The sequence below is a fragment of the Endozoicomonas sp. ALB091 genome, assembly GCF_049310265.1.
Taxonomy (GTDB): domain Bacteria; phylum Pseudomonadota; class Gammaproteobacteria; order Pseudomonadales; family Endozoicomonadaceae; genus Endozoicomonas.
The window spans coordinates 287,501-518,186 of record NZ_JBLYNQ010000001.1; the positions used below are offsets into that span (position 1 = coordinate 287,501).

A 230,686-nucleotide genomic window follows, 5' to 3' on the forward strand; every position below is an offset into this window, starting at 1 on the left:
GACCGTTTGGGTCAGTCCGTGGAAGTGGGGCGCATTATACGGCAGATGTTTTATGTAACAACCTGAGGACAATACCTATAATTAAGCCACACTCCGAAGCAGGGGTGGCTGATAGCCTTTATGTAGGGGAGAGCCATGACATTGCCTTTACAAACCCCCTTCTTTAGAATGCCCTTCACAAAACAGACAATAGTTTGCGCCTGATTTAAAAGCGGCAAGTGGCTTCAGGATACTCAATCGTCCCAATGTGGCAGCAATGCTCCCAGCCAGCTTGCCGACACTCCATGTGTCTCGTTTGCTCCCGGTTCTTTTCACAATACTCCACCGGGCAGTAAGACATATGACAGCTCTACTATTCTCCAATAGTAAACAATCAATACCGGCACCTATATGCCGTTAACACCTTTCAAGACTCATATATATTACTGGAGACACCACTTGTTCGAACCCCACGCCAGAAACGTTGCCACCATAAAGAATGATCTTCTTTCCGGTTTAACGGTAGCACTTGCTCTTGTTCCAGAAGCTGTCGCCTTTGCCTTCGTTGCCGGGGTCGAACCTCTGGTCGGCTTATATGCCGCCTTTCTTGTTGGTCTGATTACAGCTGCCATTGGTGGCCGCCCGGGGATGATATCCGGAGCAACGGGCGCCCTGGCCGTGGTTATGGTCAGCCTGGTTGCCAGTCACGGGGTACAGTACCTGTTCGCGGCGGTGGTTCTGATGGGCATTATTCAAGTGCTCGCCGGCCTATTCAAACTCGGCAAGTTCATCAGAATGGTTCCCCATCCGGTGATGCTTGGCTTTGTAAATGGTCTGGCCATCGTGATCTTCCTGGCGCAGCTGAGTCAGTTTGGTGTTCAGGGTGAAGTCGGCTGGTTAACCGGCTCTTTCCTGGAAAATAGTGTTATTGATGTTGCCTGGATGAAAGGCAGTGAGCTCTATTTGATGCTCGGGCTGGTTGCCTTAACCATGGCCATCATCCATTTTCTGCCCAGGCTGACCACGGCCATTCCCTCTTCTCTGGCCGCCATCATGGTGGTCACCGCTCTCGCCCTTGGTTTGAATCTGGATACCAGAACCGTTGGTGATGTTGCCGGTATTGCGGGCGGGCTTCCGGCATTCAGCATTCCTTCAGTGCCGTTTACTTTTGAAACCCTGACGATCATCTTACCCTACTCTCTGATTCTGGCCGCTATTGGTATCATTGAGTCACTGCTGACCCTGAGAATGGTTGATGAAATCACCGAAACACACGGCAGCAGTAACCGGGAGTGTGTGGGCCAGGGTGTGGCCAATGTGGTTACCGGTTTCTTTGGCGGCATGGGTGGCTGTGCGATGATTGGCCAGAGTATGATCAATGTGAACTCTGGTGGCCGGGGCCGTCTGTCTGGTATTTCTGCGGCATTATTCTTGCTGAGCTTTATCCTCTTTGCTTCTTCATTAATTGAAATGATTCCGGTGGCGGCCCTGGTTGGTGTTATGTTCATCGTTGTTATCGGAACCTTTGAGTGGAGTAGCTTCCGAATCATCAACAAAGTGCCCAAAGGGGATGCCTTTGTGCTGGTGCTGGTTTCGGTAGTGACCGTTCTGACGGACCTGGCTGTGGCGGTTATTGTCGGCGTTATTGTTTCTGCCCTGATTTTTGCCTGGGAGCATGCCAAACAGATCAAAATCACAAAACTGGAAGACCAGGATGGCTCAACGATTTATAAGGTGCATGGTCCACTCTTCTTTGGTTCCACCACACACTTTCTGACGCAGTTTTCGCCTAAAGACGACAACAGAGATGTGATTATCGACTTCCGGGACTCCAGGGTCTGTGACCATTCCGGACTGGAAGCCATTGATACGCTGGCCGAGCGCTATATGAACAGTGGCAGGACGCTACACCTGCTTCACCTCAGCAATGACTGCAGAAAGCTGCTGAAAAAGGCGGGTAACCTGGTGGAAGTGAACGTCATCGAAGATCCCAAGTACTTTGTTGCTACCAATGCCTGATTATCATCCAGCATGACTCAGAGCCCGGACTTAACTCCGGGCTTTTTAATTGATGCAACTTTATACCCGTGGATAGCTGACCAGACACCAATTGAGAACCGTTGCACCAAATGATAAATTACCTCATGGTGTCAATAATAAGAAATATAAAGAGGCGTCTTAGCTATGAAAACCGTCGAGCAGTGGTTCACGGAATATGGCGAAAGCCACCAGAATCCCACCAATAAATTGATCCACTGGATCTGTGTGCCAGCCATCCTTTTCAGCATTATCGGTATACTATGGGCATTCAGCCCCGTTGCCACCTGGGCGATGATGGCCGTTACCCTGCTGTTCTATTTCAAGCTCTCCTATAAACTGTCGCTGGCCATGATTGTTGTCTTTGCCGCATCAGCAGCCATCTCTCAAGCGCTTGGAGCTTATGTCTTACAGGCCAGTATTGCGATTTTTGTCGTCGCCTGGATCTTTCAGTTTATTGGTCACAAGGTTGAAGGGAAAAAGCCGTCGTTTTTTGAGGATCTGCAGTTTCTGTTGATTGGGCCATTGTGGTGCCTGGGCTTCCTGTTTAGAAAGCTCAATATCAATTATTGAATCCCTTCTTTTGAAGGGTGGACCACTGCTCATCGGGCCCACCCCTTGTCATGGTTGCCTCTTCAGCATCTTTCCAGCCCCCTTGGCTGGACAAGATCTGATCGAAAGCAGGTAACGCCTGTTTTATCGGTAACTTTCACAGGTATAAACAGTTGATCGCAGTTAAATTACGACATTTGTACTTTTGATTCTGCCTCGCAGATTGTGCCTGATAATCCTTGCAGCAGGACTATACTTGACTGCCTGAGTCACCTTGGGGGGTTAACATTATGCTACCTGCAACAGGGTTAAAGACCAGTACCGATGTCGATACAGCGGGCAATGAAATCAAGCCTGAAGTAGTCCGTGATATGGCTCGCTTTGATCACCGGTGGGTTCGCGTACCCCAAGAAGTGTTCGACAAAATCGCCAGCTATTTATCAATCAACGATATCAATAATTTTGGGCAAGCATCGACGACAACAGGCAATCGTCTGCGGTCATGCGGCCTGGCAGAGGTCCAATACTTCCTCTCCCTGACCAGGCAAAGGCAGTCTTCGTGCCGGGCAATCATTCAGTCCAGTCAGCGACTCCTTGAGCACCTCAGGACGTTGTCCATATTTTCTGTTCGACGCTTTCCTGCGCAACTGGGCCCGGCCTTTTACTCATTTTATGCCCGCCATTTGCGCCAGCAGATTCTTGATGGGGCAGCACTGACCCTTATACCCAGTGGCAGCATAAATTTTAAACCCTACAGGCATCTTCTGCGTGATCATATTCCCGTCATCATTGAGAGGAAGGTGGAGAATTACAGTGATATTCTGGCTCTTGAGCATGGTCACTGGGTCAGGAAAGCTGAAATCATACAAGATGATTTTGTCATTTCTGAACATCAGTATGCCGACCATATCTTATTTGTCCCGCAACCGGTAAGTGTTGAGTGGGCGGGACTTTTTCACCGCAACTACAGTGGTAAAGAGCATTTACTGTCTGTTTATGAATGCAGGAATGGTGAGTGGGTTGAGCAACAGCAACTGACAACGGGTGACGTTTTTCCTCAATCCAGGTTCAAGTCTATTAGTGAAATATACCTGTCACCTGATGCCAGGTCACTGGTCTGCATTAACACGGGGCGAACGGGTGCAATTCTTTGTCGTGGGACTGATGGTCAGTGGGTCAATAGAGGCAACATTAATACAAGTCGTAATCATTTCTGGCTGTTCAGTGCCGACAGCAAACATCTTGTGGTTTATGATGAATCATCCTTTACGCTGATGAGCCAGGCAGACGATGAATCCTGGTCACAAACGGGTGATATTATTGTCAGTGATCGTTATGAAGACCTGAAACTCACACCCAATGGCGAGAAAATGAGCGAGTATCAGTTTTCTCTGGAAGTGGTATTCAGCCCGGATAACCGTCATTTTGCCATATGGTTTGACGATGATTATGTTGAAGATGCTATTGAGCGAGATTATTTCTTTGTCGTTATTTTGGCCCCTGACCCCCTAGGGCAGTGGCGTGAAAAACAGAGAATTATAAAAACCTGCGAGTCGCCACGTAATTGCTACCATCTCAAACCCCATTTCAGCCCCGATGGTCGGCTTCTGATCATCACCAGTCAAGATAGTTTGGATATCTGGGAATTAAATACTGACGACCAATGGCTACCCGCTGTTCAGGAGGAGTCCCAATGCGGTTGTGGTGAGATTCACTTTTCTGTGGACCCCTGTGAATTCATCAGAAAGGAGTGGAAGAGCGTAACGATCTGGCGCAAGGCTGCGTCCGGTATGTGGGGCCAGACAGAAACATTTACGGCAAAGTCCCTGACAAAAATCAGTCCCAACGGTGAAACCATTGTGTGTAACGATCTTGCAGGCCATACGGATATCTATCAACGTAAACCTGTTGGTGAAACCGCCGGTGAGTGGGTTCGGCAACGCTTCGAATTTTCCGTCACAAAAGCACGTTTCAATCAAGAAGGTTACTTGCTGGCTTTGCTTCCTGAAGCGGATTCGCACAGTCTGATTCTGTTCGGATTGACGGCAGAAGGGAGCTGGCTGCAAATGGCCAGCTTGCAAACAGAAAACTGGATTATGAAATTTTACTTCAGCCCGTGCAGCCGCACCATTCAGGTCTCCAGTTGGCACCCTGACAATGGCGATGATGAAGTGCAAGAGGTGGTTTCCTTTTGGCAAATTTGTCAAGAATCCCACCAATAAATTGATCCACTGGATCTTTCAGTTTGTTGGTCACAAGGTTGAAGGGAAAAAGCCGTCATTTTTTGAGGATCTGCAGTTTCTGTTGATTGGGCCATTGTGGTGCCTGGGCTTCCTGTTTAGAAAGCTCAATATCAATTATTGAATCCCTTCTTTTAAAGGGGTGACCACTGTCGCTCATCCCTCCTTACCATGGCAATGGCCTCTTCAGCATCTTGCCAGCCACCCTGGCTGGACAAGATCTGATCGAAGGTAGTCTACACCTGTTTTATCGGTCGCTTTTACAGATGTAAAGAGTTGGTCGCGGAAAAGTACGACATTTGTACTTTTGATTCTGCCTCACAGATTGTGCCTGACCATCCTTGAGCAGGACTATACTTGACTGCCTGAGTCTCCTTGGGGGTTTAACATTATGTCACCTGCAATGAGGTTAAAGACCAGTACCGATATCAATACATTGGGCAATGAAATCAAGCCTGAAGTAGCCCGTGATATGGCTCGCTTTGATCACCGGTGGGTTCGCGTATCCCAGGAAGTGTTCACCAAAATCGCCAGCTATTTATCAATCAACGAAATCAATAATTTTGCACAAGCATCGCCGACAACGGCTGATCGTCTGCGGTCATGCGGCCTGGCAGAGGTCCAGTACTTCCTCTCCCTGACCAGGCAAAGGCAGTCTTCGTGCCGGGCAATCATTCAGTCCAGCCAGCAACTCCTTGAGCACCTCAGATCGTTGTCTATATTTTCTGTTCGACGCTTTCCGGCGCAACTGGGCCCGGCGTTTTACTCATTTTATGCCAGCCATTTGCGCCAGCAGATTCTTGATGGGGCAGCACTGACCCTTATACCCCGTGGCAGCTTAAGTGTTAAACGCTTTACCCATCATCTGCATGATCATATTCCCATCCTCACCGAGAGGAAGGCGGACAATTACAGTGATATTCTGGCTCTGGAGCATGGTCACTGGGTCAGGAAAGCTGAAATCAAACACGATCACATTACCAGTTTTAGTCATCAGAATGCCGACCATATTATATTTGTCACACAATCCGTTCCGGCAAGCTTTGGGAGTATGGGATTGTTTTGCTACAAAAGTGGTGAAGAGCACTTACTGTCTGTTTATGAATGCCGGAATGGTGCGTGGGTTGAGCAACAGCAACTGACAACGGGTGACGTTTTTCCTCAATGTCAGTCAGCGTTTACGACTTCCATGTACCTGTCACCTGATGCCAGGTCACTGGTCTGTATTAAAGCGGGACAATCTGGTGCTATTCTCGGTCGGGGTACCGATGGCCGGTGGGTCAATAGAGGCAACATTCATACAGGTCTTAATCATGATTTACTGTTCAGTGCCGACTGCAAACATCTTGTGCTTTATAGTGGATCATTCATTACGGTGATGAGCAAGGCAGACGATGAATCCTGGTCACAAACGGGTGACATTACTGTTAAAGATCCTGATGATGACCTGAAACTCACACCCAGTGGCGATAAAGTGAGCGAGTATGATTTTGATCTCCAAGTGCTATTCAGCCCGGATAACCGCCATTTTGCCACATGGTTTGAAGATGCCGGCGATGATTGCTACAACGCTTCTATTCGACGAGATTATTTCTTTGTCGTCATTTTTGCCCCGGACCCGGAAGGGCAGTGGCGTGAAAAACAGAGAATTATTAAAACCTGCGATTGTCCAAGTCGTTATTACGATATTCAACCTGATTTCAGCCCCGATGGTCGCTGTCTGATTATCACCACTGAAGATGATCTGGATATCTGGGAATTAAATGCTGACGACCAATGGCTGCCTGCTGTTCAGGAGCCCCCCCCTTGCCGTGGTGGTATGATTCATTTTTCTGAGAAGCCTTATGAATTCATTAGAAAGAGGTGGTGGTGCTTAACAATCTGGCGCAAGGCGGAGTCCGGAATGTGGTGCCGGACACAAACATTTCCGGCTGAGTCCCTGACAAAAATCAGCCCCAGCGGTGAAACCATTGTTTGCAATGATCCTGCGGGCCATACGGATATCTATCAGCGTAAGTCTGTTGGTGGACCTGCCGGTGAGTGGGTCAGCCAACGCATCGATTTTTCCATCAAGGAAGCAGATTTCAATCAAGAAGGTTACCTGCTGGCTGTAGTTCCTGAAACAAATACTCACAGCCTGATTTTGTTCGCGTTGACGGCAGACGGGAGCTGGCAGGAAAGGGCTCGTTTGCAAACAGAAAACAGTATTGCGAAATTCTGCTTCAGCCCTTGCAGCCGAAGTCTTAAGGTCACCGTTTTGCCCCCTGAAAATGGAGAAGCTTTTGTGCCAGAGGTTGTTTCCTTCTGGCAGATCATGCCCGATACAGGTTCACGGGAGGCCGACCAATAATTAACTGACCTGCTGTGGATTCCCCTGAATCTGGTCAAACATTCGCGTACTCTTCCCCCTTGCTCAGCCAGCGATTCACCAACGGCTCTACCGCTTCTGGTGACTGGTGAATTAATTCCTGAGCAGCCGTGCGCACAGCCATCAGCAAGTCACGATCCCGCTCCAGATCGGCAACCCGAAATTGTGCCAGACCTGTTTGCCGGGTACCTAAAACCTCACCCGGGCCTCTTAGCTGCAGATCTTTTTCAGCGATCACAAAGCCGTCATTCGAATCCCTCATCACCTGTAAACGTTCCCTGCTTTGCCGGGATAAAGGCGCGTGATACATCAACAGACAGTGGCTGGCAATATTCCCTCGACCCACTCGCCCCCGAAGCTGATGCAACTGGGCCAGCCCCAGCCTTTCCGGGTTTTCAATGATCATCAGGCTTGAATTGGGTACATCAACACCCACTTCAATAACGGTGGTTGCCACCAGCAGGTGCAGATGCCCCTCCTTGAAAGCGTTCATCACCTCCGCCTTTTCGTTGGCTTTCATCCGGCCATGAACCAGACCTATAGACAACTCTGGAAGTGTTTCTCGCAATTGCTCTGCCGTCACTTCTGCGGCCTGACACTGCAATGCTTCAGACTCTTCGATCAGCGTGCATACCCAATAAGCCTGGCGTCCTTCAAGGCAGGCGGCCTTGAGGCGTTTAATGACCTCTTCACGACGGTCGTCACCTATAACGACGGTGTTGATGGGTGTCCGTCCCGGTGGCAGCTCGTCAATCACAGAAACATCGAGATCGGCGTAAGCACTCATGGCCAATGTTCTGGGGATCGGGGTGGCGGTCATAATCAGCTGGTCCGGCAGCCCGCCATTTTTTGCCCCTTTTTTTCGCAGTGCCAGGCGTTGATGAACGCCAAATCGATGTTGCTCATCAATCACTGCCATGCCCAGCTTATGGAATATCACATCGTCCTGAAACAGGGCGTGAGTGCCGACCACAACCATGGCTTCGCCAGAAGCGATCCGGGCTAAAATCTCCTGACGTTTTTTACCTTTGGTTTTTCCGGACAGGAAAGCCGTGGCAATACCCAGCGGCTTAAGCCAGTTTGCGAAGTTAAGCTGATGTTGTTCAGCCAGAATTTCCGTTGGCGCCATCACTGCGGCCTGATAACCATTTTCCACCGCCTGCAGTGCTGCCAGGGCGGCGACAACGGTTTTGCCCGAACCAACATCCCCCTGCACCAGTCGCAGCATGGGCTTTTCCAGGGCCATATCCTGGCTGATATCATCGGCCACTCGCTGCTGGGCAGAGGTCAGGGAAAAGGGAAGTTGCGCCAATAACTGTTGGGTTAACCGGCTTTTTGGTGGCATGGCAAAACCTCCGATCGCCTGTACCCGCCTTCTGAGCTGCTGAAGACTGAGGTTATGGGCCAATAACTCCTCAAAAGCCAGACGTTGCTGGGCAGGATGCCGCCCTTCGCTGAGCAGTATCATCGACTCTTCCGGTGGCGGCTGATGCAGGAGTCGAACGGCTTCCACCAGTGAGCTGAGGTGATATTGCTGCCGAATCTGCTCCGGGAGAAGCTCTTGCAGAGAGCTTTCATCGGCGAGCAGCTTCAATGCCTGCTCGCACAAACTGCGGATTCGCTGTTGGGTCAGACCTTCTGTAGCCGGATAGACCGGCGTTAATGTCTCTTCAACGTCCGCCGGGGCATCGGCCTTGATCACCCGATATTCAGGGTGATACATCTCAAGCCCCGTAGCACCCCGCCGGGGTTCTCCGAAGCAGCGAATCTCAACCCCATGCCGGAGGTTGTTTTTCTGGGCAGCGGTAAAGTGAAAGAACCTCAGGCTTATGGAGCCGGACCCGTCGCCAACCCGGCAAAGCAGGCTGCGACGTTTGCCCATCACGATATCCGATGCCAGCACCTTCCCCTGAATCACCACATCGGTTTGAGGCTGAAGTGTGCCGATGGGTGTCACCCTGGTTCTGTCCTGATAACGCATTGGCAGGTGAAACAGCAGGTCCTGAATAGTGACAATGCCGATTCTGGCCAACTTCCCGGCCAGGGCATCACCAACGCCTTTTAACGTGGTTACCGGAATATCGTGTAATGACCTGTTCATACTCACCATAGGCCCACTTATTGATTAACCGAACACTGCCTCAAGGCATCAGAAAGCACATCAATTGCCTTCGGCCTCGGGAAGCTGGCGCGCCAGGCCAGGGCCACCGTCCTGCCAGGTGCTGGCGTACGAAATGGCCGGGTGCTGAGAATATTGGGCGCGTAGTGATGATCGACAACGGCTGACTGTGGCAGCACACTGATCCCCATACCCGACGCCACCATGTGTCGGATGGTTTCCAGTGAGGTTGCTTCAATACCACTGCCATCATCGCCCGCCTCTTTTTTACTGGCCAGCATCGGGCAGGCCTCCAGCACCTGGTCACGGAAACAGTGGCCTTCGCCCAGCAGCAGCAGCTTTTCCTGGGCCAGGTCAGCCGGATCAATTTCGCTCTGACGTTCCCAGGGATGACCACCTGGCAACAATACCCGGAAGGGCTCATCATAAAGCGGCCTGGTTAACACATCCGGTTCATTAAAGGGCAGGGCAATGATAATGGCATCCAGCTCACCCAGACGCAGTTTTTTGCGCAAAACAGCGGTAAAGTTTTCCTCAATATACAGCGGCATATTGGGGGCGGACTGTGCCAGTTGAGGAATCAGATGGGGAAAAAGGTAAGGGCCAATGGTGTAGATCGCGCCCACTCGCAGGGGAGAACTGAGCTGATCCTGACCGGTTTTCGCCAGTTGTTTGATGGCCGAGGCCTCTTCCAGAACTTTCTGGGCCTGACTGACGATCAATTCACCCATTGGGGTAACACGAACCGCATTCCGGGTTCGCTCAAACAGGGCAACACCCAGTTCATCTTCCAGCTTTTTGACCCCGACACTCAGTGTTGGCTGGCTGACAAAGCACTTACTGGCAGCTCTGCCAAAGTGCTGCTCCTGGGCAAGGGTGACAATGTAGCGAAGTTCTGTCAGTGTCATAATGATTTTCAACTGTTTTGATAAGACAGCTCGATAAACAGCCCTGAGTTCATATCAAGCCTTCAGCTCCTGAAAGCCCTGAAAGACTGGCAAGGATGCTCGTGCCATCTATAATACTGTAAATTTATACAGCCATATAAACGAAATTGCCATTATGTTTTTTCCGAAGATTATATCAACCAATAGACGATAAATGACCTGTTTTTACTTGTTTATGTACGTTCGTACTCGTCTTAAACCCCTGATTTACAACACTTTCTAATATTTTAAAACGTTTGTACTTGTTTACCATTTTCACCCCTGTTTAAACTAATTGGTGGCAAGAATTGGCGGCAAGGGTATAATTGCTTGCCGCCAATTTACGGCCATAAACATTCACAAACATTTAATAAAAAAGGATGATACGTCATGCAGTATATGACTACTACACAGTTGAAAAGATTTGTTGATGCTCGGGTTCCTGGGTCTAAAGCTCAGGTTAGTACGAACCTTATTATTCGTATCTCATCTTCTGGCACAGCAACTTATACAACTCGTATAACGCTGGAAAACGGTAAGCGATCAGAGCGCACCATAGGCAAATACGAGGAGATTTCTTTACATGATGCAAGAAAGGCAGTTATCGAGCTTAAGGACAAAAAGAAATCAGGCATCAATGTATCAAAGACTAAAACGTTTTCTCAGTTGTATAAGATGGTGATAGAAGCAAAGGGAGAGATAGCAGAGAGCACGCTACTTAATTACAACAAATGCTTTGATCATGCGAAGGCTTTACACAAACAGGATATTAATAGAATTTCGGCTGAAGCAATAAAAAAAGTATTAGATAAGCTAAAACCGATTCCCTCTCAGGCTAATAAAACATTAGTTGTTATTAAGCAGGTCTTTAGTCTTGCTGAAACACTGGATTTAATCTCACGCAACCCATCCAGCAAATTTACAATTAAGGATGCTGGAGGGACTTTAGAAGAAGGTGAACGCTTTCTTGAGGTTGATGAAATACGCACTGTGTTTCCTTATTTAAATAAACACTTCACTAGGAATGTATATCTTGCTTCAGTATTGCTGCTGGTTTTCGGCTGCCGAAAACAAGAGCTATTAAAAACAAAGAAATCTAATTTTGATTTAGAACAAGGGTTATGGATAACAGAAGCCAAGAAAAAAACCAATGGCAAAGTAGTTAAAGATAAACCAAGGCGTACTCCACTTGAACCAGAAGTTGTAGAGATTATACGGGAGTTAAACGCCATGAACCGTAACAGTGAGTTCCTTTTCCCAGCCAGAAGAATGGGTACAGAAAAACCTATGGCTCACTCAACGCTCAATTCTGCGCTTTACCGATTATTCAGCAATCCTGATGTACCATTCGAGTTTTTTAAACCACACGATTTGCGCCGCACTTGTGCCACGTTGTTAGAGGATACTTTGGATATTGATTCTCGGACCTGTGACAAATACTTGGGTCACAAACCACCGAAAGTTAAGGGGACTTATGATAAAGGTGACAGGCTTGTACAACGCCGAGCAGCACAACGCCAGCTACTCGACTTAATTGGAGTATACATCTTAGATTGAATCCATATACCGCTCTATTTCTGAACGCCGGAACAGTACTCGCCGCATGGGTAACTCGACCGGCTTCGGGAAATCAGGGTGTCTACGCATTTTCCAGATAGAGGTTCTGCATATCCCATATTCTTCTTCAATGGCTTTTACCGTAATAAACTTTGTTTGTGGTTTATCCATATCCCTACCCTCAAAACAAATCAAAAACAGCCGCAGTAAACACCGGCTGGGCATTACCCAGTAACATCCGCTTGTTTTCCTGCTTGTGAAACTCTTTCAACGACGGATCGTACATCACTCCATAGCGATACCCTTTTTCCGTCAGAATGTATTTTTTCCTGCGCTCAACCCATTTAATCAGGCGATATTTTTCTAACCGCTCAATAATGTGTTTACGCTGCATATTGAATTTGTCGGACAGCTCAAGAATGCTCAGGTATCCCGTTAAACCATACCTCCCAGGGTTCGATACCTGTCTTTTATAACCGGCCTGTTTCTTTTTCCGGGATGTTCGTTGTTTGTACGGCTTTTCAGGATCGGCAACCGTGACTCCCTTAATATCAGCCAGGTCAGCAGGCGCTGAGTCCGCGCCCTGCCCGGTGCCACCCTCGTAAGCAGGCGAAACGGCCAGGTAAGCAGGCGACTCATTCACCACCGGTAACAGCTGATCCTTTACCGCCTTGTACCACTTCACCTGCTTAACGGGCGTGCCGTCACTGTGCGCCTTGCCCACGTCCAGAATCTCACTGAATGGCTTGCCCTTCTCAGTCGGCGTCCAGCGGTCGTTGATGCGCTCCTGCATACCGGCCTGTTGCAGCATCAGGTTCATGATGACGGGCGAGTAAGCAGGCGAATAGAACCGGCCCAGTTCGGTGGGTGTGTAGGTCATCTCCTGAACGGGGGCTATCAGGGCAGCTTGCTGCATTTCTTCCAGCGGTGAAAAGTTGAGCCGCTTCTTGATCAACCGATCCGCCGATAGCAAAGCCTGGTTCTTTTCAAAACCTATTCTCTCGGCAAACTCGACGGCACTTAGCGTCGCCGCCATATCCATCTGGAGTTTTTTATAGGGGTCAGCAGGCGACTGGTGAACAATAGATACCGATTGCTCACTTTCCAGCAGCTTCCAGCGATCATACACTTTCGCCTGAAGTTCGTAGCTATAGCTCATAGCCATCAGGCAAGACTCCCTTTCGGGCAGGTAGTAGCATTCCTGCTCCCGGTTATATTGATCAAAATAGATACCGGAAAATTTTCCGGCATCTTTAAGAACCCTTGGAATCTTCTTTTGAAATCTGAATGCGTCTGTCCACACTCTCTGGCCAGGTCAACGCTGCTCATCACCTGCCTTCCGTTATGCTCTAACACCGTAAGATTCATCTCTGCATCCCTTATTGTTATAACCCTACAAATCCAACAACTCTGTCAAAAACACCTCTCTGTACTTCTCCCACTGATCCCTGGAATCTTTCATGGTGAACCGTGGGTCATTACCGATACTCAATCCCGCCAGAAATGCCCGTTCTACTGCTTTTGCCAGTTCCATCTCCCGCTCCGTTCTGGCGCGGGTAAACTGGCTCAGTTCCAGGAACAGCTTGTCGATAACCTCTGTCTGCTGGCTCATCGGCGGTTAATCCTTCTGGCAATCTTCTGAGACTTACGCTTGGCCTTCTTCTGCGCCTTGGTATCACGCTTCTTGCGGGGGTGGGGTTTGTCGGGGTGGGCCTTGTCAGTAAACTTGTGGAGCAAACCGGCGGTTAAATCTAATTCGTGTCGCATGGTCTATACCTTCCTTGTTGGGGGGGCTGGTACTTCCTGAACCAGCTTTTTTTTCAACTGACGGGATTAAAAGGGATTGTCGGGATACTGGTCAGCGCCCTGGTATCCGCCGCCTTGCTGTCCCTGCTGCTGATAATTCTGCGGTGCCTGCTGTGCCGGATGATTGCCCGGACGCTGCTGAGCCTGTGGCCGTTGCTGCTGTTGCTGCTGACCACCTTCCAGCCTGTCCAGCTTCTGCATCACGCCGCCGAACCCGTCCACTACAATTTCCGTGGTATACCGGTCCTGCCCGTCCTGCCCCTGCCACTTGCGGGTCTGCAATTTCCCTTCGATATACAGCTTTGCGCCTTTCTGAACATACTGTTGGCAGATTTCCGCCAGCTTTCCGAAGATCACTACCCGGTGCCACTCCGTCTTTTCCTGCTGCTGCCCCTGCTGATCCTTCCATTGCTCTGACGTAGCAATACTCAGGTTGGCAACTGCGGTTCCTGACGGGGTGAACCGAATATCGGGGTCTTGTCCAACATTCCCGATCAGGATGACTTTGTTGATTCCTTTCTGTGCCATATCAGGCAACCTCCTGCTCTTGCTTTAATTTGTCCAGCACCTGCTGGCACTCATTGATGGTTTTAATTAAATTCTTAACAGGCTCATCGCCTCGGCCCCTGACCTCTGTCCGATAAATATGTCTTTCCCGTTCCTCGTCGTAGTCTTTGTGCTTTTTGTTTACGTACAAGGCGTTGTGCGTTATGAAAACATGCAATGCGTCCACATGGCCGTACCATTCAACAAACATATCCACACCTTTCGGCGTTTCCATGGCCATACCCAGGAGATACATGGCGTGTCGGATAAACTCGTGTTTCTCAAGGCTATTAAGCTGTTCCATCACCGGCCTCCTTCCCACCCTTGGCAGATTGCTTTTTCAGCTTCTCGTTAATCCGGCCAACACTCTCGTTCTGTGGCTGCGCATCGCCCTTATCAACATACCCGGCAAAAAACTCCGAAGGCTTGCCGATGCCCGCCTCCAACGAATCGCAGATCATCCGCAGATTCATGGCCTCCTGCGCCGTCAGCTTGTCCAGCTTATGGCCCAGATACTTCTCCAAATGCCCCCGCTCAATACCGTAGACAGCAAAGGCATCCAGCATCCGGCCCTGCTGCTCCGGCTTGATCAGGCGGCCATGATTCATCAGCGTGGTCTTGACCGTTTCAATGGCCAACTCCTGAATCGGTGACGGAATCACCGCCATCAGGCAGGCCCGAACCCGGCGCATCCCCATATTGGCCATCATCTCGTAACGGTCCCGCTGGTCGTTCAGGGCATAACTGCCTTTCTTGGTGTCTCGCACCATTTTCACGGTCCAGCGCATCGAGCGGCGCACGTTTTTCTCAATATCCCAGGCGAAGGCTTCCAATAGCACCTCCTTGTCGGTCTGCTGAAGTTCAACAATGCCGTACTCGATATTGCCCATGGCCTGAGCGATGGCTTCAATCAGGCGAATGGAGGGGCCAGCCACCACCTGACCGCCTTTCGGATAGGCGTACATCGCCTTCTCCGCCAGTTGCGGCATCTGGCACAGGGACACTACTTCTACCCGCACCTTGTCGATATTGCGCTCATACTGCTTGGCTACCTGCACCTGCACCTGCAACATACTGGCCTTGCTTAACAGGTCGTGCTGGTTGGCGGTGTCAAGGGCATTGTTGCCGCTGACTAACATCTGTTGCATAGGGTTACTGCTCTCTATGACTACTGGCGCTTTGGTCATCATCCCTGTCCTCAACGTCATCAAAATGCTCCGGCTCACACTTCCTGCAACCGGGGTGGTTTGGGTCACGGCAATCGGGGTGGTATCTCAAATCGTTCTGGTAAAGATTGTCTGCCCGTTCCTGCTGCCGTAACTCGTCGTAAAACACATCCTCGAACCAGTCCTCGACACTTTTCATCAGGCCGCCCACTCGGGGGCATCGAGCACGATCAGCTCACCGTGTGAATAACCCGGCCAGTAATCTTTCTCGATGCTCTCTTTCAGGCGATGCAGGTTTTCATGGAAGCGGTGATAACCGGTCTCCACCGTGGTCTTGTCCAGCACCACGCACTCGGTCACATAGGGGGGGTGTTCTCACAGATGACAAACACAAAATCGTCAATGGGCAGGGCAGGTTCCAACAGGGTCGGCACATGGCAGTACATCGCCTGCTGAATATGGTAGCCCCGTAACCCGGCATCCTTGGCCCACCGGAACGGCGACGCATCACGGGTACTTTTCAGGTCTACCATCATGCGGTCCTGCCGCCGCAGGTAATCCGGCCTCACCTTCACCGGCAGGCCCGTGTTGGGTTCCACGGCAAAAATACTGCTCTCCGCCTCACCACCAGTCAGCAGGTTATTGGCCAGCGGGTGACGCATCACGCTCTCACACATGCGATGGGCCGTATCCCAGTCAGCAATGCTCACCACCTCACGGGGGTCTTCAGCGGCAGCGGCCAACAGGCGATCCCACAACACCGCCTCGGGGTCCACTTCCAGCAGGCGGCTGGTCAGTTCGGCAATGGTGCCGGTCACCTTCAGCTTCTGGCTCTTGTCCTCGATGTCCTCATTGATCTGCTTGATCCGGGCAACAATGGCGTCCTTACCCCGCAGGGCGTTGGGGTGGTCAGCGGGGTCCAGCTCCAACCGGTACAGATCGTCAATGGTGGCCGGTTCCAGCACAGCGGTATGGAACAGCGTACCGAGTTTCATGGCCGCACTGGGCTTATCCTGAATCTCTCCGGTCACATACTTGGCATGGAAGTGGGCAAGGGATTTTTCACTGATCAGCTTGACTTGGCTGGAACTGATGCCAGGAGCACCATGGTACTGATCGGAGGGGATATTCTGGTAGATACCCGGCGGAACGATGCCGTTGACCAGCGGCAATTCACCGGCTGCTGCCTGTTGTTTTGTTTGCATCAATGGAACACCTATCTCTGTTTTTTTGTGTTTGGAGTTTTATTTATAGCACTTCTAATAAACAAAGTTTCACTTTGGATTAATTAAAAAAACATATACGAATTTCGATAGTCAAGCGTTTTTTGCTTACCTGACCAAACAGGGGGGTGCGTAATATGAACAGGGGGGGTGCGTAATTTAGACAGGGGGGGGTGCGTAATATGAACCGGGGGTTATCACAGAAACAGCCAGAAAAGACCAGTCAAACCCTGACGGGGACTGGCTTTATTGAGGATTTCGGGAACTTATTCCAATAAATGGCACGATTTTCGCTATTATTTATATATATAAATATCTTATAGGGCGTTGTTTATATATTTATATTTAATCAAAGAGAAATATATAAACCTGAAGTATATATAATCCCCCCTAACCCCCCTTACTCGAACTGAACCCCTCGCACATAGCCGATGTATTCAGCGCCTTCCAACGACAGTGCTTCAGCCCTGCCAGGCACCCTAAGCTCTGTGACAGGGCCTAACGATTCCATGTATCCCATTACGTAGGCTTCCTTGTTCCACGTCCACAGGGTAATTTTCTCACCACCCCGTTGAGCTTCATCCAGGTCGATGATCAGATAATCGGCCTTCTTGGCAAACCAGGTATTCTGATTCAGGATCAGGGCGCAAAACCCCAGCTTCCGGCGAAAATCCACGATTTTTTCCACGCTGTCCACTTCTCCGTAAGTATCACGCAGGGCCAGATAACGCTTTTGCACCACATAGGACGGCATAAACTCCACATCATCAGGCAAAACACCGTCGTTTTTAAACGCCAGAAGATCAGCAAGCAGGGTGAACACTGGCACATTGGAGGTAGCTTCCATGCCGCTTAACAGCACTTTGCCTGCATCCACCGGCTTGATCCTGTGAGCAGGCACGTCCAGCATCTCGGCGGCAACTTTGATCATCTGATCAGGCATCCGTCGCTCCCTTCTGAGCACCCGGTATAAAAAACTTTTTGTGTAGCCTGCTTTCCTGGCCAAATCCACTTTCTGGACACCCAGCTCTACCGCCCGTTCACTCCATAGCGCCTCAAAATTATTGATCACCGCCAAATCGACCGCCGATAACTCAGACTCTTCGGAATAAGACCCTTTTGTTCGTCCCATGTCATTCACCACAAACTTAGAATTTTCATGTACCTGAGCTTAATGTGTCGCATAGTGCAAATTCCACCCCGTCATGAAATCGTGACCAAAAAAGACTGTTGACCAGAGTTTTACCGGAGTTCTATTATTGAAACCATAACCCTAATAAAACAAACGGATGCCATGTTAGACCAGGACTGGTTAAAACACCCTTCAATTCGACAGCTTTCACCGGAAGCCCGTGGCGTGCTGTCCGACCTGATCCTGTTGTCCAGACTGCCCGGCGAAAGCCAGGACGGCATCCTCACCGAATTTGACCTGCCCCTGACGCTGGACGAAATCGCCAGTCATATCCACACCGACCGACGCTACCTGCGCCGCCTGCTCCCGTCACTCAAGCAAAATGGTCTGCTGCGTGAGTCGCCCAAGGGATACTACCTGCCGAGCATCGTCCGGGAGGCCAACCGCCGACAGCGCCGGATCGAGAATGGCCGAAAAGGCGGCAATCCTAGCTTAAAAGCCACTGAAAAAGCCAGCGCCCCAACGTTCTACCGCCGCCCGCAACAACTATCCCCACAGGTGCAGTTGGAACGGAAACAATTCGGCAAATTCTGGTATCACTACCCCAACAAAACCCACGGGATACCCGCACGGGCGGCCTTTCACATGGAGCGGTTCTACCAGCGGGAAGACGACTACCTGCTGCTGATGGAACACCTGCTGAACCGTATCGACCCCATGGTGGGCGACATTCGCTGGAAAAACCGGCCCGACCAAATCCCCGAAGCGGCCACCTTCCTGCGCAAAGCCCTCTGGCAACAGAGCTACCGCCCCATCATGGAGACCCTGTAATGAGCCTTGAAGCCCAGGCATGGAGTTTAGACCAGCCGATCAGCGACCCCATGGCCAAACTGCTGCTGATCATGCTGGCCAACTACAGCAACGAACAGCACATCGCCACGGTCAGCTACCAGCGCCTGAAAACCCTGTGCGGGTTCAAGTCCAAATCCACGCTGTGCAAAAAGCTCAACCTGCTGGAAGGCCAAAGCGTTATCCAGCGCATCCCCCAGGTCAGCGCAACGGGTGGCACCGAAAGCAACGCCTACCAACTACTGCTGCCCACCGTCGCTGTGCTGCAACCGGAGCCGCAACCCAAGCCCAAAGCCATCAGGCAGGAAACCCTGAAGACTCCCCCCCCGGCCTTAACGTCTTTGCCTGGGAACTGTGGCTGGACTACAAAAAAACCCAGTTCAACGACCGCTACAAAACCCCCCGGTCCGAACAGATCGCCTACAACAAGCTCATACAACTGGCCGACGGCGACCACGACCGGCAACGGGACATCGTAGAACAATCCATCGCGAACACCTGGAAAGGTCTGTTCCCACTTCAGGAGACCCGTCATGGAGGACAAAAACAAACCGATTGGCGCGCAGGACTGGCAGAAGTCTTTGCACCGGATGGGCCGCCAGAAGCCGGAACCGGCGAAATCATCATCGACGCCGACTACCTGGCTGACACCACACCACGTCGCAGTCTTACTGGAAAGGCTCTCCCTCATACACCCGTGGTTTCGTCGGGACTATCCGACCCCGGCGGATTTGAAAGCCATCTCGACGGAATATGCCCGAGTACTGACCGAGAGGAAGATCAGTGAGGCGCATTTTACGCACGGTCTTGGCCGGATTGCCGACCAGGAACACTACCCCAACCCGGCCCGTTTTGCTGCTCTGTGTCAGGCAGCGGCGCAACCCGTGGGCTTGCCATCGGTGGCAGACGCCTTTCGCGAGGCGTGCGACCGCAGTGCTGACCCAAAGGCGGCATCCTTTTCCCACATGGCCGTTTATCTTGCCGGTCGGGCAACCGGCTGGTACGAACTGCGCCACTGCGCCACGGCGCAACAGCTACAAAGCCTCAAAAAGAACTTTGCCGACCATTACCGGCAACTCTCCACGCAAAGCGAGCCGGAACTGCTGGCGCAACTGCCCAAACCCAAAACCTTCCACCCGCTGCCACCGCCACCGGACTACGACAAACAACAATCGGCGGCGGATGCCAGGGCAAAACTCAAAGGGTTATTCAGTGACAGCGAACCTGCGGAGTAACCAGCCATGAGCAACCCACTGGATCAGGCAGGCGTCCGGTTCAACTTCGCCGGAACCAATGCTCGGGTACAGGCCCGCAACGGCAAAGACGGCCCCATCTACCGGGTCAGCTTTGAAGTGGACCAGGCCACTGGCGAGCAATTTATGGGAGCCAACCTGGTGGGCAAAATCTACGGTGGCCAGCTCATGCTGATCGACCCGGACCAGGGCGACCCCACGCCCGAACCAACACCTGCCGAAACGCCTGCTCTCAAAGGTGGCTCTGTCTCCCGTGACGCCGCCCTGCTGTGCAAGAACCGGGAGTTTCAGGAGTACGTCCACTCCCTCACTGGCCAAACCCCTTGCGAGGACGAGGCCACTTACCACCTCAAGCACTTTTGCCTGATCAACTCACGAAAGGAACTCGACCATGACCCAGACGCATTCCAACGCTTCCTCACCCTGTTCAAAGACTATGGTCAGTGGCGAAAAAAAACGGTCGGCTGGTCTGATCACGCCGCTACCCGCCAGCAACGCCTGAGTGCTGACATCGAAGCATTTCTGTGTGGCGGTGGCCAGATCAGTGAACACCCGACAGCGGAACTGGACCAGCCACTGACCCACAAAGTCACCAACCGGGAACTGCACGCCATCACCCTGTTTGATGACCAGAAGGCCAGCAAGGACGCCCCAAAGACGGTCACCCGCCCCTGGAACCCGGTCTCTGTGGCGGTACAACAACATGATCAGTAAAGGCATCTACCGCAACAAAAAGCTCCTGCAACTGGCCGAGCACAGCCCCTGCCAGTGGTGCCAACTGCCCGAAGGAACAGGTCGTGTCGTCGCCTGCCACGTCCAGAGCTTCCGGGCACAAAACTTTGGTAAAGGCACTGGCATCAAGCCCTCCGACGCCTGCACTGCGTTCTTGTGTAACGATTGCCATGACCTGATGGATCGCCGCACATCCAACCCGGCCATGGACAGTATGAGCCCCATTGAACACGCCGAACTGTGGAGCTACCTGATCCTGAAAACCCACGAATGGATCTTCACCCACCACCCGGAGGTGCTGCGTTGAGAAGAGCCGCCCGTGTGGACGACAACCAGAAACAGATCGTAGCGGTGTTCAAGGCTGCCAGCGTATCCGTGGCGGTCACGTCCAACCAGCACAGCGGCTACCCGGACCTCACCATCGGCTACCTGGGGTACAACATCCTGGTGGAAATCAAGGACGGCAACAAACCCCCGTCCGCCCGGAAACTGACCCCGAAACAGAGGGAGTTTCGCGCCAACTGGCAAGGTGAATACCGCATCGTCACCAGCGAAAGCGACGCACTGGCCCTGATCAAAGAGCTGCAAAAACGCAAAGGCAGGGAAGGCCATGACACTGATCCAGCCACTGACCGATAGAACCGCGAAACGAAGCTATCTTAAGAAAGTCGAGTGTATTGAAAGCCCCTGTGACCACTGCCCCCACAGGGACACCTGCCGCACCGGCAAAGCCTGTGAGCGTTTTCACCATTTTGTCGAGTCCGGTAAAATCAGCCGTATGCACAGCACCATGCCCAACGTGAAATCCTATCGAAAAGTGTATGCAAACAGGCGAACCCAGTGAACCAGGCACCGTATCGAGACATCTACCACCTGCTCAACCGTTCGCTGTCCGGCATCACCCTGGAGCGGTACATCAAATCCGGCTGGCAACATTTTTACACCGCCAGGGCCGCCGACGGACGGCGACTGGATAACTTCAGCGACGGTTTGAATAACCTGGAACGCAACGCCCAAGACACCTTGAGCGCACAGCTTATAACAAAAACACTGGACGGAAACCCGTTGATGGAGGCGGTACTGTGGTTAAGACACAATCGCGATCCAGCCCTGCAAAACTACCTGATCGAGTTAATCAGGAATCTTCTGGATGATAACCGTAACATAACAAAATTTGTTTTGAGGGAGTTTGCTGGATTAACTCAAGAAACGTTGGCTGCCTGGCTAAAGTCCCAATCAATGAGTCAAAGCTCGGCGTATCGTGACCGGTTTTCCCTGCGGCAAACCTTGTTTGAGGTATACGATGGGGCTGTGCATCAATTAGAACTTCAGTTTCAATCTCAGGGATTGGTCGGCTCCCTGTAGAGACCGTCACGAATACGCAGTGCTCATTACTGTCCAGATCCAACTCTTCCCTGACACGTTTATCCTTAAAAATTTGTTCCATACTCCAATCCTCAAATTGCTGCTACAACTGAAAATTGGACGCCACGGCTAAAGATGTCCCTTTCGGTTTTTATCTAAGCACCAATCAGCATCGGCAGGCAACACCCTTTTCACATTTTTCACATTCTGTTTGTTTTGGGTGTTGATCTCTATTGGCCGGTTAATCTAGTATAAATCCCATCGCATTACCCGTTTCCATGGATTTTTAACCATGGACTTAACATTTTCCCATTCAGGAACATGGACATGAATCATCCTGAAGTGGCAGAGCGTTTTAAACTGGCGATGGAGTTGGCCGGTATTAAAACGGTCACCAAACTGGCATGGAAGTCTGGTGTTGAGCGGGCTTATATTTATCGTTTGCTCAGTGGTGACATCGCTAAACCTCACAAGTATCTGGAACCGTTATCGAAGGCTTTGGGTGTCGATCCGAACTGGCTGGGTAATGGCAAAGGTGGCATTTACGATTTTGAACGCCCGAGTCTCAAGAAAGGCGTGATAAAAACCACGGTGACGGTTGTGCCACTTGAAGGTTCACCTTTTGAGGCAGAACTGATGGTGCCTGATATTTTTAACAGTCTTCGCCATGTTCCCCAAGAGCCGAATTTATACGCTTATTTTTATTTGCCGGAAACCAACAATTATTTTCCGGCCAATACGTTATTGACCGTTGAGGTCATTTTCAGGCCGGGTCCGGGTATGTTTCTTGCGTGGTATGAGTCTGGTGGTATGAAGCAACTCGGGTGTTTCAACCGTTATTACGATCAATCCGGGGAAAAATCCAATGCTCAGGATGGCATGGAGGTGATTGGTCGTATTCGCAACATGGATTACTGGAAAATGGACGATCTGGTTTGATACAGAAAAATAATAAAGGGGCTCCATGAAGTTTCACAGTTACGACGCAGAACATGACGAGATTATCCTGTTGGTCAGAGAACGTCAGGAACGCCGTTCTTTACCCAAATACATTGCTACAGGTGAGGTAGACCGATTAACCAGGGATGACCGGGGCAAGCTGTATGAACAGGTCAGGAACCATCCGAAAATTGTTGCTGACGAAGGGGTATGCGGGTGTTTTTCTTTTCACCTGATCAATCAACAAAACCTGTTCTTGGCCATAGGCGCTTTGTATGTAGCTTTACTGGTATTCTGCCCGGTGGTTTTCATGCGCCATTTTCATGTGATGGGGCTGGAGTTTACCGGAGGAAGTATTCTGTTTCCTGTCACCTACGTTTTACTGGACAGCATATCGGAGTTGTACGGTATTCGTCGGGCACGGCAGACATTGATTTACACCAGCAGTTTGCTGATGGTTCTGGGTGGTGCCTGGTGGCTTCACGTTCATTTTCTGGCTGGTTTAGTACACGGAGATCACAGTCACGAAAAAGTTCAGGCCATAGAACTGATCTATCAAGAGCTGCCGCACAACTTTTTTAAACTCGGTTTGAGCCTGCTGATGACCGATATGATTAACATCCTTCTGTTTCACCGGATAAGGAGCTGGATGAACAATCGCTGGTTCTGGTTTCGCTCCCTGGTATCAACGTCCGTTGCCCTGACTATTTTCTCGGTCGTTGCTCCAATAGCCCGATTCGGTGCTTATTGGAACGATTCTGAAACCCTGAATTTTGTGACTAATGTCACTGTGGCGAAGTACCCGCTGGTGTTAATCTACCTGCCTATTGGGCTGGCGATTGTATACGGAGCCCGTTTCTGGCGCAGGCATTATGCCAAATATTGAGCAGTTTTGGTTGCAGTTATTATGGATCGAATTCATTTAGGACAAGTGCCCCGTACCCATCGGGGCCAGATTCATTATCGGGCAATACCGTCCGTGCAGGTTAAGCTGATGGTTGCAGAGGAAGAACTAAGACAGCTTAACTCCCGCATTAGTCGGCATCATAATCCGACTGACACTTTTTATTTTCCTGATATTGAGGGGCGTCTTGACCGGAAAGCGTTTCTGGAAAGGTGCATCAGTGAATGGCGGTCATTGTTAGGAGAGTAGTTTATGTCTCATAAAGATGATCTGAACCAGATGGACTGGTTCATGTATCGGCTCAGCGTCCGAAGTCGTATTCATAATGCCTGGTTAATGTCAGGCTATCTTATTATTGCTTTTGTGCTCGGTTATGCCGTGCATGATCATACGCCTTCTAGCTGGCAATTTTGGGTGCTTGCAACGATGGTGATCAATCTGTGTCTTGCGGTATTTGTTTCCTATCGCCATTCAAAAATTGACGTTGCCGATGTTGAGAAATTTAGCCAGCTTACCCGCCGTTATATGACCCCACCGGAACCCAATAAAGACCATGAGCACCTACGACCCAAGACCTGACTATAGCAACGAAACCAAGACTATTTAATGACAGGAAGTAAGCTCAATGAAACCTGAACCAGTAGACCAGCAAGAAGTCGACCGACTCAAGCGCATTGATATACCGCACTGGATAAACGGCGGCACGAATTTTACCAGCAAGTTGTTTGTGCTGATCCAGACATCTGACCCTGATAACAAGTGGAAAATTAAACAAGTGTTCCCGAACGAGGTCGAGGCACTAAGGCAATGGAATGAGGAAAATTTACATGAACCAGGCACTCTATGAATTTCTGAAAGCCTTCGACGACGACACGCTCTCCGAAGGTGCCCATCAGGCAATCATCATGGAAGGAGTCGAAGCATTTAATGAGCTTCACAACACCGGGTACGATGCGTTCGATACCTGGTTAGCTTATATCAAGCGAAAATATAAGATGTTCGCAAAATGACAGAGGTACTGCGCGGTGAACATTGATCAAGTAGTTAAACGAATTTATCAGATCACGGCACCAGAGACTGAGATTCAGATGTTCTTGGGGGCGGTGATGACCCTGACGATTCACCTAAAACCGATGCACAAGATTGAGGTGTGCGAAGAGATCAATAAACTGCTGTTGCCGTTGAAGGGCAAGATGCAGGTTATTCTTGCCGTTATGGACGATGACGACGATGTGTATGCCCGGTTGATCGGTTTTGGCTTGTCGAATAACGAAATTAATGTGGATGAATGGTCTGATGAAACCTGATCAACGAGAGTGGCTGGACGAGCATCAACCGGATCATCATTTGAAATACGACGATCAGAAAAATATCTGGTACGTCCTGGCCACAACTTACGGCACGAAGCACCCGTTCCCCAGCACCAAATACAAAAGCCCGGATAATGCCAAAGCAGCGGCCATTGCTTTTCGTGACAGCTTGCCTGCTGAAGCCTTTAAATGGGAGCGGAAATTTCTGTCGCAAACTAATTCGAACTTTGCGGGTGTTCGCCGTTACAGGGACGATCAAAGAGATTGTTGGATGGCCACGGTTGATTTTTACAAGGGGGGTGAGCGGTCAAGTAAGTCAAAATCTTTTTCGATCAAAAAATACGGTGAACAACAGGGTTACGATATGGCAGTCCAGTGGCGTAAAAGAATGATGCTTGAAAAAGAAAACATCGAAGCAGAAAGTTCTGATGTTCCCAAGGTGAAAGAGACTTACCCGAAAAGTGCGGGGAGAATGCCATGAAACTGACTGACAAAGTGCCTTACATTACTGAGGATGGCGACGTTTTGGAAGCGGATCGGGCGGTTGATCTGAACAGGTCGCTGACTGATTTGCGTATTTTGGGTCTGATAACGGATGATGAGTTTTCTGCGATTGCCCAGCGTTTGCATGAGCAGTATTCCAAGGCGTTGACGCTGGTTCCCAAGGAGCCCGGACGTGGTTAAGCGGTGGCAAAAACGAATACCGACGCCGTTTCTCAGAACGCGCAAATTGTTGTTGATGGATTTGTGGCTGTTATCGGTGCCGTTGTTCATGGCGTTCCAGTTTTATTGGGGCAATCCGGTCAATGCGTGGTCGATGCTGGGCATTGGGGTTGTCATGGTGATGTTCCGTCAGTTGGGAGCGATTGGCGCGCAGCCACATTACATGGGGACGGGGATTTCACAGGAAGATTATGCAGCACTGGGGCGTGGGGAAACGGTCAGACTGAGAATATTTGATAACAAGGTATCGTTGACGTTGGATTATGCAGATTTGACTGAGGAACAAAAATGAAAAGGCCGGAAGTTACACCAGAAATTATTATGAAAGCGGCAGAGAAAACCGCTGCTGAAACATCAAACCTGTCACTGGAAGAAAAAGCGGAACTCGCTAATGCCATTGTCCAAGTGTACCGCACATACATGAATGGTTTCGATTTAGCCAAGGCCCTGGACCGCAATGGATGGGATGACATAGATACGATGTTTGTCGAAGACATTGATGCAATGGGTTTCAATGTAGATACGATTCACAAAGAAGTCTGTTTTGCCTGGGTTAAAGAAAATAATATCCAGCCGCCGTTTGAGATTGGAACAACGCTTGATATTGGAGTCATAACCGGTATTAGCGACCACATGCCTGCCTACTTTGAGGTAAAGCTGACAGGCCATGACGACGCAAAGGATGGCTATTCAAGAAGGTTGCTAAAGTTTGAGGATGCCGTATCCGCATAACCCCTGCGTAATGGGCAGCCGTAGGCTGTCCCGTTGACGCTCTTGGTAAACGCTGATTAGCACAATCCAGTAGTAAACTTTTAGATTACAACTCAACCGTCAAGTAATCCTTGATAGTTGCAGGAGGCTCAGAATGCCAATATATAAATTCAAAGGTTCGGCAACCGTTAGCTGCTGGACAGAAGTAGAAGCGGAAACCGAAGAAGAAGCCCGTTTAATTGCAGAAAAACGTGAGCTTGGCAGTCTTAATGCTTTTTCAATTTCGGGTGATGTTTCAAAAGTATGGCAGTTTACCGATGACGGAATGCCACAAGATATTGAACTCGACGATGATTAAATGCGTTTAACACTGTGATTATGCGAACTCAGTTCGCATAAGCGACATAACTATCGTATCAGTTGTCTAATTAATGGTACTGACAATGTTAAATCTGGGTAGCGTAGTGACATTGGGTGTTGATCTTCACCATGCACCCGCAGGTGCCAAAGGAGTGGTGGTCGAAGTGTATAACCGGCATGAAATGGCAGACAATACTGGCTGGTTTATCCTGTTTGACAACGGTTTCGCAGACGGTTTTTCAGCATTTGACCTGGAGCATCTGAAGGTGCATGATACCGGCGAGGTTGATCAGGTGATCAGACGTTACCGTTTTACCAACGTTAGCCGGTTGCATCAGGAATACCTTGACGGCTGGTTTGACCTGGCCCTGGGCAAGCGATAGAGGGAAAAGCCTATCCAGCCCCCCCATGGAGATGTTATGCAATTCATACCAACTAACGACGTATTCCACCATCTGGTCCTGCTGTTGCGACTGCACAAAGACCGGGAACTCCTGCAAGACATGTTCAAGGCTCAGGGTATGGACGTTTCCAATTCGCTGATACGGGCCTGGCGGAACAAGACCGGCCAGCACAACAACAGGATGTACCGTGAGATGCCGAGGGAAGCGCTGGACAAATTTATTGACGAGTGTCATAACCGGCAGTTCATTGAGATTGACAGCCCATCTGGTGAAAGCTAACCTACTCAGGCACTCAACCGATGCACTGCCGCACAGGCAGATTACACTGCCGTACAGGCAGCTTAGAAATTAGAAACTAGAAAACACGTTTTGGTTTTCCAGGCATTCGGTTGAGTGCGTCACTCCCACTACTCCCGCCCCTGCTCCTTATCAATCTTCTTCTTCAGATTTTTGATATGCCCCTTCTGCATCTCAACCCCCTGATCAAACTCCGCCCGGTCAATATCTCCCCGCCGTAGCTGTCGTTTCAGATTATCCAGCCCGGTACGAATCTCCCGCTCATACCGTTGATTCTCCAGCGCCTGCATCGCCTTATTGGCCCTGGTATTCTGGCCACGGGCCTTGATGCCGAGACTGTTAATAATCTCTGTAGCCCGGTCATAAGGCTTATTGGTCATGGACTGCAACCCGCCATCGGGGCGATTCACCACCCGGTTCCAGGCATGAGTACCGGGCAAAATGGGCCAGTTGGGCATCATCGCCTGATAGGCGTAATGGGCCATCTTGCCTGCCTTCTCCATCCCGGTATCACTCAGTTCATTGGTGATCGGCTGGCCGGTGAAACTGCTCTTATTGGTGAACAGCAACTCAATGGCCGTCACCAGCGGGCCGCCCCACTGCACCACCACCGGCACCTCAATGGCTCCGTGGCCAGCGGTCTCGGTGACATCGCCGCCGGGCAGGTCACGGGTAATATCAATAAACATCGGGTCGCCGTAAAAATCTCGCATCGGCAGCCGTATCGCCTTTCTAACGCCCAACCGAATATCCCGGCCAAACAGATTCACTTTCTCAATACCGGGAATACCAATGGACGAATTACCCTGCAAATGCTTCGGCAGCGCCCGGTACTCCTCCTCCTCATCGCCTCCGGTCAGGGCATAGGCCGCCATAATCATCGCCTCGGCAATGGTAATGTACTTGGCCAGCTTCCAGGGCCGCTTGCGGGCAGCGTCCGCCAGCAGGGGAATGATCCGGTAGTTATAACTGAGGAACGGCATAATGGTCTGACGCAGGCTATTGATCCAGGGAGCCCGAATATCGTAATCAATAAACTGCTTACGGGCCGCCAGTGCTGCCTCGGCGGGGGAATCCCCGATCCGGGTCCGTTTCAGGTACACCGCCATCCGGAACAGGTCGTCCTCTAACTGGTAAAGCTGTGTCGCCTTGCTGTCCGCCGTTCTCAGCGCCTGCCCCACCTTGTCCAGCGCGGCAAACAACGCCATCTTCTGCCGGGCCGGTTGTGGCACCGTATGGACATTGGCCGCCCGCAACTCCCGCAACAGGGGCGTCAGGTACTTCTCCCGCAACTCCACCTCGGCCATACTGCTGCCAAACACCCCGTAATCCTCCGCCTCCACCAACCGTTCATCCCGGTCTTTCATGGACTTCAGGGCATCCCATATATCGGCAAAACGCACGTCCAGCAGATCGGCCAGCACAAAGTTACTCATAATATTATTCATGTGCGTCACCGGGGAACGGGCGGTCTTGTTCAGCTTGTACTGGCTCATCAGCCAGCGCCAGGTGGTCGGCTTGTTCAGCTCCATGATCTCATTCAGGTCTTTCCAGATTTCGGACCGGACCAGATAGCCCGACTCCTTGACCGGCTTGCCATCCTCGCCAAACGTACCGGCCAGCCTGCCCCACTGGTACGCCTTAGCCTTCTTGATCATGGTGGTGGGCACCCGGACCCACTCATGCTCCACCAGAGCCAGGGTATTCCACCGTGACCGTGGGTTGGTCCAGTTCAGGGTTTCCAGATTCTCCGCCGTGGCCTCTACCGCCCACTCTTCTTTCTCAGAAATATCCTTATAGAAATGCCCCATGGCCAGATCATTGGCCATGGTATGGAAGGTCCGGGCCACCGCATAGCGCAGGTCAAAAATCTCCCCCATCTGCTCCCGCTCGGCTCGGGTATAGTCCCGGTACAGATAAAGCTGGTTCTTGCCAGGGCTCTCACGCACCGCCCGCACCTTCATGGCTGGCTGCTCTGTGTAGGTGCTGAAGGCGTCCGGTATCGCCACCCCTTCAGGCCAGTACACCCGGTGGGCCACCTTGCCATCGCTGCGGACCTTCTCCAGCACTGTCAACGTCACCCCTTCCAGGTTGGGATTATTGGCCTTGACCTGCTGTGCATACCAGTCAGGGGCGTGCTTATTGATCTCACTGAGCACTTTATTAAGGGATTCCGCCCTGAACTTGCCCCGCCCCTTGAAGGTATCCGCATGAACCTTCTTGCGCCGTGCCCGCATCCGGCTATCAAACCACCGTTGCAGCCGGGACTGGTCAAAATGCTCATGGGTGAAATAACTGCGATGGAGATAGAACCCCTTGTGGCGCTCAAACGCCTCACGGGTAATCCAGCCATATTCGACGGCCAGCTCGCCCATTTTCTTCATCACGTCCTTGACCGGCTCACTCAGCTCTTGCAGCCGGGGATCGGCGTCGGCCACATCGCCCACTACCCAGTCGTACATCAACTTTGACTCACGGGCATTAATCCCGCTCTGATACAATCCGTCGATCAGCTTCATGCCCTCACGGACCCAACGGTTCGCCTCCCCCTTGCGCTGGGCATCCCGCACCTTATAGTCCTCGGGCACATTCTTCTGATCCACCATCCCCCAGGCTGCCGCCTCGCCCATGGTGTGCAGCCATTTACTGAACGAGCCTTTTTCCGCCTCGCCCAGTTTATCGTACCGGCTGCTGCCCCACTCGATCACCTTCTCTGTGCCTTTGTAGAGCGGATTGTAGCGGTTGCGCTCATCCACCCCGCCCAACAGCCGGAAAGGCAGGCGGAACAGCTTGTCCATCCAGCCCACGTCGTCGCGCATATCCGGGTTCAGTTGCGGTTGCTGGTTCATCTGGCGGGCGAACAGGGGTTGGCCTTTGTGCAGGGCGAGATTTTTCAGGCCATCGTTGAGCATGACACCGTGGACCGGTCGGGTTGTGGTGTTCTCAGTATTGAACGGGTCGCCCTTGCCGTGCAGCACCTCGACGGTTTCTACCTTGGCTCCGTAGCCCTTGACCTGCTTCTTGACGCCGGAGGGCAGGGTGTTGTTATAAACACCTTTGTAGAAGTCGCCGCCTACCCAGATGGGATCGTCCAGTTTCGCTTGCAGATCGTAGTTTTCCTTAATGTACTGTTCAGCTTGATACGCACTCAACCCGGTCACATCCAGTTGCAGGCCCAGATCGTCCAAAGCGATATTGACCTTTTCCAGTAGCTCGGGAGCATGGGGTGCCAATAATTCTGCCATTTGCAAGGCACTCAAGTCCTGCCCCCTTTTTTTTGCACTGTAATAGCTTAGCTCTGAAGGTTTATCCTCATACCAATACAGATTGAACCTGACAACATTATCATTATTTATTTCAATTCCGACGGCGACATGCTGAACTTGGTACAACCGCCGGTTCTTCAACGCCACCTGCTCCCCGGTGGCCCAACTTACCCCGTCATATCCATTCTCGGCGGCAAAGCGCAGCATCCGTTTCCAGGCCAGTACCGGCCAGCTTTTGCGGAAGGGCGGGTCCATTACGTTCTTGTCTCGGTTGTAAGCGTCCTCAAACGTCTTTCGCGTAACAACCTCACTGGACACCAAATAATCGAGATCCCTTTGCAGCCGGTCAAGCACCCGCTGAGCCTCTGCGGCTTCCTGGTGGTTAAGGTGGCGTTTCATCCGGCGTCGTTCCTGCTGCATCTGCCGCTCCTTGCGAGCCATCAGCCGTCGCAGGGTCTTGCTTGTCCGCTCCAGTCTCTGGGTCTCCCGGCGGCTGATTCTCTGTGAACTCCGGTTGGCGTTCTGGTTCCAGTCTGACTGGATTTCCTCAATATGGAGCATTTTCTTACCGTCCGGGGTCATTCGGTCCACAGTCAGGGTAAACAGCACCGTATTATCCTGTTCAAAGTGGTTATGCCCGTATTGTAAAGGCTGTGTCAGGTACTCTGGCTTATTCTTCAGATACTCATAGGCTTTCTTAATCAGCGCCCGGCCACTGGTATCACTCACCGGCAGCATCACCTCTAAACTGCCGTTATGGCGCAGCACCAACTCTGGCTTTCCCGCCTTTTTGCGCAACCACTTGGCGTCGGATTCGGTGGGCATGGCCTCGCTCTCATCGGCAAACCCGATATGCCAGTTGCGGGGCACGTGGCCATTCCTCAAATAGCGCAGGGAAGTGTCGTAAATGTCCGGTTTCAGGCTACCGCCGGTCAGCACCTCGGGCATATACAGGACAAAATTGCGGTAACTACTCCGCTGCGCTTTATCCATCTCATAAGCATCTTCCACCGAGCTGGTGAACCACCGGGTCGGCTTATTCCCGTTGCCGGATATTTCATCACCGATCACCTCCCGCAACACCACCTCCCGATCATTCACATAGCGGGTGATCTCCTCACGGGTTACGGGTTTGTTCTTCCGGTCTTGCAGATACTCCGTCAGCCCGATCCAGTCCATCTCCTCCTGTTTCATCAGGGGCGACTTGAGCATAAACTTCAGAAACTGCTCCCCTGTCCCCCGCTCCATGGGCAACAGCCAGACGTTACGCTTCAGGGCGGAATAAAATACCTCCGCTGTCGGCTCCTGCCCATTTTGGCGCTCCATCTCCGGGTCCAGCCCCAACCGGACCGCCTCCCGGCCTTTCTTACCCACCGGCTCCCGAGCCCCCCGCCGCGCCTCAGTCAACAACCCATGAATATCGTTCTTCGTCCACCGCAACGACGGCACCAGCCGACGCATCACCCGCCGCAGTTTCGCCACCGCCCGCCGGAACCACCCCGCCTCGGGCAAATGCTCGGCGTAATGGGCCAGCACTTCCTCCACCGCTTCCAGGTAATCCTCCCGCTTGTTGAGATTCAACTCATACCCGTCCGCGATCCGCTTCAGGTCATCGGCGGGAATATCCCGGCCAATCTGGCGCAAGGTACGGTTCAACAGGGCCGGGTCTTTCAGGAAGCGACGCAGCCCGTAATGGGTCGCCTCATGGATCAGCTTACGCCGGGCCTCGGCAGGGTTGGCCAGATGATCGGCCACCATCCAGAACGTGCCCTGCTTGCCGGTATCCGGGTCATACACCGCCTGAATACCATCGGCACCATCGGAATGCTGCCCGGCCTTGGCCAGCACATGCTCCGGCAGCTCATTGACGCTCTGCACCACCCGCACCTTCGGCTTAAAGGCTCGGGCGGTATCGGCAATGGCACTTTTCACCCGGCTGGCTTTCATAGGTCGCTTGGGCTTATCCGTGCGACTGAACCGCACCTGGCTATCGTCCGGGTTCTGCCGCCCCAACGCCTGATCCAGCACCGGCTTCAGGGTGCGGGGAATAAACAGCGGTTCCAGGGTCATAAACTGCGCCAGCGCCGCCTCGGCCTTATCATTCCCCACCGTCACCCGCATGGTCTCGCCCCGGCTGACAAAATCGCCGGTGATCGCCAGCAGCTCCTGGTTACCCCAAATATCGTGACCGGCCCTTTTCGACTTGGGGGCCACCAGTTCCACGCTGTCGGCGTTCAGCGCCACATAAGCACCCTTGCGACGGGTACGCAGGCCGATCCGCAGGGCATCGCCGCCTACCTCACGGGCCTTGGCGATATAGGCCATCACCTCGGTCATGCTCTGAAGGTTGACGGTATCCTTAACATCCGTGGCCGGGTCAAAATTCCGTGGCAACAGATACCCCTGCTGCACCTTGCCGTGTTCATCGGTATAGCTGACCACCTGCCCCCGGCGCTCGGACTCCATCACCCCTTGCAGCAGGTTCTCGGTGATCATATAGCGTTCTTCCCGGTTACCGCCCCGGTTCTCGCCGGTAAAAATCTCTTCGGGCCGGATCTCATGGGCACTTAACTGGCCCATAAACAGCCGGTCGCCCGCCTCCCCCGACAACAGCTTGGACAGGGGCAACTGCACCTGACGCACGACATTATTCACCAAAAACCGGACACTGAGCTTGGAGGGCGAAAACGGATTCCCCTGGCCGTTGCTGTGGCGATACTGAATACCGGTCACCACGGCCACCGTGGGCGTCCCTTCCAGACGAATCCGGGTCCAGCTTCCCAAGGTCATCTGCGGCAACCAGTAATTGGTCAACTGCTGCTCCTGCCGGTCATACTGCTCCTTCTGCCCCTTCAGCTTCATCAGTTCAGCAGACAGTTGTGACCGTTTCTTATCGTCAAGCTGCTCCGGGTTCTCCAGCTGCTGAACAATACGGCTTATCTTGTCCTCAATCTTGCGGATATACCCCTTGTCCTGCCCCATCTCGGCCACCAGTTCATGCAACTGCTGGCTGGCGCTTTTCTCTGCGGTGGCCTTGTCCACTGCCGCCTGCACCTCATCGTGACGGGGAGGCTTGCCCTGTAGCTTGACGTTGAGCTTGTCCTGCATGACCGGCGCAGAAAACACACTGCTCCCCGGCTTTTTGGGCACCAGTTCCCGGCGTTCCAGCACACGGGCATCGAGATCGAGCACCTTGGGTTTCAACTCGTTCTGGTGGGTCTTGTCCAGGAACTCAATGTACTCCTGATAGACCGGCTCCACCTCTTCGTAAACCTGCTCCTGAAACGCCACCGGCATCAGGCTCAAGCGGTTGTAGAACTTCTTGGCCAAATCCTGTGGCACCGCCCCGTCCGATACGGAGAACCCGGTATCCGCGACAATATCCGGGCGTGACAACAAAAAGTCCCGGACAATCTCATCCCCGTACTTATTGAGCATATCCACCACCTGCTTCAGGGAGTTATCGCTCTCGGTATCGGAGGAGGTATTGGCGTTCAGGCTCTGCATCTTCATGGCCAGAATGGCCGCCAGCCGCTTCTCGGCGGGCAGCGTCAGTTGCAGCAGGGTATAGAGGGGCAATTGCACCTGCCCATGGCGGTTAATGCGCCCGAGCATCTGCATAAACTGGTTAATGTCCAGGTCCGCCTCCAGCACAATCATGTGGCGCACCTTCTGGTCGGCAAACTTCTCCGAGGCGTGCATGGACAGCCCGGTGGAACCGGAGCGGTTGACGATCAGGGCATCCAGCTCGCCGCTGTTATAGCTCTGGACAATCCCGGTCTTATTCGTATCGGTGCGCGGTTCCAGCCAGGTCTTGCCGTCCCGTTGCTGAAACAGCCACTGCCTGCCGGTGATCTCCCCCACCCGAAGACCCGCATCGGTCAGCTTCTGGTACAGGTAATCAATGGGCGAACCGGGCAGGTCATCGGTAACGGAGCGGGCTTCCTCAATGCTCTGATAAACCTCGTTATACAGCTCCCGAGTCGCCGGATTCAGCTCCGCCATAGGCACCATCACCTTCATCTCTTTACCGGTGCGGTCCCTGATGGTCACCGTGCGGGAGCGATCCACCATCCGCTCCAGGACATGATGAAAGCCAAAATCGTCCACCTCATTGCCCGCTGTCAGCTTGCGCTTGCTGACAAAATCATCATGGAACGAGCCAAAGGTCTTATCCACCACCAGAAACGGCTTCTCGCCCCGCTTGAAAGCCGCAATCGCCTCATCCACCGCCACATCGAGCTTGGTCAGGTAGAGCATATTGGCAATGGCGTTATGGCTCACGGAGGTAAACGGCGCGGCATTGACGGTGGTAGACGCCTTGTTATTGCCGGAGCCACTGGCCGAACCGCCGGTCTCCTTCTGAAGTTTCTGCTTGATGGCCTTCACGTCCAGATTCAAAAAGGCGCTGTTGGCATGGACCACGCCACGCAGAATGCCGGTCAGCGTGTCCGCCACCTGCACCTGCCGGGCTTTCTCCACGGCACTGTCATGGCCGAGGATCTTGGTCTTGAACTCGATCCCCTTAAACGACCGCTCCCGGCGGAACAACTGCCCCTCACGGGCGAGCATATTGGAGACAATGGTTTGCAGGGGCAGGCCACCGGTCTGCATAATATCGGGCAGATCGCTGACATTAGTCACCGCCTGGCCGAGCGAAGTCACCCCATAAAGCGGCACGTTATCCGGGCGTTTAGCCCAGGTGGCCGACAAAAACACCGTCCCCCTGGCCTGCTGCACCAGATCCCGAAAATAGGTGCCGGTATTGGAATCCCCCGCCGCCTTATGGGCTTCATCCATCACCAGCAGGGCGTTATCCATAATATTGCCCAGCGCCCGCTGCTGGCGGTTGCTCATCTTGTTGAGCTGCGGATAGCTGACAAACACCGCATTGGTGCCCTCGGGCAATCGCCCTTTCTTTTCCAGCAACTCCAGGGCATGGCGTCGGGCACTGCCACGGCGGGAAAACAGCGTTTCTTTCTCACCCAGGGCATTCTCCACCTCGATGCCCCGGTTCTCGTTAAAAATAAATGGCTTGATCCGGGTCTCGCCAATATCGGTCAAATCCCGCCACATATCGTTATACAGGGCCGGGTCTACCGTGATAAACACCGGCGTCAGCTCATGCTCCAGGGCATAACGGAGAATGGCCGCCGCCTGTCGCCCCTTGCCCACGCCGGTCTGATCGGCAATCACCACCGCCTGTCCCCGCTTGATATTGAAAATCGAGGCCGCCACGGCATCCACCTGAAGCCCCATCAACCCTTTATGCAGGTCGTTGACCGAGCCATAGCCCAACTGCTCGGCAACAAACGCATCCAGGGACGTACCTAACTGTGTTTGCAGGCTGGACAGGGCTTCATGGATCGCCTCGCCCAGATTACGGGGGGTCAGGATGCCCTCATTAAAGCCCGCTGACGTGGCCTGATAAGGCACCTGATAGTCGGAGGCTAACGCAGCATTGGCAGCCAGTTGCTCAGCGTTTGCTCTTGCAGATTCCGCCTGGCTTCCGCTTTTTGGATCGGTGTTTTTACGTCCTCCCGGTCCCACTGAATCTGTTGCACCAGCATCGCCAGCTTCTCGCTCTGTTCCAGCGCCATCCCGGCGGCTCCCGGCTCGTCCAGACTGGCCAGTTCCCGCACCTGTGTCTGTGCCTCGGCCCACTCCTGCTCCGTCGCGTTGGCCAGCAGCATCTCCAGCCTCATCTCCAGTTTTTCCCGCAGCAATGCGGGGGTCATTGCTTCGCCCACCGCCTTGTGGACCGTCATCAGTGCCCGGTGCGGGCTGGTTGTCGGTGCCCAGAACTCCGTTGTCTGATTCATTTCCCTGCGAATATCGTTGATAACGCTCATACAATCCTTCCCAACTATCAATCCGTTCTACCGTACCATTGGGCGGTGCAAATTTCTCCGACTTCACCCGCCCGTCAATCACCAGCATCCGCACCGGCCACTTGGCCCCCATGCGCTCGTACAGCTTGCCATCCACCTCAAAGTGATCCACCACGTTATAGTGGGAATAGAGCCAGTTAAAGAACGGACGCTCACTGTCGGTCATCCCGCCCCGTTCTTTGGTGGCCCCGACAATCAGCACGGCTTTCCCGTCGTCCTTCATGGCGTCCAGGGCTTCGGCGGCCAACTGGTGATCCAGCTTGACGATCTGATACCCGTCCTTCTCGATGGGTTTGGCCAGCTTGGCAAAAGGCGGATTCACCAGCACCCGGTCCACCTTTTTGCCGCCGGTAATCTGCTGGATATTGCCCACGGCATTGAGGTTGGACACGGTAAAGCCGTTATGCCGCAAATTCTGCACCCGCAACGGGTCCAGCTCATTGACAATGGCCTTCTCCCGGTTGGCACCGGCCAGCAGGGCACCGTTACCGGCGGTATTGTCCAGGCTGGAATGCTTATGGGTGAGCATCGTATAGGCCGAGGCGATCCACGACAGCGGAGCCGGGGTGGAATACGCCTGACGTTCCACGGAATCGGAAGTGCGCACATTAAGCAGGGGCAGTTGCTGATACATGCGCACCACCCGGTCAAAATGATCCTTGACAAACGCCTTGCCCACCAACGGCCCAATGGCGGTGGTCATGGCCGCCTCGGTCAACTCCTGATAATGCTTCAAGTCAGCGTCGGCAATATCACGAACCTGAATCCCTTGTTGGTCGGCAATAAACTGTTTCAGTGCCCGGTTGTTCTCGAAACCGCCGGTTTTCAGCCGCTCGGCCAGGGCGTTGATCAGGTTGGCGTCGGAGTGGGCCTCTGGTTCGGCGTCGGTTTCTTCGGACTCGTACAGGCTGTCCATATCGAACTCGGCCACGGTTTCCGTATCGTCCATGGCGTGGCGAAGCTCTTTCGGGGTATGGGGACTGCTTTTCAGACTGCCATACAACTCTTGAAGCAGAGGCTCAATACGCTCACCCAGGGCATCCAGCATCGAATCTGCCCAGTCGGCAAACTTGAGATAGCCTTTTTCCAGGTAAATCCTGCCCAGTTTTGCCCCCTGGGCCATCAGTTTGGCGGTGGCCACGGGGTCAATGTTCATCCCCAGGGTGCCACCCTTGCCAAAGGAGTCATCCATCAGGTCTTTCATATCCTGAAGGACTTTCTGTTCTTCCTCGGACAGTTCAGCGCGTTTCTTATTGCGTTTCTTGCTACGCAGGGTGCGTTGTTTGGGTTTGGCCGTGGGTTGGTCAGTTTTGGCTTCAGGTTGGTCAGTATTCTCGGGTGCACCAGTCGCGCTCCCGGCGCTTGGTGGCACTTCCCCCGTCCTGGGGGTCGGGTCTTGTGGAGCCTGATCAGCGGTTTCAGGCTCCTGAACTGGCGTTTGAACTGGCGTTGTGGCGGTTTCCGGCTCCGCTACGGGTTCTTTATCCGCTGAAGGCTCTTGCCCGGCTGAAGGCTCTGGCACATTCGGCGGCACTGGGTCAGCAGAATCACCATCAAACAGGTAAGACTCCGCATGGTCCCGGTCCGCCGGACTCATATTGTCGGCCTGCATGGCCCGGAACATCCGCCCGTTAAACTCATCGCCCCGACTGTCGGCCTCGGCACTGGCATTGTCGATCAGCCACTGGTTAATGCGCTTGCGGGTTTTCTTCAACTGGCCCTTGTTGCCGGTGCCAACCCTTGGGAATGCGGTGGTCTTGCGCCCAGTGCGGGTATCGGCCTGCTGCCCTTCGCTCAGGCCAGACACGGTATCGCCGTAGCTCCAGTCCTGGTTTTGGGGGTAGGTGGGTTGTGTGTTTCGGGTTGTGGGTTGTGGGTTTTGGGTTGTGGGTTCTGTGGTGAGTGATTCGGTTGACCCTGCCTCATTATCTGGTAGGGTAGAGTGATCCCCCCCGGTCTGTGGGTCAGCCTCCTCCGTGGCCTCCAGGCGATCACCCAACTGACCCTCAGTACCGGACGGGGAACCATCTTCCTCTTGTGCCACCGTGTCAGGTTCCGACTGCCCATCCAACGGTGCTACCGCCCGTTCATCCGCCGGTACTGCCTCTGCTGCCGGTTCAGCTCCTATAGTTTCAATGGGTCGTTCACTGCCCGTCGCAGCCTCGGGGTCAGTCTCGACTCCTTGAGTGTCCCCAGGCTGCGAATCTTCTTCTTCAGTCTTTTCCGTAACAGTCGCTTCCTGAGCCAGATCACCGTCGCTCTCCCCGGTGGTTTCTTCTCCCACCTCATCGGCCATTTCCTCCGAGCCTTCGGGAACCTCCGGCGGCGTATCACTCTCCCCGGTATCCACCACCTTATCCAGCACCGACTTTTCCATTTCCAGATCGTGCTGACGGTCTTTCAATTCCTCCAGTTCCTGCTCAATATCGGCCACGGTGTCCGCCGGTTCCCCATTCTTCAGGGCATCGTCCCGGCGCTTTTTCACCGCATCCATGGCCTGCTGATTGGTGTCCATCTCATTGACCACTTGATTCAGCTTTTTATTGACCCTTTTTACCCCGATGGCCGCTGCCCCGGCGGAGACAAAGAAGCCGAGAATACTGCCCACTTCGCCGCCGATAATGGTTTCGTCAGTGATCGGTCTGCGGTCGGGGTCATAGCCCACCACATCACTGGCGATCAGGTTCTGCGCCACCGATTGCAGCACCTCGGTAGTGGCTTCTTCCACCGAACCCCAGGCACCTTCTTTGGCAATATGCTTGATGTTCTTGCGGATACCGCCCTGGGTTATCCGGTCTATCCGGTTAAAAATGCGCCAGATCGAAAACCCTTCAGTGACTGCACCCTGAATGCCGTTGTACAGGGCGACCATCTTGCGTTCCTCAAGATCGGCCTCCAGTCCCTGTTCATCCACGGTACGCAAATAGTCCTCCACCCCTTCAACGCTGATGGTCGTGCCACCCATCACGGCACCACCAATGGCCGCTGGCAACTTCAGCAACCGGCCAAAGGCACCCCCGGCCAGCGTACCGGCAATGGAACCGGCCCCGTCGGACAGATGGCTGGTCAGGTCATTGTTATAGGCCGGGTTGATCTGGAAATTATCCAGCACCCATTCATCCAGCGCCCGTCCCGCCTGATAATAGGGGTGTAACTCCGGGTCATAGCCATCCACCGTGGCACTGCCAAACTCCGCCAACGCCTTGGGAATACTGCTGACCACCCGCATGGCACCCCGGACAAACCGGCTGGTCTTGTCCTCGGCCTGGGAACGCAGGTAATCATTTTCGTCAAAGGTCTCCTGCCCGTAGCGCGGGGCGTCACCCTTGAGCACATAGCGCATGGCCTCCTCGGGACTCATGGCCTTGCTTTGGGGGGCGTGTTGTTCGGCGTTCTCGACGCTGTCACTGGTGAGGTTTTGCGAAGTGGTACTGTGCTGCTCATCCTGCCCGTCCCCGTTCTCGGGAAACATGGCATCGAGCTGTTCCGGTGTGTACATAGGTGGTCAATCCCTGACTGAAAAAAATCCTGAGTGGAGGTTACCGGACAACGGTCCGTGTCACTAGCGTTGCTTGGCCTGTAAGTTCTGCCTAATAAACCGCCCCAGCTCGGCAATACTGGTCGGGTTACGGCCATACACCGCCCGGAAATCGGCAGCCGGGCCACTGGTCGCTGCCAAAAAACCCTCCTGATGCTTCCTGAACTCGCGTATATAGTCCCGTGCGCCGGTAAAGCCCGAACCGATCATATCCACCAGGGGGGTAATGCTGTTGGTGGGTATCTGCACTGTGGACGGTGGTGTTTTGTCCTCTCCCCCTGCTGCCGGTTTGGGTTCTGGCTTGGTTTCCGGCTTCCCCTGCCCTTTCTTCATCTCAGCATCCCAGGTCTGCTGCCCAAACGTCCTGATAAACCGCTCCTGCTGCACCGGGTTTTTGGCGGCATTACGCACGATGGTTTGCTGCTGTTCGGGTCTGAGTTGATAGAAGTCGGTATATTGGCCGTTGTCGCCTGCTGGCTTATTACTCCCGGCGGGTTTATCCGCTGCCCCCATACCGCCTTTTGCTGCGGGCGACTCTTCCGTCTTCGTCGTGCCGGTCATGCCCAGGTATTGCCGTACCCTGGTAGCCGCGTCCTTGCTCTCGGCCTTCAGCTTCTCTACCCGGTTGCGGATCATGTCGTTGTTTGGCCCACCAAACCATGAGGTCACCCCTTCCTGTGTTAGCTGTGCCTCTGCTTCGGTCCACAACTCCTTTTCCGTAAGCTGCCTGCCTTCCCGGTAGATAATCCCCACCAATGCCGGTGCCGACAACGTGTAAGCGCTTTCCTTGAGTAACTGATCGGCCAGTTCCACCGCTTGCGTGTACTGCACCTTGTTCTCTTCACTGTCGAAAATGGCGATACCATCATCGTTCAGGCTGCCGCCGTACAAAATCCGGGCTGCCTTTTGCACCGCTTCTTCGTAGGCTCTTTTATCGGGATGCTTAATGCCACCATTGACCCCGGCGGCTGCGTTTTTGGCATTCTGCACGGCCAGCCCATCACTGCCCATGACATTATGCTTGCCCCCGTTCAACCCTTCCTGGTAGACAATGCTCCCCTCCCGCTTAATCGCCCCATACCGCTCCGGCAACTTACCCCCAAGCTCCAGAATCCGGCCCTCAATATAATTCACCAGATCAAAGCCTTTCGGGTGCTGCATGACAAAATCAATGGCCTGATCGCCGCCAATGGCCATAAACGGGTCTTTGGGGTCTGCCGAGCGGTTTTGTGACAGATAACTCTGGCTCTTGCTGCCATCGGGCAAAGTACTCTCCACCCCGAAAAACATCTTTTCCCAACTGTCCGGCGCTCGGGTATCCGGGCTCATCATCGCCCCTGCCGGTGTCACAGACGTAATGCGCTTTCCCTCGCCCACTTCCTCCGGCAATATCTTATTCAACCCGTCAACAATGGCCTGCTGGGCAATGGACTGGTTTTTCGGGTTACTGGCAAAATGGAGCAAACCCTGAAGTTTCTGCACCGTAAAGGCGTTCTCCTGAGCCTTAATGTCATTATCGAGCTTGCTCATGGTGCGCTCATGCTGCGCCTCCTGCATCCCGAGCAATTTATTCCGGTACTCCTTCTTATCCTTACGGTCATAAAAATCATTGACCATGCCAAAGCCACGGGCAAAGCCCCCGGCAAAGGCGTCAGCGCCTGATCCGTTCATAAAATATTCCTTATGGTCTACAGTTACGGGGTTAAGGGAGGGGAAGCCATGAACAATCTTTACCACACCGATTTCTATTCTTGGACGCAGCAGCAGGCCGAGCTACTGCGTACCGGAAAGCTCGATCAACTGGACATCACCAATCTCACCGAGGAAATTCTGAGTATGGGGCGCAGTGAATACCGATCCCTGGTCAGCCGGTTAAGCAAACTGCTCTCTCATCTGCTGAAATGGACATACCAGCCGGAACGACAATGCCGGAGCTGGCGACTCACCATCACCGAACAACGCCACCGCAGTGCTGACCGTTTGCAGGACAGCCCCGGCCTGAAGCCCATGCTGGATGACATACTCACCAAAGCGTATGGCTACGCCGTGCTGGAAGCTGCCAAAGAGACCGACCTGCCACGGAAAACCTTTCCCGAGCAAATCCCCTGGACGTTCAATCAGATCATGACGGAAGACTGGCTGCCGGATTAACCGTTCCGGCGCTGTTCCATCTTCTTCAGACGCTTGTCAATATTGCGAATCGCCCCCATGGCCACCATGGCCACATCGCCCACATCCACCGCCTTGCCATTGCTCATGGACTCCGGCATGGACTGGGCCATCCCGCCCACATGGCCTTTCTCAGACCGTCCCGCCGACATACCGGGCTTATAATCGTACTCATAATTGTCAAAACTGCGGGCATCGGCCATATCCTGCTCATCGGAGCGGGGCTTGATGTTCTGCTTGGCGTTTTTGTCGGACATCATCATAAGACTGGCTCCTATCCCCGCCACCGAGCCAATGGCGGAGTAAGTACCGGCCCGGTTCTGCGCTGCTACCTGCATGGCCGCCTGATTGCGCTGATTCTCCAGCCCTGCCGCCGAATTAAAGCCGCTCAACCCCTGCCCCTGGGCCTGTCGCCCGAGATTCATCATCTGGGAACCGAGGTTATCCAGCCGGGTATCGGTGGCCTCACGGGCGCTGTTGGCCGCCATGACCTGAGCCCCATTGCGATTGAGATTATTCAACCGAGCCGTGGCCGCCTGTTGTGAGGCGGTCATACTGGCCCCAAACCCCGCCAGAGACCGCTCGGCCTGCCCGGCACCGGCATCAAACACCTGCCCCGCCGTGGCCTTGGCCGCCGTGGCCGCCTGCCCGATCTGGCCCTGATCACGGGCATAGTTCAACAACTCCCGCTCAATGGGCATAAACCGCAGCTGGTAATCATCCTCCAGCTCCTGGGCCATACGGGCCTGCTCCCGCTGCACCGACTGGTCCTTAACCACTGATCCGCCACCGCCACCGCACATACGCTATGCCTCCTTGTTCAGACCGAACAGGTCATGCTTTTCATGGGCCCAGGCCGCCCCGGCCCCGGCAATGGAACCATACATACCGTACTTGGCACTGGACACCATGGAATCTGACCGGGACCGGGCAATGGCCGTGCCCACCTCCCTGGACGCCGCCGCCCCGGTAGTACTCACCGACTGCCCGGACTGCTGCCTGCCCAGCCCCGTCATCTGCAACATCCGGTTAGCGTACTGGTCATGGGCCACCTGATTGCCCATGGAGGCACTGATACCGCTCACCCGGTTACCCTGCTGCTGCGCCATCACCGCTTGCAGCTTGCCACCGCCCACCGGCGCGGCTGAAGGCACGGCACTGTTCAGCCGGGCCGCTGCCGTGGCGTCATTGGTATAGCTTTGCACCTTGCTGTCGGACTTTGCCACCCTGGCCTCGGCCATCCGGTCATTCTCCAGGGGGATATACATCTTTTTGTACTCATCCAGCCGTTTACGGCTCAGTTCCACCAGTTTCTGCTCATAGGGTCCAGCCTTCTCGACCCTGCTGCTGCCTCCGCCGCCACACATCAGCCCGCCCTCCTTAACAGTGTCCCGAATGGCTCAAAGCCTGCCTTTTGCAAACTGGCCACCGTCCGCTCATCGTTAATGCCCTGGGACACCCCGATATGCACAAACTTCGGGTTCTGCGTGGCGGCCCACTGCTGATAGGTCAGCAAAAACCCCTTCAGCGCCCCCTGCCCCCGGTGACCGGGCAGCACATAAAAAGCGTCATCACGGGTCACCACATCGTTGCCGAAAAAGGTCGTAGTGGCCGACGCCAGCATAAAGCCCACCACCTCACCGTCGAGGCTTTCGGCCACCGTCAGCATCCGTGAGGGGTGTTTCACATGCTCAATGAGATAGGCCATGGACTTCTCATCGTCAAAATCGAACCCGGCGTAGTGAATGGTCTCTGCGTTCATGGTTTTGGCCAGATGGAACACATCCAGCAGATCGTCCATGGTGGCGTGGCGTATGTTCATGGGGTTTGCTCCTGTAGTTCGTTGTCCACCTCGGTACGCATCTGCTCCCGGTCCAGCAGCCGCTGGCGCACGTCCTCCGGTAACGCCCAGATGCCCGCGTCGTGCATCGCCAGCAACTGCCGCTCAATATCCCTGAGTGTCTGCCAGTCACCGTCCGTCAGCAACTTCTGTGAGGCCGTAGCCCCGCTGACCAGGGACGGTACGATAGGGTAAATCGCCCGTATCTCACTGCGGTCAACGAAATCCCGTGGGTGAACCGGCACTGCCGAATAGATATAGTTGGCCGACTCCCGCCGGTGAAACTGGGGGGAATAACTCACCTGCCCCGGCGTCAACTGCTGACCGATACGATACGCCAGTTGCTGCGCCTCACGGGTAGCCCCGATCACCAGATAGGTCGCCTGATCGTCAGGTAATAAAAGGGGTTTCGCTTTCATCCATGACCCTCAAAGATAACTGGCCACCACGTCCGTCATGGTCACCTGTTTGACGTAATCCGATGCCGACACCACCGCATACAGCCCGGTATAGTCATTGGCATCGTAGGCAAACGGCAGGTCATCAATAGTCACGATCCATTGAATCGACTGCCGGACACCCCGGTAAAACAAGACAGATACACCCGGTATGGACGTGGTGTAAGAATACCCCTGAATCCGGTGTTCAATGGTGCCCCAGGAATAATTCAACAGATCGGTCCTGTTGGTGTAATTGCTCGCATCCTGCTGAGAAATGCCTTCATCTTTGTATATCCGGGGATAACTCAGGGACAGGGCGTGAACCTGCACAGAAGTCCCGTCATGCTTGCGGGCAAAAATCCTGAGCTGGCAGCTACCGGTGCCGTTATTCTGCCCACTCGGGGACAGGAAAATCGTCACGTCCGGGTTAATGGCGTATTTCGGATAGCGATTCAGAGGCACATAAACGTCTTCCGTATTATTGCCATCGCCATAAGACCGCACCCCGGCCAGGTTGTAATTGGCCGAATAAAGATCCAGCACCGGACCGGTCAGACTGGTACTGTTCGACGACAGCGAGGCCGAGGCGGACACGGTAGACGTTGATGCCAGGCACAGATAACGGGGTTGCGAACCGGTATCCGCTTGCGTAGGCCGGGTAATCTGAATATCCGACTGGATAAAAAGCCCCCCTCAACCACCGACCCCCGGATAATCGACCCTTCTATCATCCCCCTGGCCAGAATATTGGAAAACTCCGCCTCCCCCCCTTGGACAAGCGCCAGCCGGTATACCCCGGCACAAAACCGGTACTGTAAATCTCATTGCCGATCATGGCGTTGGTGATGGAGCCTTCGCTAATATTGGCGATCACAAAATCGGCAATATTCCCCACCAGTTTGTCCACCCCTAGACTGTGAATGGCGGCATCCTTAATGGTGGCCTGCTCGATATAGTCACCGTCCAGTGTCCCCTGGGCCTGCCCCGGCATCCCGGTATCACTGAACCAGGGGCCATAGACCTTGGCCTCGCCCACCACCTTGACCAGACGCAGCCAGTAATAATACGCGGTATCATCCGGCCCCACCTGATCGGTAAAGCGCCCCGAGCCTGCGGTACCATGGAGCGTGGCGTCCGCCTGAACGGTGGTGGTGCTGCGCCAGATTTCCGCATACATCTGGTAAGCGGCATCGGGAAAATCAAAGCTCAGCAGCACGGTAAAAAAACCGTTGGCAATCTGAAACTGACCGGGAGCCGGTGGCGGTGCCAGGTCATACACCGGACTGTTGCCGGAAATCACCGGTTGATAGCTGTCACCGGCCACACTGGCAACCGCCGCCTGCTGATTCTGGTCCACCGGCGTCAGCACCCCCCCGGCCACCAGATCATCAAAGCGCACAAACGACTGGCCAATGCCCCCGATCTGCCCGGTGGCCTCACGCATCGCCTCAGTCATCTGGCGCATCCACGTCTGCAACGTAAAGCTGTCCTGCACATTCATGGGCGGATCAATAATGCCCGGCTTTTTGTTCTCGGAATCGCTGCTCATTGACTATGCTTCCGTGCTACCCAAATAAAAAAAAAGGAGTATCTTATGGCCGACCAGTCCTACCGCCTCCTGAAACTGGAACAGGACGTGATGCACCTGAAAAAACAACTGATCGTTAAAGACGAAGAAAAGCACCGAACCTGGTGCGACTTACAGGAACAGCTACTGGCAGAATTGCGGGAAACCAGTGAAAAAGTGGCCACGCTGGAACTGGTGGTCAACGATGACCACGAGCGGCTGATCCGCATGGAAGAACTGGCCACCGGCGACCACGACCGGCTGTGTCGCCTAGAACAAAAACTGGAATGGATCGTCCAGAAACTCTCGGAGCCAAAGCCATGAGCCGGAAAGATCCATTATTCCGGGGTAGTGTGGCACTGCACGTCATGGTTGCGCTGGTGTTTCTGGCCACCATCGCCTATATAATTTTCGAGATCGACTACCACTGCAATCCTACACCAGCTCACTCACACTCTCCGCCGCCTCAAGCTGGCGAACCGTGCCCGTCCCCTCCACCTCCACCTGCACCACCCGTCCCCCATAGCCCGACGGCATCCTGAAGGGTTGGGCGCTGGTCACTGCCTGCTCATGGCGGACCACATCATCGACAATCAGCCGGAAGGTCAGGTCGCTGTAGGCATCCGCCAGCACCCGCCCGGCGGTCATGGTCACCTGGGCAGTAAAAACAAACGGACGGGAACGCCAGCGGTAGGTCAGTGGCGTGCCCTGATCCCATAACCGAACCTGGTCCCCCTGCACCACCCACAACGAATCCCCCAGACCGTCCCGGTAAGCCGCATCCACCGCCTGATCGGTAAAAATAAAGCCCCGCTCGGGGTTGTCCGGGTCAAAAATAAAGCCCTGTGGCGTGCCGTTGTTGTAGAACCCAACGTACTGTTCTTCATGCACCGCCCCAAGCAGGGTGGACGGGTTCAATGCCTGCCACTGGTCACGGGTCATCAACTGATCGGTAAACACCCCGGACCCCTGACCGCTCAGCAGCACCAGCCCGTCCGGTGAGGCATAGACACAGCCAAACTGCCCCGAAACAATGGACCGCTTGCTCACGCCACCCTGACTGATAAACACCTCCTGGGCCGACAACGCCGCCGGATTGGTGCCCGTGATCAGGTACGGATTCCTGCCGGTAATGGCGACAATGGCCCCGTTCAACTGCCCGGTGCCGACAATGCGCTCCCCCAACGGCACACGGGCAAACGGATTCCAGGCATGGGGCCGGAACGCCTCGCTGACACAAATATCCGAGCCACTGGCCCCGAACAAAAACCCATTGGCCAGCGCCCCGAGACTGTGCAAATCAGCCGGTGGCACATCCCACAACTGACTGACCAGCAGATCGCCGGGGATCGAGGCATCGGGAACGCTATCGGTCCATTCGCTGGTACCAATGGGCAAATCCGTCACCCGCAGAAAATTCTGGTTCTGGCCACTGGTCACCCGCCGGTACAGCCGCAGGCCGGTAATATTGTAATTACCCGTTGGCACCAACGGCAGATTGGTCAGCTTCACCGTCTGGGCACCGGACACATCCACAATGGCCGTGGCCAACGATGGCGCACCCTCCATCACCAGCGAGCCCAACTGAGCCAGATAGGTCACCACATAATCCCGTGAACGCACATCGGCGGCATCATCCGAGGCCGCTCCCTCCACCGTCACCACAGGCACCGACGCCGGAGCCGGAACCCCGAGCCGGTAAGCGCCCCCCGGCCAGACACTGCCCGTTGTGGCCAGGGAACTGTCGGTCAGCTTCGGGTAGGCATCGCCGGTGAAATAACTCAGCTCCTGAGTATTCTCCCGCACCGGCCCCCGCACCATATCCACCACCTCCGGCCAGGTAAAAATACTGCCGGAGTTCATATCCCCGGCCACGGCGTTATAACGGTAAATACTCTGCTGGGTGCCACTCTTTTGCACCACACCGTAATCCAGGGGCGCACGTAGAGGCATAATGGCCCCGGTCAACAACCGGCAATTACGGGCCACCGTGGCGTTATTCTCCGGCAGAAGGGTCGGGTCCACGCCGGGCATCTCGCCCCGGAAGCCTTGTGTGCCAATGCTGATTTTCACTGAGTCACCTCAATAGCCTCCACCGCCTCAACACTGTCCGCCTGATCCAGCAAATCCTCCAGCTTCTGCCGCTGCCCAAACACCTGCCCGGTCAACTGCTGAAACAACTCGGCCTTAACCACCACCCGCTGACACAGTTCTGCTTTATCAATACCACGAGCCGCTGCCAACGCATCAAGCAAAGGTGTGTAGGCACCGCTGTCGAGCAAAAACTTTCGAGCCTCGGCTTCCTGTTTGTCCCAACTCACCACTTCATGATGCGGATAAGCAGACGTGATCTTGCTCAAGGTTTGGTCTGCCCAGTCGTTAATCTCTTTGAGTTTGGCGGCTTTGGTCTCGTCAAGACTGGCGACCACTTCCAGCCATGTGCCATCGGCCTGGGCTATGTAATCGCCCTGTTCGGGGCGCTCGGCCTGCATTTTGATAAAACCGTCAGGGCAGACCGGCGACTCACGCAGGTCAATGGTCTGTTCGTTGGTGTCGGGTTTTGCGAATATCGTCCGTGACATTGTTTTCTCCTTTATCCTTCTAAGCGCCAGACGTGGACGCGGCAGGGGGCTGAAGTGAGTGAAAATGTGCCAGTATGTGCGCCACCAGATTCTTGAGAGTTGTAGGCTATATATCTGTTACCAGTAACTACAACAATACCTTCTCCCGACACAAACTGAACCGCAGTCCCCCAACCACCCGCTGACCAAATCCACTCAGGATCAGACCATTTGTTATTATGGAAAATCTCAAGCAGACACAAAGCAGGCGTGTCATTCCCAAACGGATTATCCTGCACATAACGGTTATTAATTGTCACCGTCCCAAAATCCAACAACGCATACCCCGTCACCGGCGCTTCTTCCCAGTTGTCGTACTTGCGAACGTACTGCTTGCCATCGTCGGGGGCGTTGGTCAGGGAGAGTGCGTCCAGGGTGTCTCTTGCTTTGCTCATGGTAATCTCCTTTAGACGCCGACTCGCCAGACGTGGACGCGGCAGAGGCCTGAGGTTAAACCAGCAACAGCACCATGCGGCATTCCCGTGTTTCTCGGGCTATTCAAAACTTCATGCCGACCCGTTTGAACAACAATCTGATTACCCCACTGCGAACCTTGAGTACCAAATCCGCCATCGGCCCAAATCATATATGCTTGGCCCCAGTTACCGTTAAAAAAAACCTCCGCATAACAAATTACCGAAGCATCACCAAACGGGTTGTCCTGCACATAACGGCTATTCTTTGTCACCGTCCCAAAATCCAGCAAGGCATAATCCGCAATCTTTTCTGTAACCCACGCCCCATCCTTGCGAACGTAGCTCTGCCCGTCGTGGGTGGAGTCACCGATCATGTCACTGAGAACAATCTTGCCAAAGCTCTCGATCTCGATGTCGGTGTCGGCCACAAGGGGGCGGGTCAGGCTGATGGTGCTGCCATCGGTGGCAGTGAAATCGTCGCCCTGAATCAGCTTTACGCCGTTCATGTAAACCCACAGAGGCCGCCCGACTTCGTAGCTGTGGCTGAAGTTCTGCTGGCCAGTGCTGGCGTTGATCACGGTGCGTTGCGGTACGGCGATCTGGGAGAGCAGGTTGGGGCCGGATACCGCCTTGATGATAACCATGACGGCGTTGTTGCGGGGGCGGTTTTCGTTGGCGGTGGGGACGACTTTGGATGCGTCAAAGGTAAATCCGTTGATCGCATTCGGGTCTGCATTACCTACTGGAGTTGTACTGTTTTGCGCCCAACCCCTAGCTACATCAATAGCCCCACTGAGTGAAGGTGCATTCCCCCATGCGGGGCCGTAATGCACAGAAGCGACATGGCCGACGAGTCCCATTGATCCAGTAATATTCCGAATCGCATCCCCCTGATGACTCCCAAGCGCCCGCCCGTCATCAACACCTCTGCCATTATCCCAACCTCTCAGGAACTCGCCACGGTGATCAGGCAAAAATGCCTTACCTGCCTGCTGCTGGTCTTTGTACAACGCAAACAGTTCAGGATACTGGCTCTCGGTAATCTCCTGCCCGTTGCATTCCAGCCAGCCAGCAGGGGGGTTGAGCTGCCATCCCAGAGTGCGGTGATACCGACCGGACTGGATTCTAGATAGGTGTCTTCAACGGCCTGCCACTGTCCGTCCTTGCGGAAGTAGAGCTTGCCGTCTGTGGGGGCTTCTGTAACATCCCCACCCCCACCACTGGGCATCTGCCAACTGGCCGTGGTGCCATCGGTCTGTAATGTCTTGCCTGCCTGCCCCGTCTGGTCTGGTAGCCCATCCACCTCGGCCCATGCGCCATCAACACGAGCGTGTTGTTTGCCGTCCTCGGGGGCATCGGCCAGCTTGGCATTCAGCGCCTCCTGCAAACCGGTCACATCCGCAATTCCATGGGTATGCCCGTCTGTCGCCTTGCCATCCAGAGCGGCCTGCAAACCGGTCACGTCCGCTATGGCGTGGTCATGGTCCGATGAAGCAAAGTCGGTGGGCTTGCCGGTAATATCATCCCAGCTCGGCACCCAGGTATCGGCACGGTAAGGGTGTGCATGGCTGTCTGACTTCCCTGCCAAAAAGCCATCCACTTCCGTCTGGGTGTAATACAGGCTGTTGTGGTCATGGGCCGCTGGCGTGTAATCCGCAGGCTTGCCGGTAATATCGGCCCAGTCATGGCCATGGCTCGCCGGATTGAACTCCGTCGGTTTGCCGGTCACCTCAGTCCAGGAATGGCTGTGGCCGCTGGCGCTTTTGCCATCCAGTGCCACCTGTAGACCGCTGACTTCATCAATAGCATGGCTGTGGTCTGCCGGTGTCGATACGTCCGGTTTATTGGTGATCTCGGACCAGTCCGGCACATAACTGTCCGCTTTGGCTCCCACATCGCTGGCGTCTAAGGTAACCACCCCTTGCTGGCCATTGACGCTGGTGACGGATTCCGTGTTGTCGATCTTGAAAAAACTGTCGGTATTCAGGGAGTAAACCAGCGAGTCCCCGATGCCATAATCCACGTTATCCAGCGTACCGGCGGCGGTAATCTTCCAGAACGTGGAGACCACCGGCTTCGGTGGCAGGGTATTGCCAGAAGCGTCAAAGTTGCCCGCTTCGGTCAGGGCACCGGCCATGGAAGCCGCCGCATTCACCGCCTGATCCCGTGCGGTCTTCGCTTCGTCCCGATACCCCAACGTCAGCCCGGTATTACTGGCCACTTCGGTCCGGTCTGCTTCCACCTCATCCCGGTAACCGGCCACCGCCGTTTTGTCACTGGCTACCTGTGCCGCGTCATTGCTGGCACTGAGTTCGCTGGCACTGGCCGCTGTGGCGCTGTTGGCGGCGTTGGTTTCGCTGGCGCTGGCGTTGGTTTCGCTGTCACTGGCAGCACTGGCGCTACTGGCTGCTGCATCTTTCAGAACCACCGCCTGGTCGTGCAGGGTTTTCGTTGCCTGCCGGTCACTGCTGGCACTGTCAGCCTGTTGTTTGGCTTTGGCAGAATGATGCAGGGCAGAATACTGGCCGCTGGTGACTTCATCGTCTTCGGGGTTTTGTGCCCACTGTTGCGCCAGGCTTTGTGCCGTTTGGGCACCGGTTTTATGGGACTCGGCACTGCTGGCACTGCTGGCGGCGGCACTGGCGCTGCTGGCCGCGCTGGTAGCCTGGGTGGTGGCATCGTCCACTTTCGCCTGGCCTGCGGTGCTGATCCGGTTAAACTGGTTGTCACCTGCCGCCGTGACTCGGGCGGTTTGACTATCCCCTTCGGCGGTGACCTTCGCGGTCTCGGTGTTGCCACCGTTGGCTATATCACTCAGGGCTTGCGCTGCGGCACTGGTGATGGCCGATTGCCGGGCAATCACATCATTCTGCCGGGCAACCACGTCCGCCTGCCGGGTCTGAACGTCCTGCTGGTGACTGGCCACCTCGGCCCGGTCCGCCTCTACGTCCGATTGTGCTATTTGCACCTCGCCGTGCCAGGTCTCAACGGCGGTCACCTTGCTGTCGATCTGGCCGATACTGGCCTCTGCCGCCTGAATATCCACCAACAGTTGCTCGTATTGGGGGGCAACCTGAAGAAACTCCTGTTGCAGATCCAGTAACCGCTGCTGGTCTCCTGCCAGTTGTGTGTGCCACTGGCTGACCTCAAGATGCTTGGCGGTCACGTCGGCACTGTCGGCCTCGACCTCGCCATGAAGCAACGCTACCCGATGTTCACTGGCGGTCACCGCTTTGTGATAATCAATGACCCGCTCATGCCGCCAGTCCACATCATCACTCTGTCGTTGCACCTGGGCCTCTGCCGCCAGGGTCTGCTGGTGCTTGATGGCAATATCCGATTGGGTGGCGGCTATGCCTGTCCGACGCAGAGCCACATCCTGCTGGATCAGCTCTACTGCCGCCCGGTCGGCAGCCGCCTGCTGCTGGTCTGTTGCTGCTTCATTACCGATGGCCACTACCGCGTCCTTCAGGGCAGACACCTCGGCCCGGTCCGCCTCAACTTCCCCGTGTTTGACCACCACATTATCGTGCTGCACTTTAACCGTTGCCGCCTGGGCCGCCACCGCCTGCCGGTGGTTGTCGGCAGACTGGGCATCCGCCGTCACCGTCGCCTGAATGCTGGTCAGCAGGGCAAGGTCCACGTTGCCATCCAGGGCCACGGTTACCGACCCCAGGGAATTATCCGGCAGCAGATTGACGATCACAGTCTCACTCACAACATGGCCTCCTAAGCGGTATGGGTAACATCGGCGGTTATGCGCCAACGCCCCTGTAACAACGTCCTGACCGCCTGCCCGGAGTCATCGGTCAACTGCACGTCATAGTGGTAATTCACCGGCAGGAGCGGGCGGGTTTCGGCACTGGTCAGCTCAATCGCCACGGCACTGCCGCTGACGGTAAAGACCTTGTGGATCAGCGCCTCGCTGTCTGCCTGCATGGGGTCATACTTGACGGTAAACCACACCTTCCAGCCGGTCATATCCCTGGGCGCGTCATTACTGGCAAAGGCCACCGGCAGGGCAAAACTGTCCCCCTGCACATGGTCGGGCAGGTCGTGTCGGGTCATCGGTTCAATCCCTATATATCGAGTAACGGGTGCGCCACGGGGGCATCGGCGTGGTGTTCGCGCATCGCTTCGAGCCTGGCCAGGCTCAGGCTCTCGGCATAAATGGCCTGGTTGGTCGCTGACATCTGCGGCTCTGCCCATTCGCTTTTGGCCATGCGCTGAAGCCGTGCCAGGGTGCCAGCCACCAAACCATCGGTATAGGTCAGTAATGGATCACCGAATACCAACGCCCCCACCGCCGGAGCCACCGCCACCCGTCCGGTCACGGCCCTTGCCTGCTGGGTATCGGCGTGGGGGTTGAACATCACCCGGTTACTGCCCACCGGCAGCCAGGCCCGTGGGTCTGGGGCGGACTGTTCCCGCCAGCCCGGCATACAGTGATCCATGGCGCTGACCGAGGCACTGGGCAACGTGCGTCCCTTGTGGAGCAGGTAAATAACGCCAAGCACTTCAGTATTACCGTCAGTGGCCAGTTCATACTGGTGGCTGTCCGGTGCCAAAGGGATAAAGGGGATCAGGGTCACCGGCTCAATCGGCTCCTGCCAGAACCAGCTTTCCCGGCAGAAGTGCCGTACCGTATCCGCCAGCTTTTGCAGCACAATGGTCTGCGGGCAGCCGGGCACCTCCGGCAGAATCTGCGGCAGCAGGGATTGGTAGGTAGCCATCTAGTTTTGTCTCTGCATCTTGGGGCTGAAAGCGGCATCGACGGTGGTCTTGATGCCCAGCAGGTTAAAGAAGGCTTGATAGTGTTCCGTGGCCCTGGCCTTATTGGGGCTGCGCTCGGAATCGCGGGAAAACATCAGATACAGCAGCCACTCCAGCACCGGTTGAGCGTACTTGTCCGATACCGGCAATGGGTCACTCACGCTGACGACCATCGCCGGGGTACTGGTATAGATCAGGGTCAGGCTACCGTTGCCATCGTTGGGCGGGTTCACCCAAAAGGTGCCGGGGGTCAGTTCATCAACCACCACTTCCATCACCTGGGCAGCCGCCTGCCCACTGCGCCAGCCAGGATCAGCAGCGTCCAGCGCCTGCTTATCAACAATGCGGGTATGGTCACCGGCCACATTGCCCAGCGCCTCCACCACCCGCAACCCGCCCGCAGGCAGTGACTGGGCAGCACCGGCCACCAACGCTATATCGCCGGTCAGGGTACTGGCATCCGGTCGGTGCAGAGACACCACATTGCAGGCCAGATGAATCCCGTTGAGCAACTGCGGCTCGGTATAGGTCACCGCACTGTTATCATTCAGGATCGCCTGGGCCTGAACCAGCAGTTCGGACACCAGCATCACAGCACACTCAGGGTCTGGTCATCGTTGGGCACGCCCTGATCCAGGGAACGCACCTCAATATTGAACCGGCGCACTTCCTTGGACTCCATGGTGCCATCTTCCCGCTGGAAGAAATGGGTCTCCACGGCGTGTTTCAGGGAAGGTAAAAAGAACTTACGCAGCTTCACCCACTTCTCCCGGTGGATCAGGGCGGAAAAGCCATTCACCTGAAGAAACACCGGCTGGTCACCGCCGACGCCTTCCTGGTTGGCAATACGCACGTAAACATGCCCACTCACATCATCCTCGGGTGATGATTTGGGTGCCTGTGCCACCTCACTATTGGCGGGCAAATCCTGTTCATCGGACTGGGCCTGCTGCTGCATCTGGAGCAGCATCTCCACCTTCTCATCCTTGGTCAGCCCTTCGGGCAAAGGCGTGGCAAATTTTTCCAGCGCCAGGGTGTCCAGGGTCTCATGGTTCGATTTGGCCAAACCGGCCTTGGTCAAGGGTCTGCTCATCAAAAAATCCTTTTCAATAAAACCGTTACCCGTTGCCCGTAAACGACGTTTGCTTCCGCTTTTACGGGTAACGGGCAACGGGTAACGGGTAACGAACACCGATTAATCGGTCACCGCCACCTCGGCACGCACCATCCACGCATCGTTGAGAATGCGAGCGGTCTGGTAGCACTTCCAGCTCGCATGGCCCCGCTGACCCAGTGGGTCGGAGTCGGACGGCTTGGGATTGACCACCATCGGCGTGATCCCACGCTTGCCCTTGAGCGGCACAATGCCGTAAGCATCGCGGGCAATGAACAGGATCGGGTACACGTCGGCATTGCTGCCCCCGGTGGAGAGCATGGAACCCGCCGTAGCGCCCGCATCTTCCCACTTCTCGAAGATGGTGGAGACCACATAGCGCACATCCTCGCACTTGCCGATCTCACCCTCGAACGGGCTCATCTGGCCGTAATCCTCCACCGGCACAAACCCGTCCAGGTTACGGATGTCACCCTCGCAATCCGGGTGGCACAGCCCCACGTAGGCGGCGTTGACGTTCTCAGTGCCCCAGTTGGGGGTAGAACGCAGCACCTTGGTCATCTTCCGGGCATCCTGACGCTTCAGGGCACGGACGATCTTGCGCTGAAGCGCACGGGTCAGGGGGGTATTCACCGCCGAACGAGCAGCCCCGTTGGCAAAGAACACATTGGTGCCGCCCTTGATGATGTTGAACCGCACGGTCTCGATCATCTGGGCCGCCTGCTCCCCGAGCACGTCCAGGGCTTCCATCAGCACCGGGTCTTCGTGGGTGTCACGGATCACATCGGTGATCTGCACCCGGTCACCGTACTGCACCAGCGTGGCGGGCATATCGGTGGTGGTGAGCTGACGGGCGTTCGGTGTCACGCCTTCGGTCAACGGGGTCGGGGTGATCGGGAACCGCTCATAGCGACGAAAGATAATCGTCTGGGAGTGGTTCTTGGGCAGTGGTCTGGACTGGCCGAACTTCTCCAGGCACAGGTACGGGATCGCCCGCTTCTCCAGTTTGGTGGCTGCATAGGCAGCAGTACGGGGTGAAATATCACCGTAAGTCGTGGTCATGGTTTCCTACCTTCTTTAACAGTTATGACCGTCCACCACTGCCCTGCTGATCAATCCAGATCCGCGTTCAGGGCTTCCTCATAGGCCGCATCGTAATCGTCCATATCCAGCTTGCCTTTGCTCAGGTTGGGACTGCTCCCCCCCTTGCCAGGCACTGCCAGGGCGCTGTTAATGCGTTCTTTGGAAGTGGCGTTGGTCGCTTTGGACTGGCTTCTGGCCGCCTTATAGTCCGTTACAAGGGAACTCACTTCTGCCGCCGTACCGGCGTCAAAAATGCGTTGGTACACCGTCTTCACGGCCCCGGACTGTTCAGCAATAAATGCCTTCACATCGTCCATCCTGGGCAAGATTTCGGTGTCATAATCCGGGTGATCGTTCAGGATATGCTGACGGAACGCCTCACGGGCTTTTAGCTCGTCGGCTTCTTTCGCCTGCTGTTCCTTGATCTGCCGGTCTGCTGCCTGCTCCTGGGTCAACTTCTCCCTGAGCAGCTTGGCGGTATCGGGGTAATCCTCCTGCAAGTCCAGCCAGTCGTCCTTATCCATACCGGGAGGTACGAACTCACTGTCGTTGTCCTGGGAATTAACATCCTCGGCCTGCTGGTTCTTCTCTGGCTCGGGTTGGGGTTGAGACTTTTCCAGCCGTTCCCGCATTTCAGCCACGGATTCCTCAAACTTGCTTAACCGGCCCTCGGCGGACTTCAGCTTCTGTTTGAGTTTTTCAAGGTCTTCCTCTTCCGGCTCGGGCTGGTCGTCTGAGTCTGCTTGCGCTTCCTCGCCTGCTTCACCTTCTGCCTCAGTCGCACCGCCTTCTGATCCACTGTCCGGTTCCGGGGTGGTGTCGTCGGGGGTGTCGTTGTCTTCGGGCTCCTGGGTGTCTTCAGCCGCTTCATCGGTGTTATCAAGGCCGTCGTCAACCGACTCATCAGCGTCGATAAATTCCTCATAAGCTGCGTCAAAATCATCCTGGTTACCGTTCTCTTCCTTGGGAGCGTCGCTCATGGTGTCTCCTGTGGGCGCACTGGGTGCGTATCCGTGGGTACTGCTGTTGGGTGGACATTCACCAGAAATTGCTCCTGCATTTCTGGCATACTGGCCTTCCATGGCCATAAAAAAACCCCGGTCATGGCCCTTTCGGGTATCATTGCCGGGGTTTTTGGTGGGTGGCCCGTCCTTTAGGCCAACGGCTAATCCCTTAGCTTTTTCGTGGGGCCACGAAAATGGTTATTTATTCTTCCAATATTCGGCTGATTTTGCTTTGGCATCGTCTAATTTACTTCTTAGCATCTCTGCCAGGTTTTCCAGCTTCTCCACTATTTCCATCCCATCTTTATAACCATCACTATCAGGCAGGTGCATATAAACATCAGTATTGCACTCAATCCAGTTATCGACCGCCTCTTTCATATTGAACGTAATTGGCTCACACAAACCTTCGTGCTCTGTAGTGAACGGGGTAATAACGGAGATACAAAGTCTATCACACGGTTCCTCTATGGAAAGGTGAAGACGACTTCTTGCCCGAATAGCCGTTATAGTTTCAATAAACTGCTGACAAGAAGCCCGCCTGACAAAAGCCTCAACATGGCTTTCGTCTGGCTTGGCTAAAAAGTACTCTAAGTCGTCGGTTATCATTATTTTCTCCATGCGAACTCGGGTGCCGTTTCCAGCAGCCACAAGTGTCGCATATTGGCCACATTAACGATATGCGTATCGTCCGGGTACACCTCAACAGCCCAATAACCACCCAGACCGCATTGACGCTTAAGGCTCTGAAGATCATCCCAACTCACCCCGTCATTCCAGCGTTGATGGTTGGGGTCCACGGTGGTCCGGCAAACGCTCAACCGCAGGTGTTTCTGTTCCTGATACACCTGCACCAGATAATCACGGGACTGCCACACCTCAATCAGATTGTCCGGGCGTGACCCTGGCCACTGATCCCTGGCCACCGGTTGCAGCGTCACAGGCCGCTTGCGGTTCTCGGTTTCCAGCCGCTTGCGTTGCTGGCGGGTCAGGTTCTTAAGCGCCCCCATCAGTGCAACTCCAATTCCAGCCGTACCCGTTCTTCGGCGGCCTGCTGTTTCTCAACTTTTTCAATGCCGTCGGCCATATTCTGTTCCACCAGTGACTGCGCCAGATTTCCCAGGTGTTCGCGAAACAACTCGTTGTATTGGTACATGGAGGCATCGGCTATCACCTCAAACAGGGGGTTCTCCGGTGCATCACCCACCTTGCACAGCATCTTGTACTCAACACCCTCAGTGCCTGCCTCATCTTCAAATTGGCTGACCTTCATGGTGAGTTTGACGTGAATCGTGTTGTCTTTATCGTCCATGGCACAAGGCTCCGTGGTTATTGTTTTATATTGTGAACAAGCCGGTAAATAATCTCATTGGCATCCACCGCTGCCCGGCACGTTGCGTTCCGTTTTAGATTGACCCGCCGCCGACCCTTGTATTCGTACACGGTTTCCATATCACCGAGATTTATCCAGAACACCTTTGTGGCGGGCATCCAGCCAAAGAATTGATTCGGATACACCGGGCTCATGGCCGCACCACCGGGGAAAAGCGTGGCGTCGAATACGTGGTATTACTGCTATCCGTATCGTGAAATTCCAGCCAGCGTTTGAACGACACCAGTTGCTCCGGGTCATTGAGCCAGTAACTGACGGTGGCCACCTCATGGCAGGCACCACAGCGGTGGAACTGAGCCATGGTCAAAGGCTGAACTTTCAGGGAGAGCTGATTGACGCAGGTACCGCAGATAAAACAGGGGGAAGTTGCCGGGTCAGAAGCGGAAGGCGTAGGTGAGTAACCCATAATAGGATGGTCCTTCTTTTTCTGAATATCTCAAAATTGAGCGTCCCTGACAATACCCCCTTATTCGTGGTCATATTCGTGGTCAGGCAAGGCTGGCTGATTCAACGACTCCATCAACTCCCGCATGGCCAGTGCCGACCCCTGCTGGCGGTACATCTGGTTACCGTCGTTCATCAGGCAGCCTTCCTTGCTGCGCTCATAGAGCAGCTTGAACAGCAGCATAAACCGGCTGTAAAGAAAATCCTGCTGATGCTTTTGCAGTTCTGCCACCAGTTCCAGAATGTTGTTGTCCAAATCGTCCATTTAAGTACCCGGTTTATTGACCATCGGTTGCCCCATCCCGCCTTGCAGGAAATTCTGCACATCCCCCGGCTTCACCGAATCGGTCAGCTCACGGGCAAGGGAAGGGGCGGTCTTGTGCAGGTTCTGCATATACGCCTTGTACCAGGCCAGTTGCTCGCCCAACTCACTGATCTGCTGCTGCAACACCGAGCGGTCATTGACCTGCTGCTCGTCCAGCAGAATCTCCGTATCGTCCAGGTCACGGGCCTTGAAAATCTCCCCCAACAGCACCCGGCTGTTGATAAAGGGCAGAAACTGCGGTGCCGAAATCACCGGCAGCAGTTGATCCAGTTGCTGCGCCCGCAACTCCTTGGCCACCAGGGAAGTCGAGCCACGGGCCACCACGGAGTAATCCCCCTTCACCATTGGGTCCGGGTTAAACAGCATATTCCAGTGGTAGAACCCGGCAATCACCGTCTTAGTGATCCCCTCGTCAAAATGGCCGATCTGCTCCTTGATATTGACATTGGCCGCGCCCATCAACATCGACAGGCCACCCACAGTACGGCCAACCCCGCCGTCCTGGTTGCCGTGCATATAACTGGGCACGGTATTCTCATGGATATTGTTCTCAAAGGTATCCCGGATCGCCATAAACTCCTTGATCCGCGATTCCGTCTGAATCGCCCGCAAAGCCGGGGACTGGGGCGCACCCCGGCGGAAAATCATCCGGTCAGGGTAAATATCCCGAGTCCGTTCACCGGGGGGCAACAGATCAACATTGACCTCCCACATTGGTCCCACGGTACGGGCGGCGTTATCCATCATCGCCCGAATGGAGGCATTGACCCCGCTCTGGTCATCCCGCATCAGGGCCGCCAGCCCCTCCGCCCAGAAACTGGTCTCGTCCTTGTCGAAGTAATAGCAGTGGTAAATATGGTCCATCCCATCAATGGGCGTCACCGTGGCCTTGATAATAAACTCACCCAACACCCACAGATTGACCCAACGGGTATCCCCCGGATCAACATCGTCCACGTCCAGCCCAAGCTCGGCCATCTGCGAGCCATTCAGGGCACCCCAGAACTCCAGCACCTCATAGCGGTTATGGGGGCGGCGGTCATGGGTATCGTTGTGCTCATTGGTCCCGTCGATCAGATTCTCCCAGTCCCGCACCTCGCAATCCCCGCCCCGGACATCCTGTAGATACTGAACAATGGTCTCTTTATCAAACTCCGGCAGATGGGCCAGCTCCACCACCTTATCCCGTGTCTTGACGTGGCGCTGGTACATAAACTCGCACTCAGGCAGCGAACGGGCGTCCGGGTCCGGGTAAAAATCCCACACCGGCACAAACTCCAGATAGGGCAACAGCGAATTGGCGGAACCCAGTTCCCAACCTTCACCGCCCTCGGCCATCTGCCACTGCTGGTCCGAATGCAACTGCACCAGCGGCCCCTTGAGAATGCCCGTACCAAACAGATTGCCGGAATGAATCACCCGGCTACACAGCTTGCGGTACTTGATCTCGGCCAACTGATCGGCAATAACCGAACGCATATTGGCACAGGACTGATCAGCGGCCACCTCGGCCAGCTTGACCTGCTCCTCCCGCGCCAGTTGTGGCGGGGGGATCATGCCCTGTTGCATCTGCTCGGCCAGCAGCCTTTGCGCCTGCTCCGGGTCGATCTGCTGCTGTTGCGCCACCTGCTCCACCATGGCCATCAGCTTCTGACTCAAGGCCGCCTGCTTCATCTGCTGAAACAGGGGGGTTTCAGCCACATTGGGCCGTGGTGTCGGGGAAATCTCCCAGTTCTTGTCATTGTTGGCCGGGAACAACATCTCCGTCATGCGGGCATCAAAGGCTTTCACCTTGGTGCGGGTAATGCGACTGAACAGACGGGAACGGTTCTTACTGAGCTTCTTCTCCACCTCCGGGTCATAAATCCCCCGGTACTGGCGCAAATCCTTCAGAAAGCGATCCTCAGTGGCCGACCGCTTCCGGCTCACATCGTCAAACTGGGCACGCAGAAACGTCCCCATAGCTGACAGCTTCGCTTTCAGCGACTCGCTGTAGGCTTCCCGTTTGTCCATGAATTGTCCTTATTCGCACAAGCCGTAAAGGCTGCTGCACAGTGGTATATCGTCCTGCTCGGCCACGGCAATCAAATCAATCTGCTTGCCGCCATGACTGGTCTTGGCCCAGTCCACATAGGCATGAATGCCGTGGGTCGTATGGTGAATCTCATCAACGCTGGTGCCGGTGTTCAACAGTTTGGCCGTCACCCTGGCATCCATGAACGTGGAGACTCCCCGTTTGGCGGCATCGGACACCATCGCCTCCCACTCACTGATCCGCTTCACTTCCTCGGGAAAACGGCGGGCGATCTCCCGCATCTCCTTTTTCCCGCAATGGATACAGGGCATACACCCTACCCGTTTCATCCCCTGCTTATACAGCGGATTTGGCTTGACCCCGTGCTTGCGGTGCATATCAAACACCCGGTCCACATTCCAGGAGAGAATCGGACGAAAAGTGGTCAGCCCCCAACGGGTCGGGTGCTCCTCAAACTCCGCCAGCTTGGCACGACTGGGCGACTCATCGGCACGAACCCCCTGCCAACTGAACACATCGTCGTATTCTTCCAGGGCGGGCTCAATGACCTGTTTATCAATGGGCTTATGCTTCAGTTCCTCAGAACAAAACCGGCGACGGGTAGAAGGAAACCGCCCTTTCCACAGACACAAATCCAGAAACGGATTGCCGGTTGGCCGCAAGATGTTTAAGGCTTTGGCAACCCGGTCCTCTGCTTCAGCTTCAGACAGCCCCGCCGCCACCAGATCCTCCTTCCAGTGCTCCTGGATAAAGGCTCTTTTTTTGCCCATCTGAACACTGAAATCCGCCTTGACCGTTTTAAAGGGCACGGACTTGAACACCTTATTTTGCAGGTAGTCCACATAGTCATAGGTATCCTGATGCTCATTGCCGGTATCCGCAAAGACCAACATCAGGTTGGCAATTTCATTGGCTTCCAGTTCTTCCCGGCCAAGCAACGCCAGAGCGGTGGAGTCCTTGCCACCGGACAGGCTCAGAATATGCTGAGTATCTTCCATGAAAACCCTTTGTTCAGGCCAAAAAAAAACCGCCGTGAGGCGGTTGGTAGAAATGTACTGTTTAATACCCTGCGACCGATGCAGGCTGGTAGGGTACGTGATTCGCCTCGGCCACATTGGCCTGATAATCCTCAAGGCTTAACTTGGCCCCCATACAGGCGTATTGCAGGGCATCGTGGGGGTGACTGAAGCGGTTCTTGGCGGGCGCATCCCGATAGCGTTCATCGCCACTGACCTGAAGCCGTTCGTACTTGTAACCACCGTTAAAGCCCTTACGCAGCACCCGACAGTCCGGTGACAGCAAAAAGGCAGGCTCCCCGTCGATCAGTTGGGTCAGAAACTCCCGCACCGCCCCAAGCCGTTGCACCGGCGCATTACTGGGGGCCGCCTGAGTAGGAATCCCCCGGTCATTGAGAATATCCATACAGGAGCGTTCATCAGTATCGGCGGAACTGTTCCCGGCGGGGTCGCCCACCGACAGGCCAATGCGATAATTCTTGTAGCGCACCGCCAGATAGGGCTTCACCACCAGATCAATAAACTGTTGCAGGCCCATCCGTTCCGCCACCAGTTCCGCCAGGGCAACAAAGCGCCCCCGAGGCGTCACCTGACAGATGACACAGGCCGGTGTCAGCCCGAAGTCCCACCCGAGAATCAACGGGTAAGCCGCATTGCCCCGGATCGGTTTACCGGGATAGTGCAACTCGTCCTTGTACTCGGGGTAGACCGGCTTCCCGTCCTGCACCGTGCCGTACTGGCCCTGAATGTAGACCTTGATCCACTCCTTGGTCTTGCCGCCCACCTGGTTCCGGTAATAGCCGTGGCCATTGGCCAGATTGTTGATGTTCTCCGCTTCCGGGTTGTCGATGTACTTCCCGTCCTTCTCGATCAGCCCCGGTGGCTGCTGGAAGAACGCCCAGTTCTCCGGCGTTTCTTCTTCCGCGAGTCGATACCACCAGTGATCATCGTCCGGTGGGTTGGTATCCATAATGATCCCTGTCCAGGTTGGGCCTCCGTCACGCTTGGACGGATAGCGGCCAACACGACCGGTAGCAGCATCCACAATGCTTTTCGGGACTTCACGGGCTTCATTAATCCATACCCCCGTAAGTTCGAGGGAGAGTAGCTTCTTAACATCAGCAGGCTTATCCAACGCTAAAAACAGGACTTCCATCTCCGCCTTGGTCCCGTCCGGTAGCTGCGTCTTCACCTTGGCGGTGATAGGCACATCGAGCTTAAAGCTACAGACATTCTCGGGGAACCAGTCCTGAAATGTACGTATAGTGGTGCTTTTCAGCTCCGGGTAGGTATTTCGGATAATCGCCCAGCGGGACCGGCGGGTGTTGGTATCGTCCGGTTCCTGCACCTGGAAACTGATCCGTTTGATCTCTTCGGTGCAGCACACCGACTTGCCGGAGCCAATCGGCCCCATCAACCCACGGACAAACGACTCATCCTTGTGAAATTGCCGGGCGGTCTTCTCTGCCCGGTAGCGAATATCACGGGGCATCAGTCGTCCTCATCCCCGAAAATCTGGATAAAGTTAATGGTGGAATCCACATCCAGCTTCTTCGGCGCGTAATGCCCGCCCATCTTATTGGCAATATCAATGGCCTGAAGGGCGTTCTTGGCATCAAAGCGGTATTCCCCGGTGGGGTTGCCCTGAAAATCCAGCACCGGTTCCGTCTGCATACAGCGGTCGATGATGGTGCGCAGCTTGCGCAACGTATCTTCCTGGGAGATACCCGCTTTCAGCTCATTGCGCTCCCGGCACAGGTTCACCGCCGAGCGTATCTTGGGCTTTTTCAGCAACTGGTGACCCTGGGAGCGGGCACTCTTGTCACTGTACCCCGCCTGCAACGCGGCATGGTGGGGATTGGGCATGGCGGCGTACTCAATGCAAAACTGACGTTCCCTGTCAGTCAACGGCTTGAGTGCCGCCTCCACTTCCTTGTCGATTTCGCTCATAGCGATTTCATCCGCTCCAGATACCGACTCATCCGGTGGTACTGAGCAAAACTGGCTTTAAGCAGGGCAATACCGTGCTCGACCCACCGCCGGATCACGTTGGCGTTCTCAAAGCTGTGGTCAGGATTGCTGCTCATCAAAATCTCTGCGCCGTGATGGCCGTAGCCAAACCCGAACGGTACCTCACACAGCAGATCACCGGCATTGACCACACGGGTATAAGTGTGACAACGCATGGAGCGCCACACGTTATCCGACGACCCGATACGGGGTTGACCAAAGGTGGTCACCGACCCCAGGGTCTCCGTGGTGGCCAGCACCGCCGCCAGCGCCCCACCCCAACTGTGGCCGCAGGCATGAATCTCGGTGCATTCCTCCCGCATGGAATACAGGGCTTCGCTCAGGTGCTCATAAATCATCTCAAAATCTTTCAGCAGGGCAGGGTGAATCTGCTTTTGCCCCGGCTTGAACGACAGCATCTTGAACAGACTGCCCGGATACCACTCAAACCCCTTGAACACCACATACCCCTGCTGGTTCCTGGCATCCACACAGCACACCGCTTTCAGGTGGCCCACCTCGTACTCCAGTACATCATCAAACACACCGGGGAACGCCTGGTCGATGCAGATAGCCGCATTGTGGTTGTACACCAGCAGCGACAGTTGCGCGTATTCACGAAGGTTGAGCATTATTGTTGTCCTTTTGCCTTCTGCACGATGCCAGCCCCGAGGTTGGCAATGGGTTTCGCCGCCCAGATATACCCCACCATGGTCATCTGCACGCCGATAATCCAGTCAGGCACCCGGTCCAGCGCAAACCAGACCGTAGCCGCATAATCAGGAGCGACGATCGCCAGCAGCAACAGCCCGGTATAGAGCCAGAACGATGCGAGCCGCAGCGAGCTGAGCCGGTCCGCCGACAAGGCCGCCAACTCCCACGCATGGTTATGATTGGTCTGACTCTGGATAAGGGCAGTACGTTGTCGTACTTCCGATGCCTTCTGTTCCTGTTCCAGCTTCTTCAGGTCAGAACGACCCTTAAGCCACTGGGTCAACAGACCAACCCCCGCTGAGACCAACGGGATCACTGCAACACCTCAGCAGGAAAGGCATCCATAAACTGCTGACGGTTGCCTTTGCCCAGGTAGGTGTTGTAATGCTTCTTCCAGTAAGCCGCGAGACCGGCAATGTCATCATGGGCCGGTAACGGCTCCGGTACCCTGCGGTACACCAGACGGGCAATGGCGGTAGCGTAGGCAAGATTGTTGATCAACGATTGATCACGGGTCATACCCTCTGCCCGCAGCGCCTCAATGTCTTTTAGCAAAGAGGGGCGATAGGAGAGGTAATTCTTGTAAACGTCTTCCAGCGTAGCGGGCTCAATCTGGTAGATACCCAGGGCAGGACCACCCACTTGCTTCAAAAACGCCCCCATTTTTGATTCATGGGCCACGGTGCCCAACAACAAATTGACCGCAGACTCTGAGTGCATACCCAGATGCAACAGCGTAGGTTTAATCACCCACTGTTTCAGTTCATCCGGTTTCATACTCAGTCCGTTTTTTTTTCGTTGATCTTTTGTTTTACCAACCAGTCCAGGTCAGTTTCCATTTTGTTCAGGTTGCCCTGTAACCGAACTTCAACCTTTTCCAGTTGCCGGGTTAATTCCTTGCCGGTTTCCCGATTCAAGTCTTTTAACTCCGAAATGGATTTCTGGTTTTGAATGATCTGGCTACGGTTATGCACAATACCCTGCTGGTTTTCATTGGCTCGATTCACCAGCCCGTAGTACAACGCAACCCCGCTGCCGATAATGCCAATGAAATACAGAATCTGACCGAGCGAAATCTCAGATTTGTAGTCCACTTGCATAATTAAATTCCAAAAAAAACCGCCTCTCGATTTGAGAAGCGGCTAATGAGTACACAGAGATGTGTAAATGGACGCAGATCAGGATCAGACTAATCCCAACCTGATGTATTTATACCATCGCCTAATCACGGTTTCAAAAATCACACGCTTAATTTTTTTTTGGATTGTTGGATCTGCCTATTGTGTGTGTGATGCCCCCAACGCATTCAACCCCCCCGCCATGGCACCATGTCCAGCCGTGCGGGCACCTCCCCCCCTTTCGATCATGCTCCCAGGCTCGCCCGATGCCATCCAACCTGGTTCCCACGTTCCGCTGATTCCCTTGCTTCGTCTGTGTGTGCAGGATCGTATCAGATCCGGCCCGACAATTTACCCAGCCATTTGTTGTTAGTTCATATTGTGAACTACTAACGAAATTAATTGTCTATATAGTCAGTGCATAAATAATTATGTACTGACCCGAAGCCGCGAGTCTGTTTTATATTTTATAATTTGAGCTCGCGACAGATACACATACAGACAATAGTGAATAGCATGATCTCAAATAATGTAATTAATAGATTGAAAAATATAACTCAATGCGCACGTATAACAGATATAGCTAACGTTACGTCAAAATACGCTGCACGAGATGCAGACGAAATCAAAAACAGTTGCGAACGAACAGAAAATAATCAACTTCCGCTTGACGTTCAAAGAGAATTGTCGTTAAGAGGACAGCGAACCGCTTTTATCGAGTTTCATCGTTATATGTTTTCATTGAGTGACAGTGCGCTTCTGAATTTGAGTCAATCGTTCAAAACATACGTAACAGATAAACGTTTGTGCGACAGCGAATACGTATATATAGATAATTCACTTTTGCTTGATGCGATTCATTATCAGCTCTGCATACGATCTACAGATTCATTTGATATAAATATATTGACTGATATAGCAATCAGCTGTCGTAGAAATATCAAATTTGCGCGAGATTTCGACGATATCACATCTGAGCACATGATACGTTTTGCTGATGAATTGCAACTCAGATTGATATGAGACTGCGCACAGATCTAATAGCGCATAGAAAACGGATTTTGTTTGTATGCAAGATGGACAGGACAAGCAAAGGAGCTATTTAGATCACTAAACACAGAGATATTTATGAAACTACAAACATACACAACTCACATACTGAGAGTTCAATCGAGACAGACAGTAGTTGACGTTGCGCTAGATTACCCAGCGTACTCTAAAGACGCTACTGACTACACAGAACTATCAATCATCATAGATTGCGCTGATCTGACACAAACGCAATTCGATACTCTTCACTATCAGTTCAGCATCAGTCAGAGACTGAAGAAAGATAGCACTTTGTTAGTAATATTTTGGAGAGAGGAATCTAGCAATGACTAATCCAGACTTAGAGCTACTTAGACAAATGCAGCGACTATTAGCTGACTGTCAAGCATTGTTAGCAGAGTATAAGCCTGACGACTGGGAAGGGTTCCCGGATGACAGTTACAGAGCCGAGTATGAGAGAGTACAGACAGAGCTGGAGTTAGTATTGTCTATACAGGGTAAAAAGTGACAGAGGGAAATCAACGGCTGCTATGATCGCAGCCTATTTTGCTGCACGTCGCACAATTTCAGTTTAAAATCTCGATTTTCAGCAACGTACAAGAGTTCAAATCATGAAACAAAAATTCAAACCGGCGACGCGCATCGCGGATACGCCACTAAGCACGGGCGTACTGTTTTCCGATCTGCCAGATTTGGTTAAAAATTGTTCGTATGCAACTACAGACGGTCAGCGTATACAAAACAGCGAGCTAATTATGCTATTGGAATGGGCCGAAAACTCCATTCCGATGCTCAAATTAGCGGGAGAAATACTAGGAAAAAATAACATAGTTGACACTGATTTTTATGACGAGAACTATTGCTGGCTGTTAGAAAATGCAGGCTGGGATAGTGTCGCTGTAGATTGGATAATGAAATTTTTCTCATACGCTCAGTTTTTGCCAGAAATACAGATTCAGAAATGAATCTCGAGAGGGTTTTTAAATGAAAATTTACGCAGATTACGAAATTAGATTAATAGCAAACGAACGATTTGGTCGGGATTACGATTTCAGTCTAGATGTCACAGAAAAAAACATAGCAGAGTTGCAAGAAGCTCTTGAATGTGACACTGATTGCGATTTAAGACTAAAAGTCGGATGGTGTTTTGTAAAAAACGGCGTGAATGCTATCGAATTGCATTCTAACAATACAATGGGATATGGCGGTGGAGGAACTGACGTCATAGCTTTAATTCTTTGATGACATAATGCAAACCGGGGCTTTACGGCCCCTTTTTTTATTTTGCCAGCCTTTTATTTCTTAGCTCTTTCTTTTTTTCTTCACTCAGCATCAAAATTACTTCAATACTGTATCGAATATAAAGCGGTGTTTTTTTGCTGCCAGTCTTATACATGCTGTAACTCGATTTTCCGATCCCGAGCACTTTAGCAGTGTCGGACTGATCAGTTCTTAATGCCATTTCTAATTCATTAAATATGCTCACATTGCACCCTCCCGGACTCTAATTCTAGTGTAAATCGGCAGTTTTTTTAAAAATTTACAGTTCACATTGTGAACTTTGATCTATAGTTATTGACTCATCGTTCAAATAAATAACGAGGTATTATTATGACGATACAACATACGGATTTGATAATAGAAAGGGAGTACGGGAGCCAAGATTGGCAGCGATACAATAAGAAAATCTGGGATCAGATATATACAACTGTCCCGGAACCACTACTGTTTGAGAACTTTCTGTATAACTACGCAACTCAGATAACGGACGGACAATACACTGGCGGGAGCTGGGAGATTGTCGAGATAAAAAGGGGCGGCTTTTATTTTCGTCCCGTTGCTAATCAAAAATGGAATGTAACAAGCATGGCATATCAATCTGAGCATGAAATAACATCGGATGCTTTCGGCCTAGCTCTCTCAATAATAGTTTTTAGCAACTATCAGAGTTCACCGGAACGTTACTCAGATTATTTAACAGAGCTTTATGGCAATTGCCGTGATTTAGCTTTTGATGATAATGCAGCCCACCCGGAAAACGATATTATTTTTAAATTGATTGATTAATTCAGGAGTAATTCAAATGAGCGAGAATAAAAAAACTGTTTACGACATTGTTGTTAGCTTTCAGGGTTTAATTGGCAGACAAAGAAAGGTTCAAAGCCAATTATTAAAAACAGAAGACTTAGAGGAAAAACCCAGCCATGAAAAAGCGATAGAGATTAGCAAATCACTTTTAGATGAAAACAAAGCCAGATCAATTCACGATGACACCATCAGAATAACAATTCAGAAAAATGAAATCGGTGAAATTTCTGAAACCGGATTCTTTTCTAAAACAACGATGCTTTTTGATAAAGACTGGTCTGAAACTTTTTATCATCAACTGTAATTAAATAGCCAGGGACGGCTTAATTCAATTAATAGCTATGAAATTAATTAACGAATACGATTTTAAAACAAATCAATTAAAAATGATCGGAGTATTAAATAATGATCACGTTCCGGGATTCATTCTCACAAATGTCTGTAGCTCAAACGATCAGACAAAAACAAAATCAGTACGTAGCAAAACAGTTAGAAAGCTGGTTAGCAAGTAACGCTTTCCCTTCTAACTGTCTCACGCCTGAGACAGATAGGGATTCGTTGCCGCTGGATAAATGGCAGTTTGAGACTGACCTGGCACCCGAAAGTAGTTACTTGCTAAAAGTGGAGCTATTCGTGTGCAAGAACGATATAAGCAAGGAAACCGGGATAGCAAGAGAAATCGGTTTTGTCTGGTATCACTGTCACTGCGACAGGTACGGAGCACCACAGCATGACTGGCAGGTAGGAGGGAGATTTGTGACGAATGGCATTCTGTTTAATCACGGATCGGAGAGTGAACCGAGCTGGTCTGTGCATACCTGAAAACGTAAAATGGGTATGGAAACCCATGTTTGATTTTCTTTTTTGGCGGCTAAAAAAAACGGCGGATAATTTGGCGGATATTTTAGACAATGAAAAATTTAATACCTTCAGAATCATACGGTTACACATCTAAGTTATATCAACCAATAGACTATAGCTATGAATAAGCTCAATATACTGATTGCGGGTTGTGGCGATGTTGGCTGTGAACTCGCCCGGCAGTTAACCGCCATGAAATGCTTTAATGTCTGGGGGTTACGGCGAAATATTGCCAGGTTACCTGCTGACGTTAACCCCATCCGGGGTGACCTGTTTAATGCCAAAATGCTCGGTGACTGGCCTGAACAGATTGACTACGTGGTCTATGCCGCCGCCTCTAATGGACGAACAGAAGCGCATTATCAACAGGCTTACATTGATGGGCTGCAAAATATTCTTAACCGTCTGGTGAACGAGCAATACCAGCCAAAACGTATTTTTTTCACCTCCAGTACCAGCACTTTCCACCAGAGTAATGGCGAATGGGTGAACGAAACGTCGGCCACCCAGCCGGTGAAGTTCAATGGTCGAATCATGCTGGCCGCAGAAAAACAGTTACAGCATGCTCCCTTCCCTGGCACGGCCATACGTTTTGGCGGGATTTATGGGCCTGGCCGAAACCGGCTGATCAGCCGGGTGTTGAAAGGTGAAGGCTGCCCGATAAAGCCCGCCGTATACAGTAACCGAATTCACCAGAAAGACTGTGCCGGCATCATCGCCCACCTTATTCGGCGCGATATGGACCATCTGCCGGTGGATAACTTATATCTCGGCGTTGACAGTACCCCGGCGACCACGTTTGATGTGCTGCAATGGCTTGGTGAGCAGTTGAATGTGGCATTAGACAATAGCCATTATCCATCGCCACAAAGGGGTAATCGACGGTGCTCTAACCAGCGGATTATTGAGACAGGTTATAAATTTTACTTTCCTGATTACAAAAGTGGTTATACCAGCCTTCTCCATAACAGGGATTAAATCAGGCAGGTTCTGCGGGCAGACTGACAGCCAGCAGAGCCTGATCATCCACAGGCTAAAAAAACCTGAACGACCGTTAATACAGGCTTATTAACGGCTTACCAAGATATAATTCACAGAGTTATCCACAAGACAGGTTGATGGGCATGTCGAACCACAATTCGCTTTATTATTTTTGAACTATCGCTTTAAAAATCTTTCTAATGGTTATTAACCACTGGAAAGAGCACAAGATTGTGAGCGCCGCCCCATCAACTTCTGTCGCACCAATACACAACAGGGTGCAGAGCCTCAATGCAGAAAACACCAAGAGCACTTTGTCAGCGCATTGCCACTCAGGACGATCTGTTAATGAAATTGCCGGAGGGCAGGGTGATATAGCAATGCACTCATTACCGGCAGGGCAAGGCTGTATCAAGAATGAATCCGGCAAACATCACTCAGAAATTTTTGATATGCAATGGCAGAGCCACTGCCAGTTCTATTCTGAGTGCTCACACTGCCTGAGACTTCAGACTAAGCCCAGTATCGACAACGCAACTCGACCCATTGTGATTATTGATACATCAGAAAGCTGCCAAAGAATCAAACCAAAAAGCAATGTTCGCCGCAGAATATTCGTAAAGCCCCTGACTCAAGATGACCAGGAGCTGCTATCACTGCAAAAACTTATTTCAGTTCCAGAATAGCCTCTACCTCAACCGGTACACCTTTTGGCAACTCTTTGACACCAATAGCGGCACGGGCAGGATAAGGCTGTTTAAAAAACTCAGCCATGACCTCATTGACTTCAGCAAAGTTCGCCATATCGGTCAGGTAAATTGTCACCTTGGCAGCATCGCCAAGGGTTCCGCCAGCCGCCATGGCAATGGCTTTCAGGTTTTCAAAGCAGAGGCGGGTCTTCTCCTTAAAGCTTCCCTCCAGTAATTCCATGGTGTCTGCAACCAGTGGAATCTGGCCCGAGATATAAACAGTGGTTCCTGCTTTTACCGCCTGAGAATAGGTACCAATAGCTTTGGGTGCCTTATCAGTATTAATCGTCTGTCGGTTACTCATCGATCTACTCTCTTAAGCTTGGGAATCAGAAGCCCATGGAAAAAAAGAAAAAGAAGACACCCGATACTAGGGTGTAAACATTATTTTTCAAGGATTTAGAGCGATATTTACGGGATACTGTGTTTTTGCGGTGCAGCATCCGGTTTTTTCTTGTAATGCTTTAATTCACAGACGTTTATGAATCCCGGCGTCGTCGAATAATCGAGTAAACCCCTTTAATAACCCGAAGTCGTTTAATAATTTTGGCCAGATGCACCCGGTCACGAACACTGAGCAACAACTGAACAATGCTGCAACGGGAGTCCTGCTCGACCATACTGATCTTCTCAATATTGCCTTCCACTGCGGTAATGGCGGTAGCCAGGGAGGCAATCATACCACGGTGATGCTCCAGCTCTACGCTGAGTTCTACGGTAAACTCACCGGAGACGTCCTTATCCCACTCAACTTCCAGAACCTTCTCCGGGTTATGTCGAATTTCAGAGACATTCGGGCAGGTATCCGTATGAATAACAATGCCACGGCCCGAGCTGACATGGCCAACCACCGGGTCTCCCGGTATTGGATAGCAGCACTTGCCAAAGCTGATGACCATGCCTTCAGAGCCACGAATGGAGAGCGGTTTCTCACTGTTGGACAGGTCCAGCTGACTCTTGTTCTCAGGCAGGCTGCCGGGCTCAACCAGTATCTTGGCAACGATATAGGCCATACGGTTACCGAGACCAATATCTTCCAGCAGCCCATCAAGGTCATCCAGTTCAAACACGGACAGTTGCTGGCGAATGACCTGTTCACTGATTTGCTCAAGGCTGCTGTCAAAACTGACCAGTGCTTTGCTCAGCAAGCGTCGGCCCAGGGCAATTGACTCATTTCTGCGCTGATGCTTGAGGAAGTGGCGAATATTGGACCGCGCTTTACCCGTGACAACAAAATTCAACCAGGCCGCATTGGGTCGTGCGCCCGGTGCGGTAACCACTTCAACCGTTTGGCCACTCTGCAACGGCTGACTGAGTGACGCCAGACGTTTATTGATACGACAGGCTACACAGGTATTCCCCACATCGGTATGGACGGCATAAGCATAGTCAACCGCTGTCGCACCTTTGGGCAGCTCTAAAATATGCCCTTTGGGGGTAAAGACATACACCTCATCCGGGAAGAGATCGATTTTCACGTTCTCGATAAACTCCAGAGAGTCTCCGGCATTTTTCTGCAGTTCCAGTACGCCTTTGAGCCACTGCCGGGTTCTGGCATGACTGCCGGACAGCGCTTCTTCTCCGGACTTGTAAAGCCAGTGGGCAGCAATGCCGTTATTGGCCATGTCTTCCATTTCCTGGGTCCGGATCTGGATTTCTATGGGCACACCGTGCATACCAAACAGGGTGGTATGAAGCGACTGGTAGCCATTGGCTTTCGGGATGGCAATGTAATCTTTGAACCGCCCGGGAATGGGCTTATAGAAGTTATGAACAATGCCCAGCGCCCGGTAGCAGCTGTCCACCTTGTCCACAATGATTCGGAACGCAAACATGTCCATGATGTCGTCAAAGGACTTACTCTGGTTCTTCATCTTGCTGTAGATGCTGTACAGATGCTTTTCACGACCCACTACCCGGCCTTTCAGGCCTTCTTCTTCCAGACGGGCAGCAATCGCCTGCTGAACCTGGCTGACCAGGTCTTTACGGTTGCCACGGGCATTACGCACCGCCTGTCGAATCAGCCGGGCCCGCATGGGGTACATGGCAAAGAAGCCCAAATCCTCCAGCTCTATTCGGAGCGTGTGCATGCCAAGACGGTTGGCAATTGGCACATAGATATCCAGCGTTTCTTTGGCTATACGACGGCGCTTGTCAGGCCTCAGCACACCCAGCGTGCGCATATTATGGAGGCGGTCTGACAGCTTAACCAGAATGACGCGGATATCCTTGGCCATGGCCAGCGCCATTTTCTGGAAGTTTTCTGCCTGGGCCAGCGTCTTGTTTTCAAAGTTCATGTGGGTCAGCTTACTGACCCCATCCACAAGGTCCGCAATCACATCACCGAACTGCCCGGCAATGTCCTGCTTTTCGATACCGGTGTCTTCAATGACATCGTGCAACATGGCGGCCATCAGGCTCTGATGGTCCATGTGCATATCAGCAAGAATGGAGGCTACTTCCAGGGGATGAATAATGTACGGATCGCCGCTGCGGCGGGTTTGTCCGTCATGGGCCTGCTCCGCATAATAGTAGGCCCGACGAACCAGGTTGACCTGCTCGGGATTCAGATAGGACTTCAAGCGGCCGGCAAACTCATCGATGGTCAGCAAAGTCCGCTCCTTAAGCGCAGATCATCCATTGCACCTTCTTATCTTCTAAAGCTTGTGATCCAAAGATAGTACGAAGGTAAAACGCTTATTGTTCTACACCAGCGAGAAACATTGCTGCTTCGTCGTCATCAACCGTGCGGTCATCAACGGAAAGAGGGGTTACCAGGCCTTCGGCGATTTCACGCAGAGCCACCACGGTTGCCTTATCATTTTCCCAGTCTACCTTGGGGTCCTTGCCACCAATGGTCAGCTGGCGGGCACGCTTGGAGGCGACCATCACCAGTTCAAAGCGGTTATCTACGTTATCCAGACAGTCTTCTACAGTTACTCGAGCCACGTTTTACTCCATCAATTAGAATCAGGTTCAGAAACAGAACCTTAATGCCGGTTTGCCTGACCCTTTAGTGTACTTTACGACCTGTAGCCAGACAAGCTTTAGCAGGGTTAGTGTTTGCTCCATAAAGGGTGCGGATTATAGTATTCGTAAGCATCATCTAAGCAGAAAAAAACCCTGCCCAACACTAACTCGCCGAATGGCCAAAAGCCTGGAATAGATACATGGTGAATACCCCGAACCGCTCTGACTCAACCAAGAGCCCAAAGAGCACCAAAAAGCTGCAAGATCTGCGTGGCGCAATGGCTGAATATAGCATTGACGTCTGGATTATTCCGTCTTCCGACGCCCATAACAGTGAGTATGTAGCCCCCCACTGGGAAGGGAGGGCCTGGCTCTCTGGCTTTACTGGCTCTGCTGGTACGATGGTAGTAACACAGGATAAAGCAGCCCTGTGGACAGACGGGCGCTACTTTATTCAGGCCTCAGAACAGCTGGCAGGCTCAGAAATCACCCTGATGAAAGATGGTCAGCCCGGCGTCCCATCAATGGTTGACTGGGTGACAGAAGCAGTCTCTGAGCAGGGTTGCATTGGCTTCGATGGTGCCACTCTGAGTCTGAGCCACGTCAGAAATCTCGAAAAGAAACTGGCGGCTAAATCCGTTACGTTGAAATTTGATCACGATCTGCTGAATGGTATCTGGACCGACAGGCCAGCACGGCCTGCTGAGCCCGTCTTTATTCACCAGGATACCTATGCCGGTAAAACCCTCACAGAGAAGGTTACAGAGGTTCGAGAGATTCTCAAGGAGCGAAAAGCAACAGAGCTTCTTATCACCACACTGGATGATATTGCCTGGCTGTTTAATCTGAGGGGGTCTGATATTGACTGTAACCCGGTATTTCTTGCCTATGCACTGATTTCACCGGACAGCATCACGCTGTTTACCAACAAAGAGCGAATAGCAGCGGATGCGCTGTCAGCCCTGGCCAAGGCTGGTGTAGAGCTGGCGGCCTATGATGACGTCCTGGATAGGTTGTCAACGCTTGCGGATAGCACCCGCCTGATGATCAACCCGGCCACCACGGGTTACCAGCTGGCCTCCGCGATTCCTGCATCGATTCACCTGATCGAAGACAGATTGCCCACCACCGACCTGAAGTCCATCAAAAACAGCACTGAGATAGAGCGGATGAAGGAGTGCCATCGTCGTGATGGCGCTGCCATGGTTCGCTTTATCCGTTGGCTGGAAACCAATATTCCCACAGGGCAGCTGAATGAAGTCAATATTGATGAACAGCTGCTGCAGTTCCGCTCAGAGTCAGAGCATTTCCGGGGGGTCAGCTTTCCCTCGATTGTCGGTTATGCCGCCCATGGTGCTATCTGTCACTATCGGGCGGATGAAGAGTCTGCTTACTCCATTCAAACCAAAGGGTTGCTGTTAATCGACTCAGGCGCTCAATACCCGGATGGAACAACGGATATCACCCGCACATTTGCCTGCGGTGAGATGACGGATGAGGAGAAGAGAGACTATACCCTGGTGATGAAAAGCCATATCGCCCTGGCAACGGCCAGGTTCAAGGAGGGAACACGGGGAATACAGCTGGATGCCATTACCCGGCAGCCTTTGTGGAGTGAAGGTATCGACTTTAATCACGGCACCGGCCACGGAGTGGGCTATTTCCTGAATGTGCATGAAGGCCCCCAGAGCATCAGCCCGAGATGGTTTGACGTTGCCCTGAAGCCCGGCATGCTGGTGACCAACGAGCCCGGCATTTACCGTGATAACAAACATGGTGTCAGGCTTGAGAATATTATGCTGATCGCGGAGGACATTGAGAATGAGTTTGGCAAGTTCTATAAACTCATCCCGATGACCCTTGCGCCCTTTGACACTCGCCCGCTGCTGAAAGATTTGATGACGGATACAGAAATTAACTGGCTGAATGGGTACCACGAAATGGTCAGGGAGGCGCTTTCACCTGAACTTCAGGGGCAAGATTTTGAATGGCTGAGGGAAGCGACCAAGGCTTTGTAAAATAAGGAAACAACACTATACCGCTCGCTGGCATAACAAAAGGCTAGTGCATGGTTTTTGACGTGTACAATCTCCGTTCACCCTGAGCGGAGTCGAAGGGTGCTTGGCACAATCTATCAGAGTCCGGAGTTTCCGCCTTTAGGCCCTATGGGTCCTTCGACAGGCTCAGGACTAACGGAGTGCGGAGGCACAACAACCCGTCAAACTCATTGAAACCATGTACTAGTGCGTAGTTTATAGCCAGATTGATTAAAGCCCGGAGACTCCCATATTCTGTAGCTGGGCAAATGGAACCCAATATTATTTCATTGGGTTTACTACTTATCCTCAATTCTGTGCTTCTCAGCAACGTCTTCAAAAAACTTGATCAGATCCTTAACAGCGGCCTGGTTCTTAACATCAGAAGGCTTGTGCTGAATAGCTGCAGGAGCTTCTGGATTGTGATCCTCCTTATCAACAGCTTCTTTTAATACTTCCGTGACTGAGGTCGACCGTTTATTAGCTTCAGGGCTCTTTTTCCTGTGCACAGGCTTACGTGACCCACTGTTTCTATCAAAACTTGTTTTATCATCAACTTTATGAGTTGGCACTGCATCATTTTTATGCACAGGTAAAGGTTTTAAGTCAGAAGATTCTTTTATACCCCCAAGAAGCCCTGAAACCTCTTCATTCAGAAGTAAAAAAAGGTCGGTTCTTTTTTTCAGATAAACATCTTCCGCTTGAATACCCTTTTTCTGGTTGGCTGCATTTTTAGCTATAGACTCAGCTTTACTACGAAGGGTTGAATCCATCTTCCCCATTATTTGGTTAACCAACTTCTCTCCTTCATCAAAATTTGCTTTATTTTTTTGCTTTAATTGTTTCTTTAAGCCAACCCTGATTTCAGACCTGACTTGCTTCATCATAATTTCATAGCAGCTTTGGAAAAACTCTTTTTGGCCATGCATCCCCCCTACTTCTTTAGACACCAGCAGTTGATGCTTTCTCTCTAAATCAGCCCGTTCAATACCCGCAGATTTGATTCTGTGTTTCAGGCCTTCCGCCTCACCTTTTTTTGAACCAGCTAACTTCGTCTTCAGACTAGAAATTTTATTGTCTAAATTTCTTATGTCAGCAGTGTATTTATCCACAGAAATAATTTGAGTATTCAGGCAGGAGCCAAAAAGAAACGCTTTATCCTCTGGGGTCATCATTCCAAGGGAAAGAACGGCTGTCACCTGGCTGTTTACAAACTCAGCAGAAGAGGTTTTCAGGCCACTCAGCATTTGTTGAAGAAGCTCTGCTGTTAAACCAAGCGTTTTTTCCTTATCCTTATCCCGACCAGCGGTAAATTCAAAGCTCATTACCTTGGCAGACAGTTTTACAACGTCGTTATATAACTGCTCTCTTATTTCTGGTGAAGGAGGAGCCTCTCTGGAGTAAGATCTCCTCAGCAGCTGGAAATACTTTTGGATTGCACCTCTTGCCTCTTCTGCAGATTTAGCCTTGATCCCTTTGTTAGCCACTTTGGAAAGGAATTTTGGTGGTTTATCTCGATCAGACTGATGACTTTTCTCACCATTACGCTTCATAAAAGTGTCAGAAAGATGATCCAGAGCATCGACCTGTTTTGGCTTTATTGCTGCATGATCAACCTGGTAATGTTCAGTATTCGTTTTTCTAATTTGACTGTCACAGGAGACACTACCAACTTTATGATGATTATCCTGTGCGGAATTCTGACCTTTGTCAGACTTCTGATGTTTCTGATCATACCTTGGAACGTTTCCACCAGGTACTCTGTTCACACCCATAGCATTACTTCCTTTTAATTCTATGGATTTAAATATAGCTTGTTGCTTAAAGCTGATAAGTAGCTGGCCAAATGGGATCATATATTTCTACCTGAATGAACAGTCACTATGCAAGGACAACACAGGGAGCATAGCCGTTACATGACCCAAGTTGTAACGCCACGGAGTGACATACACCTGATCAGAAAATATGACCTTTTTTGATCAACTACTTACCCTTAATCACTCAGTTTATGAGACCTTTAATCAGATCTTCTTTATAGTGCTGCATCCAATTAATTGACAGGCGCTGGCTGCGAATAATGGTTTGCAGATCCCGCAAGGCAAGATCAAACTCATCATTGATTACCAGGTAGTCAAACTCACCATAATGGGACATTTCACTGACCGCCTGAGACATACGTCTTTCAATGATCGAAAGGTCATCGGTAGCCCGCCCGATCAACCGTTCCCTCAGGGCCTCAAGAGAAGGCGGCAGGATAAAGATTGATACGGCATCAGGCAACAAACGGCGAACCTGCTGCGCCCCCTGCCAGTCAATCTCCAGAATAACATCTTCACCTTTGTTCAGCTGTTCACGAACCCAGTGTGCCGAGGTTCCATAATAATTACCAAAGACTTCAGCATGCTCAAGAAACATACCTTTGCTCAACATGTCCCGGAAGCCTTCGACAGAGGTAAAGTGATAGTTTACGCCATCCTGCTCACCAGGCCGGATACCCCGGGTAGTATGAGAGACCGACACGCGCACATGGGGCGTAGATTCCACCATGGCCTTTACCAGGCTTGTCTTGCCAGCGCCGGAAGGGGCAGCGATTATATAAAGTTTGCCAATATTCATGAACACTCCAGGGAAGCCTCCCTGTTTTAAACCTATGTACTTCAGGATAAGTCAGACTAAGAAATAAGCCCTGTTATTTACCACAAGACAAAAATAACTTGTTGATTATATAAGGTTTCCTATTCAATATTCTGAACCTGCTCACGCATTTGCTCGATCAGGACCTTAAGATTAACAGCGGTCTGGGTAAGTCCAGCATGAATGGACTTGGACGACAGGGTATTTGCCTCCCGGTTGAGTTCCTGCATCAGAAAATCCAATCGCCGTCCAACCGCTCCCTGCCCGGGGCTTTTCAGTGTTCGGCGCACTTCCGCTATATGCGTTTCCAGACGATCCAGCTCTTCATCGACATCCATCTTCTGAGCCAGCATCACCATTTCCTGCTCCAGCCTCTCCGGATTTAACTCCTGTCTGGCTTCAGCCAGTCGATCAAGGATTTTCTCACGCTGGCTTTGCAGAATGTCTGGCAGCAACCCACGAAGCCGCTGCACCTCATCCCCCATTTTATCCAAACGGGCCTCAATGAAAGACTGCAGTTCCTGTCCTTCCCGCTGTCTCATCTCATTCAGTTGAATAAGCGCTGTGTTGAACCCTTTTATGGCAGCCCGATGAACAACGGCCATTTCCGTCTCTTCATTGCTCTGCACGCCGGGCCACTGCAGAACCTCAAGAGGATTGACCGGTGCAACCCGGGAAAAATGGGCCTCAACCTCACGCACTGCCAGTTGCAGCTTTTCCAGCAGGACACGATTCAGGTCAAGCACCTGTTCTTTCTCAACCAGCTGAAATTTCAGGCTGCATTCAACCTTGCCTCGTTTCAGCTGCTTGCGAATCAGTTCTCTCAACGCAGGCTCGATCTCCCGTGCCTGTTCCATGAGACGGAAGTGGGGTTCAAGGTAACGGTGATTAACGGATCGAATCTCCCATACCAGGCTTCCCCAATCCTCCTGTATCTGGACACGGGCGAATGCAGTCATGCTGGAAGTCATGAAATACTCTTTAATCGGTGGGCTAATAAACACTCATTATTTCAGAAGTTTATCCACAAAATAAACCGATGAGATAAGATTTTGGAAAAACTATAGTTCTAAAAATACTGACCACTTGGGCGTATGTCATTGATTTAATAACGCAGCATCAACAAAGAGAGCTGATTATTCAAACTCTATTTTCCCGAAAACCCACTGAACAGTTATAATTCCGCAAATTTTGCAGTGCTCACGTTTTTTCAGACATACCAAGGTAACCCAAATGCGCCCTAGCGGAAGAACGGCAGACCAATTACGTGATGTAAACATCACCCGCAACTATACCAAACACGCAGAAGGATCTGTGCTCGTTGAGTTTGGCGATACCAAAGTCATCTGTACCGCGTCGGTCGAACGCGGTGTACCCCGGTTTCTCAAAGGAACCGGCCAGGGCTGGATCACCGCCGAGTACGGCATGCTACCTCGGTCCACCACGGAACGGATGGGGAGGGAAGCCTCCAGAGGCAAGCAGGGCGGCAGGACGCTGGAGATTCAACGCCTGATCGGCCGTGCCTTGCGTGCGGCGGTAGACATGAAAAAGCTCGGTGAAAACACCATTAATATTGACTGTGATGTGATTCAGGCCGACGGTGGCACACGCACAGCCTCAATTACCGGAGCCTGTGTGGCACTAGTGGATGCACTGCGCTATATGCAGGAGAAGAAGATGGTCAAAAGTGATCCTTTCCTGCACATGATTGCCGCCGTTTCCGTGGGAATCTACAAAGGCAGCCCGGTTCTTGACCTTGATTATCCTGAGGACTCCAGTGCCGAAACGGACATGAACGTTGTGATGACCGATGCTGGCGGCTTTATCGAGGTCCAGGGAACGGCAGAAGCAGCCCCTTTCAGCCAGAATGAAATGCTGGCGATGATGGCCTTGGCACGATCCGGTATTGAGGAAATTATCGAGTTACAGAAAAAAGCGTTAGCAGAATGACACTTTACTGCCTGCCCTTTTGCTTGAGCTATTTTTAATAGAACCCGGCTATATGCCGGGTTCTTACTCTGTAACAGGTCAGCAGTATGATTATTGCACTCATTGGTTCCCATGGAACGGGTAAAACAACGCTCTGCAACGCTCTGGTGAAAGAGCTTGGGAGTGAATGGTCGCTGTTCAGCGACTATTACCGGAAAATCGCAAAACATCTGAAGTATAAGACGCCCCGCGATGCAATAGTTGAAGATCAGGCAATCCGTCAGGTGACTTCCACGGCCATGGCGGGATCGGCACTGGGTGCCATGCTTGAGTGGACAGACAATCTGCAAGGTCATGGCATTATCGATACAGGCCCTCCGTCATTACTTGCCTACCATCGATATTGGCTGAAAATATGCGAGACTCCTATCAGCCCTTATATGCTCAAGCTGGCCAACGCCATTAGCCAGAAAATTGATGCTTACTGCTATCTGCCAACAGGAAAATTTGCACTGGAGAGTGACGGCATTCGCAGTGACGATATCATCTTCCAGAAAGATATTGATCAGTGGGTACTGTGCAACACCGTCGATCCCGGAATATCTGAAAAAAAGATCCTGATGATAGAAAGTACTGATATTGAAGAAAGAACCGATGAATGTATCCAGATGATCCAAAGCTTCATCAGAAAATAACAGTACATTAATCTTTTCTTAATTAATTGATGAAATATCCCGACTAGTGCTTGGTTTCAATGAGTTTGACGGGTTGTCGTGCCTCCGGACTCTGATAGATCGTACCAAGCCCCCTTCGACTCCGCTCAGGGTGAACGGAGATTGTACACTTCAAACCCATTGAAACCATGTACTAACGCCCGTATCAACTTCACGAACACTCATTTTACGACAAAGTACCCAATGTCCTGTTTACTCTGTCGGGCGGGCCATTTTACTGGCGTGCGGAAGAGTATCATCGCTATTTGCTGGTCGTTTTCGAGTATCGTTGCCTGAGTTAGCTATAAAGCCCGGGCCTGAACTGCTGCCAGCTTGGTTATTCTGGTGATACTCCGGGGAGTATTGAGGGGTAAGCTTGAATTTCTCACAAACCCATGGGTTATTAATCATCCTGAAAAAGTTGGTATCCGGTACATACGTCAGTTGTTTACCGCACTCTTTGACCAATGCTTCCATGTTGTTTGATGTTTTTATGTACGATAAAACCGATAAGATCCTGCTGCTTTGCGACCAGGCACGCAATAAACTTTCCGAAGAGATCTCCACCTGGTGGATTTTCTGATCCCGTTTTGCAAGTTGATGCATATTCAGGCAGCCAACAATTACAGAAGACAGCGCTTCTGGATCCAGGCCTGAAGACATCAGGCTCGCCCTGAATTCAAATGCGAACTGCAAATAAAACAGACATGCCTCAGGGCCAGGTATGGGCATTTGGGCGTGGCGATGGGTCAATGCTGTTCTAAGGGTTTGTTTGTCACCAGCGGCCAGCATGCCAGCAGCGCGTTTATCGTCCAGCATCATACTGACCAGCTCTGAGTCAGGGTCGGTCATTTGTGCCAGTACCCGGGTCATTTTTGCCTGCAGGACACCACGGATTTCCTGTACGCCGGATTCATCCCCCGGAAACACTCTGTTAGCCTCAATATCGATAATTGTTTGTGGGGAACTCAAGTCGAATAGTTGGGGTGCCGGGGGGTATAGACCCAGAGCATTCTGATAGGCTAACTGATGTCTGAACAGGTTGAGGGCTTGAGTTGTTTTTTCCACTGCAGCAGCGTTATCAAAGAGGGTCTGGTTTTTCAGAATATAGTTCTTGACCGCAGCTTTCCGGTCACTGTTCAGGTTTTCGTACGGGATGGTGATTCGCGTTGTTTCATAAACCAGGTTTTTCTTCAGACGTTTCGATGCTTCAATATTCCATCCCTCTACCATCAGAGTTTCCAGGCTGTTAATGCACTCACCCAAATATTGAAGGCCTCCTCCTTCCAGCCTGCCCTCCGTTTTACCGATAGGCATTTGCACATTAATGGCCGTGGCGATGGCACATTCGGCAATAAATCTTTTGCCCTGCTCTTTGGCAATGCATTTGGACAAGCCAAATTTAGCCAGCAAGGTAGTCTCAATCAATGGAAAATTAATCAATGACGCATTTGTTCTGATAATTTTGATTTTTCGGGACAACTCCTCCTGGCATACTTTCGTTCTTTGGTGAGGAAAACAGGTGTTATATAAATAACGGGGAGCAATAAGTTTCACCTCCTTTCCAAGGTGATTGATAGCACTTGTTTCTGTTTGCGTGGCTACATCCCGAGTCTGAACGACAGGACAGAATGACTGAGCGGGTTTGGGTTGAATATTCATGGCAACCAGCACTCCTGAATTAACCTGCCAGCATTTTTTAACTGTGATATTGACTGTGTGTCTATTTAAAAAGTTCCATACACAACGGGCTGCAAATCGACATATTACAGAGTGATCGGTCAAACCAGATACTTTATTCTTTTTTATTCACTAACAATAAAAAAAGGAGATTGCCAACGTCGTTGACTCTCTCCTTTTTCAGCAATGTTCCCATTTATCCGGGAACAACAAAATGATGAATCAGGTTCAGAAAATAGTCAGAACCCCAGCTCCCAGTCATAATCAATGATGACCGGTGCATGGGATGAGAAGGCCTGACCCTTGTAGATACCGCCATTCAGCACGCGGTGACGCATGCCCGGAGTGATAATCTGGTAATCAATGCGCATGCCAACATTGTCATGGCGCAGATACTCATCTTGCCACCAGCTGTACTTGCCCGCCTCCCGGTCAACCTCACGGTAAGCATCAAAGAACCCCATATCACCCAGCAGACCTTCCATCCAGCCACGTTCCGCCTGATTGAAACCTGAAACCTCCTGGGCATCACGCCAGTTAGCCACATCAATCTTGCGGTGTGCAATGTTCCAGGTGCCACACATAAGGAACTCACGACGCTTACGACGTTGTTTGCTTAAGTGGTGGGAATAGCCGTCCAGGAAACGGTACTTGAAATTCAGGTTTTCTTCAGTGTCACCTTCCGGTACGTACAGGCTGACAAGACTGATCTTGTCAAAGTCTGCCTGAAGGTAACGGCCGGTTTCATCAACCTCAGGAATACCAAGGCCACTGATAATAGCCTTGGGAGCATGACGGGTATAGATGGCTACACCGCCTCGCTCAACCCTGTTGTAACCACTGAAAGCATAACCAAAGTAGCCATCAAGAAAATACTGATCCTCAATCACCTGCTCGTCTTCACGAGTATCCTGCAGACAGATAAGGTCAGCATCCTGCTCCAGGAGCCAGTCAAACAGGCCTTTTTCCCGTGCGCTTTTAATGCCTTCGCAATTTAAACTGATAACTCTCATCGAATACACCTTACCAGGCCGTTTACATGCTCTGGCATTAAGTAAGCTTGTTACCTCGGCAAGACAGTAACCGGAAAAACAGAAACTGAAGACCTGCAAAACCATTTGAGCAAATCTCAGCCTGAGCAGCAGTTGCTTTGATCAGGATGAACGACGGCTAAAGTCTAAGCTTTTCAAGGATACAGTTACTCAACCGGGATTAACCCTGCATCAACTGTACGACAGAGTTGGTAAGAGCCCTCACCCCTATTATAAGGCATGATTAACATTCTTATGGTACGGTTGAACACAGAAATTTCTGGATTATATCGGACAAATGATAACGGGTCGCCTCCCGTATGTTTATCCGCATAAATCCGGTCTCTTCTGCAGCAGCCTGCAGTTCTGACGAAGTGACACCTGACGGTTTCCGTAATTTCACACCTGCTGACCGGGATGCAACCAATATTATAAATTGCACAATATCTCTGAAATAACACCTCACACAGGGGATTTAGGGTCGTATATTGGTATAAGATCAGCCCTTGAGTCCGGCACTACGGGCATATAGCGAACAGGACCCTCCCGATGCATCAGTACCAAAAAGAATTTCTGGATTTCGCCATTGAGCAGCAAGTACTCCGTTTTGGAGAGTTCACCCTGAAGTCCGGAAGAAAATCTCCCTACTTCTTTAATGCCGGGTTATTCCATAGCGGTGAAGCCATCAGCAAACTCGGTCAGTTTTATGCCTCAGCCATGGTCAATGCCGGGCTTGAATTTGACCTGCTGTTTGGGCCCGCCTACAAAGGCATCCCATTGGCCACTGCGACCGCCGTCGCATTGTTTGAAAAGCATAACCGGAATGTGCCGTGGTGCTTCAATCGCAAGGAGGCCAAAGATCACGGCGAAGGAGGGAATATTGTCGGTGCGCCCCTGGAAGGGCGAGTCGTGATTGTTGATGATGTTATCACGGCAGGCACAGCGATTCGTGAAGTGATGACCATTATTGAGCAAACAGACGCGACGCCCGCAGCCGTTGTGGTCGCCATGGATCGTCAGGAAAAAGGGCAAGGGGAGTCTTCAACGCCAGGAGAGTCCGCAACGCTAAAAGAGCTTTCTGCCATCCAGGAAGTAGAGCGTGATTTCAATATTCCGGTGTTGAGTATTGTTTCCCTGTCTGACTTGCTTGAGTATAGTGAACATCATCCGGAGATCCGCCGATACGCACCGGAAATTAAAGCCTATAGAGATGCCTATGGAGTATGAGGTCGTCATTATACTGTTTGTTAAAGTGCGACCGTAGCCAATCTGGCTGCGGCGCAGGATCTATAAAAATATAGAAATATTGACGACAAGCGTCTGCTGATAAAAAAAGTATTTTAGCTAATAAGAAACTGACACGGCCGGGGGAGGCACACGTGATTAGCTTTAAGTTAAATGGACAAACGGTAAATGTCGACGCACCGGGAGATACACCGTTGCTCTGGGTGGTTCGTGAACATTTGACCATGAAAGGCACAAAATTCGGTTGCGGTATGGGCTTATGTGGTGCCTGTAGCATGCTAATCGATGGTGTGAGTACCCGAACCTGCATCATGCCGGTTCAAGCCGTGGCCAATCGACATATCACCACCATTGAAGGCCTTGGTAACCCACAAATGATGTCCACTTTGCAGAACGCTTGGGTTGAAGCCGACGTTCCCCAGTGTGGCTATTGCCAAAGTGGGCAAATCATCAGTGCTACCGCATTGCTGAGCCAGAACAACAACCCCAGTGACAGCGATATCGACATCGCCATGAGCGGCAATATCTGCCGATGCGGCACCTATCCCAATGTAAAAAAAGCCATCAAAAATGCAGCGGCAGATTTAAGAAATGGCAAAGGCCGTTTGCAAGCGGTTCAGGTATTTGATCCAACGGCAACTGCATCACCGGAGACACAGGAGGTGCAGTCATGAGTGTCATTGAACAACCACTAACGCAAAACAAACAGACATTAGAAAACAGCTCCCGCCGTAGCTTTCTCAAAAAAATGGGCATTGTCGGTGGTGGTTTAGTGGTGGGAATTCCACTGACGGGCTGTGCCAGTGTTAAATTTCCCAATGCCATGGATGGTGATTTGCAACCCAATGCATTGCTGCAAATTACCGCCAATAATGACATTTATTTTTATCTTCCCCGTTCCGAAATGGGCCAGGGCGTATACACGGGCCTGACCACCATGCTGGCGGAAGAACTCGACGTTCATCCGGGTAAAATCCAGGTTAAAAATGTTGGCGCTCACGAAGAATATGCAAACCCGGAATATGGACTGCAACTGACCGGTGGTAGCAACAGCATTCGTGTGCATTTTATTCCGCTGCGGCAAATGGCTGCAAATGTCCGTATGGTTATTCGACAGGCGGCCGCACAAGTACTTCAACTGCCGCTGGATCAAATTCAAACGGATAACGGCATGATTGTCGCCAATGGTAAAAAGCTGCCTTACGGTGACTTTACCAAAGTGGCTGCTCATTTGAGTCTTCCTGAAGAGACACCGCTCAAGAAAAAAGCAGACTTCAAATACATTGGTAAACACTCAAAACGTTTGGACGCCGTAGCGAAAAGCACAGGCTCAGCGGAATTTGGTCTGGACGTGGAGTTTGCTGGCCTGCACCGGGCGGCATTAAAACGCTGCCCCGTATCGGGTGGCACCGTGAAAAACTTTGATGATAGCAAAGTGAAAAGCCTGCCCGGCGTCAAAGCCGTGGTCAGCATCTTTAACGGTGTGGCCGTGGTAGCGGATCATTACTATCAGGCAAAAGCCGCCTTGCCTGTGCTGGACGTACAATGGGAATTACCGGAGACCCTGTCTGACTTTTCCAGTGACTCCACTGAAGCAGGCAACGGCAAACAATTATTTAAAGCTGCATTGGATAGCGATGAATCCGATAATGCACACAAAGAAGGCAACGGTCGTGATGCATTAAAAACCTCTGATACGGTTGTGTCCGGAGAGTATTGGGCCCCCTACCTGGCCCACGCCACAATGGAGCCGATGAATTGCACGGCGAAATTCACCGGTAATAAATTAGAAATCTGGACAGGCTGCCAAAACCCGGGTGTTGCTGCCAAATTAGCCGCCTTTTACGGTGATGTAGCAAAAGACGATGTAACTGTTCACAGTACGTTCCTGGGAGGAGGGTTCGGACGTCGTATCTCAAGCGATTATGTTGCAGAAGCCGTTTCCATAGCCAAAGCATCGGGTTTTCCGGTGCAACTGATCTGGAGCCGTGAAGACGATACAAAACGCGATTATTATCGTCCTGCATCCATGGCTGAATTTCAGGTTGGCCTGGATAAAGACGGTAATATTGACAGCTGGAACGTTAAGCGCTCCGGTCCAAACATCCTGCCCTATACCATCGACGAAGTGACCGATGCCATGATGCCGGGATTCCTGCCGGATGGCATGGTTGATTGGATCAGTAAAGCGGGTTATGGCCTGTTTGACGGCTGGACGGTCGATCCTACTTCCGTCGAAGGCTTATTCGAAGATTATGATGCCAACCATAAATCCGTTGACCACGTGACGGTTGATCCGGGGCTACCGGTAGGTTTCTGGCGCAGTGTTGGTCACTCATTCAGTGGCTTCTTTAAAGAAAGCATGATGGATGAAGTGGCCATTTCGCAACAACAAGACCCTGTCGCCTATCGCCTGAAACACTTAAAAAGTAATCCTCGACTGGCGAACACGCTGAAGCTGGCAGCCGAAAAAGCGGGATGGGGAAAATCCTTGCCTGAAGGTCACTATCACGGCGTAGCCGTTCATGCTTCGTTCCTGTCTTACGTGACTCAAATCGCAGAGGTGTCGGTGAACAACGGTCAAATTAAAGTTCACAAAGTGACCTGTGTGCTGGATTGCGGCTTGGCGGTTAACCCTGAAATCGTTATCCAGCAAATGGAAAGTGGCATCCTGTTTGGCTTAACCGCTGCCCTTTACGGTGAGATCACCGTTAAAGACGGTGCAGTGGTGCAAAGTAACTTCCATGATTACCCGATACTGCGAATGAATGAATCACCAGACATTGAGGTAGTCATTGTAGAAAGTGATGAAGCACCAACGGGTGTCGGTGAACCCGGTTTACCGCCCATTGCCGGTGCCGTGGGCAATGCCATCTTTGCCGCAACGGGTAAGCGTTTAAGAAGCTTGCCTCTTAAACTGAGTTAATTTGAGTGTGGTGCTTCGTCCCTTGCTCTCTGAGGGACGAGGACCAGTTATGCGCAAAGGTTTAATTAAAACAATATGCAAGATTCACAATTAGAAGTATTAAATGGTTGTTTATCCTGCCTTGAGCAAGGCGAGAACATTACCCTCGTCAGTGTGGCTAAAACCTGGGGTACCTCCCCCCGCCCGGTAGGCTCCCTTTTAGCGGTAAGTTCTTCTGGTCGTTTTTTTGGCAGTGTCAGTGGCGGTTGTGTTGAAGAAGATTTGATCGAACAGCTAGCCCAACACCCGGTCAGATTTGTACAAAAAATCATGTACGGAGAAACGGCCGAAGAGCGTCACCGTTTTGGATTGCCTTGTGGCGGTGCTTTAGAACTGATGGCGGAACCTCTCAATGACATTAAAGACGTTGAATGTCTGATTGATCATATTGCAACCAGAAAAACCTGCTTAAGAAAGGTAAGCCTGGAAACGGGTCAGGTGACTTATCTTACCTGGCAGCAACAGGCACCCGAGCTGTCACCAACCCACTGGCAAAACGTATTTGGCCCAACCTGGCGATTAATGGTGATTGGTGCCGGTGAAACTGGCCGATATCTGGCCGAATTTGCCCAGGGCCTTGGGTTTGAAGTGTTGGTTAGTGATCCCAGGCCTGATTATCGGAGCAACTGGCCCTTAAAAGACTTACCGCTGTTACAAGGTTTTCCTGACGATATCATTCAGGATTTAAACGTGGATGTTCGTACAGCCATTGTCGCCGTCGCCCATGACCCGAAAGTAGACGACATGGCGTTACTCACCGCCTTAAAAAGCGATGCCTTCTATGTTGGTGCCCTTGGCTCGAAACTCAACAACCAGGAACGCCGCGCACGCCTCAGGGAACACTTTGATTTCACTGAAGCTGAAGTTAACCAACTCCATGGCCCAGTGGGATTAAATATCGGCAGTAAATCCCCGGCTGAAATTGCGCTGTCTATTCTTGCTGAAATCACAGCCATTAAAAATGGCATACAGCCCGGTAAGGCATTGGAAAAGAAAGAAGATCAAATCAGTCAGACGGCCGCCTGTGACATCCGTTAGCATTTCAGCATCGAACCCTGGCGAGAAAATAACGGCGGTTATTTTAGCCGCCGGTAAAGGTACGCGATTTAACGGCCATAAAATGATGCATGATATTAACGGCATCCCTATGGCCATCCGCAGTGCATTGAATGCTCAGCACCATGTTCATCACGTTTTAGTTATCGTCAGACCGCAGGATCACCGCCTTAAACGTGCACTGGATAAATACCGGCTTGCCTACACGGACAACCCTGATTTTGAACAAGGTATGAGTTCATCCATTGTGCAAGCCATTGACCATATTCCTGACGATCAACATATCCTTCTCTGCCTGGGAGACATGCCCCACATCGAACCTGATACTTACCAGCGCCTTATTGCAGGTTTTAGAAAACATAAATTCAATAAAATCATCAGGCCGATCTATCAATCTGAAGATCCGATTCCGGCTCACCCCGTGTTATTTCCCGCATCTCTTCAGGCAGATTTGAAGTTACTCAGTGGTGATGCAGGTGCTAAATCTATTCTTAAGATCCACCAGCCGATTTTGCTGGAAACATCTGACGAAGGCGTGATCAAGGATATTGATTACTATACCGGTCATAACGAAATAGTTGGTCAGGTATCCGGTGCCTGACCATGGCCAGACACCAGGAAAACCAGAACTTATCTGAACGCCGCCGCAGAAAGAATTAGCCATTGATCCGCCCAGTTTTCCGTGGGCTTGCGCTTGAATTCACTGCGAACATACTGGGCAATCCGGCCTTCGGCAGCAGCCAGCATCAGATTTGCAGTTACGCTGACGGTCAGGCGGGGTCGCACACCTTCCTTGATTTCCGCTTCACGTAACGTCTGCTTGAGTTGTGTCTCCAGACGGTCAAACAGCTGAGTCACACGCTGGCGCAACCGCTCGGTCTCACCAGCCAATGCATCCCCGGTCAGGATACGGGTCAAGCCGGGGTTTTTCTCACAGAAGCCAATCAGCAACAGCAGGATCTTTTCACACCGTGCAGTCACATGGGGCTCTTCAGAAAGAATCAGCGAGATTCGGGAAAACAGCGTCTCCTCAATAAACTCGATCAGCCCTTCAAACATTTTTGCCTTGCTCGGGAAGTGACGGTACAGGGCCGCTTCGGAAACACCCACCGCTCTGGCCAGGGCCGAGGTGGTAATCCGGTTACCCGGAGCCGTCTCCAGCATATGAGCCAGGGCTTCCAGAATCTGCTGCTTGCGAGAAATTTTCTGAGACATATCCATTATGAGTACTAAGCACTATCTCCGGTTATCAGGGTGCCCACTCCCCGGTCAGTTAACAGTTCAAGCAGAACGGCATGTGGCACCCGGCCGTCAATGATGTGCGCTGTTTTTACACCGCACTTCACGGCATTAAGCGCGCATTGTATCTTGGGAAGCATACCGCCATAAATAGTTCCGTCAGCAATTAATGCTTCGACCTGCTCTGAGTTCAGTCCGGTCAGCAGGTTGTCATCCTTATCCAGCAGGCCTGCCGTATTGGTCAGTAACAACAGTTTTTCTGCCACCAGCTCTTCGGCCAGGCGTCCAGCAACCAGGTCAGCGTTGATATTGTAGGAGGCACCGGCATCATCCACCCCGATAGGCGCAACCACCGGAATAAAATCGGAGTTTTGCAGCATGGTGATAATGTCGGTGTCGATGGATTCCACTTCGCCCACCTGACCAATATCAATAATCTCCCGTGCGGTTATTTCCGGGGTCATCTCGGTCACCAGCAACCGTTTGGCACGAATAAATCGACCATCCTTGCCGGTAACACCAACGGCCCGCCCGCCATTGTTATTGATAAGTGTCACTATCTCCTTGTTCACCAGTCCGCCCAATACCATCTGTACCACATCCATGGTATTGGAGTCGGTAACTCGCATGCCCTGCACAAACCGGCTTTCGATGTTCAGCCGTTTCAGCATGTCGCCTATCTGTGGACCGCCACCGTGAACCACCACAGGATTAATACCCACCGCCTTCAGCAAGACCACGCCCTGGGCAAAGCTGTTTTTCAGTTCGTCGTTTTCCATGGCATTGCCACCGTATTTAACGACGACGGTCTTACCGGCATAGCGTTGCAAATAGGGCAGTGCCTCGGTCAGAACCGTGGCGATTTCCTGAGAGGATAAAGCAGGCTTATCCATGACTCCTCCTGCGTTGCTCTTACTGATTGAGCATGGTGTCCGGGCCTGTTGACTGCAGGCTCAATTTGAACTGGCAACGTAACATCAACAGGCCCTGGTTATTTTTTATTGGTGGCGGCCTGGCACAATCAGCCACGCCCTGGTGACAAAAAGCCGTAATCAGTGGGTTCCGGAGTGCCCAAAGCCTCCGGCACCGCGGTCACTCTCGTCAAAGCTTGCCACAATCTCCAGTCGGGCCTGAACCACGGGAACCAGTATTAACTGGGCAATACGCTCCCCCGGCTGAATCGTGAACGTGGTATTTCCCCGGTTCCAGCAGGAGACCATCAGCTGCCCCTGGTAGTCAGAGTCAATCAGTCCCACAAGATTACCCAGAACGATGCCATGCTTATGACCCAGTCCGGAGCGGGGAAGGATCATCGCCGCCAGGGACGGGTCTTCAATGTGGATGGCCATACCGGTAGGCAGCAACTGGGTTTGACCCGGCTCCAGGCTCATAGGTTGATCAAGACAGGCTCGCAGATCAATACCTGCTGAGCCTTCTGTGGCATATTCCGGCAATGGAAACTCTGTGCCCAGCCGTGGATCCAGAATACGGGTTTTCAGTGTTCTCATGTCGTTTAATTCCCTGTGTATTTACCGTGAAATGCCTTTCAAGGCTGTTCAACTGTCTCAGTTTTGGGCTGTTGGCTTTTCCACTTTCTGAAACGGCGGGCAACAATTTGCAGCAGCTTGCGGGACACCACTTTTTTCGATGCTCTTGGTAATGGCTCTTCCAGCGCTTCGCCGATGACAGTGACTTCATTGCTGTCGCTGCTGAAGCCAATCTCCCGGTCACCCACATCATTGGCCACCACCAGATTCATCTTCTTGCGGCGCAGCTTATCCGCAGCGTAGCCCAGTACATTGTGCGTCTCTGCGGCAAAACCCACCACAAAGGGCGGTGTGTCCAGAGCGGAGACCGAAGCAATAATATCGGGGTTCCGTACCAGTTTAATCTCCAGGGTTTCACTGCCATTGTCAGGGTCTTTCTTGATCTTTTCCCGGGCAACCTCGGCAGGGCGATAGTCACTGACAGCAGCACAACCGATAAAGATATCCACATCGGCTATCCGGTCATGAACCGCCTGATGCATATCCCTGGCACTGACCACATCCACCCGCCGGACCCGATCCGGTGTGTCCAGATTCACCGGGCCACTGATCAGGGTAACCGTTGCCCCGGATGCAACAGCCGCTTCGGCAATGGCAAAGCCCATTTTTCCGGAACTGTGGTTGGAAATATACCGAACCGGATCAATATCTTCGCGGGTGCCGCCAGCGGTGATCATGATATTCACCCCGGTGAGAATATCATGGCTGAACAGCCCCGATGTTTTTTCCACAATCAGCTCAGGGTCTAGCATCCTGCCCGGGCCGATATCACCACAGGCCTGGCTGCCATCGCCCGGGCCAAACAAATGGATATTCCGCTCCAGCAGCTCTTCGCAATTTCGCTGGGTCACACTATCACGCCACATCCCCTGGTTCATGGCCGGTGCCAGGCAGATAGGTGCACTGGTGGCCAGGCACAAAGTGGTTAACAGATCATCCGCATGGCCACCGGCCAGTCGTGCAATAAAGTCAGCCGTGGCAGGGGCAATCAGAACCACATCCGCCCAGCGGGCCAGTTCGATATGCCCCATGGCCGCTTCCGCCCCGGTGTCGAGCAGATCCAGATGCACCGGGTTGTGAGACAGTGCCTGCAGGGTTAACGGGGTAATAAACTCACAGGCGGCACTGGTCATGACCACACGGACATCAGCCCCCAGTTTGGTCAGCAGACGAATCAGCTCTGCACTCTTATAAGCAGCAATGCCACCGGTAACACCAAGAACAATGCGTTTGTTACTTAGCTGTTGCATTTTTTGCAAATTTCCTCAGGGAATTAAACCGGCAATTTTTTGTCTGAGTAGTCAGGAACCGCACAGAACGCCATGGGCTACTCACCATAAATCCGCTCCATCATAGCAGTGAATAGCTGACGGTATAACCACCATAAAAGCCCGGAGTCATCATTTGCTACCAAGAGAAAAGATACTGGCCATGGGCCCTTCAGCCCTCACTGAAGCGGAGCTATTGGCACTGCTGTTAAGAACGGGTTGCCAGGGTATGAACGTGATGGAACTGGCCAGCCATCTGCTGGAACAGTTTGGTGGCCTGGAAAAACTGCTGACCACCCGCCATCAGCATCTTATGTCCGTTAAAGGCCTTGGGCCTGCCAAAGCTACGCAGCTCAGCGCTACCCTGGAGCTTTGCCGAAGGGTACTGCGTGAAAAGGTAGCCAACTCCGATGTTATCTCCAGCCCGGAGTCAACCCGGGAGTACCTGCAGCTGCACTTCCAGGGTCTTCAGCGAGAGCAGTTTGCCTGTCTTTTTCTGGACACCCGGCACCGGGTTATTACGCTGGAAACACTCTTTCAGGGCACCTTGAACACAGCCACCGTTCATCCCAGGGAGGTGGTGAAACAGGCGCTGGCGTTGAATGCGGCATCACTGATTCTCTGTCACAACCACCCATCGGGCGATCCTGAGCCCAGTCAGGCTGACATTCGCATTACCCAGCGGTTGAAAGAGGCGTTGCAACTGGTGGATATTCAGGTGCTGGATCATATGATTGTGGGACAGGGAAAGATACTATCCATGGCGGAACGAGGGCTGGTTTAGCTTTCCATGCTCAGCAGTGAAACCTAATCATCAGACTCCAGGTGCTCGTCACCGTCATAAATGTCATCGGGCTCAGGTGCAAGAAACCACTCATCCAGTTTCATAGAGAGCTGATCAACACCGGTTTTCTTGAGGGAAGAGAATAACTGAACACTCACCTGTGGGAATCGGGACAGATCCTTTTTGAGGCTGTTCAGAACCTGTTTGGCGGCCCCCTGTTTCAGTTTGTCCGCCTTGGTGAGCAGTATGTGCAGCGGTAAGTTTGCACTTACACTCCAGTTAAGCATCATCTGATCGAACTCTTTCATCGGATGACGAATATCCATCAACAGCACCAGGCCAACCAGCGCCTCGCGACGCTCCAGATAATCGGTCATGTGATGCTGCCACTCCTGCTTCATGGCTTCAGGCACTTTGGCATAACCATAGCCCGGAAGATCCACCAGAAAGACACCATCCTGCACGTCAAAGAAGTTGATGAGCTGGGTTCTTCCCGGCGTCTTACTGGTACGAGCCAGTTTGTTGGAACCCGTCAGCGCATTCAGGGCGCTGGACTTTCCTGCATTAGAGCGACCTGCAAAGGCCACTTCACGACCTTCATTCTCCGGACACTGGCTCAGCCTGGCCGCGCTCTTGTAAAAAGAGGCCTGGCGGTAATTTAATGAAGATCTGGTATCACTCATGGGGTTTCATCTATTCCAGTAATCTTTGCTGATTGCCAATAAGTAGTTAACCAAATGAAATCATATATTTCTGACTAAGTTGTCAGTCACTCTGCGGCGTTGCAACTCCGGTCACATAGCTACGGCTATGCTCCCTACGTTGCGCCTTGCATAGCAACTGCCCACTTAGCCAGAAATATACGATTCCATTTGGCCAACTACTTAAGCCGGTGATAAATAAGCACGGGACTCAATAAATCACGTAAAAGAGATCAGCAAACGGGCAACGGGAGCCTGTCCGACTCCCGGGTATCACTTCCAACGGATCGATATCGCTCTGCCTGTACCGGTCGCCGGTTGAGTAGTTTATACTATCGTCGTTCAAGGTACATGCCGTCATGTCACCTGATGCTGAAACAGACAGAAAGCAGATGCGAATCTCTGTATGGGTCTTGTTTCGCTAAACAATAAAAGCTGTCAGGTCTGATGAATAATAACAGCCATTTAAGGCAAACGCCGTAACTGGGTCAGGTAATGAAAAAAGTCATTCTCACTCTGGTAATTTCTTTGGGGATAACGGGCATCGCCTTTGCCAAAGGCGATGCAGCAGCAGGCAAGAGCAAAGCAACGACCTGCGCCGCCTGCCATGGTGCCACAGGGATCAGTCTTGCTCCAAACTGGCCAAATCTCGCCGGTCAGGGGGAGCGTTACCTGATCAAACAGATCACTGAAATCAAGGACGGCACACGCTCTGTGCCAGAGATGATGCCCTTCGTCAGCGCTCTGACCACGCAGGATATTGCTGACCTGGCGGCTTACTTTGCCAGTCAGCCAGCCCCTCAGGGAGCAACTGACACCAAGTATGTCACATTGGGTCAAGCACTTTACCGTGGTGGGGATGCCAAGAAAGGTATTCCGGCCTGCTCCAGCTGTCACTCTCCCACGGGTAAGGGTAACTTCCTGGCGGGCTTCCCCTTACTGGCGGGCCAGAATGCAGAGTACACCGCCAAGCAGCTGCGTGACCTTCGTGAAGGTGATCGAACCAACGATGGTGACACCAAAATCATGAGAACCATTGCCGAGAAGATGAGCAATAAAGAGATCGAAGCGGTTTCTCACTACATCAGCGGTCTTCGTTGATCGTTTTTTATCCCTGATTAATGACAGAAGCCTGAGCTTTACCGGCTTCTGTCATTTTCCTCTCATACAAACCTGCCTGCTTGATCAGACTTCCTTTTCGTCAGATGCTGGCGTAATGTGTCGTCTATAAAGCGCCATATCCCTGAATAACAATGAAAAATAGAGGACTCTCGTATGATAAAAAAAACGAAGGGTATATTAGGTATCGCTGCATTCCTGGGCATCGCCACGGTCGCAGCGGGTTATCTGTTCAGTGATACCCAACACAGTCAGGAAGTGATCGTTACTCAAAATACCCCGGTAGCTCAGGCCAGCACGACCACGCACTCAGCAGCCGGTGATACCTCATCAGCGTCAGTCATCACTCAATCCGGTACACCGCAATTATTTCAGCCAGGCCAGCACTATCGGGTTTTATCCAATCCGGTTACCACGGACGCCATACCGGAGAAAGTGGAGGTGGTCTCCATATTCTGGTACGGATGCCCCCACTGTTACGCACTTGAGCCCAGGATTGAACAGTGGCAACAGACCTTGCCTGGCGATGTTGAGTTTATTCGAACGCCCGGTTTCTTCGGCCCTAACCTTTGGCAGACCCACGCCCGGCTTTACTATACTGTGCGCAATTTGGGACTGGAAGAGCAGGTTCATGCCGGTATCTTCAGTGAAATACAGAACCGCCGAAATCAGCTCAAGGACAGTGAACAAATGGCCGAGTTCCTGAATCGGGAGTTTGGTGTTGAACCTGAAGCGTTTAATAAAGCGTTCAAGGGTTTCGGTGTTAATAATCAGCTGCAAAAAGCCTTCTCCAAACTGAAAGGCTACAGGTTGTCTGGTGTACCCGCCATCGTGATTGATGGGCGCTATGTGGTTGAGCCCGGGCTGGCTGGATCACTGGCTAATATGCCGGTGATTGCCGACTACCTGATCCGGAAAGTTAAACAGGATCGAAAAGGCTAGGAGGCTCCTAGTGCATGGTTTCAATGAGTTTGACGGGTTGTCGTGCCTCCGCACTCCGTTCGTCCTGAGCCTGTCGAAGGACCCATAGGGCCTAAAGGCGGAAACTCCGGACTCTGATAGATCGTGCCAAGCACCCTTCGACTCCGCTCAGGGTGAACGGAGATTGTTCAGAAACCATGTGCTAGAGACATTGCAGCAGTGGTTAAATGTCATACATTTTGGCTTTTAACCACTTTCATTTGGTAAATCATCGATCATTCTTTGCAGGAAGTCGGATAAAAGGCCTGTAATATCTGTCTATCAGTTTCCCTTGTCCATTTCTGGCGGTAAAGCACTATGCCCATTCGAACCCTCACAGGTGCCATTCGACGACGTTTACACCGGCAGCGTTGTCAGTACCGTTCCGGGCATATTCATCACTCGGCACCGGGCGGGCCCCCGCGTCGGCTCAACAAAAAGACCCTCAAGCTGCTCAGCTTTAATATTCAGGTGGGCATCAATACTCAGCAATACCGCCATTATCTGACCCGCAGCTGGCAGCATATTCTGCCTCACGCCAAACGCCAGGCGACCCTTGACCGGATTGCCAGTGTTCTTCCTGACTTTGACCTTGTTGCCTTGCAGGAAGCTGACGGTGGCAGTATTCGCAGCAGCTTTATTAACCAGACTGAATATCTGGCTCTCAAAGGACACTTCCCTTACTGGTATCACCAGATCAACCGCAACCTTGGCAAGCTGGCACAACACAGTAATGGCTTTCTTAGCCGGTTTGAGCCTCTATCGCTGGAAGACCATAAACTGCCCGGTCTGATTCCCGGCCGGGGTGCCATTGTCGCCCGCTTTGGCAACCCTGAGGAGCCTCTTACGGTGGTGATGATGCATCTGGCCCTGAGCAAAAGGACCCGAAATATCCAGCTTTCCTATATCCGTGATGTTGTGCAGCACAATCAGCATGTGGTGCTGATGGGGGATATGAACACCCACGCGGATCAATTACTCAATGACTCACCGCTGAAAAATACCTCCCTTCATGCGGCACACTGGGGGCAAAATACCTTTCCCAGCTGGCAACCCAAGCGTTCTCTGGATCATATTCTGATCAGCCCATCCCTGATTGTTAATCGATTTGGCGTTATCGATATGCCTATCACGGACCATTTGCCGGTATCTGTGGAAATCCGGGTGCCTGACTCCGTATTGAGCAAAGTGTGATTCATCGAAATAGGGCTGAACCTTCTCAGGCTCTGTTGGCAGGGTATATGAACAATGCTGGTCGACTACCACAAGGCAGGAAAAAATAAAAAAGGCCCGATATCAAGGGGGAAGTAAGGAGGGAGATATCGGGCCTCGAAAAAAAAGCCATCACTGTTTCAGTGAAGGGGAGTCATTCCAGAAGGTGCATCTTACCTGACACACATTATTTGCCTATCAGTAAAAAACCCGCACCGGGTACGTAATGAATCTTTAACCGCTTCGGAATAAACCCACTGTCTGGTTGCCTTCGGTAGACCCTGTAAAATCGATATAATGAGGCCACGCTTTTGTCAGCGCGGATACCATCAAACACGGAGACTCAATGATGAGCCCTATCAAGCTGGGTGTTTTTGGCTCAGCATTTGACCCACCAACACTTGGGCATCTGGATGTGTTACAACAGGCAGCCACCTGCCATGACTGCATCCTGCTGGTTCCCAGTGCCTTTCATGCTTTTGACAAAAACCCTCTGCCATTCGGCCTCCGTCTGCAGATGCTGCAATGCTTTATTGATGAAGCAGAGGCTGGCTGCCCCCTGGAGGTATGTGACCTGGAGGCAGAACTGCTGGAACAGAATCCCGGCAGGCCGGTATACACCTATGACCTGATGGCAGCCTTGACCAGTCAGTACCGGGATAAAGCCACACTGTCCTTCATCAGAGGGCCGGATAATGCCAGGCCTGAAACCTGGAACCGATTTTATAAATCGCAGGAAATTGAGGAAACGTGGCCGATCTTTACCGCCACTGAACGGGTGGCCATCCGCAGCAGTAATGTCCGCAATATTCTTGAATCCGCAAAAATAGCCGATGATCTTCAGCAGGGGTTGAATATGCTGCTACCTTCTGTTCAGGCGTTTATTATCAATAACAACTTATACCAGACAGGGAACCCATGAAGCTTTCAGGTCTTGATGCCCGCGATGTACAGGTTCAGGAAGAGGCAAAGGTTTATTCAGGCTTTCTGAAGCTCTTTAAATACACGATTACGCATCGGCTCTTTAACGGGGGAATCAGCCGTCCCCTGATCCGTGAAGCCACCGTCAGGCCACCCTCTGTGGGCGTTATATTGTTTGATCCGGTGCATGACCAGGTGGTTCTGGTGGAGCAATTCCGCATGGGGCCTTTTTTGAGCGACGATGACCCCTGGTTGCTGGAGGTGGTTGCCGGTATCAGTGAGCCTGGCGAAACCCTGGAAGAAGTTGCCCTGCGCGAAGTAGAGGAAGAAACCGGTTATCAGATTACCTCGTTAATGCCGGTCTCGGATTTCTATGTCAGCCCCGGTGCCAGTAACGAAAAACTCAAGCTGTTCTGTGGTCTGGTAGATGCCACGGCTGCTGGCGGCATTTTTGGTGTTGCCGATGAAGGGGAGGATATCAAGGTTCATGTTCTTCCCTTCCAGGAAGCTTATGATATGGTGGAAGACGGAAGGATTGCCAATGCTCCAGCGGTCATTGCACTGCAATGGCTTAAGCTGCATCACCATGAGTTATGCCAACATGAAAAATAACGTCTTCCCAACCTGGCTCCGGCAACGGTATGCCTTTATCTTTATTGTCAGCTTTTTTGCGGTGACGCTCGCTGGATGCCAGACGAACGGCAAGATGTTCCCTGAGCTTAAGCAGGAAAAGCTCACAAAGGATAATAATTGGACCGTATTACCCTTTATCAGCCACGCTAAAGTGCCATACGAGGATCTTATTCAGCTTGAACGTATGTTGTTGGTCCAACTGCCCTCGAAAGGTATAAAAAACCCTGCAATTTATCACTTACCTAAAACTTTCTCGGTTCCAGATTACCTTTCCGAGGTCTTCCAGGTTGAGCAAGCGCGCGTGTGGGCCATCAGTCAACACATCAAGTACTCCATATCTGCTGAAATTCTTGAATGGCACTATGACCAGCAGAACCGTTTTTCCACAGCTCTGAGTTTGAAAGTTAATGATTTATCATCGGGAGACCTGGTTTGGAGCATAGATGGCCTGGGAGAAGGGCGACCTGGTGAAGCGGCCTACGATGTGAGCCGCAAACTGATTGCTGACCTGGTGGCTGCCATGCCGCTTCAATAAGTACAGCGGCACCGGAAAACGGATACCAATTAATCAAAAACGAGAGAAAAGGACATGCTCTACGTACTCAGGGATGATAACAATCAGGTGTGTGCCGTTTCAGAGAAACCGCTGTCCAATGAGTGGCAACAGGCCGGGATGGACGACGAAAGCCTGATGCTCTTTCTGCACAATAATCCGGAAATCAGCTCCGGCATCATGGTGTCTTCCGATGCCGATTTTATCCGGGTACTTGAGGATGTGATTGATCTATTAATTGATAAGCAGATCATCCAGTTCACTGAGTTTCCGGATGTCGTTCAGGCAAAACTGCTCCATCGTCGCAGATATCGTGAAAGTCTCAGGAGTAATGCGGATACTACGCAGCTTCTGGAAGACGGTGATGACAGCATCTTTTAATTGAAAATCGGCGATCGTCAGAGTCAGATGGCTTTCATATGAATTCTTAATGCCTGGTCAGCAGGCTATCTTTCCGCCGAAATCATCCCCGGTGGAGTCATTCGGGCATTGATGGTTGGCCAGTTTTCCGGCCAGCGGCTCTGGGTTTCCATTGATATATTGGGCACCATCAGCGTTGTTTCATCAATCCGTTCCGGAAACAAGATCCCGTCCAGGTGATCAATTTCATGCAGCATAACTCTGGCGGCAAACCCATCCAGAATGAAAGCGGAATATCGGGCACGGCGGGATAACGTGATTTCGTCTCTTCAGTCACGCCTATGCACAATACCCTTGCTCCCCAGCCAATCTGAGGCGCGGCAATACCAATACCGTTTGCCTCAATTTGCCTGTTACGCAGAGTCTGGAGATTGTGCTGGAAATCATCGGTCAATATATCATCAACACACACCTGTTGATGTTGCTGAAAAAGCAGGGGGTCACCCATGATGACCAGATCCGGGCTATCAGGCAAACGCATCATGACAAGAACCACTCCACATCTGGTTACGATCAATCAGTGTAACTTAATGAACCCGCAGAACGGTGAAAATTCCACTGAAGCACTGATCAGCATCAGGCAAAATATGATTTCATAGCGACTTCTACTTATAATTGCTGCTCAATTTACGTTTATTAAGCACCATGAACAGAACTTATCGCTTACTTGTTTCCTGCCCGGACGCTACAGGCATCGTAGCCACCGTCAGTGACTTTATCGCCAGACACGGCGGCTGGATTGTTGAAGCCAATCATCACTCTGATCCAGTGACCGGGCGCTTTTACATGCGCAACGAAATCAAAGCGGACAGTCTGCCTTTTTCTCTGGATGAATTTAAACATCATTTCACCCCTGTTGCTGAAAAACTCAGTCTGGACTGGCGCATCAATGACTCAGGAGTTCCCCAGCGTGTTGCCCTTCTGGCCAGCAAAGAGGCCCACTGCCTGTCTGACCTGCTTTACCGCTGGCGAAGTGGCGACCTGAACATGGAAATACCCTGTGTCATCTCCAATCATGAAGATTTGCGCAGCTATGTGGAGTGGCACGGTATTCCCTATCACCATGTACCTGTGGGTAAAGGGGATAAGGCATCGGCCTTTGAGGCAATGACATCACTGCTGGAACAGTACAGTGTTGATACAATTGTACTTGCACGCTATATGCAAATTTTGCCCCCGCAACTGTGTGAGCAGTATGCCGACCGTGTCATTAATATCCATCACAGCTTTCTGCCTTCCTTTGTGGGTGCCAAGCCCTACCATCAGGCCTACGAGCGAGGCGTTAAGCTGGTGGGTGCCACCTGCCACTACGTGACGGAAATCCTTGATGCGGGCCCGATCATCGAGCAGGACGTCATCCGGGTTGGGCATCACCACCTGCCAGAAGATATGGTGCGTTTAGGAAAGGATGTCGAGAAAAGTGTACTGGCGCGGGGATTGAGATATCACATCGAAGACCGGGTTATTGTTGATGGCAGCAAGACCATTATTTTAGGATAGTGCTATACGATTGCCACCATCCTGTGGATAAGCTGTGAAAGTCTGTGCATAAGCTATGAATACACAGGGTATAACTAATCCATGACGCAGATATCGCTCAGGGAAGAGTCATGAAACTACAGTCCTGCCCCTGTTGCCGGGGTAAAGCCATATTTGCCGACCTGATTATCGGCAAAGGCAGTCAACGGGTGAAAATGTGGCAGGTCAGCTGCAGTGGCTGTGGTTTATCCACAGAAATGGATGAAGATAAAAGATATGTGGCAAAACGCTGGAATCTTCGCCAGGAGTACGCAAACCTGAAAATGTGGGTAACATTGCTGGCAGCCCTGCTGCCAGCGTCGATCATCATCAGTCTGCTGCTTGGCAACCTGATGGGTATCAGCCTGATCAGCTGAGTTTATCACTCTTCTTCACCGTACCCTGAATACAACTGGTGATGTTGTCCACAAGCTGGTTGATAAACGTTGCATAGCTTTCAGGTCCGGATTGAATATTTTCTGCTAGTGGGTCAAGCACACCAACCTGGACGGAAAGCCCTTCTGTCAGCCGCTCAATATAAGCAGGCTGGAACTGTGGCTCCCGGAAAATGCAAGCTGACCCCGCTTTGTTCAACTGCCCTTTCAGGCTTACCAGATGCCGAGCCCCGGGTTGCTGCTCAGGATTCAGGGTGAAATAGCCGGCGACTTCCAAACCATACTGCTCTTGTAAATAACCGTAGGCATTATGAAAAACGAAAAATGGCTGCCTGCCTGATTGTTGCACTTTTTGACCGTTGCGCACGTCCGTCTGGTCCATGCTGTTCAGAAACAGAGCAAGATTACGCTGATAGCGAGACTGGTTAACCTTGTCCACAGACATCAACACCCGGGCCATCTCTCTGGCAATAACCCTGGCGTTATCGGTGCTCAACCAGATATGAGGGTCATAGTCACCATGATCGTGATGCTCTCCATGCTCGTGAATATGGTGCTCATGCTCTTCACTGCTGCGCAGGCGAATACCGTGCATGTCCATCGCAGATACGGCTTTTACCCCCTTTGCCGAGGCCAGCATTTTGGGCAGGAAAGTCTCCATTGAAGGGCCTACCCAGAAAATGACATCCGCATTTCTTAACTTGCGGGCATCAGAGGGCTTGAGGCTATGGCTATGGGGCGAACTTCCCGGAGGCAACAATACCTCAGTATGAGTCACCCCCTCCGTCACCGCCTGGGCAATCAGCTGCAATGGCTTGATGCTGGCCAGAACTTTTGGTGATTCTGCACGCGCACAAAAGCTGGCAGTCATTAGCAACACTGATATCAGCAACTGTTTAATGGGGACAAACTGCATACGAAAACCGCTTCTTTTGGAAAGCGTTATAATATAACACTTCAATCTAAAAAAGGATCCCTACATTCATAGTTCAGAACCAAGATCTCAGTTAGCTTTTTCTGAACCGTAGTAATACTTACAGAAACATAAAAAGGAATAGTGAGTGAAAGTGGCAAGCAGGAAATCAAATGAACAATCCGGCGGGGATATTATGGTACTAACGTTCATTAAATCTATGGCAGGGTAGCATATTTTTGAATACGAACCCTCACCGAGGAGTAAGCAAAGGTTCGCAGTTTTTGAAGTGGTTAGATGCCTTCCCAGTAATCTTCCCCAAAGATGGCGCTGAGCCGTTTGTCTTCTTCCCGATCCTCAAGTGCTCTGCGGATTTGCAGGGAACGCTTGGAACCTTTCTGCTCAAGTTCAGGACGGATCAGGTGCTCATCCAGAATGAACTCTTTCTCGGCTTTTTTACCTTTTCCCATAACAGCATCCTCTTCTTGTATTTGTTATTAAATGATGCCTGATTACGATTACCAAAATATTAAATTAATGATCATACGACAACTACTCATGTCGTATAAAAATGTGCGATAAATCGCACAAATCAACCATTACAAGACCTCATGGCGCAGTTTCGCTAAACTCTCACTGTTCTGAAAAATACTCTCCCCATCACCAGGGGGCATCGACTTCTGACTGAAAGATTCTTATGGACGTAACCTCAATACTTGATTCACTGAATGATGCACAGCGCAGTGCTGTTGCAGCTCCCGTCAGCTCTATGCTGGTTCTGGCCGGTGCCGGTAGTGGTAAAACCCGTGTACTTGTCCACCGGATCGCCTGGCTGGTGCAGGCTGAAGCCATGTCCCCTTATTCGGTGATGGCGGTAACCTTCACCAACAAGGCCGCGGCAGAGATGCGCTCACGTATTGAGGAACTGCTGGGCATCGCCCCCAGGGGAATGTGGGTGGGTACGTTTCATGGTCTTTCCCACCGTCTGCTCAGGGCACACTGGAAGGAAACAGGGCTGCCCGAAAACTTTCAGATTCTGGACAGTGACGATCAGCTGCGCGTGCTCAAGCGGATCATGAAAGCCATGCAGCTGGATGAACAGAAGTGGCCGCCACGTCAGGCCCAGTGGTTTATCAACAGCAAAAAAGATGAAGGGCTTCGTCCCGATTACATCGATCCCGGTTACGACCCATTCGAACGCACCATGGTTGATGTTTATCGACGCTACCATGAGTACTGCGAACAGATGGGAGTGGTGGACTTCGGGGAGCTGCTGCTGCGGGCACACGAACTGCTGCTGAAGCGGGCCGATATTCTCCAGCATTACCGTGAACGTTTCCGATACATTCTGGTGGATGAGTTTCAGGATACCAACGCCGTGCAGTATGCCTGGCTGCGATTACTGGCGGGAGACCAGGACAAGCTGATGGTGGTGGGTGATGATGACCAGTCCATTTATGGCTGGCGGGGTGCCAGAATTGAGAATATACGTCAGTTCACCCATGACTTCCCCAATGCCCAGACCATCAAACTGGAACAGAATTACCGCTCTACCGGCAATATCCTGCAGGCCGCCAATGCCGTTATTGCCAATAACCCGGATCGTCTGGGAAAAGAGCTTCGTACCGATGGTGATAAAGGCGAGCCAGTGCACCTGTACGCTGGCTTTAACGAGATGGACGAAGCCCGATTTATTACTGACCGGATTAAAGATGCCATCACCAAAGGCACGGCCCGCAGCGATATTGCCATCCTTTACCGGTCCAATGCGCAGTCCCGTATTCTTGAAGAGGCGATGCTCCGGGCTGCGATACCCTATCGAATCTACGGTGGGCAGCGCTTCTTTGAACGGGCAGAGATCAAAAACGCTCTGGCCTATCTCCGGCTTGTCCGCTCGCCGGATGACGACACCTCTCTGGAGCGGGTGATCAATATTCCCACCCGGGGTATCGGTGAGAAAACCGTAGAAAAGCTCAGAGAGGCGGCCCGGAGTCAGGGTATTTCACTGTGGCAGGCGCTGAAAAACCTGGTGGCAGCCTCGGCGGTTGGCGGTAAGGCGGGTAAATCCATGGCCGCTTTTGTGGAACTGATCGAGTCCCTGAGCCATGCCGGTGAAACACTGGATCTGGGTGAGCTGTCCGACCATGTGGTCACCATGAGCGGCCTGATTGACCACCACAGCAAAGAGAAGGGCGAGAAAGGTCAGGCCCGGGTGGAAAACCTGGAGGAACTGGTGAATGCCTGTCGTCAGTTTGATATGGACGAACTGTTCCTTGATGACGAGCAGGGCGAAGAAATCGAAACCATGACGCCCCTGGATGCCTTTCTGGCCAATGCCGCACTGGAAGCGGGCACCAGTCAGGCCGATCAGTTCCAGGACAGCGTGCAGATGATGACGCTTCACTCTGCCAAGGGGCTGGAGTTCCCGCTGGTCTTTCTGGCCGGTATGGAGGAGGGGTTATTCCCCCATAAAATGTCGTTGGATGAAGGCAACCTTGAGGAAGAGCGTCGACTTTGTTATGTGGGTATTACCCGAGCCATGAAAACCCTGTATCTGACCTATGCCGAAAGCCGACGCCTGTACGGCAGTGAAACCATGAACCGCCCTTCCCGTTTTATTCGGGAGATCCCCGGCGAACTGCTCCAGGAAGTGCGCCTTGGTGGCACCATTACCCGACCGGTAGCGACTCGCATGGCACCGGCATCCCCTGACCACGGTCTGTCACTGGGCCAGCGCGTCCATCACAACGTGTTTGGTGAGGGAATCGTGATTAATTACGAAGGTGATGGCAACCAGGCCCGGGTGCAGGTCAATTTTGATTCTGAAGGCGCTAAATGGTTGATGATGGCTTACGCTAACCTGTCTCCAATCTAAGGGCATTGCTGATGGTGCATTGCCTCTTGCCTGTTTTCGCCGCCGACGCAGGCAGCCTCGTAAAACCCCGGAGCAGGAACTTTTGTTAAATTGCCAGATCTTAATGCTCAGGAACTGAATAAATGATCAGGCAGGTAATAGATGATGATTCCAACAACCTTGGAATACTAATCTACCATGCCCGTATAAATTCCATTCCTGTGTCAATTTGACCGGAGTTATCATGCAACCAATTGCGCAAGGCAGTGCAGCCGCAAGCAGAATAGAAACCAATGAACGGCAGTTATTTAATGACCTGAAAACGCTGAATAAATCAGTGGCTGCCTATAACAAACAGGTCTCAGAAATTTCTGGACCGGACCAGTTCAAATCGCTTGAACGGTTGAGGCTGGATTCACCACCCGAATTGACGTTCATCACCGCTATCGGTAAGCGTAAGCTGGAAATTATCGGACTGAACGTTTCCATGGTGCCGCAGTCGCCAGGCATTGGTTTGGCCGATGCATCGCAACGAAGACCATCAACTGACGACTCATATATCGAATCATCAACTGACACCTCAGACACCGAATCATCAACTGACATCATTTCAGGCACCAAAGCTATTGACCCAATCAAGGCTCGTATTATCCAATGCCAGGCCAATTATCTGGAACTCCGACTGGCGACCGGCGTCGGTTGTTATATTCGCGATGTCAGCTTCAGCCCAACGAGTAAGAACCTGATTATCAATGGTCGCGATGATGAGAACGAGTTTAGTCTGAGCATCTGGCGACAGGGCGCGGATGGCAACTGGTTGCCAAAAGGGCAGGTCAAGAGTTCTGATGCAATCTTTCGTTACCAGCTTAACCAGTCGGAAAATACACTCCTGAGCATCAGCTATGATGGCAATATCTTGATGAGTACGCTGAACAGCGATGGCCGTTGGCAGGAGGCGGTGGTGCTTGAACACACCACCACTGATGAAAAGTGTCCGAGGGTTAAGGCAGACTTCAGCCCCTTGCAGGACAAAATAATGTCCTACGATCCACAGACCGGCAAAATCAACGTATTGCGCGAGGATAGCAACGGTCGGTGGACCCCGCTAACCCAGGCTAAAGAGATCAGTCACTGTCAGCAAACTGTGACACATCAAGTGCCTTTCGAGGCCACGAACCATTATTTACTGACTTACCAGGGTACAACAGCGACCATTTGGGGCTGTAGTGATGAGACTCACTGCCTGGAGGAGCAAAAGGTCATTGAGTGCAACAGGCAAATTGCCGGTGCTCAACTCAGTCATGATGAGCAGCATGCCGTGATCTTCACCGAAAGTGGCCAGGCCATCTTTCTGGGTTGTAATGTCGATGGCAATTGGTCACAGATCGGGGAGATCTGTCATCCTGAATGGAGTATGAATGAAGACTGCCAACCTTGCGCCAAACCTATTTGCGAAGCCGCCTTCAACGCCTCTGGGCACCTTGCGCTGACCCGTGATACCGACAATACATTTATTATTTCTGGTTATGACGCCAACGGTGACGCTAACGACAATCCCTGGGTAGTAAAAGCGAAAATTCACAGTTGTGCAGAGGCCAAATTCAGCGCCTCCGGGCGTAAATTATTGGCCAACTCCGGTATTGGCATCTTTAAACTCTGGGACTACAACAGTGCTGACCGTCGGCTGGTTAATGGCCAGACCATTTACCACAGTGGCAGTCACAAAGCTATCTTCAGTCCCTCAGAGAACCTTCTTCTGAGCTATGGCAATGAAACAAATTACGCCTGTATTTGGGGGAATTACGAGGAAGGTGATCTGGCTGAGAAAACGAGGATATATCATCAGGGGGGGATTGACTATGCTGCCTTCAACGCTCAGGAGGACTGTGTGCTGACCCGCAGTCGTGACCGGACGGTAAAAATTCAGGCTCTCGACAGCCAGGGCAAATGGCAGGAACAATTGGTGGTTCAACATCGCAACAGTATTATGGATGCTCGGTTTTCCCGTTCAGGGCGGCTTGCCTATACCATTAGCCTGGACGACACCGCTTGTATCCTGGGGCGCAACGATAATGGCCAGTGGGTGAAACTGGCGGTGACGGACTCTGATGCCGACTTCATCGGGGGCGCTAGTTTTAATGAATTGGAAAACCATTTTCTAACCTATGGCAACAAAATGAACCAGAAGGACAAACACCAGCCAGGCCTTGTGCAACTCTGGGATGATATTGCTGGCCTTGTGCAACTCGACCGCAAATGTTGGACAGAAAAAGAGCAGATAAATGGCCTTGTGCAACTCTGGGGTATTGGTGATGATGGCAAATGGTCAAAAAAAGAGCAGATAACACTGGATCATCCCGTTAAATCGGCCAAATTTAGCCCTGATGGCGATCATTTATTGATTTACTGTAACGATGGTATGTTTCCCATTGCTGGCTTTTTAAAAGGCGGTACTGCATTACTCTGGAAGGTTCCTGCCAGCCCGGGGCAGTGATAACCCATCTGGTTATTTCATGCCCGATTTTTCTTCCTCATATCAGACGGCATTCCTGCTCTTTTCTTGCCTATTTCTGCTGTAGTACTTTCAGCTCCAGCGACGTTTTTGCCCCTTTGGCAATCAGGCGTTCTGCACACGCTGGGTCGCTCCTGTGTTTGGCGAGGTCCAGTGGTGTGATGCCAGGGCGATCAGTAGCAGTAGCGACGGCATTGACATTCGCTCCCTTGAAGAGCAGCGCTTCCACGCAATCGACTCTTTCCCAATTGGCTGCGTGGTGCAGAGGAGTGAGGCCAAATGTACAGGTAACGTGGATATCTATCCCCGGGGTGTCGAGCAGCAACTTCAGGCTATCGGTGTTACCCTTTGCGGCGGCCCAGTGTAAAGGAGTGAGACCATAGACATCCTTGGCATTGATATCCACCCCGGGGTGAGCAATCAGCAATTTCAGGCAATCAGTGTGACAGGGATTACCATTTGTGGCAGCCCAGTGTAAAGGAGTGAAACCATCGTCTTCGAGGGCACTGACATTCACTCCCGGGGTCTTGAGCAGCACCTTGAGGGAATCGGTGTCACCACAAAAGGCGACCATGTGTAAAAGGGTGGATCCATCGCTTAAGGTAGCGTTGACATTCGCGCCCGCCATACACAAAAGCTCCAGGCATTTGCTATTCTTTTCCTGCAAAGTAATTAACAACAGACGTTTATCCACAGGTATGCTGGCACCATGATCGGCTTTAATCTTCAGAATCAGTGCCAGTGCTTGCCAATTTCCGGAGCGGCAGGCGTACTCCTCTAGCAATTTGGATTCGCAAAGCAATGGCAGCACGGGAAGTGTCTGACATTCGGAACAGCGGCGTTGGCCCAGTTTGAGTTGCTGCTGATCAGTCAGGGGAATACAACCAAGGTGAAGCTGGCATCCGTACTGACACGATGCCTTGACTTGCAACCGGCCAGCAAATTCGTTTGTGGCGCCGCCATCCTGCTCCTGACAGATACTGCATTTAAACAACTGATCGCTAGTATTAACCCTGACACTATCCATGTTTGCACCTGTATTCATGACTATTAACTGGCATGAGACAATAAGCGGCAGAGGAAGTTCCTTATCCTGAGTAACTTCCATTTTTTTCCTGCTCGTAACAAAACCTCAACAGGCCCTGAGGCTCCTGCTTCAAAGCCTCCCTGTTAATGGCAGCTTGTCAGCTTCCACCTATCCAATTACTATGCTTCTGTCGTGTTCCCTATAAATAAGATTAAGAAAACAGGGTCTTTTCATGAAACGTCGTCATTTATTGTCCTCTTTCGGGGTCGTTGCCGCAGTTGCAGCACTGGCAGGCTGTGGCCAGGGTGAACAACCGCAGCAAACCACCAACACCGAATCAGTAGCACCAGAAGCTCAAACAGCCATCGAGTGGAAGCTGGTGACCTCCTGGCCCAAAAATTTCCCGGGTCTGGGTATCGCGCCTGAGCGCTTTGCCGAGTCCGTTAATAAAATGAGTAATGGCCGACTGACCGTCAAAGTGTATGGCGGCGGTGAACTGGTACCACCTCTGGAAGTCTTTGATGCCGTATCCAGCGGCACGGCGGATATGGGGCACAGTGGCGCTTATTACTGGAAGGGTAAAGACCCGGCCACCCAGTTTTTTACTGCCGTTCCCTTTGGCTTGAACGCCCAGGAAATCAGCAGCTGGATTCACTATGGTGGCGGGCAGGCACTCTGGGACGAAGTGTATAAACCATTCAATGTGAAACCGATGGCCGGTGGCAACACCGGGGTTCAGATGGCGGGCTGGTTCAACAAGGAGATCAACAGCCTGGATGATCTGAAAGGTCTGAAAATGCGCATCCCGGGTATGGGCGGTGAAGTACTGCAGCGCCTTGGCGGGGTACCTGTAAATATCCCCGGTGGCGAGCTATTTACGGCGCTTCAGACCGGTGCTATTGATGCGACTGAGTGGGTCGGCCCATACAATGACCTGGCTTTTGGTTTCTATAAGGCCGCTTCTTACTACTACTATCCGGGCTGGCATGAGCCAGGCAGCATGATGGAATTCACCATCAATCTGGATGCATGGAATAAACTGCCAGAAGACCTGCAGGCCATTGTCAAAACGGCAGCCCGCGCAGCAAACCAGGACATGATTGATGAGTACACCGCACGGAATAATGCGGCGTTGCAACAGCTGGTGAATGAGCACGGGGTAACCGTAAAACGTTTGCCGGATGACGTACTTGCTGAACTGAAAAAGGTGGCTGATGAGATTACCGAGGAAGTTGCGGCCACCAGCGATGTGGCTGGACGGGTTTATCAATCGTTCAGTGAGTTCCGCGAGCAGTCCAAGGCTTACCACAGTATTTCAGAAGTCGCTTTTTATGAAGCCCGCTCTTTTGAGTAATTGACAACGTTCTCGCCGCAATGGACGCCACCGTCACCCTGTGATGGTGGCGTCATCACCTCTGACCCGACGGGTAAATGTCTCAGGGCAACAAATCCCATTTTCTCCAACGCTGGAACCAGAGCACTTACCTGATCATCCAGCCCTGTGTGCATAAAGAGATCGTGCGGTGCTGACTCTGCATCAAACCCAGCCGGGTCCAACAGGCTGACAACCCTGCGGGCAATAGCAGAGCCTGAGTCGATCCAGTGAATGTCGGCAGATACCTGCTGCAACGCTGTTCTCAGCAAAGGGAAGTGGGTACAGCCAAGAACTACCACATCCGGTACCTCTTCTTCGGCAAAAAAAGGGCCAAGAATCCGGTGCAGATCGTGCTCTGAAACCAGCTCACCCCGAAGGTGCCGTTCAGCCATCTGTACCAATTCGCTGGAACCCACTCGAATCACCTGACAGTCCCCGGCAAAATCATCAATCAGCTGGTCGGTATAGCTGCGGGCAATCGTGCCCGGTGTCGCCAGAAGCCCGATGCAGCGTTTTTTTGAGTACTCACTGGCCGTCTTGATGGCTGGCACCACGCCAACAACGGGGAAATCCAGCTCTTCGCGTACCCTGGGCAGTGAGATGGTACTGGCGGTATTGCAGGCAATGACCGCGAGCGAGGGATCAAACTGCCCGGCTAACGCACTCAGGCAGAGGCTGGTACGCTCAATCACTTCCTGCTCGGGCTTTGGGCCGTAGGGAAACCCCTGAGTATCGGAACAGTAAACCACCGGAGCATAAGGTAAAGCCTGCTTTATTTCCTGATAGATACTGAGGCCGCCGACACCGGAATCGAAAATAACGATCGGCTTTACCTTTGTATTCACGGCTGTTTTCACAAGATGTTTCCAAAAAAATGGTTTGTTTAGCTTTTGACCACCAACAGAGTCATGAAGTTTCTCCAACCGCCATTGATGACGCAATAAGCGTTGTTCCCCATTAAATACAGTGAGTCGGTTAGACGGTAATCTGAAGGAATGCATTATCTTTGGTCACATGCCGCCCTGCAACCCGCCTGCATCTGGACAACTCTGCGGGTGTGGGAGGGAGAAAAGCAAGAAGGATGGGGGCAGGGGAAGCCCCCAAAGAGGCTTAAGACGCAATCACTAACGTCGGTCATTCAGCCAGAGACTGAAGCAGTTGAAGATCTTTATCAATTTGTCCTGCCATTGCTCCGAGTGTGGTGATGTCAAGTCTATCCTGGCTGAAGACCGGGTCAGGATTCTCGATACCATCACCCATTTTTTCCGCTTTTTGCTCACCCTCCAGACGGTTTATAACCGGTCTCATATCAAAGAGTTTTGACTCAAGCTCGCCCTGTTGAGCCAAAAGAGCCTCCCCTAATTGATCCCTGACATCCTGGGGTATCTTGCTGAGGATTTCTTCGCAACCAATGAGACTGCCGCCGTGTTGCAAAAAGGCTTTTGCCGCCTCATAGTTGCCGGAGCTTAACGCATAATGAACGGGTGTGCCTGGATGACACCACCAACTGGCCTCATTTAACTCGCCCTTGTGGAGACTGTCTTCGACATAGTCGCTCATAGCAGCATCCTGAAATACCGGGACTGTATAGAAACTTCTGGGAGCGATTTTATCGGCGGTGCACAGTGCTGCAATCATCTCAGGACTGCCGGATTCTGCCAAGGCATAAAGCAGGGGCTTATTGTTGACTGACAGTTGCTGTATAGGTTCCTGCAACAACTTTAATTCTGATTGCCGATTATTTTCCACACACCTTTTGTTATGTGCTATTACTTCATTCCTCATCGCCTTGAGATGTTTGGTAAACATCCGGACATTATTTTCCTTCAATACCTTGGAGACCTCTGCCGCCCTGGCGGACTGACCGCACATCCTGTTATTGATGCTGCTGGCGATCCCTGAGATGGCTTTGGTAATTGTCCAGTTGCTTTTATCACTGTGCACCTCTGGACCGACTCTCGGAACCTGCTGTTGACTGGGGGTCGCACTTATTGTTCTCCCATTCCAACTGCCCTCTTTACCGATTTTGCCGGATTTTTCCGGAAATTCGCCTTCATTTCCAGGGATTTTTGTTGGGGCATTCCCGGGTTTGTATAGTCCATTGGTATGGAAGGTCATAATTAAATCCTTTTTTAATCAATCCTCGATTAACTTTAGCTAAGGTGTGTTTCCGTTTCTGTTACTGGTAAATCCATAGCTCTTCGAGCCCTGCAAACCATTGAAAAAGAGCAATGGAAATTCTCTCTTTTCCGTAGTACATAAGCAGCCTTGAATCCTGTCACCGGAGTAGCGCTATGAATCACAGAGCTTTTCAGGATCAACTGGCTCAGTTCCCGGCTAATGCTGCGGATATCCTGCAACAGTTGATTCACCAGCAGGGCCGCCTTGAGCCAGAACAGGTGAATGAGCTTCAGGGCTTAATGGAGGTGCCATCAGAGCATCTTCTCAAAGCACTGCTGCCTCTCGCTGCTGCCATGAGCACCTGCCCGATCTCAAATTTTTCCGTAGGGGCGATTGTTGAAGGCTTTCGACCGGAAGGACAAGGGCCGGTCTATCTGGGTGCAAACCTTGAAATAGCCGGGCAGCCTCTGAAAATGGCCATTCACGCCGAGCAGGCAGCGATCTGCAACGCCTGGCACCAGGGAGAAACCCGGCTGCGCCGCCTGATGGTCAATGAAGCCCCCTGTGGGCACTGCCGACAGTTTATGAACGAACTGAACGGGATCGACCAGGTGGATATTCTGGTCAGTCAGCTCAATAGTGACCAGCAGCGCCACTATAGGATCTCAACCCTGCTACCAGACGCCTTTGGCCCCGGCGACCTGAAACAAGGCACTCGACTGATGAGCCCGTCGCTGCTCTCCTTCGAGAGCCCGGCCCCTGCTGATAAGCTGGTCAATGCAGCAACAGAAGCGGCCCGCCGGAGTTATGCGCCTTATTCTGGCTGTCATTCAGGTGTTGCTCTTCTTATAGATAATGGAGATATAATTTCTGGTAGATATGCTGAAAACGTAGCTTTCAACCCGGGAATGACTGCCGTAGAGGCCACCCTGGTTAATCTCCGCCTATCCAGCCTGACCAAGGCACCGGGTAAGATTATTGACGCGGTTATGGTTGAAAACCAGGCCTCGATCTCTCATAGGGCCATGGCAGATTCAATCATTAGTCATGCAGGAACAGAATTACGCTATTTCGTTGTATAAACTTATAGGAACTCATTGAGCAAGGAGGCCAGATTGTGAGTTCCGGTTACAGAATTGATTCAGCATCCTCTCCCCATCTTGACTACGGCCAGGGCAATGGCGACAGTACGGGTCACAATGACAGCAGTGCCAATGCTTCCTCTACAGACCACAAGTCTTACATTGACCGCTCAGGCTCAAGAAAGGGGCGGGATAAATCTCTGGAAATGCGTAAAGCCCGGAAAAAAAACCGGCGCAAAAAGAAAAAAATCTCTGAGAGAAATACCAAAGAGTTTAATGATGGCCAGACCGATGAGTGAAGGCCATCACCAGACTGCCGTTAACGTTCTTTCTCAATAATCCTTTCTCAGCCAATAGCATCTTCGCCCCGAAGGGCAACCCCGGACACTTCATTTGACTAATTCCATTCCCGGTGAAAAGATCCTGATCGGGAAGATAGATGGTGTGCGCTGCTGCACGGATTTATGACGCTTACATACAATGCTTGCTTATGAAAAGAACAGACGCTTCCGGACAAAGTGATGACCAGCAACACTACGATGTACTTATTGTCGGCGGAGGTATGGTGGGTGCCACGATTGCCTGTGGCCTCGGCCAGCAGGGAATAAAGGTTGCCTTATTCGACCACTGTGCGCCATCGCCATTACCAGTGGACGCACTACCTGAACTGCGAGTATCTGCGCTCAGCACAGCATCGGAGGAAATTCTTCGCCAACTGGGCGCATGGCCACATATACAGTCCATGCGCATGACGCCGTATCGTCGTATGGCGGTGTGGGAAAAACTGTATTCCCCCTTTGGCAAAGAGATAGATTCAAGAGCCAACCGGGTGATGTTTGACGCCAGGCAGATTCATCACTCGCAGCTGGGTTTTATTGTTGAAAACCGGGTGACTCAGTCAGGTCTGTTAGAAGCCATCAAATCCTACCCATCCGTCTCTTTTTTCTGTCCGGTCAGTATTCAAAACATTCATACCTCTTCGACGCCCTCGGTGATTGAGTTGTCCGATGGTCGTCGCTTTTCCGGTGATCTTTTAGTGGGGGCAGACGGTGCTAACTCACGGGTTCGCCAGGCTGCCGGGCTGGCCATGAAGCAACGGGACTATGAGCAGCAATGCCTGGTAGCAACGGTCGAAATTGCCGGCGGTTGCCAGGATATTACCTGGCAGGCCTTTACCCCGACAGGCCCGGAGGCCTTTTTGCCACTGCCGGATATTAACGGCAGAAGTTACGGATCGATTGTCTGGTATAACCATCCGGAGAAAGTTCGGGAACTGCTGGCACTGTCCGAAGAGGACTTCATTGAAGCGCTGGTAACCACATTTCCTGCTGAACTGCCTGATGTTATTCAGCTCCATGAGCGTGGTGCTTTCCCTATTGCCCGCCGCCATGTAACTGAGTATTTTTGCCAGAGTGTCGTTCTTGCCGGCGATGCAGCCCACACGATAAACCCTCTGGCAGGACAGGGGGTAAACCTCGGTTTGCAGGATGCCGCCTGGCTGATTGAAATTCTGGTGGATGCCTTGAGGGCCGGTGAAAACCCCGGCAGCCCGGAGGTTCTTGCCCGTTATGAACAGGTAAGGCGAAGCGATAATGCCTTGATGATGAACACCATGGATGCTTTTTACCATACCTTCAGTAATCAGAGTAAGCCGCTGCAGCTTCTGCGAAATCTCGGTCTGACTCTGGCTGGCAAGCTGTCACCTGCGATCAACCAGGTGATGAAGTACGCCATGGGGCTTTCTGGCAAACAGCCCAGGCTGGCAACCGGAAAAAAACGATAAATCCAACATTGGTCTTGTGGTTATGGCCTGCGGTGTGTTCAACGCCATGATTTCTGACTCGCTGTGCTGACGGCTCATTTGCATATCACCGTTAGCCCGGGCAATTGATTATTGTCGGACTTTTGCCGATTAACAGCAGTACAAATAAACAAAAATAACACATGAAGACAGCCTCAATTTAAAGCACGCTCATCGTGCTTCTGCCTTCAAGCTTCTGGCAGCAACTGTTATGAAGGATTGATTTCAAGGATGATCATGACTAATAACCCCTTTTTCATCGTCTTAAGTCTGCTGTTTTTGCTCGCTGGCTGTGATTTTTCCGAAAACTATAAGAAGCGGCCAGCTTATGAACAGTTCCAACCGGGGGAAGATATGCCTGGTGGCACTGCTTCTGTTTGGGTTTCCGGGTTTAATACCATTGCCAAGCCTTCCGCCAATATGCCGGTATTTAACCGCTTAAACTTCCATAAAGGCAATGCGCTGTTCCGCCAGGACTGGCAACCGGAATCCGGGGATGATCTGGCTTCGGATGGGTTAGGGCCTCTGTTTCATACCGCCAGCTGCAGCGGTTGCCATATTCATGATCGAAGAGGCCATGCACCAGAAGATGGGGAGGTGACCGATGCCTCGGTTCTGGTTCGGCTCAGCATCCCCGCAATCACGGATGAGCAGAAGAAACGCTTGAAAAAATCAGGCGTGATTCCTGAACCTACCTACGGTGGACAGCTGCAGGTTAATGCCCTTGAGGGTGTGAAGCCTGAAGGGAAGGTCAGGGTTACCTTTGAATATTTCAAGGTAGCCTTTGCCGATGGTCATCAGGTTGAGCTTCGAAAACCGATATTCACCATGGAAAACCTTGGCTATGGGCCCCTGGCTGAAAACACCATGATATCCATGCGGATTACGCCATCAATGATCGGCATCGGCCTGCTGGAAGCCATTTCCGAGAACAGCCTGCTGGCGAATGAAGACCCTGAAGATCAGGATGGTGACGGTATTTCAGGCAGGGCCAACCGGGTCTGGGATATCCAGAAGCAGAGAACCTCCATTGGCCGGTTCGGTTGGAAAGCCGGGGTGCCAACTCTGCGACAGCAGTCGGCTGCAGCATTCAACGGAGATATGGGGCTGACCACCAGCCTGTTTCCAGATGAATCCTGTACTGAGTGGCAAAAGGATTGCCTGGCGGCTCCCAGCGGTGCGGCACCGGATGTATCTGACTTTGTTCTGGATAAAGTGGTATTTTACAGCCGTAATGTGGGGGTGCCTGTTCGCACCAATGCCAAAAAGCCAGAGGTGCTAAAGGGCAAGAAATTATTCAATGAAGCGGGTTGCGCGGGCTGTCATCAACCCAGTTTCCGAACGGCGTCCATGGATGTTCAATCGGAAACCGCCATGACCGTTATTGAGGAGGAGCAGGCGAATCAACTGATCTGGCCTTACAGTGATTTTCTTCTGCATGATATGGGGAAGGGGCTTGCGGATGGCCGCCCGGAGTTTCTGGCCTCTGGGAGAGAATGGCGCACACCGGCACTCTGGGGTATTGGTCATACCCAGCTTTTGGATCGAAGAACCGGCTTCCTGCACGACGGTCGTGCCAGAAGTTTAATGGAAGCGATCCTCTGGCATGGCGGTGAAGCCAAACAGTCCCGGGGCAATGTGTTAAAGATGAATGTCCGTGAGCGAAAGGCCCTGGTGGCTTTTATCGAATCGCTTTGATTTCTGCCAATGTGGTTAAAAAATCTTATTGTGATACCACCATAACTTTTAGAACAAGAAAGATACTTGTTATCATGACGGATTTATTATCAGAGTCCTGAAACAGGTTTAAGCATGGCGGAGCAGATCATTATTGGCGACGATGGAGTTGAGCGTCAGTCCCTGAGAGCGTATACCGAAAACGCGTACCTGAATTACTCCATGTACGTCATCCTGGATCGTGCCCTGCCCCATATAGGGGATGGCCTCAAACCTGTCCAGAGACGCATTATCTACGCAATGAGTGAGCTTGGCTTGAAAAATACCGCCAAGTTCAAGAAGTCTGCCCGTACCGTGGGTGATGTGCTCGGTAAGTTTCATCCCCACGGAGACAGCGCCTGCTACGAAGCCATGGTGTTGATGGCACAACCTTTTTCCTATCGCTACCCACTGGTGGATGGACAGGGCAACTGGGGCTCGCCTGATGACCCTAAATCCTTTGCCGCCATGCGTTATACCGAGTCCCGCCTCACTAAATATGCGGACTCATTGCTGGGAGAGCTTGGCCAGGGCACGGTGGACTGGGTGCCAAACTTTGACGGAACACTGGAAGAACCATCCATACTGCCAGCGCGCTTACCCAATCTTTTACTGAATGGCACCACCGGTATTGCTGTTGGTATGGCAACCGACATTCCACCGCACAATCTGCGTGAAGTGGCCAACGCCTGTATTCACCTGCTGGAGAACCCAAAGGCAGCGGTTGCCGAGCTTTGTGAACATATTCAGGGGCCTGATTTTCCAACGGAAGCTGAGCTGATAACCCCTCGGTCAGACCTGATCAAAATGTATGAGTCGGGCAGGGGCTCTTTACGAATGCGCGCGGTCTACCAGCAGGAAAGTGGTGATATTGTGGTGACGGCCCTGCCACACCAGGCATCCGGGGCGAAGGTTCTGGAGCAAATCGCAGCGCAGATGCAAGCCAAGAAGCTGCCAATGGTCGCTGACCTGCGGGATGAATCCGACCATGAAAATCCGACTCGTCTGGTGATCGTTCCCAAGTCTAACCGGGTAGATACCGACAGCCTGATGAACCACCTGTTCGCCACCACTGACCTGGAAAAAACCTACCGGGTTAATATGAACATGATCGGTGTTGATGGACGCCCCCAGGTTAAGGCGCTCAACAAAATGCTGGGCGAGTGGCTTACCTGGCGCAGTGAAACGGTACGTCGCCGTTTACAACACCGGCTGGATAAAGTGCTCAGCAGACTTCATATTCTTGAAGGTTTGATGATCGCCTTTTTGAATATTGATGAAATTATCGAAATCATCCGTACAGAAGATAAACCCAAAGCCATTCTTATGGAGCGCTTTGGGCTTTCTGATATTCAGGCCGAAGCCATCCTTGACCTGAAATTGCGACATCTGGCCAAACTTGAAGAAGTAAAGATTCGTGCAGAGCAGGACGACCTGGAGCGGGAGCGCAATTCACTTGAGTTGACCTTGGGATCAGAAAGACGTCTTAAGACGCTTATAAAAAAAGAGCTCAAAGCGGATGCTGAAAGTTTTGGCGACGATCGTCGTTCTCCCATCGTCGTAAGATCTGAAGCCCAGGCATTATCACAATCAGATTTGATGATTTCTGAGTCTGTCACCGTCGTACTGTCCAATAAAGGCTGGGTACGTTGCGCCAAAGGCCATGATGTTGATCCGTTGACGCTTAATTACAAATCTGGCGACGGCTATCGTTTATCTGCAAAAGGGCGGAGCAATCAGACTTCAGTGTTTCTCGATTCTACCGGGCGAGCCTACTCCGTTCTGACCCATACGCTGCCTTCGGCAAGAGGGCAGGGTGAACCATTAACCGGACGAGTCAACCCTCCCTCCGGCGCAACCTTTGAAGGTTTGTGTGTTGGTGACGCCAGTGATTGTTATCTGCTGGCCAGTGATGCGGGTTATGGTTTTATTGCACAATTCTCCGATATGGTCAGTAAAAACAAGGCCGGAAAAACCCTGCTGACGCTGCCCAAAAATGCCCAGGTACTAACACCAATGCCCGTAAGCGGCAACAACCCGATGCTGGCCGCCATCACCAATGAAGGGCGAATGTTGGTATTCCCATTGCAGGACCTTCCCAAGCTTGGCAGGGGGAAAGGCAACAAAATTATTAATATTGCCTCTGCCCGTGCAGCCGAAAGAAGTGAGCTGATGACTCAGCTTGCCATCATCAATGACGGTGATGCGCTGACACTCTTCGCAGGCAAACGCCATGTGACTCTGAAAGCCACAGACCTTGAGCATTATCGTGGTGAGCGGGGAAGACGTGGCAACAAGCTTCCCAGGGGCTTTCAGAAAGTGGATAAGGTTGAAGTGATTTCTGCAGGGTAACCTGCAGAATGATTAAGCGTCTTTTCGGATAAGCCTTTCAAGGCTTATTCCGATGAACTTCCCCCATGGACAAATGTGATGACTAAAAGAGCATTATAAAAGTTTGTTTTAGTTATTGATTCCACAGCCACCCAGTATCATCTGGCAGACACTTTCGGTATAGGCTTCCACGTCCTCGGCATCCAGGTCCTCTTTACCCAGAACGGAAGCAACCTGGGGACCATAGTCGACGTAGTATTGAGTCGTTGCCCAGATGGTAAATAACAGATGAACAGGATCAACCGGTCTCATCTTACCCTGGGCAATCCAACCATTAATAACCTCGGATTTTTCCTGAATCCAGTCATTAAAAGGCTGCAAATGCTCTTTAATATGCTGCCCTCCATGCAGTATTTCACTACTGAATATGCGGGATGCATTTGAATGAGCCAGCACATATTTCATTTTGGCCCGGATAAATTGTCTTAATGACGTTTCAGGATCATCATCTGGGTTGAGGCCACTGAAAACAGACTGCCATAGCTCCATGATGTGATTGAGCACCGCACCGTATAGCTCAACCTTACTATTGAAATAGTAGTGCACATTCGCTTTTGGCAAGCCAGCCCGGTGGGCAATATCGCGAATAGACGCTCCCTTAAATCCGCTGGCGACAAACTCATCTTCTGCGGCTTGAAGAATAATTTGAATGTTTTTCTGCCGGACCCGACTATTTTTTAATCCTGCCTGATCTGTTTTTGAGGGTGATGGTTGCATACTGAATACCGTACCTTGCATTGATTATACTCGATTTGAATATAGACAAGGGACGGGCTTTTTCCACGGCTTAATAAAAAAACGACAGTTTTCAAATAAAAAATACTGTCGTTTTTATTAAACTATATGAATTTTCTACTGTCGATGTGATTAAGCCTTATCAAGATCTCGGTGCGTATGCAAAGACATCAGAGTGAATATTTTTCGCCTGGAAATTTTCTGCTACCAGTGCATCAAATGTTGCATAAACCATCTGTGGAGATCCGCTGATAAAGACTTCACTGCCAAGGAGCAGGTTTTTGTCGTCTATGACCGCCTCAAACAAAAGCCCATGACGCCCTTGCCAGCCCGCTTCTCCAAGCGCGTCACTGACCACCGGGTGGTAGTGAAATTGAGAAGAAGCCCAGTGAATAGGAAGATTAGGCATATAAAACCCTTCTGGCGAACGAGCCCCCCAGTACAGGTAGATATCTTGATGCCCTGGCTTGTTCAGTGAGAACTCAATCATGCTTTTCATCTGGGCAAATCCGGTACCCGCAGCGATAAACACCAGTGGTTTATCCGGAACACTTGCAAGAAAGCACTGACCTTTTGGCATTCGGATTGAAATGCTCCCCTGCTCAAGCTCATTGAATAGTTCAATGGAATTAGCGCTGGAAGATAACTTTTGAATATGTAATTCCAGCTCCTTTTGACCGGGAACCGGGGGGCTGGCTATAGAGAACGCGCAGGCTTCACCACCTGCCAGGAGCATCTCAAGGTACTGCCCTGCCCGGTAGTCCGGGAAATAGCCCTCATGAGGCGTGAGGATGACACGGTAAATACCTTCCGATAACAACTGAAGATTGGCAACCTGGCAAGACTGGGTGGAAACTGGGTTGTTCTGCACGAATACCGCTACCTCTAACGCTTAAAACTTCAGGAACCCCGGGCTTCCTGAAGCCATATGCTACATAAGTATTAATTATCGATGCCAAGCTGATCCCAAATAGCATCAACCCGATGTTTAATGGTATCTGTCATCGAAATGGCTGTTCCCCACTCCCGGCTGGTTTCACCTTCCCACTTGTTGGTGGCATCAAAGCCGACCTTTGATCCCAGTCCGGCAACGGGAGAAGCAAAATCCAGGTAATCAATGGGCGTGTTGTCGATGAAGACTGAGTCTCTTTTCGGGTCCATACGGGTAGTCATCGCCCATATCACATCATTCCAGTCCCTGGCATTGACATCATCATCGGTCACAATCACAAACTTGGTGTACATAAACTGTCGCAGGAATGACCAGACACCCAGCATAACCCGCTTGGCATGCCCCGGATACTCCTTACGCATGGTAACGACTGCCAGCCGATAAGAGCAACCCTCTGGCGGTAAATAAAAATCAACAATTTCAGGAAACTGCTTCTTGAGAATAGGGACGAATATTTCGTTAAAAGCCAATCCCAGTATTGCCGGCTCATCCGGCGGGCGCCCTGTATAGGTGCTGTGATAAATGGGGTTGCGCCGGTGTGTCACACATTCAACCGTAAACACCGGGAATGACTCAACCTCGTTGTAATAGCCGGTATGATCGCCGTATGGGCCCTCATCCGCCATCTCCCCGGGATAGATAAAACCTTCAAGGACAATCTCGGCACTGGCAGGAACCTGCAGATCATTTGTGCGACTTTTGGTTAACTCGGTTTTTCTGCCCCTCAACAGACCGGCAAACGCATATTCTGATAATGAGTCAGGGACCGGTGTCACAGCACCAAGAATGGTCGCGGGGTCAGCGCCTAAAGCCACCGATATCGGAAAAGGGGTATCCGGGTGTTTTTTCTGCCAGTCCCTGAAATCAAGCGCCCCACCCCGATGGGACAGCCAGCGCATGATTAATTTATTCTTGCCAAGCAGCTGCTGACGATAAATGCCCAGGTTCTGGCGCTCTTTTTCCGGGCCACGGGTAATGACCAGGGGCCAGGTGATCAATGGTGCGGCATCCCCTGGCCAGCAAGTCTGAATTGGTAGCCGGGTTAAATCAATATCATCACCTTGCAGTACCACTTCCTGACAAGGTGCCGATTTAACCACCTTTGGTCCCATGTTCAGCACCTGTCTGAACAGCGGCAGCTTTTCAATGGCATCTCTCAAACCTTTGGGAGGATCCGGCTCTTTCAGGTAGGCCAACAGCTCACCCACTTCTCTCAGTGCACCGATATCCTTCTGCCCCATCCCCAGGGCAACCCGCTTCTGCGTGCCAAACAGGTTCGCCAACACGGGCATATCGAAGCCTTTGGGGTTTTCAAACAACAGGGCGGGACCACCTTTTTTCAGGGTTCGATCACAGATTTCAGTCATTTCCAGAACCGGGTCAACTTCAAACGTGATTCGCCTGAGTTCCCCCTGTTTTTCCAGCTGATCAATGAAATCCCGGAGATCCTTGTATTTCATGAATATTTCTTCTTTGGCTCTGACTTTTTCAGGCTTTGGCAGTTTTCTCCTGAACCGTGAAAACCACGTCAGTTGAAACAGATGATAAAGAGGTTATTGCTGTCTGATTATGAGGATCGAATAACCGAAGCTTGCCTTTCACGGTCTTTTCGGCCCGCAAAATGAACGGACTGAAAGATCAAAGTCTGACCAGGTAGTTGCGCAATGGCTCATTGGTAGAAACAGGCTTGCAGGGTGCTTTGGCCTTATCACCCGGCAGAGACTGTGATCGTGATCGACATCCTTCTCACAGTCCTTCCTGTGGGAATAAAAATTACTTCCGTTTCATGGACTGGAAGAATTCTTCATTCGTCTTGGTGTGCTTCATACGGTCCAGCAGGAATTCAATGGCCTGAATTTCATCCATTGGGTGCAGGATTTTACGCAGAATCCACATACGCTGAAGCTCTTCTTCCGTGGTCAGCAGATCTTCACGGCGAGTGCCTGACTTGTTGATACCAATAGCAGGGAAGACCCGCTTTTCAGCCGCCCGACGGTCAAGGTGGAGTTCCATGTTACCGGTACCCTTGAATTCCTCAAAGATAACCTCATCCATCTTGGAGCCGGTATCAACCAGTGCGGTTGCCAGAATGGTCAGGCTGCCACCCTCTTCAATGTTACGGGCAGCACCAAAGAAACGCTTCGGACGCTCAAGGGCATGAGCATCCACACCACCCGTAAGCACCTTGCCGGAAGAGGGAATCACGGTGTTGTAAGCACGGGCCAGACGGGTAATGGAATCCAGCAGAATAACAACGTCTTTCTTGTGCTCTACCAGACGCTTGGCTTTTTCCAGCACCATCTCGGCAACCTGCACATGACGTGAAGGAGGCTCATCGAAGGTAGAGGCGACCACTTCACCGCGCACGGAACGGGACATTTCGGTAACTTCTTCCGGACGCTCATCAATCAGCAGAACAATCAGGTAGCACTCCGGATTATTACGGGTAATGTTTGCCGCAATATTTTGCAGCATCAGTGTTTTACCCGCTTTAGGAGGAGAGACAATCAGGCCACGCTGACCTTTGCCAATGGGAGCTACCAGGTCGATAATTCGAGCGGTTAAATCCTCTGTTGCACCATTTCCCATCTCCATAGTGAGACGGTCCTGGGGAAACAATGGCGTAAGGTTTTCAAACAGGATTTTATTGCGGGCATTTTCTGGTTGGTCAAAATTGATTTCATTCACCTTGAGGAGGGCAAAATATCTTTCTCCCTCCTTGGGTGGACGGATTTTCCCGGAAATCGTATCGCCCGTTCTCAGATTAAATCGGCGAATCTGACTTGGGGAAACATAAATATCGTCCGGTCCCGCCAGATAGGAACTATCAGCGGAACGGAGAAATCCAAAACCATCCTGGAGAATTTCCAGAACACCGTCACCATAGATGTCTTCACCACTGCGTGCATGGCGTTTGAGTATGGTGAAAATTACATCCTGCTTCCTGGAACGGGCAAGGTTTTCGAGACCCATTTCATTCGCTATCGCCAGAAGTTCAGGAACAGACTTTTTCTTCAGTTCGGTAAGATGCATAACCAGTAGTGTGCGAATGTTAAATTGAAAGGTAAGTGGCCGTTGTCTTTGCAGGAAGATCAGAAAGTATTTGACTTATTATGATAAAGGACAGCTAAGTGTTGATTGATGCCTGCGAGTGTTTATAACGGCTGCCCTGTCTGGGCCATATCCCTGAGGTCAGAAGATTCCTGACAGCCCTGTGTAATTACAGTCTATATCCATTTCTGGAAAATAATCAAGAATTAAGACTTCGTCAACTGAATTGATTCAAAAATTTAATCAAATGGCTATAAAATTGAGGCCAGTCAAGTGGCTGTAACGGTCTGTCACAACCACCAATGACCAGCAATTACAGATTGCTATCCAAAAATGCGGTCAGCTGTGATTTGGACAGCGCACCCACTTTCGTAGCTTCTACGTTGCCGCCCTTAAACAGCATCAGCGTAGGAATACCACGCACACCGTATTTTGGCGGGGTTGCCTCATTCTCATCAATATTCAGCTTGCAGACGGTCAGCTTGCCGTCGTAGTCCTGGGCAATTTCATCAAGAACGGGGGCAATCATTTTGCAAGGACCACACCATTCAGCCCAATAGTCAACCAGTACCGGACCTTCCGCCTTCAGAACCACTTCTTCGAAGGAGTCATCTGTCACTTTGACAATTTCGCTCATGGAATGGATCTCCTAACCAGGGTACTTAATTAGTACTTAAAAGTGTTTAAAGTAAACTCAGGAGCCTTGACCGAGGGCAAGCCAAACAGGCTGCCAAAAGATATCACCGGCCCAGAACTGACCTATTATGCCTGATTCATGGAATTTTGTGGCTTTTTTTTCTATAAAAATGCCATTGAGCATGGAGGCTTATAAGATTGCCATATGACACAGGCCTGTTTTTCAGTCATCAGTGTAGCTTTGCCCCTGGCAATACAGCCAGTAGGATTTGTGTGCATAACTCGATTAAAGTTAACCTTTTAACATCGGTTATGCTCCGGTCTGCAACCCGGTATTGTCAGGTTGTTAAAACGAGCATTGAAAGCACTGAAAAACATAATATTTTCAATATATTAGCTATGAAATACCATGACAAAACAAGGGCGTAAACAGTCCGGCAGCCTACCTCTCGTAGCCGCCATAGACCTGGGCTCAAACAGCTTTCACATGATCGTAGCCAGGGTGGATCAGGGTGAAATCCGACCAGTAGAAAGGCTGGGCAAAAAGGTTCAGTTAGCTGCAGGCCTTAACCAGCACGACGAGCTAACGGCTGAAGCAATGAAGCGGGGCTTCAGTTGTCTGGAACAGTTTGCCCAGTACCTCGCTGGCAATACCTTTCAAGCGGTCAGAGTCGTGGGTACCAATGCCCTGCGTAAGGCGCGGAACAGCGATGCTTTTGTTGACCAGGCCCAGTCTATCCTGGGCTACCCGGTTGAAATTATCGCGGGCAGGGAAGAAGCTCGTCTCATTTACCTTGGTGTTGCCCAAACCCAGTCCGATGATAATGAGCGCCGTCTGGTGATGGACATCGGTGGCGGGAGTACCGAGTTCGTTATTGGCGAACGTTTTGAGCCAAAGTTGATGGAAAGCCTGCACATGGGCTGCGTGGTATTTACCGACCGTTTTTTTGGCACCGGAGAACTCACACCACAACGATTCCAGTCCGCTTATTACGCTGCACGACTGGAATTACTCAATATTGAACAATCATTTACCCATTTGGGCTGGGTTGATGCCGTAGGGTCATCAGGTTCAATTCGTGCGGTCAGCAGCATTCTTCAGGCCATGGGAGAGAGTGATACCATCACCCGGGAAAATCTGGAGATGCTCAAGCTCAAAGTCCTGAAGTTTAACCAGATCGGCCGTGTTCGTTTTCCCGGGCTGAAGCCTGATCGTCAGGCGATTTTTCCAGCAGGCCTGGCCATTCTCATGGCAGGCTTCGATGCCCTTGGCATCGAACGCATGCATTACTCTGACGGTGCACTTCGGGAGGGTGTTCTGCACGACATGCTCGGGCGGGACCGCCATGAAGACGTTCGGGAGCGAACCATAAATGCCCTGATGAGCCGCTATCATGTTGATGAGCAACAGGCCTTCAGGGTCATGAATCATGCCCGAAACTGCTTTGCCATGACGGCTGATATCTGGGAACTGGGCGACTGTGATCTTGAGCTGCTGTCCTGGGCTGCGCGTGTGTGCCAGATAGGGCTTGATATCTCCCATACACAGTACCATCGACATGGTGCTTACCTGATCGATAACTCTGACCTGATGGGGTTCAGCAAGAGAGAACAGCAGCAACTTGCGCTGCTCGTCAGGGGCCACAGACGTTCCATATCCAAATCACTCCTTTCCGCCTGGCCCAAGGCTGTATCACGCAAGCTGATGCGGCTGATTATCCTGCTGCGCATTGCCAATGTGCTGAGTCATGGTCGCGACGATACCTTACCGGAATATTCCATCAGCTTATCCGGCTCTACCATATCCCTGTTTTTCCCGGAAGACTGGTTAGAACAACACCCTCTGACCGAAGCATACTTTGACTCAGAACGAAGCTATCTGGCAAAAATAAGCTTCAAGTTACTGGTGGCATAGCAACGTGCATAAACGAATAAGGATAGATTGCGCCACTCTAATCGTCGGGTATTGATGCCGCCACCGGGCAGTAATTCCCGCAATAACTAAAATCCCTTTGCTACCAAGGGCTGGAAGCTTGTGGGACAATTTCAGCTACGCAGTCTAAAATAGAGGATATTTTTGTCAAAATACTAACACAGTGTCATATGCCTTCCTCTCATAATCATTCGGTTACCTCTGACCTCATTGATATTGTTTTTGAAAAAGTTCAAGAGATTCCTGACCCTCGCTCACAAAAAGGGCGTTCATCAAATATTTCCATTGCCGATTTTTTTATGTATGGCCTTGGTGTTTTTCATAATAAAAATGCATCATTACTGACCTGCGATGACAAACGAGACCAGCCAACAATTAAAGAAAATGCCAAGAGTTTGTATCACGTTGAACACATACCTTGTGATACCTACCTGAGATCAACTATTGACCTCGTTCAGACAAAACATATTCGTCCACTGTTTCTCGCCTGTCTTGCTTATTGTCAGCGGCGTGGGAAATTGAAACAGTTCCAGTATTTTAAAGAGGGCTACCTGGCTCCCATTGATGGAACACAAACCTTTACGTCAAAGTCCATCAGCTGTAAAAACTGTTGCACAAAAAACGCTGACAACCCAAAAAAAACAACCATTTACTATCATCAGTTATCAGCAATCTGTCTTGTAAAGCCAGGATTGAAAACGGTTATTCCATTAATGCCTGAACCGATTACCCAACAAAAAGATGCTTCCAAAAATGACTGCGAAGTGCGTGCCCTTGAACGCATCCTGGAAGACCTTGCCAGGGAACACTATCACCTTAAACTGGTGCTGGGTTTAGATGGTCTCTATTCCAAAAGGGACCAACCCTTAAACTCATCCGGTCTTATGGCCACCATTTTATCGCTGTCGCCAAGGACACAGATCATAAGGCATTGCTGGAAAGCATTGATGATCTGGACCGGAAAGGCCAAGTTCGGCGATTCACTTATACGGACAAACGGGGGCATCGGCACTCGTTTCGCTACGTAAATGGTGCTCCACTAAATAAGTCACACCCTGAATTTATAGTCAATTACGTGGACTATGTGGAAACGGATCCGGATGGGAAAGTAAAATACTTCAATAGCTGGGTAACCAATCTGCCAATTCACAACCATATGTGTTGCATGAAAATCATGCGAGGAGGACGCGCAAGGTGGTTAATTGAAAATGAAACGTTTAATACACTGAAGAATTTGGGTTACAGTCTGGAACACAACTTTGGTCATGGTGAAGATAATCTGTCAAGCAATCTTGCCTGTCTGATGTTTCTTGCCTTTCTGATTGATCAAATTGTCGAACTTTCCTGCCCCTTGTTTAATGAAGCGCTGACGGCTAACAAACGGAAAAAGACGCTTTGGGAGAAACAGAGAAATTTCTTTGAGATTTTCGTGGTTAGTTCTTGGGCGTTATTCATGAAGGGGCTGATATTGCAGGGAGCACCTGAACCAAAAGCAAAAGGCAAGCGAGTTAAACCTGGTGAACAGCCAAAACGAAAAATGATCAGCATCCGGAGTTTATTCCCTGATACGGCATAGTTACCAATAAAAAACCATTTTCTTCAGTGTATTTAAGTTAACCTATTGATCAGTTTTTTTTCTGATGGTTCTATTTGTGTCTAATTGTGTCTAAAAAATCAATAAAACAATTAAGGGAAAATCTTCATTTTTCTATTTTTTGCGGGAATTGCTACTTTACTCAGACTATCTGTTGTCGTCTTCTGGCAAGAGCACAGCTACCAGCCAAACAGCTTCAGGTCTTTGGCAGGACGAAAATTGGTTGAAAGAACGGCATGTTGATTCGGGTTGTATCTGGTCTCGGCATGCAGTTTCTGGTCAAGAAGCAGGGCCGGAATATTTCTCACAGGTTGGAATGAACGGTATTTTTTGCCGCGTTAGCGGCTTGGTTCAACAACGTACATAACAACGTGGTGAGGAACTAATCTGACCGCACAGTGTCAAAAACAGTACGGACGAACTGTTCGGGTCTTTGACCTGACAGGTCTACATACGATCAGTGCTGTTCACTCAGCCTGCTTGATATAAATTCAGGATATCACTGGCTTTTCTAGCTTGCGTGTAGCTTATGGAAACTGGTTGTCCCTATTAACTAACAGGTGTTTCTATGATTCTTCCAGCTACCCACACAACCCGGGCCATTTTGGCTCATCCTGTCCATCAGCTTCTGACAACGCAGTCAACAAACCAGTACACGACTGAAAGTTTTGGTAATCAGCCGGGGGCGGAGGTCCTGGCCAACCGGCTTAATCAATTGGGTGAAAACCTGAAACAGGTTCCTGCACATGTACTCGCGCACATCTGCCATAACTTCACCACTGCCTTTAATCTGCATTCAATCCTGATTGCAGAATCCAGCCAGTTGAACGCCATAAAAATCCTGCTGGCCGCTAACAACTGCATGGATCAGGAATCAATTGAGTTATTTGCCAAGAAATTCCATGACATTCCAGACTCCGATCCCAGCGCGACTTTAAGAAACAAAGCGGCGGAAGACAATCAGCTGGTAATTACCCAGCCCGAGGTACATCAGGGTCAACCAACGACATTCAACTATCGACAACCATTATTGGAGCACTTTATTGTCTGCGCATTCCCGGAGCCAGAATTTACTTTGCAACAGCAGACGCAGCTGAAAGATGCATTAACCCTGGCAGGCAGGCAGATTACCGGCAATTGGGGCTTCGGATGTCTGGATGAGCCAGTACCCTATGGCAACTTTAACCGGGAAACCGTCGCCCGCCTCTCTGCCTGTCTGAGCTACCCCAGGCAGCCTGAATGTGCCGAAAAGCTGGCTCAGATATACATGGGACTTCAGGAGGCGTTGTTCAATCCGGAGTCAGATTTGATCCAGCTGCTGAAGGACAACCAGAAGGGGGAACTGGTAACACTGCTGGCGAAGGAAAGCGACAATCCGGCCACCCTGAGCAATGAAGCAGCCTTGATGTTATCACTGGCAGTCAGTGAGAATCATTCGGGTGCTGAGAGATTGGCAGAAGAAGGAGAAATTGAGAGATTGACGGAAGAAATTGGTATTTTTTCAATAGATCTGGGCCGTTTTGCCGACGCAAATCTCGTGTTGAATTTCGCCGGGGCTGCCAGCAAAACCCAACTTGCTAATGACGACATCAGGGCAGCAGAGGTAGCAGTTATCCGCTTCGCTTATGAACTTCTGGGTGTGAAAATTCCCTTGGAGTCACTGCATACATAATAGTTGCCACTTCTCCCGAGTCTGGAAACCTGAACGAGGTCGGTCAGTGAGTAATTCATAGCCCACTCATTTTTCAAAAGAACCAGCAACGTTTTTTGGGGGAGTAGAACGAGCCTCAAAATTAAGATCGATCTCTCGATATTCTTCGCGATCCCTGGTCAACATAATCACGGCTCCATCAATAAGACTGGTGCAGGCATCATGTACATGAGCACTGTCATTCATCAAAGAACTGGCCATAAATGAGTCAACCTGATTGGAGCGAATGAGTTCATTCAGTTTTCTGTGCATCTGCTCATCCTGCTCGCTCAGCTCCTGCTTTAACTGTTCCGCATGCTGACGAATATGATCATAATTGCGTCGGACTCCCAATACATCAATAAGCTTCAGGACAGAGGCAAGGCACAGTCTGAGCTGGTTGTATTGGTGGCGTATCTGCTCATTATCCGAATGCAGGTAATGCCCCATATTTTTATAGATATGCTTGACATGTTTGATGGCCTGGACAAAATCACGACAGGCAACTTTAAGTGCAAATAACTCCTGCACCTGCGCTCTGGGAAGATTCCCTTCTATGGCTCCTGAATAGTGAATAATGTCCGCATAGATACCTTTGATATGTCGGATATACAGCTCTTTTATGGTCCATGGCTGATCATCGCGCATCCAGCTGTTCACCAGATCCGTCAGACTGTCCGACTCCCTCAGCTTGTCGCCGGTAAGATATATTCCATAACAGATCAGTTCGAGTGTATTTCTGTATAAATGGTCGCACTCCCGGGTCAGGGCTCTTAGCGCCGTATCCGGATAATTCAGTGTTGCCGGGGTTAAGTAGCGCGCCCGGTGAATGGCAGGATTATCCTCAGTGGCAAGATTCAGATGAGACTGCCTGTCAGGATCGACAAAGAGCGTCTCCAGCCAACGGATAAGCAGCTGGAAAAAAGGAAGTTGAACCACTATTCCCATGACATTAAAGAGACTGTGGAACAGCGCAAGCTTCAGAGTGTAGTCGTCTGCCCCGATTGGAAAGAGTCCGGCAGTAAAATCCACAAGCACTTTTAACTGGGGCAACAAAAGGATAGCCAGAGCAGCGGTGGCCACATTAAACGTAATATGTGCCACAGCCAATCGCTTCCCTGCTGCATTTGCCCCCATCGCTCCCAGCACTGCCGTTATGGTTGTACCGATATTTGAACCGATAGCCAGTGCTAACGCATTATCGTAAGTCAACTGCCCCGCTGCCAGGGCTGAAAAGGTGAGCACCAATACCGCATTGGTGGACTGCATGATGATGGTGGCCAGAACACCAAAGAGTGTGAAGACCAGAATGCCCTGCATTCCTTCCATTGAGAAGCTGCTGAAATCAATCACAGTCTGGAATGCTTCAAAACCCTCTTTCATGTAATGAATACCAAGAAAGAGAAAGCCTATACCCAGCAAAATACAGCCGAAGCCGCTGAATGTTTTCTCCCGCTGGCTCCTCAAAATCAAACCGAAAACGAGTAATGGCATGGCATAGGAAATCAGCTTTAACTTCATACCATACAAGGCAACTAACCATGCACCGACAGTACTGCCCAAATTTGCCCCAAAAATGATGCCAACGCCGGCAGCCAGGCCAATCAGGCCGGCACTGAGAAATGAAATAACAATGACGGAAACCAGCGAACTGGACTGCAGGACTGCGGTCGTGGTGATACCAAAGGCCAGACTTTTCCAGAGACTGTCAGTGGTTTTCTGCAGGAACGCCTCAAGCAGCCCCCCCGTAAAGACCTTAAACCCTTTTTCCAGATAAACCATGCCCAGCAGAAAAATAACCACACCTGCCGTGATCACCTGAAGCTCTGAGCTAACCCAAAAGCCGTAAGTCAATAGCAGCAGTGCTGTTGGAAGAACTACGCGTCCGAGCATATTTAGTCACTTATCCAGGCCAACCGGTAACCCCCAATCGCCATGAGCAGAAAATACGGGGCTATAGCGTCTGTTATCGACGGGTAAACAGGATCCCTCCAATGTATCTGTTCTTCAATTAATCACCATCGGGAAGACGGTTCAGCCCTGGCTGAAAAACGACGGGGCGCAAGCAAGGGTCTGGTCAAATATTGCAACATGGATGACAACAAAAAGCCGCATTGAGCAAGGGCTACGGCCCTGACTTACGCAATACAATCCAGCAAAGTATCTGAATAAAACATGTGCCTTATAACTTGATAAATAGAGGGCAGTAACCGACTGTTAACAGGGGTAACCAGTAAAATGAAGAGCAGCATTTTATAAGGGTCAAACTCACCATTTTCTTGCCAATCAAACAAAATACATTACTTTTATTCATATCGAACGAGTAATAAGCAGAACCATTCTGTGAATTACCCCATACCTGCGTAACTGACAGGTAACCGTTCCAGTCTTGCGTTACAGATATTTGTCGACTTTCTTAATGTCCGTGTTGATGCATTATTTATTGCCTCATACGGTCAAAGGCTCCAGTAGATTGAGGGTATACAATGAAATTACTGGATGAGTTACATCATCGGCTAGGTAGTAAATCCCGGATTCGCTCGCTATTCAAAGATGTCAGTGTTCAGGAGCTGGAAAAAATTCTGGACCGCCTGAAAGGGGTACATAAGGAAAAATTGCAATCCAGGGTTAAAGAGGATGCAAAACGACAGAAAAAGATGAAAGACATTGTCGCTATACACAAAGAAATGGCGGAACTTGGTATTACGCTCTCAGATCTGGACAACATTAACGACCCGGGCAAAACGGGCAAACGCCGACGAACTGTCGCAAAGCATACCTTTCAATATGAAAATCCAGCCGGACAAACTGTGTACTGGGAAGGCTCAACCACTGGAAGACTACCAAAAGACTTTCAGGAGTACCTGGAAAAAACTCAGAAAAAGCGGGCAGAGTGCATTATCAAGTAAAGTCAGGATTCTGTAAAAATCCCGCTTCTCATCTCACCGACATTGATCAGTTACAGCTGTTGCATGTGGATGACCATTGAGCGAATCCAGAGCGTCAGGTCATCCATATCTTCAAGGGACAGTAGTAAAAGGGCCATATCAAGTGGGTCCAACTCGCCTTCATGTTGGAAGACTTCACCTTTGCAGGCTGAAATCATATTCCGCAGTTCATCCACAGCCATCTTTACTTCCTGATTAACCTCCAGCAAAGCCCGGGATTGTTGTTTTCTAAATCCTGCGATGCCCAGGCGGTCCTGTTTTGCAACGCCCGACTTCAAGCTATAAACAACGCTGGCAAAGTGTTGATTCAACTGTTCAACAGAACGCTGCAAGTCTTCGGTAAGCCTGGGAGGTCGGTACGTTAATCGCTCAGCCAGTCGGCAGATCAGGTGTGCCAGGTTATTCTGAGTCTGTAAGAGGGAGAGCACCAGCCCCTTGGGCTGCGCGGTCAATGTTGGCTGGTTGAGCCTGGCCAGAATTTCCTGCTCCAGTTTTTCCACGGCGGGCAGAAAATCAACAAGCCATTTCGCCCGTTCATGCCACTGGTCATCGGCAGTTAACCGGCTCTGCAACTGCCTGTTCAATAGCACCAGGGCATCCAGGATCACCTGTCGATGCTGGCTTAACGGCTTATAGGCAGAGCTGGAAAAAATACTGGTAAAGGTCGTAAGATCCATAACGATCTTATCGACTCAGAGTATCACCGGATTAGGGCAGATTACGCACCAGCAGTGAGTGGGCATTTGGCAACACACCGTCAGGCTTTGGTATTTTTACCAGGTGGCCCGATCCGGGAGCTACATCAATACGTTCACCACGGCGATTTTCCAAATGCTCCAGATTAAACACATAGTTGCCTTTGGGGGTCATCAGCTCCAGGGTATCCCCCAACTCAAAGCGGTTTTTCACATCCACCGTCAGCTGCTGATCGTCAAACTCAACAATTTCACCGACAAACTGCTGCTTGCTTTCCCGTGAGTTACCGGTTTCATAATTCTGATACTCATCGTGCACATGGCGACGATAAAAGCCTTCGGTATAACCTCTGTTGGCCAGATTTTCCAGAGTGTCCATCATGCCCATATCAAATGGATTCCCCGCTACGGCATCATCAATGGCTTGACGGTATACCTGGGCGGTTCTGGCAACATAATAAAAAGACTTGGTGCGCCCTTCGATCTTGAGGGAGTGAATGCCCATCTCCGTCAAGCGACGAACATGCTGGACAGCCCTGAGATCCCGGGAGTTCATAATATAAGTGCCATGCTCATCTTCAAAAGCAGGCATATACTGGTCCGGACGCCCCCTTTCCTGCAACAGGAAAATAGAGTCAGATGTTTCGCCAGTCCCCAGGGTTGGAGTAACCATTTCCGGGCTGCTACTGACCGGAATCACATCACCGCTCTCAGTCTCTTTCGCCTCATGGGCCTGATACTGCCAGCGACAGGCATTGGTGCAGGTTCCCTGGTTTGGGTCTCTTTTGTTGATATAACCGGAGAGCAGACAGCGGCCCGAGTAAGCGATACAGAGCGAACCATGAACAAAGACCTCAATCTCGGTATCAGGGCACTCTTCCCGGATCTCCTGAATCTCCTCCAGGGATAACTCACGGGACAGAATAATCCGCTCAACCCCCTGCCTGGCCCAGAATTTTACCGTGGCAAAGTTCACTGCGTTCGCCTGAACCGAGAGGTGGACTGGCATATCCGGCCAGGTTTCACGCACCATCATAATCAAACCCGGATCGGACATGATCAGTGCATCAGGCCCCATGGCAATAACCGGCTCCATATCCCGGAGATAGGTTTTCACCTTACTGTTATGGGCCGCAATATTACTGGCCAGATACAGTTTTTTGCCCAGGGCGTGAGCCTCATCGATGCCTTTTTTCAGATTATCCAGTTTAAAGTCGTTATTGCGGACTCTCAGACTATAGCGGGGCTGGCCAGCATAAACAGCATCTGCACCATAAGCAAAAGCAAAGTGCATATTCTTCAGTGTTCCGGCTGGCGAAAGGAGTTCCGGTTTCATCATGACCTACAGCTGATGTTCTTGAATGGCGCGCATTATAACAGTGCAACCACAATGCAACAGTAGTGAGAGCACACAGTTACTAAGTGCAAAGCAGGGGATGGCAGGTTTTGATCCTGAGCAGGAATATTAACAGAGGGGGGAAAGCGCAACAGAAGTGAGTGGCGGTCCGTATCAGTTTGCCTGATACGGACCAGAGCAAAGCAAACAAGATTTACTTGATCTTGTATTCCTTGTACTCAACGTGCTTGCGAACAACCGGGTCATACTTCTTGAACACCAGCTTGTCAGGCGTATTACGCTTGTTCTTGGTGGTGGTGTAGTAATGACCAGTGCCTGCGCTGGAAACCAGCTTGATTTTCTCACGAATACCTTTAGCCATGATTTATGCTCCTGCTAAGTTAGCTATCTCGACTTAAAAAGATTGACCGCTGGCGCGCAGATCAGCCAGAACGGCATCAATGCCTTTCTTGTCGATAATACGCATGCCTTTTGCAGAAACACGCAGGCGCACAAAGCGCTTTTCACTTTCAACCCAGAAGCGCTTGTGGTGCAGGTTAGGCACGAAGCGACGACGGGTTTTATTCTGAGCGTGGGAAACATTGTTCCCGGTAACCGGGCGCTTGCCGGTAACCTGACAAACCTTGGACATGTGGATGGCCTCTCAAACCGTCTCTTAAACCAAAATCACCAGCCATGAGGCCGGAAAACTTAACTGAATTCCAGTGTCTGCTTCGGGCAGATCTGCCCATGGTTACAGAGTCAAGAGACCTTCAAGACTCATCAGCAGCTACCCTCATACAAAGATCGGGCTTTATACCAGAATTGGACGCCGCTTGCAAATTCCATCAGGACTACGGATTATGCTTAGCCCCCGCAAAATCAGCAATCCCAAGGCATTTTAGCTATTTCTCGACTATCTTGACGAGAGGCTTGACGAGCAGCTTGACAGAAAAGCTCAACAAGAAGGCTGTCAGCAAAGCCAGGCTGACATTGTTAACGCAACCAGACACTGTTTAATCGGCTCATTGCCAATAGAGCAAACGCAACTTTATACAGCGGTATTGATCGATGTCACCCAAAAGTTGTCACTGCGGAAAACCAATGATAGTAGATCGTTGTGATCAATTTATTCTGGCCCATAAGCATTGACAGTTATGGTAAGTAGTTGGCCAAATTGAATCGTATATTTCTGGCTAAGTGGGCAGTTGCTATGCAAGGCGCAACGTAGGGAGCATAGCCGTAGCTATGTGACCGGAGTTGCAACGGCGCAGAGTGACTGACAACTTAGTCAGAAATATATGATTTCATTTGGTTAACTACTTATAACCCGGCAAATCAGGTGGGACAGTTTGCCGTACTCAATTCCAGTGACAGAGGAATATCATGGACCGCTTTACCGATTTTCGAGCCATCATCGTTAATCAGGTTCAATCGCTTCTGGCAAAGCGCATGTCAACCAAAGAATATGAGCAAATACAGGCGCTTGCTGATGCCTATTACCGGGGAGTTGCCAGCAAAGACCTGACCCGGATCAATACCGATGACTGCTATGGCGCACTCCTCTGCCTGTGGCAGTTTCTACAGGCCCGGCAGCCGGAACAAATCAAGATCCGCGTCTACAACCCGGAACCGGAAACCCACCACTGGCACTCCACACACAGCATTGTTGAAATTATCACGGATGATATGCCCTTTCTGGTGTCTTCTGTGTTGATGGAGCTTGATCGTCAGAAAATAAAAGTTTACAGCCTGAATCACCCCACCCTTCGATTAGAAAGAGACAGCACAGGTCAGCTGCAAGGCATCAGCACGCTACAGGCAGAAATAACCGAGGCCGTTATTCGGGTTGAAATAGACCGCCAACCGGAACAACTGGATTTAGAAAAAGTCGCTGCCGGTATCCGGGATATCGTTGCGGATGTTCATAAAGTGGTTTCTGACTGGGAGGCAATGCAAACCAGGCTGGATGACGCCATTCAATGGTGTCAAAGCCACCCTGTGCCATTACCGGATGTTGAACAGAAAGAAGCGCTTGCTTTTATGAAGTGGCTGAAAAAAGACAATTTTCTGTTCATCGGCTTTCGCTATTACGAGATCATCCATGGGTCAAACACACTAAGACTACGCGCCAACAGCAAAACCGGTCTGGGGACATTTCGGGAGGGCCCCCATCAGCATCCGGTAGAGCAAGAGCTGTCCCCCTATATTGCCTCACAAATTCAGGCACCTGAGTTACTGGTTATCACCAAATCCATCAGCCGCTCAACGGTTCATCGACCCGCACACCTGGACTATATCGGGATAAAACAATTTAACGATGCCGGTGTAGTCACCGGGGAATGGCGTTTTTTCGGACTGTTTTCGTCAACCGCCTACAACGTCCCGCTGGATGACATCCCGCTGATACGAAAGAAAGTGGCCAGGCTTTTAAAAAGCAACAGTTGCCCGATAAACAGCCATCGGGGTAATGCCCTTCGCCACATTATTCATAACTATCCAAGGGACGAGCTCCTGCAGGCAAGTTTTAAACAACTTAAGACCGTCATTAACGGGATTCTTGACTGCCATGAATTGCGGCAGTTGAAAGTATTCCTTCGTCCCGACCCCTATGACCGCTTTATTACGGTGCTTATTTACGTATCCAGAGATAATTTCAACACAGAACTTCGCTTACAGATGCAACAGATCCTGCTCAGTGAGTTGAGTGGCAACAGTATTGATTTCAATGTTCAGCTATCGGAAAACCCAATGGCGCAATTGCAATTTACCGTGCATTGTCGTCATGCCAGCCAGCAGGATATCGATGTTGAACGGCTGGAAGCCATGATTCACGAAGCGATGCTGAACTGGACAGATTACCTGCAACAGGCGTTAAAAGAGGCATTTGGCGAGGCTTCGGGTAACCGGCTGGCACAATGTTATCTGCAGGCATTTCCCGCCGCGTACCGGGAGGATGTTACCCCCCGACAGGCAGTAGCAGACATTCAACGTCTGGAATCGATAAAAGACAGTCATCAGATAAAAACCAGTCTCTACCGTCCGGTTACCGACCATTATCGGTGGCACTTCCGGGTGCTGGGTAAAGGGCCTCTCCTGGCACTCTCAGATGTACTTCCCATTCTTGAGCAAATGGGCGTCCGGGTTCGCAGCGCAAGGCCTTACGCCATCAGCCCCTACCGTCAGGAAAATGCCTGGGTGCTTGATTTCAGTATCGAGCCTGATGGCCATGATAACGCTCTGACAGCCAAAATAAACCCGCCGGACGTTGACAACTCAAACCAGACCAACCTTGAAGATACCCATCTGCGGGAGCAGTTCCGGGAGGTGTTTAATCGCACCTGGAAGGGGGATATGGAGAATGACGGTTTCAACGGCCTGGTGGTTTCAGCCGGTTTGAACTGTGAGCAGGTTGTGCTCATCAGGGCTCTGTCCAAATACCTGATGCAACTGCCAGTGCCCTTCAGCCAGAGCTATATGCAGAAAGTGCTGAACAGTAACCCATCGGTGGTGCGTGAAATCGTAGACCTGTTCAGCATCCGTTTTTATCCGGATTTCCGTGGTGATCGCCTTAACATGGCCAATGCCTGCTCTAACAGGATTTACCAATTGCTGGACAGTGTCGCCAACCTTGATGAAGACCGGATCCTGCGTCACTTTCTCAGTGTTATCGAGGCCATGTTGAGAACCAGCGCCTATCAGAAACAGGGGGAGCCAAAAGGTTATCTGTCGTTCAAACTGCAACCGGAAAAGATTCCAACCTCACCTCAGCCAAGGCCCATGTTTGAAATATTTGTCTACTCGCCTCGCTTTGAAGGCATCCATATGCGCTGTGGGAAGATTGCCAGGGGAGGATTACGATGGTCAGACCGGATGGAGGATTTCCGCACCGAGATTCTGGGGCTGGTCAAAGCCCAGATGATCAAAAATGCCATTATTGTTCCCCACGGGGCCAAGGGGGGCTTTGTCACCAAAAATCTCCCGGCCAATGGCTCCAGGGAAGAAATACAGGCGGAAGGGATTGCATGTTATCGAGCATTTATCTCCGGACTTCTGGATCTGACCGATAACCTGCAGGGCGGAAACATCATCCCTCCTGAAAACGTCATACGCTACGATGATGACGACCCTTACCTTGTGGTGGCAGCGGACAAAGGCACCGCCAGCTTTTCCGATATCGCCAACGATGTATCCCAATCCTATGGGTTCTGGCTGCGGGATGCGTTTGCCTCTGGTGGCAGCCAGGGCTATGACCATAAAAAAATGGGGATCACTGCCCGGGGTGCCTGGGAGTCGGTAAAAAGGATCTTCAAAGAGCGTGAAATCGATACTCAGACCCGGGATTTTACGGTCATCGGTATTGGTGATATGTCCGGTGATGTATTTGGCAATGGCATGCTACTTTCCAACCATATTCGTCTGATCGCCGCCTTTAACCACCAGCATATCTTTATTGATCCTGATCCGGATATTTCAGTCAGTTTCAATGAGCGTCAGCGCCTGTTTAATTTACCCCGGTCCTCCTGGGACGATTACGACCGCAGCAAACTATCAGAAGGTGGTGGCGTATTCAGTCGCCAGCTGAAAAGCATTCTTTTGAGCAAGCAGGCCAGAACCGCACTGGCAACGGATAAAACCATTCTGTCGCCTGCGGAACTTATCCAGACAATTCTGAAAGCACCAGCGGATCTGTTGTGGAATGGCGGGATTGGCACTTACATAAGAGCCTGCAGTGAAAGCAATGCCGATGTCGGGGACCGGTCCAATGATAATGTCAGGATCAGTGCCAGTGAACTGAATACCAGTGCGGTAGGGGAGGGCGGAAACCTGGGCCTGACTCAGTTGGCAAGAATTGAATTCTCCAGCAGGGGCGGCCTGATCAACACCGACGCCATAGACAACTCAGGGGGGGTCAACAGCTCAGACCATGAAGTCAACATCAAGATTCTGCTCAATCAGATGGTGGATGATGGTGACATAACCATAAAGCAGCGTAATAGTCTGCTGGCAAGTATGACCGATGAGATTGCCAGGCTGGTTCTCAGGCATAATTTTTTACAGAGCCAGAGGCTAAGCCTGAGCCTGCAACAGAATGTTCTGCTGTTTAATGACCACCGCTTCCTGATCAGAAATCTCGAACAAAAAGGGCGTCTTAACCGGGCTCAGGACGGCCTGCCATCGGATACAGAAATTAAAGCCAGGGTGAAAGCCGGCGAAGGCCTTACCCGGCCAGAAATAGCCATTCTTTTGTCCCATACCAAGCTGGAGCTGTTTGAATCCCTGGTCTCAGCCAATGTGGCTGATGACCCGATACTGGCGGCAAAACTGCTGGACTATTTTCCATCACCGCTGCGCAACCAGTTCCCTGATCAGATCAGACATCACCCATTAAAAACTGAAATACTGGCGACCCATCTCAGCAATGAGGTCGGCAACCGGATGGGAGCAACGTTTATTGAGTATATCCATCAGGAAACCCGACAGTCGGAGCTTAATTGTGTCCGGGCATTTATGGCGATAAAAGAGATCTTTTCCATACCATCCATCTGGGATCAATTTGAAAGCCTGGGTTTTGATGTCAAAGATGATATCCAGAGAGTTGAACTGTTTCGAATACAGCAGCATATCGAAAAAGCCTGCATCTGGTTGCTGAAGAATCATGGCTGCCCTATGGATATAGAGTCGCTCATCAGTAACTATAAACCGGGCGTCTGTGCCGTCAGCGGACAACTGGCGGAGCTGCTGGGAGAGGAAGATTGTGCCTGGCTGGGTGGCAGGGTTACCCGGCTTCAGGAAGCACAGCTGCCGCAAACGCTGGCGGAAACCTGTGCGAGCCTTCGATATCTTTATTACGTACTGTTTATGGTCAGTGTGGCGAATGAATATCAATTTACCGTTATTGATGTGGCCTCTGTCTTTTTTGCCCTTGAAGATTATCTGTGCCTGCCCTGGTTAAGAGAACGTATTCGTCAACTGCCGGTTAACGACCTCTGGCAACGCAAGGCACAATCTTCCCTGAAAGATCAGCTGGATCAAACCCTCAATGATAATTGTATTCATGTTCTGACCCATTCACAGGGAAAGCCGGAAGAGCGCCTTAAGCGGTGGCTGGAAAAAAATGCTGAGCTGATTGATCGCTGGAAAGCGACAATCCGGGAAATACAATCCGCCAGAGAGCAAAACCTTGCCATGCTGTCAGTAGCGGTACAGGAACTGTCGCTTATTGCTTCAAGCTAAGGGGCTTGTCCAATTTGCTGAATGCCTCGTGGAGTAACTGGTCAATAGAGAGATTATCATGCAAGCAACAACAAAGGTGCTGGACGGTGGTTGCGCAAGCCAGGTGACAGTCAGTTCCTCCAATACAACCCAAAGTGACAGTAACGGACAAAAATCACCCCTTCCCGGACCACAAAATTATGGTGTATGGAAAGTTGAGCGCCGCTGCCCACTGGATAAAAAATCAAGTGTTTGTTGTGGGGGAAGGGCCCCTCGTTATCGGAAAAGTGTTATCAAGTGTCTTGCAGAGTATAAATTGCTGCCTGAAACACCGGCAAAATCAGGTTGTGGTTTAAGCGCCCAAACAACGGGGCAGACACCTGAGACAGAGATAAAGAAATGAAAAATACAGGCGCAAAAAAAAACGGTCATCAGGGGAAGATGACCGTTTCATGACGTCTCTATTGTTACAGCAACATCGACAAAGTACACAGCTAAGGGTTTATCGCGATCCGGGTGACTCAGCATCCCATGGAAGTAATCAACCAAGCCCACCTCACAGGTTATTTAACGGTCAACAAAGGCCATTCTTTAGACTCGGTTGGATAAAAAATTTGGCAGAAAAAAAGCCAGCATCCGGGGGAAGGATACTGGCTATATAGCTTCGGCTACAGGGGAGCAGCCTACCACTCAAGTTAATGTCAACACAAAACACACAGTGAGCAACGAGAAATCAGAATCGAACTACTGCCTTTTTCTCATCCTCATATACTCAGACAAGCAAAATTCCAAAAAGTTCCCTGAAAAATAAAAAAAATTTAAAAAAAACCAGCATCCTGAAAAAGGACACTGGCTTTACACGATAGATGCGGGGAAACATATACCGCTTCAACATCAACAACACTTAACACACAAGGAGCAACTCATTTGAGACTCACTATATGAGACAAGCAATATGGTAATAAAGTTCCACCGTTTACAAAAAACTTACAAATAGAAGGAACCCATCAAATACATTGAAACCGTGTACTAATGGGCTTCATCCCAGTTATCCCCAATACCGGCTTCAACCAAGAGTGGAACACTGAGCTCGGCAGCACTGGACATCTGCACTTTTATCCCTTCAACAACGGCCTCAACACTCTCATTGGCAACTTCAAGCACCAGTTCGTCGTGGACCTGCATAATGACACGGGCATCAAGCCCCGACGCTTGCAGCCACTCATCAACCCTGATCATTGCCTTCTTGATAATATCTGCGGCAGTGCCCTGCATAGGTGCATTGATCGCTGTTCGCTCAGCACCCTGACGGCGCATACCGTTTCTGGCATTGATTTCCGGCAGATACAGACGACGACCCAATATTGTCTCCACATACCCCTTTTCCCGGGCGAAGTTTTTGGTTGTTTCCATGTACCTTAAAACACCCGGATAACGTGCAAAGTAAAGGTCGATATATTCCTGTGCCGATTTCCTGGATACCCCCAGCTGTTTCGCGAGTCCGAAGGAAGACATGCCGTAGATCAAACCAAAGTTAATGGCTTTGGCACTTCGTCGCTGATCACCCGTTACCTCATCAAGCGCCACGCCAAAGACTTCAGCCGCCGTCGCCTTATGGATATCCAGCCCATGGGCAAAAGCATCCAGCAGGCCTTTATCCCCAGAGAGATGTGCCATGATTCGCAGCTCAATCTGGGAGTAATCTGCCGCCACCAGCTGGTAACCTTCCGGTGCAATAAATGCCTGTCGCACCCGACGACCTTCCGGGGTTCGAATGGGAATATTCTGCAGGTTAGGATCCGAGGAGGATAGTCGTCCAGTGGCGGTGACTGCCTGATGATAAGAGGTATGGATACGACCCGTCGCCCCATTAATCATCTGCGGAAGTTTCTCGGTATAGGTGGACTTGAGCTTGCTTAAGCTACGATGCTCAAGAATCAGCTTGGGTAATTCATAGTCCAGGGCAAGCTCCTGCAAGACCTCTTCAGCAGTTGATGGCTGACCCTTGGGCGTTTTCTTGATAACCGGCAGTTGCAGCTTATCAAACAGAAGCTCCTGCAACTGTTTGGGTGATGATAAGTTAAATGCCTGTCCTGCCACATCGTGGGCTGCTTGCTCCAGTTCCTTGAGACGCTGGCCAATCTCCAGACTCTGTTGTTTAAGCAGGACACCATCCACCAGGGCACCATGGCGCTCAATACGTGAAAGAATATCCACCAGCGGCATTTCTACTTCCCGGAACACCGCCGTCAACGAAGGCTCAGCCTGCAACTGCTCCCAGATGGCAAGATGGAGACGTAACGTAATATCCGCATCTTCTGCCGCATAGGGGCCTGCTTTCTCAAGCTCAATCTGGTTAAACGTCAGTTGTTTAGCACCTTTGCCGGCAATATCCTCATATTTGATGGTTTTATGATTCAGGTAATGCTCAGCCAGGGCATCCATATTGTGCCGGGTGGCGATGGAGTTCAAACAGTAGGACTCAAGCATGGTATCAAAAGCGGCCCCCTTGATTTGAATGTCATATCGGGCCAGCACGCTCTGGTCGTACTTAAAGTTCTGACCTACTTTCTGTTTTGCCGGGTCTTCCAGCAAAGGCTTGAGTTTTTCCAGTACCCAGTTTCTCTCCAGCTGGGCTGGTGCTCCCAGATAATCATGGGCAACCGGCACATAAGCCGCCTTGCCGGGTTCAATGGCAAATGAAACACCCACCAGTTCAGCCACCATGTAATCCAGGCTGGTGGTTTCGGTATCAAACGCAAACAGTTCTGCCGATTCCAGCTGTGCTATCCAGTTAAGAAACTCGGTCTCCTCAGTCACCACTGAATACTCACCGGTAGCACCTGATGTTTGTTCGTCAGATTCATTGCCATTGGAAACAGAGCCTTCTTTCTCCAGCTCGGCAATCAACGTCCTGAATTCGTACTCTTTAAACAGCGCTAACAGTTGCTCTTTATCAAGGGGCTGCATTTCCAGACTTTCAATGGAAACCGGCAGCTCTACATCGGTCTTGATGGTGGCTAGCTGCCGGGATAACAACACAATATCCTTGTGCTCGGTGAACTTCTCAGCAAAGTTTTTGCTCCCCCGAAAACCAAGCGCAGCCACTTCATCCAACCGCCCGGCAATCTCATCGATACTGCCGATGCCATTAAGCAGAGCCAATGCTGTTTTCTGACCAACACCCGGCATACCCGGGATGTTATCGCTGCTATCGCCCATCAATGCCAAATAGTCAATAATCAGGCTGGCAGGAATACCAAACTTACTTTCAACACCCTGTTGATCGGTATACGCATCATTCATGGTATCAATCAGCGACACATGCTCAGTCACCAGCTGGGCAATATCCTTATCGCCCGTGGAAATGATGGTGTTGATCTTTTTCTCGGTTGCCTGTCTGGCCAGCGTTCCAATCACATCATCCGCCTCAACGCCTTCAATCATTAACAGAGGCAGGCCAAGCGCACGAACAATGTGATGTATGGGTTCTATTTGTGAGCGCAAGTCGTCCGGCATTGGTTTCCGGGTGGCTTTGTACTCGCTGTACAGGTCATGGCGGAAGTTTTTCCCCCTGGCGTCAAAAATGACTGCAACATGGCTATCCTGATATTGACGCATCAGACTGCGCAACATGTTTGTCATGACCCGGATAGCGCCCGTTGGTCGACCATCAGCCGTGCGCAGATTGGCCCGCTCAGAAGCATGAAAGGCACGATAAAGGTAAGATGAGCCGTCGACGAGTATGAGTGGCGGCGTACTGGCTTGTTCTGACATGGATTACGGACTCACTTACGATTCTGGGTAACTGGGTATAGAATGCTCCCCAGCAGTTTAATGGTTTCCACCGCAATTATCATGAGGCTCCTGATGAAACCCTTGATAAAAAGAGCGCAGTTGGGTCTGGTTTTCTTACCTTTGTTTCTTTTTGGCTGTGCGGCACAAAGTCCGGAAGGTTCAAAGCCGGAGCAGCCAACAGCCCGAACGGATAGGGGCCAGAGAGCGGTTGTGTTTACTGATGAAGCCATTAAGAAGATTCCCAGACACCTGCGCCCTGAAGCGCTGGAGAACAGGGATGACACATCGGTAGTGATTCGTGCCGGTGATTCCAGAACTTATAAAGAGTACCGGGTCGGTGGCCAGCTTTATGCCATTCAGGTAATTCCCAAGGCAGGTAAGCCCTACTACCTGATTGCCTCAGATAATGAAGGCAACCCCATTGATCCAACAAAACGTATCCTGTTAGTGCCTTCATGGACCATTTTTGAGTGGCACTGAGTACCGACAGAACCATAGATATAACCATCCAGGAACAGGGACTTCATGTCTGTTTATACCCATTTGACACAACAGGATATCGAGCAACTTCTAACTCGTTATGACCTGGGTAACTTAACGTCCTTCCAGGGCATTGAAAGTGGCGTTGAGAATACCAACTACTTTCTGGATATTGATGACAAGGGCAATCACCAGCGCTATGTATTAACCCTCTTTGAGTATCTGCCCGCCGACACGCTGCCATTTTTTATCCAGTATACGGATGAGCTTAAAGCCTTCGGCCTGCCGGTGCCCAACCCGATTCGGGATAAGAGTGGCGTTGCTCTCCAGTCGGTAAAAGGCAAACCGGCGCTGATCGTGCAATGCTTTGCCGGGCAGCACCCTGACGCCGGAAACCTCTCTCTGGACCAATGCCAGCAGATTGGTACGATGCTGGCAAAAATCCATAAGGCAGGACAAGGTTCCTCCCTTTATCAGGAGAACCAGCGGGGGCTTTCCTGGCTTGATGCCCAGCAGAAAAGACTCATTCCATTACTTGGCCAGGATGATGCCCACTTTATGGCTGAGCAATGGCAAAATATCTCTGACGCTTTGCAAGCATTTGACAATCTGCCAACCGGGCTGATTCATGGCGACCTGTTTCATAATAATGTACTGTTTGATCAGGGCAGAATCTCAGCCGTAATCGACTTCTATCAGGCCTGTAATGACTGGCTGATCTATGATTTGGCCGTCACAATAAACGACTGGTGTATTACCGATAGCCTTGAACTGGATGATCAGCGTACTAAAGTATTGATGGATGCCTATGCACAGGTTCGCCCTTTTACTGAGGATGAGAAAAAAGCCTGGCCATTAATATTGCAACTGGCAGCCTTCAGGTTCTGGATATCCCGACTGGTTACGTTTATTTATCCGGAATCAATGATGGATCAACAACACCAGGGCAGCCTGATTCGACAATTTCTTGATCCAAATGAATTTAAGGAAATGCTTCGATTAAGGATCAAACACGCAGATGACCTGTTAAATATGCCTGGATGAATTAAAATAACACCACCCTGAAAACAGAGTGGTGCCGTTTTTGATTAAAAAATGCAGGTGCTATTAGCCAAAATCACTTCTACAGATATACCCAGTGAGTCTTATATGGTTTATCTTCTAAGCACGAGTGATTGAATGCTCTAACGTGCAGATTTACATGCGAGATGCTTGGCTGAGTGCACTTGAAATCCATTGATTAATGCTTTGACCACTCACCTGGGCTGCTGTGGCAATCGAGGCATGGAGTTCCGGGGGAATACGAAGCGTTAATTTTCCAGAGTATGGCTGTTGAGGTTCTTTGCCAACAGCGTTACAAGTTTCAAGATAATCTTCGACCGCTTCCTGAAAAGCATTTTTAAGCTCTGTTACTGACTCACCATGAAACCCAACCCGGTCTTTTATGCCCGCAATATGACCAACAAAACATTCGTCATCATCACTATATTCCAGGATGGCTGAATATCCTTTGTGTGTCATTGTATTCATGGCTTAACTCCAATTCTGCTTAGAAAGTCCCGTGCATCTTTCACTTGATAAGGCTTTGCCTCTTTTTTAGGGTGAGGCCTATGGAAGGTTCCAATTTCCCCATCTTTATGAAATCTTACGCGAGAACCACGACCTTGAATAACTTCAGCCCCAACAGCTATGAAGAGAGATTCAATGGCTCTCCACTCTAACTGCCTGGGGTTTGATTCCTGGTAAATCGCAATAAGCATTTTTCGGTGTTTGGCATTCATAGAGGACACTAAAAGTATGGTATCATAAAATGATACCATTCATTGAGTTTTCTGAGACATAACGCGCATAACATGATGTTTGAAGCTTGCCACGGCCCGATGCTCTATCATTAGCTCCCTAGGAGGCTGTCCGAGCCAAATATCAATATTCACGCAAAACTGTTATATTGTAACAAATATTAATGGCATCTGTTATGCGCAAAACGAATACACCTTATATTCAACACAACCATAAAGCCTGTATTCAGCAGGCTTTAACGGAAGCTCGTGTCATTTGCCATAATCGTGGTGTCCGTCTGACCCCCCTCAGAGAAAGGGTGCTGGAACTGGTTTGGCAGAGCCATTGCCCGGTCGGAGCCTATGAAATACTGGCAGAGCTAACTCAGGGGGAATCAAAACCGGCTCAGCCCCCTACCGTATACAGAGCCCTGGACTTCCTTCAGGAACAGGGACTGGTACATCGCCTGACATCCATTAATGCTTACCTTGGTTGCAGCCGACCCAATACGCCACATAACAGCTGCTTTCTGATCTGTACCCAATGCCGGACCACCATTGAAATTGAACACCCGACCATTGAACATTCCCTGGAAGACTGTGCCAGTGAACACGGCTTTATCATTGCGGATGCCTCAATAGAGCTGGCTGGTTTATGCACCAACTGCAAAACGAATTGAATAATCACATATTATGAATCAACCATTAATAGAGTTGAGCAATATCTGGATGAAGTTCCAGAACAGAGAGGTACTGACCGGGATCAACCTGCAGGTGAATCCCGGTGAAATCGTTACCCTGATAGGCCCGAACGGTGCAGGAAAAACCACCCTTGTACGGGTAGCCCTTGGATTACAGGAACCCACATCCGGCCAGCGCTCCGTCAGAAAAGGGCTGCGCATTGGCTACATGCCGCAAAAACTTCATATTGATGACTCCATGCCACTGACAGTCAACCGGTTCCTGAGGCTGACCGGTTGTCGTTTAACCGCCGTTCACGACGCCCTTGGGCGAACCGGCGTCAGCCATGTGCTCCAGTCTCCCCTGCAATCGCTGTCGGGTGGTGAGCTGCAAAGGGTTCTGCTGGCCCGGGCACTGCTGCATAAACCACACCTTCTGGTGCTGGATGAACCTGTGCAGGGGGTTGATGTCACCGGACAAAAGGAGCTTTACCAGCTGATCACGGAGATTCGCAACGCGTCCAGAGACCGGGAGCACTGTGCCGTGCTGATGGTGTCCCACGACCTCCATCTGGTTATGGCATCCACCGATAAAGTCATTTGCATCAATCAACACGTCTGCTGCTCCGGCCATCCTCACCAGGTTAAGCAACACCCGGCGTACCTTCGCCTGTTTGGTGGAGCGTCAGACGAACTGGCGGTATATACTCACCATCACGACCACCATCATGGCGTTGACGGGCATATTCTTGAGCCACAAAGCCCTGTATCTGAAGGAAAGCAATGATGCCGGATATTCTCTTATCTGCCTTACTGGCAGGCTATGGCGTGGCTCTGCTGGCAGCACCACTGGGCTGCTTTGTGGTCTGGCGGCGCATGGCCTATTTCGGCGATACCCTCTCTCACTCTGCTCTGCTGGGGGTTTCACTGGGGCTGATGCTGGATATCAATATCAACCTGGCCGTTATCGCCAGTTCACTGATGATCGCCGCTATCCTGGTCAGCTTCCAGGAAAAACAACAAGTGGCATCCGACACCCTGCTGGGAATCCTTGCCCACAGTTCGCTATCCATTGGTCTGGTCACCGTCAGCTTTGCGGATAATGTTCGGGTAGATATGATGTCCTATCTGTTCGGTGACCTGCTGGCAACCGGCCCCTCGGACCTTTACTGGATTTACGGAGGAGGTGCCCTGGTTCTGGCGACGCTGGCATGGCTCTGGAAACCGTTGTTGTCCATGTCTGTTCATGCCGAGCTGGCCCAGGTGGAGGGCATTCCGGTCAGGAAACTCAGAATGACACTAACCCTGCTAATGGCCCTGGTGATCGCCGTAGCCATGAAGATAGTCGGTGTTCTGCTGATTACCTCCCTGATGATTATTCCGGCAGCGACCGCCCAGCGGCTGGCGCGCACACCAGAGCAGATGGTGATTGTTTCAGTGCTGCTTGGCATCCTTGGTGTGTCCGGAGGCCTGGCGGCTTCATGGTTTCTGGACACGCCTGCTGCCCCTTCAGTGGTTGTGGCCAGCTTTTTACTTTTTTTAATCACCCGGTTGATAAAAAGAAAGTAATAATAAAACCTGAGTCCGCAAGTTCACAATACAGAAATCTGTTCGAAAAGCCTGCTGCTCAAGGCTTTTCGTGTAAATTCACGGCAAAGTCAGGCAAACCTGATGAATATATCCTCTACAGCTAACACTATGTCTCTCCCTGCACGAACAGCGAACAACAGTATGGAGAAAAACAGCAGCGGCTCATTTGCAGGCAGGGAAACAAATCATGCAAAGACGATCAAGCTTTATATAAAGGAACCGTTTACTCTGACACGTCAGTCATTAATAAATCCGGCTATTTCCAACAAAATAACACTCCAAATCTTTCAAATTGGGGATAAAACTGATGTCTCAATTTGTGGTGACGGTGCTGATGAATACTTAATGTCACTTTTTCAAGACAAAGACGACAAGATTTCTTTTGTTGTCAAAGATCAGGATGAAACAGAGTGTGAATATCAGCCTCCAGTCACCTGGGGAAAAAGATTTGTAAAGTGGATTTCACAAGGGGCTCGTTACTGTACGACTTCCGAAGATAGCGAGTATTTGATTCCAACATGCCATCAGTTTGAACGTTTTTTACACTGTGGATCAGAAAAATACAATATCAAAATCCCTATGAACTATTATCCCTCAACAGTAGTCACTGATATAAAAATAGTTGAGCCATTTAGCTATCTGAATTTGTCGGATACATTCACACAAGAATGGATCCATTCCATGACCTACATAGGCTCCGGTTTCTGCATTGGTAAATTTGGCACAGGTTCCATTGCCATCCAGACTGTTGAAAACTCTATGTTGTATTGGAGCAATAAAGACCGTGAAAGCCCCAGGCCAATTACATTACGCACTGGTAAACTGAGTTAAAGCTTTATGAGAATTTCACCCTGACCAAAATTTAGGCAGGAAGTAACGAGAGAAGTTATGAAAATAAATTTTCCAAATATTTCTGAACACAGCGAATATGCTCAATCGTTTGCCCGGTTACAGATTTCACCCAAAAATTTTGTCTCAACTGAACAGGATCCAGTTGAATCCGTTGATATTGATGAAGGAAAACATTATCTGGTCTGCGTTGAGCACGGCTTTAGAAAAATTGGCATACTGCCTGCGGATATCCAAATATTACTAAAAAGAGATCTTGATATTAGTACTTCAGGGGTAGCTTCTCAAAAAGCACTGAAAAAAGCCGAACCAGCTTCGCAGCAGCCCAGTGTTTCCGGGGAACAACGTCCTGCAAAAACACCTTCGCCAGAAGAAGATGAAGAGTTAACTCCATGGTTTATTAAAGAAATGGCAGGGAAACTTTTAACCAGAAAAATTCTGGTCATCGAAGAACCATTTCAAGTGAAACCTAAAGTAGGGGAATTGGCAGTATATTTAGGAATGATCAGTGATGAAAAAAAATTACCAAGATTTGCCAGAAATACAAAAGTGCTTACAGAAACAACGGATGGATCACTTGCGATGGCTGCCAAAGTGATTACTAATCAACTTTATACTCGGTATTCTGAGGTAACCATTTTAAAGGGCAGTACGACAACAGATAAAATAACTACTTTGAATGCTCCTCTCAAGCGTACATTAGCGGACATTGCTATCGATGTCATCATCACAAAATATCATGACGCTGTTGCGTACAGAAAGGAACTGGCCCGATGGCTGCCAAATCACCCATTAGTAGTCTACATGAAACAGTTGGAAGCTTTAACCACTAAAATTCCTGATTATAAACCGTTGGATGATGAAACAAACAGTAAAACCAATCAACAAAAAAAAGCAATTATTAATTACATCAAAAAAATCAAACAACCATTAATCAATTTGCTAAAGGAACATTATCATCTGCGTTTTATTGAAGCGCACACACCAGAAGAAGATCTCCAGGAAGCGATTGATTATTATCAAAGAAGAACCACCATTCCTGTTCTCGACCTGGCCCAGCTTGATGAGGAATTGTTAAAGCCACACGGTATTGAAACCTTTCTTGATATTCACGCCTTCTTCAAGACACCTTTAATGAATATGAATAAAAAAAATAATTTCAAACATAAAATACGAACGCCTGAGGAAGGTGAAAACTTCACACAATTGGCGAATTTAGCCATTGATCTGGTTTATGAAATCAGTAAATTTATCGAGCTTGAAATGATTCCGACCGATTCTTGACCCATCGTACTTTCGATCAGACCGCTGCCACGTAAAAACTTTTGGTTGGAACTCTCTATTAATTTGCAAAGCCAGCATCCGCTGGCTTTAACATCAAAAAGATTGTAAAAAAGTCAAGACTCAATGACTCTTGTCAATACTTAACAACACAGTCCTGAGCTTACCGGGTTCCAACGGTGGCCGTATAAACCCGTGATAGTGTCCTTGCGGATTAACCAGGGCCAGATTGGCACCGTGATCCACCAGATAAAACTCATCCTCAGGATCAACCACCGGGGTGAACGGGACATTCATCTGAACCGCCAGGTTATAAACACCCGCTATTTCTCCGGTAATGCCGGTGAAGTCCTTATTAAAGTAGGGCACATAGCCTTTCAGTTTGTCAGGGGTGTCTCTTCGTGGGTCCACCGTCACCATCAGGTACTGCATCTCTTTCGCCAGGCTCGGTGACTTCTCCTTGAGCAATGCGTCCAGCTTATTTAACTGACTAAGCGTGGCCGGGCAGATATCAGGGCAGAAGGTAAAACCGAAATAGACCAGGCTCCAGCGCCCCTTAAGATTTTCTGCGACAAATGGCTGGCCGTTATGGTCAACCAGCCCTTCCATGGTGAAAGCCCTGGGTGTTTCAAACACCACCGCTCCCATTTGTTGGAGCTGCTCTTTGGATAACGCTGGCTTGTTGATAAATTTATTCGCCGTCACCCCGAGCACAACAGCGACGGCTGCCAATAAAATAGTGACCGTCTTTTTCACCCCTTTACTCCTTTCTGTGTCCACAGGGACTCCTTACACCCAGAGATAAAATGAATAGTGGTCCACCAGTAACACCACAAATAGCAGCATCAAATAGGTAATTGAAAACCTGAAGGTCTTGATGGCGGCGTGAGGTCTGCTGTCACGGAGCAGAACAATGGACCAGTATAAAAAGCGTGCTCCCAGAATGGTTGCACCCACCAGATAGATCACCCCACTCATACCCGTCAGGAATGGCAACAGGGTGACCATAAACATGATGATGGTATAGAGCAGAATATGAAGTTTGGTGTAAGCCTCACCATGGGTGACTGGCAACATGGGAACATCCGCTTTGGCGTACTCCTCCTTGCGATGGATCGCCAGGGCCCAGAAGTGAGGGGGCGTCCAGGCAAAAATAATCAGTACCAGCAAAAGGCCATGGCCTTCAAACTGTCCGGCCACGGCAGTCCAGCCGAGCAGGGGAGGAGCCGCCCCGGCCAACCCACCAATAACAATGTTCTGTGGTGTTGCCCGTTTCAGAATCAGCGTATACACCACCGCATAGCCCATCAGGGAGGCAAATGTTAACCAGGCGGTCAGAGGATTAACCAGCACAAACAGCATGGCCATTCCCAGCGAACCAATAATAAAGGCAAAAATGACCGCCTGGAGCGGCTCAACCCGACCAGTGGCCACTGGACGATTATGGGTTCTCGCCATCACCGTATCGATCTGTCGGTCAACGACATGATTAATCACCGCTGCGGCACCGGCACACAGAGCAATCCCCAGGTTACCAAAGAACAGAATATCCAGCGGTACCCAACCGGGTGTTGCCAGGTACATACCAATAACCGACGTTAAGATCATCAGCGCGACCACCTTAGGCTTGGTCAGCTCAAGATAATCCTTCCAGTGGGCACTCCCTGCCGGTAATACATTACTTTGACTCATGCTCAGCCCTCTCTTTCCTGCAAATCCTGCAAACTGTTGTTCAAACCACTTTTCTTAAGAGCACCACCGAATAAGAAGTAGTTATAGGCCACCAGTGATAACAACAACAAGGCCCCCCCCAGGTTATGGGCTACGGCAATGCTCAACGGCAGGCTCCAGATGATATTGCTCAGGCCAAGAGCCACCTGGACCGTCAACATAACCATAACCAGCAGCATCAGTTTTCGAACTGTTGACCCTACAGAACCGCCAACCCTGAAAGACACCTTGAGCGCAATAAGCATTTGCAACGTCAGTAATGTTACTATCAGTATTGCCCCCACTCTGTGGGCAAAATGTATGGCGGTTCTGGCCTCAGCATGCAGCTGCCCACCCAGATAATTCGGACCAATGTCCTGCCCGACATCAAATCCCTCTGCAAAATTCATGGGTGGGAGCCACTGCCCCTGACACATTGGCAGATCAGGGCAGGCAAGGGCTGCATAGTTAGAGCTGGTCCAACCACCCAGACTGACCTGACCAACCACCAGCACCAGGCTGAATACCGCCAGCCACTTCAGAAACAGGAAAGGCTTATGCGGCACCTTTTCTCGATGCACGCCAGACAACCTCAACGTTAAGAGAAACAACAGACTGAAGGTGGCAAAACCGCCCAGCAAATGGGCAGTTACAACCTGGGGCCACAGTTTTAGTGTGACGGTCCACATACCAAAAGCGGCCTGCAGGGTAATCAGTGCAAGGATCAGAATGGGCAGCTTGAACGGCTGGCCCGGCTCACGCCGGTATCTGAATGCCTGAATAACAATCATCAACACCAGGAGCATCAGGGAGCCAGCCACATAACGGTGGATCATCTCTGCCCACCCCTTATCAACTTCAACCGGGGCCTCCGGAAAGAGTGACTCGGCATGGGCAATCTCCTGCTGAGTATCCGGCACAGTCAGAAAACCATAACAGCCGGGCCAGTCAGGACAGCCCAGCCCGGCATGCACCAGCCTGGTATAGGCACCCACACCAACCACAATGCTTGCCAGCAGCGTTGCGATCAGCGCCAGATAAAATCCTTTTTTCTTCATTGCCACTCCAGTGAGTTGACTACCCATTACCAACCCTTTTTTTAACCAAAAAATACCACATTAAACAAAAACCAATGACTCAATAATCATTTAGTACCCATTAACCGATATTGGACGCTTTCAGCAGCTTTTGCAGATCTTTCAGCACATCACCACCGGGCTGATCAACCCGGTATCCCATGATCAGATTACCCAGCGGATCAATGATAAAAATACGGTTCTCTGGCCAGTGCTTAAGGCCGAGCGCTGTTTGCACATGGTTTTTGTCCGCGTTCAGCCAGTAAATGCCCGGATGTTCCGTTTCAAGTTCTGAGGAGGGCACCGGTTTTTCCGGAGCAATGTAAAACCGGGTCACCCGTTCAGACTCTTTTCCCAGGGCAATATGCACCTGACGGGTTTTATACAGGCTGGCGACACAATCAGACTCTTCACAACGGGCACTGCCAAACACCACCACTCGCCAGAGGCCCTCTGTTTCTGCGGCATCTACACGCTTTTCACCGTCCTGAAGATGCAGTGCGGCAAACTGGGCGGGTGGTAGTAAAAGCTCGCCTTTATTGCTTCTTCCTTCTGGTATCCATGCCCCGGTAAAGTACATAATCCAGGCCAACCCCATGGCCATGGATGGGATCAAAATGACAAGGGCAAGCTGCAGCCGATTCTTATTCGTGGTTGTCTTGGTCATGATCACCTCACACGTCATGCTTGTTCTTAAGTAGTTGGCCGAATGGAATCTTATTTTCTGGCTAAGTGGGCAGTTACTATGCAAGGCACAACGTAGGGAGCATAGCCGTAGCTATGTGACCGTAGTTGTAACGCCGCAGAGTGACTGTCCACTTAGTCAGAAAATATGATTTCATTTGGTTAACTACTTATGGTTCTTACCTGAGCGGATCATCTGGAACCCATACAGCAAGAGCAGGACCAGTGCCATGGCAAACCATTGAAAGGCGTAGCCCAGGTGCTTCTCTGATTTCAGATTAATCACCATTGGGCGCATCTGTTCAGCACCCGGCTGACCCGCTCTGAGCACCATGTAAAAATCCGGCGTCGTGCTCTCCATGGCTTCCGATATTTTCAGTGAGTCAAACGCCTGGATGCGTTTCGGCCAGCCTTCTTCCCAGATGTCTTCCGCCAGCATAAAGGGTTTGCCCAAGGGCTTATACGCAAAGCCGGTCAGTATCAGATGCTCCGGATCTGTCATCACCTCCGGCAGTCGTTCCCGATCACCAGCGACAATCCAACCCCGGTCAATCAGCAACCATGCTCCGTCATCGGTCAGAAACGGCATGAACAGCTCATACCCGGCCTCACCCTGGAAAACCTGATTATCCAAAAGAAAGTAGCGATCCGGGTCAAACCGGCCGCTCACCGTAAAAGGGAGATACAACGGATCTTCGTGACGTTGAGCCTGGGAAAGTGACAACGGCTCAAGAGCATGGCGAGACTCATAAGCCTGCTCCAGCATCAACTTTTGCTCGTAACGTGATAGCTGCCAGAAGCCCAGACTCACCAGTACCGGCAGGGTGGCAATCACTAACAGGGTCAACTTCAATCTGAATCCAAACATCAAGTGAACGGTCTTTCTATGCTATTGTGTCCCAGAAAGTGCGGAAAATACTGAGTTCATCTCAGGAGTTTGCCTTGTGGATAACTTTCTTGAGCCAGGAATATGTGGATAAAATTCGTCGTTATTGTTCTTTTTATTGCCGTGGTTATCAGTCTGGGTACCGGCTTTTATTTTCTGCTGACTGAGAAGAAGAGTTCGCCCAAACTGCTGAACTCCCTGAAAGTTCGTATCGGTCTCACTGTTTTGATTATGGTGGTTATTGTTGCCGCCTGGCTTCATGGAGATATCCACAGCCAGGCACCCTGGTTGTATCGATAACCGTTAAATCAGATAAACGAAAATAAACAGTCCAACCCATACCACATCTACAAAGTGCCAGTACCAGCTGGCGGCTTCAAAGGCAAAATGGTTATCTGCCTCAAAATGTCCCTGAAAAACCCGCACAAGCATCACCGCCAGCATAATGGCTCCCAGTGTTACATGTGCACCGTGAAAACCGGTCAACAAGAAGAAGGTTGAGCCATAAATACCAGCACTGAGGGTCAACCCCAGTTCGTTATAGGCCTCGATGTACTCTTCAACCTGGAAAAACAGGAATGCGGTGCCGAGCACCAGCGTCAGGATCAACCACAGTTTTATCTTGTAGCGGTCATTAGCGCGCAGTGCGTGGTGGGCCAGTGTCAGTGTGATACTGGAAGCAACCAACAGAAGCGTGTTCAACAGCGGCAGGTGAAAGGGATCCACAACATCAGCAGCGCCAACAAAAAGATCATTGTCCGGATTTACCATCAGTGGCCAGCTCGCAGTAAAATCTGGCCAGAGCATCTCGTGGGTCATCGCCCCTTCACCCTCACCGGCAAGCCAGGGGACGGCCAGAACCCGAACATAGAACAGGGTGCCAAACAGTGCGGCAAAAAACATCACTTCGGAAAAAATAAACCAGAACATTCCCCAGCGGAATGTCCGGTCCATCTGTGGACTGTAAAGCCCGGCCCGGGACTCCTGGATGACATTGCCGAACCAGCCAAACAGCATCCAGGCCATAATCAGGCCACCGGCGTAAAACACATAGTGTGCACTAGAGTCCTTAACACCGGCGCTCATGTCATTCATCATCATGCCGGCCCCAAGAAGGGTCAGAAAAAGTCCAATAGACGCAATGATTGGCCATTTACTCTGGGCCGGAACGTAGTAGGTACCTTCGGTAGCCATAGTACTTTCTTTCACCTCTCCTGATCTGACAGGGAGTACGCCTTTTCTCCCGAACAATCTTCTTTAGAAAATAAAGCTCAAAACACTCAGTTCAAATGGGTTACATCAAACAGCGTATAAGACAAGGTTAGCTTTTTTATATGCTTCGGCAGGTCCTGATCGACGATAATCCGCAGTGGCATCACCTTTTCTTCCCATGGCTGCAACGTCTGTGTGGTAAAACAAAAACACTCGACCTTATGCAGAAAGTTGGTGGCTTCAAACGGCGTCACACTGGGAATGGCCTGGCCCACTATTGTTTTACCCGTGGGGTTTTTCGCAACAAAGTTTAGCAGGCCCGGTTCGCCGGGATGCACCGTGACCTGGGGAGTGCTGGGGTAAAAGTCCCAGCTCATGCCCGCATTCTTCGTGGCCACAAACTGCACCTTGATATCGCGGCTGGTATCCACTTTGGCTTCTGCCGCCTTGTACATGTATGGGTCAGGATCCGTCTTGCCGTTCAGGCCAGTCACCTGACAGAACACGTTGTACAGTGGCACCATGGCAAAACCAAAACCGAACATGCCACAAGCTACGAGTATGGAGCGAATGACAGTACGGCGAGTTGAATGCTCGATGGCTTCAGGCTGCTCTCTATCCTGTTCACTCATACAGACTCCTGTCGTTTACTTTACATCCGGTGGTGTGGTGAAGGTGTGATAGGGGGCTGGTGATGGCACACTCCACTCTAACCCTTCAGAACCTTCCCAGGGCTTGGCCTCGGCTTTTGCTCCCCCCCTGATGCATTTAATCACGATAAACAGGAACAGGAGCTGCGTGGTTCCAAACATAAAACCACCAATACTGGCCATTTCATTGAAGTTGGCAAACTGCAGTGCGTAGTCCGGTATCCTGCGTGGCATGCCCGCCAGCCCGACAAAGTGCATTGGGAAGAACGTCAGGTTCATCCCGATAAAGGACATCCAGAAGTGCACTTTGGCCAGCGTCTCGTCATACATATAGCCAGTCCATTTTGGCAGCCAGTAGTAGCAGGCAGCATAGATGGCAAAAATTGCCCCCGGCACCAGTACATAGTGGAAATGAGCCACCACGAAATAGGTGTCGTGATATTGGAAGTCAGCAGGGGCAATTGACAGCATCAGTCCTGAGAAACCACCAATGGTAAAGAGCACCACAAAGGCGGTGGAGAAGAGCATCGGGGTTTCAAAGGTCATGGAACCACGGAACATGGTGGTCACCCAGTTGAATATCTTCACCCCGGTGGGTACCGCAATCAGCATGGTGGCGTACATAAAAAACAGCTCGCCAATCAGCGGGATGCCCACTGTGAACATGTGATGCGCCCAGACAATAAACGACAGAAAGGCGATACTGGCGGTTGCGTACACCATGGAGGTATAGCCAAACAGGGGCTTACGGGCAAATGCTGGAATAATGGCAGAGACAATCCCGAAGGAGGGGAGAATCATGATGTACACTTCCGGATGCCCGAAAAACCAGAAAATATGCTGGAACAGTACCGGATCACCACCACCACCGGCATTGAAGAAACTGGTACCGAAATGAATATCCATCAACATCATGGTCACTGCACCCGCCAGCACCGGCATTACCGCAATCAGCAGATAAGCCGTGATCAGCCAGGTCCAGACAAACATGGGCATTTTCATCATGGTCATCCCCGGAGCCCTGAGGTTCAGGATGGTCGCGATGATATTAATCGCCCCCATGATGGAAGAGATCCCGAGCATGTGGATGGCAAAGATGAAAAATGTTGTTGAAGGCGGTGAATAGTCTGTTGATAGTGGCGCATAAAAGGTCCAGCCGAAGTTGGGGCCACCACCTTCCATAAACAAGGTGCTCACCAGCATCACGGCAGCAAAGGGCAGAATCCAGAAGCTCCAGTTGTTCATCCGCGGCATGGCCATATCCGGAGCCCCGATCATCATGGGAATCATCCAGTTAGCCAACCCGACAAATGCCGGCATAACGGCACCGAATACCATGATCAAACCGTGCATGGTGGTCATCTGGTTGAAAAAAGCCGGTTCGACAATCTGCAGTCCGGGCTGGAACAGTTCAGCCCGGATGATCATGGCCATGGCCCCACCGGTCAGAAACATAATGAAGCTGAACCACAGGTACATGGAGCCAATGTCTTTGTGGTTGGTGGTCAGAACCCAACGCATCAATCCTTTGGCAGGCCCGTGATGATGCTCCTGATCCAGGGAAGAAGCAGTATCTGTTACCGAAGTCATATCTACTCTCCTTACAGGCTCGCCTGCTGGTTATCTGGCATGGTCTGCTTGGCCGGATCTTCTACGTATTCGCCAGTTTTCTTGTACTCCACAATCTCTTGAGGGGTCACCATTTCACCGGTGTCATTGCCCCAGGCATTCCGCTCATAGGTGATCACGGCAGCAAGGTCCACCTCACTCAGCTGGCCGGCAAAGGCCTGCATTGCCGAGCCCTTCTTACCGTTCATAACAATATCGACATGCGCCCCGATCTGATCCGCTTCAGTGGCCATCGGGCTGCCTTTCAGCGCCGGGAAGATCGGCGGCATGCCGGCACCATTGGGCTGGTGGCATACAGCGCAAGCCTTGGTGTAGGCCTGCTCACCTCTTTCCATCAATTCCGCCATGGTCCATGTTTTATCGGTCAGCTCACGCTCTTTGCCCGCTGCGGTTTTTTTCGCAAGAAGCCAGGCGTCATAGTCTTCCTGTGACTTGGCTTCAACCACAATGGGCATATAGCCATGATCCTTACCACACAGTTCGGCACACTGCCCACGGTAAGTACCGGGTACTTCAATATTGGTCCAGGCTTCGTTGATAAATCCGGGAATAGCGTCACGCTTGACTGCCAGGGCAGGCACCCACCAGGAGTGAATCACGTCAGCAGCGGTCACCAGAAAGCGAACCTTTTTATCCACAGGAATCACTAGCGGCTCATCCACTTCCAGAAGATAGTTGGGGTTCTTGTCCCGAACATTTCTGATCTGTTCCCGGGGTGTACTGAGGTTACTGAAAAAAGAGACATCTTCTCCGACGTATTCATACTGCCACTTCCATTGATAGCCGGTAATTTTGATATCAATATCGGCCTCGTCAGTATTGTAGATTTCCACCAGCGTTTTGGTCGCCGGAATGGCCATCAGCACCAGGATCAGAAAAGGAATGGATGTCCATACAATCTCAACCAGTGTGCTTTCATGAAACTGGTGTGCTACTGCGCCTTTGGATTTACGGTGCTTGAAAATGGAATAAAACATGACACCAAAGACAATCAGGCCGATCACGACACAGATCATCAATATGGTCATGTGGAGTCCGTAGATATTCCGGCTGACCGCCGTCACACCTTCGGTCATATTGACTTCCCATGCAGCACGGCTACTACCCGTTACAGCCAGTCCCGCAAGAAGAAGAAAGAGAGATTTCGCCTGCTGCATCATTATTCCCTTACATCCCCTGACTATCCGCTGATCGCAGCGGAAACTTCTTATTATTATTGTGCAGATTTGTTGCGCTGCTTTACTTCTCAGAGGTGCGACTGCCAACGGAGCAGTTTTTCGTCCGGTTGCCTGTGTCACGATACTGACCTTTCCAATGGTCTTGTGTTGTTACCAACGTTCATCGTCTCCACCCCATGATAAAGCCCGTTTGTGACATTTACGCAGGTAAACCACAGATGGATTATTGAGAGGAAGCGAGATTATTTATAATTATCTGATCTGAAAAACCCCACTACATCTATTCAAGAGCAGATATGCAATCAGTATTGAGACCAAAACAAACTGCTTAGCAAACACATAACTGCAAATCCAACACCTCATGCCATAAAAATACTATGGCAAATCATTCAAAGCAGAACACTCTAAGTCTGACAATAATCGTTATAGAGTATAGTTCTAAAAAACCATTAAACAACATGCTGAAAGAAAATGAAATCGCCAATTTTAAAATACTGTAAATGTCGTTTAATGGATTCCTGATATTTCCTATATCACGCCTGTAAAGGGCTGTAATTAAACAATATTTTATTCAGGTTCTATGGTACAAAAATTTATGACCAAGATATTCTGTTGTAACTAAAGACAATTCCCTCTGCAAAAATCAGAGAAGCAATAAGTCTAACCAGGCTCTATCACCCTTTATAAACAGGGTTCGCCGTTGCCTCTTTGGGATCTTATGGAATCAAACGTTAAGCCACCTGCAAAAATGGCTGTGTTACGACAATTTCTGCTTCTGTCTCATAAACATTTTGAAGCGCTCATACATTTCCCAGTTTTCAGTAACACTGTATTGACAGTTGTCGCAGACCGTTACACAACCGGCTTTTAATATGCCATAGTGGCACGTTTTAACGGGTTTACTCAGCTCCCTTTTCAGCCAATACCTTATAATTTTTATTTCATCCAGGCTCCAGCCATCACGCAGAGGCATGCACTCCTTGTTAAAAAATTCGTGAAATTCTTCATCGTCTTTGCTCCAGAGAATGCTCAGGGGAATATTATTTTTAACAATAAAGTCGTTAACGTCTTCACACTCTTCGTCATTCACGAATTCCCACAAATAATTAATACGCTCATGTTTAGCCAGGATCATGGCACTGTGGAACCGGGCCAGTGCCTGATACTCTTCGGGAGCGAACAACTCTTTACCAGACCAGTCTTTGTTCAGGAACTCAGTCAGCTCTGCAGGCAACTTTGCTAATATTGAATCAGCCAGTGACTTTGTTTCATCCTTAGTAGGGCCATCTTCTCTCTTTCCGTCTATCCACCGATTCCTCAAAAATTCAGTTATCTGATATTCAAGCCTGTTTTTAAGTTTTTCCGGGTTGATCTCCAGATCGAGACCGGGAGCGCGCCCGAGGTGAGAATTAGAGGGATAAACAAGTAATAAATCATTTTCCTGAAACTTTACCTTAGGTTGTTCTGGCTTTATTTTTACGGTACAAGACGTTAGAGCAGTGATCAGATGTTCATCCACCGACTGCTCTGGACTCCCTGCGCAGACCTGTTGATTGGGAATATAGCGTGCACAGGCAGGAGCCTCATAAACTGACCCATTGGATCCTCCAGTGGCAATAAGTGGACAATTGTCTGATTCGGGCATAAGTACAGGGGTCTGAATAGTGGAACTTGCTAACGGATGCATAGCTAATTCATATCCTTTAATTTGATAATCGGATTCTATCGATTTATCCGAACGGGTGAATTAATTTATTTCTGTCGATCCAACAGTAAGCAGAGACTTGCCATCTTTAATCATCAGTTCCAGCAATCGCCGACCATTGCCAGAGGCAAGGACCGATGGCCTTTTTGCCCTCGGACAATTCCTTACTTGATAAGACAAGGAGTCTTATGAAAATTCAATCGATAAACCACCTGAGATATTTACTGTGTTACGGCGATCCCTTACCCTGACTCATCAGCATTTTAATGTGTCCGTATGGTTTCCAGTTTTCAGTAATACGGTAAATGCATTCATCACAAACCGTCACACAGTCGGCTTTGAATATACCATAATGGCACGTTTTAATGTATTCGTTCATCCGTTCAGCTTCAGGATAATCCTGACACCGCTGCAGTTCCTCATTCAACCAATACTGAATGAGTTCTAGTTCTATTTCGTCTTCTTCGTCTTCGCTCCAGCCAGCACGCAAGGGTAAACACTCCTTTCTAAAAAATTCGTTAAATTCATCTTCCTCTTTTTCACTCCGGTAGTCCAAATCTTCATCTTCAAGCAAAATAATTGCGCTGTGGAACCTCGCCAGGGCTTGATACTCATCGGGAGCAAACCACTCTTTATCGGACCAGTCTTTGTTCAGGAACTCAGTTAGTTCTGCAGGCAACCTTGCTAATATTGAATCAGCCAGTGATTTTTTTTCCTCCTGAGTAGCAGGACCTTTTCTATGTCCACTTATCCAACGTTCTCTCAAAAATCCAGTTATGTGATAATCAAGCCTGTTTTTAAGTTCTTCTGGATTGATCTTCAAATCAAGAGTGGGTGTTGTGACTCTTCTCACAGAATTAGAGGGATAAACAAGTAATAAATCATTTTCCTGAAACTTTGTCGGTGATTGTTCAGGCCCTGCTTTAACGACACAAGACGTTTGAGTAGTTATTTGACGTTTATCCAGTGGGTACCCTGGGCTCTCAGTGGAATCAGGAAGATGGCGTAAAGAGGCAGGAATCTCCTGAACTTTACCATTCGACTCAGCAGATGCAATAGCTTGAGGGCTGTCTGATTTGGACAGAGGTAGAGGTGGCTGAACAGGGGAATTTACTGATGAATACATAAGTATTTATTTCCTTTAGTTTGCTCAAAGACATCATTTTCGGCAAACCAGTGGCAGTCTTATGACAATTTTTCCAACTGGCTCTCAAGGTTTTTAATGCGATTATATGCAGCCCGGCTTTCATGTATGCGGTAACTACGGTCGCAGATTGACACACAATCAGCTTTTAATGGGCCATAATGACAATAATCGACGTAGCTCTTCAGGCGATCATGGTCAGGATATTTCTGACAACGTTTCAATTCGTAGTTCAGCCACTCCTTAATATACCGCACTTCGTCTTCGCTCCAGCCTTTGAGCAGAGGTAAGCACTCCTTTATCAAAAATTTTTTAAATTCACCGCACTTTTCGTACCCGTAACTTGGGTATTCCCAACCTTGTTCTTCACATATCTCGTAATCCATAAGATCGTCTTCATTGAAAAAAATAAATGCAAAATGGAACTTCGCCAGAGCTTGATACTCCTCGGGGACAAACCAGTCTCTACCAGACCAGTCTTTGTTAAGGAACTCATATAACGCTGCCGGCAACCTTGTTATTATTGAATCTGCTAATGACTGTTCTTCTTCCCGGGTGGGTTCATCTTCGATCTGAAACATTTCATAACGATCATCCAATATGCCATGAATATGCCATCTAAGGGCATCTTTCAGTTTTCCCGGATTTACGTGCAAATCCACACTGGAGTGGTCAGAAAAATCTTGTGGGTAAATCAGCAATATATCATTTTCCTGAAACTTCGTCGGTGATTTGCCAAGCTCTGTTTTTACGACACCAGGCTTAACAGCAGTAATTTGTTGTTCATCCAGTGAGAGCTCTGAACGCTCCCCGGAATCAGGTAGCTGGCGTGAACAGGAGGGTGTTATCTGAACGTTGCTATTGAATGCAGTTGCGATAGCAGCTTCGCTGACCTCTGGTTCAGATGGTGGTAAAGGTATTGGCTGAGCATCGGAATTTGCTAACGGAGGCATAGCTCTACAGACCCTTTAGTTAATTTGAGGCCATAGATTTCAGTCAGACAAAATTGACGACTTCCATCGCTTACTATTTCGCGGTCATTAGATCCAATTGAACAACAGATAGTTCCGGTCTGTTGAAAAAAATTTCTATCATTCCAGGCACCCCTGAGATGCCTCTGGAAAAAGCTGGCATAGCATATATTGTGTGCCATTTTTTTGACTGCACAACAGATTCCAAAATTTAGAAAAACCCTTATTTTGCAGTGTTTTTTATATTATTTTTTATTTATAAAAATATTGAAATATATGAAAAATGAATATTTACCGTCTCTTGTTTTATAGTTGGTACTATGGTTTTTTAAACATCTACCAGACAGCCATTGCCAGTCATTCCTGCTGGCACGAATGGATGAACACAGGGGGTCAATATGGATGTACAGGCAATCCGACAGTTAATCCTTCAGGTCAAAGAGCTGGAAGCGCAAAGCAGACATCTGCAAACGCTTATCAGTGATCGGATTGAACAATTACATCGCACAATTGAGCTGCCTGATGATAATGCCTGTGAGACATTGCTGATCTTTACGATGGATTATATTGACCATGTGCCGGATTTTCTGGAAGCGCTTAATGAAGCCTCCCGGCAAGTGGGTATTCATCGGTTTATCTCACCATTTCTGGATATTGCTGAAGAAAACTTTATGGCGGCCATAACCCGGGATCAACCCGTTTCCGGGCTCGATTTATTGCTTGATAAAGCCTATTTTGCCCATCGGCTTATTGAAGAAGTAAACGACCAATATCTTGTAAAAACCGGATCAACGCTCATCCCCATGAATATGACCTGGGCGAACCTGATTGTTCATTCAATATTGGGGGAAAAGTTTGCCAATGCCCTGGATGTGATTGTGGATAAAACGGTGGATCAGATGATGCGCTCGCAAGCGATTTATCATGAAGAGAAATTCCGGGAGTTTATCCATGATCGCAGTGCTGAGGAGTGGATCAGGATCTGGTCACGCTGGAACTGCCTTTCCAACAACCTGGGTATTGAGCTTAAATTTACAGCCTCGGCCTGAACCAGCCAGCCTGATGAACTTTAATTTTATTTCAGTGTCTTAATGATAACCAGTCTACGGTTCCGGTACCCTGACAACATTTGATAAAAGATAATAGAGGTGATCCGTAATCGCAGTACTAACAAGCGGTAAGAATAGGGGATGGTGAAACTGTTCATCAACAAACTGAGCAACCACTTCTGCGATGTGATCTGTATTTTTCGTTATACCTTTTTTCCAGTGATTTCCTCGTTCTCCATAACAATCATTGTCAATCGGACTGATTCACCGTGAATGGGGGTTTTAACTCCGTAAGGCGCCTGTATTTGATCAAGCTCTTCAGTGCTGGATAGCCGAACTACAGGGTCTGATCTCTCTACGACTCTATTCCTGATAAAAAAATTGTTTTTTACAATTATGATGCCTGTAGTTAAGCCTAAGGTTGAACCAACCAGACCTCCGACTATGGCACCATCTATCGCACCTTTTGCAGCTAGCTCTGTTCCCAGGTCATTTTCCAGGAAAAAACCCACGCCACCTCCGATGCCACCTCCCAGAACACCGTTAATGGCACGCATTAATGCAGTATTTCCATTACCCGGATGAACAACCACTGCACTTGTTGCACCACCAGCCATACCGCCTACTACAGCTCCTGCCATACCACCTGCTATAGCCCCGGCAATACCACCAGTAACACAGCCTATAGCTCCTCCTACAGTCGCACCCACTGAGGCATCTTCTAATACCAGCATCAAGCTTCTGAACACATCTAACCTTGTGACCTGAAGTCCTCTAAACGTGCAACATTGCTTCTCAAGATTGAAACACTGCCGGGAGGCCTGTAAACACAGCGCTTCTTCAGGAGTCACGGATACCGGTGCTGGTGGTAACATACAAACTGAACTTGCCCCCGGTTGTTGCCGGGCAGCTCTGGTTGGTTGTCAAAATCCAATTATTTCACGCAGTAAGGTAGACCATCATCAATGCACCCTCACGGCTTTTTTACCGGTGGATCATCAACAAATCGAATAATGTCGGTATGATCATCCAGAATACTCTCTTCCCGGGCAATACGGGCCTCTGGCAAATTCCCCTCCAGCCTCGGATTGACTTCCATCTCATCGCTGAAGCCGCATTCCACGCATTCCCGGTAATCCCGCTCAGTCTCACTGCGGAACATTCGAACTGAATCCATTGTGCCGCAGGAAGGGCATACCGCTCCTGCAATAAAGCGCTTGGTTTTCATGGCTCTTAATCCCTGACTGATGTGACAGTTATACGCAACAGAAAGCACCTCAAGCGCTCTGCTGCGTATTTATTTCAAATAGCCGTCATTTAACGGCAAAACTTATCATGGTTGGGGCAAAAAACTGCAAAGCCCAAGCCATTAAGCCGTTTGAATACCGCTGTGTCGCAGCAACGCATCAATCTCTGGCGCTCGGCCGCGGAAGTTGACAAACAGCTCCATAGGTTCAGCAGAACCGCCTTTTTCAAGCACCTCATGGAGGAAGGACTCACCGGTTTTCCGGTTAAAAATCCCTTCTTCCTCAAAGCGTGAAAACGCGTCAGCGGATAACACCTCAGCCCATTTATAGCTGTAATAGCCCGCAGCATAACCACCGGCAAAGATATGGCTGAAACTGTTCTGAAAACGGTTGAAAGATGGCGGCATCACCACTGCCACTTGCTGGCGCACCTGATCCAGCACGGACTGAACATCAATGTTATCGCGATATTCCTTGTGCAGTTTGAAGTCAAAAAGTGAAAACTCCAACTGCCGGACCATCATCATGGCAGACTGGAAGTTTTTTGCCGCCAGCAATTTATTCAGCATCGCTTCCGGCAGCGGCTCGCCGGTTTCAAAATGACCGGAGATAATGGCCAGCCCTTCCTTCTCCCAGCACCAGTTCTCCATAAACTGACTGGGCAGTTCGACAGCATCCCAGGCAACGCCACTGATGCCAGAAATCGCCGCATAATCCACTTTGGTCAGCATGTGGTGCAGACCGTGACCAAACTCATGGAACAGGGTTACCACTTCGTCGTGGGTTAACAGCGCCGGTTTATCGCCCACCGGCGGTGTGAAGTTACAGGTCAGGTAGGCCACCGGCAGTTGTAACTTGCCATCCTGTTGCCAGCGGGAACGGCAGACATCCATCCAGGCACCACCACGCTTATGTTCCCTGGCATAAAGGTCCAGGTAAAAGCGACCGATCACCTCTCCTTCTCTGGTGATGTTGAAAAAGCGCACATCTTTATGCCAGGTATCCACGTTATCCACGGTGGCAAACTCAACGCCATAGAGTCGATTGACCACGTCAAACATTCCGGCAATGGCTTTTTCCGCCGGGAACCATGGGCGCAGTTCTTCCTGGGAAATGGCGTACCGCTGCTGCCGGAGTTTCTCGCCATAATAGCCAACATCCCAGGCTGCAAGATCTTCAACGCCGTACTCTGCTTTGGCAAACGCTTTCAGTTCCGCCAGCTCCTGCTCCGCCTGAGGCTTGCTTTTGGCGGCCAGGTCTTGCAGAAATTCAATGACTTTATCCGGGGACTCCGCCATCTTGGTGGCCAGGGAGTATTCAGCGTAGTTCTCAAAACCCAGTAACCGGGCCAGTTCATGGCGAAGCTGCAGGATCTGCCTCATGTTGTCCGTGTTATCAAACTCCCCGGCATTTGGCCCCTGGTCAGACGCGCGGGTAGAGAAGGCGGTGTAAACCTCTTTCCTGAGCTCCCGGTTATCGCAATAGGTCATCACCGGAAAGTAGCTTGGAAAATCCAGATTCAACAACCAGCCCGCCTTCTCTTTTGACTCGGCCAGCTGCCTTGCCCCGGCCAGGGCAGACTCGGGTAATCCGGCCAGCTCCGATTCATCGGTAATCAGCTTGCTCCAGGCCATGGTGGCGTCCAGAACATTGTCAGAGAATTTGCTGGTCAGTTCCGACAGCTGTTTTTTGATCTCGCCGTAACGGGATTTCTGCTCATCTTCCAGGGCAACACCGGCTAAACGGAAATCCCTGAGGTTATCGTTAATCACTTTCTGCTGAGCGCTGTCCAGCTGCTTAAACGCTTCAGAATCTGCCAGAGACTGGTAAGCCTCAAACAACTGACGGTTCTGGCCAAGACGGGTAGAGTATTCAGATAGCAGCGGCAAACAGCCATTGTACGCTTCCCGCAGTGCTTCACTGTTGACGACCGCGTTCATATGACCAACCGGTGACCATGCTTGCCCCAACCGGTCATCCAGCTGATCCAGGGGCTCCTGCAAAGAGTGCCATCCGAAAGCGGCACCTCCAAGAGCGGCACCGGAAGCCAGTAACGCGGCAAGCGCCTTTTCATTATCAGCAATAATGGATTCAATGGCGGGTTTTACATGTTCCGGCAGAATTTTGGAAAATGGGGGAAGTTCACTGGATTCCAGTAGCGGGTTAATCATAAGACAGCTCTCTATACTTTTTAAATTTCATGGTAATTATTGGTAATAGATGGGTGCGTCATCCGGTGAATTCAAGCAGAATCCGGTCAATGCACCAGGAGGCTGTCCGAGAATAGCGCCCGTAGCGAGGATGGCAGAAAATTGAGGATAAAAAGTCGGAATTTTTTAGTCAATAGTGGTTCTATTTACTAAAAAATTCCGACTTCTTAGACCAATTTGCTGCCACCGCAGTAGGGCAGTCTATTCTCGGACAGCCTCCTAGCCATTATTTGCATCCACTGAGGCAGAAACACCACAGGAGCCCCGCTCAATGAGTCAAGCCATCCGAAGCTTCAATCATAAAATGCCAGTTCTTGGCGAAAGGGTCTATATCGACGACAGTGCGGTTGTGCTTGGCGATGTCACGATCGGGAACGATAGCTCGGTATGGCCAACGGCGGTTATTCGTGGCGATATGCATTCCATCCGTATTGGCGACAGAACCAGCATACAGGATGGTTCAGTTCTGCACATTACCCATGCAAGTGATTACAACCCCGCTGGCCATCCGTTGACCATTGGTGATGATGTAACGGTAGGGCATAAAGCGGTTTTGCATGGTTGTACTATCCATAACCGGTGTCTGATTGGTATTGGTGCCATTATTCTGGATGGTGCCGTGGTGGAAGAAGAGGTGATTGTCGCAGCCGGTTGTCTGGTTCCCCCGGGCAAGCATCTTGAGAGTGGTTTTGTCTACAAGGGAAACCCGGCCAAAAAAACACGGGAACTATCGGAAACAGAGCGTAGTTTCTTCCAATACACCGCTGGAAACTATGTCAAACTGAAAGATAACTATCTTGAAAATCAGGCTCTTGATAGTCAGGCTCTTGATAAATAGTAGAAGGGCTGCATCCAGCCCTTGATCAAGTCCTTAGTACCACTTAAAAATCATAACGTTAATTACTCCCCCTGCATTTTTTAATCATCCTTGTGACTTAAGTAGTAATGACTCACAGACTGGTCATAACTAATCTGAATTTATCAATACAAGCTATGACTGTTTTCAAGCACTGAGACAAGGAATTTAATATGAGTCAACTTTACAATGTGAACCAGGAAAACAACCCTATCTATAGACAAGCCGAGTTAGCCGATGCGGCCAAAGACAGAGCTGATATAGAAAAATCCAGGGAAGCAGCCCTGGAGTACCACACCAGGCTCCAGTTGGAAGATACCATTGATCTTGACGGCAATGGTGACGGCAGGAGCAACGATTCCCGCTTGCTGTCTATCCTTGCCCGCCAAAGAGTCTTAGGCTGATTTAATGCACTGAATATCCCACCGGAGGCCTTTCTATGCCTCTGGTGAATATGTTATAAGCGCTCCCTGATAAACACAGCTGGCTTTTTCAAACATGGACATTTACTCAACCGTTATACTGCTTTTCCTGATCATGGATCCTTTGGGCAATATGCCTGTCTTTATCTCAGTTCTGAAAGGAGTTCCTGAACAGAGGCGTAGCAAGGTGCTTATCAGAGAGCTGCTGATTGCCCTGGTTATTCTTCTGATCTTCCTTTTTGCCGGAAAATACCTGCTGCTATCACTGCATTTGAAGCAGGAATCGGTGAGTATTGCCGGTGCAATTATCCTGTTTATTATCGCCATTCGCATGATTTTCCCATCCAGCCGGGGTGGTGGCATCATGGGCAGTACCCCAGACGGTGAACCATTTATTGTTCCCCTGGCGATTCCCCTGATTGCCGGCCCATCCATTCTGGCAACGCTGATGCTGGTCTCCAGCCAGCATCCGGGAAATCAGTGGCCACTGGCCATGGCCGTTTTTATCTCCTGGGCATTGAGCGCTGCCATTCTGATGATGTCGGGTAAAATTATGAAATTACTGGGTAGTCGGGGCATATTTGCCATTGAGCGGCTGATGGGGATGATCCTGGTGATGCTCTCGGTGCAGATGTTTATGGATGGTATTGCTCACTATTCGGCATAGTAAATACTTACTGACTGCTTCCTGAAAACAATCAACAAACCGGAAGCAGTCCCTGTACAAGCCCACCATATTTCCACTATCATCGAACTATTTGCCGCCTAAGTTTTCTACCATGGATCTAGATACCTGCGCCAAGGCTCTGAAAGAGTTGGGTCACCCTTCACGACTTGGAATCTACAAACGCCTGGTCAGGTCTGGGCATCAAGGGGGGTTGTGCCCATTCCCTCGAAAAGTTCACTGTACAAAAACTAGACCACTTTTTTTAACCTGAAATAAGTTGCCCTGGATACACCAGACCTCTCCATTACGTCTTTCATGGGTACTCCTTCACTAATCATGGCTTTGGCTTGATCGGTGCTTTTGTGGGGCTTCCTGCCAAACTTAACGCCAGACTCTTTGGCAGCTAAACGACCTTCGTTGGTACGTTCAAGAGTGCGCTCTCGCTCTGCTTCAGCAACAGCCGCCAATATCTGGATAATCATTTTTCCCATCGCCCCTTCAGTGCTGAGGCTGTTGTCCAGGAAACGAATGGAAATTCCTTTTTTGTAGCAGCTATCAACGATCTTGATCATGTCTGCCGTGTTACGGCCTAAACGATCCATCTTGGTACAAATGATGGTGTCATCTCTTTCGGCTCTGGTCAGCAGTCGTTGCAGTCCATTTCTGTCGTCTGTTTTGCCGGTCATTTTGTCGGTGAATATCCGGTCTTCACGAACTCCGGCTTTTTTCAGGGCTGAAATCTGAATATCCAGTTTTTGTTGAATCGTTGAAACTCTTGCGTAGCCCAGAAGTGCCATTTTGATCGATCTCAGTATCAAATATCGAAATTGATACTATCAGGTCTCAGAACTAGAAAAACAAGATTTTTGATACCTTTTTTCTCACGCTTCTGTACAGTATCAGATTTTCTAAATTTTGATACCTGAAAAAGTATAAGCGACATATGTCTCAGAAGAACGAGAAGCGGATTCACATTCTAAGCCCAAATGAAGTCAGGGAACTCTACGAACGGCCAGTATTTAATCAGGCTGATCGGGAGGACTATTTTTCCCTTGATCCTCATATGCAGAAAATCATTGATGGTTTGGAAAAACTGGAAACCAGAATCTATTTCATCCTTTTGGTTGGCTACTTTCGAGCCAAGCCAGTAATTCCAAAATTCACCCTGGACGATGTGGCCAGAGATGCAGAGTATATTCGAAAAACCTATTTCCCTAATGAAAACATTGCTCTGGATCAGCTGCCCAAGAGTACCCGCTCTAAACTGGTTGGCAAGATGCTTGAAACATTGGGTTTTGCTCGTTTGTCGAAAGCTCACCAGACACACCTGATAACACGGATGAAGGATGTTGCCACCATCTGTACCGATCCGAGATATATTTTTGATGAAGGACTCGCCTTTCTTGGTCAGCAGCGGATAGCACTGCCAGGTTACACCAGTTTACAAAATCTGGTGACAGAGGCTCTTGTGGGGGAGCAGCAGCGCATCGAGGCTGTCCTCTCAGAGCAGATGTCAGAAACCACACAACACAAGCTGAACAAGATACTCACGAACAAAGGCGCACTGAACAGCCTGTCAGTATACAAAGGATCAGCCCGTGACTTCTCACCCTCTGAACTTGACCGGGAGCTGGAAACCCATAAGACCATCAAGGAAATCTATCCTGAATTAAAGTCACTGATTTCCTCTTTGGGTTTGTCGCAAGGCAATATGGCTTACTATGCCTCCATCGTCCGGCACACTTCTGTTTATAAGGTTCGTCGGTATCCTCACTGGCAGGGACTCTTATATCTGGCCTGTTATCTGTATTTCCGCTACCGGGAAACTAATGACAAGCTGGTCACTTCATTCTGTTATCTGGTTCGGAAATACCGAGACGCGTCTAAAGCCTATGCCCAGCAGAAAGTCGGAGAGGAACTGGAGGCCGTCCGCGAAAAACTGAAGTTTGCCGGGAATATTCTGCATTATTTTGTGGATGAAAACGTCAGTGACAGCCTGACTTTCGGTGAAGTCCGCAAGCAGGCTTTTTCTCTGGTCTCCAAAGAAGAACTGGGAGCGATAAGTAAACACCTGAACAAAAGTGACTTCGACCTGGCCGGATACCGTTGGGAATATATTGATAAGCAGTCCAGGAAGGTGGCCAACACTCTGCGTAAATTGTTCCTCGCTATTGATGTGGAGTGTGATAGCAACCAGATCACTCTATCTGAACAGCTCGAACACTCCAGAACGGAGCTGGCTGAGAAGCGCAAGCTCACCACTTTTAATCAGAGTTTCATCAAGAAAAGCGAGCGACCATACCTGATCGATGATGGAACGCTTCATGCAAAACGCTTTGAGTTTTACCTGTATTACCGAATCAGCAAACATCTGGACAGTGGCAAGGCATATATTACTGAAAGCGAGAAAAATAAACGGCTGGAGGATGACCTGATTCCTGTCAGGGATTGGGAAAAACACAAAGAATTCATCATTGCCAAGACCGGCCTGCAACGCCTATTGACACCGGTTACTCAAACTCTGGATGAACTTGAGGGGCTACTCAATGAACGCATGACTCAGGTAGGCGAAACCATCGCCAGCGTGATGACATTGATAACCCCATTTACAGCCAGATAAAGCATATGGGGATTATCGAAATCATGAATTACGTTAACCGAAAAACCGGCTTTCTGGATGCATTTGAAGGAATCTCTACAAGGAAACGTAATACCAAGGCTGAGGAGGATGATCTGATTGCCTGCATTTTTGGTAATGGCACCAATTACGGGCTTCAACGGATCGCGGCGATTTCAGACCGCAGTGTCGGAGTTTTGCGTGGTGTTAATGATGCGTTTGTCCGACCTGAAACGATCAGTGCAGCGAATGACTTGATCTCCAACGGAATCGCCAGACTGCCGATATTCAAGCACTATACCATCAACGAGTCAGCTCCTTTCGGTAGCATTGACGGGCAAAAATATGCTTGCCGTATCAATACCTTCAAGGCCCGCTATTCCGCCAAATATTTCCGGAAAGGGAAAGGCGTGTCTGCAATGACGCTGGTCTCTAACCATGTGCCGGTTAATACCGCTGTCATTTCCCCAAATGAGTACGAAGGTCACTTTGCTTTTGACCTGCTCTACAACAACAGCAGTGACATCCAGCCCAAGTCTCTGGCAACAGACACCCACGGCATCAACAATGTCAATTTCGCCATACTGGATATGTTTGGCTATCAGTTTTCTCCCCGTTATGCGCGGTTCAAGCGAGCTTTCAATGATCAGTTTGAGGTAGTTGTTGAGAAAGGTGATGTGAAAATCAGGCTGAAAAAGCCTATAAACCGCAGGCTGATTGAGCAGGAGTGGGATCAGATTCAGCATATTGTCTGCTCGCTGAGCCGCAAGTCTACTCAGCAGGGCACTGTGATCAGAAAGCTTTCCAACAATAAACGAAACAGCAGAATCCTGTCAGCCCTGCATGAATATGACCGGCTGATCAAATGCCTTTACCTGCTTGATTACGTCGATAACAAAACTCTGAGGCAGTTCGTGCAGCAGGCACTAAACCGGGGTGAGGCTTATCACCAGCTCCGAAAAGCCATCGCTTCTGTTAATGGCAACCTGTTCCGGGGAGGTAATGATTACCAGATCGACCAATGGAATGACTGTGCCAGGCTGATCGCCAACAGCATCATTTACTACAACTCGGCTCTACTGTCGGCTCTGATTGAAAAATTCCAGAAAGACGGCAACCAAAGAGTCGTCGATATGATTGCAAGATTCTCACCTGTTGCCTGGAGCCACATACAGCTTGCAGGAAACTATGTCTTTGGCAACCGTGATGGTTTGTTGAACCTCTACAGTATGCTGGAGAGTGTTGACCCTCTGGCAAACTATGAGCCTGACGATCAGGATCTTGCGGCTTAGACACTGAAAATGGTATTGATAACATTCTCGCCTTGGCAGAACGCATAGATAGATAGCTTGCTGGTGAAAAGAGAAGAAAGACCTGTCAAGCTGACCAATAATCATTGAAGTGGCAAGTTTCTGCTTTGCCGCTTCCCTAAAGCCAGCACTTAGGGTAGACATTAAGCAAAACCTCATTGTTATCAAGGGCTGTAGAGGCTACGTAGAGGCATTACTGACCTCTTGCATAGGGCCTCGGCCTGCAAAATTGCTAAATATAAAGCACCATGTTTTGTGTACTTTGACTGCATGGAAGCCGTTAGTTTTGCGACGGTTCTCGATGAGTACCTTGATTAACATAGGCTTCGGTTGATCAACCAAAAGTACACCTTTCAAATCCTCTGTGTAATTTGTTATGTACTTCCGGAAGTCTTCATAACCGTGACATGCAGGCAGATTTCAGCATAAGTATACGGTTTTTGCTTTATATTCATTGCTTTTGCAGGCCGGACACCAAGTGCTCATCCAGCTCGGCGTTCAGCGCTGTTTCGATGGCGACTTTGGAAAGCATTTGGGTGAAGTCGCTTAAATCACTTTCTGTCTTAATGGATTTTGCGGCTTCACGGGCGAAGGCTTCAAGCTGTTGCTTGTTCATGGTGCCTATCCTCAATCAAAACTGATTATAAGATAGGCAGAGACACAGTTTTATTCACAGTCTCGACCCCTTGGTACGCCCGGCATGGGCATGAACTGATGGGGTGAAAGTCCCCTGTGGGAGAACCTACATCTGACTGGCGGTAAAGACGCCTGCTGATGACAACCACTAGCTTAAGGCAAGTGCAGTCCCGCGAGGGGCTGTGCGGAGGCAGTCTGAGTGCAAAGGTGCGAGCCGACGTAGACTCGGCGTCCCCCAGAAATCGCATATAAGGCTGAGTCTCTGGGCGAGTGAGCCAAGGATCACAAAGCCCTCTGGTTCGTGAGACACGGTAAATGCGGCGGTTGTGCACTGAAAGTCCATGTCCTTATCCGGGGAGATCTGTTCAACATGCGATTGGTAAGTTCCCAGTTCTCAGCCACTGGTTACAACAGGCTCGGCGAACAGTGACTCATCATCCTGTTCGAGCAAACCCGATGGCAACCAATAGCGCCAGCAGAGGCAACTCCGCATGGTGATTGGACAGAAGACCGAAAATTGCTCCTGCATTTTCAGCATACAGGCCATCCATGGCCTTATCAGCAGAGGCCATAGTAGCTGTACGACAAAAGTCATTAATGGACGGGAAGTCGTCAGCGAAGGGCCGAACATCGATGACAAAGAGGAGACTGATTCCCTCAGGGCGATGCAGCCGTCCGGCGACTCACCGTACCTGGCGACAGAATCTTTAACCAGCTTTGAACCATGATCTACTAAATTGCGTACTTGAACCGGCTAATCTGGCAAGCGCATGCGACTGCATGGATGCAGGAGGTAGTGCGAAGCAGGAGCCAGAGCCGGGAAACAGGTCAGAAGCAACAAGGGTGCTCCGGGTATCGATGGAGTCACCATTGAAGCTTATCCAGACTTTGCCAAACAGCATTGGCCTTCAGTGCGTCAAGCCTTATTGGACGGAACCTACCAGCCGTCACCCGTGCGCCGGCATGTGATAGAAAAGCCGGACGGCGGTGAACGCTTGCTGGGAATCCCAACCGTGATCGACAGGGTCATACAGCAGGCCATTGTGCAGGTGCTGACGCCTGTCTTTGACCCGGGATTTTCCCCAAACAGCTTTGGCTACCGACCGGGACGGTCAGCACACGACGGAGTCCGTCAGGTTAAGCAGTTGATCAACGGGGGGCTACATTACGCCGTTGACGTTGATCTGAGTAAATTCTTTGATACGGTTAATCACGACGTTTTGATGTTGAGGGTCTCCCGTAAGGTCCACGACAAACGCCTTCTGAAACTGATTGGTCGCTACCTGCGCTCCGGTGTCATGATTGAGGGCAATGTCTACCCGACCAGGGTTGGCATGCCACAGGGTGGGCCTTTATCACCCTTACTGTCTAATGTGGTCCTCGACGAACTCGACAAGGAGCTTGAATATCGGGGTCATTGCTTTGCAAGATACTGTGATGACTTTGTGATTCTCGTCAAAAGTCAGCGTGCAGGGGATCGGGTGATGCACAGCATTACCCAATTCATTGAACGCAAATTGAAACTGAAGATTAACTCCCGGAAAAGTAAAGTTGTGAAAGCAACAGAAAGCGAATTCCTGAGTTTCACCTTCACAGGGAAGAAAGTTCGCTGGGCCCAGAAGTGTCTGGACCGATTCAAATACAGGATACTCAAGTTGACCAGTCGTCGCTGGGGTGTCTCAATGCAACATCGGTTACGCAAACTGGCGCAATATATCCGGGGTTGGATGGGGTATTTCCGGTTATCGGAATATTACCGACCAATTCCCCTGCTGGATCAATGGATACGTCGGCGAATCCGTTGCTGCTTTCTGAAGCAATGGCGCAAGCCGAAAACCCGTTTTAAGAATCTGGTCAGGTTAGGCGTTGATAAAGTGAACGCCGCCAAGATCGCAGCCAGCAGCAAAGGGTATTACCGTCTGAGTAAAACTTATGCGGTACAACAGGCACTGAATAACAATTACCTCGCGAAAATTGGGCTTGTTTCATTGAAAGACTTATGGATCAGGTTTCACCATCATCGTTGAACCGCCCGGTGCGGACCCGCATGCCGGGTGCTGTGGGGAGGGTTGGAGAAAGACCAGCCCTTACCCGATTTAGGTCACCTCGATAAAGTCCAACTTTGATACTCCGCACTCTGGGCAATGCCAATCGTCTGGGATGTCCTCAAAACGAGTACCTGGAGGAATGTTTTCCTCTGGCCATCCCTTCGCCTCATCGTAGATCCACCCACAGACTTCACAAAGATACTTTTTCATTGTTAATTCTCTCCTCTCAGTGCGTTTAGCTCACCTGTTCCGGAAGGCACACAGGCATAGGTAAGCGCCTGACCGGTGAATTGAGCTAACTCTCGCAAGCTTGCTTCTGTGATGGCTGGCCACCAATTGGACTTTATTTTGCCATTGGCCTGTAAAACACCTGAGAAAGGCAGCCACGCGAGATCTCCTTGCACAATAAGGTCACACACACCACTGCTCGCTTACTGGACAAGCAGTGTGATTTGGCCTTCTTTCTCGTAGAAATTACTCTTGTTCAAAGTGACCTGTTATCCGACAGCCGGGGCTTGTTCAGCATCAAACGCCCAGACAAACTCAGAAATTCGCAAAGCCTGATCCTGACTGTCAAAAACAAAACCGCCCAGTTTTAAAAGGAAGTCATCAAGAGAAGCAAATGTGCCGTCATGGCCATAACCAAATCCTCGCACCTGATCCCCCATGTGCTCTGAACCCAGATAACTGGTGCCAAACATTCCAACTTTCTGGTACATATTGCGCAGGTGGGGAATCTTGAAGTCTTGGGAAACTAAAGGACCTTCGCTGGTAATTTTCTTATCGGTACCAAACAGTCCATTCTCAGCATCCAGTTTGTGGCAGCTGTTACAACTGGCTACGCCACGGTCAAGGGCCGCATTGTAGTAATCACTCTGTCCTTGAGCCTGCCGGGGAGTGAGAGTGTTATCCAGATTGCGGACCGGGTTCGGACGGGACTGAATACCCAGAGCAAAGTCCGTCAACTTCTGTAGCTGCCACTCCGGTAACATACCATCGCGACCCAACAAGCCAGGGAACGCCACCCGGAATTCTTTAAAAACAGCCGCCTCCACACTCTCTTCCACCCCATTCACAATTTCGCGGTTGACGCCAGTCCGGTCTCCCCGCCAGTGCATGGGACCACTCAAACTGATGCCGCGGAATGTCTGTGTAGTCATCGGACCTTTCATCGGGTGAAAGGTTCTGGATTTCAGTGGAGCCAAGTTCCCGGGAGACTCTTCCAGTGGGTTTTCAACAACATGCTCATCGGGATTCCCGAGATCCCAGGCCAGCCCATCATTATCACCAAAGATGTGGCAGGAACCACAGCTGACAGTACCATTGCTTGATGTTTGCATGGCGTCGTGCATGAATGGGCGCCCCTCTCGCACATAGATGGGTTCGGGGTTATAGAGGTCCTTCTGATTAACCACTTCCTGACTGGCTGTTTCCACCACCGACAGCTGGTTGTCAAAACGTGAGTAGACATACAGATATTGCTCATTCACCCCGAGAACCAGGCCGACAGGCCCTCCTGGCACTTTGATGAAGCGGGTGCTGTAAGGGTCGTAATCGCCGGACTCCATGGAGGAGGTTTGTATCTGAGCAATTTTTCCCGAGCTGAATGTCGCGAGGTACATGGTTTCACCACTGCCGGTTACAGCCATGCTCATGGGCTGGGCCAAACTCCTTTCTTTGTCCGAAGCTGAGACGGACTGCCCCATCGGCAAACTGAAGTCTATATGTTCGTTCAGGTGTACTGAAGACACAGAGTCATCCTGAATCACTGTCACTTGATTTTTTACAAAACGCCCACGCACGGTTGTGCTTCTTTCGCCAGGCCCTTCGAAACGGATATCGTTCAGGGCTTCGGTATTACTGGCATACACAGCACCCGTCGCCGGGTTAACCGCCATATTGAGGATTACAGAGCCAACTCCCGACCAGCTCCCCGTCACCTCTGCTGGGTTGGCTCCAGCATCAATGGCGAACACATCCTTATCCGGTAAACTGAAACGAACCTTGCCATCACGCATAATACCATCCCCATCCACCCAACTTTCACCGTTGTAGCGCACGATGACTCCAGTCTCTGGCGCCTCAGCACCATCCACACTGGCATGTGGGCCGACCTTTCCCTGCTCCATAGCCTGGGGGAAAATGGCGGTGGTTTTGTTGCCGGTTAAAAAAACCGCCGCATACACTGTCTGCCCGTCCGGGCTCACGGCCAGGGCGCTGGGAGTGTCGGTGAATAGAGAGAGTATGGTCTGGGGTGCACTGGGCGCTGCGCCATCAAACACCCAGACATCTGCGCGACCAATACCGGGTGTCCGCAGATCATCGATGGAGAAGTCAGGACGATGCTGACCGCGCCGGGCCGTGGTGATAAACCCCCGCTGTTGTTGTGGCCCGGCAAAGACAATATCGCGGGGCTCATCCCCCACCATCAGGGTCTGCGTCACCCGGGGGCGGCCCTTGATATCGACGATGCTGACACTGTCAGACATATGGTTAACCACCCATACCTCATGATCGTTACGTACCGCTACAGCCACCGGGTCCATACCCACAGGAACGGCACTGATGCGGGTCAGCTGGTCATGCCTAGCCCGGTAGATCTCCAGGCAGTTGGCCGGGGTGTTGGCCACGAACAGATAACGACCATCGGCCGAACGGGCCAGTGGTCGCACCGGATCACGCTCAAAATTAACGTAGTTGTCACTGCTCACCCGAGCATGGCAATTGAAAACTGGCTGAGTGATTAGTGGCTTCTGCCGGTTTTCCTCGAAAAAATGGCTAGTTTCCAGCGTGCTCAAGGAGGCGCTGGCAGTGAGCGGTAATAGGCACAGTACTGCTAGTGCTCTCACTTGTTTTAGTTCTTTGAATGTATACATATTTATGTATCTTTATCTGGCCAGTGCCGGTTGAAAAAAGTCCACGACCTGCTGGTGTACATCGCGGTTGATCAGTGGCCGGAAATGATCCAGTCCCTCTGTGGTATGCACGTCTGTATCACCCAGTGCTTTCGCAATCCTATGGGCATGGGAGTGACTGACAATTTTGTCGTCCTTGTCGTGTATCACTTTGACCGGCCAAGGGTAATCGGCCCCGTGCAGGCCAATATCCCAGTGGCTCACCGGTACCCCATTATCCGCCAGCAGCTGATTGAGAATGCGCTGGCGAATGCCGGGTCGCAGTTGCATAAAACCCTGGGACCAGATATCCAGCACATCCAGCAGAGAGAAGGGTGTGGCAATCAGCACCATCTGGCGGATGTCATCTCTGGGCGCACAGGCGGCCATGGCGATAATCCCCCCCAGCGAGTGGGCCACGACCTGCCGCACTGGGCCGATGTCAGACAGTCTGTCGATCACCGCTGTGGTAGCGGCCACACACTCGGCCATGGTTGTGTAATCCCCCTCGGTACCGCCGTGGGCGGGGGCATCAAAGGCCGCCACCCGGTACCCCTGCGCCAGCAAGGGCTCGACAAAACCAAACATGCTGGCGCAGTTGGCACCCCAGCCATGAACCAGGAGGATGATGTCACCCTCTTTATTGGACTGGTCAGGCCCCTCCCAGAGGTAAATCTCTTTTACCCGCACCTGCTCCTTGTTCAGAGCGATGGCTTTTGCACCTCTGGGTGTTAACGCCTTACTGTGAGGGTTCGCTTCATTTCTGGACTGGGCGAACAGCCGGGTCGCTAGGCGCCCGGCCAGGGGCGGTGCCAGATAGGACAACAAGCGCAGTTGAAACCTGTTCCAGTCTTCTTTAGCCATAATTCCCCCTCAGGCCTGGCTGGCGTTAGAGTGATGACTGTCCGGGTGCTGCTTGTTCTGGCTGTTACGGGCACTGACGTAGTAACCCGTCTCCGGATCGTAGAAATGACACTGGGTCACGATCTGCCAGAGGGTGCTGAACCGGAACGGCTGCTCACGAATCATCCCAGGGAACGCCTCTTTCAAGGCTTTTTGTGCCTTGGGAAGGTTATGGAAAGGCACAGTGGGTGCCGCATGGTGAGCCGCATGAACCGAGATGTTGTGGGTCAGCCACAGCAACCAACGGGGGTAGAGATAGTCCGTCGTCAGCAGAATACGGCTGCCGTTCAAAGACCAGTTTTCTTTCTCCAGAAACGGAACATCCACCGCCGTGTGGTGCATCAGCGTGGTGATGCTGAACCAGGCGTGGGTGAACAACAGCGGCAGCAGGAAGTACAGCACGACGCCGGTGAAGCCTGTGAAATACCAAAGGGCCGGGAACAGCACGGCACTGACCAGGGCAATAAATACCATCGAGCGACGTACATCCTCCCGCTGGTTCTTACGCGGGTAGAAAGACGGCCTGAAAGCAGACACCCACCAGTAATGCACAGTACCCGCCCAGAAGCCCACAGAACGGGTAAACAGATAGACCAGCTGTTCCCGGCGGGGCATACGGTCGTAAACTTCCCGGGACACGGGCCGCCAGTCGGTGTCCATCTCCAGGTGGTTGGTTGAGCCGTGGTGCATGTTGTGCACATGGCGCCAGGCATGGAATGGATACAACAGCGGAATCAACGACAGGTGACCGACAACCATATTGAGCAGCTTTGAGTTTGAAAACGATCCGTGACCACAGTCATGGGCAATACAGTGCAGACCCCAGCCGCCCAGACCGGCAGTAATCAGCAGGCCAATGGTCAGCAGCCAGTGGGGAGAGTAGGCAATCCCGACAATGCTGCCCAGGTACAGGCCATAGCTGACCAGAAACCCGGCCATCGAACGCACCACATTTTTCTTGAACAGCTCTTTGGGAATCGTCTGACCAATCTGCGCAGTCTTCAGATCTTCAATACGCTGGATGTATTCCCGGTAGTTATCATCCGCGTGTACGGGTATGGATGAAGTAGTCATTGTCTTTCTCCTGCTCACGCCGCCTAGGTGGAAGTTGCAATGACACGGGCGACATCATCGATGCAGGTGTTTTCGAACAGCAGTGCCGGAGACAACCGCTGCTCAACCACCTTCTCCAGCTCGCCGGTGACCTTGACCGCGAACATGGAATCCAGCCCGTACTGCTCGAAGGGTTTGGCACTGTCGATGGCGCTGACATCGGTTTTTAACTGCCTGGCCAAACGCTGGCACAACCATTCCCGCACGGCGGCTTCATCATCACCATCAATCGTGGCGACGTCGCTGTCAGAGAAAGCATTTTTCAGTGAAGAGAGAATTCCCATGGGTTCAGTCCTTTGTCTTTGTACTTGTGGTTGTTGTTTTTTATGGCCGATCAGATCTTTTCTGACTCAGGCAGCGTTAATTCATGAATGCGCTTCTGGCTGGGGAACTTCAGGTCGTGCACCAGTCCGAGCTTCGCCATCAGTGCCAGCACCCAGCCGGTGAGATCCGGCTCATACCAGTAAATGCTGTGACGGTAATTAATAGGGAAAGCGTGATGGTTATTCTGCAGGCCCTCACCGAAGGCCAGTACGGCCACCAACCAGTTGTTACGACTGTGATCGTCGGTACGGAACTGCTTGCCACCGTAACGATGGGAAATGGAACCCACCATCCAGGCAGACTGATTGGCGCAGAACATGCGCGCCAGTCCACCGAAGATAAAGCCCAGCCAGGCACCCTCCAGAGTGCCGGTGATCAGGCCGCCCAGCACCGCCGGAATGGCAAACCCGAGCACCACCCACACCAGGTAGTACTGATTGACAAAGAAGTAGGTGCGGTCCCGCAGTACATCCTTGGCGTAATGGGACCAGACCGAGATACTGCGCTCCAGCATCCAGGGCATATGGCTATACCAGAGCCCGACCAGTTTGTTCTGGTGCAGGTTCGGCGAATGGGGGTCACCGGGTTTATCACTGTAAATGTGATGACGACGGTGGGTAGCCACCCAATACAGCAGTGGCCCCTGAGCCGCCATGGAACCCATGATGGTGAGCAGGGCTTTCATTTTCGGACCGGCATCAAGGCCTCGGTGGGCGGCCATCCGGTGCAGCCCGGCGGTCACCCCGAACATATGGACGAAGTACATCACCCCTAACATTACCCAGGCCCAGGCAGGCACCGAGCCCTGCCATATCAGTCTGACAGCTTCGATCATCCCGATAGCAGGAATCACCATAACCCCGAGGGCAAAGATACGCTGCATCTGCGCGGCCCGGCCTTCGAGATAGGCGACACCGGGCACAGACGTCTGCAGGTCGGCCAGTGATAGGCTGTCTGCGCTCATTTTATTTCCTCTCCGTGATAATTTTTCCGGTGTCCGCCTGATAGCGGCGAATATTCCGGGCCAGACCGAGTCGTCCCATCGACTCGATAAATATCCCCGACAGATCCAGCTGCCAGCGGGACTGGTGATCGTTGCGTGCCCCCGAAGGGAACGCATGGTGATTGTTGTGGAAGGAGCCACCCACCGAAGGAATGCACAGCAGGAACACATTACGGCTGTTATCTGTCACCTTGTGGGGCTGGCTGCCCAGGGTGTGGCACAGGGAGTTCACCGACCAGGTCACATGGTCGAGCAGGAAGATGCGCAGCAAACCGCCCCATATCAGCCCGCGCCAGACCCCCTCCCAGGCGCTGGACAGCACACCGCCAATCGCAGCCGGCAGAAGCAACCCCACCATCACCCACAGCAGATACTGACTGTTGATGGTGATCAGCTCCCGACGGCGCAGCAGATCGGGGGCATAACGGGCCCAGCTGGCCTGCTCCCGGGCAAACAACCAGCCCATATGAGCGTGAAACAGACCCGCTATGCGTCCGGAAGCCTTTTTGCCAGTGCTCTGGTAATAGGGCGAGTGGGGATCACCGGGTTTGTCGGTATGAGCGTGATGCTTGCGATGCGTCGCTGCCCAGAACAGTAAAGGCCCCTGGGCCGCCATGGACCCCAGAATGCCCAGCAGCCAGGTGGTGGCCAGCGGGCCTTTAAATGCTGTATGGGAAAAAAAGCGGTGGAAACCGACTTCGATTCCCAGGGCCGTGGTAAAGTAAAACACCGCCAACAATACCAGCTCCAACGTGCCCACCTGACCAGTAACCAGCTGCCACACGGCCACCCCGGCACCGGCGGTGGTCAACCCCACTGTCAGGGCGGCAAACAGCTGCAGGCTGGTCACGCCGCTGACTTTCTCAGGCACCACAGGGGCGTGGGTGGTTGCGGTATCGTTTGTGCTTTTCATGCGGGAACCCTCTCACCAGCCTTCGCTTTATGCACAGGTGAGTTCTGGGGGAAATCCGGCAGTTTGCCTTTGTGGTAAGCGTGGGCACAAGCCAGACGCTGGATCTTGCCGCTGGTCGTGCGCAGCACAGTTTTGCGAGGGCCGACGTGCACCACTACGGGTTCGACCTGGAATTCGGCCCGAATAGCGGCGCTGGTAACAGTCTGTATTTCCTCAACCTGCTCTGGCGTCACCGGCTGTCGCACTTCAACCAGTACACCCAGCTCTTCTGTGTCATCACCGGAAATAGCAAAGGCCGCAGCCAGACTCCTACCATCCAGCAGGGACGAAGAGGCCAGCACGCAACGTTCAATATCCTGGGGATAGAGATTACGGCCACGGACAATAATGACTTCTTTCAGACGACTGGTGACGTATAGTTCACCATCGAGCATAAAACCCAGATCGCCGGTCCGGTAATAGCTTGCCTCAGAGCCTGGCAGCCGGTTGTGGAAGGCGGTTTCGGTTAGCTGATCGTTGCGCCAGTAGCCCTGGGCAATGCTGGGCCCTGCGATCCAGATTTCACCGACATCATCGATGGCAGCGGGCTGTGCTGTATCCGGGTCAACAATACGAATATCCAGTTCATTGCCAGCTTCACCACAGCTGACCAGCGTCCGGCCTTCCAGACTGGGCGTGACCTGCCACCGATCCAGGTCGTCACGTGCAAACGGCTGGGAAGCCACAACGGTGTCAGCCTTTTTGCCGGAGACAAACAATGTCGCTTCAGCCAGACCGTAACAGGGATTTAGCGAGGTAGAAGGCAGACCATGTTCACGGAACCGCTGATAGAACGCAGAAATTGTGTTGGGGTTAATAGGCTCTGAACCACTGAAAATTTCCCGGGCACAGGACAGGTCCAGATTGGCCTCTTTCAGCTCTTCATCGGTAATACCATCGACGCATAACTGAAATGCAAAGTTAGGCGCACCTGTCGTCGTCAGCCGGTGGTCGGAAATCGCCTTCAACCAGCGCAACGGGCGCTGAATAAAATGCATCGGCGACATAAACACCAGCGGGAAGCCAGCATAGAGCGGCTGCATAATGCCACCGAGTAGCCCCATATCATGGTAAGGCGGCAGCCAGATGCATCCTTTACGCGGTGGGTGGGGCGCGAGCCACTTGTAGATCGCCTCACAGTTCTTCACCAGATTATGCTGGGAGACCATGACGCCTTTGGGCTTACCGGTCGAGGCAGAGGTGTACTGCAGCATGGCCGTGTCATTCAAGGCCTGCTGTGGCCTGTCCCAGTTTTGCTCTTCTGGCTGATCAGGTACATCCACTTCAACCAGCTTGATACCCATCTGCGCCGCCATAGCCGTGAACTGAGCCAGCTGGGCATTGCTCTCACGGATAAACCGGCTGTAGAGGATGATCTTCGGTTTGCAGTCCTGCAGCATGCTCAGAAAGCGCTGCACCTGACGGGTGCCCATAGGCGGATGGCAGGGCACAGCAATCGCACCACTGCCAACAGTGGCCAGATACGAGGCCAGAAAGGCCAGACCGGGTTCAAACAACAGCACCACACGATCGTGGTGCTGAATGCTGGGGTTGATATGGTTAGCCGTGTAAGCCACGGCATTTTTCAAATCCTGATACGTCCAAGTAATCGCATCCTCATCGCCATCCACAAGATAGGTGAATGCCTCCTTCTCAGGCTCATGGTCAGCACGTCAGGCCACGATATCCGCAATAAACTCAAGTGCTGGCACTGGCCTGGACTCATAGACGACACCAAAGTCAGTTTTAAATGACTGGCGTTCAACGGCTCCCATGGCGGCGTCTTTCCGAGCAGTATCCATTTTGATCATCCTTATCCTCCGAAACCCCTTGACGAACTGATCAACTGTTTTCTGATTTTCCATGAAGCAGGTAGCTGTCACTTGTCATGTATATACATGTCTTAGAATGTATATACATGCATTTCTGCCAGTAAAATACTGATCAAACATTGCATTTCCATGACAAGTATTCGCAGTGCATCGGATATGCAATTCTGTCTGCACTTTGAACACTTTTACAAGCAACGCACCAAAACTACTCAAAAGTTACTACTAATCTATGTTTTTTGCAGTTTTCTAGAATACAGCAAAGAAAATGCCAAAGTTTCTGATAGAGGGCGATACAATATCTAAGGCAGATATAGAAGAGTTAGAGCTGTGCCCATGCAACTATACAGCTGTCTGTCTGGATGAAAGCGATCTGGGAGCAGAGAGGATTATTGAATTTATAGATATGAGAAATTGTATTGTCGTCGTTTATCTTCAGCAAACGCGGATCTTGGAGAAGGCCCGAACCGATTGCTTTTAAGTACGTTTCTTTTAACACCCACAAGCGCAGAAACACAATGTCACGCTTTGAGGCCGGTGCTTGCCGAAGGGTACGTTGTTCTTCCGGGGATGCAACCATTTCGATAAGTGGCTCAGTCACCGGCTCGCAGGTCAGCAAACACTCAACATCGGCACCGACCGGACCAAGGCTGCTGATCACCAACCACAACCACTCACCACTATGGCTGAGGTTAAAGTGCAAACAGCTGTTCTCTAGCTGAGGCTTGCCATGAGCGTCCCGGGTGAGAGGCACCTGATCAGGGCTGACTTCCAGGCGATCTGCGAGCAGTAAGCGCAGAACACTGCGTCCAAAGAGGAAACTGCGGGCTCGCAGACCATCATCAACAATAGTTTGATAATCGCACCATCGCTGTCGTTCTCGTTTCGTGAGCAGGCCTGAAAAATCGTGCCACGGCGGCCAACAGGCAAGCAGCTCCTCCATATTGACCAGCCACCCCTCAACGCCCTCAGCAAGAGTCCGGTGCTGACGGTTCAGATAATACCTGGCATCAAGAAACGCATCCGCCTTTACCTGTGGCTCAAGCATGACCAGGTAGCTTTTCCTCCACTACATGTCCGGTACTGATAAACCGGCCAATCATGGATGCAATATCCGGATCACGCACCAGTTTCCTATGACCGAGCGACGGCGACGTCCAAGTCTGGGCATTACCCAGCTTGTCATGAATACATGTCATGGCAGCGAACGGTACTTCAATATCGTTACGAGCGTGTACCAGTAGCACATCAGGCTGACCGTCCGCGAGCATCGTCCCAATATCCAGCTCTTCAGCCGGACGGCCAACTGCATGGCCAACACCCACAATAAATTTTTCGGTACAGGTTTTGGGTAACCCCATAAAATCGGCAAAGGCACGCAGGGTATCTAGCATATTCGCGGGCGACGCCATTAAAACATAACGGTTAATAGCGGCCCCCTGTTCCCGTGCAATAGCCAGACCGGCACAGCCCATAGAGTGGCCGATAGCAGCATCAAACGGCCCCAGCTCGTGACACGCAGCAATCACCGCCAGAGCAAACTGCACTGGATTAGCCTGTTTCCCTTTGGACAAACCGTGGCGAGGGGCATCAATAGCGATCACTTCATACCCCTCCTCAATCAAAGGCTGAGCCAGAGCCTGCATCTGCGTAGCGCGACTTTCCCAGCCATGCATAATCAAAACCCGCTTTTTATCTTCACCACCTTCCCCCCAGCGCAGAGCACTGAGGCTGTTATCAAACTCTGCCCCGAAACTTATCCGTTGCCCATTCAGCTCCGCTTTCTCTTCCCAGTCTTTCAAGGGAAACCGACGAGGGGAAAGAAACAGCGTTACATGATCCCTGGCCACTTTACCGGGCAGAAGCGTGCCCAGAAACCGGTTCTTGATCCGTAACAGGGTCATCATATTCATGGTTATCACCTTCCTTACTTATGTTTATTGTTATGACTGGCTCCGCCAAGCATGAGTCCTCATACAACAGGGGCAGGGTTCGGGTTGCTATTCCAAAAGCCAGGATGGCCTGAGAGCGACCCAGACCATGGATGGTCTGATGGAGCGGGAAGAACAACCCGCATCCTGATCCGGCTGGTGTACGCAGACTGACATTCAAGCGCACTAAAAAGTGATCTCCGCCCCCAGCACCAGCCGGTCCTGCTCCCGGAACTGGCCAAACGGCCCGTCGTCATCGCCGTAGAACAGATCGGCTCCAGTCCACAGTCGCCAGCTGTCGTCCACATCCCAGCTCAGCTTCGCACGCAGCATGCCATCGTTGTAATCCTGGTTATGCAGCCCTTTCAGCTCCAACTCCAGAGTGTCGTTCCAGAAGTCACGCCGCCCCAGCAGGGTGTGTCGGACGGTGGTCTGTTTGCGTATCACCGCAGCAGGTCTGTTGTTCAGCGTGCTTTGGTAGAACTGATAACTGAGAAACCAGTTATCCAGCCCCTGATAATCTAGTCCCAGCACGGAGGTCATCTCGCCGGTGGTGTAAATGCCCTGGTCGACCAAGTCTTCCCGCAGTACCGCATTACGGGTGCTATAAGCCAGCTCCAGCCGCACTACCCAGTCAGCGAAAGCATTACTGGCGCTCAGGCCATACAAAAGCGTGCGCTGGTATTCCGGTGACACGGCAATACGCCCCTCATCGAAAGAGCGATACAACACCGGGTTGTCCTGATAGTGATAAAACATCAATGCCGCCAGATCCCAGCCCTGTACAAAACTGCTCCAGCGCAGGCCAGTTTCCAGATGACCACGTCCTGGACGTTGGGTGTCGTGCACCACGACAGGCACACCCGGCTGTGGCCGGGGCACCAGCTCCGGGCTGGTCACCGCAAACGGAGAACCGGCATCGGCCAGCTCATTGAAGGTCATATCCGGAATGATCAGCCACTGCAGGCTGGCGTCTTCCCCAGGCCCGCCAATATCGGCAATCTCGATATTGGCCATCCAGGTCGGTATGCGGATATCTTCATAGTCTGACAGGGTCCATTCCCGGTAATTCAGCGGGTTAACGACATCCAGCACTCGCAGACTGTCTGCCTGGCCCCAGACCACCTGCTGCTTCCCCAAGCGCACCGCCGTTGGGCCCGCCACTGTGTCCCACTCCGCCTCCAGCCAGGCCTCTACCAGTTCTGCGCGACCATGACGGGTTTCCCAGGTAGGTCCGTTCAGGGACGAGTAGCTTTCAGGTCGGTCGGTGCGGGTGGTCAGGTCATCGGCCAGATCGAGACTGAACCGGGGTTTGATCAGAAAATCCGGCTGTTCCCCGGCAAGACTGATGCCCAGCACACCACTGAGCTCCGGCTCAAGAGTGGTGCGGACCTTGCTGACCCCATGCCGGTTCAGCCCGTAAGCCAGTTCCGAGCGCAGGGTGGTATCGAGGCTGATATCCGCAAAAGTGTCGGACGCCAGCACCGACCCTGGAGACAGCAGACCAACCGCCAGCCACACACCGGACCAGACACCGACGAAGCCCTTGAAGCGTTTCATTACATCCCGCCTTTTTTCAGAATGCGCCGGGTGAACAGGGCATCATCCAGCTGCACCTGGTAATTGACATTGTTGAACAGAAACCGGGACACATGACCGGTTTTATGGTTGGTGACAGTCTGCTGATGGCGGGTCCAGATACCATCAATCTGGCGGATATCTTCGGCCACATAGGTTTTCAGGTGTTTGCCTTTTTCGTCCCAGTAGTCGGTTTTGACAATAATCCAGTTGCCGGGGTGAACCAGATAACGGGTTTTGCCATAACCCAGCTCTTTAGCAATCTCTGGCGACCGGGGTGTGCCTTCAACCACCCAGGCACTGATGGCTTCGCCATCGACGGTGATATTCTCCCGGCCTGAGGTTGTGAAGGTAAAATCCTGCTCATCCACCCGGCCGGCCAGCTTGATGTCTTCATAGCTGAAGTCTGTGCCCATAAAGTAATCACCCCGGTCGGATGCCGATATCCGGCGCACCTTGCGCAGGGCGGGCAGATACAGCCACTGGTCATCGTCCCTGTGGGCCTGGGGATAGTCATAGGTGAGAAAACCGGTACCTTTGACATTTTTTGGCGACTGATAAAAGAACACTGTCCTCTTTTCCTGCCCGGCAGCCTCGCTGGCAGGAAAATACTTGCGATAGCTTTTGGTCTCGCGGGTGCGCTGTTTGCCACGACGATCAGTGAGGATCATTGTCAGATCACTGGTGGCCTGCTGGCCGTCATCCACGGCATTGACGCTGGCCACGATCTGTTCAGCCATCACCCGCCCTTCGGCTTGTTCCCGTTCCACCGCTTTTGAACTCTGAGGAGCAAACAGCAGACTGGCCAGCACCACAGAACCGGTCAGCACCATTACGCTGAACAGCGCACTCACCGGTTTGTGTGCCGGAATGTGTGCCTGTTGCCCAAAAATAAACCGGGGTTGAATCACCATCACCAGGGCAGGCAGTAAGGTCATTGCGGCCAGGAAGCTCATGGTCACAGAGAGAGCAACAATGGTGCCAAAGTAGGTGAGGGGGACCACTTTCGAGCTGATCAGCACACCAAAACCAAAGGCAATGGCCAGATAATTAAACAACAATGCCCGTCCTGTTGAGCCATAGATGGCTTGGAGATGATCCCGCAGACCGGACTTGGGATGGGCTTTCATCAGCACCCGAATCCGATCCAGGGTATGGATAGAGAAGTCGACACCCAGACCAATCGCCACAGAAGCAAACATCGATGTGCCGATACCCAGGTCAATGCCCAGCAGGGCCATGGCGGCGTACACCATCAGGATAGAGCTGATCACCGGCACCGTGGCCAGCAGACCAGCGACCAAGGAGCGAAACAGCAGGGCGGAGACAGCGCAGACACACAACAGCGCCAGCACCACACTCAACACATGGCTCGGGCCAAGATCCTTGATCCAGTGGTAGTTCACATTCACCCGGCCACTGAGATTGGCCGTGGCCTCTTCACTATTGAAGTGCTGCTCAATATACGACTGCAGCTGTTCAATGACCGGACGGGTAACCACAAACTCAGCAGTGTCAAGCCGCAGCCTGATATTGGCCAGACGGTAGTCGTAATCCACCTCTTCTTCAAAATCGGTGGGGTCGCCACTGGCAGAGTAAAGCAGGAAATACTGGGCAATCAGCGCTTCGTCTGTCGGCAGGGTGTAGAACGCGTCCCGGCCTTCGTTCAGGGACTTGTTCATCTGCTTGAGATAATCCACCACGGAGGTTGAACCATTCACATGGGGCAGGCTCTCGGCATAGGCCTGTAATTGCTCAATTCGTGTCAGGACTTCCAAGTTGAACACGCCTTCTTCGCGCGGGGTTTCCACCACAATATCGATGGTGTTGGTCCCCTGCAGATGGCTGTTGATGGCCTGGTCAGCCTGATAAATCTCTTCCTCGGGGTGGAAAGTGTGAATGCGATTTTCATTCACCTGCACCTTACTGGCCAGCCCGACGCCGACAATGGCCAGACCGGCAAAGACCACCAACGTTGCCCCAGGGCGCAGGGTGGCGAGATGACCCAGGGCCGCCATACCTCGGGAGAACAGATCACTGTGACCACGGCTTGCCAGTGTCACCCAGCGCTTGCTGACTTTGGGCTTGAGCAGGGTGATCAAGGCGGGCAGCACATACACGGAATACACCCAGGCGATAAAGACACCGAAAGCGGTGAACAGGCCAAAGGCTTCAAACGGTGGCATATAGGCAGCGGCGTACAGGCCAAGAAAGCCAGCCATGGTCGTCAGGGTGGTCAAGGTGACCGGGCGATACATCTCCTTGACTGCCGCTTCGATACAATCCCGGGGGCTCATCTCCGGGTTGCGGGCCTGGCATTCGTAGTAATGGCTGAAGATATGTATCGAGTCCGCCACCGCCATGCCGATCAGGATGACTGGCATGGCATTGGTGATCACATAAAACGGCACACCGTTGTAGGCCATAAAACCAAGCGTCATCAGCACCGAGGCCCCGATCACCAGATTGCCCAGCAGGGCAGGCATAAACCGGTGGAAAGCCACTGCCAGCATAATGGTGATGATCAGGCCTGCCAGGGGATTGAGACGGCTGGCATCGCGATCAATATAATGGCCGAGAAACCCCAGCACCGCGCCTTCGCCGGCAATATGCAGTGTTTGGTGTTCATCCAGGACAGCGCTGCCGGTGATGGCCGTTATCTGGTCGTAGGTCTGTTCCGCCAGGTCATCGCTGATCAGCTCCGCCACAATCACCGTCATCGCCTGGTCGTCTGATACCAGCATGCCGTCGTAGAGTGGGAAGTCGTTAATCGCTGCGCGGATGGCTTCGGGAGTCTGCACCAGATCATAGAAGGGAGATACATCCATCCCATCGTCCGTCCCGACAATATTATTTTCCGTCGCCAGGCTGATAGTGCGATCGGCATTGATATTGTCCAGGCTGTCGATCTGTGTGGTTAAGGTTTCAACCAGTGTGAGCGTCTCGGGCCGGTAAACACCCCGGGACGAGTTATCCTGAATGGCTATCACCAGGGGATCACTGAGGCCGAAGATCTCCCGTACCTTGTTTTTGTAAACCAGTGCCGGGTTATCCGCCGCTAGGAAAGCGTCTGCACGGGTATCCTTGTAGAGCTGTTTCAGACCACTGGCCAGGGCCGCCATCAGCAGCAATCCCAGTATCAGTATCTTCCAGGGGTGGTGAACCCCCAACAATTTAAGCGATCCCCTCAACGGTCGTTTCATGCCTCACTCCTTGATGTTTTCTTATTCTCATATGTATGTATATACATGTATTTTATGAAATTTTTTTACATGGCCATAATCGCTTCAGCGACCTGGATCAGTTGCTGGCTGTTTTTGTCGCCCAGTCGCCTGGACACATCCTGCTGTGCTTCCTTCCAACGGGTTCGTGCTTGCTTAAAGATGTTTTTGCCTTCTTCGGTCAGGGAGACCATGGAGATGCGACGATCGGCCTCGCCCTGGGTCGTTTGAATATAACCGGCTTTCTGCAGCAGTTTGAGATTACGGGTGAGGGTAGTTTGCTGCAAAACCAGAACCGCCTGCAGATCTTTCTGGGCAGTGCTCTTCATATACCAGAGCGAACGAAGGATAGAGAACTGGGCAATAGTCAGGCCCAGATCACGCAGGTAGTCATCATAATGACTGGTAAGAACCCTGTTGGCCTGACGTAAGCGCAGATTAAAGCAGGGCTCAATCCCACCGTAGGGCTGACGATTGCGTGAAGATCTTGCCATAACTCAGGCCTTAGTATTTAATTTTTATTATATGTACATAAATATATTTTGTGCAACTACCCAAATATCCAGTTCTTGGGGTTTGGCCATAGAGTCGTAAGAGGCGGTTCCGTTGCAAACTGATAGTGATCTCAGAACCTGCTATTTTGTATTCAGTCATAGTAGTTTAGTTGGGTCTTCCACCATGAATTTTTCCGGTCGTCACTATCCCAAAGATCTCATTCTCCATGCTGTCCGCTGGTACCTGCGTTATAACCTGAGTTACCGGGACTTAGAGGAGATATTGGAGGAACGTGGCGTGGATATTGATCATACCACTCCCTACCGTAGGGTTCAGGAATGTGCTCCACAACTGGGGCCTCAGCCAGCAAAAACAATAAATATAAAGCAGAATCTGTGTAATTATGCCAAAAACAGCCTGCAGCAATTCCCGCAAAAAATAGAAAAATGAAGATTTTCCCTTAATTGTTTTATTGATTTTTTAGACACAAATGGTTCATTGACGTCCAGTTTTTGGAGGTCTTCAGAGAGAATCTCCTGTTCTGCAAGAGCCATGAGGTTATGCAGTTCATTTTCGTAATCCTCCCAGTGGAGCTCATGGCGTGACTGGCGAAGAAGAGATAACCGATGTTGCAGCATCTCGATTGCAGGGCAGTGATTACTAGCGGGAATGGTCAGTGGGTGACATACTTCCATGGAGGGCGGCCTCTCGCAGATGATTCTTTTGTCACATGAAAATCATAGCTGCGTTTGGTCGCCTTTCTTGTTCGGGTATTTTGGCTCTGGGACGTAAATTCTATGCTCCAGGGTCTGTAGTTGTGCTCAGTATGAGACTTTCACCCATAAGATTCATGACTGCTTGAAACGTTGGTTTTGTCTCTAAGTTTCATAGCAAAAATTCTGTCAGCTCACTTTTTTTGTCGTGTACAGAGACCTTCACTATAAAAATGTCGTAAATTCAGCAGGGGAATAAATTTCAGAAACATGAGGAAATTGCACTCAAAGGATAGTGCGTTTTATGTACAGTGAACTTTTCGAGGGAATGGGCGCAATACCCCATCAGGGTGTGCCGGTGGGAGCCCTGCAAAAAGAGCTGGACATTCCGGGTTCAACCCTTTCCCATCATATTTCAGCCCTGGTCTCTGTGGGGCTGGTTAAGCAGAAGCGGGATGGCAGGACACTGTATTGCATTCCCCAGTTCGCCACCTTCAATGAGGTCATGGGGTTTCTCAGCGAGGAGTGTTGTGCGGACGAGTCAACGTAATCAGGCGGGGTAGGTTACCAGTGCCTGATCCATCAGGAACTGGTAACCGGATCAATTAAGCAGCCATAGAGCGCTTTTTCATATAAACCAGCAATAGAGATACGGCAGCAGGCGTCATCCCCTGGATACGGGAAGCACGGCCCAGTGTCTCCGGACGGGCATCCGTCAGCTTCTGCTTCAGCTCGTTGGAAAGCCCTTCGATCAATGTGTAGTCCAGCGCCTGTGGTATGCGGGTGTTCTCATAACGTCGCATACGGTCTATCTCTTCGGTCTGACGGTCAATATAACCCTGATACTTGGTCTGTATCTCCACCTGTTCAGCGACCTGATCATGGGTTTCCGCGTCTCCCACCAGTCCGGCCACATCGTTATAGGTCAGTTCCGGACGACGCAGCAGTTCCAGTAGGCTGTATTCACGGCTTAAAGGTTTGCTGAGCTTATTTTCCAGGGTACGGGCAGCATCACTACCGGGATGAACAAACGCTGCCCTGAGGCGCTCAGACTCCTTCTCAATACGCTCCTTCTTGTCACTGAAGGCCATCCACCTTTGATCATCCACCAGCCCCAGTGCCCGGCCTTTCTCCGTCAGGCGCAGGTCGGCGTTATCTTCCCGCAGGATCAACCGATATTCTGCCCGGCTGGTAAACATGCGGTAAGGCTCACTGGTGCCATTGGTAATCAGGTCATCCACCAGCACACCGATGTACGCTTCATCACGACGTGGGCACCAGGACTCTTTATCCTGTGCCCTGAGCGCCGCATTCATACCCGCCAACAGTCCCTGTGCGGCCGCTTCTTCATAGCCAGTGGTACCGTTGATTTGACCGGCAAAGAACAGGCCTCCAATGGCTTTGGTTTCCAGGGAGTACTTAAGTCCTCTCGGATCAAAGTAATCGTACTCGATGGCGTAACCGGGACGGGTAATATGGGCATTTTCCAGGCCACGAATGGATTGGATCAGGTTGATCTGCACATCAAAGGGCAAACTGGTGGAGATGCCATTGGGATAAAGCTCATTGGTGGACAACCCTTCCGGCTCCAGAAAGACTTGATGGGAGGTTTTATCCGCAAACCGGGTAATTTTATCCTCAATGGATGGGCAATACCTCGGACCTATCCCTTCAATTACCCCGGTAAACATGGGTGAACGGTCCAGTCCTCCACGGATGATCTCGTGGGTACGCTCATTGGTATGGGTGATATAGCAGGACACCTGTTCAGGGTGTTGCTCAACCGTGCCAAGGTAAGACATCACCGGCATCGGCGTATCCCCCGGTTGCGCTTCCATCACGGAAAAATCCACACTTCGGGCATCAATACGTGCAGGCGTCCCTGTTTTCAGGCGTCGAACATCCAGGGGCAGTTCTCTCAGCCGGTTGGCCAGGGCAATGGAGGGCGGATCACCGGCCCGGCCACCGCTGTGGTTTTCCAGACCAATATGAATTCGCCCCCCCAGAAAAGTCCCTGCGGTCAGAACAACGTTTGCGGCAAGAAAACGAACGCCCATGTTGGTCACGACACCACGCACCTGGCTGGTGTTGTCATCAACCACCAGATCATCCGCAGACTGCTGAAATATCCACAGGTTCTCCTGGTTTTCCAGAATCGAACGAATGGCGGCCTTGTAAAGTGCCCGGTCAGCCTGTGCCCGGGTAGCCCTGACCGCCGGTCCTTTTCTGCCATTGAGCACCCGAAACTGGATACCGGCAAGATCCGTCGCTGTTGCCATGGCACCGCCAAGGGCATCCACCTCTTTGACCAGATGACTTTTACCAATCCCGCCAATGGCCGGATTACAGGACATCATCCCCAGAGTTTCGATGTTATGGGTCAACAACAACGTTTTAACGCCCATACGAGCTGCCGCCAGGGCGGCCTCCGTACCGGCATGACCACCACCGATCACAATCACATCAAATTGTTTTGGGAAATCCACTGCCAACGTCTGTCACCTGTTATCAAGAGAAGATAAGGCTAGCAATTATACACCGGTTAGCCAGTGCTGTGACCCATCATTGGATAAGCGTGACCTGAAGACTTCACAGTGCCCGCCCGATAACCAGGCTTGCATAACGGGCGTGAGTGGCAACCGGTCACGTAATTTTACTCACAGCCCGTAGATCTGCCCAAAAAGTTTGGTTTTTTCTTATCAAACGACGAAGTTCTTCCAGTTAAACAACAGTAATAACAGCGAATAGCTGTTTTTTAGTGTTATCTTATTTTTTTTATTGATATTAGTGTTGATAAAATCTGTGGATAAACGTATAAAACTCTTTATTTTCAACACATTATAAATTGAACAACCCTGTTATGTTGCTGGTCACAAGGTTTAGTTAACCTGTCATTAAACTGTGGAAAAAAACGACCTTATCCACAGGGCAATTTTATAAAAAGGTTATTCCCTGCGTTGTTCATAGCTTATCTGTGTATATTTCCACATTTCCATAACGCCCGGGTACTTTGCCCGACAACCCGCTGTGATGGGATCTGCCGGGTAATCGGTGGATTTATCGCCATTGAATTTATCCACAGCGCAATAAAGCAGTTGCGAAGTCAGGGAAAATAAGTACAATTCGCAAACGATAATAATTCTTGTTTGCAGACTGCTATGAAAAAACTCCTCTCTATTACTTCCGCTATTGCTATTTCCTGTTCTTCTTTGCTGGCCCAGGCTGCTGAAGAGGTCAATATCTACTCTTATCGTCAGCCTTTTCTGATAGAGCCCATGCTGAAAGACTTTGAACAGGAAACGGGCGTAAAGGTGAACGTGGTGTTTGCCAAGAAAGGACTGGAGGAGCGTATTGAGCGGGAAGGCAAATTCAGCCCGGCAGATGTCGTACTGACTTCCGACATGATCAGTCTTTTTGATCTGGTTGATCGCCAACTGGTGCAACCCGTGAACAGTAAAACCATTAATGAGAACATCCCTGTGCACTTAAGGGATCCGGACAACCAGTGGTACTCATTAACCATGCGGGTGCGGAATATTTACAGCTCCAAACGCAGCGACAAGCCCGTTGATATCAACTACGAAGACCTGGCCAGCAGCAAGTTCAAAGGCAAGATCTGTACCCGCAGCGGCAAGCACCCCTACAACATTGGTCTGGTCGCCTCGATGATCGCCCATAACGGTGAAGCACAAACCAAACAGTGGCTGGAAGGGGTAAAAGCCAACCTGGCCCGTCGTCCCCAGGGGAATGACCGGGCCCAGGTCAAAGCGATCAAAGAGGGGGTTTGTGATGTCTCTCTGGGCAACAGCTACTACTTTGGCAAGATGATGAAGAATGATGATCAGAAAGCCTGGGCTGATGCCGTTTATATTAACTTCCCGAACCAGAAGACGGTGGGTTCCCATGTCAACATCAGTGGCATGGTGATGGCAAAGTACGCACCGAACAAGGATAATGCCCTCAGGCTGATGGAGTACCTGGCCAGTGAAGAGGCTCAGTCCATTTATGCCCGGGACAATATGGAATACCCGGTCAACCCGAACGTTCCAGTGTCTGACACCGTGGCTGCATGGGGAGAATTCAAGGCGGATCCACTGCCTATTTCAGACATTGCCGCCAACCGAACCAAGGCTCAACGTCTTCTGGACGAAGTAAAATTTGATCTATAGATCTCATTAGTGCATGAATCACAACTTACCAACCTACTGGAGGGCTGGCAGCTGGCTGCTGGCCCTTTTACTTTTTTCCCCTGTTATCGCCCTGATCCTGGAGGCTTTCACCCCTGCCGGTGAGTTATTTGATCATCTTTGGGATACCGTCCTGACCACCTACATCGTGAACAGTGTTCTTCTGATTCTCGGGGTAGGGGGACTTGGGGCTGTTCTGGCGATCCCTGCCGCCTGGGTGATGGCCAATGCCCGGATTCCGGCAAGAGATCAGCTCCAGTGGTTACTGGTATTACCACTGGCCATGCCATCCTACGTTATTGCCTATATCTATACCGACCTGCTGGAATTTGCCGGACCAGTGCAGCGTTTTCTCAGAGCGCTCACGGGTTGGACGTCAGCCGCAGACTATTCCTTCCCGGAGATACGCAGCCTGGGCGGTGCCATTATAGTGCTTGCCCTGGTGCTTTATCCCTATCTGTATCTGCTGGCAAGAACCGCGTTTCTTGAGCAATCGAAAAGCCAGACCCTGGCCAGCCGACTGTTAGGTTGCTCACCTCTGCACAGTTTTTTCCGGGTAACCCTGCCCATGGCCCGTCCCGCCATCATTACCGGTCTGGCGCTTATGGGCATGGAAGCCCTGGGTGATTTTGCCACAGTAAGCTATTTTTCCGTGCCCACATTAACCACGGCGGTATACGACACCTGGCTAGGTTATGGCAGCCTGAATGCGGCGGCAAAAATCTCGGCCATGATGTTGCTGGTGGTCATGTTGTTGATCAGCATGGAAAAATACAGCCGTCGTAAACAGCAGCTGTACCAGAAAAATACCGGGCAGGAGCAGCGGGAGTTGATCGAGCTTTCTGGCTGGTCAAAATGGCTGGCTATCGGCTGGTGCTGGCTGCTGGTCACCCTGGGCTTTTTGCTGCCTTCTCTGGTGCTGGTGGAGTACCTGATTGTCTATTTCGATGATTCATGGAGCAGTGCTCTGTTTGAATATGGTATCAACAGTCTGATGGTTTCCGGTTCCGCAGCTGCTGTTGCCTGCTTTATTGCCTTGTTCCTGGGCGTTTATCAGCGTTTACAGCGCACGAGCTTGTCCCGTATCCCTGCTCGCCTGGCCTCCACCGGTTACGCCCTGCCGGGCAATGTTCTGGCCATTGGGGTACTGATCCCTCTGACGCTCTCGGATAATGTGCTCAACGAACTGCTGATTCACTGGCACCAGTCGCCGGTTGGGCTTATTCTCAGTGGTTCTGCCATTACCCTGGTGTTTGCCTACGTGGTACGTTTCTCCGCTGTCGCCGTTGGCAGCGTTGAGTCCAGTCTTGGGCGAGTGTCTCCTTCACTGGATATGGCCAGCCGAACCCTGGGGTGTAACCCCGGGGAAATGGTCAAGCGTGTGCATCTGCCGTTGATCCGTAAAGGCATGCTGGCAGGGCTGCTGCTGGTATTTATTGAGGGTATGAAAGAGCTGCCTGCCACACTGCTACTGCGCCCCTTTAATTTTGAAACACTGGCCACCCGGGTCTTCCAATATGTGTCTGATGAGCAGCTGGAATATGCGGCACCTGCCGCATTGGTGCTGGTTCTGGTAGGATTGGTGCCCCTTATTATGCTTAATCGCTCTCTGGAAAGGCAGGAACAGCAATGAGTGCCCTGAACATCACTGAACTTGCCTGTGCTTATGATCGGTCAGCCAGAAAAAGCAGCGCCACTGGCGATCCTCTGGTCCTGTCCGGGGTAAACCTGGCCATAGAGGATGGTGAAATTGTCTGCCTGCTGGGTCGCAGTGGCTGTGGTAAGTCGACCTTATTAAAAGCGATCGCCGGTTTGATTCAACCGGTATCCGGCACCATTGAACTGCATGGCCGGGAAGTCAGCTCAGCTGCCCGGGTAACACCGCCAGAGCAGCGGGGCATCGGCATGATCTTTCAGGATTATGCCCTGTTTCCCCACCTGACGGTGTTTGACAACATCAGTTTTGGACTTAACAGTTTTGGACTTAAGGGTGCCTTCGGCCAGAACCAACAGACCTCCGAACAGGTCAGGCAACGGGTTCAGGATATGCTGCAGCTGGTGAATCTTTATGGTCTTGACCAGCGCTATCCACATGAACTGTCCGGAGGGCAGCAACAACGGGTGGCCATCGCCAGGGCACTGGCCAACGAGCCTTCCATTCTGTTGCTGGATGAACCGTTTTCCAATATCGACAGCCAGGTCCGTCAGCATCTGGTCAGGGAAATACGGGATATTCTGAAGCAGCAAAAAGTCGCCGGACTGTTTGTGACCCACAGTCGTGAAGAAGGTTTTGCTTTTGCGGATACCATCGCCGTCATGGGGCAGGGCAGAATCATGCAGCAGGGGACGGCCTTCGATATCTATCACTACCCTGATAACCGTTTTATTGCCGACTTTATGGGGGCCGGAAATGTTCTGCCGGCCACCATTGAAGATGAGTTTCATGTGAGCACCCCGCTGGGCGTTGTGGCATCCACCCAACCGCTCTCTGTGGAAAAGGCAGGCACAAGCCTGGAGTTGTTTATCCGGCCACAGATGGTGGCCCTCTCGGCTGTGGATAAATCTGAAGGCTTACTGTCTCAGACCTCTGCCGATACTTTTCCACAGGCAACGATTACCCGGCAGCAGTTTATGGGCAAAAGTATACGCAGCGAGATTCATCTGGACTGTTGCCAGGGGAGTTATCAGCTGGTGGCAGAGCATTCAAACCCGGTAGCCGGGAATGCCAACGTTCAACTGAACATTATTCCCCATGATCTGGTGTTGTTTGATGCTGATGGCCTGAACGCACGGCGAAAAAGAGGAACCGCACCATGATGCCCAGACATAACTGATGTCAGGCTAACCCGGATATTTCAGAAACTTGCTCCCGTTTGTCCTTTGCCGCTCTAAGTGAGTTTTGCTCAGTCGACCGTACTCCCCGGTACGGCGCTCCCTCACAAAATCCCTTAGAGCGACAAAGTCCTGAGAATTATTTCAGATATGACTTCTCTGGACTAACCTCTATCAGATTTTTCCGGAGTGATCTGATGAGAGAGTCTATCTTGCCATTGCCTCCTGCACAGGAAAAACCAGATGAACCTTGTCTGAGTGAAACGAATCCGGTTATTCCTGAACAATCAGCTCATTTTCACAGGTGGAGTATTACCTCGCTACCGGTGGAATTATTGTTGAAAATTACCGGTTATTTACCGCTTAAGGACGCGTGTAATTTGGCACTTGTTTCCAGAAGAATGCACACTGTCCTGAATGAATATGGATTATTTGAAGTTGTTCGGTGCTACGGGAATCTGAGTAAGAATGAACAGCTGTTTTACCGGGGTCTGAGTATTACCAATCAACCACTGATTCATCATCTGCGGACATCAAAAATACAAGTCATTGCCGGGCAATCGTATTGTACTGAAAATTTTCCGGCAATCTGCGCATATCACGCTGATCATTTACGCAATGAAACCATTAATGCCACCTCACTTAAATTTGTGCTGCAAAACTCGTTTGGCAGGGAAGATAACATTAGTGAATACTATCTCAATGAGAATCACAGTCGGCTGCTCATTAATGATAGTCACAGCTCTCAGTGTTCTATCTGGACGGCGGGAAGTGATGGTTGCTGGAGCAGGGAATTCACCATTAAAGCTCGCAGTTTCTTCGAATGCTTTAACAGCATTGATCGATACCATGGCAATACTGTTTTTATACCTGTTGATCCTCCCCCCTCTGATAGATCTGCTTTTAAAACCTATGGTGCTAAAGACGCTTTACTGTCGATTATTCAGCGGGATGGGAAAGGCTTATGGACTGAAACAAAGCGAATGACTGTCGCTGAGCTTTTTCCCGATCCTTATGGAATAAAAAGCCTTGATTTCAGCTTTTTATCTTTTCAGATTTCACCTGATGGGAAATCTCTGATTTATTCTGAATCTTACCGGATGAGCCTGATTTTAGGCCAGCAATTGAATGGTCAATGGCAAAACAACGGTGTTTGCATCGGACGTCGCAGTATTTTCAGCCCGGACAGTAATCATATTGCCATAAATTGTGGAAGATATATCGATTTCTATGGAAAAAGAAAGGATGGCCGTTGGTTAGCCAACGGGAAACTGGAATTTAGCATGCCTACCATGGCTCTGACAGAAGCGAGAAAAAGAGTAGAGGATTATTGTGGTTTTGACACCATTCAATTCAGTCCGGACAGTCAACATTTTGCTGCATGCTTCAATGATGCCGGGGAAGATTCCGACGACATGGATATAAATGTAGAGGATTTTTTCGTGGTTGTTTTTAGTCTTGGTGATAACGGTCGATGGTCTGAAGCGTTAAGAATCACCAAACATCAGCCGCAACCCGTTGATATTATATCGCTGGACGTAACCTTCAGTCCCGATAGCCGGTATCTGGTTGTTCATGGCGAAGATAATTTTGATATCTGGCATTTAACGGATAACAACGGTTGGGTAGCGGAAATAAAAGATCATGACTATTTCCAGAAGTCCCGCTGGGTTTTGCCTAATTCAATGGTGACATTCAATGTGGACTCCTCGGTATTTGTGCTGTTTCAGGAGGGATCTGCAATGATCTGGCAATTGGACGGGGCCGGAATGTGGCACTGCCAGCACATGTTTACTTATATTTGTGACAGGGGATATCCTCGCAGGTATGCAAACTCCGCTGTTCCTACTGCCCAGAAGCTCAGCCCGGACGGACACTCGATTATTTGTACTGACGATCGGGGGAGGCTGGATATCCAGGTGCAAAAGAAATACGGTGAATGGGTCCGGCAAACCCCGGACTCTGATTTACGACTCTGTGAACCTGATTTTAATCACGGTGGGTCCCTTTTTGCCGGCCTTGATGTTAACGACAAATCTTATCTGGTTGTACTGGGCATAACTCCAAAGGGTATCTGGCAGGAAAAGGGCCGCCTGCAAGCGGAGGGTTGCATTGACAGCTTCAAATTCAGTCCTTGCGGTCACTCCATACAGGTCAGCTCTATGGATGGCGACCGGAAAATCCTGTCTTTTTGGCAGATCGAGCGGGAACCTGACAGGCAACAAAGAATGCATTTACCGAGATCCCGGGAGGTTGACCAAGAATAGCCACCGTATGAATGTAGCAGCAGCTGCCCGATAGGGCAGTCCATTCTCAGGTAGCCTCTTACACCAGACTGCATGCCCTTCTTTAATCTGAATTTCAAGGACTATTCTACCAACCTTGTAGATAGAGGCCGGTGGAAAAAAGACTACCCATTTTCTTCTTTGCCATTGGGCAGAAAATCCGTATTACTCAGCCAGTGGATAAAACCGGGTGGTTGATTGACCGGAAAGACGTCTTCGTGCATCAAGTCATTAATGATGGTTGCTGAGCGCCAGGCCGTGAGACTTAACTGCGGCTCAACAATGCCGTGACTGTGTAAACCGGCATTCACCGCATAAATCCGTCGGTCTTCCGGGCCATCCCAGGCCACTTTAAAACTTGGGGATAGCTTGAATCGATTTTGCTGATCCATCGTTAACTGTTCCCGAATCGGTTCCAGATACTCGGGCAGTGCATTCTGAAAGCCAGTACATAGAATAACCACGTCAGCGGCCAGCTGTTCATCGCATTCTGACAATGCATTGAATAAACGCAGATCATAAAAGCCTGTGGACGTTAAGGACATATCTGCTAACGTTCGGTCCGGCAGCAATTGCCAGCTCACATCACCGTTGCCAAGATAGGTTCGGTCATAAAGCTCCCGGTAGAGTTCCAGCAGATAGGCCGGGGTAATTCCATCACTTGCCAGCTTTTGATAATTGACGATGTTCTGTTTTTTATCACTGGGCAGTGACAGAAACTGGCCCACATAGCCCGGGGTGAAATACTCATTGGTAAAGGGACTTTCATCCAGGGGTTCAAAGCCCGCTCGCCGGGATACCCAGTTCACCTGAGCAACCTTTCCCCATTGGCCTCGCAGACAGTTCAGGAAGACTTCGGCCCCGGTCTGTCCGCCACCAATAACCGCCACCCGTTTATTGGCTAAATCTACATCCTGCGTCATCAGGCTACCGGCATGGAAGCAGTCCGGGCCGAGCCATCGCCGGGTACACTCCGGGGTATAGGGTGATTTGCCGGTGCCCAGACAGAGATTCCTGGCTTTAAAGGATTGATGGTCAGACTTCAGCACAAAGTGATGATCGGTAAAGCTGACTTCCCGAATTTCAGTATCAAACGTGACCGAACTCAGGTTATTTGCCACCCAGCTCAGGTATTCAACAAACTCTGTACGACTGATGACCATTTTTTCGGTGGAGAGAAATGAGTAAAAACGCCCTTTATTGACCAGAAATGAAATAAACGACCATGGGCTTGTTGGCTGAACAGCAGTAACCAGGTCTTTCAGACAGGAAGTTTGCATATGAGCCCCCGGAAGCATTAGGCCCGGATGCCAGCCAAAGGTTGCTTTTTTGTCAAAAAACCGGGTTGAAATGGTGGGTTGACTATCCAGCAGGGCGGCCAGGCTCAAATTGAATGGCCCGGCACCCAGTCCGGCCAGTTCCAGAATATCGGTTTCGCAATCCGTGATTTTTTGCAATCTCATCGTACTTCCCTGAATGTCGTTGCTAATGGGTTGTTAAGCGGTGTACCCAGTTCCGGCAGTGGACGTTCACTGGCGTCACCATAACCCTGTTTGAATCGGACTCTGTTCAGGCAAACACGGGCCATTTCCGGTTGGAACAGGTCAAACAGTTTAAAGCGCCCGTTCAGTTCCGGATGTGCTTTCATATACAACTGCAGTTGTTTACCAAGGAGTCCGTAAAAGTCCACCTCAGAAAATCCTTTTTCCGCCAGGCCTTTTTCTGCCAGGCAAGCGGAAATAAAGCGCAGAACGCTGACAAAGTGCCCAGTCTGCAAGTCATGAATAAGGTATTCAGCGGGCAGTCTCGTAGTCACTGAGCGGGCATAGTCACTCAAGCTTTCCAGCTCAGGAAAGTCCTGATCAATAAGACGCAAGTCCCCCTGAAAATCTTTAAGAGCAACACGGACAGGCTGATGATGCTCAAGAACCACCGTGACATTCTGGCCATGGGCCACCAGGCCAACACCGTATTTACAGAGCAAATGGTAGAGTGGGATGACCACCGAATTGAACAGTCGGGTCAACCATTGTCTGGCTGACAGCCCTGAACGGCGAATGTACTCATGGATGAGCGGTTCATTGAAACCATCCCGTTGAAACAGGGTGGAGATCAGGACAGCACGTTCAGATGTCTTGATTTTGTCGTGTACACTCTGTCGCCAGATGCAGCCCAGCATCTCATGATAACGATAGGGAGCATCCTCAACCTGGGTAAATATCGGGTTGGGGTAGAAGGCACCTGCGGGCTCTTCAAGGATGATGACGCCCCGGTTTGCCAGCGTTGGGTCAGTATTCACAATATTGGCCAGCCACCTGGATATCATCGGCCCGGCCTTGATGTATTGACCGGGAATACCCCGATAGCAGGAGGTGTTTAAAATCGAGAGCGGCAGCTTAATGTTCAACTGTTTGGGTCTCTGCCGGTTTGATAGCGTACGCAGAGACTGTTGCGGCAACATCGGGTCACCAAAAGCCCCCAGATGAACGATACGATCCGCAGCAATCTCGCCAGCAAATAAATTCACCAGCTTGTTTTGCCATTGCCATGGGTGAACCGGCAGCAGGAAATACGCGTCTGCTGTTAAATTCATTCCATGAAAGACGTCTAAAAGCTTAGCCTGAGCCTGCGTATCAAGCACTGCAGACAATAATGCCTGCTCAGAAAGGTCATCTATTTTGGATAGCTGACAATGCTCTCGGCTGACGGCCAGCCATTCCAGTTGAATCTCCGGCAGAAATTCGGTGGCATAGGCCTCATAGTCATTGCCCCCCCAACCGATACGGCCTTTGCTGACGGTCACTTTCGGGTGACCATCCAGATAACATTGGAGTTCATCATCGGTCAGGTCAATCAACTCAGCGGCAGTTTTTTGATGGTAGTTCTGCTGTACCCGAACTTCGGCCATCAGGGTGTTGGCCAGCTCTTCCAGAAAATTTGCCAATATTACCGACGTGAGATGAAGCTCTGTCCGGGCATCAATAAATAACTGACTGACATCCGAAAATGACGAGCACTGACCATCAGATCCGGTACGAATAATGGAGGCCGGGTCAATGATCAATTGATCCCAGACGGTTCGCCAGGCTGCAAACTGATAGCGGGTGCCACTTTGCAGCTCCAGGGTGAAATCACCGTTATCAAGCTCCAGTGGTGAAATTGCTTCTTCCCAGCTCAGTTCACTGAGACTTTTTGCCAGCAAACGTTGATTAGCCTGTAACCAGAAAGAGGAGGGTTTGGTCTTCAGTGGACTCTTCAGTAGACTCTTTAGTAGAGACTGTGTGACCGCCTGATTCATAGCTGTACCTCCCTGAAAAACGTACGTCGATAACCGTTTACCAGGGCTGCCCGTTTATGGGGGAAATCAAATGTTTTGACAAACGACCAACCGGCAGGTGCCAGTAACTTCAATAAACGCCGATTGTCGGCCCTTGGCTCACCAACCAATCGGCCGGTTCTCGGATCGTCCAGATAGAGGAAGTGGGTTATGGATTTGGTCCAGCTGTTGGAAAACCGTTTTCCCAAGAAGTCCGGGTTTCCCACCAGCAGATGAAAACCACGGTCCCATGGCTGGCAGTCATAATAGGGAGCAATGCGATCTTCCATCGCCCAGTAAAGCTCAAAGTAACCAAAAGGTTCACCGTTAATGCTGCCTACCAGGGGCCAGGTTTTTCTGTCTTTGAGCAGCGTTTGCAGGTAGTTGCGCAGCTCTTCCCTGCTCTTTGCCAGTTCCCAGAACTCAGCAACTCGCGGCTGATTCATCCACTGATGAAAAGTGGCCAGGTCTTCCTCCGGATCAATGGAGCGGAACGAAATAGTGAGATCATTCTGATAATCATAACGCTGATAAACGACACCGGAAGGTTGTAACGGTCGCAGCGGGTGGGAAATGCCATTACTGTTTTCCGTCCAGATTTCTGGTGTCAGTACATTGTTGTTTTGCCAATGCCAAAGCGTACGATTCTGGTAAAAACCGGTTCTGACGTTGATGCTCTCCCCGGAGGTCTGATCGATATCATGTCGCCATGACCCTGACTCCAGCTGTTCAGATATCAGGGGAGACAAGTGAATTTGTTCCAGCGTTGGATGGTTTGCATACAGATAATCCAGGCCTGCCGCCATAAGATGATCGGGAATCCTGTCCTGCAGGTCGGAGCTATTGGCCGGAGAAATAACCAGCCTGTCGGTGCCAGAGATGCTCAAATGCAGTGAAGTGGTAGCATCATTGATCAACAGTGTGTTGGTGCTGAGAGGCTTCAGTATTATCTCCGGATGCAGAATACCCGGCAGTGTTTTTTCTGGAAGTTTCATTGTTGTTGTCATTGCTGTCCCTGTTTACGGATTTTTGGCGATTAAGGTAGAAGTTCGTCCTGTGACAACCCCACGAGTGGGTTTAATAGCGGGTGATACACTGCCAGAGGATTTTCCAGGGTGTTCTCATTCATATCGCAGTAAGAGCAATAAAAGTTGCCTTTTGACCAGAGTTCAGGGCTATTGAGAATGTAGTCCAGACAACCTGTATCTCTGGGATCAGACGCTCTGAGTTTCATCAGAAACTCTCTCAGAGCCATCAGCAGTGAAGATTCTGAAGTGACTTGCCCGGCCCCAAGGGCACTGATGACACCAAAGGTGGAATTGATGATCAGATAATAGGTAAATAACCAGTTGCCCAGTTCACCATCCACATGATGCTCCTGCTGTCTGGTTTCTGCTGAGATCGTCTCCGCCAGAAGTTCACGGGCGGTATGGCTGTAGCCCGTTCCCTGGCAATCACGGAAATAGACTTTCCGGGGATAACCCTGTTTCAGAGTGATCAACAGGTTCTGCTGATGGGCACCAAATAAAAGACCAAAGTCTGACTGCCCGATCATTAGCGGTTCTACGACGGTTGACAGGTATTGGTTAAACCAGCGAACAGCTATTCTTTCTGGTGGAAGCTGCTCTTTGTCAGCCAGTTTCCGGATCAGTGAAACCAGCCTTGATGCACCGTCAGGATTATCCTGGGTCAGGCTCGCCAGTAACTCGGTTGACCTCAATGTTTGAACGTTATTGAATGGATTTTCCCGCAGAACCATCATGGTCTCTGGCAATATCTGTCCATCCGGTCCCCTGATCGCCCCATGGGCAGGCTCGGTGATCACCTCAAAGTCCGGGTAGCGCTGCTTCATTTCCGTGCCAATGGACGTATGATATTTCACCTGATGGATCTCTTTGCCGCGAATCACCTCTTTAGGTAACAGGTGGCGCACAGAGTTGGTCAGTTTTACGCTGAGTGAATACTTCAACATGAAAGACGCGTGGCTGGCATGCAGGGAACGCACGGATGATGTTGCTCTCCAGTCACTGCCCTTTAATCCATAATCAACCAGTTTTTTTTCCTGAATCAACTGACGTATATAGTTACTTTTCAGCCACTGTTCAGCCTGCCATGGATGGGCAGGCAAGAGCGTTTGATGCTCCGGGGTTCCATGGAGTAATGCAGCTGGAAAGTTCTGGTCTTCTTCTGCCAGTTGTCTGGTCAGTTCACTGAACGACAGTGTATGAACACTGTCGGCATCGAGCAGGTCGGAGTCTATGGCAAACCAATGTAGCTTGAAGCTGCTACCAAACTCAGGCATATACCGGGCGGCATCATCCCGACTGAATTGATCATAACTTTTCGGGCAGGGATGGACAGAGTGCCCTGCCAGCAGTGACTGTTCTGAAGTCTGAAAATCCCCGGGAGCATTAAAAATAGCGTCTAATGATGGCTGACGGGCTCTCAGATTGGTTTCAATATTGTTAACACTGTGATGAACCCGTTCCAGGAAGTTTCTCCGGCTCTGTGGATCGCTCTGCCAGAGAATATCCCCACTGACCAGCAACTGAACGGCCTCTATAAAAGTGATGGGAGTAGCCGTTGCTTTTGCCGGGCTCGATAAAATGACTGGCATTAAAAACTGGTGACGCCCGGTTATTGAAAAGTGACTGATACATACCAATAGCGATACATCATGAACAGGGATATTGATCACATGATCAATGTTCTTCCCGATGGCAGAGTTCAATTGTGATCGATAACGCTCTATCACTTTAAACTCATTAACTTTATGTAATGTCCAGCCTTGCCATTCTCGCAGGAGCGCATTAAAAAAACAGTTAGCGCTCAGCACTTCAGCCTGGTTTCTGACAATAGCCGCATCACTTCGCCGTTGAGCATCCACGCTATCGGGGGATATGCCGGACATTATTTTATCAGCCGACGATTTCAGTATTGAATCTGAGGACATCATTATTATTTCAGTTTTTATGGTTCAACGAATTACGCTCTCATCAACAACGTTGTTGAGAGTTAGTTATTAAAAGTTTTAATAGGGGTTGGTCATCAATTCTTAACTTATTCACCAACCCATTTTCCTTTTCAACGGTCTGTTATTTTCACTTTTTAAAATCGATCCCGTTCTGGATTGGGTTGTCATCCTATATGATAACAATTATCATTTGCAACAAATTGAATAATAAATGTGCAGCATTGAGAATTGAACATGCCGGAAAATGCGTTATATCACGTTTCAACAGACACCCATTCCGGGCAGCGCTCTTTCGGACAACGCTCTTTCGGACAAAACCCTGCCCGGAATAACTTCTGTCGTTTGATCGCGGTATTCCTGCTGGGAACTGGCCAGACAACGCTGCTGATCAGCCTGCCAGCCATTCTGGAAGAGACCGGAATTGGCTATGGTGTGCTCAGCACCATGGTTGCTCTCGGTACCGGATTGTTTATCGTATCGGCCCCCATCTGGGGACGGATATCAGACAGATATGGTCGTATACCTGTAATCATCTCGGGTACCGTCGGCATAGCCCTGAGCTTTTTGATGCTGACCCTGTCTATTCAGGGAGTAGTGTCTGACGTGCTGAATCAACAGCAGGCAATTTTCTTAATGTTCTCTGCCCGCATCGTCTATGGGCTGCTTGCATCTGGCTTGTACCCGGCAGTTCAGGCATGGGTAATTGACGACAGTAGTCCGTCAAATCGAGCCAGAATGCTCAGTCGCATCACCGCCAGTATTAATGTAGGTCGGCTATCAGGCCCCCTGGTGCCAGCCATATTCATCAGCTGGGGAAGTGCTTTTCCCATCGGTGTCGTATCGCTGCTGGCTATGGTTCTCTTCATTCTGCTAGTCATTTTATCCGTTGTATCAGTCAGGCATGACAAGATGTCAGCAGCCAGTAATGGCAATGTGCGCTTATTGGGATTAATGACAGAGACCTGGCCGTTGCTGTTACTGGCGTGCTCAGTCACCACGTTGTTTGGTTTTCTGCAATACCTGGCCGGTCCCCGACTTCATCTTATTGTTCATGACGGAGTCACCACCACCCGATTACTGTCAATCCTGATGATGCTGGCAGCACTGTCGACCATTATTGCCCATCTGGTCGCTGCCCGGTGGGTTCAGCGAAATCTGGTCATGGCATTGAAGTGTGGGAGTGTGTTGTTGCTGATCGGCAGTATGTTCATGGTGACCGGTGAGCGCCTGTTCTGGCTGGCCAGCGGACTGACCATCAGCGCCGCTTCGGTTGCTTTATTAACCCCCGCCTATACGGCATTGGCATCTGCTCAGGCCAGCAGTCAGCAGGGTGCTCTTACCGGCATGCTCACTATGATTCATACCATTGGCTATACGCTGGGTGCTTTGCTGGCCGGCACGATGAACAGTAATGGCTGGCAGCAGGAGTTGGTCGGGGTGCTGGTTGCCAGCGTATCACTGATGATCACTTTTTTATGGGTTGATCATAAACACGGGAAGTCATTATGTCTGCGATTCAAATGATGGGTTGGCCCATGGTTACCATCCGCTTTAATGCTCCGGCAACGGATCAGGATGCACAGGATTGGTTACATGAGTTATCCGGGCTTCTGGACAGAAAAGAGCCCTTCAGCATGGTAATACATGCACAGCCTAATAGTGAATTTTCACCTGTAGCCCGTAAATTGCTTGGAGTCTGGTTTAAGGAGAAACGGCAGTTGCTGGGCTTATATTGTTCCGGTGTCGCCAGACTGGTTGGCTCGGAACAAGAGGGCGACCGTGTGGTCAGTAAAAACATGCAAAATGCCATGCCGTTTCCCATGAAGGCGTGCCTGGATTGGAGCGAAGCAAGGGATTGGGCAATGGATCGAATACAGGATAACAAGAAAATTACTTGAAGGATCAAATGATAATCAATATCATTCGCAACCATCTCAAAACAACTGATCAATAAACCAGCAGAAAACGGATCAGCCTGAGACAAACGAAACAGTTCATCAAAAAAGAAAAATGGATGTCTAATCATACACTCTGCCTTAATCAGGCAAGTTACCGTGTTAATGGCAAGCAGGTGATCAAGCCGATCAGCCTTGAGTTGGCTCCCGGCAGAATAACCGCCATTCTCGGACCTAATGGTTCGGGCAAAAGCACGCTGTTAAAGATGCTTTCCGGTTTGATCACGCCCGATAGCGGAGCAGCGTTACACGCTGGAAAACCGCTGGTGCAATGGCACAGAAAAGCACTGGCCCGGAAGCTGGCACTGTTACCTCAGCACTCACCCGTGCCCTTGGGAATGTCAGTTTCTGAACTGGTCGCCTGTGGCCGTTACCCCCATGCAGGCCCCTTTGGCCGGATGAAGTCCAGTGATCGTCGGGCAATCAACACAGCGCTGGCTCGGGTAGATATGGTGGACTTCGCCAAGGAACGGGTCGATCACCTGTCCGGGGGAGAAATGCAGCGGGTATGGCTGGCAATGGTACTGGCCCAGGAGACCGGCATTTTATTGCTGGATGAGCCCACCTCATGGCTTGATATTGCCCATCAACTCCAGCTGCTCGATATCGTCCGGACGTTGAACCTTGAGCAAAATACGACAGTCGTCTGGGTTCTTCACGACCTTAATCAGGCGCTGCAATTCAGTGATGATGTGGTGTTGATGAACCAGGGAGAGCTGGTACGACAGGGCAGGGCGGACCGGGTAATCGACACGGACGTTATTGCTGATGTGTTTGGTGTTAAAACCACCAGGGTTCAGCCAGAAGGTTATGATCACCACCTGTTTTTGCCATCAGCGAACAGTTCACCAGAGCCGTTGCCGAGTGTATCCGACAAGGAAGTTGCCTGAATGTCAGTATCTTTCAATGCCAGGCTACACGCTGCTTTTACCTTACTCTTGCTACTCACCACTGCGGCTCAGTCAGCCGGGGCATCATCTTTCGATTCAGGCGAAAAAAGACCCGATAAGATTGCCGCCCTTAATTGGACCCAGGCGGAAATGTTGCTGACCCTGGGCATTACACCTGCGGGGGTCACGTCAATCAAAGGGTATAAGGAGTGGCAATCCAATAGTCCGATAATGCCAGACGGGGTTCAGGAGCTGGGCTTAAGATCCGAACCATCACTTGAGGCCATTGCGGCGCTCAAGCCGGATTTAATACTGGGCTACCAATGGCGACACAATCGAATTATTGCAGAGCTGGAAGCCATTGCTCCCACGGTGCTGTTTACCCAGTATCCCACAACAGACAACCCTTCAAACTACTACCACAGGATGCAGAGTGTCTTTCGCTCTGTCGCCCGGCTGACCGATCAGACGACTCTGGCTGAGGAAAAGCTGCGGGAAATGGAGCAGCTAATGGGTCAGGCACGGCGTCGTATCCAGCAAGCCGGTATGACTGGACAGTCAGTAGTGGTTGGCAAATTTGTGGGAATGGGCCTTGGGCTCAGGGTCTATGCCGATGCGTCCATGGCGGGGGCCATCGTTAATGAGCTGGGTCTGGTGAATAGCTGGCACAGCGCTCTGCCAGGGCGGGACTTTACCCATGTTGACCTGTTAAAGCTGACCACCATTGGTGATGCCAGCCTGCTTATTATCGGTAGTCAGCCTGATGACCTTCCGGTCATGACCCGTTCTCCGGTATGGCAGGCTATCCCGGCGGTCAGGGAAGGGCGGGTTCACTATTTGCCAGCACTGTGGTCCTTCGGAGGACCGTTGTCCGCAACCCGCATGGCAACGGCAATCGTGTCACAACTGGCACCGGAGGCATGATGAATTACTCCGTACCCTTTAAAGCAACCAGCGTCTTCCTGTCGGTATTTCTGCTGTATGTGGTGGCCGTGGCAATATCATTAATGACCGGCCCATCAGGCATTGACGCCAGTTTGCTGGTCGATATGCCATTTTTTCCATCGTCAGTACCGGGCGGAAGTATCCGCGAGCATCAGCCCCTCAATGCAACCATTGTTACCTGGTTGTTACTGCCCAGAACCCTGATGGCTTTACTCTGTGGTGCAGCCCTGGGCGCGGCCGGAGTACTGATTCAGGGCGCAACCAGGAATCCCTTTGCCAGCCCTGCAACCCTGGGCGTTAATGCCGGGGCCATGGTTGCGATTGTGATGGGATCGGTATTGCTGCCGGATATTACCGGGCAATACCCGGTCGTGGTGGCATTTACCGGCGCAATAATCACCACATTACTGGTCTTCCGTCTGGCCAGTGCCATCAGCAATTCACCGGTTAACCTGGTGCTGGTGGGGATGGCAATCACCCTCTCTTTTGGTGCTATCAGTGCTGGCATGCTGATGTTTTTCGAAAACCGTCTGGATGGGTTGTATACCTGGGGGGCCGGTAATCTCTCCCAGTTCGATTTTCAGGCGGTTCAGCACAGCTGGCCAATAATCCTGCTGTTCACCCTTATCGCGTTATTCTTTGCCCGGCAACTTGACCTGATTACCCTGGGGGCAGAACAGGCCCAAACCCTTGGGGTAAATGTACGACATACCGTTGGCTTTTCGTTGCTGATTGCCGTGATCCTGTCTTCTACCGTTGTCAGTCAGGTAGGGATGATCAGTTTTGTTGGCCTGATCGCACCTCATATTGCCCGGGGCCTGGGCTGTCAGCCGGTATGGTCGCGACTGCTGCTGGCTTCGGTGGTGGGGGCATTGTTGCTGCTCAGTGCTGATATCGCCGCACGATTGATCCCGATAATGGTCTCGGACTCCCATTACAGCTTTCCCGCTGGCGTCATGACCACCATTGTTGGAGCCCCGTTTATGATTTTTCTACTGACGCGGAGAAACCGGGTCGGTGCACTGGGGACAACGCCGGGAGAAACAGGTATACGCGCACTGTTCTCTATGAATCCGAACCGCACTCTGGCAGTTCTGTCCTTACTGTGTCTGATATTGATGGGATTGAGCCTGTTCAGCCAGATAGAGATGACGTTTATGCATCTGCGCTGGCCCAGGGTCATGAGCGCTGCGTTTGCGGGTGCGGCACTTGGGGTTTCCGGTCTCGTGTTACAAACATTAACCCGAAACCCACTGACCAGCCCGGACGTATCGGGATTAACGACAACCGCTGTTTTATTTATTGTTCTGGGTGCCGTCCTCTACCCGGGAATAGACAGTTTTGGTTTAATGCTGTTAGCCATATCCGGCAGTGGTATTGCGTTGATCCTGTTGCTGACCCTGAGCCGTCTGACCGGTTTCAATCCACTATTATTTGCCCTGGGCGGTCTGTGCCTTTCGGCGGTTGCCACCACCCTGATCAGTATGGTGCTGGTTCTGGGCAGCAACCAGTCCAGTGAAGTGCTGATCTGGCTGTCCGGCAGCACCTATGCCGTGACGGATGAACGCACCTATCCCCTGTTTTCAGCCGTTATCATCCTGCTTCCCATTTTGTGGATGATGTGGCGCAGGCTCGATATTCTTCAGCTTGGTGCTTATCTGCCCACACTGCTCGGTATTCGTGTATCCGTAACCATTGCGCTGCTGCTGGTAATCGTCGCGTTGCTCAGTGCTTTCAGTGTGGCTGCCGTAGGCGGGGTGTCCTTTGTCGGACTGATGGCTCCCCATATCTGCAGAGTGACCGGTATGTCCAGTCACCGCCATCTTATTCCTGCCGCGGCCATTACCGGGGCATTGTTACTGGTCAGCAGTGACTGGTTATCACGAACCGTTATCGCTCCCTTTGAAATACCCTCAGGCCTTCTGGTTTCCGGTGCCGGTGGTATTTACTTCATTCTTCTGCTGCTCAGCGGAAAATACATCCAGCAACGTTAATTTAATAAAAGAAGTAAAGAGGCCTGCAGGAAGCAGGTCCTGCATAACTACAAGGACTTAATAAGAATGACAATCATTACTCATGGAAAAGTCGAAAAATGACGTGTAAAAAAATACCTCTGCCACTCATGGCGGCGATTTCTCTGGTTACCGCCGCTCAGGCGACCGCAGCTTCAGAGACAGCGGTGACCACCGTGGACCAGATAGTGGTTACCGCCTCCCGGTCAGAATCCAGCATTTCCAATATTTCTGGTACGGTTCAGGTAATCGGCCAGCAGGAGATTATTCAGCAGTCCCAGCCGGGACAGAAGCTGGCGGATGTTCTTGAACAGGTGATTCCAGGGTTTGGACCCAGCACGCAAACGGTGACAGACAGAACCCAAAGCCTCCGTGGCCGGAAAGTATTGGTCCTGATCGATGGCATATCCCAAGCGGAGAACCGTCAGATCAGCCGACAACTGAACTCTATCCGGCCAGAAAATATTGAACGCATCGAGGTTATCTCCGGTGCCAGTGCAATTTATGGTGGTGGCGCTACTGGCGGGATTATCAATGTCATTACCCGTAAGCCTGAAACCGATGAGCTGCAGTTTGCTTCGGAAGCAGGATTCAAAGTATCCGGTGATGAACTGACCACCTGGACACTTAACCAGAATATCAGTGGCCGCTCCGGTGCCTTTGACTATCTGTTCAGTGGCACCTATGAAAGTCGTGGTGGTATTTTTGATGCAGACGGTAACCGGGTTAACCCTGATCCATCCCAGGTCAGCCGCATGGATACCGATAGCAAAGATGCGCTGATTAAACTTGGGTATGACCTGACCGACCAGCAGCGACTGGAGGCAACGCTGCAATTCTTTGATGACCAGATGGATTCTGATTTTGCACCCGATATTTCATCCGTACCTGGTGGCAATATTGCCGACTCACCCGCAGCCCTGAAAGGACTTGAGCTGGAAAAACAGCCTTACAGTCAGCGACAGTCTATTGACCTTGTTTATAAAGACGACGATTTTCTGGGCAATAACCTTCAGGCACAGACCTACTATCGTGGGCGTGAAGCCCGATTCTTTCCCTATCCCAACGTCATTCGAGGAGTAGGTACATTTATAAACCAATCGACGTCTACCGCTGAGGTTTTTGGAGTAAAACTGAACCTTGACCGTTCGCTGAATAATCAGCTCAAGCTTTCCTACGGCCTTGATTATGATGTGGACGATGGCGAGCAAAGAGGGCAGCTGCATGATTTAGCAAAATATATAGCCAGTGGTGGCAGAGTTATTGAGCCCACAGGCCCAGAGTATGAATATGGTCCTGATGTTGAAACCAAAACCCTTGGGCTTTATTTGCAAACCTCCTATGATTTAACCTCACAGCTGACGCTGAATGGCGGTATCAGGTATGAGCGTGCAAGGCTGGATATCAGTGATCATATGCCTCTCGCTGAAACTTGGATTGCACAACAATTAGGGATAACAAAAACTCCACTGGAAGGTGCCGTTAGAAAATACGACGATACGCTGTTTAATCTTGGCTTCGTCTTCCATCTGAATCAAAGTAATGAGCTGTTCGCTAATTACTCACAGGGTTTTGATGTACCCGATGCGTCGAGAATTCTGCGTGATACGGTCTCCCCGGTTAGTCGTCTTCCTAATAGCCTGCCGCTCCCGCGAACCAATATTTCTGAAGCAAACCTCGATGCCATCAAGACGGATAGTTTCGAGCTTGGATGGCGGGGCAGCTTTGACAATATCTTTGCCAATGTCTCCGTCTTCTACAACGAATCGGACAAAACCATTGCCTTTAATGAAGATTACAATGTAGACCTGCTGGATCAAAAAAGAAAAGTCTACGGTATTGAGGGTGCTATTGAATATTTCCTGAATGATTACTGGTACGTCGGGGGTACTTACGCCTTTACTGAAGGACGCAGCTATTACAAGGAAATAGGGGAGTGGCTGGACCTGCAAGCAGCGGATGTCTCACCGGAGAAATTTACAACATTTGTCGCTTATGATCAGGGAGATCTTAATGTCCGCCTGCAATCCATGACCTTCCTGGATTATGACAAGGGGAAAAGTTACAGCTCTTCCAGCCAGACGGTGACAGACCGTGAAATTGATGGATACACAACCGTTGACCTTCTGGTTTCCTACGACCTTCCCATGGGCACCCTTAAAGCAGGAATAACCAACCTGTTGAATAAGGACTACGAAACCGTATACAGCCAGTGGGCCAGGACAACCTACAATGGTATCAGTGCACACAAGGCTGAAGGTCGAGCCTATAACCTGAGCTACCGGGTCGAGTACTGATAAGGCATCAAGAGCCTGTTGACATTTCGTTGCGGGCTCAGTTTGTCAGGTTGCTGATATACGACAGCTTGTTTTTACATTATCAATCAACGAATTCTCTTCTTTTTCGTGGGAGGTGAGCAGGAATCCAGCCGCCCACCGGTCTGGGCTGAGTTCAACCGGTTGTGTTTTCCATGGGGTGTCACCCTCCGTCGCTTCTCTTCGGGTTTGTTAAGACGCCACACCCTTATGGTCCCGTCAAGAGAACAGGAAGCCAGCCCCCCATCAGGCAATGCTGTGACGGATGTCACACACGCGGTATGCCCCTTCAGTATTGCCACGCATTGCTGATCGTCTGGCTTGCTCAGATCCCACACTCTTACGCTCAGATCACCAGGACCCGAGCAGGAAGCCAGACGCCCATCGGGCAATTGCGTGACTGACAACACTATGCCGGTATGCCCATTCAGCGTCGCCACGCATTGCTGGCCGTCGGGCTTGCCCAGATCCCACACCTTTACGGTATTGTCAAAAGATGAACAGGAGGCCAGCCGCCCATCGGCCAATACCGTGACTGACACCACCCAGCCAGAATGCCCTATCAACGTCGCTACGCATTGCTGACCGTCGAGCTTGCCCAGATCCCACACCTTTACGGTCCCGTCATGAGCGCAGGAAGCCAGCCGCCCACCGGGCAATACCGTGACTGACCTCACCCAGCCGGTATGCCCATACAGCGTCACCACGCATCGCTGGCCGAGATCCCACACCTTTATGGTTTGATCAACAGAGCAGGAAGCCAGCCGCCCATCAGGCAATACCGTGACTGACTGCACCCAACCGCTATGCCCATACAGCGTCGCCACACATTGCTGGCCGTCTGGCTTGCTTAGATCCCACACCTTTACAGTCCCGTCATCAGAACAGGAAGCCAGCCGTCCATCAGGCAATAACGTGACTGAGTTCACCCTTTGAGTATGCCCAATTAGCGTCACCACGCATTTCCGCCGACCTGACCTGCCCAGATCCCACAACTTCACGGCCCGGTCATCAGCACCGGAAGCCACCAAACCATTGGCCAATGCCGTAACTGAGTTCACACTCCTGTTATGCCCTCTCAGAACGGCCACACAGGCTCTCCAGGCTTTGCTTCCCAGATCAGCAAAGTATTGATTGCTGACGAATCGGTAATAGGCAAGCCGTAATAAACGGTCATGAATTTTATTGCCTGGAACAGCGGGTATATGCCTGTTTCCAATTATTTTTCTATAGCCTTCAAAGGCAGAGCCATAATATTGAATGGCCAGTTTTTTCAGTTTTTCTTCTGTGTTGAACAGTGTCATTAAACGCTTATTTGTTAAAGCCAGGCTTCTAACATCAACGAAAGACAGGTCGTTAGAAATTTTAACCAGGAGTTCATTTGGCAATACCATTAAAGAAGACACCTGTTCTGGATGAACAACCGAAATCCCCGCAGTGGTTTTTTCCCCTGTCTGGTTGCCCGATGGATATGTTTCCCGGGGATAATGAGGGGAAGAACCGTTAGCACTATCAGCGATATTATTAGCCATGCAGTCTCTGACCAGTGAATAGCTCTAAAGTTCTTTTCCCGGAAATATAATAATCAGTCTGCGTGAATTCAGGTTATATCACTCCGCCCTGATAAAGAGTAAAGCCCTATTCACCTCCTGACCCGACTATAAAAAAATCGTTAATTAATAAATAAATGAATTAATGAGTGCATGAATCTGGTTCTGAAGACAAAATAAGGGCTCGAGGCAGGCCATTGCGTGGCAACTTTCATTAAGATACCACTGCTATTTTTTACATCATTAAACGATTTTTCTTCTTTGTATGAGGAGGAACAAGGAGCCAGCCATCCATGACTTTGTTCATCCTGTCGATGTGCACATTCTACGCCGCCACGCATGGCTACCCTATTACATGGTTTCAATGAGTTTGACGTGTACAATCTCCGTTCACCCTGAGCGGAGTCGAAGGGTGCTTGGCACGATCTATCAGAGACCGGAGTTTCCGCCTTTAGGCCCTATGGGTCCTTCGACAGGCTTGGGACGAAGGGTGTGCGGAGGCACGACAACCCGTCAAACTCATTGAAACCATGTACTACCCGTTGGACTCTCTCAGATCCCATACCTTTACGGTATTGTCAGCAGAGCAGGAAGCCAGCCGCTCACCGGGCAATGACGTAACAAAGACCACCCAGTCGGTATGTCCATGCAGCGTCGCCACGCACGGCTCTCCGTCGGGCAAGCTCAGATCCCATACCCTTACGGTATTGTCAAAAGAGCAGGAAGCCAGCCGCCCATCGGGCAATAACGTGACTGAGTCCACCACACCGTTATGCTCACGCAGCGTCGCCACGCAGGGTTGCCCGTAAAGATTGCTCAGATCCCATACCTTGACGGTCTGGTCAGAAGAGCAGGAAACCAGCTGCTTACCGGCCAGTGGCGCGACTGAATTCACCCTGTTAGTATGCCCATTCAACGTTGCCACGCATGGAGGCCCCCGGAAATTGCTCAGATCCCACACTTTTACGGTATTGTCCTCAGAGGAGGAAACCAGCAGCCCATCAGGCAATTGCGTCACTGAATATACCCATGACTTATGACTTTCCAGCGTCGCCACGCATTGTTGCCCGTCGGGCTTGTTCAGATCCCAGATCTTTACGCTCCTGTCAGTAGCACAGGAAGCCAATCGCCCATCGGCCAGTGTCGTGATTGATTTCACCCTGCCAGTATGCCCATTCAGCGTCGCCACGCATTGCAGCCCGTCGGGCTGGTTCAGATCCCACACCTTCAGGGTCTTGTCATCAGAGCAGGAAACCAGCCGACCGTCGTGCAATGTCGTGACTGAGTTCACCCTGTCACTATGTCCATTGAGTGTCACCACGCATTGCTGCCCGTCGGGCTGGTTCAGATCCCACAGCTTCAGGGTCTTGTCAAAAGAGCAGGAAACCAGCCGCCCATCGGCCAATGCCGTGACTGAGCTCACCCTGTCAGTGTGCCCCTTAAGTGTCGCCACGCAGGTTTTTTGGGTATTAATTCCCAGAGACTTCAGGTATTTATTACTTGTGTTTCGATGATCAGCAAGCCGTAGGCAGGAAGCCGGTCGTTGATCGGCCAATGCGGTGCATGAGTTCATTTCGACGGTATACCTTTTCGACGCCACCCAGGCTTGCCAGGTATTATTTTCCAGAGAAGCCAGGTATTGATTGCTTAAGCATCGATGATAAGCAAGCCGTAATACCGGGTCATAAATTTCATTGTTCGGAACAGCAGGTATATGTATATCCCTGTCTTCAATCAGGTTTCTATAGGCTTCAAGGTCAGAGCCATAATATTGAAGGGCCAGTTTTTTCAGTTTTTCTTCTGTGTTGAAAAGTGTAATCAAACGCTTGCTGGTTGTAGCCAGGTGGCTAACATCAACGAAAGACAGGTAGTCGGAAATTTTAATCAGGAGCTCATTTGGCAATGCCAGTAAAGGCGACACCTGTTCCGGAGGAACAACCGAAACCCCCTTCGTAGTTTTTTCTATTGACTGGTTATCAGACGGGTTGCTTCCCTGATAGTGGTTAGGTGGAATATTATCAATATTAGCGATATTTCTTTTCACACCATTTCTGACCGGTGAACAGTTCTAAAGTTCTTTCTCGAAATGCAAAAATCAGCAGCCTGAATTCAGGTAATATCACTGGGCCCTGATAAAAAGTAAATCTCTATCCACTTCCCTACCCGACGATAAAAACGTCGTTAACTCAATAAATAAATGAATTAGTGAATGCAGGAATCCGGTCCCGAAAGCATGATCAGGACTCAAGGCAGGCCATTGCGCGGCAACTTTCACTTCAGATACCACCGGTAATTTTTACATCATTAAACGATTTTTCTTCTTTTTCGCGGGGGGGAGCAGGAAGTCGGCTGCCCATTCAGCGTTACCATGCATTGCAGCTCGTCTGGTTTGCCCAGGTCCCACAACTTTATGGTCTCGTCAAGAGAGCAGGAAGCCAGTCGCCCACCGGGCAATGGCGTAACAAAGAACACGTCTTTGCTATGCTCTTTCAGTGTCGCCACACATTGCTGGCCGTTGGGCTTGCTCAGATCCCACACCTTAATAGTCTGATCATCACCACAGGAAGCCAGCCGTCCATCGGGCAATAGCGCAATTGACTTCACCCAATCGGTATGCCCATTCAGCGTCACCACACATTCCTGGCCGTTGGGCTTGCTCAGGTCCCTCACCTTAATAGGCCCCTCATGAGAACAGAAAGCCAGCCGCCCATCGGGCAATGGCGTGATTATGAACATCCAGCGGAGCGCATTCAGCGTTGCCACACATGCCTCACCGGCGGGCTTGCCCAGGTCCCACAACTTAATGGTCTCGTCAAGAGAGCAGGAAGCCAGCCGCCCATCGGGCAATGTCGTAACACAGGTTACCCAATCGGTATGCCCATTCAGCGTCGTCACACATTCCTGGCCGTTGGGTTTGCTCAGGTCCCACACCTTAATAGTCCCATCATGAGAACAGGAAACCAGTCGCCCATCGGGCAATTGCGTAACTGAATCTACCTCCCTGGTATGCCCGTTGAGCGTCGCCACGCATTGCTGGTCGTCGGGTTTGCTCAGATCCCACACCTTTACGGTTGTGTCTTCAGAGCAGGAAGCCAGCCGCCCATCGGCCAATGCTATGACAGAGCTCAGCAGGGAGGTATGCCCATGGAGCGTCATGACGCATTGCTGCCCGTGGGGCTTGCCTGGATCCCATACCTTTATGGTCTGGCCAGCACAGGAAGCCAACCGCCCATCAGACAATAACGTGACTGAGATCACCCCGGAGGTATGCCCATTCAGCGTCGCCACGGAGGTTTGCAGGGTATTACTTTCCAGAGAAGCCAGGTATTTATTGCTTACGTATCGATGATAAGCAAGCCGTAATAAAGGGTCATAAATTTCATTGCCCGGAACAGCAGGTATATCCCTGTTTTCAATCATTTTTCTATAGGCATCAGAGGCAGAGCCATAATATTGAGCGGCCAGTTTTTTCAGTTTTTCTGCTGTGTTGAAAAGTGTAATTAAACGCTTGCTGGTTGTAGCCAGGTGGCTAACATCAACGAAAGACAGGTAGTCAGAAATTTTAATCAGGAGCTCATTTGGCAATGCCAGTAAAGGCGACACCTGTTCCGGAGGAACAACCGAAACCCCCTCTGTCGTTGTTTCTCCTGCCTGGTTACCAGACGGGCTTGTTGCCTGGCAGTGGTCAGGGTACATGGTATCAATATCAGCGATATTTCTTTTCACATCCTCTGACCGGTAAACAGTTTAAAATTCTTTCCTGCAAAGACAATAAATCCGATTTAGCCGCTTGCTGAATCCACATTATGAAAAATGTGGATCATTCAGTTTGCCAACCCCGGTATTTATAGGTTATTTCCCGATACAAAAGGACGAAAAGATGCGCCCCAGCAGATCATCACTGGAAAAGGTTCCGGTAATTTCTCCCAGGGATTTCTGAGCAAGGCGAAGGTCTTCAGCGAGCAGCTCACCGGCTCCAAGGTGCTCCAGTTGCTGTCGACCGTTCTCAATGTACTCTCCCGCCTGTCGCAATGCCTCCAGGTGACGACGCCGGGCAGAAAAGCTACCTTCCATCGCCCCTTCAAATCCCATGCAGGCTTTCAGGTGCTCCCTGAGAGCATCAACCCCGTGCTCGCTTTTCTGGTCATTACAGGCACAAAGTCGTATAACCGGAACACCATCCACTTCTGAAAACCCGGGCTGTTCACCGGTAAGGTCGATTTTATTGCGAATGATGGTCAGTTTCTCCTGAACGGGCAAACGGTCGGCAAACTCTGGCCAGATATCATGAGCATGGGTTGCCTCGGTTGATGATCCATCCACCATCAGCAACACCCGGTCAGCTTCTTCAATGGCTTTAAAAGCCCGCTCGACACCAATCTGTTCCACCCGGTCTTCGGTTTCACGCAGACCGGCGGTATCAATCACATGCAGTGGCATGCCATCGATATTGATATGCTCTTTCAATACATCCCGGGTAGTGCCGGCAATATCGGTGACAATAGCCGTGTCCCGGCCGGCCAGAACATTCATCAGGCTGGATTTTCCGGCATTGGGCCGACCGGCAATCACTACGGTCATGCCATCCCTGAGAATCGCGCCCTGGCCCGCTTCACGGATAACCTCACCAAGCTGTTGCGTGATACTGGCCAGCTCACCGGTGACTTTGCCATCGTTCAGGAAGTCAATTTCCTCTTCCGGGAAATCAATAGCGGCCTCAACATAGATTCTCAGTTCGATCAACGACTCCACCAGTGCATTGACCCGTTGTGAGAAAGCGCCTTGCAGTGAGCGTAAGGCGGAACGTGCCGCCTGCTCTGAAGTGCTGTCGATCAGGTCAGCAATGGCCTCAGCCTGGGCAAGATCCAGTTTGTCATTCAGAAAAGCCCGCTCGGAGAACTCTCCGGGGTTTGCCTGACGGACGCCCAGGGCAAGAATGCGTTTCAGCAGCATATCAAGGATGATGGGGCCACCATGGCCCTGAAGCTCAAGCACATCCTCACCGGTAAAGGAGTTGGGGTTGGGAAAATAAAGCGCGATGCCTTCATCCAGAATCTGGCCACAGGCATCATGAAATGGGGTGTAGTGGGCAAAGCGCGGTTTAGGCTCCAGCGTCAGTACTTCTCTTGCCACACGCAGGGCATCAGGACCCGACACCCGAATAATACCCACGCCTCCCCGACCGGGGGCTGTGGCCTGGGCGACAATGGTATCCTGGTGAAGGTTGCTGAAATCAGACATAACGAGCCATCGGTAACTGCTAAAACGATGGCATAGTCTATGCCCGGTGCCTGTTTTAGTACAGGATCATGAGCTGATCTTGCGGGGCAATTTCAACTGGCTGTTGTCACGGAGCTTGTTGATATCTCTGTTGATAAAAGCATCCGGGTTGAGTTTATAGAGGTCCTCCATCAAGGATGTCCAGTTGTCATAGTCCGGATACAGAGGCAAGAGTTTAATCGCCACCATGCTGATGGTATAGCCTTCAGGAACCTTGTATACCGGAGCCTTACCGGTTCTGGATAGCAGTGAGTTACTGATTTTATTGTATGAAGGGGCGGTCACATTCCCTGTGGTTTCCTCAGGCTGTCTTACGCTGAGGGGTTCCCCTTTCATACGTTCCACCGGTTTGGATGATGTGGATGTGCGATCCATAGTGTGTTTGGGGGATTGTTTCTCTGGTAGCTGCAACACAGTCCCTTTTTTGATCGCACCAATATCATTATTTACAAACAGTGAGGGGTTTAGCTTTGCCAGTTCCTGGAGTAAGTCATACCAGCTGTCGAACTGTGGATAATCGGGGATCAGCTCATGGGCAATGGCAGCAAGACTTTGACTTGCAGTGACCTTATAAATAGTTTCTGTCTTCTGCTGCACCGGCTGCTCTGCAAACGTCGATGGCATTTTTCGGTTCAGCTTTGCCAACGTCTGATGTGTTTTTTCCGGCTTACGGTGAATATCGGTATTTGTTGTCTGCGCTTCTGCTTGCTCCGAAGTGGGAGAGAACCTCCGCTCTTGCTTTGCTAACGCCTGATGTGCTTTTTTCGGCTGACTGCTTTTCGTATCGGTTGCCTGTGCTGCTGATGACTGCTGAGCGGCAGCGGCCCTCTTTTTGGCTATTTCGGCCAACTTCTGCCGTAATTCCTGCCGCTTACGGTGATTATCAGCGTTGGATCTCTTTATTTCTGGCTGCTGTTCAGCCAACTCCTGATTTTCCGCCTCAATCTCAACCACACCGGCATCAGGCATGATCAGTATTTCATTCGCCCGAAGCCTGTTTGGATTACCGTCAGTGAAAGCCCCGGGGTTCATATAAACGATCTGTTGCATCACCCCTCGCCATCCAGTGGGATGGGGATATTTATACTTCATTCTCCAGGCAATCGTACTGACATTGTCGCCAGCCGCAACTCTGTAAAGATGATCATTTTGACGGGCATCAGGGAGGTTTAACAGGGTTCCAGCGGGTATCTTGTTGATATCACCGCCGATAAATGCATCAAGGTTATTTCTCACCAGACCTTTCATTACCCAGCGCCAGCCCATTGAGCTCCGGTCAGCCTTGCTCAGCCTCATGGCGATAGTGCTTAGCGTGTCACCTTTGGCAACCCGATACGTTTTCTGTCCTGCCATCAAATTGCCACGGGGCATGGCTTTATCAAGACGATCAGGATGACCGGCGTCAGGGAGGTTTAACAAGGTTCCCACACGTAGCTTGTTAATATCACCGCCGATAAATGCGCCAGGGTTACTGCTCACCAGACCTTTCATGACCTCTCGCCAGCTGCCCGGATAAGCGTTGCTTAGCTTCATGGCGATGGAGCTTAGACTTTCACCTTTGGCAACGCGGTACGTTTTCTGCCCTGCCATTGAAGAGGGTTGAGCATCGTTACGGTTGATTCTTCCGGTCAATACGTTATCTGCTGTCCCGGATGGACGGTTTTCCCTGGCCTGCCTGTATCCATCCAGTTTCTTACGCAATGCTGCCAATGCCTGCGTTTTGGCAACATCACCGGAGGTCTTTGACGGTGAGGTATCCTGATGAAACGATTGGTCGGAAGAGTGGTTCGGTTCCTGTTCGTAGGACTTCAGTTTGCTGCTTAATGCCGCCAACGCCTGCTTTTTAGCGGTGTCATCGGGTGTTTTTGCCGGGGCGCTATTCTTGACAACTTGTGGCTTTTTCCCGCCCTTGATATCTAACAGGTTAAAAGCAATGTGTCGCCCGTTGTTGCCGGGACGAATTTCATAAATGCCATAGGCCTTTTTTCTTCCCGCCGAAAACCTGACCACAGCCGTCAGTTGCCTGGCATTGATGTTACGGGTCGAGCGAGCCCTGAGCACCGTTTCTCTGTTGCTATTCGCCGTTATATCAAACTGAAGACCCGCAACCTGCTGATTATAATCGATGCCTTGTCGGTAATAGTCGGTAATTGAGCCCAACTGAACCTTGAGGTTGTCTTTGCCGGCAAGGCCTTCTGGCAGGTCTTTGATGATAATGGTTGAGTTTAACGAGTGGCTGACCGTCGAAGGTGCTTGCCCGTGTTGACTGTGGGCAACGTTGGTTTTGCCCGAAGGCTTGGCTGTATCAGATGTTTTTACCGAAGCCCATGATACCTGATTGTTTCCCTGGAGCGTTCCTGGCAGTTGCAACCGCGTATTAACCCGCAGTTTATTGATATCACCATTAATGAAGGCCTCTGGATTCAGAGAGGCCAGCTGGTTCATCAGGGTTCGCCAGTTGGCCACTTCCGGATACCGGGGCAGCAACTCCATGGCAATGCCACTGATGCTTTGCCCCGCCTTGACCCGGTAATGCCCGCCGGAAGACATCGTAAAAACATCGGCGTCTGACGCGGTAATACTGGTCTCAGAGGGTAATGGCTGAACCGAAGTGTAGGGCTGTCGGGCTTTGGCGGTGGTAATCGGCTGTTCAGGCTTATGGTCAGCGTTAAGCAGATTTAAGGTAACTTGCTGTTTGTTACCGGGCGTTAACTTGAAATCATAGATGCCATATATTTTCTGACTTCCCACCGTCAACTTGATCACAGCCTTCAGTTTGTTGGTGGTAATTTCCCGAACAGAGCGAACCTTGATCAGCGGCTTGCCATCACTATCTTTGGCCACTTTAAAGCGCAGACTGGAGACCTGCTTGTCATACTCAATATTATGCCGGGAAAATTCGGTAATAGAGCCAAGCTTTACCTTCAGCTTCTTATTGGTAAGTTCTGACGGCAGAGCATCAATGGCAATGGTCGCATTGAGTAGTTGGTACTGATCAGTACCAATGGTCATATACCCCAGCTCAGGATTGGCTGATGCGCTCCCGATAACACTGCTTACTATGGCTGTGCTTATCAGTTTTTTAATCATGTTGCTGATCTTATCCAGTTAGCCCAACGTGGGAAGGCCAAGTTACTAACTGTTTATCGGTTCAGCCCCCGGCAACTGTAGAAAATTCAGGCGCTATTTTTTACCGCATCAGCATGCCTGTGGGCAGGCACTTTTCAGAAGAGGGTTTTATCAAAGCGAAGGTGAGGAGAAGAGAGGGGAGCGAAGCAGCTTTAACCGGGAAAGCTGCTTGGCAAAAGGCTTAGCCTTCTTGTTCGATTTTGCGGGTAATAATGTACTGCTGGATAATCGACAGCACGTTGTTGGTCACCCAGTACAGAACCAGACCCGCCGGGAAGAACAGGAAGAAGAAGGTGAAGATCACCGGCATCATCTTCATCACTTTAGCCTGCACAGGATCTGGCGGTGTCGGGTTCAGCATCTGCTGAATGAACATCGAAGCCCCCATGATCAGCGGCAGGATAAAGTACGGATCCATCTGGGACAGGTCGTGAATCCAGCCCAGCCATGGAGCCTGACGCAACTCCACCGACTCCAGCAGAGTCCAGTACAGGGCAATGAACACCGGCATCTGGACCAGAATCGGCAGACAGCCCCCCATCGGGTTGACCTTCTCCTTCTTGTACAGCTCCATCATGGCCTGAGA

At 50.9% G+C, this 230,686-nt stretch carries 213 protein-coding genes and 5 pseudogenes (1 of these 218 only partly in view); 95 read left to right on the forward strand and 123 right to left on the reverse strand.

Translation table 11 applies throughout. From position 1 onward, the window contains the following. The first annotated feature begins 438 nt into the window (after positions 1 to 438). The 5 genes and pseudogenes from ACO6UX_RS01180 (at position 439) to ACO6UX_RS01200 (ending at position 7,158) form a co-directional block, all read left to right on the forward strand. Entirely contained in the window at positions 439 to 1,998 is a 1,560-nt protein-coding gene (locus tag ACO6UX_RS01180; RefSeq protein ID WP_422444086.1) for a SulP family inorganic anion transporter, read from the forward strand. Positions 1,999 to 2,163: 165 nt separating this feature from the next. Continuing rightward, the gene (locus ACO6UX_RS01185) at positions 2,164 to 2,589 is read left to right on the forward strand and encodes a DUF962 domain-containing protein (RefSeq protein ID WP_422444088.1); all 426 of its coding nucleotides are present in this window, start codon (positions 2,164 to 2,166) and stop codon (positions 2,587 to 2,589) included. A 269-nt stretch (positions 2,590 to 2,858) separates the two neighbouring features. Next, the gene (locus tag ACO6UX_RS01190; protein WP_422444090.1) at positions 2,859 to 4,790 is read left to right on the forward strand and encodes a hypothetical protein; all 1,932 of its coding nucleotides are present in this window, start codon (positions 2,859 to 2,861) and stop codon (positions 4,788 to 4,790) included. A 1-nt stretch (position 4,791) separates the two neighbouring features. Continuing rightward, positions 4,792 to 4,932: pseudogene (locus tag ACO6UX_RS01195) on the forward strand (Mpo1-like protein); the annotation flags it as partial. A 267-nt stretch (positions 4,933 to 5,199) separates the two neighbouring features. Then, positions 5,200 to 7,158: a hypothetical protein gene (locus ACO6UX_RS01200; protein WP_422444092.1), complete on the forward strand. Its 1,959-nt coding sequence runs from the start codon at positions 5,200 to 5,202 to the stop codon at positions 7,156 to 7,158. 34 nt (positions 7,159 to 7,192) lie between these two features. Here ACO6UX_RS01200 and recG read toward each other — a convergent pair whose 3' ends face one another. Both recG and ACO6UX_RS01210 read right to left on the reverse strand, forming a co-directional pair. After that, positions 7,193 to 9,277 (reverse strand): ATP-dependent DNA helicase RecG, encoded by a 2,085-nt coding sequence (recG, locus tag ACO6UX_RS01205; protein WP_422444094.1) that lies wholly within the window; start codon positions 9,275 to 9,277, stop codon positions 7,193 to 7,195. A 17-nt stretch (positions 9,278 to 9,294) separates the two neighbouring features. Then, positions 9,295 to 10,203, reverse strand: a complete 909-nt coding sequence (locus ACO6UX_RS01210) for a hydrogen peroxide-inducible genes activator (protein ID WP_422444096.1) — start codon at positions 10,201 to 10,203, stop codon at positions 9,295 to 9,297. A gap of 408 nt (positions 10,204 to 10,611) precedes the next feature. On the opposite strand from ACO6UX_RS01210, the gene ACO6UX_RS01215 reads away from it, so the two are divergent. Then, positions 10,612 to 11,778 carry a tyrosine-type recombinase/integrase gene (locus ACO6UX_RS01215; protein ID WP_422444098.1) on the forward strand — a complete coding sequence of 389 codons (1,167 nt, stop codon included), beginning with the start codon at positions 10,612 to 10,614 and terminating at the stop codon, positions 11,776 to 11,778. On the opposite strand, the gene ACO6UX_RS01220 is transcribed toward ACO6UX_RS01215, so the two are convergent. The 11 genes from ACO6UX_RS01220 to ACO6UX_RS01270 all read right to left on the reverse strand — a co-directional run bounded on the left by ACO6UX_RS01220 (position 11,770) and on the right by ACO6UX_RS01270 (position 17,651). Further along, positions 11,770 to 11,949 carry a helix-turn-helix transcriptional regulator gene (locus tag ACO6UX_RS01220; RefSeq protein ID WP_422444100.1) on the reverse strand — a complete coding sequence of 60 codons (180 nt, stop codon included), beginning with the start codon at positions 11,947 to 11,949 and terminating at the stop codon, positions 11,770 to 11,772. The two genes, ACO6UX_RS01215 and ACO6UX_RS01220, sit on opposite strands and share 9 nt — an antisense overlap. A 10-nt stretch (positions 11,950 to 11,959) precedes the next feature. Next, positions 11,960 to 13,081 (reverse strand): hypothetical protein, encoded by a 1,122-nt coding sequence (locus ACO6UX_RS01225; RefSeq protein ID WP_422444102.1) that lies wholly within the window; start codon positions 13,079 to 13,081, stop codon positions 11,960 to 11,962. 90 nt (positions 13,082 to 13,171) lie between these two features. Beyond that, entirely contained in the window at positions 13,172 to 13,390 is a 219-nt protein-coding gene (locus tag ACO6UX_RS01230; RefSeq protein ID WP_422444104.1) for a hypothetical protein, read from the reverse strand. Then, positions 13,387 to 13,545 carry a hypothetical protein gene (locus tag ACO6UX_RS01235; protein ID WP_422444106.1) on the reverse strand — a complete coding sequence of 53 codons (159 nt, stop codon included), beginning with the start codon at positions 13,543 to 13,545 and terminating at the stop codon, positions 13,387 to 13,389. The genes ACO6UX_RS01230 and ACO6UX_RS01235 overlap by 4 nt, the downstream gene beginning before the upstream one ends. A gap of 66 nt (positions 13,546 to 13,611) precedes the next feature. After that, the gene (ssb, locus tag ACO6UX_RS01240) at positions 13,612 to 14,112 is read right to left on the reverse strand and encodes a single-stranded DNA-binding protein (RefSeq protein WP_422444108.1); all 501 of its coding nucleotides are present in this window, start codon (positions 14,110 to 14,112) and stop codon (positions 13,612 to 13,614) included. A gap of 1 nt (position 14,113) precedes the next feature. Beyond that, complete coding sequence (locus ACO6UX_RS01245; protein WP_422444110.1) at positions 14,114 to 14,434, reverse strand: hypothetical protein; 321 nt, start codon at positions 14,432 to 14,434, stop codon at positions 14,114 to 14,116. Continuing rightward, entirely contained in the window at positions 14,421 to 15,338 is a 918-nt protein-coding gene (locus ACO6UX_RS01250) for a hypothetical protein (protein ID WP_422444112.1), read from the reverse strand. The genes ACO6UX_RS01245 and ACO6UX_RS01250 overlap by 14 nt, the downstream gene beginning before the upstream one ends. Continuing rightward, a complete protein-coding gene (locus ACO6UX_RS01255; RefSeq protein ID WP_422444113.1) occupies positions 15,283 to 15,495 on the reverse strand; it encodes a hypothetical protein in 213 nt (70 codons plus the stop codon). Before ACO6UX_RS01255 ends, ACO6UX_RS01250 begins: the two co-directional genes overlap by 56 nt. Beyond that, positions 15,495 to 15,656 (reverse strand): hypothetical protein, encoded by a 162-nt coding sequence (locus ACO6UX_RS01260; protein WP_422444115.1) that lies wholly within the window; start codon positions 15,654 to 15,656, stop codon positions 15,495 to 15,497. Before ACO6UX_RS01260 ends, ACO6UX_RS01255 begins: the two co-directional genes overlap by 1 nt. Further along, a complete protein-coding gene (locus ACO6UX_RS01265) occupies positions 15,653 to 16,501 on the reverse strand; it encodes a PD-(D/E)XK nuclease-like domain-containing protein (protein WP_422444117.1) in 849 nt (282 codons plus the stop codon). Before ACO6UX_RS01265 ends, ACO6UX_RS01260 begins: the two co-directional genes overlap by 4 nt. A 418-nt stretch (positions 16,502 to 16,919) precedes the next feature. Beyond that, entirely contained in the window at positions 16,920 to 17,651 is a 732-nt protein-coding gene (locus tag ACO6UX_RS01270) for a hypothetical protein (protein WP_422444119.1), read from the reverse strand. A 162-nt stretch (positions 17,652 to 17,813) separates the two neighbouring features. Here ACO6UX_RS01270 and ACO6UX_RS01275 point away from each other — a divergent pair, with 162 nt between their 5' ends. The 21 genes from ACO6UX_RS01275 to ACO6UX_RS01375 all read left to right on the forward strand — a co-directional run bounded on the left by ACO6UX_RS01275 (position 17,814) and on the right by ACO6UX_RS01375 (position 27,480). After that, positions 17,814 to 18,482: a hypothetical protein gene (locus tag ACO6UX_RS01275; RefSeq protein WP_422444121.1), complete on the forward strand. Its 669-nt coding sequence runs from the start codon at positions 17,814 to 17,816 to the stop codon at positions 18,480 to 18,482. After that, positions 18,482 to 18,979, forward strand: a complete 498-nt coding sequence (locus tag ACO6UX_RS01280) for a hypothetical protein (RefSeq protein ID WP_422444123.1) — start codon at positions 18,482 to 18,484, stop codon at positions 18,977 to 18,979. Before ACO6UX_RS01275 ends, ACO6UX_RS01280 begins: the two co-directional genes overlap by 1 nt. A 111-nt stretch (positions 18,980 to 19,090) precedes the next feature. Beyond that, entirely contained in the window at positions 19,091 to 19,735 is a 645-nt protein-coding gene (locus tag ACO6UX_RS01285; RefSeq protein ID WP_422444732.1) for a replication protein P, read from the forward strand. A gap of 6 nt (positions 19,736 to 19,741) precedes the next feature. Beyond that, a complete protein-coding gene (locus tag ACO6UX_RS01290) occupies positions 19,742 to 20,467 on the forward strand; it encodes a hypothetical protein (RefSeq protein WP_422444125.1) in 726 nt (241 codons plus the stop codon). After that, positions 20,457 to 20,792: a hypothetical protein gene (locus ACO6UX_RS01295; protein WP_422444127.1), complete on the forward strand. Its 336-nt coding sequence runs from the start codon at positions 20,457 to 20,459 to the stop codon at positions 20,790 to 20,792. The genes ACO6UX_RS01290 and ACO6UX_RS01295 overlap by 11 nt, the downstream gene beginning before the upstream one ends. Continuing rightward, positions 20,756 to 21,124 (forward strand): hypothetical protein, encoded by a 369-nt coding sequence (locus tag ACO6UX_RS01300; protein WP_422444129.1) that lies wholly within the window; start codon positions 20,756 to 20,758, stop codon positions 21,122 to 21,124. Before ACO6UX_RS01295 ends, ACO6UX_RS01300 begins: the two co-directional genes overlap by 37 nt. Beyond that, positions 21,096 to 21,329, forward strand: coding sequence for a hypothetical protein (locus ACO6UX_RS01305; protein ID WP_422444131.1), 234 nt, complete (start codon positions 21,096 to 21,098; stop codon positions 21,327 to 21,329). The genes ACO6UX_RS01300 and ACO6UX_RS01305 overlap by 29 nt, the downstream gene beginning before the upstream one ends. Next, positions 21,326 to 21,850 carry a hypothetical protein gene (locus tag ACO6UX_RS01310; RefSeq protein ID WP_422444133.1) on the forward strand — a complete coding sequence of 175 codons (525 nt, stop codon included), beginning with the start codon at positions 21,326 to 21,328 and terminating at the stop codon, positions 21,848 to 21,850. The genes ACO6UX_RS01305 and ACO6UX_RS01310 overlap by 4 nt, the downstream gene beginning before the upstream one ends. A 327-nt stretch (positions 21,851 to 22,177) precedes the next feature. After that, positions 22,178 to 22,789, forward strand: a complete 612-nt coding sequence (locus ACO6UX_RS01315) for a helix-turn-helix domain-containing protein (RefSeq protein ID WP_422444135.1) — start codon at positions 22,178 to 22,180, stop codon at positions 22,787 to 22,789. Between the two features lie 25 nt (positions 22,790 to 22,814). Beyond that, a complete protein-coding gene (locus ACO6UX_RS01320) occupies positions 22,815 to 23,675 on the forward strand; it encodes a VUT family protein (RefSeq protein ID WP_422444137.1) in 861 nt (286 codons plus the stop codon). 270 nt (positions 23,676 to 23,945) lie between these two features. After that, entirely contained in the window at positions 23,946 to 24,272 is a 327-nt protein-coding gene (locus ACO6UX_RS01325; RefSeq protein ID WP_422444139.1) for a hypothetical protein, read from the forward strand. A gap of 46 nt (positions 24,273 to 24,318) precedes the next feature. Beyond that, complete coding sequence (locus ACO6UX_RS01330; RefSeq protein WP_422444141.1) at positions 24,319 to 24,540, forward strand: hypothetical protein; 222 nt, start codon at positions 24,319 to 24,321, stop codon at positions 24,538 to 24,540. Further along, positions 24,521 to 24,703 (forward strand): hypothetical protein, encoded by a 183-nt coding sequence (locus tag ACO6UX_RS01335; RefSeq protein WP_422444143.1) that lies wholly within the window; start codon positions 24,521 to 24,523, stop codon positions 24,701 to 24,703. The genes ACO6UX_RS01330 and ACO6UX_RS01335 overlap by 20 nt, the downstream gene beginning before the upstream one ends. 15 nt (positions 24,704 to 24,718) lie before the next feature. Beyond that, on the forward strand, positions 24,719 to 25,000 hold the full coding sequence (locus ACO6UX_RS01340) for a hypothetical protein (protein WP_422444145.1): 282 nt from the start codon (positions 24,719 to 24,721) through the stop codon (positions 24,998 to 25,000). Then, positions 24,990 to 25,484 (forward strand): hypothetical protein, encoded by a 495-nt coding sequence (locus ACO6UX_RS01345; protein ID WP_422444147.1) that lies wholly within the window; start codon positions 24,990 to 24,992, stop codon positions 25,482 to 25,484. Before ACO6UX_RS01340 ends, ACO6UX_RS01345 begins: the two co-directional genes overlap by 11 nt. Next, the gene (locus ACO6UX_RS01350; protein WP_422444149.1) at positions 25,481 to 25,687 is read left to right on the forward strand and encodes a hypothetical protein; all 207 of its coding nucleotides are present in this window, start codon (positions 25,481 to 25,483) and stop codon (positions 25,685 to 25,687) included. The genes ACO6UX_RS01345 and ACO6UX_RS01350 overlap by 4 nt, the downstream gene beginning before the upstream one ends. Continuing rightward, complete coding sequence (locus tag ACO6UX_RS01355) at positions 25,680 to 26,018, forward strand: hypothetical protein (RefSeq protein WP_422444151.1); 339 nt, start codon at positions 25,680 to 25,682, stop codon at positions 26,016 to 26,018. Before ACO6UX_RS01350 ends, ACO6UX_RS01355 begins: the two co-directional genes overlap by 8 nt. Further along, positions 26,015 to 26,458 carry a hypothetical protein gene (locus tag ACO6UX_RS01360; protein ID WP_422444153.1) on the forward strand — a complete coding sequence of 148 codons (444 nt, stop codon included), beginning with the start codon at positions 26,015 to 26,017 and terminating at the stop codon, positions 26,456 to 26,458. Before ACO6UX_RS01355 ends, ACO6UX_RS01360 begins: the two co-directional genes overlap by 4 nt. A gap of 133 nt (positions 26,459 to 26,591) precedes the next feature. Continuing rightward, entirely contained in the window at positions 26,592 to 26,795 is a 204-nt protein-coding gene (locus tag ACO6UX_RS01365; protein ID WP_422444155.1) for a hypothetical protein, read from the forward strand. Positions 26,796 to 26,880: 85 nt separating this feature from the next. Further along, entirely contained in the window at positions 26,881 to 27,180 is a 300-nt protein-coding gene (locus ACO6UX_RS01370) for a hypothetical protein (RefSeq protein WP_422444157.1), read from the forward strand. A 36-nt stretch (positions 27,181 to 27,216) separates the two neighbouring features. Beyond that, a complete protein-coding gene (locus ACO6UX_RS01375) occupies positions 27,217 to 27,480 on the forward strand; it encodes a hypothetical protein (protein ID WP_422444158.1) in 264 nt (87 codons plus the stop codon). Positions 27,481 to 27,608: 128 nt separating this feature from the next. Here the strand turns inward: ACO6UX_RS01375 and ACO6UX_RS01380 are convergent, their stop codons facing one another. Further along, positions 27,609 to 40,154: a strawberry notch C-terminal domain-containing protein gene (locus ACO6UX_RS01380; RefSeq protein ID WP_422444160.1), complete on the reverse strand. Its 12,546-nt coding sequence runs from the start codon at positions 40,152 to 40,154 to the stop codon at positions 27,609 to 27,611. Positions 40,155 to 40,217: 63 nt separating this feature from the next. Beyond that, on the reverse strand, positions 40,218 to 41,864 hold the full coding sequence (locus tag ACO6UX_RS01385; protein WP_422444162.1) for a hypothetical protein: 1,647 nt from the start codon (positions 41,862 to 41,864) through the stop codon (positions 40,218 to 40,220). A gap of 12 nt (positions 41,865 to 41,876) precedes the next feature. Here ACO6UX_RS01385 and ACO6UX_RS01390 point away from each other — a divergent pair, with 12 nt between their 5' ends. Next, entirely contained in the window at positions 41,877 to 42,344 is a 468-nt protein-coding gene (locus tag ACO6UX_RS01390) for a DUF29 domain-containing protein (protein ID WP_422444164.1), read from the forward strand. On the opposite strand, the gene ACO6UX_RS01395 is transcribed toward ACO6UX_RS01390, so the two are convergent. From ACO6UX_RS01395 to ACO6UX_RS01420, 6 genes are all read right to left on the reverse strand, one after another. Next, positions 42,341 to 43,165 carry a hypothetical protein gene (locus ACO6UX_RS01395; RefSeq protein WP_422444166.1) on the reverse strand — a complete coding sequence of 275 codons (825 nt, stop codon included), beginning with the start codon at positions 43,163 to 43,165 and terminating at the stop codon, positions 42,341 to 42,343. The two genes, ACO6UX_RS01390 and ACO6UX_RS01395, sit on opposite strands and share 4 nt — an antisense overlap. Before the next feature lie 3 nt (positions 43,166 to 43,168). Beyond that, positions 43,169 to 43,729 carry a hypothetical protein gene (locus ACO6UX_RS01400; RefSeq protein WP_422444168.1) on the reverse strand — a complete coding sequence of 187 codons (561 nt, stop codon included), beginning with the start codon at positions 43,727 to 43,729 and terminating at the stop codon, positions 43,169 to 43,171. Further along, entirely contained in the window at positions 43,729 to 44,184 is a 456-nt protein-coding gene (locus tag ACO6UX_RS01405) for a GNAT family N-acetyltransferase (protein WP_422444170.1), read from the reverse strand. The genes ACO6UX_RS01400 and ACO6UX_RS01405 overlap by 1 nt, the downstream gene beginning before the upstream one ends. Further along, positions 44,181 to 44,621, reverse strand: a complete 441-nt coding sequence (locus ACO6UX_RS01410; protein ID WP_422444172.1) for a hypothetical protein — start codon at positions 44,619 to 44,621, stop codon at positions 44,181 to 44,183. Before ACO6UX_RS01410 ends, ACO6UX_RS01405 begins: the two co-directional genes overlap by 4 nt. A 9-nt stretch (positions 44,622 to 44,630) precedes the next feature. After that, positions 44,631 to 45,236, reverse strand: a complete 606-nt coding sequence (locus ACO6UX_RS01415; protein WP_422444173.1) for a hypothetical protein — start codon at positions 45,234 to 45,236, stop codon at positions 44,631 to 44,633. A 133-nt stretch (positions 45,237 to 45,369) separates the two neighbouring features. Continuing rightward, positions 45,370 to 46,191, reverse strand: coding sequence for a phage tail tip fiber protein (locus ACO6UX_RS01420; RefSeq protein ID WP_422444175.1), 822 nt, complete (start codon positions 46,189 to 46,191; stop codon positions 45,370 to 45,372). Between the two features lie 45 nt (positions 46,192 to 46,236). Between ACO6UX_RS01420 and ACO6UX_RS01425 the strand changes: the two genes are divergently transcribed. Next, positions 46,237 to 46,533 carry a hypothetical protein gene (locus ACO6UX_RS01425; protein ID WP_422444177.1) on the forward strand — a complete coding sequence of 99 codons (297 nt, stop codon included), beginning with the start codon at positions 46,237 to 46,239 and terminating at the stop codon, positions 46,531 to 46,533. A gap of 111 nt (positions 46,534 to 46,644) precedes the next feature. Here the strand turns inward: ACO6UX_RS01425 and ACO6UX_RS01430 are convergent, their stop codons facing one another. The 25 genes from ACO6UX_RS01430 to ACO6UX_RS01550 form a co-directional block, all read right to left on the reverse strand. Continuing rightward, positions 46,645 to 48,282, reverse strand: a complete 1,638-nt coding sequence (locus ACO6UX_RS01430) for a hypothetical protein (RefSeq protein WP_422444179.1) — start codon at positions 48,280 to 48,282, stop codon at positions 46,645 to 46,647. Further along, complete coding sequence (locus ACO6UX_RS01435; RefSeq protein WP_422444181.1) at positions 48,279 to 48,791, reverse strand: hypothetical protein; 513 nt, start codon at positions 48,789 to 48,791, stop codon at positions 48,279 to 48,281. Before ACO6UX_RS01435 ends, ACO6UX_RS01430 begins: the two co-directional genes overlap by 4 nt. A gap of 11 nt (positions 48,792 to 48,802) precedes the next feature. Further along, positions 48,803 to 49,225, reverse strand: a complete 423-nt coding sequence (locus ACO6UX_RS01440) for a hypothetical protein (RefSeq protein ID WP_422444183.1) — start codon at positions 49,223 to 49,225, stop codon at positions 48,803 to 48,805. A gap of 11 nt (positions 49,226 to 49,236) precedes the next feature. Next, entirely contained in the window at positions 49,237 to 50,310 is a 1,074-nt protein-coding gene (locus ACO6UX_RS01445; RefSeq protein WP_422444734.1) for a tail fiber protein, read from the reverse strand. Further along, entirely contained in the window at positions 50,193 to 52,964 is a 2,772-nt protein-coding gene (locus ACO6UX_RS01450; RefSeq protein ID WP_422444185.1) for a hypothetical protein, read from the reverse strand. The genes ACO6UX_RS01445 and ACO6UX_RS01450 overlap by 118 nt, the downstream gene beginning before the upstream one ends. Before the next feature lie 11 nt (positions 52,965 to 52,975). Further along, positions 52,976 to 53,314, reverse strand: a complete 339-nt coding sequence (locus ACO6UX_RS01455) for a hypothetical protein (protein WP_422444187.1) — start codon at positions 53,312 to 53,314, stop codon at positions 52,976 to 52,978. A gap of 11 nt (positions 53,315 to 53,325) precedes the next feature. Continuing rightward, entirely contained in the window at positions 53,326 to 53,979 is a 654-nt protein-coding gene (locus tag ACO6UX_RS01460; RefSeq protein WP_422444189.1) for a hypothetical protein, read from the reverse strand. Beyond that, a complete protein-coding gene (locus tag ACO6UX_RS01465; protein ID WP_422444736.1) occupies positions 53,980 to 54,609 on the reverse strand; it encodes a DUF6682 family protein in 630 nt (209 codons plus the stop codon). Then, entirely contained in the window at positions 54,609 to 55,112 is a 504-nt protein-coding gene (locus ACO6UX_RS01470) for a hypothetical protein (RefSeq protein WP_422444191.1), read from the reverse strand. Before ACO6UX_RS01470 ends, ACO6UX_RS01465 begins: the two co-directional genes overlap by 1 nt. A gap of 102 nt (positions 55,113 to 55,214) precedes the next feature. Next, positions 55,215 to 56,195, reverse strand: coding sequence for a N4-gp56 family major capsid protein (locus ACO6UX_RS01475; protein ID WP_422444193.1), 981 nt, complete (start codon positions 56,193 to 56,195; stop codon positions 55,215 to 55,217). Positions 56,196 to 56,245: 50 nt separating this feature from the next. Further along, positions 56,246 to 57,304 (reverse strand): hypothetical protein, encoded by a 1,059-nt coding sequence (locus tag ACO6UX_RS01480; RefSeq protein ID WP_422444195.1) that lies wholly within the window; start codon positions 57,302 to 57,304, stop codon positions 56,246 to 56,248. 114 nt (positions 57,305 to 57,418) lie between these two features. Next, complete coding sequence (locus ACO6UX_RS01485) at positions 57,419 to 57,829, reverse strand: hypothetical protein (RefSeq protein ID WP_422444197.1); 411 nt, start codon at positions 57,827 to 57,829, stop codon at positions 57,419 to 57,421. Continuing rightward, entirely contained in the window at positions 57,829 to 58,230 is a 402-nt protein-coding gene (locus ACO6UX_RS01490) for a DUF7694 domain-containing protein (protein ID WP_422444199.1), read from the reverse strand. The genes ACO6UX_RS01485 and ACO6UX_RS01490 overlap by 1 nt, the downstream gene beginning before the upstream one ends. Continuing rightward, positions 58,230 to 58,532, reverse strand: coding sequence for a hypothetical protein (locus ACO6UX_RS01495; protein ID WP_422444201.1), 303 nt, complete (start codon positions 58,530 to 58,532; stop codon positions 58,230 to 58,232). Before ACO6UX_RS01495 ends, ACO6UX_RS01490 begins: the two co-directional genes overlap by 1 nt. 17 nt (positions 58,533 to 58,549) lie before the next feature. Next, positions 58,550 to 58,747 carry a hypothetical protein gene (locus ACO6UX_RS01500; RefSeq protein WP_422444203.1) on the reverse strand — a complete coding sequence of 66 codons (198 nt, stop codon included), beginning with the start codon at positions 58,745 to 58,747 and terminating at the stop codon, positions 58,550 to 58,552. After that, the gene (locus ACO6UX_RS01505; protein ID WP_422444205.1) at positions 58,744 to 59,019 is read right to left on the reverse strand and encodes a hypothetical protein; all 276 of its coding nucleotides are present in this window, start codon (positions 59,017 to 59,019) and stop codon (positions 58,744 to 58,746) included. The genes ACO6UX_RS01500 and ACO6UX_RS01505 overlap by 4 nt, the downstream gene beginning before the upstream one ends. 60 nt (positions 59,020 to 59,079) lie before the next feature. Continuing rightward, positions 59,080 to 59,322 carry a hypothetical protein gene (locus ACO6UX_RS01510; protein ID WP_422444207.1) on the reverse strand — a complete coding sequence of 81 codons (243 nt, stop codon included), beginning with the start codon at positions 59,320 to 59,322 and terminating at the stop codon, positions 59,080 to 59,082. Beyond that, positions 59,323 to 61,395 carry a portal protein gene (locus tag ACO6UX_RS01515; RefSeq protein ID WP_422444209.1) on the reverse strand — a complete coding sequence of 691 codons (2,073 nt, stop codon included), beginning with the start codon at positions 61,393 to 61,395 and terminating at the stop codon, positions 59,323 to 59,325. Between the two features lie 9 nt (positions 61,396 to 61,404). After that, entirely contained in the window at positions 61,405 to 62,415 is a 1,011-nt protein-coding gene (locus tag ACO6UX_RS01520) for a phosphoadenosine phosphosulfate reductase family protein (protein WP_422444211.1), read from the reverse strand. A gap of 61 nt (positions 62,416 to 62,476) precedes the next feature. Beyond that, positions 62,477 to 63,925 carry a hypothetical protein gene (locus tag ACO6UX_RS01525; protein ID WP_422444213.1) on the reverse strand — a complete coding sequence of 483 codons (1,449 nt, stop codon included), beginning with the start codon at positions 63,923 to 63,925 and terminating at the stop codon, positions 62,477 to 62,479. Further along, positions 63,925 to 64,383, reverse strand: coding sequence for a terminase small subunit (locus ACO6UX_RS01530; RefSeq protein WP_422444215.1), 459 nt, complete (start codon positions 64,381 to 64,383; stop codon positions 63,925 to 63,927). The genes ACO6UX_RS01525 and ACO6UX_RS01530 overlap by 1 nt, the downstream gene beginning before the upstream one ends. Further along, positions 64,380 to 65,075, reverse strand: a complete 696-nt coding sequence (locus tag ACO6UX_RS01535; protein ID WP_422444217.1) for a lipase family protein — start codon at positions 65,073 to 65,075, stop codon at positions 64,380 to 64,382. Before ACO6UX_RS01535 ends, ACO6UX_RS01530 begins: the two co-directional genes overlap by 4 nt. Next, complete coding sequence (locus tag ACO6UX_RS01540) at positions 65,075 to 65,473, reverse strand: hypothetical protein (RefSeq protein WP_422444219.1); 399 nt, start codon at positions 65,471 to 65,473, stop codon at positions 65,075 to 65,077. The genes ACO6UX_RS01535 and ACO6UX_RS01540 overlap by 1 nt, the downstream gene beginning before the upstream one ends. Further along, on the reverse strand, positions 65,470 to 65,934 hold the full coding sequence (locus ACO6UX_RS01545) for a hypothetical protein (protein ID WP_422444221.1): 465 nt from the start codon (positions 65,932 to 65,934) through the stop codon (positions 65,470 to 65,472). The genes ACO6UX_RS01540 and ACO6UX_RS01545 overlap by 4 nt, the downstream gene beginning before the upstream one ends. A 2-nt stretch (positions 65,935 to 65,936) precedes the next feature. Continuing rightward, positions 65,937 to 66,257: a hypothetical protein gene (locus tag ACO6UX_RS01550; RefSeq protein WP_422444223.1), complete on the reverse strand. Its 321-nt coding sequence runs from the start codon at positions 66,255 to 66,257 to the stop codon at positions 65,937 to 65,939. Between the two features lie 1,393 nt (positions 66,258 to 67,650). Between ACO6UX_RS01550 and ACO6UX_RS01555 the strand changes: the two genes are divergently transcribed. The 3 genes from ACO6UX_RS01555 to ACO6UX_RS01565 all read left to right on the forward strand — a co-directional run bounded on the left by ACO6UX_RS01555 (position 67,651) and on the right by ACO6UX_RS01565 (position 68,567). Continuing rightward, entirely contained in the window at positions 67,651 to 67,833 is a 183-nt protein-coding gene (locus tag ACO6UX_RS01555) for a hypothetical protein (protein WP_422444225.1), read from the forward strand. A gap of 103 nt (positions 67,834 to 67,936) precedes the next feature. Continuing rightward, on the forward strand, positions 67,937 to 68,290 hold the full coding sequence (locus ACO6UX_RS01560) for a hypothetical protein (protein WP_422444227.1): 354 nt from the start codon (positions 67,937 to 67,939) through the stop codon (positions 68,288 to 68,290). Between the two features lie 19 nt (positions 68,291 to 68,309). After that, positions 68,310 to 68,567, forward strand: a complete 258-nt coding sequence (locus ACO6UX_RS01565; protein ID WP_422444229.1) for a hypothetical protein — start codon at positions 68,310 to 68,312, stop codon at positions 68,565 to 68,567. 37 nt (positions 68,568 to 68,604) lie between these two features. On the opposite strand, the gene ACO6UX_RS01570 is transcribed toward ACO6UX_RS01565, so the two are convergent. Next, entirely contained in the window at positions 68,605 to 68,811 is a 207-nt protein-coding gene (locus tag ACO6UX_RS01570; RefSeq protein ID WP_422444231.1) for a hypothetical protein, read from the reverse strand. A 125-nt stretch (positions 68,812 to 68,936) separates the two neighbouring features. Here ACO6UX_RS01570 and ACO6UX_RS01575 point away from each other — a divergent pair, with 125 nt between their 5' ends. From ACO6UX_RS01575 to ACO6UX_RS01585, 3 genes are all read left to right on the forward strand, one after another. Next, positions 68,937 to 69,392: an antirestriction protein gene (locus ACO6UX_RS01575; protein ID WP_422444233.1), complete on the forward strand. Its 456-nt coding sequence runs from the start codon at positions 68,937 to 68,939 to the stop codon at positions 69,390 to 69,392. Positions 69,393 to 69,408: 16 nt separating this feature from the next. Further along, positions 69,409 to 69,717 (forward strand): hypothetical protein, encoded by a 309-nt coding sequence (locus ACO6UX_RS01580; RefSeq protein ID WP_422444235.1) that lies wholly within the window; start codon positions 69,409 to 69,411, stop codon positions 69,715 to 69,717. 677 nt (positions 69,718 to 70,394) lie between these two features. Continuing rightward, positions 70,395 to 71,252 carry an SDR family oxidoreductase gene (locus ACO6UX_RS01585; protein ID WP_422444237.1) on the forward strand — a complete coding sequence of 286 codons (858 nt, stop codon included), beginning with the start codon at positions 70,395 to 70,397 and terminating at the stop codon, positions 71,250 to 71,252. A gap of 669 nt (positions 71,253 to 71,921) precedes the next feature. On the opposite strand, the gene ACO6UX_RS01590 is transcribed toward ACO6UX_RS01585, so the two are convergent. From ACO6UX_RS01590 to rpoZ, 3 genes are all read right to left on the reverse strand, one after another. Beyond that, complete coding sequence (locus tag ACO6UX_RS01590; protein WP_101748583.1) at positions 71,922 to 72,308, reverse strand: RidA family protein; 387 nt, start codon at positions 72,306 to 72,308, stop codon at positions 71,922 to 71,924. Between the two features lie 175 nt (positions 72,309 to 72,483). Next, on the reverse strand, positions 72,484 to 74,616 hold the full coding sequence (gene spoT, locus ACO6UX_RS01595) for a bifunctional GTP diphosphokinase/guanosine-3',5'-bis pyrophosphate 3'-pyrophosphohydrolase (protein WP_422444239.1): 2,133 nt from the start codon (positions 74,614 to 74,616) through the stop codon (positions 72,484 to 72,486). Between the two features lie 85 nt (positions 74,617 to 74,701). Further along, the gene (rpoZ, locus tag ACO6UX_RS01600) at positions 74,702 to 74,953 is read right to left on the reverse strand and encodes a DNA-directed RNA polymerase subunit omega (RefSeq protein ID WP_066016900.1); all 252 of its coding nucleotides are present in this window, start codon (positions 74,951 to 74,953) and stop codon (positions 74,702 to 74,704) included. Between the two features lie 221 nt (positions 74,954 to 75,174). Between rpoZ and ACO6UX_RS01605 the strand changes: the two genes are divergently transcribed. Beyond that, on the forward strand, positions 75,175 to 76,992 hold the full coding sequence (locus ACO6UX_RS01605) for an aminopeptidase P family protein (RefSeq protein ID WP_422444242.1): 1,818 nt from the start codon (positions 75,175 to 75,177) through the stop codon (positions 76,990 to 76,992). A 317-nt stretch (positions 76,993 to 77,309) separates the two neighbouring features. On the opposite strand, the gene ACO6UX_RS01610 is transcribed toward ACO6UX_RS01605, so the two are convergent. The 3 genes from ACO6UX_RS01610 to ACO6UX_RS01620 all read right to left on the reverse strand — a co-directional run bounded on the left by ACO6UX_RS01610 (position 77,310) and on the right by ACO6UX_RS01620 (position 80,603). Then, complete coding sequence (locus tag ACO6UX_RS01610; RefSeq protein WP_422444244.1) at positions 77,310 to 78,866, reverse strand: hypothetical protein; 1,557 nt, start codon at positions 78,864 to 78,866, stop codon at positions 77,310 to 77,312. Positions 78,867 to 79,011: 145 nt separating this feature from the next. After that, entirely contained in the window at positions 79,012 to 79,626 is a 615-nt protein-coding gene (gmk, locus tag ACO6UX_RS01615; protein ID WP_101748579.1) for a guanylate kinase, read from the reverse strand. 119 nt (positions 79,627 to 79,745) lie between these two features. Further along, positions 79,746 to 80,603: a YicC/YloC family endoribonuclease gene (locus tag ACO6UX_RS01620; protein WP_422444246.1), complete on the reverse strand. Its 858-nt coding sequence runs from the start codon at positions 80,601 to 80,603 to the stop codon at positions 79,746 to 79,748. 274 nt (positions 80,604 to 80,877) lie between these two features. On the opposite strand from ACO6UX_RS01620, the gene rph reads away from it, so the two are divergent. Then, positions 80,878 to 81,594: a ribonuclease PH gene (gene rph, locus ACO6UX_RS01625; RefSeq protein ID WP_163372308.1), complete on the forward strand. Its 717-nt coding sequence runs from the start codon at positions 80,878 to 80,880 to the stop codon at positions 81,592 to 81,594. A gap of 86 nt (positions 81,595 to 81,680) precedes the next feature. Next, complete coding sequence (locus ACO6UX_RS01630; protein WP_422444249.1) at positions 81,681 to 82,268, forward strand: AAA family ATPase; 588 nt, start codon at positions 81,681 to 81,683, stop codon at positions 82,266 to 82,268. 231 nt (positions 82,269 to 82,499) lie between these two features. Here ACO6UX_RS01630 and ACO6UX_RS01635 read toward each other — a convergent pair whose 3' ends face one another. Together ACO6UX_RS01635 and ACO6UX_RS01640 are read right to left on the reverse strand one after the other, a co-directional pair. Then, positions 82,500 to 83,948 carry a hypothetical protein gene (locus ACO6UX_RS01635; protein ID WP_422444251.1) on the reverse strand — a complete coding sequence of 483 codons (1,449 nt, stop codon included), beginning with the start codon at positions 83,946 to 83,948 and terminating at the stop codon, positions 82,500 to 82,502. Positions 83,949 to 84,205: 257 nt separating this feature from the next. Continuing rightward, positions 84,206 to 84,979 (reverse strand): exodeoxyribonuclease III, encoded by a 774-nt coding sequence (locus ACO6UX_RS01640; protein WP_422444253.1) that lies wholly within the window; start codon positions 84,977 to 84,979, stop codon positions 84,206 to 84,208. 567 nt (positions 84,980 to 85,546) lie between these two features. Between ACO6UX_RS01640 and pyrE the strand changes: the two genes are divergently transcribed. The 5 genes from pyrE to ACO6UX_RS01665 all read left to right on the forward strand — a co-directional run bounded on the left by pyrE (position 85,547) and on the right by ACO6UX_RS01665 (position 90,864). After that, positions 85,547 to 86,224 carry an orotate phosphoribosyltransferase gene (pyrE, locus tag ACO6UX_RS01645; RefSeq protein ID WP_422444255.1) on the forward strand — a complete coding sequence of 226 codons (678 nt, stop codon included), beginning with the start codon at positions 85,547 to 85,549 and terminating at the stop codon, positions 86,222 to 86,224. Positions 86,225 to 86,376: 152 nt separating this feature from the next. Beyond that, positions 86,377 to 86,916 (forward strand): (2Fe-2S)-binding protein, encoded by a 540-nt coding sequence (locus ACO6UX_RS01650; protein WP_163372303.1) that lies wholly within the window; start codon positions 86,377 to 86,379, stop codon positions 86,914 to 86,916. Next, on the forward strand, positions 86,913 to 89,168 hold the full coding sequence (locus ACO6UX_RS01655) for a molybdopterin cofactor-binding domain-containing protein (protein WP_422444257.1): 2,256 nt from the start codon (positions 86,913 to 86,915) through the stop codon (positions 89,166 to 89,168). The genes ACO6UX_RS01650 and ACO6UX_RS01655 overlap by 4 nt, the downstream gene beginning before the upstream one ends. A 75-nt stretch (positions 89,169 to 89,243) precedes the next feature. Then, the gene (locus tag ACO6UX_RS01660; protein ID WP_422444259.1) at positions 89,244 to 90,245 is read left to right on the forward strand and encodes an XdhC family protein; all 1,002 of its coding nucleotides are present in this window, start codon (positions 89,244 to 89,246) and stop codon (positions 90,243 to 90,245) included. Further along, the gene (locus ACO6UX_RS01665) at positions 90,232 to 90,864 is read left to right on the forward strand and encodes a nucleotidyltransferase family protein (RefSeq protein ID WP_422444261.1); all 633 of its coding nucleotides are present in this window, start codon (positions 90,232 to 90,234) and stop codon (positions 90,862 to 90,864) included. The genes ACO6UX_RS01660 and ACO6UX_RS01665 overlap by 14 nt, the downstream gene beginning before the upstream one ends. Before the next feature lie 29 nt (positions 90,865 to 90,893). Here ACO6UX_RS01665 and slmA read toward each other — a convergent pair whose 3' ends face one another. The 4 genes from slmA to coaBC all read right to left on the reverse strand — a co-directional run bounded on the left by slmA (position 90,894) and on the right by coaBC (position 94,299). Next, positions 90,894 to 91,484 (reverse strand): nucleoid occlusion factor SlmA, encoded by a 591-nt coding sequence (gene slmA / locus ACO6UX_RS01670; RefSeq protein WP_422444263.1) that lies wholly within the window; start codon positions 91,482 to 91,484, stop codon positions 90,894 to 90,896. An 8-nt stretch (positions 91,485 to 91,492) separates the two neighbouring features. Continuing rightward, positions 91,493 to 92,395, reverse strand: a complete 903-nt coding sequence (gene argB, locus ACO6UX_RS01675; RefSeq protein WP_422444265.1) for an acetylglutamate kinase — start codon at positions 92,393 to 92,395, stop codon at positions 91,493 to 91,495. 159 nt (positions 92,396 to 92,554) lie between these two features. After that, positions 92,555 to 93,010, reverse strand: a complete 456-nt coding sequence (gene dut, locus ACO6UX_RS01680; protein ID WP_422444267.1) for a dUTP diphosphatase — start codon at positions 93,008 to 93,010, stop codon at positions 92,555 to 92,557. A gap of 38 nt (positions 93,011 to 93,048) precedes the next feature. Next, entirely contained in the window at positions 93,049 to 94,299 is a 1,251-nt protein-coding gene (coaBC, locus tag ACO6UX_RS01685; RefSeq protein ID WP_422444269.1) for a bifunctional phosphopantothenoylcysteine decarboxylase/phosphopantothenate--cysteine ligase CoaBC, read from the reverse strand. Positions 94,300 to 94,453: 154 nt separating this feature from the next. On the opposite strand from coaBC, the gene radC reads away from it, so the two are divergent. Continuing rightward, positions 94,454 to 95,101, forward strand: coding sequence for a RadC family protein (gene radC / locus ACO6UX_RS01690; RefSeq protein WP_276508144.1), 648 nt, complete (start codon positions 94,454 to 94,456; stop codon positions 95,099 to 95,101). 23 nt (positions 95,102 to 95,124) lie between these two features. Here the strand turns inward: radC and yihA are convergent, their stop codons facing one another. Further along, entirely contained in the window at positions 95,125 to 95,784 is a 660-nt protein-coding gene (yihA, locus tag ACO6UX_RS01695; RefSeq protein ID WP_422444272.1) for a ribosome biogenesis GTP-binding protein YihA/YsxC, read from the reverse strand. Between the two features lie 513 nt (positions 95,785 to 96,297). Here yihA and ACO6UX_RS01700 point away from each other — a divergent pair. From ACO6UX_RS01700 to ACO6UX_RS01730, 7 genes are all read left to right on the forward strand, one after another. Then, entirely contained in the window at positions 96,298 to 96,903 is a 606-nt protein-coding gene (locus ACO6UX_RS01700; protein WP_422444274.1) for a c-type cytochrome, read from the forward strand. A gap of 174 nt (positions 96,904 to 97,077) precedes the next feature. Next, positions 97,078 to 97,863 carry a thiol:disulfide interchange protein DsbA/DsbL gene (locus ACO6UX_RS01705; protein ID WP_422444276.1) on the forward strand — a complete coding sequence of 262 codons (786 nt, stop codon included), beginning with the start codon at positions 97,078 to 97,080 and terminating at the stop codon, positions 97,861 to 97,863. 336 nt (positions 97,864 to 98,199) lie between these two features. Then, complete coding sequence (locus ACO6UX_RS01710) at positions 98,200 to 99,075, forward strand: endonuclease/exonuclease/phosphatase family protein (RefSeq protein ID WP_422444278.1); 876 nt, start codon at positions 98,200 to 98,202, stop codon at positions 99,073 to 99,075. Between the two features lie 364 nt (positions 99,076 to 99,439). Next, entirely contained in the window at positions 99,440 to 100,015 is a 576-nt protein-coding gene (locus tag ACO6UX_RS01715) for an adenylyltransferase/cytidyltransferase family protein (RefSeq protein ID WP_422444280.1), read from the forward strand. Continuing rightward, entirely contained in the window at positions 100,012 to 100,626 is a 615-nt protein-coding gene (locus ACO6UX_RS01720; protein ID WP_422444282.1) for an NUDIX domain-containing protein, read from the forward strand. The genes ACO6UX_RS01715 and ACO6UX_RS01720 overlap by 4 nt, the downstream gene beginning before the upstream one ends. Continuing rightward, positions 100,601 to 101,182 carry a hypothetical protein gene (locus tag ACO6UX_RS01725; RefSeq protein WP_422444284.1) on the forward strand — a complete coding sequence of 194 codons (582 nt, stop codon included), beginning with the start codon at positions 100,601 to 100,603 and terminating at the stop codon, positions 101,180 to 101,182. The genes ACO6UX_RS01720 and ACO6UX_RS01725 overlap by 26 nt, the downstream gene beginning before the upstream one ends. Before the next feature lie 54 nt (positions 101,183 to 101,236). Further along, the gene (locus ACO6UX_RS01730) at positions 101,237 to 101,581 is read left to right on the forward strand and encodes a hypothetical protein (RefSeq protein ID WP_422444286.1); all 345 of its coding nucleotides are present in this window, start codon (positions 101,237 to 101,239) and stop codon (positions 101,579 to 101,581) included. 65 nt (positions 101,582 to 101,646) lie between these two features. On the opposite strand, the gene ACO6UX_RS01735 is transcribed toward ACO6UX_RS01730, so the two are convergent. Together ACO6UX_RS01735 and ACO6UX_RS01740 are read right to left on the reverse strand one after the other, a co-directional pair. Further along, the gene (locus ACO6UX_RS01735) at positions 101,647 to 101,817 is read right to left on the reverse strand and encodes a hypothetical protein (protein WP_422444288.1); all 171 of its coding nucleotides are present in this window, start codon (positions 101,815 to 101,817) and stop codon (positions 101,647 to 101,649) included. Then, on the reverse strand, positions 101,751 to 102,104 hold the full coding sequence (locus ACO6UX_RS01740) for a peptide deformylase (RefSeq protein WP_422444290.1): 354 nt from the start codon (positions 102,102 to 102,104) through the stop codon (positions 101,751 to 101,753). The genes ACO6UX_RS01735 and ACO6UX_RS01740 overlap by 67 nt, the downstream gene beginning before the upstream one ends. Positions 102,105 to 102,265: 161 nt before the next feature. Between ACO6UX_RS01740 and purU the strand changes: the two genes are divergently transcribed. Together purU and ACO6UX_RS01750 are read left to right on the forward strand one after the other, a co-directional pair. Continuing rightward, positions 102,266 to 103,120: a formyltetrahydrofolate deformylase gene (purU, locus tag ACO6UX_RS01745; protein WP_422444292.1), complete on the forward strand. Its 855-nt coding sequence runs from the start codon at positions 102,266 to 102,268 to the stop codon at positions 103,118 to 103,120. Positions 103,121 to 103,230: 110 nt separating this feature from the next. Next, positions 103,231 to 103,515: a Lar family restriction alleviation protein gene (locus tag ACO6UX_RS01750; protein WP_163372288.1), complete on the forward strand. Its 285-nt coding sequence runs from the start codon at positions 103,231 to 103,233 to the stop codon at positions 103,513 to 103,515. On the opposite strand, the gene znuA is transcribed toward ACO6UX_RS01750, so the two are convergent. Both znuA and ACO6UX_RS01760 read right to left on the reverse strand, forming a co-directional pair. Next, positions 103,508 to 104,449, reverse strand: a complete 942-nt coding sequence (gene znuA / locus ACO6UX_RS01755) for a zinc ABC transporter substrate-binding protein ZnuA (protein WP_422444295.1) — start codon at positions 104,447 to 104,449, stop codon at positions 103,508 to 103,510. The genes ACO6UX_RS01750 and znuA overlap by 8 nt on opposite strands. A gap of 290 nt (positions 104,450 to 104,739) precedes the next feature. Next, positions 104,740 to 104,916: a hypothetical protein gene (locus tag ACO6UX_RS01760; protein ID WP_163372284.1), complete on the reverse strand. Its 177-nt coding sequence runs from the start codon at positions 104,914 to 104,916 to the stop codon at positions 104,740 to 104,742. A 227-nt stretch (positions 104,917 to 105,143) separates the two neighbouring features. Between ACO6UX_RS01760 and uvrD the strand changes: the two genes are divergently transcribed. Both uvrD and ACO6UX_RS01770 read left to right on the forward strand, forming a co-directional pair. Continuing rightward, positions 105,144 to 107,321 carry a DNA helicase II gene (uvrD, locus tag ACO6UX_RS01765; protein WP_422444297.1) on the forward strand — a complete coding sequence of 726 codons (2,178 nt, stop codon included), beginning with the start codon at positions 105,144 to 105,146 and terminating at the stop codon, positions 107,319 to 107,321. Positions 107,322 to 107,544: 223 nt separating this feature from the next. Continuing rightward, a complete protein-coding gene (locus ACO6UX_RS01770; protein ID WP_422444299.1) occupies positions 107,545 to 109,794 on the forward strand; it encodes a WD40 repeat domain-containing protein in 2,250 nt (749 codons plus the stop codon). A gap of 70 nt (positions 109,795 to 109,864) precedes the next feature. Here the strand turns inward: ACO6UX_RS01770 and ACO6UX_RS01775 are convergent, their stop codons facing one another. Then, complete coding sequence (locus ACO6UX_RS01775) at positions 109,865 to 110,839, reverse strand: ankyrin repeat domain-containing protein (RefSeq protein WP_422444301.1); 975 nt, start codon at positions 110,837 to 110,839, stop codon at positions 109,865 to 109,867. 232 nt (positions 110,840 to 111,071) lie between these two features. Here ACO6UX_RS01775 and ACO6UX_RS01780 point away from each other — a divergent pair, with 232 nt between their 5' ends. Next, entirely contained in the window at positions 111,072 to 112,193 is a 1,122-nt protein-coding gene (locus ACO6UX_RS01780) for a TRAP transporter substrate-binding protein (RefSeq protein WP_422444303.1), read from the forward strand. Here the strand turns inward: ACO6UX_RS01780 and murI are convergent. Both murI and ACO6UX_RS01790 read right to left on the reverse strand, forming a co-directional pair. Further along, entirely contained in the window at positions 112,169 to 113,059 is an 891-nt protein-coding gene (murI, locus tag ACO6UX_RS01785; RefSeq protein ID WP_422444305.1) for a glutamate racemase, read from the reverse strand. The genes ACO6UX_RS01780 and murI overlap by 25 nt on opposite strands. A 289-nt stretch (positions 113,060 to 113,348) precedes the next feature. Further along, positions 113,349 to 114,332, reverse strand: coding sequence for an ankyrin repeat domain-containing protein (locus tag ACO6UX_RS01790; RefSeq protein WP_422444307.1), 984 nt, complete (start codon positions 114,330 to 114,332; stop codon positions 113,349 to 113,351). Between the two features lie 176 nt (positions 114,333 to 114,508). On the opposite strand from ACO6UX_RS01790, the gene cdd reads away from it, so the two are divergent. From cdd to parC, 5 genes are all read left to right on the forward strand, one after another. Beyond that, positions 114,509 to 115,417 carry a cytidine deaminase gene (cdd, locus tag ACO6UX_RS01795; protein WP_422444309.1) on the forward strand — a complete coding sequence of 303 codons (909 nt, stop codon included), beginning with the start codon at positions 114,509 to 114,511 and terminating at the stop codon, positions 115,415 to 115,417. A gap of 35 nt (positions 115,418 to 115,452) precedes the next feature. After that, positions 115,453 to 115,716 (forward strand): hypothetical protein, encoded by a 264-nt coding sequence (locus ACO6UX_RS01800; RefSeq protein WP_422444311.1) that lies wholly within the window; start codon positions 115,453 to 115,455, stop codon positions 115,714 to 115,716. A 191-nt stretch (positions 115,717 to 115,907) separates the two neighbouring features. Continuing rightward, positions 115,908 to 117,200 (forward strand): UbiH/UbiF/VisC/COQ6 family ubiquinone biosynthesis hydroxylase, encoded by a 1,293-nt coding sequence (locus ACO6UX_RS01805; RefSeq protein WP_422444313.1) that lies wholly within the window; start codon positions 115,908 to 115,910, stop codon positions 117,198 to 117,200. Positions 117,201 to 117,455: 255 nt separating this feature from the next. Then, the gene (locus ACO6UX_RS01810) at positions 117,456 to 118,916 is read left to right on the forward strand and encodes a di-heme oxidoredictase family protein (RefSeq protein ID WP_422444315.1); all 1,461 of its coding nucleotides are present in this window, start codon (positions 117,456 to 117,458) and stop codon (positions 118,914 to 118,916) included. Between the two features lie 114 nt (positions 118,917 to 119,030). Then, on the forward strand, positions 119,031 to 121,286 hold the full coding sequence (gene parC, locus ACO6UX_RS01815) for a DNA topoisomerase IV subunit A (RefSeq protein WP_422444317.1): 2,256 nt from the start codon (positions 119,031 to 119,033) through the stop codon (positions 121,284 to 121,286). A 108-nt stretch (positions 121,287 to 121,394) separates the two neighbouring features. Here the strand turns inward: parC and ACO6UX_RS01820 are convergent, their stop codons facing one another. From ACO6UX_RS01820 to trxA, 5 genes are all read right to left on the reverse strand, one after another. Next, positions 121,395 to 122,042 (reverse strand): TetR/AcrR family transcriptional regulator, encoded by a 648-nt coding sequence (locus ACO6UX_RS01820; RefSeq protein WP_101745326.1) that lies wholly within the window; start codon positions 122,040 to 122,042, stop codon positions 121,395 to 121,397. 160 nt (positions 122,043 to 122,202) lie between these two features. Continuing rightward, positions 122,203 to 122,931 (reverse strand): hypothetical protein, encoded by a 729-nt coding sequence (locus ACO6UX_RS01825; protein ID WP_422444319.1) that lies wholly within the window; start codon positions 122,929 to 122,931, stop codon positions 122,203 to 122,205. Positions 122,932 to 123,002: 71 nt separating this feature from the next. Further along, positions 123,003 to 124,472, reverse strand: coding sequence for a 4-hydroxy-3-polyprenylbenzoate decarboxylase (gene ubiD, locus ACO6UX_RS01830; protein WP_422444321.1), 1,470 nt, complete (start codon positions 124,470 to 124,472; stop codon positions 123,003 to 123,005). Between the two features lie 313 nt (positions 124,473 to 124,785). After that, a complete protein-coding gene (gene rho / locus ACO6UX_RS01835; protein ID WP_101745328.1) occupies positions 124,786 to 126,045 on the reverse strand; it encodes a transcription termination factor Rho in 1,260 nt (419 codons plus the stop codon). 331 nt (positions 126,046 to 126,376) lie between these two features. After that, positions 126,377 to 126,700, reverse strand: a complete 324-nt coding sequence (gene trxA / locus ACO6UX_RS01840; RefSeq protein WP_101745329.1) for a thioredoxin TrxA — start codon at positions 126,698 to 126,700, stop codon at positions 126,377 to 126,379. Between the two features lie 408 nt (positions 126,701 to 127,108). Between trxA and ACO6UX_RS01845 the strand changes: the two genes are divergently transcribed. From ACO6UX_RS01845 to ACO6UX_RS01860, 4 genes are all read left to right on the forward strand, one after another. Beyond that, positions 127,109 to 128,614: an exopolyphosphatase gene (locus tag ACO6UX_RS01845; protein ID WP_422444324.1), complete on the forward strand. Its 1,506-nt coding sequence runs from the start codon at positions 127,109 to 127,111 to the stop codon at positions 128,612 to 128,614. A gap of 188 nt (positions 128,615 to 128,802) precedes the next feature. Then, positions 128,803 to 129,660 carry a hypothetical protein gene (locus ACO6UX_RS01850; protein ID WP_422444326.1) on the forward strand — a complete coding sequence of 286 codons (858 nt, stop codon included), beginning with the start codon at positions 128,803 to 128,805 and terminating at the stop codon, positions 129,658 to 129,660. A gap of 56 nt (positions 129,661 to 129,716) precedes the next feature. Then, positions 129,717 to 130,208 (forward strand): hypothetical protein, encoded by a 492-nt coding sequence (locus tag ACO6UX_RS01855; RefSeq protein WP_422444328.1) that lies wholly within the window; start codon positions 129,717 to 129,719, stop codon positions 130,206 to 130,208. A 586-nt stretch (positions 130,209 to 130,794) separates the two neighbouring features. Continuing rightward, positions 130,795 to 131,898, forward strand: a complete 1,104-nt coding sequence (locus tag ACO6UX_RS01860) for a hypothetical protein (RefSeq protein WP_422444330.1) — start codon at positions 130,795 to 130,797, stop codon at positions 131,896 to 131,898. A 66-nt stretch (positions 131,899 to 131,964) separates the two neighbouring features. Here the strand turns inward: ACO6UX_RS01860 and ACO6UX_RS01865 are convergent, their stop codons facing one another. Beyond that, a complete protein-coding gene (locus ACO6UX_RS01865) occupies positions 131,965 to 133,809 on the reverse strand; it encodes a Na/Pi cotransporter family protein (protein ID WP_422444332.1) in 1,845 nt (614 codons plus the stop codon). Between the two features lie 593 nt (positions 133,810 to 134,402). On the opposite strand from ACO6UX_RS01865, the gene ACO6UX_RS01870 reads away from it, so the two are divergent. After that, positions 134,403 to 134,825, forward strand: a complete 423-nt coding sequence (locus ACO6UX_RS01870; RefSeq protein ID WP_101745333.1) for an H-NS family nucleoid-associated regulatory protein — start codon at positions 134,403 to 134,405, stop codon at positions 134,823 to 134,825. Between the two features lie 50 nt (positions 134,826 to 134,875). Here the strand turns inward: ACO6UX_RS01870 and ACO6UX_RS01875 are convergent, their stop codons facing one another. The 4 genes from ACO6UX_RS01875 to rpmB all read right to left on the reverse strand — a co-directional run bounded on the left by ACO6UX_RS01875 (position 134,876) and on the right by rpmB (position 137,547). Continuing rightward, positions 134,876 to 135,541, reverse strand: a complete 666-nt coding sequence (locus tag ACO6UX_RS01875; RefSeq protein ID WP_422444335.1) for a hypothetical protein — start codon at positions 135,539 to 135,541, stop codon at positions 134,876 to 134,878. A 31-nt stretch (positions 135,542 to 135,572) separates the two neighbouring features. Then, the gene (gene yegQ / locus ACO6UX_RS01880; protein ID WP_422444337.1) at positions 135,573 to 136,898 is read right to left on the reverse strand and encodes a tRNA 5-hydroxyuridine modification protein YegQ; all 1,326 of its coding nucleotides are present in this window, start codon (positions 136,896 to 136,898) and stop codon (positions 135,573 to 135,575) included. A 211-nt stretch (positions 136,899 to 137,109) separates the two neighbouring features. After that, the gene (gene rpmG, locus ACO6UX_RS01885) at positions 137,110 to 137,277 is read right to left on the reverse strand and encodes a 50S ribosomal protein L33 (RefSeq protein WP_034834535.1); all 168 of its coding nucleotides are present in this window, start codon (positions 137,275 to 137,277) and stop codon (positions 137,110 to 137,112) included. A 33-nt stretch (positions 137,278 to 137,310) separates the two neighbouring features. Beyond that, the gene (gene rpmB / locus ACO6UX_RS01890; RefSeq protein WP_101745336.1) at positions 137,311 to 137,547 is read right to left on the reverse strand and encodes a 50S ribosomal protein L28; all 237 of its coding nucleotides are present in this window, start codon (positions 137,545 to 137,547) and stop codon (positions 137,311 to 137,313) included. Positions 137,548 to 138,281: 734 nt separating this feature from the next. On the opposite strand from rpmB, the gene ACO6UX_RS01895 reads away from it, so the two are divergent. After that, entirely contained in the window at positions 138,282 to 143,132 is a 4,851-nt protein-coding gene (locus ACO6UX_RS01895) for an NAD-glutamate dehydrogenase (RefSeq protein ID WP_422444339.1), read from the forward strand. A gap of 58 nt (positions 143,133 to 143,190) precedes the next feature. Further along, complete coding sequence (locus tag ACO6UX_RS01900; protein WP_422444341.1) at positions 143,191 to 143,514, forward strand: hypothetical protein; 324 nt, start codon at positions 143,191 to 143,193, stop codon at positions 143,512 to 143,514. 626 nt (positions 143,515 to 144,140) lie between these two features. Here the strand turns inward: ACO6UX_RS01900 and polA are convergent. Next, a complete protein-coding gene (gene polA / locus ACO6UX_RS01905; protein ID WP_422444343.1) occupies positions 144,141 to 146,888 on the reverse strand; it encodes a DNA polymerase I in 2,748 nt (915 codons plus the stop codon). Between the two features lie 93 nt (positions 146,889 to 146,981). Between polA and ACO6UX_RS01910 the strand changes: the two genes are divergently transcribed. Next, positions 146,982 to 147,389: a DUF2782 domain-containing protein gene (locus ACO6UX_RS01910; RefSeq protein WP_422444345.1), complete on the forward strand. Its 408-nt coding sequence runs from the start codon at positions 146,982 to 146,984 to the stop codon at positions 147,387 to 147,389. Between the two features lie 45 nt (positions 147,390 to 147,434). After that, positions 147,435 to 148,433: a homoserine kinase gene (locus ACO6UX_RS01915; RefSeq protein ID WP_422444347.1), complete on the forward strand. Its 999-nt coding sequence runs from the start codon at positions 147,435 to 147,437 to the stop codon at positions 148,431 to 148,433. Between the two features lie 153 nt (positions 148,434 to 148,586). On the opposite strand, the gene ACO6UX_RS01920 is transcribed toward ACO6UX_RS01915, so the two are convergent. Further along, complete coding sequence (locus ACO6UX_RS01920) at positions 148,587 to 148,919, reverse strand: type II toxin-antitoxin system HicB family antitoxin (RefSeq protein ID WP_422444349.1); 333 nt, start codon at positions 148,917 to 148,919, stop codon at positions 148,587 to 148,589. Continuing rightward, entirely contained in the window at positions 148,916 to 149,209 is a 294-nt protein-coding gene (locus ACO6UX_RS01925; protein ID WP_422444351.1) for a type II toxin-antitoxin system HicA family toxin, read from the reverse strand. The genes ACO6UX_RS01920 and ACO6UX_RS01925 overlap by 4 nt, the downstream gene beginning before the upstream one ends. Positions 149,210 to 149,364: 155 nt before the next feature. Here ACO6UX_RS01925 and ACO6UX_RS01930 point away from each other — a divergent pair, with 155 nt between their 5' ends. From ACO6UX_RS01930 to ACO6UX_RS01950, 5 genes are all read left to right on the forward strand, one after another. After that, the gene (locus ACO6UX_RS01930; RefSeq protein ID WP_422444353.1) at positions 149,365 to 149,847 is read left to right on the forward strand and encodes a Fur family transcriptional regulator; all 483 of its coding nucleotides are present in this window, start codon (positions 149,365 to 149,367) and stop codon (positions 149,845 to 149,847) included. A gap of 13 nt (positions 149,848 to 149,860) precedes the next feature. After that, positions 149,861 to 150,634 carry a zinc ABC transporter ATP-binding protein ZnuC gene (gene znuC, locus ACO6UX_RS01935; protein ID WP_422444355.1) on the forward strand — a complete coding sequence of 258 codons (774 nt, stop codon included), beginning with the start codon at positions 149,861 to 149,863 and terminating at the stop codon, positions 150,632 to 150,634. Continuing rightward, entirely contained in the window at positions 150,634 to 151,416 is a 783-nt protein-coding gene (gene znuB, locus ACO6UX_RS01940) for a zinc ABC transporter permease subunit ZnuB (RefSeq protein WP_422444738.1), read from the forward strand. Before znuC ends, znuB begins: the two co-directional genes overlap by 1 nt. Positions 151,417 to 151,518: 102 nt before the next feature. Then, positions 151,519 to 152,268 (forward strand): hypothetical protein, encoded by a 750-nt coding sequence (locus tag ACO6UX_RS01945; protein WP_422444357.1) that lies wholly within the window; start codon positions 151,519 to 151,521, stop codon positions 152,266 to 152,268. A 57-nt stretch (positions 152,269 to 152,325) separates the two neighbouring features. Next, positions 152,326 to 153,570, forward strand: a complete 1,245-nt coding sequence (locus ACO6UX_RS01950) for a hypothetical protein (protein WP_422444359.1) — start codon at positions 152,326 to 152,328, stop codon at positions 153,568 to 153,570. 120 nt (positions 153,571 to 153,690) lie between these two features. On the opposite strand, the gene ACO6UX_RS01955 is transcribed toward ACO6UX_RS01950, so the two are convergent. From ACO6UX_RS01955 to ACO6UX_RS01975, 5 genes are all read right to left on the reverse strand, one after another. Then, the gene (locus ACO6UX_RS01955) at positions 153,691 to 154,347 is read right to left on the reverse strand and encodes an SCO family protein (protein WP_422444361.1); all 657 of its coding nucleotides are present in this window, start codon (positions 154,345 to 154,347) and stop codon (positions 153,691 to 153,693) included. A gap of 9 nt (positions 154,348 to 154,356) precedes the next feature. Next, on the reverse strand, positions 154,357 to 155,259 hold the full coding sequence (gene cyoE / locus ACO6UX_RS01960) for a heme o synthase (RefSeq protein WP_209275838.1): 903 nt from the start codon (positions 155,257 to 155,259) through the stop codon (positions 154,357 to 154,359). 2 nt (positions 155,260 to 155,261) lie between these two features. Then, entirely contained in the window at positions 155,262 to 156,335 is a 1,074-nt protein-coding gene (locus tag ACO6UX_RS01965) for a COX15/CtaA family protein (RefSeq protein WP_422444364.1), read from the reverse strand. A gap of 100 nt (positions 156,336 to 156,435) precedes the next feature. Next, on the reverse strand, positions 156,436 to 157,020 hold the full coding sequence (locus tag ACO6UX_RS01970) for a hypothetical protein (RefSeq protein ID WP_422444366.1): 585 nt from the start codon (positions 157,018 to 157,020) through the stop codon (positions 156,436 to 156,438). 183 nt (positions 157,021 to 157,203) lie between these two features. Beyond that, a complete protein-coding gene (locus ACO6UX_RS01975; protein WP_422444368.1) occupies positions 157,204 to 157,890 on the reverse strand; it encodes an SURF1 family protein in 687 nt (228 codons plus the stop codon). Positions 157,891 to 158,007: 117 nt separating this feature from the next. On the opposite strand from ACO6UX_RS01975, the gene ACO6UX_RS01980 reads away from it, so the two are divergent. Then, positions 158,008 to 158,223: a DUF2909 domain-containing protein gene (locus ACO6UX_RS01980; RefSeq protein WP_422444370.1), complete on the forward strand. Its 216-nt coding sequence runs from the start codon at positions 158,008 to 158,010 to the stop codon at positions 158,221 to 158,223. A 3-nt stretch (positions 158,224 to 158,226) separates the two neighbouring features. Here the strand turns inward: ACO6UX_RS01980 and ACO6UX_RS01985 are convergent, their stop codons facing one another. The 7 genes from ACO6UX_RS01985 to ACO6UX_RS02015 form a co-directional block, all read right to left on the reverse strand. Then, positions 158,227 to 159,117: a cytochrome c oxidase subunit 3 gene (locus ACO6UX_RS01985; protein WP_422444372.1), complete on the reverse strand. Its 891-nt coding sequence runs from the start codon at positions 159,115 to 159,117 to the stop codon at positions 158,227 to 158,229. A gap of 86 nt (positions 159,118 to 159,203) precedes the next feature. Next, positions 159,204 to 159,767 carry a cytochrome c oxidase assembly protein gene (locus ACO6UX_RS01990; RefSeq protein ID WP_101745352.1) on the reverse strand — a complete coding sequence of 188 codons (564 nt, stop codon included), beginning with the start codon at positions 159,765 to 159,767 and terminating at the stop codon, positions 159,204 to 159,206. A 15-nt stretch (positions 159,768 to 159,782) separates the two neighbouring features. Further along, positions 159,783 to 161,375 (reverse strand): cytochrome c oxidase subunit I, encoded by a 1,593-nt coding sequence (gene ctaD, locus ACO6UX_RS01995; RefSeq protein WP_422444374.1) that lies wholly within the window; start codon positions 161,373 to 161,375, stop codon positions 159,783 to 159,785. Between the two features lie 11 nt (positions 161,376 to 161,386). After that, positions 161,387 to 162,574 (reverse strand): cytochrome c oxidase subunit II, encoded by a 1,188-nt coding sequence (gene coxB / locus ACO6UX_RS02000; protein WP_422444376.1) that lies wholly within the window; start codon positions 162,572 to 162,574, stop codon positions 161,387 to 161,389. Positions 162,575 to 163,349: 775 nt separating this feature from the next. Continuing rightward, positions 163,350 to 164,279, reverse strand: coding sequence for a hypothetical protein (locus tag ACO6UX_RS02005; RefSeq protein ID WP_422444378.1), 930 nt, complete (start codon positions 164,277 to 164,279; stop codon positions 163,350 to 163,352). 247 nt (positions 164,280 to 164,526) lie between these two features. Next, complete coding sequence (locus ACO6UX_RS02010) at positions 164,527 to 165,423, reverse strand: hypothetical protein (RefSeq protein WP_422444380.1); 897 nt, start codon at positions 165,421 to 165,423, stop codon at positions 164,527 to 164,529. Positions 165,424 to 165,482: 59 nt separating this feature from the next. After that, positions 165,483 to 166,394: a hypothetical protein gene (locus ACO6UX_RS02015; protein WP_422444382.1), complete on the reverse strand. Its 912-nt coding sequence runs from the start codon at positions 166,392 to 166,394 to the stop codon at positions 165,483 to 165,485. 416 nt (positions 166,395 to 166,810) lie between these two features. Between ACO6UX_RS02015 and ACO6UX_RS02020 the strand changes: the two genes are divergently transcribed. Continuing rightward, positions 166,811 to 167,461, forward strand: a complete 651-nt coding sequence (locus ACO6UX_RS02020) for a hypothetical protein (RefSeq protein WP_101745357.1) — start codon at positions 166,811 to 166,813, stop codon at positions 167,459 to 167,461. A gap of 203 nt (positions 167,462 to 167,664) precedes the next feature. Here the strand turns inward: ACO6UX_RS02020 and ACO6UX_RS02025 are convergent, their stop codons facing one another. From ACO6UX_RS02025 to prlC, 3 genes are all read right to left on the reverse strand, one after another. Beyond that, on the reverse strand, positions 167,665 to 168,195 hold the full coding sequence (locus ACO6UX_RS02025; RefSeq protein WP_422444384.1) for a hypothetical protein: 531 nt from the start codon (positions 168,193 to 168,195) through the stop codon (positions 167,665 to 167,667). A 239-nt stretch (positions 168,196 to 168,434) separates the two neighbouring features. Then, positions 168,435 to 168,689 carry a YheV family putative zinc ribbon protein gene (locus ACO6UX_RS02030; protein ID WP_422444386.1) on the reverse strand — a complete coding sequence of 85 codons (255 nt, stop codon included), beginning with the start codon at positions 168,687 to 168,689 and terminating at the stop codon, positions 168,435 to 168,437. 141 nt (positions 168,690 to 168,830) lie between these two features. Next, positions 168,831 to 170,879 carry an oligopeptidase A gene (gene prlC / locus ACO6UX_RS02035; protein WP_422444388.1) on the reverse strand — a complete coding sequence of 683 codons (2,049 nt, stop codon included), beginning with the start codon at positions 170,877 to 170,879 and terminating at the stop codon, positions 168,831 to 168,833. 310 nt (positions 170,880 to 171,189) lie between these two features. On the opposite strand from prlC, the gene ACO6UX_RS02040 reads away from it, so the two are divergent. From ACO6UX_RS02040 to ACO6UX_RS02050, 3 genes are all read left to right on the forward strand, one after another. Further along, on the forward strand, positions 171,190 to 171,756 hold the full coding sequence (locus ACO6UX_RS02040) for a gamma carbonic anhydrase family protein (RefSeq protein WP_422444390.1): 567 nt from the start codon (positions 171,190 to 171,192) through the stop codon (positions 171,754 to 171,756). 191 nt (positions 171,757 to 171,947) lie between these two features. Next, positions 171,948 to 172,178, forward strand: a complete 231-nt coding sequence (locus tag ACO6UX_RS02045; RefSeq protein WP_422444392.1) for a hypothetical protein — start codon at positions 171,948 to 171,950, stop codon at positions 172,176 to 172,178. 94 nt (positions 172,179 to 172,272) lie between these two features. Beyond that, positions 172,273 to 172,863 (forward strand): YhgN family NAAT transporter, encoded by a 591-nt coding sequence (locus tag ACO6UX_RS02050; RefSeq protein WP_101745362.1) that lies wholly within the window; start codon positions 172,273 to 172,275, stop codon positions 172,861 to 172,863. Positions 172,864 to 173,111: 248 nt separating this feature from the next. Here ACO6UX_RS02050 and ACO6UX_RS02055 read toward each other — a convergent pair whose 3' ends face one another. Then, a complete protein-coding gene (locus ACO6UX_RS02055) occupies positions 173,112 to 173,660 on the reverse strand; it encodes a recombinase family protein (protein ID WP_422444394.1) in 549 nt (182 codons plus the stop codon). 146 nt (positions 173,661 to 173,806) lie between these two features. On the opposite strand from ACO6UX_RS02055, the gene ACO6UX_RS02060 reads away from it, so the two are divergent. Further along, complete coding sequence (locus ACO6UX_RS02060) at positions 173,807 to 175,483, forward strand: DUF4158 domain-containing protein (protein ID WP_422444396.1); 1,677 nt, start codon at positions 173,807 to 173,809, stop codon at positions 175,481 to 175,483. A gap of 5 nt (positions 175,484 to 175,488) precedes the next feature. Further along, positions 175,489 to 176,772 (forward strand): transposase, encoded by a 1,284-nt coding sequence (locus ACO6UX_RS02065; protein WP_422444398.1) that lies wholly within the window; start codon positions 175,489 to 175,491, stop codon positions 176,770 to 176,772. Between the two features lie 493 nt (positions 176,773 to 177,265). On the opposite strand, the pseudogene ACO6UX_RS02070 reads toward ACO6UX_RS02065, so the two are convergent. Further along, positions 177,266 to 177,406 (reverse strand): annotated as a pseudogene (locus ACO6UX_RS02070) (IS256 family transposase); the annotation flags it as partial. A gap of 414 nt (positions 177,407 to 177,820) precedes the next feature. Then, the gene (locus ACO6UX_RS02075) at positions 177,821 to 177,964 is read right to left on the reverse strand and encodes a hypothetical protein (RefSeq protein WP_422444400.1); all 144 of its coding nucleotides are present in this window, start codon (positions 177,962 to 177,964) and stop codon (positions 177,821 to 177,823) included. 286 nt (positions 177,965 to 178,250) lie between these two features. On the opposite strand from ACO6UX_RS02075, the pseudogene ltrA reads away from it, so the two are divergent. Then, positions 178,251 to 179,453: pseudogene (ltrA, locus tag ACO6UX_RS02080) on the forward strand (group II intron reverse transcriptase/maturase); the annotation flags it as partial. A 69-nt stretch (positions 179,454 to 179,522) separates the two neighbouring features. Here the strand turns inward: ltrA and ACO6UX_RS02085 are convergent. The 14 genes and pseudogenes from ACO6UX_RS02085 to ACO6UX_RS02150 all read right to left on the reverse strand — a co-directional run bounded on the left by ACO6UX_RS02085 (position 179,523) and on the right by ACO6UX_RS02150 (position 195,716). Then, on the reverse strand, positions 179,523 to 179,684 hold the full coding sequence (locus ACO6UX_RS02085; protein ID WP_422444401.1) for a rubredoxin: 162 nt from the start codon (positions 179,682 to 179,684) through the stop codon (positions 179,523 to 179,525). 287 nt (positions 179,685 to 179,971) lie between these two features. Further along, positions 179,972 to 182,185, reverse strand: coding sequence for a YncE family protein (locus ACO6UX_RS02090; protein WP_422444403.1), 2,214 nt, complete (start codon positions 182,183 to 182,185; stop codon positions 179,972 to 179,974). Positions 182,186 to 182,362: 177 nt separating this feature from the next. Continuing rightward, positions 182,363 to 183,232, reverse strand: coding sequence for an alpha/beta hydrolase (locus ACO6UX_RS02095; RefSeq protein WP_422444405.1), 870 nt, complete (start codon positions 183,230 to 183,232; stop codon positions 182,363 to 182,365). A 9-nt stretch (positions 183,233 to 183,241) separates the two neighbouring features. Next, on the reverse strand, positions 183,242 to 184,345 hold the full coding sequence (locus ACO6UX_RS02100) for a fatty acid desaturase (RefSeq protein ID WP_422444407.1): 1,104 nt from the start codon (positions 184,343 to 184,345) through the stop codon (positions 183,242 to 183,244). A 23-nt stretch (positions 184,346 to 184,368) separates the two neighbouring features. Beyond that, positions 184,369 to 184,668, reverse strand: a complete 300-nt coding sequence (locus tag ACO6UX_RS02105; protein ID WP_422444409.1) for an acyl carrier protein — start codon at positions 184,666 to 184,668, stop codon at positions 184,369 to 184,371. Positions 184,669 to 184,718: 50 nt separating this feature from the next. After that, positions 184,719 to 185,591 (reverse strand): acyl-CoA desaturase, encoded by an 873-nt coding sequence (locus tag ACO6UX_RS02110; protein WP_422444411.1) that lies wholly within the window; start codon positions 185,589 to 185,591, stop codon positions 184,719 to 184,721. 82 nt (positions 185,592 to 185,673) lie between these two features. Next, the gene (locus ACO6UX_RS02115; RefSeq protein ID WP_422444413.1) at positions 185,674 to 186,624 is read right to left on the reverse strand and encodes an acyl-CoA desaturase; all 951 of its coding nucleotides are present in this window, start codon (positions 186,622 to 186,624) and stop codon (positions 185,674 to 185,676) included. Then, positions 186,621 to 188,321, reverse strand: a pseudogene (locus ACO6UX_RS02120) (fatty acyl-AMP ligase); the annotation flags it as partial. The gene ACO6UX_RS02115 and the pseudogene ACO6UX_RS02120, both read right to left, overlap by 4 nt. A 15-nt stretch (positions 188,322 to 188,336) precedes the next feature. Next, positions 188,337 to 188,465, reverse strand: a complete 129-nt coding sequence (locus ACO6UX_RS02125; protein WP_422444415.1) for a hypothetical protein — start codon at positions 188,463 to 188,465, stop codon at positions 188,337 to 188,339. A 349-nt stretch (positions 188,466 to 188,814) separates the two neighbouring features. Beyond that, positions 188,815 to 189,540, reverse strand: coding sequence for a 4'-phosphopantetheinyl transferase family protein (locus ACO6UX_RS02130; RefSeq protein WP_422444417.1), 726 nt, complete (start codon positions 189,538 to 189,540; stop codon positions 188,815 to 188,817). Then, positions 189,533 to 190,405 (reverse strand): alpha/beta hydrolase, encoded by an 873-nt coding sequence (locus tag ACO6UX_RS02135; RefSeq protein ID WP_422444419.1) that lies wholly within the window; start codon positions 190,403 to 190,405, stop codon positions 189,533 to 189,535. Before ACO6UX_RS02135 ends, ACO6UX_RS02130 begins: the two co-directional genes overlap by 8 nt. Before the next feature lie 204 nt (positions 190,406 to 190,609). Beyond that, on the reverse strand, positions 190,610 to 191,944 hold the full coding sequence (locus tag ACO6UX_RS02140) for a DUF1302 family protein (RefSeq protein ID WP_422444421.1): 1,335 nt from the start codon (positions 191,942 to 191,944) through the stop codon (positions 190,610 to 190,612). 38 nt (positions 191,945 to 191,982) lie between these two features. Beyond that, a complete protein-coding gene (locus ACO6UX_RS02145) occupies positions 191,983 to 195,204 on the reverse strand; it encodes an outer membrane lipoprotein-sorting protein (protein ID WP_422444423.1) in 3,222 nt (1,073 codons plus the stop codon). 65 nt (positions 195,205 to 195,269) lie between these two features. Further along, on the reverse strand, positions 195,270 to 195,716 hold the full coding sequence (locus ACO6UX_RS02150) for a MarR family winged helix-turn-helix transcriptional regulator (RefSeq protein ID WP_422444425.1): 447 nt from the start codon (positions 195,714 to 195,716) through the stop codon (positions 195,270 to 195,272). A gap of 184 nt (positions 195,717 to 195,900) precedes the next feature. Between ACO6UX_RS02150 and ACO6UX_RS02155 the strand changes: the two are divergent. After that, positions 195,901 to 196,080: pseudogene (locus tag ACO6UX_RS02155) on the forward strand (IS6 family transposase); the annotation flags it as partial. A 654-nt stretch (positions 196,081 to 196,734) separates the two neighbouring features. Further along, positions 196,735 to 196,980: an ArsR/SmtB family transcription factor gene (locus tag ACO6UX_RS02160; protein ID WP_422444427.1), complete on the forward strand. Its 246-nt coding sequence runs from the start codon at positions 196,735 to 196,737 to the stop codon at positions 196,978 to 196,980. Between the two features lie 55 nt (positions 196,981 to 197,035). On the opposite strand, the gene mnmG is transcribed toward ACO6UX_RS02160, so the two are convergent. Then, entirely contained in the window at positions 197,036 to 198,916 is a 1,881-nt protein-coding gene (mnmG, locus tag ACO6UX_RS02165; RefSeq protein WP_422444429.1) for a tRNA uridine-5-carboxymethylaminomethyl(34) synthesis enzyme MnmG, read from the reverse strand. A 672-nt stretch (positions 198,917 to 199,588) separates the two neighbouring features. Between mnmG and ACO6UX_RS02170 the strand changes: the two genes are divergently transcribed. The 4 genes from ACO6UX_RS02170 (at position 199,589) to ACO6UX_RS02185 (ending at position 205,716) form a co-directional block, all read left to right on the forward strand. Further along, on the forward strand, positions 199,589 to 200,599 hold the full coding sequence (locus ACO6UX_RS02170; protein ID WP_422444431.1) for a Fe(3+) ABC transporter substrate-binding protein: 1,011 nt from the start codon (positions 199,589 to 199,591) through the stop codon (positions 200,597 to 200,599). Positions 200,600 to 200,612: 13 nt separating this feature from the next. After that, complete coding sequence (locus tag ACO6UX_RS02175) at positions 200,613 to 202,250, forward strand: ABC transporter permease (protein ID WP_422444433.1); 1,638 nt, start codon at positions 200,613 to 200,615, stop codon at positions 202,248 to 202,250. Beyond that, on the forward strand, positions 202,247 to 203,434 hold the full coding sequence (locus ACO6UX_RS02180) for an ABC transporter ATP-binding protein (protein WP_422444435.1): 1,188 nt from the start codon (positions 202,247 to 202,249) through the stop codon (positions 203,432 to 203,434). Before ACO6UX_RS02175 ends, ACO6UX_RS02180 begins: the two co-directional genes overlap by 4 nt. A gap of 212 nt (positions 203,435 to 203,646) precedes the next feature. Beyond that, positions 203,647 to 205,716, forward strand: coding sequence for an F-box-like domain-containing protein (locus ACO6UX_RS02185; RefSeq protein WP_422444437.1), 2,070 nt, complete (start codon positions 203,647 to 203,649; stop codon positions 205,714 to 205,716). Between the two features lie 143 nt (positions 205,717 to 205,859). Here the strand turns inward: ACO6UX_RS02185 and ACO6UX_RS02190 are convergent, their stop codons facing one another. Genes ACO6UX_RS02190 through ACO6UX_RS02205 form a run of 4 tightly spaced genes read right to left on the reverse strand, consistent with a single transcriptional unit; the run spans position 205,860 to position 212,006 of the window. Continuing rightward, the gene (locus ACO6UX_RS02190) at positions 205,860 to 207,197 is read right to left on the reverse strand and encodes a lysine N(6)-hydroxylase/L-ornithine N(5)-oxygenase family protein (RefSeq protein ID WP_422444439.1); all 1,338 of its coding nucleotides are present in this window, start codon (positions 207,195 to 207,197) and stop codon (positions 205,860 to 205,862) included. Then, complete coding sequence (locus tag ACO6UX_RS02195; protein WP_422444441.1) at positions 207,194 to 209,032, reverse strand: IucA/IucC family protein; 1,839 nt, start codon at positions 209,030 to 209,032, stop codon at positions 207,194 to 207,196. The genes ACO6UX_RS02190 and ACO6UX_RS02195 overlap by 4 nt, the downstream gene beginning before the upstream one ends. Further along, the gene (locus ACO6UX_RS02200; protein WP_422444443.1) at positions 209,029 to 210,045 is read right to left on the reverse strand and encodes a GNAT family N-acetyltransferase; all 1,017 of its coding nucleotides are present in this window, start codon (positions 210,043 to 210,045) and stop codon (positions 209,029 to 209,031) included. Before ACO6UX_RS02200 ends, ACO6UX_RS02195 begins: the two co-directional genes overlap by 4 nt. Positions 210,046 to 210,086: 41 nt before the next feature. Then, complete coding sequence (locus ACO6UX_RS02205; RefSeq protein ID WP_422444445.1) at positions 210,087 to 212,006, reverse strand: IucA/IucC family protein; 1,920 nt, start codon at positions 212,004 to 212,006, stop codon at positions 210,087 to 210,089. 252 nt (positions 212,007 to 212,258) lie between these two features. Between ACO6UX_RS02205 and ACO6UX_RS02210 the strand changes: the two genes are divergently transcribed. The 6 genes from ACO6UX_RS02210 to ACO6UX_RS02235 all read left to right on the forward strand — a co-directional run bounded on the left by ACO6UX_RS02210 (position 212,259) and on the right by ACO6UX_RS02235 (position 220,123). Further along, complete coding sequence (locus tag ACO6UX_RS02210; protein ID WP_422444447.1) at positions 212,259 to 213,548, forward strand: MFS transporter; 1,290 nt, start codon at positions 212,259 to 212,261, stop codon at positions 213,546 to 213,548. Continuing rightward, positions 213,530 to 213,922 (forward strand): hypothetical protein, encoded by a 393-nt coding sequence (locus tag ACO6UX_RS02215; RefSeq protein WP_422444449.1) that lies wholly within the window; start codon positions 213,530 to 213,532, stop codon positions 213,920 to 213,922. Before ACO6UX_RS02210 ends, ACO6UX_RS02215 begins: the two co-directional genes overlap by 19 nt. A 116-nt stretch (positions 213,923 to 214,038) precedes the next feature. Beyond that, positions 214,039 to 214,869, forward strand: a complete 831-nt coding sequence (locus ACO6UX_RS02220) for an ABC transporter ATP-binding protein (RefSeq protein WP_422444451.1) — start codon at positions 214,039 to 214,041, stop codon at positions 214,867 to 214,869. Beyond that, positions 214,870 to 215,793, forward strand: a complete 924-nt coding sequence (locus tag ACO6UX_RS02225) for an iron-siderophore ABC transporter substrate-binding protein (RefSeq protein WP_422444453.1) — start codon at positions 214,870 to 214,872, stop codon at positions 215,791 to 215,793. Continuing rightward, positions 215,790 to 217,808 (forward strand): iron ABC transporter permease, encoded by a 2,019-nt coding sequence (locus tag ACO6UX_RS02230; RefSeq protein WP_422444455.1) that lies wholly within the window; start codon positions 215,790 to 215,792, stop codon positions 217,806 to 217,808. Before ACO6UX_RS02225 ends, ACO6UX_RS02230 begins: the two co-directional genes overlap by 4 nt. A gap of 98 nt (positions 217,809 to 217,906) precedes the next feature. Beyond that, entirely contained in the window at positions 217,907 to 220,123 is a 2,217-nt protein-coding gene (locus tag ACO6UX_RS02235) for a TonB-dependent receptor (protein ID WP_422444457.1), read from the forward strand. A gap of 86 nt (positions 220,124 to 220,209) precedes the next feature. Here the strand turns inward: ACO6UX_RS02235 and ACO6UX_RS02240 are convergent, their stop codons facing one another. From ACO6UX_RS02240 to yidC, 6 genes are all read right to left on the reverse strand, one after another. After that, positions 220,210 to 221,673, reverse strand: a complete 1,464-nt coding sequence (locus ACO6UX_RS02240) for an F-box/WD repeat-containing protein (RefSeq protein WP_422444459.1) — start codon at positions 221,671 to 221,673, stop codon at positions 220,210 to 220,212. 553 nt (positions 221,674 to 222,226) lie between these two features. Continuing rightward, positions 222,227 to 223,735 (reverse strand): F-box/WD repeat-containing protein, encoded by a 1,509-nt coding sequence (locus ACO6UX_RS02245; protein WP_422444461.1) that lies wholly within the window; start codon positions 223,733 to 223,735, stop codon positions 222,227 to 222,229. A gap of 260 nt (positions 223,736 to 223,995) precedes the next feature. Further along, on the reverse strand, positions 223,996 to 225,417 hold the full coding sequence (locus ACO6UX_RS02250) for an F-box/WD repeat-containing protein (protein WP_422444463.1): 1,422 nt from the start codon (positions 225,415 to 225,417) through the stop codon (positions 223,996 to 223,998). A gap of 126 nt (positions 225,418 to 225,543) precedes the next feature. Then, the gene (mnmE, locus tag ACO6UX_RS02255; protein WP_422444465.1) at positions 225,544 to 226,932 is read right to left on the reverse strand and encodes a tRNA uridine-5-carboxymethylaminomethyl(34) synthesis GTPase MnmE; all 1,389 of its coding nucleotides are present in this window, start codon (positions 226,930 to 226,932) and stop codon (positions 225,544 to 225,546) included. 66 nt (positions 226,933 to 226,998) lie between these two features. Next, the gene (locus tag ACO6UX_RS02260; RefSeq protein WP_422444467.1) at positions 226,999 to 230,061 is read right to left on the reverse strand and encodes a LysM peptidoglycan-binding domain-containing protein; all 3,063 of its coding nucleotides are present in this window, start codon (positions 230,059 to 230,061) and stop codon (positions 226,999 to 227,001) included. 220 nt (positions 230,062 to 230,281) lie between these two features. Beyond that, a protein-coding gene (yidC, locus tag ACO6UX_RS02265) for a membrane protein insertase YidC (RefSeq protein ID WP_422444469.1) crosses the window boundary here: on the reverse strand, positions 230,282 to 230,686 show its 3' portion. 1,260 nt of this gene lie beyond the right edge of the window; 405 of the gene's 1,665 nt are visible here — the last part of the coding sequence; its start codon lies beyond the right edge, outside the window; it ends in the stop codon at positions 230,282 to 230,284.

Coding starts and splice junctions, on each gene's coding strand:
- ACO6UX_RS01185 (WP_422444088.1), top strand. CDS start 2,164: ATGAAAACCGTCGAGCAGTGGTTCACGGAATATGGCGAAAGCCACCAG.
- ACO6UX_RS01190 (WP_422444090.1), top strand. CDS start 2,859: ATGCTACCTGCAACAGGGTTAAAGACCAGTACCGATGTCGATACAGCG.
- ACO6UX_RS01200 (WP_422444092.1), top strand. CDS start 5,200: ATGTCACCTGCAATGAGGTTAAAGACCAGTACCGATATCAATACATTG.
- recG (WP_422444094.1), bottom strand. CDS start 9,277: ATGAACAGGTCATTACACGATATTCCGGTAACCACGTTAAAAGGCGTT.
- ACO6UX_RS01210 (WP_422444096.1), bottom strand. CDS start 10,203: ATGACACTGACAGAACTTCGCTACATTGTCACCCTTGCCCAGGAGCAG.
- ACO6UX_RS01215 (WP_422444098.1), top strand. CDS start 10,612: ATGCAGTATATGACTACTACACAGTTGAAAAGATTTGTTGATGCTCGG.
- ACO6UX_RS01220 (WP_422444100.1), bottom strand. CDS start 11,949: ATGGATAAACCACAAACAAAGTTTATTACGGTAAAAGCCATTGAAGAA.
- ACO6UX_RS01230 (WP_422444104.1), bottom strand. CDS start 13,390: ATGAGCCAGCAGACAGAGGTTATCGACAAGCTGTTCCTGGAACTGAGC.
- ACO6UX_RS01235 (WP_422444106.1), bottom strand. CDS start 13,545: ATGCGACACGAATTAGATTTAACCGCCGGTTTGCTCCACAAGTTTACT.
- ssb (WP_422444108.1), bottom strand. CDS start 14,112: ATGGCACAGAAAGGAATCAACAAAGTCATCCTGATCGGGAATGTTGGA.
- ACO6UX_RS01245 (WP_422444110.1), bottom strand. CDS start 14,434: ATGGAACAGCTTAATAGCCTTGAGAAACACGAGTTTATCCGACACGCC.
- ACO6UX_RS01250 (WP_422444112.1), bottom strand. CDS start 15,338: ATGACGTTGAGGACAGGGATGATGACCAAAGCGCCAGTAGTCATAGAG.
- ACO6UX_RS01255 (WP_422444113.1), bottom strand. CDS start 15,495: ATGAAAAGTGTCGAGGACTGGTTCGAGGATGTGTTTTACGACGAGTTA.
- ACO6UX_RS01265 (WP_422444117.1), bottom strand. CDS start 16,501: ATGCAAACAAAACAACAGGCAGCAGCCGGTGAATTGCCGCTGGTCAAC.
- ACO6UX_RS01270 (WP_422444119.1), bottom strand. CDS start 17,651: ATGGGACGAACAAAAGGGTCTTATTCCGAAGAGTCTGAGTTATCGGCG.
- ACO6UX_RS01275 (WP_422444121.1), top strand. CDS start 17,814: ATGTTAGACCAGGACTGGTTAAAACACCCTTCAATTCGACAGCTTTCA.
- ACO6UX_RS01280 (WP_422444123.1), top strand. CDS start 18,482: ATGAGCCTTGAAGCCCAGGCATGGAGTTTAGACCAGCCGATCAGCGAC.
- ACO6UX_RS01285 (WP_422444732.1), top strand. CDS start 19,091: ATGGGCCGCCAGAAGCCGGAACCGGCGAAATCATCATCGACGCCGACT.
- ACO6UX_RS01290 (WP_422444125.1), top strand. CDS start 19,742: ATGAGCAACCCACTGGATCAGGCAGGCGTCCGGTTCAACTTCGCCGGA.
- ACO6UX_RS01295 (WP_422444127.1), top strand. CDS start 20,457: ATGATCAGTAAAGGCATCTACCGCAACAAAAAGCTCCTGCAACTGGCC.
- ACO6UX_RS01300 (WP_422444129.1), top strand. CDS start 20,756: ATGGATCTTCACCCACCACCCGGAGGTGCTGCGTTGAGAAGAGCCGCC.
- ACO6UX_RS01305 (WP_422444131.1), top strand. CDS start 21,096: ATGACACTGATCCAGCCACTGACCGATAGAACCGCGAAACGAAGCTAT.
- ACO6UX_RS01315 (WP_422444135.1), top strand. CDS start 22,178: ATGAATCATCCTGAAGTGGCAGAGCGTTTTAAACTGGCGATGGAGTTG.
- ACO6UX_RS01320 (WP_422444137.1), top strand. CDS start 22,815: ATGAAGTTTCACAGTTACGACGCAGAACATGACGAGATTATCCTGTTG.
- ACO6UX_RS01325 (WP_422444139.1), top strand. CDS start 23,946: ATGTCTCATAAAGATGATCTGAACCAGATGGACTGGTTCATGTATCGG.
- ACO6UX_RS01330 (WP_422444141.1), top strand. CDS start 24,319: ATGAAACCTGAACCAGTAGACCAGCAAGAAGTCGACCGACTCAAGCGC.
- ACO6UX_RS01335 (WP_422444143.1), top strand. CDS start 24,521: ATGAACCAGGCACTCTATGAATTTCTGAAAGCCTTCGACGACGACACG.
- ACO6UX_RS01345 (WP_422444147.1), top strand. CDS start 24,990: ATGAAACCTGATCAACGAGAGTGGCTGGACGAGCATCAACCGGATCAT.
- ACO6UX_RS01350 (WP_422444149.1), top strand. CDS start 25,481: ATGAAACTGACTGACAAAGTGCCTTACATTACTGAGGATGGCGACGTT.
- ACO6UX_RS01360 (WP_422444153.1), top strand. CDS start 26,015: ATGAAAAGGCCGGAAGTTACACCAGAAATTATTATGAAAGCGGCAGAG.
- ACO6UX_RS01365 (WP_422444155.1), top strand. CDS start 26,592: ATGCCAATATATAAATTCAAAGGTTCGGCAACCGTTAGCTGCTGGACA.
- ACO6UX_RS01370 (WP_422444157.1), top strand. CDS start 26,881: ATGTTAAATCTGGGTAGCGTAGTGACATTGGGTGTTGATCTTCACCAT.
- ACO6UX_RS01375 (WP_422444158.1), top strand. CDS start 27,217: ATGCAATTCATACCAACTAACGACGTATTCCACCATCTGGTCCTGCTG.
- ACO6UX_RS01380 (WP_422444160.1), bottom strand. CDS start 40,154: ATGTACACACCGGAACAGCTCGATGCCATGTTTCCCGAGAACGGGGAC.
- ACO6UX_RS01385 (WP_422444162.1), bottom strand. CDS start 41,864: ATGAACGGATCAGGCGCTGACGCCTTTGCCGGGGGCTTTGCCCGTGGC.
- ACO6UX_RS01390 (WP_422444164.1), top strand. CDS start 41,877: ATGGTCTACAGTTACGGGGTTAAGGGAGGGGAAGCCATGAACAATCTT.
- ACO6UX_RS01395 (WP_422444166.1), bottom strand. CDS start 43,165: ATGTGCGGTGGCGGTGGCGGATCAGTGGTTAAGGACCAGTCGGTGCAG.
- ACO6UX_RS01400 (WP_422444168.1), bottom strand. CDS start 43,729: ATGTGTGGCGGCGGAGGCAGCAGCAGGGTCGAGAAGGCTGGACCCTAT.
- ACO6UX_RS01405 (WP_422444170.1), bottom strand. CDS start 44,184: ATGAACATACGCCACGCCACCATGGACGATCTGCTGGATGTGTTCCAT.
- ACO6UX_RS01410 (WP_422444172.1), bottom strand. CDS start 44,621: ATGAAAGCGAAACCCCTTTTATTACCTGACGATCAGGCGACCTATCTG.
- ACO6UX_RS01420 (WP_422444175.1), bottom strand. CDS start 46,191: ATGAGCAGCGATTCCGAGAACAAAAAGCCGGGCATTATTGATCCGCCC.
- ACO6UX_RS01425 (WP_422444177.1), top strand. CDS start 46,237: ATGGCCGACCAGTCCTACCGCCTCCTGAAACTGGAACAGGACGTGATG.
- ACO6UX_RS01435 (WP_422444181.1), bottom strand. CDS start 48,791: ATGTCACGGACGATATTCGCAAAACCCGACACCAACGAACAGACCATT.
- ACO6UX_RS01440 (WP_422444183.1), bottom strand. CDS start 49,225: ATGAGCAAAGCAAGAGACACCCTGGACGCACTCTCCCTGACCAACGCC.
- ACO6UX_RS01455 (WP_422444187.1), bottom strand. CDS start 53,314: ATGACCCGACACGACCTGCCCGACCATGTGCAGGGGGACAGTTTTGCC.
- ACO6UX_RS01460 (WP_422444189.1), bottom strand. CDS start 53,979: ATGGCTACCTACCAATCCCTGCTGCCGCAGATTCTGCCGGAGGTGCCC.
- ACO6UX_RS01465 (WP_422444736.1), bottom strand. CDS start 54,609: ATGCTGGTGTCCGAACTGCTGGTTCAGGCCCAGGCGATCCTGAATGAT.
- ACO6UX_RS01470 (WP_422444191.1), bottom strand. CDS start 55,112: ATGAGCAGACCCTTGACCAAGGCCGGTTTGGCCAAATCGAACCATGAG.
- ACO6UX_RS01475 (WP_422444193.1), bottom strand. CDS start 56,195: ATGACCACGACTTACGGTGATATTTCACCCCGTACTGCTGCCTATGCA.
- ACO6UX_RS01480 (WP_422444195.1), bottom strand. CDS start 57,304: ATGGCCATGGAAGGCCAGTATGCCAGAAATGCAGGAGCAATTTCTGGT.
- ACO6UX_RS01485 (WP_422444197.1), bottom strand. CDS start 57,829: ATGATAACCGACGACTTAGAGTACTTTTTAGCCAAGCCAGACGAAAGC.
- ACO6UX_RS01490 (WP_422444199.1), bottom strand. CDS start 58,230: ATGGGGGCGCTTAAGAACCTGACCCGCCAGCAACGCAAGCGGCTGGAA.
- ACO6UX_RS01495 (WP_422444201.1), bottom strand. CDS start 58,532: ATGGACGATAAAGACAACACGATTCACGTCAAACTCACCATGAAGGTC.
- ACO6UX_RS01500 (WP_422444203.1), bottom strand. CDS start 58,747: ATGAGCCCGGTGTATCCGAATCAATTCTTTGGCTGGATGCCCGCCACA.
- ACO6UX_RS01505 (WP_422444205.1), bottom strand. CDS start 59,019: ATGGGTTACTCACCTACGCCTTCCGCTTCTGACCCGGCAACTTCCCCC.
- ACO6UX_RS01510 (WP_422444207.1), bottom strand. CDS start 59,322: ATGGACGATTTGGACAACAACATTCTGGAACTGGTGGCAGAACTGCAA.
- ACO6UX_RS01515 (WP_422444209.1), bottom strand. CDS start 61,395: ATGGACAAACGGGAAGCCTACAGCGAGTCGCTGAAAGCGAAGCTGTCA.
- ACO6UX_RS01520 (WP_422444211.1), bottom strand. CDS start 62,415: ATGGAAGATACTCAGCATATTCTGAGCCTGTCCGGTGGCAAGGACTCC.
- ACO6UX_RS01525 (WP_422444213.1), bottom strand. CDS start 63,925: ATGCCCCGTGATATTCGCTACCGGGCAGAGAAGACCGCCCGGCAATTT.
- ACO6UX_RS01530 (WP_422444215.1), bottom strand. CDS start 64,383: ATGAGCGAAATCGACAAGGAAGTGGAGGCGGCACTCAAGCCGTTGACT.
- ACO6UX_RS01535 (WP_422444217.1), bottom strand. CDS start 65,075: ATGCTCAACCTTCGTGAATACGCGCAACTGTCGCTGCTGGTGTACAAC.
- ACO6UX_RS01545 (WP_422444221.1), bottom strand. CDS start 65,934: ATGAAACCGGATGAACTGAAACAGTGGGTGATTAAACCTACGCTGTTG.
- ACO6UX_RS01550 (WP_422444223.1), bottom strand. CDS start 66,257: ATGCAAGTGGACTACAAATCTGAGATTTCGCTCGGTCAGATTCTGTAT.
- ACO6UX_RS01555 (WP_422444225.1), top strand. CDS start 67,651: ATGACTAATCCAGACTTAGAGCTACTTAGACAAATGCAGCGACTATTA.
- ACO6UX_RS01560 (WP_422444227.1), top strand. CDS start 67,937: ATGAAACAAAAATTCAAACCGGCGACGCGCATCGCGGATACGCCACTA.
- ACO6UX_RS01565 (WP_422444229.1), top strand. CDS start 68,310: ATGAAAATTTACGCAGATTACGAAATTAGATTAATAGCAAACGAACGA.
- ACO6UX_RS01575 (WP_422444233.1), top strand. CDS start 68,937: ATGACGATACAACATACGGATTTGATAATAGAAAGGGAGTACGGGAGC.
- ACO6UX_RS01580 (WP_422444235.1), top strand. CDS start 69,409: ATGAGCGAGAATAAAAAAACTGTTTACGACATTGTTGTTAGCTTTCAG.
- ACO6UX_RS01585 (WP_422444237.1), top strand. CDS start 70,395: ATGAATAAGCTCAATATACTGATTGCGGGTTGTGGCGATGTTGGCTGT.
- ACO6UX_RS01590 (WP_101748583.1), bottom strand. CDS start 72,308: ATGAGTAACCGACAGACGATTAATACTGATAAGGCACCCAAAGCTATT.
- ACO6UX_RS01605 (WP_422444242.1), top strand. CDS start 75,175: ATGGTGAATACCCCGAACCGCTCTGACTCAACCAAGAGCCCAAAGAGC.
- ACO6UX_RS01610 (WP_422444244.1), bottom strand. CDS start 78,866: ATGATCCCATTTGGCCAGCTACTTATCAGCTTTAAGCAACAAGCTATA.
- gmk (WP_101748579.1), bottom strand. CDS start 79,626: ATGAATATTGGCAAACTTTATATAATCGCTGCCCCTTCCGGCGCTGGC.
- ACO6UX_RS01620 (WP_422444246.1), bottom strand. CDS start 80,603: ATGACTGCATTCGCCCGTGTCCAGATACAGGAGGATTGGGGAAGCCTG.
- rph (WP_163372308.1), top strand. CDS start 80,878: ATGCGCCCTAGCGGAAGAACGGCAGACCAATTACGTGATGTAAACATC.
- ACO6UX_RS01630 (WP_422444249.1), top strand. CDS start 81,681: ATGATTATTGCACTCATTGGTTCCCATGGAACGGGTAAAACAACGCTC.
- ACO6UX_RS01635 (WP_422444251.1), bottom strand. CDS start 83,948: ATGAATATTCAACCCAAACCCGCTCAGTCATTCTGTCCTGTCGTTCAG.
- ACO6UX_RS01640 (WP_422444253.1), bottom strand. CDS start 84,979: ATGAGAGTTATCAGTTTAAATTGCGAAGGCATTAAAAGCGCACGGGAA.
- pyrE (WP_422444255.1), top strand. CDS start 85,547: ATGCATCAGTACCAAAAAGAATTTCTGGATTTCGCCATTGAGCAGCAA.
- ACO6UX_RS01655 (WP_422444257.1), top strand. CDS start 86,913: ATGAGTGTCATTGAACAACCACTAACGCAAAACAAACAGACATTAGAA.
- ACO6UX_RS01660 (WP_422444259.1), top strand. CDS start 89,244: ATGCAAGATTCACAATTAGAAGTATTAAATGGTTGTTTATCCTGCCTT.
- slmA (WP_422444263.1), bottom strand. CDS start 91,484: ATGGATATGTCTCAGAAAATTTCTCGCAAGCAGCAGATTCTGGAAGCC.
- argB (WP_422444265.1), bottom strand. CDS start 92,395: ATGGATAAGCCTGCTTTATCCTCTCAGGAAATCGCCACGGTTCTGACC.
- dut (WP_422444267.1), bottom strand. CDS start 93,010: ATGAGAACACTGAAAACCCGTATTCTGGATCCACGGCTGGGCACAGAG.
- coaBC (WP_422444269.1), bottom strand. CDS start 94,299: ATGCAACAGCTAAGTAACAAACGCATTGTTCTTGGTGTTACCGGTGGC.
- yihA (WP_422444272.1), bottom strand. CDS start 95,784: ATGAGTGATACCAGATCTTCATTAAATTACCGCCAGGCCTCTTTTTAC.
- ACO6UX_RS01700 (WP_422444274.1), top strand. CDS start 96,298: ATGAAAAAAGTCATTCTCACTCTGGTAATTTCTTTGGGGATAACGGGC.
- ACO6UX_RS01705 (WP_422444276.1), top strand. CDS start 97,078: ATGATAAAAAAAACGAAGGGTATATTAGGTATCGCTGCATTCCTGGGC.
- ACO6UX_RS01710 (WP_422444278.1), top strand. CDS start 98,200: ATGCCCATTCGAACCCTCACAGGTGCCATTCGACGACGTTTACACCGG.
- ACO6UX_RS01715 (WP_422444280.1), top strand. CDS start 99,440: ATGATGAGCCCTATCAAGCTGGGTGTTTTTGGCTCAGCATTTGACCCA.
- ACO6UX_RS01720 (WP_422444282.1), top strand. CDS start 100,012: ATGAAGCTTTCAGGTCTTGATGCCCGCGATGTACAGGTTCAGGAAGAG.
- ACO6UX_RS01725 (WP_422444284.1), top strand. CDS start 100,601: ATGAGTTATGCCAACATGAAAAATAACGTCTTCCCAACCTGGCTCCGG.
- ACO6UX_RS01730 (WP_422444286.1), top strand. CDS start 101,237: ATGCTCTACGTACTCAGGGATGATAACAATCAGGTGTGTGCCGTTTCA.
- ACO6UX_RS01735 (WP_422444288.1), bottom strand. CDS start 101,817: ATGCTGCATGAAATTGATCACCTGGACGGGATCTTGTTTCCGGAACGG.
- ACO6UX_RS01740 (WP_422444290.1), bottom strand. CDS start 102,104: ATGATGCGTTTGCCTGATAGCCCGGATCTGGTCATCATGGGTGACCCC.
- purU (WP_422444292.1), top strand. CDS start 102,266: ATGAACAGAACTTATCGCTTACTTGTTTCCTGCCCGGACGCTACAGGC.
- ACO6UX_RS01750 (WP_163372288.1), top strand. CDS start 103,231: ATGAAACTACAGTCCTGCCCCTGTTGCCGGGGTAAAGCCATATTTGCC.
- znuA (WP_422444295.1), bottom strand. CDS start 104,449: ATGCAGTTTGTCCCCATTAAACAGTTGCTGATATCAGTGTTGCTAATG.
- ACO6UX_RS01760 (WP_163372284.1), bottom strand. CDS start 104,916: ATGGGAAAAGGTAAAAAAGCCGAGAAAGAGTTCATTCTGGATGAGCAC.
- uvrD (WP_422444297.1), top strand. CDS start 105,144: ATGGACGTAACCTCAATACTTGATTCACTGAATGATGCACAGCGCAGT.
- ACO6UX_RS01770 (WP_422444299.1), top strand. CDS start 107,545: ATGCAACCAATTGCGCAAGGCAGTGCAGCCGCAAGCAGAATAGAAACC.
- ACO6UX_RS01775 (WP_422444301.1), bottom strand. CDS start 110,839: ATGGATAGTGTCAGGGTTAATACTAGCGATCAGTTGTTTAAATGCAGT.
- ACO6UX_RS01780 (WP_422444303.1), top strand. CDS start 111,072: ATGAAACGTCGTCATTTATTGTCCTCTTTCGGGGTCGTTGCCGCAGTT.
- ACO6UX_RS01790 (WP_422444307.1), bottom strand. CDS start 114,332: ATGACCTTCCATACCAATGGACTATACAAACCCGGGAATGCCCCAACA.
- cdd (WP_422444309.1), top strand. CDS start 114,509: ATGAATCACAGAGCTTTTCAGGATCAACTGGCTCAGTTCCCGGCTAAT.
- ACO6UX_RS01805 (WP_422444313.1), top strand. CDS start 115,908: ATGAAAAGAACAGACGCTTCCGGACAAAGTGATGACCAGCAACACTAC.
- ACO6UX_RS01810 (WP_422444315.1), top strand. CDS start 117,456: ATGACTAATAACCCCTTTTTCATCGTCTTAAGTCTGCTGTTTTTGCTC.
- parC (WP_422444317.1), top strand. CDS start 119,031: ATGGCGGAGCAGATCATTATTGGCGACGATGGAGTTGAGCGTCAGTCC.
- ACO6UX_RS01820 (WP_101745326.1), bottom strand. CDS start 122,042: ATGCAACCATCACCCTCAAAAACAGATCAGGCAGGATTAAAAAATAGT.
- ubiD (WP_422444321.1), bottom strand. CDS start 124,472: ATGAAATACAAGGATCTCCGGGATTTCATTGATCAGCTGGAAAAACAG.
- rho (WP_101745328.1), bottom strand. CDS start 126,045: ATGCATCTTACCGAACTGAAGAAAAAGTCTGTTCCTGAACTTCTGGCG.
- trxA (WP_101745329.1), bottom strand. CDS start 126,700: ATGAGCGAAATTGTCAAAGTGACAGATGACTCCTTCGAAGAAGTGGTT.
- ACO6UX_RS01845 (WP_422444324.1), top strand. CDS start 127,109: ATGACAAAACAAGGGCGTAAACAGTCCGGCAGCCTACCTCTCGTAGCC.
- ACO6UX_RS01850 (WP_422444326.1), top strand. CDS start 128,803: ATGCCTTCCTCTCATAATCATTCGGTTACCTCTGACCTCATTGATATT.
- ACO6UX_RS01860 (WP_422444330.1), top strand. CDS start 130,795: ATGATTCTTCCAGCTACCCACACAACCCGGGCCATTTTGGCTCATCCT.
- ACO6UX_RS01865 (WP_422444332.1), bottom strand. CDS start 133,809: ATGCTCGGACGCGTAGTTCTTCCAACAGCACTGCTGCTATTGACTTAC.
- ACO6UX_RS01870 (WP_101745333.1), top strand. CDS start 134,403: ATGAAATTACTGGATGAGTTACATCATCGGCTAGGTAGTAAATCCCGG.
- ACO6UX_RS01875 (WP_422444335.1), bottom strand. CDS start 135,541: ATGGATCTTACGACCTTTACCAGTATTTTTTCCAGCTCTGCCTATAAG.
- yegQ (WP_422444337.1), bottom strand. CDS start 136,898: ATGATGAAACCGGAACTCCTTTCGCCAGCCGGAACACTGAAGAATATG.
- rpmG (WP_034834535.1), bottom strand. CDS start 137,277: ATGGCTAAAGGTATTCGTGAGAAAATCAAGCTGGTTTCCAGCGCAGGC.
- rpmB (WP_101745336.1), bottom strand. CDS start 137,547: ATGTCCAAGGTTTGTCAGGTTACCGGCAAGCGCCCGGTTACCGGGAAC.
- ACO6UX_RS01895 (WP_422444339.1), top strand. CDS start 138,282: ATGGACCGCTTTACCGATTTTCGAGCCATCATCGTTAATCAGGTTCAA.
- ACO6UX_RS01900 (WP_422444341.1), top strand. CDS start 143,191: ATGCAAGCAACAACAAAGGTGCTGGACGGTGGTTGCGCAAGCCAGGTG.
- polA (WP_422444343.1), bottom strand. CDS start 146,888: ATGTCAGAACAAGCCAGTACGCCGCCACTCATACTCGTCGACGGCTCA.
- ACO6UX_RS01910 (WP_422444345.1), top strand. CDS start 146,982: ATGAAACCCTTGATAAAAAGAGCGCAGTTGGGTCTGGTTTTCTTACCT.
- ACO6UX_RS01915 (WP_422444347.1), top strand. CDS start 147,435: ATGTCTGTTTATACCCATTTGACACAACAGGATATCGAGCAACTTCTA.
- ACO6UX_RS01920 (WP_422444349.1), bottom strand. CDS start 148,919: ATGAATACAATGACACACAAAGGATATTCAGCCATCCTGGAATATAGT.
- ACO6UX_RS01925 (WP_422444351.1), bottom strand. CDS start 149,209: ATGGTATCATTTTATGATACCATACTTTTAGTGTCCTCTATGAATGCC.
- ACO6UX_RS01930 (WP_422444353.1), top strand. CDS start 149,365: ATGCGCAAAACGAATACACCTTATATTCAACACAACCATAAAGCCTGT.
- znuC (WP_422444355.1), top strand. CDS start 149,861: ATGAATCAACCATTAATAGAGTTGAGCAATATCTGGATGAAGTTCCAG.
- znuB (WP_422444738.1), top strand. CDS start 150,634: ATGCCGGATATTCTCTTATCTGCCTTACTGGCAGGCTATGGCGTGGCT.
- ACO6UX_RS01945 (WP_422444357.1), top strand. CDS start 151,519: ATGAATATATCCTCTACAGCTAACACTATGTCTCTCCCTGCACGAACA.
- ACO6UX_RS01950 (WP_422444359.1), top strand. CDS start 152,326: ATGAAAATAAATTTTCCAAATATTTCTGAACACAGCGAATATGCTCAA.
- cyoE (WP_209275838.1), bottom strand. CDS start 155,259: ATGAGTCAAAGTAATGTATTACCGGCAGGGAGTGCCCACTGGAAGGAT.
- ACO6UX_RS01965 (WP_422444364.1), bottom strand. CDS start 156,335: ATGAAGAAAAAAGGATTTTATCTGGCGCTGATCGCAACGCTGCTGGCA.
- ACO6UX_RS01970 (WP_422444366.1), bottom strand. CDS start 157,020: ATGACCAAGACAACCACGAATAAGAATCGGCTGCAGCTTGCCCTTGTC.
- ACO6UX_RS01980 (WP_422444370.1), top strand. CDS start 158,008: ATGTGGATAAAATTCGTCGTTATTGTTCTTTTTATTGCCGTGGTTATC.
- ACO6UX_RS01985 (WP_422444372.1), bottom strand. CDS start 159,117: ATGGCTACCGAAGGTACCTACTACGTTCCGGCCCAGAGTAAATGGCCA.
- ACO6UX_RS01990 (WP_101745352.1), bottom strand. CDS start 159,767: ATGAGTGAACAGGATAGAGAGCAGCCTGAAGCCATCGAGCATTCAACT.
- ctaD (WP_422444374.1), bottom strand. CDS start 161,375: ATGACTTCGGTAACAGATACTGCTTCTTCCCTGGATCAGGAGCATCAT.
- coxB (WP_422444376.1), bottom strand. CDS start 162,574: ATGATGCAGCAGGCGAAATCTCTCTTTCTTCTTCTTGCGGGACTGGCT.
- ACO6UX_RS02005 (WP_422444378.1), bottom strand. CDS start 164,279: ATGCATCCGTTAGCAAGTTCCACTATTCAGACCCCTGTACTTATGCCC.
- ACO6UX_RS02010 (WP_422444380.1), bottom strand. CDS start 165,423: ATGTATTCATCAGTAAATTCCCCTGTTCAGCCACCTCTACCTCTGTCC.
- ACO6UX_RS02015 (WP_422444382.1), bottom strand. CDS start 166,394: ATGCCTCCGTTAGCAAATTCCGATGCTCAGCCAATACCTTTACCACCA.
- ACO6UX_RS02020 (WP_101745357.1), top strand. CDS start 166,811: ATGGATGTACAGGCAATCCGACAGTTAATCCTTCAGGTCAAAGAGCTG.
- ACO6UX_RS02025 (WP_422444384.1), bottom strand. CDS start 168,195: ATGCTGGTATTAGAAGATGCCTCAGTGGGTGCGACTGTAGGAGGAGCT.
- ACO6UX_RS02030 (WP_422444386.1), bottom strand. CDS start 168,689: ATGAAAACCAAGCGCTTTATTGCAGGAGCGGTATGCCCTTCCTGCGGC.
- prlC (WP_422444388.1), bottom strand. CDS start 170,879: ATGATTAACCCGCTACTGGAATCCAGTGAACTTCCCCCATTTTCCAAA.
- ACO6UX_RS02040 (WP_422444390.1), top strand. CDS start 171,190: ATGAGTCAAGCCATCCGAAGCTTCAATCATAAAATGCCAGTTCTTGGC.
- ACO6UX_RS02045 (WP_422444392.1), top strand. CDS start 171,948: ATGAGTCAACTTTACAATGTGAACCAGGAAAACAACCCTATCTATAGA.
- ACO6UX_RS02050 (WP_101745362.1), top strand. CDS start 172,273: ATGGACATTTACTCAACCGTTATACTGCTTTTCCTGATCATGGATCCT.
- ACO6UX_RS02055 (WP_422444394.1), bottom strand. CDS start 173,660: ATGGCACTTCTGGGCTACGCAAGAGTTTCAACGATTCAACAAAAACTG.
- ACO6UX_RS02060 (WP_422444396.1), top strand. CDS start 173,807: ATGTCTCAGAAGAACGAGAAGCGGATTCACATTCTAAGCCCAAATGAA.
- ACO6UX_RS02065 (WP_422444398.1), top strand. CDS start 175,489: ATGGGGATTATCGAAATCATGAATTACGTTAACCGAAAAACCGGCTTT.
- ACO6UX_RS02075 (WP_422444400.1), bottom strand. CDS start 177,964: ATGCTGAAAATGCAGGAGCAATTTTCGGTCTTCTGTCCAATCACCATG.
- ACO6UX_RS02085 (WP_422444401.1), bottom strand. CDS start 179,684: ATGAAAAAGTATCTTTGTGAAGTCTGTGGGTGGATCTACGATGAGGCG.
- ACO6UX_RS02095 (WP_422444405.1), bottom strand. CDS start 183,232: ATGGCTAAAGAAGACTGGAACAGGTTTCAACTGCGCTTGTTGTCCTAT.
- ACO6UX_RS02100 (WP_422444407.1), bottom strand. CDS start 184,345: ATGACTACTTCATCCATACCCGTACACGCGGATGATAACTACCGGGAA.
- ACO6UX_RS02105 (WP_422444409.1), bottom strand. CDS start 184,668: ATGGGAATTCTCTCTTCACTGAAAAATGCTTTCTCTGACAGCGACGTC.
- ACO6UX_RS02110 (WP_422444411.1), bottom strand. CDS start 185,591: ATGCAGCGTATCTTTGCCCTCGGGGTTATGGTGATTCCTGCTATCGGG.
- ACO6UX_RS02115 (WP_422444413.1), bottom strand. CDS start 186,624: ATGAAAAGCACAAACGATACCGCAACCACCCACGCCCCTGTGGTGCCT.
- ACO6UX_RS02125 (WP_422444415.1), bottom strand. CDS start 188,465: ATGGATACTGCTCGGAAAGACGCCGCCATGGGAGCCGTTGAACGCCAG.
- ACO6UX_RS02130 (WP_422444417.1), bottom strand. CDS start 189,540: ATGCTTGAGCCACAGGTAAAGGCGGATGCGTTTCTTGATGCCAGGTAT.
- ACO6UX_RS02135 (WP_422444419.1), bottom strand. CDS start 190,405: ATGAATATGATGACCCTGTTACGGATCAAGAACCGGTTTCTGGGCACG.
- ACO6UX_RS02145 (WP_422444423.1), bottom strand. CDS start 195,204: ATGAAACGACCGTTGAGGGGATCGCTTAAATTGTTGGGGGTTCACCAC.
- ACO6UX_RS02150 (WP_422444425.1), bottom strand. CDS start 195,716: ATGGCAAGATCTTCACGCAATCGTCAGCCCTACGGTGGGATTGAGCCC.
- ACO6UX_RS02160 (WP_422444427.1), top strand. CDS start 196,735: ATGTACAGTGAACTTTTCGAGGGAATGGGCGCAATACCCCATCAGGGT.
- ACO6UX_RS02170 (WP_422444431.1), top strand. CDS start 199,589: ATGAAAAAACTCCTCTCTATTACTTCCGCTATTGCTATTTCCTGTTCT.
- ACO6UX_RS02175 (WP_422444433.1), top strand. CDS start 200,613: ATGAATCACAACTTACCAACCTACTGGAGGGCTGGCAGCTGGCTGCTG.
- ACO6UX_RS02180 (WP_422444435.1), top strand. CDS start 202,247: ATGAGTGCCCTGAACATCACTGAACTTGCCTGTGCTTATGATCGGTCA.
- ACO6UX_RS02185 (WP_422444437.1), top strand. CDS start 203,647: ATGAGAGAGTCTATCTTGCCATTGCCTCCTGCACAGGAAAAACCAGAT.
- ACO6UX_RS02190 (WP_422444439.1), bottom strand. CDS start 207,197: ATGAGATTGCAAAAAATCACGGATTGCGAAACCGATATTCTGGAACTG.
- ACO6UX_RS02195 (WP_422444441.1), bottom strand. CDS start 209,032: ATGAATCAGGCGGTCACACAGTCTCTACTAAAGAGTCTACTGAAGAGT.
- ACO6UX_RS02200 (WP_422444443.1), bottom strand. CDS start 210,045: ATGAAACTTCCAGAAAAAACACTGCCGGGTATTCTGCATCCGGAGATA.
- ACO6UX_RS02205 (WP_422444445.1), bottom strand. CDS start 212,006: ATGATGTCCTCAGATTCAATACTGAAATCGTCGGCTGATAAAATAATG.
- ACO6UX_RS02210 (WP_422444447.1), top strand. CDS start 212,259: ATGCCGGAAAATGCGTTATATCACGTTTCAACAGACACCCATTCCGGG.
- ACO6UX_RS02215 (WP_422444449.1), top strand. CDS start 213,530: ATGTCTGCGATTCAAATGATGGGTTGGCCCATGGTTACCATCCGCTTT.
- ACO6UX_RS02220 (WP_422444451.1), top strand. CDS start 214,039: ATGTCTAATCATACACTCTGCCTTAATCAGGCAAGTTACCGTGTTAAT.
- ACO6UX_RS02225 (WP_422444453.1), top strand. CDS start 214,870: ATGTCAGTATCTTTCAATGCCAGGCTACACGCTGCTTTTACCTTACTC.
- ACO6UX_RS02230 (WP_422444455.1), top strand. CDS start 215,790: ATGATGAATTACTCCGTACCCTTTAAAGCAACCAGCGTCTTCCTGTCG.
- ACO6UX_RS02235 (WP_422444457.1), top strand. CDS start 217,907: ATGACGTGTAAAAAAATACCTCTGCCACTCATGGCGGCGATTTCTCTG.
- ACO6UX_RS02240 (WP_422444459.1), bottom strand. CDS start 221,673: ATGGCTAATAATATCGCTGATAGTGCTAACGGTTCTTCCCCTCATTAT.
- mnmE (WP_422444465.1), bottom strand. CDS start 226,932: ATGTCTGATTTCAGCAACCTTCACCAGGATACCATTGTCGCCCAGGCC.
- ACO6UX_RS02260 (WP_422444467.1), bottom strand. CDS start 230,061: ATGATTAAAAAACTGATAAGCACAGCCATAGTAAGCAGTGTTATCGGG.